The sequence below is a fragment of the Rhodococcus sp. 114MFTsu3.1 genome (assembly GCF_000383555.1).
Taxonomy (GTDB): Bacteria; Actinomycetota; Actinomycetes; order Mycobacteriales; family Mycobacteriaceae; genus Rhodococcoides; species Rhodococcoides fascians_E.
Genome location: NZ_KB911544.1, coordinates 346,030 through 576,715, shown reverse-complemented (window position 1 = coordinate 576,715; position 230,686 = coordinate 346,030). Strand labels below are relative to the sequence as shown.

Here is a 230,686-nt window from a genome sequence, read left to right as displayed (position 1 = left end):
GGTGCGGAGGTCGTCGAGGTCTCGTGCCCCAACTTCGTTCACGCGCTCGCGGCGTACTACCTGATCCTCCCTTCGGAGGTGTCCTCCAACCTCGCCCGGTTCGACGGCATGCGCTACGGAGCTCGTGCGGGCGACGACGGTAAGCACAGTGCCGAGCAGGTCATGGCGATCACGCGCGCAGAAGGGTTCGGCGCGGAAGTGAAGCGCCGCATCATGATCGGCACCTACGCGCTGTCCGCCGGGTACTACGACGAGTACTACGGTCAGGCGCTGAAGGTGCGGACTCTGATCGCTCGCGATTTCGACAACGCGTACGAGAAGGTCGACGTGCTGGTGTCGCCGACCACTCCGACGACGGCGTTCCCTCTGGGGGACAAGGTCGACGACCCGATTGCCATGTACCTCAACGACCTCTGCACGTTGCCGACGAACCTCGCCGGCCACTGTGCGATGTCGGTGCCGTCGGGTCTTGCCTCCGAGGACGGACTGCCCGTCGGTTTGCAGATCATGGCACCGGCGTTCGCCGACGACAGGCTGTACCGCATCGGCGCGGCCTACGAGACTGCGCGCGGCGCGCTGCGCTGACTCACGTGACGATTCGTTCGGTGCACGACGCCGCCCTGGGCGTCGTGCACCTTCGAATCGACACCGTGATCCTGCCTGCTCTGGTCCTGGCGCTGGTGTGCACGCTGGGGTGGATTCTGTTGCGGCGACGTGTGATGCTGATCCCGCTGTCCGCAGCACTCGTCTGCGGCGTACTCGCTGCGCTGAACACTCAGATCTGGCATACGCCCACGCTCGCGGCAGCACTCGGGCATCCGCCCAGGGGCACCGTGACGGGCGCGGTGATTCCGGGTGAGACCTCCGGGTTTCATGCACGTCCGGCTGCGATCTACACCCCTCCGTTCTACGGAACTCCCGGCGACGCGGCTCCGCCGGTGCTCGTCCTGCTGACCGGCCAACCGGGTCATGTCGTCGACTGGATCGACGGCGGACACCTGGCCGACACGATGGATACCTACGCAGCGTCCCACGACGGCCATGCGCCCGTCGTGGTGGTGGCCGACGCGCTGGGCGAGTCCGACCCCATGGGCTCCGTCGACGAATGGGGCGAGCCCACTCCCAACCCGATGTGCATGGACTCGCATCTGGGCAACGTCTCCACGTATCTGTCGGTGGACGTGCCCGCATGGATCCGGCACACGATGCGGGTGGACACGGATCCGAGCGCGTGGGCAATCGGCGGTTACTCCTACGGCGGCACCTGCGCCGTGCAAACGGCTCTGACCGCCCCGGGGATCTACCCGACGTTTCTGGACATCTCCGGTGAGGACGAACCCCGCCGAGGCACGCGCGAGGACTCGATCACCGCTGCGTTCGGAGACGGTAGCGCCGAGTCGACTCGACGTTTCGACCAGTGGACTCCGCTGACTCTGCTGCGCGAGAAGACGTTTCCGAACTCCTCCGGCGCGTTCGTCGTCGGCTCCGAGGACACGGAGTTCGAGCCTCAGACTCGCGAACTGTTCGCCGCTGCGGCCGCGGACGGGCTGTCCGTCCAGTATTCCGAACTTCCCGGCGGCCATTCCATGGATGTGTGGGCACCGGCCCTGGAACGTGAAATGGACTGGCTCGGGACCCGAATGGGACTGTAGATCTACCCACAATCGAGAAGGCCTGTTCCCTGATCCTCCCCGTACCGATGGCCGTGGCCCGCAGGCGCATCGAGCGCGAAGAGCAGATCCACCGACGTCTGTGCAAAGGAGACCAACGGAATCCACTGTGGCACCGGTGCGTCGACTCGTGCCTTCGTCAGATCCGGTGGTGAGAAGATCAGCTCGCTCGACCACCACACCACCGGATCGGATGTGTTCGCCAGAACGACGCCTTGTCCGGTATCCACCTTGTTCGCCGGGGGACCGGCCCACAGTGTGCTGCAGACCGCCGACGAATCCGGCTGCAGCGCAGCGCTCCCTGCCACCGAGCCGAGGCTCTGGCCGTAGATGTGCAGCTTCGGTCTGCGGTCCTCGTCGAGCGCAGCCAGCTTCGCTTCCACGGCCACACGCAGGGCTCGGGTGGATTCGATCGCAGCGTCCTCCGCGAACAGGAACGTCGCCCAGCTCGGTTGGTCCGAGTACTGCAGAGCGACTGTCGCGACGTCACCACCGAATCGTTCGTCGAACCCCCGGACCGCGTTCTCGTCGACCCATCCCGATCCGGTGGGCACGGCGATCACGACGTGCGCCTTGGCCAGACCGCCGGACCGCTCCAGTTCGTCCGCAGCCAATTCTGCGCGTTCGCCGTACGTCGGAGCGGCACGCAGCCCGACGTACGTGCGCACGGCCGTGCTGCCCTCGCCTCCCGCGAGGAACCGCTGACCCTGCACCCCGACCGAGACACCACCGACGGGGTCGACCGCGTGCTCCTGAACTGTGCTCGATACGAGGTCCGCCTGCGCATATCGCTGAGCGAAAGACTCACGTGCCCAGTCGAATCCGAAGACCGATACCGCAACGGCCGCGACGGCTGTCGTTGCCAGCAGTCGCATCGCCCCGAGTTTGCCCGCTCCGCGGGCCGAGCCGATTCCGATGACGACCAGAAGAGCACAGACCGAGACCGAACCGCAGACGACTTCGATCCAGTACATCGGACCCACACGAGGGACTCCCCAGGACTCGCGCACTCCGTTCTGCCACTGCGCGTCGGCGATCCCGACCGCACCGACGGTGAGCAGTGCCAGGCCGAGGGCTACGCGGCGAGCTCGCGGTCGCGGACAGGTCCGGTGCACCCGGGACGTGATCCGGTGCGCTACCGCGGAGACGACCAATGCTGCCGCGGCGAACAAGCCGGTCACCACCGCCTGGACCAGAGACGCTCGGGGCAGCAACGACGGCGACAGGGATGCCGCGACGGACAGTGCAAGAAGCAGCGACGTGCTCACCCGAGGAACCGCGGGAACAGCATGCAGGTTCGTCGGTGCCGGCGGGGTCGTTGTCGTGGGCGTAAGTACGAACGTCATGCGAGTACCTCCGGGCTAAGACGGCGCAGAACGGCACCGGCGACGGTCGTCGCGGCGGCGGCGGCCGTCGTCAGGACGCCACCGGTGATCAGGAAAGGCAGGGCGGGCTCCGGCGCCGGCGATCGGTAGTTCTGGCGCCAGGAGTTGAAGTCGACTGCAGTGCTTGCGATATCGCTCATCACGAAACAGCTCGCGCGGGACCAGGTTCCGAGTCTGCCGTCGCAGGCGTCGTCCATCGACGTGCTCAACGCGGCGTCGAGGCGTGTACGGGCGTCGGGGGATGCAGGCGCGCCGTGCGCCGCGCCGAACCGCAGCAGGTCGTACCCCAGATCGTGTGCTTTGCAGGCGGATTCGAAGTCTGTGGGTAGTGGGACGGGCGACGAGCAGTCCCCGTCCGGTGCCACTGCCCTCCCGTCCTCGAGCGTGGGGCGGTAGTACTCGTTCTCGAACCCGATCGGTATCGCACCGATGGCGGCCGTTGCGTCGTCGTCGACCAGGGCCTCGATGGCGACGGTCGCCGCGGTCCTGCGAGGTGCCGAGATGTCTGCGTCGGCGACCGGCATCGCCGTGCCGACTCCGATGCCCAGCATGGTTCCGACCACCACGGTGCCGACGACGTACTTCGCTCTCGCTGTCATGGCTACGAACGCTAGGAATCGAACACCGAATCGGTAATCGCCCCGAAGTGCCGTTTCGACGTGCCGTCGTGGTGCGTGACGGCTGCGCGAAGTGCTACCGCGGGGGTAGGTCGATCTCACCCCTCGGTACGATGACTTTTCGCTCGCGAGTTCCTACTGTTCTTCTCGTGGGCATATTCAGTAGGACCGAGAAGGCGACACGATTTCGACGGCTGGTTCCGCCAGGACGCGGCGTCGACGTCACCATCCTCGCGGTGACCGCGATTCTGTACTCCATCGCGTGGCCGACGTTGCACGTCACTCACGACGTGCCGGTTCCGATCATGCCGATCGTGTCTGCTCTCGCCGTGTTTCCCTTCGTGCTCGTCCGTGCGAATCCCGCTCTCGGATGGGCTGTTTCGGCCGGCTCGGCCGTAGTGATCCCGGTTGCGTTCGATCGCTTGCCGGGGTACGACTTTCCGTGGCAGGTGACACACCTCCTCGTGCTTCTCGCGCTCGTACTTTCCGTCAGTCTTCGGTGCGCACTACCGGTCGTGGCGGTCACCTGGGTTGCGACCGTCCTGCTGTTTCTCGGATACGCACCGGGCAACGACGGAATAGGGTGGGGTGTCGGACTGACCGCGATCGTGGTGTTCGGCCTGCTGATTCGCTGGCTGGTCCTGTCGCGGCGGCAACTGGCCAAGCAGGAGGAGGTCAGCGAGCTCGAACGTGCGCGCAGAACGATTCTCGAGGAGAAGGCCAAGATCGCACGCGATCTTCACGACGTGGTTGCCCACCATATGTCGTTGGTGGTGGTGCAGGCGCAGAGCGCTCCGTACCGAGTCGACGACGTATCGCCCTCGGCGGCTGCGGAATTCGAATCGATCGGGGCAACTGCACGGGAGGCGCTGAACGAGATCCGCGGAATGCTCGGGGTTCTGCGCAGTGACGGAGTGGTGGCCGACGACGCGCCTGCGCCCGGGGCAGGAGACATCACGACGCTGCTCGAGAACACCCAGCGCGCAGGGGTTCGGCTCAGCTGGCAGATCCTCGGCGGTGCCGACGCGGTGTCGGCGACCACAGGACTCGCGCTGTATCGGATCGTGCAGGAATCGTTGTCCAATGCCTCTCGGCACGCTCCCGGTAGCGAGGTTCGAGTACGACTCCACTACGCACCGGACGTCACCTACCTCGAAGTGATCAACGATCGGGCCGTCGACTCGAACGGCGCCGGCGCGAGCGACGGAAGCAGCGGCACGGGAGGTCATGGCATCACCGGGATGCGCGATCGCGCGGTCGGAGTGTCCGGTTGGCTCGACGCCCGCCCTCGGTCCGACGGCGGATTCGAGGTCATCGCTCGGCTTCCGGGAAAAGCGGAGACGGTTCCTCTCGGGGCATCCGCGCTTCCCGTCACCGGGCCCGCCGCCTGATCGGCCCCAGTCTGATCGTGGCCCAGTCTGATCGTGGCCCATTCTGATCGGGCCCCATTCTGATCCGGCCCACCGACTACGTCAGGACATAGGGTGTCATCCGTGGCCATCACCGTGTTCATCGCAGACGATCAGGCAATGGTGCGGCAGGGTTTCGGTGCCTTGCTCGCCGCTCAACCGGACATCAGCGTCGTGGGAGACGCGGACAACGGCGCCACCGCAGTCACCGAGGTGAAGCGACTGCGCCCCGACGTCGTTCTCATGGACGTCCGTATGCCGCAGATGAACGGACTCGACGCCGCACGCGCGATACTCCGCGCGTCGCTCGATCCTCCCGTCCGCATCCTGATGCTCACCACGTTCGACATCGACGACTATGTCTACGAGGCGCTGACCATCGGAGCCAGTGGGTTCATGCTCAAGGACGCACCCGCCGACGAACTGATTCGGGGAGTGCGCGTCGTCGCCTCGGGTGAGGCGTTGCTGGCGCCGTCGGTGACACGCCGGTTGATCGCCGACGTCACCACACGTCGCGGCACGGCCAAGCAGCCGCCGGCACAGCTGTCGGTACTCACCCCGCGCGAACGCGAAGTGCTCGAGCTGATCGCCAAGGGCCTGTCGAACACCGAGATCGCCGCAACTCTGTTCGTCGCCGAGCAGACCGTCAAGACCCATGTGGGCAAAGTGCTCGGCAAACTCGATCTCCGAGACCGCGCCCAGGCAGTGGTGCTGGCGTACGAGAGCGGAGTCGTCACACCCGGGTGAGCGGCGGCGCTGCGAAATGACCAGATAGCCCAGCCGGATTACGGTGTGAGTATGGAACCGACGAGAGGCGAAAAATTGCGCATCGGAGTTCTCACGGGCGGCGGTGATTGCCCCGGGCTCAATGCGGTGATCCGTGCGGTGGTTCGGACGGCGGATGCGCGGTACGGCTCCACCGTCGTCGGATTCCAGGACGGGTGGCGTGGTCTGCTGGAGAACCGCCGGATTCAGTTGCGCAACGACGATCGCAACGATCGACTGCTGACCAAGGGCGGGACGATCCTCGGTACGGCACGCACCAATCCGGAGGTGCTCCGGGCCGGTCTCGACAGGATCAAGGAAACGCTGGAGGACAACGGGATCGACGTCCTCATCCCCATCGGCGGCGAGGGAACGTTGACGGCGGCCAACTGGCTGTCCGAGGAAGGTGTGCCCGTCGTCGGGGTACCGAAGACGATCGACAACGACATCGACTGCACGGACGTGACGTTCGGATTCGACACCGCACTCACCATCGCGACCGACGCGATCGACCGGCTGCACAGCACCGCCGAGTCACATCAGCGTGTGATGTTGGTGGAAGTGATGGGCAGGCACGCGGGATGGATTGCGTTGCATGCCGGTCTGGCGTCGGGTTCGCACATGACCTTGATTCCCGAGCATCCGTTCGACGTCGAGGAAGTCTGCGATCTGGTGCGCAAGCGCTTCCAGCGCGGTGACTCGCATTTCATCTGCGTCGTCGCCGAGGGTGCGAAGCCGCGGGAAGGGTCGATGGCGTTGCGCGACGGCGGCATCGACGAGTTCGGTCACGTGAAGTTCACCGGGGTGGCGCATCAGCTCGGCCAGGAGATCGAGCGTCGCATCAACAAGGAAGTACGAACCACGGTGCTGGGGCATGTTCAGCGCGGCGGAACCCCGACTCCGTACGACCGGGTGCTGGCCACCCGATTCGGGGTCAATGCAGCCGACGCAGCGCATGCAGGTGACTTCGGTCAGATGGTGTCCCTGCGCGGCGCCGAGATCGGTTTGGTGTCGCTCGCCGAGGCGGTCAAGCAACTCAAGCGCGTACCGGAGAGCCGCTACGTCGACGCGGCGGCGTTCTTCGGCTGATCTTCAGAGGCGGCCGGCTTCCTGTCGGATCTGCGACTCGCGGTGCTCGTTGTCGCGACGAAGATCGCGGCGGCGTCGGCCCGCCTCGAAGCGCTGCCGTCCGAGAGCGGTCGACGGTTCGAGCGGCGGAAGCTCGAGCGGTGTGCCCGTGTCGTCGACGGCGACCATGGTGAAGTAGCAGCTGTTCGTGTGACGGGTTTCGCCGCGCTGGATGTTCTCGGTCTCGACGCGAATGCCGACTTCCATGGATGTACGTCCGGTGTAGTTGACCGACGCGGAGAAGGTCACGAGTTCGCCGACATGGATCGGTTCGCGGAACACCACGCGGTCCACCGACAGGGTGACGACGTACGCCTGCGCGTACCGACTCGCGCAGGCGTACGCCACCTGGTCCAGGAATTTCAGAATCGTCCCGCCGTGAACGTTGCCGGAGAAGTTCGCCATGTCGGGTGTCATCAGCACGGTCATGTACAGCGTCTGCTTCGAGGTGTCCGTCACCGGCCAACCGTAGCGAGCACCACTGGTTACTCGCGCGTTCTTGCCAGCGCATAAACTCGTGTGCATGACTGCTGCCTTGGTCGATCTGATCGATTACGACGACGTGCTTGCCCGTTTCGACCCAGTTCTGGGCATGGAGGTCCACGTCGAGCTGGGCACAGCCACCAAGATGTTCTGCGGCTGCCCGACGGCGTTCGGGGCCGAGCCGAACACGCAGGTGTGCCCGGTCTGCCTGTCCCTTCCCGGTGCACTGCCGGTGGTGAACTCCGCGGCCGTCGAGTCCGCCATCCGCATCGGTCTCGCACTGAACTGCTCGATCACCCCGTGGGGCCGGTTCGCGCGGAAGAACTACTTCTACCCGGACCAGCCGAAGAACTACCAGATCTCGCAGTACGACGAACCGATCGCCACCGAGGGATACCTCGACGTACTGCTCGACGACGGAAGTACGTTCCGCGTCGAGATCGAACGGGCGCACATGGAGGAGGACACGGGTAAGTCGACGCACGTCGGCGGCGCGACCGGACGGATCGAAGGCGCGAGCCACTCGCTGCTCGACTACAACCGTGCCGGTGTTCCGCTGGTGGAGATCGTGACCAAGCCCATCACCGGCACCGGTGCACGCGCCCCTGAGGTCGCCCGCGCGTACGTGACGGCGTTGCGGGATCTGCTGAAAGCGCTCGACGTGTCCGACGTTCGCATGGACCAGGGTTCGTTGCGCTGCGACGCGAACGTGTCGCTGATGGAGAAGTCGGCGTCGGAGTTCGGTACCCGCACCGAGACGAAGAACGTCAACTCGCTCAAGAGCGTCGAGGTAGCCGTGCGTTACGAGATGCGCAGGCAGGCGGCCGTTCTGCAGTCCGGCGGCGAGGTGGTGCAGGAGACACGGCACTTCCAGGAGTCCGACGGCACCACGTCGAAGGGCCGGAAGAAGGAAACTGCCGAGGACTACCGGTACTTCCCGGAGCCCGACCTCGCGCCCGTCGCTCCCGACGCGGCCTGGATCGAGGAACTCCGCGCGACGCTTCCCGAGCTCCCGTGGCTGCGCCGGGCGCGCATCCAAGCGGACTGGGGTGTCTCCGACGAGGAGATGCGCGACCTCGTGAACTCCGGCGCGCTGGATCTGGTCGCGTCGACGGTCGACGCCGGTGCGACGCCGCAGGCTGCGCGCTCGTGGTGGGTCTCCTACCTGGCTCAGAAGGCGAACGTCGCGGGCGTCGAACTGGATGCTCTGGCGATCACGCCTGCACAGGTGGCCGAAGTGGCCGGCCTCGTCGCCGACGGCAAGGTCAACAACAACGGCGCGCGTCAGATCGTCGACGGCGTCCTCGCCGGTGAAGGTGAGCCTGCTGCGGTCATGGCGGCACGCGGGCTCGTCGTCGAGAAGGACGACACCAAGTTGCAGGCTGCAGTCGACGAGGCGCTCGCTGCCAATCCCGGTGTGGCCGACAAGATTCGCGCCGGCAAAGTTCAAGCCGCGGGCGCGATCGTCGGCGCCGTCATGAAGGCCACTCGCGGTCAGGCCGACGCGGCCAGGGTCAAGGAACTGGTCCTCGCTGCGTGCAGCTGATTCAAGGACGTGATCGAACGGCCCCCGCGGTGCTCGCCGCCGGGGCCGTTCGGCTCTAGTCGAATCCGCCGCCGCCCGCCGGGACCGGAATCTTGACGACGCGGTCGTCGTTGGGGCCCGGTGCATCACCGTTCTTGTTCACGGTGCCCGCCCAGATCTGGCCGTCGGGTGCGATCGCAGCGCCGTTGAGACGGCCGTAGCGGTCCTGGACGAGCAGCGACGGTGCCGCGGTGACTGCTCCCGTGTCGGGGTCGGTGACGAGGACGGCCATGGCCTTGGCGTCGGTCAGGGAGATGGCAACCGCCCCGTCCCCTGCGCCGCAGCCGGCGACGCCCGGTCGATCCGGCCACGTCCACACCGGCGACACGACCGCGCCGAGAGGATCGATGCGCTGGAGCCGATCCTCCACTGCTGTCCGGTCGGTGACCCAGATTCCGCCCGACGGATCGATGCACACGTCTCCCGCGGTTCCGATGCCACTGAGGGCGACCTGCGGGGGTGGACCGCTCTGGCCGGGGACCAGCGAGTCGACCCGCAGAAGCTTGCCTGCGAGCGACGCCGGATCGGCTGCGGATGCTGGGTTTCCGGCGTCACCGGTCAGCACCAACAGCTGACCTGGGTTGAGGAAATCCAACGCGCCGCGGTTCCCCTGTGCACCCCGGGGGATTCCGGTCAACACGTTCTTGGGTGTGTCGCCTGCCGCGATGCGCACGACTCTGTTGTCCGATGCAGTCGTGATGTACGCGTACATCAGACCGTCCTCGGCGAAGCTCGGCGACAACGCGAGATCGAGCAGGCCCCCGTCGCTGCCGGCGTCGACGTCGAGGCGCGCGATCTCGACGGGGGACTGGCCCTGGGTGACCTGCATGATCCGTCCGGTGAGGCGTTCGGCGACCAATGCGGAGGCGCCACCGGGAAGCATCACGAGCCCACCCGTCGGGTCGAGGCACGTCGCGATGACGTTCGGGTCCAGATCGATGCAGGGACCCGGCTGCGGTTGCGGACCGCTCGGTGTCGTCGAGGTGGGTGGGGCGTCCGGATCCGCGGGATCGATCTCGGCGGCGCCGAACGACGGTTCGGGGGTGAACGGGCTGGCCGTGGAATCGTCGAACCGAGCACATCCGGCCGCCAGGGCCACGGTCATCGTCAGGACGGCGACGGTAGTTGCGGTTCGGGACGACGCTCGCACCAACTTCATGTACGAAACGTTACTCGAGGCGCCGCGCCCGGGCTCAATACGGCTGAATCGGCACCGACTCGCTCTACTGTTGAAGCTGTGACCGACAAGCCTCGCGACGAAGAGCGGCCCGACACCGGCTACGAGCCCGCGTCGAGCCCATACGACCAGCCGACCGAAAAACTCCAGCCTCGGACCGAGGACGAATTGGACTTCGGGAAGAGCGGATCCGGGGCGTACCCGACCGAACAGATCCCCTCGTCGTTTCGTCCCTCACGTTTCGACGAGCCGATCGCGCCCGACAGCAGCACCGCCTACTCCGACAAGCCCACCGAATTCCTGCCGACCACCCCTGCCGCGGCGGGGTACGGCACCGGCTCGTCGGATCGGTTCGCGGCGGATCAGAACGCGCCGGAACCGGTCGTGCGCACCGAGACGGTCGAAATTCCGGCCCGGCGCGGTACGACGGATCTCGGCTTGCTTCTCCTGCGTCTCGTAGTCGGCGGAATCTTCCTCGTGCACGGCCTGCAGAAACTGACCGGTGTGTGGAACGGACCCGGTCTCGACGGGTTCCGCTCACTGCTCGAAGACACCGGTTACGACCGCGCGGACATCCTGGCCATCGCCGGGGCCGTCGGTGAAACCGCGGGTGGCGCTTTGCTGATCCTCGGTCTGGCGACACCGTTCGCCGGCGCCGCGGTGCTGAGCGTCATCATCAACGCGTGGCTGTTCAAGCAGGCCGCCGAGCCGGGGCTGCAGTTCTTCGCGCCGACAGGAGTCGAGTACGAGACGGTACTGGGAGTCGCCGCCGCGGCGATCATCCTCACCGGGCCGGGAAAGATCGCCTTCGACGGACGGCGAGGGTGGGCGACGCGTCCACGTTTCGGATCCTTCGTCGCGCTGATCCTGGGTATCGCCGCCGGGGTCTGCCTGTGGATCTTCCTCAACGGGGCCAACCCGATCGCGACCTGATCCCGCTGTGAGTGGAAATGGCAGTGTTACTGGGTCGCTCCGCAGGCGCCGCTCCTGCCCCAGGACCTACATTTCCACGCACGTGAGGTCAGGGGACGTACCGAACCGCGCCCTTGTCCGCGGAGGTCGCCAGTGCCGCGTAGGCACGCAGTGCCGTGGTGACCGTGCGCTGACGATCCACCGGCTGCCACGGCTGCTCCGACGCCTCCATCTTGGCCCGACGGGTCTCCAGGGTGGCGTCGTCGACGAGGATCTCGAGGGTGCGGGAGGCGACGTCGATACGCACCTGGTCACCGTTCTCGACCAGTCCGATGACTCCGCCCGCGGCCGCCTCGGGGGAGATGTGGCCGATGGACAGCCCGGACGTGCCACCGGAGAAGCGTCCGTCGGTGACGAGAGCACAGAGCTTGCCGAGTCCGGCTCCCTTGAGGAACGCCGTCGGGTGCAGCATTTCCTGCATGCCCGGTCCGCCCTTGGGGCCCTCGTATCGGACGACGAGGACGTCACCGGGCTGGATCTTCTTCTGCAGGATCGCCGACACCGCTTCTTCCTGAGACTCGACGACCAGTGCCGGGCCCTGGAACGAGAACAGTTCCTCGTCGATGCCCGCGGTCTTCAGGATCGCCCCGTCGAGTGCGATGTTTCCGCGCAGGACGACCAGACCACCTTCGACGGTGTACGCGTGTTCCTTGTCGCGGATGCAGCCGCCGACGGCATCGGTGTCGAGCGAGGACCACCTGTTCTCGGTGGAGAACGGCTCGGTGGTCCGAACGCCGCCCGGCGCCGCGTGGAACAGCTCCAACGCCTCGTCCGACGCCGTGCCGGAGCGAATGTCCCACGTGTCCAGCCACTCGTCGAAGCTCTTCGTGTGCACGGTGGAGACGTCGGTCTCGAGCAGGTTCGCGCGGCGGAGTTCGCCCAGCAGCGCGGGGATTCCGCCTGCCCGATGCACGTCTTCCATGTGGTAATCGGAGTTGGGGGACACCTTGGACAGGCACGGAACCTTGCGGCTGATGGCGTCGATGGTGTCGAGATCGAAGTCGACCTCGCCCTCCTGCGCCGCGGCGAGGGTGTGCAGCACCGTGTTGGTGGACCCGCCCATCGCGACATCGAGTGCCATGGCGTTGCGGAACGCCGCAGGGGTTGCGATGTTGCGCGGCAGAACGGACTCGTCACCGTCGCGGTAGTACTTGGTCGCGGCCTCGACGATGGTGGTGCCTGCGCGCTCGAACAGCGCGTACCGGGCTTTGTGCGTGGCGAGCGTGGATCCGTTGCCGGGCAGTGCCAGTCCGAGGGCCTCGGTGAGGCAGTTCATCGAGTTGGCGGTGAACATGCCCGAGCACGAACCGCACGTCGGGCACGCACTGCGCTCGACCTCGTCCAGGCCTTCCTCGGACACGGCGTCGTTCGCACTGGCCGAGATCGCGGTGATGAGGTCCGTCGGTGCCTGCGCGACGCCGCCTACGACGACGGCTTTGCCTGCTTCCATCGGCCCACCCGAGACGAACACGGCCGGAATGTTCAGTCGCATCGCGGCATTGAGCATTCCCGGCGTGATCTTGTCGCAGTTGGAGATGCACACGAGAGCATCGGCGGTGTGTGCGTTGGCCATGTATTCGACCGAGTCGGCGATGATCTCGCGGCTCGGAAGCGAATAGAGCATGCCGCCGTGCCCCATGGCGATACCGTCGTCGACGGCGATGGTGTGGAACTCGCGCGGTACGCCGCCCGCGGCACGTACGGCGTCGGCGACGATCTCACCGACGTTCTTCAGGTGCACGTGCCCGGGCACGAACTGCGTGTAGGAGTTGGCAATTGCCACGATCGGTTTGCCGAAATCCGAATCCGTCATTCCGGTGGCGCGCCAGAGCGAGCGTGCGCCCGCGGCGTTGCGTCCGACAGTGGTAACTCGTGACCGTAGCGGCGGCATGGCTTCTCTTCCTCGATCAATAGCGGTTTCTCGCCCGATCGAGGTTACTCCCGGCTCAGGAAGTCGAGGCGCCTGGCTCGGCTTCTCGGTCCGCGTCCGCTGTTTGTTCCTTTTCTGCCGTCCTGTCGGCTTCGGCTGCGGCCGCATAGGGATCGGTGATTCGCCCGCCGCTCGCCGCCGCGAGAACCGGAAGTCGGTCGAAGCGAACCAACGGCAGCGACTTCTCGGACTTATCGGTCAGGACCACGCGCGCCCATCGCCGGTTCGGGAAGTGAATGCCGCGCACGTTTTCCCACGCGACGAACTCGGAGCCGAACAATCTACGTATCGCGAGACCGTCGAAGCTGACGACGGTACGAACGCGCAACACCCACACGGCAGCGATGATCGGGATCAGCACGAGCCATCCGAACGCTGCGGGCCAACTGGCGGCGGGGAAGGCCACGCCGATGAACAGCATGCCGACTCCTACCAGCGACAGGCGCGAGATACGGATGACCTGCGGCGCGGGAACGGGCGTATGGGATGATGTATCCGGTGGTTCGGACTGCTGCGAAGACGACACCCCTTCATCTTCGCATTGCACCTACGCGATCTCACATAATGGGATTGCGTCGTGACGAGTTTGACTCTTCCCTATGCGCGCGCCTACCGTCGAGCGCGTGAAGCGGAATTGGATACTCGTAATCGGCCGGCGCGTCAACGCCTGAGCCGGTTCTCGACCAACTCGCATCGACGCGCCACCCTCGTACAGCCTCGGCTGACGGGGGTTTTTTCTTGCCCAGAGATCGCCCAGCTACATCTTTCATCCTGAGGAAGCACTAGTGAGCGCACCAACCGCACGCCCAGGGCCCTCGACTCGTAAGTCGGGAGCAAACGCCAGCTCGTCGGCACCGGACATCAACGGCGCCGTCGACGGATCGCGTCGCCACGTCGCACCCGAGAAGGTGACCGGCGCACAGTCCGTCGTCCGAGCACTCGAGGAACTCGACGTCGACACGGTATTCGGCATTCCGGGTGGAGCCGTTCTTCCGGTGTACGACCCACTCTTCGACTCCAAGAAGGTTCGCCACGTCCTCGTTCGTCACGAACAGGGCGCCGGGCACGCAGCCACCGGGTACGCGCAGGCCACTGGCCGCGTCGGCGTCTGCATGGCGACCTCCGGCCCAGGAGCGACGAACCTCGTCACACCGCTCGCCGACGCCCAGATGGATTCCGTTCCCGTTGTCGCCATCACCGGCCAGGTCGCGAGAAGTCTCATCGGCACCGACGGGTTCCAGGAAGCCGACATCTCCGGCATCACGATGCCCGTGACCAAGCACAACTTCCTGATCACCGACGGCGTCGACATCCCACGCATCATGGCCGAGGCGTTCTACATCGCGTCCTCCGGTCGTCCGGGTGCGGTCCTCGTCGACATCCCCAAGGACATCCTGCAGGCACAGACCACGTTCTCGTGGCCACCGGAGATGCGGTTGCCCGGATACCGTCCGGTCACCAAGCCGCACGGCAAGCAGGTTCGTGAGGCAGCTCGGTACATCGCCGACTCCAAGCAACCCGTCCTGTACGTCGGTGGCGGTGTCATCAAGGCCAACGCGTCGGCAGAACTGCTCGAACTCGCGGAATTGACCGGCATCCCCGTCGTCACCACGTTGATGGCGCGCGGAGCGTTCCCCGACACCCACAAGCTCAATCTGGGTATGCCGGGCATGCACGGCACCGTCGCCGCTGTGGCCGGCCTGCAGCGCAGCGATCTGTTGATCACGCTCGGCGCCCGGTTCGACGACCGCGTCACCGGACAGCTCTCGTCGTTCGCGCCGAACGCGAAGGTGATCCACGCGGACATCGATCCTGCCGAGATCGGCAAGAATCGTTATGCGGATGTGCCGATCGTCGGTGACTGCAAAGAGGTCATCGTCGAGTTGATCGAGGCGCTTCGTGCCGATCGCGCCACGGGCACCACCGTCGACCTCGGCGACTGGTGGGCGTACCTCGACGGAATCCGCAAGACGTACCCGCTGAGCTACGACCGCCCCAGCGACGGAAGCATGTCGCCGGAGTTCGTCATCTCCTCGGTCGGCAAGTTCGCCGGACCCGACGCGATCTACTGCGCAGGCGTCGGCCAGCACCAGATGTGGGCCGCGCAGTTCATCAACTACGAGAAGCCGCGCACGTGGCTCAACTCGGGTGGACTCGGCACCATGGGCTACGCCGTTCCGGCGGCGATGGGCGCCAAGATGGGCCTTCCCGACGCCGAGGTGTGGGCGATCGACGGCGACGGCTGCTTCCAGATGACCAACCAGGAACTCGCCACCTGCGCGGTCGAGGGAATCCCGATCAAGGTCGCACTCATCAACAACGGCAACCTCGGCATGGTCCGTCAGTGGCAGACGTTGTTCTACGAGGAGCGGTACTCCAACACCAATCTGGGAACCCACGGCGCCCAGCGCATCCCCGATTTCGTCAAGCTGGCCGAGGCCCTGGGCTGCGTCGGAATTCGCTGCGAGCGTGAGGAAGACGTCGACGCGGTCATCGCACAGGCTCGCGCGATCAACGACCGTCCCGTCGTCATCGACTTCATCGTCGGCGCCGACGCGCAGGTCTGGCCCATGGTCGCCGCAGGCACCGGTAACGACGAGATCATGGCCGCCCGCGGAATCCGACCTCTGTTCGACGAGGACGAGGCCTCGGTGGCCGAACCCGCCGTCATCCACGAGGCAATGGCACGCGAGCAGGCACACGGCAACGCCCTGCACGAGAAAGGCACCGACAAGTGAGTACCAGCCACACCCTCAGCGTCCTCGTCGAGGACAAGCCAGGTGTTCTGGCACGCGTCGCCGCACTCTTCTCGCGTCGCGGATTCAACATCTCCTCACTTGCGGTCGGCGGCACGGAGATCGCGGGGATCTCCCGAATGACGATCGTCGTCACCGTCGACGAGTTCCCGCTCGAGCAGGTGACGAAGCAGCTGAACAAGTTGATCAACGTCATCAAGATCGTCGAGCAGGACGACGACTCGTCGGTTGCCCGCGAATTGGTGCTCATCAAGGTGCGCGCCGACTCGACCGTACGCAGCGAGGTCATCGAGACCGTGAACCTCTTCCGCGCCAAGGTGATCGACGTGTCACCCGAGGCTGTCACGGTCGAGGCCACGGGTACGCGCTCCAAGCTGGATGCGCTGCTGAAGATGTTGGACCCCTATGGAATTCGAGAAATAGTTCAGTCGGGAGTCGTTGCCGTCGGACGTGGACCGAAATCGATCACTGCGTCGCGTTAGCGACCACATGTGATGAACATGCTCAAACAAGAGGAAAGGTATTAACCAGTGGCAGTCGAGATGTTCTACGACGACGATGCTGATCTGTCGATCATCCAGGGCCGCAAGGTCGCCGTCATCGGATACGGAAGCCAGGGCCACGCGCACTCGCTGAGCCTGCGCGACTCGGGCGTCGACGTCCGCATCGGCCTGAAAGAGGGATCGAAGTCCCGCGCCAAGGCAGAGGAGCAGGGCCTGAAGGTCGGCACCCCCGCCGAGGTCTCCGCGTGGGCCGACGTGATCATGGTGCTGGCACCGGACACCGCGCAGGCGTCGATCTTCAAGGAAGAGATCGAGCCGAACCTGAAGGACGGCGACGCGCTGTTCTTCGGTCACGGCCTGAACATTCACTTCGATCTGATCACGGCTCCCGAGTTCGTCACGGTCGGCATGGTCGCTCCCAAGGGGCCGGGCCACCTCGTGCGTCGTCAGTTCGTCGACGGCAAGGGTGTTCCCGCGCTCATCGCGATCGATCAGGACCCGAAGGGTGAGGGTCAGGCGCTGGCACTGTCGTGGGCCAAGGGCATCGGTGGCACTCGCGCCGGCGTCATCAAGACCACGTTCAAGGAAGAGACCGAGACCGACCTGTTCGGTGAGCAGGCTGTGCTGTGCGGCGGTACCGAAGAGCTGATCAAGACGGGCTTCGAGGTCATGGTCGAGGCCGGCTATGCGCCGGAGATGGCGTACTTCGAGGTGCTGCACGAGCTGAAGTTGATCGTGGACCTGATCTACGAAGGCGGCATCGCACGCATGAACTACTCGGTGTCGGACACCGCGGAGTTCGGTGGCTACCTGTCCGGGCCTCGTGTCATCGACGCCGACACCAAGAAGCGGATGCAGGCCATCCTCGCCGATATTCAGTCCGGTGAGTTCACCCGTCGTCTCGTCGCCAACGTCGAGAACGGCAACACCGAGCTCGAAGGCCTGCGCAAGGCCAACTCCGAGCACCCCATCGAGGTCACCGGCAAGAAGCTGCGCGACCTGATGAGCTGGGTCGACCGCCCGATCACCGAGACGGCCTGATCCGACGTCGAATCCGATGTAACCCGAGTGAAGGGCATCCGTGAGGGTGCCCTTCACTCGTTCGACGAGGGTGAACCCCACTCGGTTCCCCTCGGCCTCTAAACTTGTCCCGCACCGCACACGCAAGACCCGATCGACCGCTACCGTCACCTCGACCTATCTAGGGAGTTCTTCACGTGAGCCAGCCAGGCCGTCCTGTCGTTCTGATCGCCGACAAACTTGCGCAGTCCACTGTCGAGGCACTCGGCGACGGCGTCGAGGTTCGCTGGGTCGACGGCCCGGACCGCCCGGCACTGCTCGCCGCGGTCCCCGATGCCGACGCGATTCTCGTCCGCTCCGCGACCACGGTCGACGCGGAAGTGCTCGCAGCCGGCACCAACCTGAAGATCGTTGCTCGCGCAGGCGTCGGCCTGGACAACGTGGACGTACCCGCAGCCACCGAGCGCGGAGTACTCGTCGTCAACGCACCGACGTCCAACATCCACACCGCCGCCGAGCACGCCGTCACACTGCTGCTGTCCGCCGCCCGCCAGATTCCCGCGGCCGACGCCACCCTCCGTCAGCACGAGTGGAAGCGCAGCAAGTTCAACGGCGTCGAGATCTTCGGCAAGACCGTCGGTGTCGTCGGACTCGGCCGTATCGGTCAGCTCTTCGCGCAGCGTCTCGCCGCGTTCGAGACCCACATCATCGCCTACGATCCCTACGTTTCCGCTGCTCGTGCCGCGCAGCTCGGCATCGAGCTCGTCAGCCTCGACGAACTGCTGACTCGCGCCGACATGTTCTCCGTGCACCTGCCGAAGACCCCCGAGACCAAGGGAATCATCGGCAAGGAAGCTCTCGCGAAGACCAAGCCCGGTGTCATCGTCGTCAACGCAGCGCGCGGCGGACTCGTCGACGAGCAGGCCTTGGCCGACGCCATCACCAGCGGCCACGTCTTCGCCGCAGGCATCGACGTCTACGCCTCCGAACCGTGCACGGACAGCCCGCTGTTCGAACTCCCGCAGGTCGTGGTGACCCCGCACCTCGGAGCGTCGACCACCGAGGCTCAGGACCGTGCCGGCACCGACGTCGCCAAATCCGTGCTGCTCGCTCTCGCAGGGGAATTCGTCCCCGACGCCGTCAACGTCAAGGGCGGCGCCGTCGGCGAAGAGGTTTCGCCGTGGCTCGAGATCGTTCGCAAGCAGGGCGTGCTGCTCGGCGCCCTGTCCGACGAACTTCCGGCGTCGCTGTCGGTCGACGTGCGCGGAGAACTCGCTGCCGAGGACGTCGAGATCCTGAAGCTCTCGGCGCTGCGTGGACTGTTCTCCGCCGTGATCGAGGACTCCGTCACCTTCGTCAACGCTCCCTCGCTCGCCGAGGAGCGCGGCGTCACCGCGGAGGTCACCAAGGCACCCGAGAGCGAGAACCACCGCAGCGTCGTCGACATCCGCGCCGTCTACGGCGACGGATCCGTCCTCAACGTCGCAGGAACGCTCACCGGCACCACACAGGTCGAGAAGATCGTCAACATCAACGGACGCAACTTCGACCTTCGCGCCGAGGGCAAGAACCTCATCGTCAACTACACCGACCAGCCAGGCAGCCTGGGCCGTATCGGCACGTTGCTCGGCGACGCAGGCATCGACATCCAGGCGGCAGCACTGAGCCAGGACTCCGAGGGTGACGGCGCGACCATCCTGCTCCGCGTCGACAAGGACGTACCGTCCGAGCTCAGCTCGAGCATCGCGTCGGCCGTGGGTGCGTCGACCATCGAACTCGTGGATCTTTCCTGACCGTCTCTCACCCCTGATCGCTCGACAAGAACGAGGAGTACATGAAGCTCGCCGTCATCGCCGGAGATGGAATCGGCCCCGAGGTCGTCGACCAAGCACTGCAGGTGCTCGACGTCGTCGTCCCCGGAGTCGAGAAGACCGAGTACGACCTCGGTGCACGCCGCTACAACGCGACCGGCGAGCTTCTTCCGGACTCCGTGCTGGACGAGATCCGAGGCCACGACGCAATCCTGTTGGGTGCCATCGGAGATCCGTCGGTCCCCAGCGGCGTGCTCGAGCGCGGACTGTTGCTTCGTGCACGGTTCGAGCTCGATCACCACATCAACCTGCGTCCGGCAAAGTTGTACCCCGGCGTGACCGGGCCGCTCGCGGGCAACAAGGACATCGACGTCGTCGTCGTCCGTGAAGGCACCGAGGGTCCCTACACCGGAAACGGCGGGGCGCTCCGGGTGAACACCCCGCACGAGGTGGCCACCGAGGTCAGCGTCAACACCCGCTACGGCGTCGAACGCGTCGTCCGTGACGGATTCGCGCGGGCCGTGGCACGCAGGAAGCACCTCACGCTGCTGCACAAGACCAACGTGCTGACGTTCGCCGGCAGCCTCTGGGCACGTACGGTCGAGGAAGTCTCCACGGAATTCCCGGACGTCGAGGTCGCCTACCAGCACATCGACGCTGCGATGATCCACCTGGTCACCGACCCGGGCCGGTTCGACGTCATCGTCACCGACAACCTCTTCGGTGACATCGTCACGGACCTCTCCGCTGCAGTCAGCGGCGGCATCGGCCTGGCCGCCAGCGGAAACATCGACGCGACGCGAACCAACCCGTCGATGTTCGAACCGGTCCACGGCAGCGCGCCCGACATCGCAGGACAGGGCAAAGCCGACCCGACCGCAGCCATCCTGTCGGTGTCCCTGCTGCTGGCACACCTCGGCGACACCGCAAATGCAGAGCGCGTCGAAGCCGCCGTCGCCGCCGACCTCGCCTCCCGAGGTTCGGCCGCAGCAAGCACCGCCGACATCGGAGCCAGAATCGCAGCAGCGCTGTAGCGGCTGTTACCCCCCCCGTCTTCGGAGCGAAAGTGCCGTTCGGTCAGTCTGACTGACCGAACGGCACTTTCGCTCCGAAAATGGGGGGCACGGCACGCTCGGTTCTAGGTGTCCGGCGATTGCTGGTCGTCGGGGATGACCGGAACGGCGAGGGCGGGGAATACCGAGGACACGGCGAACGCCAGGGGGAAGCTGATGGCCGCGAGTGCGCCGAATGCGGGCGGAACCATGGACGCGGCGATGAATTGTCCGGTGTTCTGAGCGCCGAGAGCGCGTCCGCTCCAGTACGGGCCGGAGACTTCGGCGACTGCCGTGAACGCCAGGCCGTTCGGCGCGACGGTGACGACCGACGCGATCACCATCACCGCGATGGACACCGGGGAGTCGAACCAATCGGTGACCGCTAGGACCACCATGGTCACCGTCGTGGACACGGCGACCCACCGGAGCGGTCGCATGCGGCTACCGAGCGTGTCCGACAGTGCGCCGACGCCGATGCGTCCGAAGGCGCCGAGAATCTGCGTCAGGGTGACGAGGATGCCCGCGGATGCGGCGGACCACCCTCGGTCCGACATCAACCACACCAGAGCGTAGGTCCACACGACGTACTGAGGGACGACGAGTAGAACCGACGTCGAGTGGATGCGCCACAGTTGGCTGCTGGTGCGGTACGGGTTGGCCAGCAGACCGGCTCGTTCCGCGGCTGCGCGGTCGGGCCGCGGTGGGTCGATGATGCCTACGCAGGCGATTGCCGTGACGGCGCAGATGATCGCGGGTACGAGGAGAGCAGCACCGACGCCGTGATCGCGTGCGATCGGTGGGATGAGCAGTGCACCGATGGCGACGCCCAGTGGAACGGACATCTGCCGGATTCCCATGGCCAGTCCGCGCCGTGCCGGCGGGAACCAACCGACGACGACGCGCCCCGAGGCGCTGTTGGCGCTCGCGGCAGCCATTCCACCCAGGAGCAGGCACAGACCGAGAACGACGACCGACGTCGTGAACACGGCGGCGAAGCTGGCCGCCGCGGTGAGGGCAAGCCCGATGGCGAGCACCAGCTTTTCGCCGATCCTGTCCACGAGAACACCCCAGGCGATGAGTGTCAGCATGATTCCGACCGTCGGCATGGCCACGACGAGTCCGGCTGCGGCGAGGCTCAACCCGCGATCTTCGTGGAGCGACGGGATGAGAAATGCTGCGCCGTTGATGAATACAGCACCGGAGGTCTGAGCGAGCATTCCAAGTGCGAGCATGACCCATTTGCGGGCACCGGCGGTGTGTGTCGTGTCTTCGGTAGTCGTCATTCGCGTAGCCGTCTCACTGTGGTAAATCCCATCATGTGGAATTTTTGTCTTGCATCGTGAACTCGAAAGACGATGCTACACCTGCTGTCCGGTCGGGATCGGACGGGCGTGCCGAGGGCTCGAAGGTGGGTCGATAGACTTTCGACATGCGTCTCGGTCGAATTGCAAGTCCTGATGGTGTGGCATTCGTGAGTATCGAAGGGGAAGGTGACCAGCAGACGGCGAAGGAAATCGCCGAACATCCTTTCGGCACACCGACCTTCACCGGTCGTTCGTGGCCCCTGGCCGATGTTCGTCTCCTGGCGCCGATTCTGGCGAGCAAGGTCATCGCCATCGGCAAGAACTACGCTGCCCACGCAGCCGAGATGGGTGGCCAGGCTCCGGAGTCTCCGGTCATCTTCATCAAGCCCAACACCTCCATCGTCGGGCCCGGCGCGCCGATCGTCCTGCCTCCGACATCCGACGAGGTGCACTACGAGGGCGAGCTCGCGGTGGTCATCGGTCGGCCGTGCAAGGACGTGCCGGCGGCGAAGGCTCTCGATGTGGTGCTCGGATACACCGTCGCGAACGACGTGTCGGCGCGCGATCACCAGCGCCAGGACGGTCAGTGGACGAGGGCCAAGGGCCACGACACGTTCTGCCCGCTCGGCCCGTGGATCGAGACGTCGCTCGACGCGTCGGACGTGGAGATCAAGACCGAGGTCGACGGCGAGGTGAAACAGCGCAGCCGGACGTCGCTGCTGCTGCACGACATTCCGAAGATCATCGAATGGGTCTCGGCAGTCATGACGTTGTTGCCGGGTGACGTGATCCTCACCGGCACTCCGGAGGGCGTCGGGCCGATCACGGCCGGCCAGTCCGTGTCGATCACGGTCGAGGGCATCGGAACTCTGACCAACCCCGTCGCAGCGAAGAACTAGAGAACCACACCACCGATCGAACGTGAGCGAGAACATGACCTCCACCGAAGTACGCGTCCGATTCTGCCCGTCGCCGACGGGCACGCCCCACGTCGGCCTGATTCGAACCGCGCTGTTCAACTGGGCGTACGCACGTCATCACGGTGGGAAGTTCGTCTTCCGGATCGAGGACACCGACGCGGCCCGCGATTCCGAGGAGTCCTACGCGGCAATCCTCGACGCACTGCGCTGGCTCGGTCTGAGCTGGGACGAGGGCCCCGAGGTGGGCGGTCCGTACGAGCCGTACCGTCAGTCGCAGCGCAGGGATCTGCATCTCGGCGTCGTGCAACAGTTGCTCGACGCCGGCGAGGCGTACGAGAGCTTCTCCACGCCCGAGGAAGTCGAGGCGCGGCACAAGGCGGCGGGCCGGGATCCGAAGCTGGGGTACGACAACTTCGACCGAGACCTCACCGCGGAGCAGAAGCAGGCTTTTCTCGACGAGGGGCGTAAACCTGTTGTGCGGCTTCGGATGCCGAGTCACGACCTGTCCTGGGTGGACCTCGTGCGCGGGGAAACCACCTTCAAGGCCGGTACCGTGCCTGACTTCGCGCTCACGCGCGGAAACGGAATCCCTTTGTACACCTTGGTCAATCCGGTCGACGACGCGTCGATGAAGATCACCCACGTGTTGCGCGGCGAGGATCTGCTGTCCTCGACGCCGCGTCAGCTGGCGTTGTACGAGGCGTTGGTCCGCATCGGGGTAGCGGAGAAGGCCCCCGAGTTCGGTCACCTACCGTTCGTGATGGGGCAGGGCAACAAGAAACTGTCCAAGCGCGATCCCGAGTCGAACCTGTTCATTCATCGCGACCGCGGATTCCTGCCCGAGGGCCTGCTCAACTACCTCGCCCTGCTCGGTTGGGGCATCTCCGACGACCACGACGTGTTCTCGCTGGACGAGATGGTGGCCGCGTTCGACATCTCGAAGGTCAATTCCAACCCGGCCCGATTCGACCAGAAGAAGGCCGACGCGATCAACGCCGAGCACATTCGGCTGTTGGAGCCTGCCGATTTCGCGGCGCGGCTCCGCGCTTTCCTCACCGAGCAGGGGCACCTGCCCGCCGAGATCGACGAGGCGCAGTTCGCCGTCGCGGCGGACCTCGTGCAGACCCGAATCGTCGTGTTGTCGGATGCGTGGGGATTGCTGAAGTTCCTCTACGTTTCCGACGCCGATTTCGACATCGACCCCGCGGCTGCCGCGAAGAACCTCGGCGCCGACGCCGGTCCGGTGCTCGATGCGACGATCGCAGCGTTGACGGCCCTGCCGGAATGGCGGACGGCCGACCTCGAGGAGTCGCTGAAATCTGCCCTCATCGACGGTCTGGAGCTGAAACCGCGCAAGGCGTTCGCTCCGGTGCGCGTCGCGCTGACCGGCTCGCACATCAGCCCTCCGCTGTACGAGTCGATGGAACTGCTCGGGCGCAAGAAAACTCTGGCCAGGCTCGCTGCAGCGCGGGCAACGGTCGGTTGACCGACATGTTCCGGTGAGCGTCACCGCGCGGATGGACCGGATGCAACGCAGACATCCGGTCCTGGGTTTCCCGCTTGCCGTGATCTACAAGTTCGTCGACGATCAGGGCGGCTACCTCGCTGCGTTGATCGCGTACTACGCGTTCGTGTCGCTGTTTCCGCTGTTGCTGCTCGCGTCGACGATTCTGGGAATCGTGCTGGCGGGCAATCCGGAGTTGCAGCAGCAGATCCTCGACTCCGCTCTCAGCCAGATTCCGATCATCGGACAGGACGTCGGTGAACCAGAACGGATCGGTGGCGGAACACTCGGCTTGGTGGTGGGTGTGCTCGGCTCGCTCTACGGCGGACTGGGGGTGGCCGTCGCGGTTCAGAACGCCATGAACACGGCCTGGGCCGTGCCGAAGAACCTTCGTCCCGATCCGATCTTCGCTCGAGTGCGTGGTCTGGCGCTATTGAGTACCGTCGGCGTTGCCGTACTGGCGATCACGGCAGTCAACGTCGCCAGTTCGGCAGGATACTTCGGCCGAATCAGCGGCGTCGTCGTGCTCGGGGCCGTGCTGGTGCTCAATGTCGGGGTGTTCGTCGTCGCATTCCGTCTGGCCACGGCGCGCTCGTTGTCACTGACCGACGTGCTGCCCGGTGCGATCGTCGCCGGGGTGATCTGGCAGCTGCTGCAGACGTTCGGCGGCGTCTACATCAAGTACGTCGTGTCGCGGGCGTCGGTCACCAACGGTGTGTTTGCAGTTGTCCTGGGTGTGCTCGCGTTCATGTACATCGCGGCGGTTCTCGTCGTCATCGCCGTCGAGATCAACGTGGTCAGAGTCGACAAGCTCTACCCCCGTGCACTTCTCACACCGTTCACCGACGACGTCCAGCTGACCGAGGGGGACAGGTTGACCTACACCGGGCAGGCAGAGGCGCAGCGAAGCAAGGGGTTCGAGGAGATCGAGGTGACGTTCGACGGCCCCCGGGGCAACGATCACGCGGGTGACGAGAAGTCCGGCTCCGCGTAGCATTCCCGGGTGGCGAGATCGAGAGGGAATCGAACCGGCGTGTCTCCGAACAGAAGTCTGGTTGCCGTGTCCGAGGCCGCCACGACGTGATCCGTCGCGCGCTCGGGGTGCCGTGTGTGCACGACCACCTCGTCATGTTGGAAGAACACCAATTCGCCCGACCCTGGGTCGTCCGCCAACCGACGGCGCAGATCGGCCAGCAGACACAGGGCCCACTCCGACGCGGTGGCCTGCACGACGAAATTGCGCGTGAATCGTCCTCGCGCGTGTGCGTCACCGTGGGCGTACCACTCCGGGGTCGGGGGAGGGCACGCGCGTCCGAGGTGCGAGTGCACGATTTCCCCGCGCTCACCCGCCCGGGCGGCGCGTTCCACGTACTCCACCGCGACGGGGAACCGCCTGCGCAGCATGGCGAGCAGCGACCGGGCTTCGCCGGCTGTCGCCCCGTACAGGACTCCGAGAACGGCTACCTTGGCCTTGGCGCGATCCCCGGCGAAAGCCGCAGCGGCGACCGGCGCGTACAGATCGTCCGCTCCCGCTGCGTCGATCATGTTCGGGTCTCCGGACAGCGCCGCGAGAATCCGGGGCTCCAATTGCCCGGCGTCGGCGATGACGAGTACGTGTCCAGGGTCGGCAACGACGCTACCGCGCAGCGGCTTGGGAATCTGGAGCGCTCCGCCGCCCCGGCTCGCCCAGCGCCCGGACACGACGCCACCCGGTACGTAGACCGGACGAAACCGGTTGTCGCGCACCCAGGTGTCCGCCCACGACCATCCGTTGGTGCTGAACAGTTTGGCCAGGTCTCGATGTCGCAGCAGGAGAGCAACCGCGGGATGGTCGACGGTCCGGAGCACATGGGCGCGCGTCGAGGTTACCTCGACACCTGCTCGCGCGAACGCGGCGAGGACCTCGGGCGGCGAGTTCGGGTTCACGCGTCGGCCGAACGCGTCGCTGATCTCGTCCTCCAGTGCGAGCATCTCGGCAGGTCTGTCGCCGTCGGCCGGCCGTGGACCGAGTGCTTGGCGGAGGTGGGCCTCGTGCATCGAGCTCGAGAACGGCAGTCCGGTGTAGGACATCTCGGCCGCGGCGAGTGCGCCCGCGGATTCGGCGGCCGTCAGCAGGCGTAGCCGACGTGAGTCTCCGATTCGAGATTCGTGGTCTCGATACCAGGCGACGACGGAATCGACGGTGGGATAACGGTATGCGTCGAACAGGGTCGACTCGTCGTCCGATACTGCGGCCTGGGGAACGTAGAGCTCGCCCTGCCGCATTCGAAACAGCGCCTCGGTGAGAGACAGATCGTGACACCGGTCGACGCGAACCCCTGCCCGCAGCAGCGTGGGATAGGTGCGGGCCGTACTCTCCCAGACCCATCGCGGATGTCGGTCGGTCTCGAGCCGAGCGATGGTGTCGACTGCGTCGACGAGTTCGGTGGGAGGTCCCGCCGGTGTCCCGTCGTCGGCGAGTTCGACGAGCACGGTCGAATTGCCCGTCGGGGCGACGACGACCCTCACCGGCTGTGGTTCGTTGTTCTCATCGAGTGAAAGTCTGCGCCAGCCGCCGGTCGGCGGCTCCATCGGGGTTGTCCGACGGGTTCACCCGGTGCTTGCGGACCGTTTGACCTGGCGATTTGGAGAAACACCGGTGTCCTTTGATAGTCTCTATCCCGGCTCGAAACGCGGTGCACACAGCAGCTGATGTGGATCACGGTGAAGGTCATTGGGGTATGGTGTAATTGGCAACACAGCGGTTTCTGGTACCGCCATTCTAGGTTCGAGTCCTGGTACCCCAGCAAGCGTTCGGAAGCGATTTGGTCGCCGAGCGCCTTCCGGTTAAGCTTGTCGAGCTTCTTCGGAAGAGCAAGAATATTTACCAGAAGTACAGTGCAAGTTCCTGGCCCCGTCGTCTAGCGGCCTAGGACGCCGCCCTCTCAAGGCGGTAGCGCGGGTTCGAATCCCGTCGGGGCTACGTAGAAAATGGGCTCCCATCGTTCGCGATGGGAGCCCATTTTCGTTTTCGGTCGATCTACACGCTCTTACGTCGGAACATCTTCTGATGATCGGCGGGTCCGTGAGCGTTGTTCACCTTGGACGTGCCGTCCTTGTGGTCGACGGACTGCGTCGCACGGTGGTTCTTCTTGTCGAGCGCTTCGCGGAATTTCTTCTTCAGATCGTCGTTGGTCGGTTCGGTCATGATCGCTCCTCACACAGGGTGAAGGCAACGTACCGCACCCGACGCTCGCGTTTCACTCGATTTTCGACAGGAACTCCGCCGTCGTACCACCCGGAGGCATCGCCGGGAGGCCGAGCTTGCGGTGGTCCCACGACCTGGTCCTGTCGGCGACGACCCGGACCGCGATGCGTTTGTTCATCATCTGGTCGACGAGGGGGCGGACCTCGTCGCTGTACGGGCCGGTGTAGCGCTCCCACACGCTGATTCCGACCTTGGCGACCGCGTCGGCGTCGTCGACGATCTCCGCCCGTCCCTCGATGGAGACTCCGCGCAACGCGTCGTAGGTCAAGCCGTCCTCGATCAGTACGGTGACCCGCGCATCTCGCCGTAGGTTGACGGCCTTCTGCGATTTCGCTTTGGTCTCGAACCATATTTCGCCGTCGACGAGGGCGTACCACATCGCGACGAGGTGAGGCGTTCCGTCGCGGCCGATGGTCGCAAGGTTCGCGATTCGGCTTCTGTCCAGAAATGTCGCGATCTCGTCGTCGGTCATCGTTATCTGTGCGCGCTGGTTGATTCCCACGCCGTCTTCTCTATCAGAGTCGGTGCCGCGCCCGCGGTGCTTCCGGGCAGGCGCGCGCTCAGAGTCTCTTGTGCAAGGCTTCGGCAGCGGCCAGGAGGTCGGCGGCCCACCGCACACCGGGGCGGCGTCCGATTCTGTCGATCGGTCCCGAAACCGACACTGCTGCAACGACATTGCCCGTCGCATCGCGAACGGGTGCGGCCACGCTGGCCACGCCGGGCTCGCGTTCCCCGGCGCTCTGGGCCCACCCGCGTCGCCGAACCTCGGCGAGGACTCGTTCACCGAACTCGGCGTCGGGAAGGATTGCTCGTTGGGTGTTCGTATCGGCCCACGCCAGTAGGACTTTGGCACCCGAGCCGGCCGTCATCGGAAGACGCGCACCGACGAGGACGGTGTCTCGAAGCCCGGTCGGGGGTTCCATCGACGCGACGCACACGCGAACCGTGCCCTCGCAGCGAAAGATCTGGACGCTTTCTCCGGTGATCTCGCGGAGCCGGGGCAGGACCGAGGCCGCGGCCTCGACCAGGGTGTCCGACGCGGTCGATGCGAGTTCGGCGAGGCCTGGGCCCGGCCGCCACAGTCCGTTGGAATCGCGCGCCAGCAACCGATGGATCTCGAGGCCGACAGCCAGACGGTGCGCTGTCGCTCTCGGAAGGCCGGTGCGGGTGCACAGATCGTTCAACGTGCACGGTTCCTCCGCGACTGCGTACAAGACACCCATTGCTTTGTCGAGAACGCCGATGCCGCTATGCTGTCCCATAGGTCGATACTAGCGTCTCGCATTATGAGATCACGATTCTGGGTCGCCTCGCGGATCCGTCCGTCGGGGATTCGGGTCGCCGCGCTACGTCTCGGCACCGTACACGCGACGTGGGCCAGCCCGTAGTCCACCGGCGCGACGCACACGAGGAATGGTTGGTGTTCTTATGGCCGGCACAGCACGCACCCTGGCGGAAAAGGTGTGGGATCAGCACGTAGTGGTTCGGGGCGGAGGCGAGGGTGCCTCGCGCGAGCCCGATCTGATCTTCATCGATCTCCACCTGATCCACGAAGTCACCAGCCCTCAGGCATTCGACGGTCTGCGGTTGGCCGACCGTCCACTGCGTCGGCCCGATCTGACGATCGCCACCGAGGACCACAATGTCCCCACGGCGGACATCTTCGCTCCGATCGCGGACGTCGTGTCGCGCACTCAGGTGGACACGCTGCGGCGGAACTGCGAGGAGTTCGGTGTTCGCCTGTACCCCATGGGCGACCTGGATCAGGGCATCGTCCACATCATCGGCCCCCAGTTGGGATTGACGCAGCCGGGAATGACGGTGGTGTGCGGAGACAGTCACACTTCCACGCACGGTGCGTTCGGATCCATCGCGATGGGAATCGGCACCAGCGAGGTCGAACACGTGATGGCGACGCAGACGCTGTCGCTTCGTCCGTTCAAGACGATGGCCATCACGGTCGACGGTGACCTGGCGCCCGGAGTGACGAGCAAGGACCTCATCCTCGCGGTCATCGCCAAGATCGGAACCGGTGGCGGCCAGGGGTACGTGCTCGAGTACCGCGGCGAAGCCATCAGGAAGTTGTCGATGGAGGCTCGAATGACCATCTGCAACATGTCGATCGAGGCGGGGGCGCGCGCCGGAATGATCGCCCCCGACGAGATCACCTACGAGTACATCAAGGGACGCCCCCATGCGCCGCAGGGCGAGGACTGGGATGCCGCGGTTGCAGCATGGGAAGAGTTGAAGACCGACCCCGACGCCGTGTTCGACAACGAAGTGCACATCGACGCCTCGACGCTCACGCCGTTCGTCACGTGGGGAACCAACCCCGGTCAGGGTGCCCCTCTCGGCGAGCGGGTGCCCGATCCCGCCGACATCGTCGACGAGAGCGAGAAGGTCGCTGCCGAGAAAGCCTTGCAGTACATGGGACTCGAGGCGGGTACGCCGTTGCGTGAGGTAGCGGTGGATACGGTGTTCGTCGGCTCGTGCACCAACGGGCGTATCGAGGACCTGCGCGCCGTGGCCGAGGTTCTGGAAGGCCGGAAGGTCGCCGACAGTGTTCGGATGCTGATCGTCCCCGGGTCGATGCGCGTTCGTGCGCAGGCCGAGAAAGAGGGACTGGGCGACATTTTCACGGCAGCGGGAGCGGAGTGGCGTCAGGCCGGGTGCTCGATGTGTCTGGGAATGAACCCGGATCAGCTTGCTGTGGGGGAGCGGTCGGCATCGACCTCGAACCGAAACTTCGAAGGCCGTCAGGGCAAGGGAAGCCGGACGCACCTCGTCTCACCGTTGGTGGCCGCTGCCACCGCGGTGCGCGGAACTCTGTCGTCGCCCGCCGATCTCGTGGACGCGCCCAGCAGCCCCTAGCTCCGGAGCCTGAACCGGCGTCGCCCGATCAAGTCTTTCCGAAATCTGTACTTCTTAGGAGATTTTTCGATGGAACCCTTCACCCGCCACAAAGGAATCGGCGTCCCGCTGCGTCGCTCGAACGTGGACACGGATCAGATCATTCCTGCCGTGTACCTGAAACGTGTGACTCGCACCGGGTTCGAGGACGGTCTGTTCTCGGCATGGCGCAACGATCCGGACTTCGTGCTCAACGTCGCCCCGTACGACAAGGGCTCGGTCCTGGTTGCCGGACCCGACTTCGGAACGGGGTCGTCCCGCGAGCACGCGGTGTGGGCGCTATCGGACTTCGGATTTCGGGTCGTGATCGCGTCGCGGTTCGCCGATATCTTCCGCGGCAACGCGGGCAAGGCCGGTCTGCTCGCCGCCGAAGTCGACCAAAGTGACGTCGAATTGATCTGGAAAGCACTCGAAGAGCAGCCGGGATTGGAAATTCTCGTCGACCTGGAATCGAAGACGGTGACCGCTGGAACCTTGGTGGTGCGCTTCGCCATTGACGACTACACGAGATGGCGTCTGCTCGAGGGTCTCGACGACATCGGATTGACATTACGCCAGGTAGAGGCCATTGCCGAGTATGAAAAGTCAAGGCCTTCATGGAAACCGACAACCCTCCCGGCGCGCATCGAGGAGCCGTCCGAGGGGTAGCGAAAACGGCCTTCGACACGCATTGAGCCCGTGAATCTTTCCGCCACGCCGGATGAGAATTGGCGTGGCTCATAGACTCTTGACGCCTTGGGGTTTACCGTTGTAGTAGTCGGTCCGACGATGGGCCACAATATTGCGGAGGAAATCCATGAACAAGGCAGAGCTGATTGACGCCCTGACCGAGAAGTTGGGGTCTGACAGGAGGAGCGCCACAGAGGCTGTCGAGAACATCGTCGACACCATCGTGCGCGCGGTTCACCGTGGCGAGAGCGTGACCATCACCGGATTCGGTGTGTTCGAACAGCGGCGTCGCGCAGCCCGCGTGGCTCGTAACCCCCGTACCGGCGAGACCGTCCGCGTGAAGCCGACGAACGTCCCGGCATTCCGCCCGGGTGCTCAGTTCAAGGCAGTCATCGCCGGTGGACAGAAGCTCCCCGCCACCGGACCTGCCGTCAAGCGCGGCTCGGCGTCCGCGCCCGCCAAGAAGACTGCGGCAGCAAAGAAGACCGCAGCCAAGAAGGCGGCCGTCAAGACCACCGCTCGTAAGACGACCGCCGCCGCCAAGAAGGCAGCTCCGGCCAAGACGACTGCGCGCAAGGCAGCAGCTCCCGCCAAGAAGGCAGCTCCGGCGAAGACGACTGCTCGCAAGACCACTGCTGCGGCCAAGAAGGCTCCGGCCAAGACCGCAGCGAAGAAGACCACCACTGCGGCAGCAGCCAAGAAGGCTCCGGCCAAGACTGCAGCGAAGAAGACCACCGCTGCAGCAGCCAAGAAGGCTCCGGCCAAGACTGCAGCAAAGAAGACCGCGGCCAAGAAGGCTCCGGCAAAGCGCACCGCACGCAAGTAATCTCGCACAGCAGAGATCTCGCACAGCAGAGATCTCGCACAGCAGTACTCTCGCGGATCGGTAAGGGCCCCGGACGTACGACACGTCCGGGGCCCTCGTCGTGCGCTCTGTCGACCGTCGGCGAACATCAACCGTCGGCGAACATCAACTGTCGGCGAACATCAACCGTCCGCGGGAATGACCGGCAGCGGACTCGCAAGGTGATCCGCGGCGATCATCGTGCCGTCGTGGAACGACAGAACCCACACACTGCCCTTGCGATTACGGTTGGGCGGTAGTGCGACACCGTCCCTGTCCGCCCACCACTGCAGCAGATCCGGGATGACTTTCCCTTGGCTGCAGATGGTGCGGACGCCGCCGAGAGCGGAGATGGCGACCGCGCGGCGACGAGCATCGTGCAACTCGGCCCAGTAGCCCTCCTCGGACAGCAGCGGTTCGAGGGTTATCTGCTCTCCCTTCTCGTCCGCCGAGGCTTGAATCGTCGATACACAGCGCCGACGATTCGCCGCGTGGAACTTGTCGGCCCCGAACGCGGACAACAACGGCACGAGCGCCGCAGCCTGTGTCTCTCCGACGGCATCGAGCGGGCGAAGTGCATCGTCTCCTCGATATCGTGATCGTCGACCGGCCTTGGCATGACGAACCAGCAGCACGGTGTCGGTGTCCGCCGGCTGCTTGAGGAAACGACGAAGGATCTTGTGATCCATCGGATACGACAACTGGTCCGCCGCGTCGGACGGGGTGACCCAGCGAAGTTCGTCGACCTCGGAGTTCGGTTCGAACTCGCCTCCGATGGCCTCGGCCGCCCAGTAGTCCACCTTCTTCAACTTGCGGTGACCGGGAATCGGGTAGGTGACCTTCGAGAGGTAGCGACCGAGGCGTACGTCGAATCCGGTCTCCTCCGCCACTTCTCGCACCGCCGCGCCGACCGTCGTCTCACCCGGGTCGAGCTTGCCCTTGGGGAACGACCAGTCGTCGTACTTGGGACGGTGGACCAGTGCGACGGAGATCTCGCCGGCGCGGTTGGGTGTGTGACGCCACAGAACCGCGCCCGCAGCGAAGATGTTGGCGCGCAACGAGTTGTCGGAACCCGACATCAGGAGCCTTGATTCCGCCGGCGTCGCATGGATTCCACCTGGTGCTCGCGGACGGTCTCGCCCTGTGCCGGTGACGCTGCCCATCCGCCGTCGGGGCGGAGGATCCAGCATCGTGTCGTCGGGTCGAGAGCGGATTCGAAGATCTCGTTCAGCTGAGCGGTGAGGCGTGGATCCTTCACCTGAGCCATCACTTCCACCCGTCGATCGAGATTGCGGTGCATCATGTCCGCACTGCCGATCCAGAATTCGTCGGAACCCCGGAAATGCAGGACACGCGAGTGTTCGAGGAATCGACCGAGAATGGAACGGACTTCGATGTTCTCGCTGAGCCCCGGTACTCCCGGCTTCAACGCGCAGATCCCTCGGACGACGACGTGCACGGGGACACCGGCCGCCGATGCTCGATACAACGCGTCGATCACCTGCTCGTCGACCAAGGCGTTGGCCTTCAGCCTGATTCCGGAGTCACGTCCGTTGCGGTGGTGCTCCACCTCCGCTTCGATTCGCTCGATGATTCCACGGCGAACCCCGTACGGTGCGACGAGAAGGTTGCGGTAACTGGTCTTCCGTGAGTAGCCGGTCAACGAATTGAACAGATCCGTCAGGTCGGCGCCGATCTCCGGGGAGGAGGTCAACAAGCCGACGTCCTCGTAGATCCGGGCAGTCTTCGGATTGTAGTTTCCGGTTCCGATGTGGCAGTAGCGACGAATGACCGAGCCTTCGCGCCGCACCACGAGGCACGTCTTGCAGTGTGTCTTCAGGCCGACGAGACCGTAGACGACATGGACGCCCGCTTTCTCGAGCTTGCGTGCCCATTCGATGTTCGCCTGCTCGTCGAATCGGGCCTTGATCTCCACCAGCGCGACGACCTGCTTGCCCGCACCCGCGGCGTCGACCAGAGCGTTGACGATCGGTGAATCACCGGACGTGCGATACAGAGTCTGCTTGATCGCCAGGACCTGAGGGTCGGCCGCGGCCTGCTCGATGAAGCGCTGAACGCTCGTGGAGAACGAATCGTACGGGTGATGCACCAGCACGTCGCCGTCGCGCAGCGTGGAGAACACGCTCTTCGGAGTCTCGCGCTCGCCGAAGGCGGGGTGCGTCGCCGGAACGAACGGTGCGTCCTTCAGGTTGGGCCGATCCACGCCGTACACCTGCCACAGGCAGGACAGGTCGAGCAGGCCCGGCACCTGAATCACGTCGCCGGGGTCGACGTCGAGTTCACGCAGCAGGAGTTCGAGCATGTGCTCGGTCATGTCGTCGGCGATCTCGAGGCGCACCGGTGAGCCGAACCGACGACGAGCCAGCTCGCGTTCCAATGCTTGGAGCAGATCCTCGTCGCGATCTTCCTCGACCTCGAAATCCGCGTTGCGCGTGATGCGGAACGCGTGACTCTCCACCACGTCCATGCCCGGGAAGAGAACGTCGAGGTGAGCGGAGATGACCTCTTCCATGGACAGGAAGGCGTCCACGCTCTGGCCGCCGTCACCGCGTCGGACGCGAACGAAGCGGTCCACGTTGTCGGGGACCTTGACGCGCGCGAAGTGTTCACCCGACGTTGCGTAATCCTTCACCGTGACAGCCAGATTGAGACTCAGCCCGCTGATGTAGGGGAACGGGTGCGCCGGGTCGACGGCCAGCGGTGTGAGGACGGGGAAGACCTGCTCGTGGAAGTATGTGGACAGGCGTTCACGCTCGTCCGCGTCGAGGTCGGACCAGCGGATGATCTCGATCCCCACCGATGTGAGCTCCGGCAGGATCGAATCGAGAAGGACACGCGCGTGTCGGCGCGCCAACTCCTGAGTGCGTTCGCCGATGAGAGCCAGTTGCTCGCGAGGAGTGAGGCCGTCGGCGGAACGGACGGACAAGCCCGTCTCGTCGCGACGCTTGAGCCCCGCAACACGAACCATGTAGAACTCGTCCAGATTCGATGCGAAGATCGCCAGGAACTTCGCGCGTTCCAGCAACGGGAGCGACGAATCCTCGGCGAGAGCGAGAACACGCGAATTGAAGTCCAGCCAACTCAATTCGCGGTTCAGGTAACGGTTCTCGGGAAGCGAATCCTTGGCGTTCGGGGCATGCGGCTCGGTGGCTGCGGGCAACGCCGCCGGGCTGCCCGAGGGCGAGGTCGCCGGCGGTGGAACCACCGGGCGCTCCTCGGTACCGGATGGTTGCCCTGACGGGGAGGCTGCGTCGGTCTCGGTTTCGCTGTTGCTCACGGCTCGATCATCCCCTATTGCGGTGTCGGGTGAAACTCGGATCGGCGAATCTCGTGGAAGGAACGAGCGGCCGACGAATCTAGTTCCAGCCGAGCGAACGCAGTACCTCACCGGTCGCAGGACCGACACCGAGTCGGTGCGCGGCCCGGACGTCGTCGATCGTGTCGACATCGAGTCGAAGCCCCGGCCACACCCCGGTCAGATCGAAAGCACCCGATTCCAGATGTCGCTTCGCGGACGCCGGGCCGAAGAGCGGACTGAAATCGGTCGCGGCACCGTCGACGATCAACGCGGCGGTTCCCGTGCCGTGGTGGTCGCTGACCACCGACCGGGAATGACCCGAGGACATCATGTACGCCTCGGCGAGTTCGGACGTGCGCAAGGCAGGCAGATCGGCCTGCAGCGCGATGATGTCGTCCTTCCCCTCCTGACGCACCAGGGAAGCGGCTGCCTCGAACGCGGAGTTGAGTCGTGCCACCGAATCGAGCGGATCCTGATCGCACGGTTCACCGACGACCCGTGCGCCGAGACTCCGGGCGGCGTCGGCGATGGATGGATCGGGAGTGACCACGGTGACGGCAGCGACCTGATCGACTGCCCGGGCTGCGACGACGGTGTCTCGAAACATCGCAACGACCAGACGGGCGCGGTCGGCGTCGGCGAATGCATCGGCCAAGCGGGTCTTGGCTGCGGCCAGATCCTTGACTGCAATCACCACGTGCGCGCTACTCATGACCTCGATCCTGCCAGCGTCACCGGCAGCGAGGCCGTTCGACCTCTCCGGCGCGATCGAACTACGCGGGCAACGACCGGACGTTAGTGTGAGGCGGCGGCGCGCGCGGGCCGCACGAGTGTGATCGAGACGTTCCGAAACGGATCAAGAAGGTGGCCAGCGATGACGAGAGCAGCGGTACTCGGTTCAGGGTCTTGGGGGACCGCATACGCGAAGGTGCTGGCGGACGCCGGAACCGACGTGACGATGTGGGCGAGGCGGTCCGAACTCGCGGACACGATCGCGTCCGAACACGTCAACTCCGACTACCTCCCCGACATCAGGCTTCCCGAGAACATCACTGCCACCAGTGATCCCGCGCGTGCACTCGACGGCGCCGACATCGTCGTTCTCGCAGTTCCGTCGCAGTCGTTGCGCGCCAATCTCCAGGACTGGACGGACGCGATACCCGCGCAGGCCACGTTGCTCTCGTTGGCCAAGGGGATCGAGACCGGCACTCTCCTGCGGATGAGCCAGGTCATCGCTCAGGTCACGGGAGCGGATCCGAGCCGTATCGCATCGCTGTCCGGGCCGAACCTCGCGCGCCCCATCGCGGAGGGTCAACCCGCGGCAACCGTCATCGCATGCTCCGATTCGCGCCGCGCCCTCGAAGTTCAGAAGGCATGTGCCACAGGTTATTTCCGCCCTTACACCAATACCGACGTGATCGGATGCGAAATCGGTGGGGCATGCAAGAACGTCATCGCACTCGCCTGTGGCATGGCCAGCGGAGTCGGGTACGGCGAGAACACGCTCGCGTCGATCATGACGAGGGGCCTTGCGGAGATCATCAGACTCGGAACCGCGCTGGGCGCGAAACCCGCAACCCTCGCCGGGCTCGCGGGCGTCGGCGATCTCGTCGCGACGTGCTCGTCGACTCTGTCGCGGAACCGCACCTTCGGTGAGCGGCTCGGTGCGGGCGGGTCGATGGAGAGTGCTCAGGAGGCGGCACACGGTCAGGTCGCCGAGGGCGTGAAATCGTGTACGTCGGTGCGCGCCCTCGCCGAGAGTTACGACGTCGAGATGCCGCTGACCGATGCCGTTCACCGCGTCTGCCATGCGGGACTGTCCGTTCCCGACGCCGTCGGTCATCTGCTCGGACGTCGTATCAAGCCCGAATAGCGCGCAAAGCATGTGAGGGTCCACGCACTGAAATGCGCGGACGGTACGGTGGATGACCGTGAGTCAAACGCGTACCAGAGTCGCCGTGGTGTTCGGCGGACGAAGCAACGAGCACGCGGTGTCCTGCGTCTCCGCAGGAAGTGTCCTCCGGCACATCGATCGGGAGCGCTACGACGTGGTGCCCGTCGGGATCACGTCGGAGGGCGCCTGGGTTCTCGGTCCGTCCGACCTCGAAGAACTGGCCATTCACGGCCGGGTTCTGCCGAGCGTGGACCGGAATTCCCGCGCGCTCGCTCTGTCGACGGACCCGTCGCGCGCGGGCGACCTGCTCTCCCTCGACGCCGACGACGCCGGAGCCGTGCTGTCGTCGGTCGACGTGGTGTTCCCACTTCTCCACGGCGCCTACGGCGAGGACGGCACCATCCAGGGCCTCCTCGAACTCGCCGGAGTTCCCTACGTCGGCCCGGGCGTGCTCGCGAGTGCGGCCGGGATGGACAAGGAATTCACCAAGAAACTACTGGCGGCCGACGGATTGCCCGTCGGACGGCAGATCGTGCTGCGGCGCGGCGACGACACCGCGACTCCCGAGCAGCGCGACTACATCGGGCTGCCTGCGTTCGTGAAGCCCGCCCGCGGAGGCTCGTCGATCGGCATCACGCGGATCACCTCATGGGATCAACTCGCCGACGCGATCGCCCACGCCCGCTCCCACGACCCGAAGGTGATCGTGGAAGGCGCCATCACCGGTCGCGAGGTCGAATGTGGAGTTCTCGAATTCCCCGACGGCACTGTGCGCGCGAGTGTGGTCGCCGAGATCCGGTTGCCGGACGCACCGGCCGACGATCACTCGTTCTACGACTTCGACAGCAAGTACCTCGACGATGTGTGCGAATTCGACGTCCCCGCAGTGCTTTCCGAGGAGACGAGTAACGAGATCCGCCGGATCGCCGTGGATTCGTTCCGTGCGCTCGACTGCCAAGGACTCGCGCGCGTCGACCTCTTCGTCACCGACGACGGACCGGTCATCAACGAGATCAACACCATGCCCGGATTCACGTCGATATCGATGTTCCCCAAGATGTGGGGCGCCACCGGGCTGGACTACACGGCGTTGATCGACACCCTCATCGAGACAGCGCAGGCCCGAGGAACGGGCCTGCGCTGACGATCGAGATCCGACGCGTCACTCGAGGGGCGCCGGGTCCAGCGGCGTTTGGGGCAAGGCCGAGGAAATCGCGTCCGACGCGTCCTGGAGCGGCGTCGGTCCGGAGCCGCCGGGAACCGTCAGCGCCACGTACACCGGACGGTCGACGGTGTACCAGGTGCTCGCATCGAGACCGGAGTCCGCGCCGGAGACCTCGAACCACTGCACTCCGTTGATCACCTGCAATGACGACGCGACGTCGAACCCGAGCGGCCGGGGGAGTCCGCATCGCAACACGATCGGCTCGGACACGTCGTCGTCCGGTGCCCATGCCCTGGCGCCGACCGGTGCCGGATCGACCAGCTCGGCGCGGGCGTAATCGCCCAGCGAATCGGGGAGAGCATCGAGCACCGCGGTGCAGTCGGCGCTCTCGGCGGACGGGGCGTCGACCGGCCCCAATGCTTCCGGCGGACGAGTCGACGAGCCGGAGACGGTCACGGCCGCGACTATCACGCCGATCAGCAGCGCGACCGGTAGCGCGACGGCGGTCGCGATCACGGCCGGGTGGCGTCGCTGCTCGGGCGTATCGGTGTCCGTGGAAGCGGGTTCGATCGAATTCGGTTCGCTGGTCATCGTTTCGAGTGTGACTTCCTGGCGGTGCCCGCGCTCAGGCGGGGGTGTCCGCGATCTGGCAGGTCAGCGTCCGCGTGATCGCGTCGGCCTTCTGGATCTCGCCGACGACGACTGCGAGTGTGCTGTCGTTCTCGGCTGCGACACGGACCACGACGTCGTACGGGCCGAGAACGGCCTCCGCGGACTCGACCCCGCGGACGTCGCGAAGCGCAGCCGCCACAAGAGCCGAACGTCCCACTTCGGTCTGTACCAGGATGAAGGCGTGCACCATGGTCGGCCCTTTCCTTTTCGTCCCCGCCGCACCCGAAGGTAAGGTCGGTTGAATCACATTGCGTGCTGTCCGGCCGGAGCATGTCGTCCTGTTCTGGACGCTCACCGGTCGGTAAGAAGGTACCGCAGTGTCGAACCGTGCTCCGCGCAGACGGAAAAGAGGAAGACGATTCGATCCCGTACCGAACCCGGCACTCCCGGTTCGACTGTTGCCGACGTCGGCGAATTCGGCGTCATCGACCGCATCACCACCGGGTGGACGCAGTCCTCGTACACCGTCCTCGGACCGGGCGACGATGCCGCTATCGTCACCGCGAGCGACGGCCGAGTCGTCGCGGCGACGGACATGTTGGTCGAGGGCAGGCACTTTCGGCTCGACTGGTCCTCGCCGGAGCACGTCGGACGTAAGGCCATCGCCCAGAATGCTGCCGACATCGCAGCGATGGGCGCACGATGCACAGGCTTTCTCGTTGCCCTCGGATGCCCGTCCGACACCGATGTGGCTGTGTTGGACGGCCTCTACCGTGGCTTGTGGGGCGAGGCGCAGCGCGCGGGTGCATCGATCATCGGTGGCGATCTCGTGCGAACGAACGATGTGGTGATATCCATCACGGCGCTCGGAGATCTGGAAGGTCGATCGGCTGTGCTGCGGTCCGGCGCATCCGTCGGCGACGTCGTCGCCGTCGTCGGCGATCTCGGTCGGTCGGCAGCCGGACTGGACGTGATCCGCGCCGGGATATCGGGGCACGACGGTCTCGTGTCGTCACACCGGGTGCCGAGTCCCGACTACGAGCAGGGTCGGACGGCCGCACTCGCCGGCGCCACGTCGCTCACCGACATCTCCGACGGACTCGTCGCGGACCTCGGGCATGTCGCCGTGGCGTCGTCGGTCACCATGGATCTGGATGCGCACGCGTTCGACATCGGCGCCGATCTTCGTTCCGCCGCACAAGAACTGGGAGCGTCGGCATTGGCGTGGGTGCTCGGCGGCGGTGAGGATCACGCGTTCGCGGCCACGTTCTCCGACGCCGCTACCGTGCCGGCGGGCTGGACGGTGATCGGCCGCGTCGGTGCAGCACGGTCCGACGGCTCGGCCACTCAGCGCGTCACCGTCGACGGGGTACCGTTCGCCGGCACCGCCGGGTGGTCGAGCTTCGGTGCCTGACCCCCGTCGACGGAGGACACAGCGGGACACACGAGAACAGGAGATGTCGATGACAGCACGGCCACTCGAGGACCTCGTCGACCCCGGATGGGCCGCAGCGCTCGATCCGGTGCGGGACGACATCGCCCGCATGGGACAGTGGCTCCGAGACGAAATGGACGCCGGCCGTTCGTACTTGCCGTCCGGTGAGAACGTTCTACGGGCCTTCACTCGACCCTTCGACCACGTTCGAGTGTTGATCGTCGGCCAGGATCCGTACCCGACGCCCGGACATGCCGTCGGGCTCAGCTTCTCGGTGGCGCCGGATGTTCGGCCGGTACCGCGAAGTCTCGCCAACATCTTCAAGGAGTACTCGGAAGATCTGGGTCTGCCGACTCCCACCAGTGGTGATCTGTCCCCCTGGGCAGATCAGGGAGTGTTGTTGCTCAACCGTGTGCTCACGGTCGAGCCGGGTGCCGCGGCGTCGCATCGCCGCAAGGGCTGGGAACCTGTGACGGAGCAGGCAATACGAGCGCTGGTGGAACGGGAGGAGAAGAAGGACTCGGCCGGACTGGTCGCAGTCCTGTGGGGCCGAGATGCGGCTACGTTGAAGCCGATGCTCGGCCGCACACCCGTCGTCGAATCGGCGCATCCGTCTCCGCTGTCCGCTTCCCGCGGTTTCTTCGGCTCGAAGCCGTTCAGCCGAGTGAACGACATACTCGACGCAGCCGGACACGAGCCGATCGACTGGGCGCTGCCGTGACGGTGCTCTGCCTCAGCTGAAGTCGGGGCGGCGCTTCTCCACGAACGCGTCCACTCCTTCTCGTCCCGTCGGTCCGTCGGCAGCAGCCGAGATCGATGCGGCTTCGGCTTCCAGTTGCTCTGCGAGAGTGTTGGTTTCCGAGTTCTGAAGCAATGCCTTGGTTCCGCGGAACGCCTGGGTAGGCCCGGCCGCGAGGGTTCGTGCAAGACGTTCGGCTTCGCTTCCGATGATGTCGTCACCCACGAGCCTGCTGAGGATGCCGAGGCGAACTGCCTCCTCTCCGTTCAGGATCGAATCGTTCAGCAGAATGTCGCGTGCTCGTGCCGGGCCGACGATGCGAGGAAGTGTCCACGTCAGTCCGCCGTCGGGAGTGAACCCGATGCCGGGGTAGGCGGGACGAAGTTTGGTGGCGCGGCCGCCGATGGCCACGTCGGCGTGACACACCAGACTCATACCCGCGCCTGCTGCCCAGCCTTGGACTCCGGCCACGACTGGCACGGTGGCAGCGGCGAGCTCGAGCACGAAGCGGTGGAACGCGTCGGCGACGGTGCGCACGTACGCGCCGCGTTCGGGCGCGGAAGCGAATGCACGGACGTTTCCACCCGCGCAGAAATTCTTCCCGGAGCCGACGAGAAGGACGCTTCCCGCAGCAAGCTCACCGGAGTTGAGAGCATGCAGTGCGTCCGCACCGGCAACCATGGCGTTGCCGTCCAGCGAGGTACCTGCAGCGTCTGTCGCCACGGTGATGTGCAGTACACCGTCGAGTAGTTCCACGTGGCCGGTACTTTCGGTTTCGATCACGCTTCGCACTGTAACGCGGCCGTGCTCGTCCACATACATCGCGGTGGGTGGATCCGCACTTGTTGGTCCACGTCCTCTCGGTGCACGTTCTCGGCGCAAGTTCTCACCGCACGAAAAAGCCCCCACCACCGATTTCGGTGGCGGGGGCTCTCTCGTTGCTCGGGGGCTGAAATCAGCCGCGAACCACCTTGCCGGCCTTCAGGCACGAGGTGCAGACGTTCATACGCTTCGAGTTACCGGGGGCAACCTGGGCGTGAACGGTCTGGATGTTCGGGTTCCAACGACGGTTGGTCCGTCGGTGCGAGTGCGAGACCGACTTACCGAAGCCGGGCCCTTTGGCGCATACGTCGCAGACGGCAGCCATAGTCGCGAACTCCTTGATAGATGATTGATCGTTAACAGTGGGACGTACGCCCGACGAACCTCGACGTGCAAGAACACGCCGCTCCTCATCGGGCAACCCTGCAAGAATAGCGGCGCGGTGCAGATTAACCAAACCGCCAGCCCACCGTCGGTGCCTGACCGGCACTCGCGGGTAGTTCGAGTCTACTGTTGCTCGGGACGAAGCAGGCGAAATCGGGGGAGCGGCGCAGATGGGTGAGCAGTCCGGCGGCCGGATTCGTCGACCGCACACCGAGCTCACCGTCGACCTGATCAAGCAGTGGGCCTATCGGTGCGTCGACGGACTGAGCGATCGATGTGACGAGATGAACGAACTCAACGTCTTCCCGATCCCCGATTCGGACACCGGGACCAACCTGGTCTTCACCGTCCGCTCGGCCGTCGAGTGCATGCGCACCGTCGGAGCCGACGCCACGCTGTCCGAGGCGGCCGCGGCTCTCGCCCGCGGAGCCGTGTCCGGGGCGCGCGGAAACTCCGGTGTCATCGTGTCCCAGGTGCTGAGGGCGGTCGCCGAGCAGTGCGCCGCAGGTGCCCTCGACGGCGCAGGAGTGCAGGCTGCGTTGGCCCGTGCGGGAGACCTGGTTCTCGAAGCGGTGAGCGTTCCGATGGAAGGCACCATCGTGACCGTCCTCGCGGCTGCGTCGACGGCAGCGCAGTCCCGCCCGCCCGGCGACTTGGAGGCGGTCGCGTCGAGCGCATCGGAGGCCGCGGCGTCGGCTCTGGAGGCAACCCGCACCCAACTACCTGCCCTGGACGTCGCCGGAGTCGTCGACGCGGGTGCACTCGGTCTCGTCGTGATGCTCGACGCGCTCGCGTCGATCGTGACCGGCACCGAGGTGACGCGTCGGCGATACCACCGAACCGAGCTCGGAACCGTGCGACCTGCTGTCGACGCCACGGTCGTCCCCGTACATCGCCTCGCACGGCCCGCCCTGGGTTTCGAAGTGCTCTATTCCATCCGCGGTATGGACGATCACGATGTGCCGAGATTGCGCACCGCCCTCGGCGAACTCGGCGATTCGGTCGTGGTCGCAGGCGACGGCGCGGGATCGTGGACCGCGCACGTGCACACGGCGAATGCAGGCCTCGCAGTCGAGGCAGGACTGCAGTTCGGGCAACTGCAGAACGTTCGAATCGAGGTACTCGACGCAGGGGGTTCCCACGCCGACAGCCACGGAACCGACGGTGACCACCCGGGAGCCGTCCGCGGACGCGACATTCTCGCGGTCGTCGCAGGCGACGGAGCGGAAGAGTTGTACAGCGTCGAAGGAGCCGCGGTACTGCGCTGCGACACCGCCGAGGTGGGTCCGGCGGAACTGTGTGCCGCAATCGTCGGAGCCCCGCACACCGAGGTGCTGGTTCTGCCGAACGGCGCGTTGTCCGCCCAGGAACTGGTGTCGGTGTCCATCGCATCCCGCACGGCAGGGAAGGAGGTCCTGATGCTGCCGTCGTCGTCGATGGTGCAGGGGTTGGCCGCGCTCGCCGTGCACAACCCAGCCCGCGCGGCCGTCGACGATGCCTACGCGATGTCCGAGGCTGCAGCGGGCACTCGGTGGGCTTCGCTCAGGATTGCCGAAGAACGGTCTCTGACCTGGGTGGGGACGTGCGAGCCCGGTGACGGCCTCGGTCTGGTCGGACACGACGTCGTCGTGATCGGCGCAGATGTGATCTCTGCCGGACGAGTACTGCTGGACCAACTTCTGTCGGTGGGAGGTGAGATGGTGACGATGCTGCGCGGTGCGCCCGGCACCGGCGACGAAGAACACGACGTCGTGGATGTGCTCGCTCGCCATGTCGCGGATCGGCACCCCGGGGTCGAGGTGATGCTCTACACGGGAGGGCAACCCGGCGACGTGGTCCAGTTGGGCGTGGAGTGAACGAGAGAGGGTCGGGTAGGTAACGACGATGGTGGACATGGCAGATCGCCTCGACGCGGTCCTCGGCACGAAGGTCGCCGAACCTTTCGCCCAGCACTTCGACCTGCACACCGTCGAAGATCTGCTGAGGTACTACCCGATCCGGTACATGACCCAGGGCGCCGAGCTCACTGAGAAAGAGCCGCCCGAGGGTGAGCACATCACCATCGTCGCGACCATCACCTCCGCGGTTCTGAAGGACATGAAAGCGAGAAAAGGCCAATTCCTCGCGGTGTCCTTGGCCGCCGAAGGGCAGGTCATCGACGCGACGTTCTTCAGCCCGCACAAGCTGAAGCACGTGCTGCTGCCCGGCAAAAAAGGCATGTTCTCGGGAAAGGTCAAGTATTTCGGCCGCAAGTGGAACCTCACGCACCCCGGTTACGTGATCCTCGGCGGTGACGACGAGGACGGAGCCGTCGTTCCCTCCGGTCGCATCGTCGGCGGCGGCGCGCTGGCAGGCGTGGCGCGGGGCGCCGTCGACGACTCCGGCAGTGTCGACATGACGATCTTCGAGCGCAGTTTCGTACCGCTGTACGCGGCATCCAAGGACGTCGAGAGTTGGACGTTCATGCGGGGCGTCCGGTGGGTTCTCGACAGACTTGCCCCTGTCGAGGACCCGGTTCCCGACGTCGTGCTGGCCGAGCGAGGTCTGGTCTCCCTGGACACCGCGCTCCGTTGGATTCACTTTCCGGATTCGGTCGAAGAGAAGAAGCACGCCAGGGATCGCCTCAAGTTCGACGAAGCACTGGCGGTGCAATTGGTACTCGCCGCCAGGCGGCGCGACGTGTCGACCCGGACCGCCCCGGTATGTGTCGCACGCGAGGACGGGATCGCAGCCGAGTTCGAGCGTCGGCTGCCCTTCACCCTCACCGAGGGTCAACGCAAGGTCGCCGGCGAGATCTCCGCCGACCTGTCCGGTGGGCACCCCATGTCGCGGCTGCTGCAAGGTGAAGTCGGCTCGGGAAAGACGATCGTCGCGCTGCGGGCGATGTTGCAGGTGGTCGACGCAGGCCATCAGTGCGCACTGCTGGCTCCGACCGAAGTTCTCGCATCTCAGCACGCGCGCTCGATCACCTCGATGCTCGGCACCCTCGCGGGCGCCGGTGAACTGGGTGCGGACGACCTCGCCACCCGGGTCACGTTGCTGACCGGGTCGATGGGAACGGCGGCGAAGAAGAAGGCGCTGCTCGACGTCGTGACCGGTGACGCGGGCATCGTCATCGGAACCCACGCCTTGATCCAGGACAGGGTGTCGTTCATGGATCTCGGCATGGTCGTCGTCGACGAGCAGCACCGCTTCGGCGTCGAGCAACGCGACGCGCTGCGCGGTAAGGCGAAGGACGGCATCAGTCCGCATCTGCTCGTCATGACCGCGACGCCGATTCCGCGCACCATCGCGCTCGCGTCCCTCGGCGACCTGGAGACCTCGATCCTCGACGAATTGCCGCGCGGACGTTCCCCCATCGTCAGCAGTGTCGTCTCCTCCGCAGAGAAACCTGCGTGGGTCGATCGGGCATGGCAACGCATCGGTGAGGAGGTCGCCCAGGGCAGGCAGGCCTACGTCGTGTGCTCGCGAATCGGCGACGACGAGGAAAAGCAGCTGGAGAAGAGACGGACCAGGAGCGCGATGACGGACGGTCCGAACCTCCCGGAGACCAAGTCGGCGCTTCAGATGTACGAGCTGCTGAGCACCGGGCCCCTGGCCGATCTCCGAGTAGGCCTTCTGCACGGGCGTATGCACCCGGACGACAAGGACGCAGCCATGTCCGCATTCAATGCAGGCGAGATCGACGTTCTCGTGTGCACCACGGTCGTCGAAGTCGGCGTCGACGTCCCCAACGCGACGGTCATGGTCATCGAGGACGCGGACCGTTTCGGGATCAGCCAGTTGCATCAGCTCCGCGGCCGAATCGGGCGTGGCGGCCACCAAGGTCTGTGCATCATGATCAGCCAGCTCAGTCCGCACGGGCAGTCCTTCTCCCGTCTTCAATCCGTGGCCTCGACCAACGACGGATTCGAACTGGCCAATCTCGACCTCGCAACTCGTAAGGAAGGCGACGTCCTGGGTGCGGCACAGTCCGGAACCGTCAGCAGCATGCGCTTGCTGTCACTGATCGAGGACGAGGACGTCATCGACGACGCGCACTCCTGCGCGCGCACCATCTTCGACGGCGATCCCGACCTGGAACGCCATCCCGGGATCGCGTCGATGATGAAGTCCGCGTGGCGATCGGACCGAGCGGAGTATCTCGACAAATCCTGAAACGGAGCCGGATCGGAGGGGTACGAGCTCCGGCATTTTCGGGACTGCACCGTTTCAGATGCTGCAGTTGGGCTTTTCATCCCACATTTCGAGACGGGTTGCCCATCGGCGGTGATCTTCGGCGGTAGGTTTGGCCAATGTTCTCCAAAGTGTTGGTTGCCAATCGCGGTGAGATCGCCATCCGTGCGTTCCGCGCGTCGTACGAGTTGGGTGCCGCTACCGTGGCCGTCTTCCCGTTCGAGGACCGTAACTCGGTTCATCGGACGAAGGCCGACGAGGCATACGAGATAGGCGAGAAGGGTCACCCCGTTCGCGCGTACCTGTCCGTCGACGAAATCGTCGCTGCCGCCAAACGCTCCGGCGCCGACGCGGTGTACCCCGGCTACGGCTTTCTCTCGGAGAATCCGGATCTGGCGGCCGCATGTGCCGAGGCGGGCATCACGTTCGTCGGTCCGTCGTCCGAGGTGCTGGAGCTGACGGGCAACAAGGCACGGGCCATCGCGGCCGCCAAACGTGCAGGCCTGCCGGTGCTGGCGTCGTCGGAGCCGTCGAGCGACGTCGACGAGTTGGTCGCGGCGTCGGAATCGATGACGTTTCCGGTGTTCGTCAAGGCAGTCGCCGGTGGTGGTGGCCGCGGAATGCGCCGCGTCGCCGAGCCTGCTCAGTTGCGTGAGTCGATCGAGGCCGCTGCACGCGAGGCCGAATCCGCCTTCGGCGACCCCACTGTCTTCCTCGAGCAGGCCGTCATCGATCCGCGCCACATCGAGGTACAGATCCTCGCCGACGGCCAGGGCAACGTGGTCCACCTCTTCGAGCGCGACTGCAGCCTGCAGCGTCGTCACCAGAAAGTCATCGAGCTCGCTCCCGCGCCCAACCTGCCCGACGGTGTTCGAGAGAAGATCTGCGCGGATGCCGTCGCCTTCGCGAAAGAGATCGGGTACTCCTGCGCGGGAACGGTGGAGTTCCTGCTCGACACCCGCGGTAACCACGTCTTCATCGAGATGAACCCGCGAATCCAGGTCGAGCACACGGTCACCGAAGAAGTGACCGACGTCGACCTCGTACAGTCCCAGCTCCGAATCGCGTCGGGGGAGACCCTGGCCGATCTGGGCCTGAGCCAGGACAACATCGTGTTGCGCGGCGCCGCGCTGCAGTGCCGCATCACCACCGAAGACCCAGCCAACGGATTCCGCCCCGACACCGGCCGCATCACCGCCTACCGCACACCGGGCGGCGCGGGTGTTCGCTTGGACGGCGGCACCACCCTCGGTGCCGAGGTAGGTGCCTACTTCGACTCGATGCTCGTCAAGCTCACCTGTCGAGGACGCGATTTCGACACTGCCGTCGCGCGTGCGCGTCGGGCCGTCGCCGAATTCCGTATCCGCGGCGTCGCGACCAACATCCCGTTCCTGCAGGCCGTGCTCGTCGACCCGGACTTCACGGCCGGACGGGTGACGACCTCGTTCATCGAGGAACGCCCGGAGCTGTTGACCGCCCGCACATCCGGTGACCGCGGTACCAAGATCCTGACGTACCTCGCCGACGTGACGGTCAACAAGCCGCACGGAGAGCGGCCCTCCACGGTCTACCCCCAGGACAAGCTGCCCGAGGTCGATTTCTCGGCACCGATTCCCGACGGCAGCCGCCAGCGTCTCCTCGAGCTCGGACCCGAGGGCTTCGCCCGGGACCTGCGTAACCGCAAGGCCGTCGGCGTCACCGACACGACGTTCCGTGACGCGCACCAGTCGCTGCTCGCCACTCGCGTGCGCACGTCGGGTCTGTTGATGGTGGCGCCCTACGTGGCACGCACCACCCCGGAACTGCTGTCCATCGAGGCGTGGGGCGGAGCGACATACGATGTGGCGCTGCGGTTCCTGCACGAGGATCCGTGGGAGCGGCTCGCAGCGCTGCGCGAAGCGGTACCGAACATCGCGCTGCAGATGTTGCTACGCGGGCGGAACACCGTCGGGTACACCCCGTACCCGGAGAAGGTGACGCGTTCGTTCGTGGCCGAGGCCACCGACACCGGTATCGACATCTTCCGGATCTTCGATGCGCTCAACAACGTCGATCAGATGCGTCCCGCCATCGACGCCGTCCGTGAAACCGGAACGGCCGTAGCGGAAGTGGCGCTGAGCTACACCGGTGATCTGTCGAATCCGAACGAGTCGCTCTACACGCTGGACTACTACCTGAAGCTCGCGGAGCAGATCGTCGACGCCGGTGCGCACGTGCTCGCCATCAAGGACATGGCTGGTCTGCTGCGAGCCCCGGCAGCGAAGACTCTGGTGACGGCGCTGCGGTCCAACTTCGATCTGCCGGTGCACGTGCACACGCACGACACCCCTGGTGGTCAGCTGGCGACGTATCTCGCGGCGTGGGAAGCAGGAGCCGACGCGGTCGACGGTGCCAGCGCCGCGATGGCAGGTACGACGAGTCAGCCCGCGCTGTCCGCGATCGTCGCTGCCGCGGCACATTCCGAGTACGACACCGGCCTCGATCTGCAAGCAGTGTGCGATCTCGAACCCTACTGGGAAGCGCTGCGAAAGGTCTACGCGCCGTTCGAGTCCGGACTCCCGGCGCCCACCGGCCGTGTGTACACCCACGAGATCCCAGGAGGCCAGCTGTCCAACCTCCGTCAGCAGGCGATCGCGCTGGGTCTCGGCGACCGGTTCGAGACCGTCGAGGCGAATTACGCTGCGGCGGACCGGATGCTGGGCCGTCTGGTCAAGGTCACCCCGTCGTCGAAGGTCGTCGGCGACCTGGCGCTCGCTCTGGTCGGCGCGGGCGCTTCGGCGGAGGAGTTCGCGGAGAATCCGCGCAAGTACGACGTCCCCGACTCGGTCGTCGGCTTCCTGCGCGGCGAGCTCGGCACACCTGCCGGTGGTTGGCCGGAGCCCTTGCGGACCAAGGCATTGGAGGGACGGTCGGAGCCCAAGGAGGAAACCCCCGTCTCGGCCGAGGACGAGAAGGCGTTGGACGGAACCTCGGCGCAGCGCCGAGACACGCTCAACCGCTTGCTGTTTCCCGGTCCGACCGCCGAGCTTGCTGCGCACCGCGAGAAGTACGGCGACACTTCCAGATTGTCCGCCAATCAGTTCTTCTACGGTCTGCGCCAGGGCGAGGAGCACCGAGTCAAGCTCGAGAAGGGCGTGGAGCTGCTCATCGGTCTCGAAGCGATATCCGACGCCGACGAGCGCGGAATGCGCACGGTGATGTGCATTCTGAACGGACAGTTGCGGCCCGTGTCGGTCCGCGACCGCTCGATCAGCTCGGACGTTCCGTCGGTCGAGAAGGCGGACAAAGCCAACTCGGGTCACGTGCCCGCACCGTTCGCCGGAGTGGTGACGCTGTCGGTGTCCGAGGGCGACAACGTTTCAGCAGGCGACGTCGTCGCCACGATCGAGGCCATGAAGATGGAAGCGGCGATCACCGCTCCCAAGGCCGGTGTCGTCTCGCGGCTCGCGATCGGTGGTGTCCAGCAGGTCGAAGGCGGCGACCTACTCATCGTCATCGGCGGTGATTCGGCGGACTAGCCGTGAACGCCGGATGAGTAAACTCCCGTGGATGACTCGGATCGTCGCAGGCATCGCGGGAGGCCGGAAGCTGAAGGTGCCGCCTCGCGGCACTCGCCCCACATCGGAGCGAGTGCGCGAGGCGGTGTTCAGTTCACTGGGTGCCCGAATGGATCTCGAGGGCGCCTCGGTGCTCGACCTGTTCGCCGGATCCGGAGCGCTCGGACTCGAAGCGCTCTCCCGCGGGGCCGACAAAGTGGTGCTGGTCGAGTCCGACGCGCGTGCCGCGGCAGTGGCCCGTGAGAACGCCGCAGCGGTGGGAATCGCCGGGGCATCGGTCCGCTGTGCGCCGGTCGCGTCGGTGTTGGCAGGGTCGGCGGACACCGCGTTCGATCTGGTGCTGGCCGACCCGCCCTACGCGGTGACCGACGCCGCCGTCGGACACATGCTCGAAGCCCTCGTGGAGGGAGGATGGCTGGCACACGACGCCGTCGTCGTCCTCGAGCGATCGAGTCGCTCGGCCGAAACCGTGTGGCCCCCTGGGTTGCTGCCGGAGAAGGTCAAGAAATACGGCGAGACGCGCATCGAGATCGCCACCACGGACGACGAACCCGCCGGTGATAGCGTGCAGCCATGACTGGAGCGGTGTGCCCTGGATCCTTCGACCCGGTGACCAACGGTCACCTCGACGTCATCACAAGAGCTGCAGCGCAGTTCGACGAGATCGTGGTGACCGTGATGATCAACAAGAGCAAGCGTGGACTCTTCACGGTGGACGAGCGCATCGAGATGATCGCCGAAGCGACAGCGCATCTGGACAACGTACGGATCGCGTCGTGGTACGGATTGCTGGTGGACTACGCCAAGGAGCAGGGGTACACCGCGATCGTGAAAGGACTGCGCGGAGCGAACGATTTCGACTACGAACTGCAGATGGCTCAGATGAACCAGAAGCTCTCGGGTGTCGACACGCTGTTCATCCCGGCCAACCCGACGTACAGCTTCCTGTCGAGCTCGTTGGTCAAGGAGGTGGCGACGTTCGGCGGTGACGTCGCGGACATGGTGCCCGAGCACGTGCACACACGATTGCTGGCCAGGATCGCGGAGCGCGCGGCCGAGTGAGCACGGCGGCCGCCACGTGCGGCCGCGCCGCCCACATCGAGCGACACACCGACGTCGGTGTTTCGCAGACGTGGCGATCACCAGGCAAACTGGCAGTCACTGGACCGACCACGGCCAGTACCTAGAAGTACCTAGACGATTGGGGTGGGCGGTGTACCGCGTATTCGAGGCACTCGACGAACTCGTTGCCATCGTCGAGGAGGCGCGCGGAGTTCCCATGACTGCCGGCTGCGTCGTACCTCGTGGCGATGTGCTGGAACTTCTCGACGACGTTCGCGACTCCATTCCCGGAGAACTCGACGACGCCCAGGATGTTCTCGACCACAAGGACAAGTTGGTCGGCGACGCGCGGGCGACGGCGGAGAAGACCGTCACGTCCGCGAACAACGAGGCGCAGGACACGGTCGAGAATGCTCGCGACTCTGCCGACCGCATTCTCGCCGACGCCAAAGCTCAGGCCGATCGCATGGTCGCCGAAGCGAAGGCGCACGCGGAACAGCTCGTCGACGACGCCACCGACTCTGCCGAACGTACCGTCGAGCAGGGACAGCAGGAATACGACGCCCTCACGAGCAGGGCACGGTCGGAGGCTGATCGCATGATCGAGGCCGGCCAGGCCTCCTACGATCGGTCCGTCGCCGACGGGACCGAGGAGCAGGCACGACTCGTCGCACAGACAGAGGTGGTGCAGGCTGCGCACGCCGAGTCCGCACGGGTGATAGACAGCGCCCACGCCGAGTCCGACCGCATGCGCAGCGAATGCGACGTGTACGTCGACACGAAGCTGGCGGAATTCGAGGAGTTCCTCACCGGCACCATCCGATCCGTCGGGCGCGGTCGTCAGCAACTGCGTACCGGATCCGGGGTCCCCGATTACGGATCCGATACGGCGGACGACTTTCGTCGACCACGCCGCTGAATCGGGCCTGAATCGGGCCTGAATCGGACTTCGGTCGGGGCGTGATCGCCCCCGAGTTTGCCCACATATGCGTGCGTGCGTATCGTTGAGTGGTTGCCCGCTCCCGTCTCGACGGGAGTAGGTGACGACTTGTCGTGATGTCGTTCCCATGTTTTCGAGAAGAAAGAATCGTTGTGTCTACCCGTCGCAGTACCCCCAGTTCCTCCGCGGGCTCGGGTTTCGCTCTGGATATCGACAACCTCGGCCGTCGGCCGGGGTCGATGAAGGAGATCCAGCGCACGGTGGCCGCGCCGACCCGAATCGGACTCGATGCAATCGCAATCGAAGCCGATACTCCCGTCGAACTCGATCTGAGGCTCGAAGCAGTGTCCGAGGGCGTGCTGGTGACCGGCACCGTCCGCGCCGACACTGCAGGCGAATGCACCCGCTGTCTGGAGCCGGTCACCGGTTCGGTGGATCTGTACCTCACCGAGCTGTTCGCCTACCCGGACAGCGTCACGGAAGAAACGACCGACGAGGACGAGATTCACCGCGTTCTCGACGATCGGATCGACCTCGAACCGGTCATCGTGGATTCCGTCGGGCTGGAGCTTCCGCTGCACCCCGTCTGCCGCGAGGACTGCGAGGGATTGTGCCCCGAATGCGGCGTTCGCCTGGCGATTGCGGAATCCGGCCACAGTCATGACATACTTGATCCTCGCTGGGCTGGTCTTGCAGCCAAATTTGGCGTGGATTCAGAACCGAGCACAGAACTTGTGAACAACGAAGTCGAGGAGAAGTAAGTGGCTGTCCCGAAGCGCAAGATGTCGCGTTCCAACACGAGGTCGCGTCGTGCACAGTGGAAGACCACTGCGCCTACCCTCGTCACCTGCCCCAACCGTGGTTGCGGCGAGAAGACCCTGCCCCACATTGCGTGCCCGTCCTGCGGCACCTACAAGGGCCGCCAGGTCGCAGCAGCAGTCTGATCTTTCTCGGGATCGGACGCGCTGTGATCGACAAAAGCAGCCCAGCTGTACGTAGCTCAGCTACGAAGAAGAGTGCAACAGCCGGTAGCGGCGAGGACGACCATGGGTCACTCCTCGCCGCTCTCGGCGTTGTTCTGGAGGAATCGCTCCTCACCTTGGCACTGACACACCGTTCGTATGCGTACGAGCGGGGAGGTCTGCCCACCAACGAACGACTCGAATTCCTCGGAGATTCCGTCCTCGGCCTGACCATCACCGAGCGGCTGTACCTGGCTCACCCGGCGAAGTCCGAAGGTGAGCTCGCGAAGATCCGAGCGAGCGTGGTCAACATGCATGCACTCGCCGAGGTCGCGCGCGGCCTCGGCGACGGCGGTCTCGGCGCACACCTCCTGCTCGGCAAGGGCGAGGAGCAGACCGGCGGCCGAGACAAGGCGAGCATTCTGGCCGACGGCATGGAATCGCTACTGGGTGCTATTCACCTTCAGCACGGTATCGACACCGCGCGGGAAGTCGTTCTCCGACTCTTCGCGGAGTTGCTCGAGCGGGCACCGCGACTGGGTGCCGGACTCGACTGGAAGACGAGCCTGCAGGAGCTGACGGCAGAACAGTCGCTCGGGGTACCTGCGTACGAGATCTCGTCGACCGGCCCCGATCACGACAAGGAATTCACCGCCACCGTTCTGGTCGGTGGCCGTGCACTCGGTGTCGGTGTCGGCCGCAACAAGAAAGAAGCGGAGCAGAAGGCGGCCAGCACTGCCTGGAATGCACTGTCCGTCGACACCGACACCGACACCGACACCGACCCCGACGTGAATGCCTGAGCTTCCCGAGGTCGAGGTAGTCCGACTCGGATTGGCCGCGCACGTGGTCGGCTCCACGATCGAATCGGTCGACGTGCTGCACCCACGCGCGATTCGCAGGCACCTCCCCGGGTCACGGGATTTCGTCGGACAGCTGCGCGGACGTCGCATCGCGGCCGCCGAGCGTCGTGGCAAGTATCTGTGGCTTCCTCTCGAACCATGCGACATCGCCGTCGTCGTGCACCTCGGAATGAGCGGTCAGATGCTCGTACAGCCACCGACGGTGCCGGACGAGAAGCACCTTCGCATCCGCGCACGCCTGGACAACGGGGCAGATCTCCGTTTCGTCGACCAGCGCACGTTCGGGGGTTGGGCAATTGCACCACTGACGGATGTCGACGGGACCATCGTTCCCGAACCGGTCGCGCACATCGCCCGGGATCCGGTCGATCCGCTGTTCGACGCGGAGTCGGTCGTGAACGTCCTACGAGGCAAACACACCGAGATCAAGCGAGCGCTCCTCGATCAGACCGTTCTGTCCGGTGTCGGAAACATCTACGCGGACGAAGCATTGTGGCGGGCCAAGATTCACGGAAACCGTATCGCCGAGACCTTGAGCAGGCCGGCGTTGCGTCGGTTGTTGACTGCAGCGCACGCCGTGATGGGCGAAGCGTTGGCGCAGGGCGGAACGTCGTTCGACGCCCTGTACGTGAACGTCAACGGCGAATCGGGATACTTCGATCGCTCCCTCGACGCGTACGGGCAGGAAGGCTTGCCGTGCTCACGGTGCGGAAGCCCCATCCGTCGTGAGAAGTTCATGAACCGCAGCTCGTACAGCTGCCCCAAGTGCCAACCTCGACCGCGCACGACCCGACCGGTGAGCTAGGCCCCTACAATCGGCTCTCATGGCTGAGACGAGCACTCCTACTTCACTCTGGGTCGAACGCACCGGAACCCGCCGATACACCGGCAAGAGTTCACGCGGTGCCGAGGTTCTGATCGGATCGGAGTCGGTCGACGGCGTGTTCACGCCCGGCGAACTGCTCAAAATTGCACTCGCGGCCTGCACCGGAATGAGCTCGGATCTGCCGCTGTCCCGCAGACTGGGCGACAATTACGACGCCACCGTCGAAGTATCCGGTGCCGCCGACCGCGAGAACGAGCTGTACCCGGAGCTGAACGAGATCCTGAAGGTCGACCTGAGCGAACTGGATCCGGAGGCTCAGCAACGCCTCCTGACCGTCGTCGAACGCGCAATCGACAAGGTGTGCACCGTCGGTCGCACCCTGAAGGCCGGCACCACGGTCGGTCTCGCCATCGAGATCGACCACTGACGTGTGGACGCCTGAGACGACGGTCGGGGCTGCGGTAGTAGCAGGCACGCTGGCCGCAGGACTGCTGGTGACCGCTCCCGCCGCGAGCGCAGCGCCTGCGTGCACGGAGTGGTCGGTCAGTACCGTGGCCACCGGCTACGGCATGCTCGAGAACCTCGCGTTCGGCGAGAACGGCACGATGTACCTGTCCGAGACGTCCCCTCTCGGTCCCGGGCGGATCCAGGCGCTCTCGCAGGACGGCCTCAGGTCCGTCGCCGTGGACGACGTGACGTCGCCTGGGGGATTGGTCGTCGATGGCTCGGTGCTGTACTTCACGACCGGAAACGGCACCGCAGCAGGTCTTTTCGACACGCCGGACGGCACCGTGGACATGCTGGACCTGTCGTCGGGGGTCCGTTCCACGTACGCCGCCGGTCTCGTGATGCCCAACGGTCTCGCACGGACGGACGACGGAACTTTGTTCACCACGCGCAACCTCGGACTCACGACAGGTCTGACCGTCGTTCCGTCGGCCTCACCGCACGTGCCGTCGGTCGTCCGCACCGACCTCGGCACCGCCAACGGCATCGCGGTGGACGCAGACGCGCTGTACGTGGCCGACACGTTCGAACCGTCGTTGCGCATCACCGCACTCGACGTCGACGATCCAGCCGGCCCGGCGAGAATCCTGCCCGTCGACGGGTTCGGTCCGTTCACTGCATCGGACGACATGACCGTCGGGCCCGACGGCATGATCTACCTGGCTCAGAATCTCGCCGGACGCGTTCTGCGTGTCGATCCCGCCACGGGTTCGTCGTGCGTGGTCGGCACAGGTGTGCCGCTCACGTCCTCGGTGGAGTTCGGTGGACCGGGCTGGGACGACAATTCTTTGTACGCAACGAGCTTCGACGGATCCGTGCGAAAGCTGACGCCGTGACGGACCAGCGATTGACGGCTTGGGTACATGGACACGTGCAAGGCGTCGGATTTCGATGGTGGACGCGATCTCGCGCACTCGAGCTGGGATTGATCGGATCGGCGACCAACCAGTCCGACGGCCGCGTCCTGGTGGTCGCGCAAGGCCCGAGAGACCGGCTGGAGAGCTTGCTGGCACTTCTCCGCGGCGGCGCGACGCCCGGGTCGGTCTCGCTCGTCGTCGAGAGCTGGGACCCGCCCCGGGGCGGAATCATCGGTTTCGTCGAACGCTGACGCGCCGGGGTGATCCGACGCGCGTGTGACGTGATGTGCGTGTGCCCGCGCGTCGGTGCGACCCGGTACTGTCAAACGCCATGCATCTCAAGAGTCTGACGCTGAAGGGCTTCAAGTCCTTCGCTTCGGCGACGACTCTTCGATTCGAACCGGGAATCACCTGCGTGGTCGGACCCAACGGGTCGGGTAAGTCCAACGTCGTCGACGCGTTGACCTGGGTCATGGGCGAGCAGGGCGCCAAAGCACTACGCGGCGGAAAGATGGAAGACGTCATCTTCGCCGGCACATCCGGGCGCGCACCGCTCGGTCGTGCCGAGGTGACGTTGACCATCGACAATTCCGACGGCGCACTTCCCATCGACTACACCGAGGTCTCCATCACGCGGCGCATGTTCCGCGACGGTGCCGGTGAGTACGAGATCAACGGCAACTCGTGCCGCCTCATGGACGTACAGGAGCTGCTGAGCGACTCGGGTATCGGACGTGAAATGCACGTCATCGTCGGACAGGGTCGTCTGGCGGCGATCCTGGAATCGCGTCCCGAGGACCGACGTGCGTTCATCGAGGAAGCCGCTGGTGTCCTCAAGCATCGAAAGCGCAAGGAAAAGGCCGTACGCAAACTCGATGCCATGCAGGCCAACCTCGCGCGGTTGACGGACCTGACGGCCGAGCTGCGGCGTCAGCTCAAACCGCTCGGCAGACAAGCCGAGGTCGCCCGACGAGCCCAGACCGTGCAAGCCGACCTGCGCGACGCGCGGCTGCGGCTCGCGGCGGACGATCTGGTCGCCCGCCGTGAGGAATTCGCCAACCAGACGCAGGACGAAGCCGCCGCGCGGGAACAGTACGCAGCCGTCCAGGACACCCTGGAAGCAGGCAACGTCGCGCTCGGTGAACTGGAACAGTCGGTAGCGAGACTCACGCCGAGCGCCGAGGCTGCCGGGCAGACCTGGTTTCAGCTGTCTGCGCTGTCCGAGCGCGTCAACGCGACCATCAGGATCGCGAAGGAGCGCGCCCGCCATCTCGACTCGGCTCCGTCAGGAGGCCGCGGTCAGGATCCCGACGAACTCGAGCAACAGGCCGACCGCGTGGCGGAGGAGGAGCTCGAGCTCGTCGAGGCCGTCGAGATCGCTCGTGAAAATCTCGAAGTGGCACGCGATCAACTGGCCGAGCGCGAGTCCGCCGCCGCGGAGGCCGAACGAGCACACATGGCGGCCGTTCGTGCCGTCGCCGACCGTCGTGAGGGGTTCGCGCGGTTGTCGGGCCAGGTCGACACTTTCCGAACGAAGGCGGAATCCATCGACGCCGAAGTCGCCCGGCTCTCCGTCGCGATCGACGAGGCACGCGAACGAGGTGACCGGGCACAGGAAGAATTCGAAAGCGTCCAGGACCAGATCTCCGGTCTCGACGCGAGTGAGCTGAGCCTCGACACGCACTACGAGCGCGCCGTCGCCGCGCTGCGCAGCGCAGACGCTCGTGTCACGGAATTGCAGAACGAGGACCGTGTCGCAGGCAAGAAAGTGGCGTCGTACCAGGCTCGCATCGAAGCTCTGACCATGGGGCTCGAGCGCAAGGACGGCGCGGGCTGGCTCACCTCTCGCGGCCAGGCCGGCGTTGCAGGGCTACTGGCCGAGCGCATCACCGTCGAAGACGGGTTCGACGTGGCCGTCGCCGTGGCGATGGGGCCCGCCGCCGACGCAGTGTTCGCCGACTCGTACGAGGTCGCTCGCGACGCGGTCCGTGCATTGCACGAAGCCGACGGCGGTCGCGCCGTGCTGGTCTTCGAATCGGGTTCGGCCGAGCGCCCGAAGCCGGGGGTCCTGCCCGACGGTGCGCGGTGGGCACTGGACGTGGTCGACTACCCCGAGCCGCTGGCGTCGGCCATGCAGTCGCTGCTCGGGGACGTCGTGATCGTCTCGTCGTTCGACGACGCGCAGTCGGTCATGGGCACCGTGTCCGGTGTCCGCGCCGTGACCACTGCGGGCGATTACATCGACTCCGGCTGGGTGTCGGGCGGATCCGACCGCAGACCGAGCACGCTGGAAGTGCAGGCAGCGATCGACACGTCGACCGTCGAACTCGCCGCAGCGGAACGTCGATCCGCCGAACTGGAAGCAGCGCTGTCGGGTGCACTGGCAGAGCAGTCCGATCGGCGTGAGTCCGCCGAGCAGGCACTGGCGGCGTTGAACGAATCCGACGCGGCGATGTCCGCGGTCTACGAACAACTCGGCCGGTTGGGCCAGCTGGCGAGATCGGCGCACGCGGAGTCCGCGCGGTTGTCCGATCAGCGAGCCAAGGCCGAGAGCGGTCGCGAGGACGCGGTGCAGGCACTCGCCGAGCTCGAGGAACGTCTCCGTCTTGCCGAGGACGAGCAGTCGGAATCGTCCGACGCTCCCGACTCGGAGGACTCCACCTACGCGCGCGAGGCAGCAGCTGCAGCGCTGGCCGAGGTGCGATCGGTCGAGGTGGAGGCACGGCTGAACGTACGCACCGCCGAGGAACGAGCTCAGTCACTACGCGGAAAGGCCGATTCCTTGCGTCGCGCGGCGCGGGCCGAGCGCGAGACTCGGGCCCGTGCGGAACGGGAGATGATCGCTCGACGTCACGCCGCTGCCGTCGCGGAATCGGTTGCCACGGCAGGGGAGCGGGTGGCGACCCGACTCGCCGATGTCGTCTCAGCCGCCGCAGCCCGCCGGGACGAACTGGCCGAACAGCGCGCCAACACCACGGCAGAACTCGAACGCGTCAAAGAACAGGTCCGTGCACTGCAGGGCCAGTTGGCGTCCATCACGGACGCCGTTCACCGTGACGAGGTGGCGCGTGCGCAGGCGGCGCTTCGCATCGAACAGCTGGAGTCGACGATTCTCGAGCAGCACGGAATCGGCCTGGACGATCTGGTCGCCGAGTACGGACCCGATGTCGCGCTCGCGCCGACCGAGCTGGAGATGTCCGAGTACGAAGCCGCGAAGGACCGCGGTGAGCAAGTGGTCGCACCGGCCCCGATGCCGTTCGACCGCCTCACTCAGGAGAAGCGAGCGAAGCGAGCCGAACGTGACCTGGCGACTCTCGGCAAGGTGAACCCCCTCGCACTGGAGGAGTTCGCCGCACTGGAGGAGCGCTACAACTTCCTGTCCACCCAGTTGGAGGACGTGAAATCGGCTCGGAAGGATCTGCTGGACGTCGTCGCGGACGTCGACGAGCGCATCCTGCAGGTCTTCACCGATGCCTGGCTCGACGTCGAGCGGGAGTTCACGCAGGTCTTTGCAAAGCTGTTTCCGGGAGGCGAGGGACGTTTGATCCTGACCGAGCCCGGAGACATGCTCACGACCGGAATCGAGGTCGAGGCACGTCCGCCTGGCAAGAAGGTCAAGAGGTTGTCGCTGCTCTCGGGTGGCGAGAAGTCCCTGACTGCCGTGGCCATGCTGGTGGCGATCTTCCGCGCCCGACCGTCCCCGTTCTACGTCATGGACGAGGTGGAGGCCGCACTCGACGACACCAACCTTCGGCGCTTGATCGGCTTGTTCGAACAACTGCGGGAGAAGTCTCAGCTGATCGTGATCACCCACCAGAAGCCGACGATGGAGGTGGCCGACGCTCTCTACGGAGTGTCGATGCGGGGCGACGGCATCACGACCGTCATTTCGCAGCGGCTCAACCGCGACCGTGTGGAGACGATCGGCAGCGTGACCGCGCCGGACGAGGAAACAGCGGCCGCGCCCACCTCCTGACGGAGTGGCGCAGCGCACGCCCGCGCACTCGAAGAGCCCGCCGCCCTGACAAGATGGACACGTGAGTAGCCAAGCGTGGATCATCCTCGCGGCCGTTCTGGCCGTCCTTGTCGTCGCACTCGTCACCGGGCTGGTGCTGTCCCGTCGGCGCCGTGTCTCGTTGAAGTCGTCCGACACCCCGACGATCGAGGAGCAGAAAGACCGTTCCGGTGGGTACAAGGCGGGCGGTGGATTCTCCTTCAGCCAGGGCACCGCAACCGCCGAGCCCGAGCCCGTCGTCAGACCCGAGCCCGTCGTCAGGCCCGAACCAGTCGTCGAGCCGTCACCCGAGCCACTGCCGACGCCGGAGCCGACTCCCGAGCCTGAGCCGACTCCCGAGCCTGAGCCGGCACCGGAGACCCAGCCGACACCGGAGCCCGAGCCGGCACCGGAGCCCGAGCCGGCACCGGAGCCCGAGCCGGCACCGGAGCCCCAGCCGACACCGGAGCCCGAGCCGGCCGGCCGAGTCCTCGACGACATCGCGCCCACCGACGGGCGGCTCGATCGACTTCGCGGCCGGTTGTCACGGTCGCAATCCGCCGTGGGCAAGAGCCTGTTGGGCCTGCTCGGCGGTGGAGACCTGGACGAGGACTCGTGGGAAGAGGTCGAGGACACGCTGCTGATCGCGGACCTCGGATCGACCACGACGCAGGAAATCATGACGGCACTGCGGCAGCAGATGGCAGCGAGGAGCATCAGAACCGAGGCCGACGCGCGGGCGCTGCTGAAGGAGATTCTGGTGTCTCAGCTGCGCCCCGAGCTCGATCGCTCGATCAAGGCCCTGCCACACGAAGGAACTCCTGCGGTTCTGTTGGTGGTCGGAGTGAACGGCACCGGAAAGACGACCACCACGGGCAAGCTTGCGCGCGTGCTGGTGGCGGACGGCCGTCGAGTTCTGCTCGGCGCGGCGGACACGTTCCGTGCTGCTGCTGCGGACCAATTGCAGACTTGGGCCGAGCGAGTCGGTGCCGACGTCGTGCGGGGCAAGGAAGGCGCTGATCCGGCCGCAGTCGCGTTCGATGCCGTGACCAAGGGTATCGAGCAGGGCGTGGACGTCGTCGTGGTCGACACGGCGGGTCGGTTGCACACCAAGTCCGGGTTGATGGACGAGCTCGGCAAGGTGAAGCGTGTGATCGAGAAGCGCGCGCGGGTCGACGACGTGCTCCTCGTGCTCGACGCCACCGTCGGCCAGAACGGGTTGACCCAGGCCCGGGTGTTCGCAGAAGTGGTGAACATCACCGGCGTCGCGCTCACCAAGCTCGACGGTACGGCGAAGGGCGGCATCGTCTTCCAGGTGCAACGTGAGCTCGGTGTGCCCGTGAAACTCGTCGGTCTCGGCGAGGGTGCGGACGATCTCGCGCCCTTCGAGCCGGAGGCATTCGTCGACGCGTTGCTCGGCTGATTCCGTTCCCTGATTTCGGACCGCGTGAGGGCTCACGCCGTCCGAAATCGGGTGAGCGCGGGATTGCGAAAAATACGAATGGCCTGGACGAAACGTATTGGCAACAGATTTCGCCCATGCGTTCACATGAGCGAAACACCAGAGTGTCATCGATGAAACTTCTTAAAACCACTCTTTGTTCTTGACGGCGCACCGACCGGTAGCGCAGGAGAAATGGAGGGTGTACGTGAGTCCCGAGGATGTATTGGCCAACTCCGGCAACGCCGCTTGGATGCTGATCGCAGCATCACTGGTGCTGCTGATGACGCCGGGCCTGGCGTTCTTCTACGGCGGAATGTCGCAGCAGAAATCCGTCCTGAACATGATGATGATGTCGTTCGGGTCGATGACCGTCGTCGCGATCATCTACTTCCTGTGGGGATGGTCGATGTCGTACGGAACCGAGGACATCGGCGGCCTGTTCGCCAACCCCTTCGAGTTCTTCGGTCTCAAGGATTCCATCACCGACGCCGACGGTAACTTCATCGCCGGAGCGTGGGGATACGCCAACATCATCGATGTTGCATTCCAGGTCACCTTCGCGATCATCACCGTCGCCCTGATCTCCGGCTCCATCGCAGGCCGCGTCAAGTACGGAACGTGGCTCGCATTCGCAGGTATCTGGGTCACCCTCGCGTACTTCCCGCTCGCACACATGGTGTGGGGTGGCGGACTGCTCTCGGGCTCCGAGGACGGGCTCGCCGCGAAGATCTTCGGCACCACCGACGACGGAGAAGGCGGACTGGTCGCCTCGGTCGCGCCGATCGACTTCGCCGGAGGCACGGTCGTTCACATCAACGCCGGCATCGCAGGCCTCGTCCTGGCCCTCATCATCGGCAAGCGCATCGGCTTCGGCAAGATCGCCTTCCGGCCGCACAACCTCCCGTTCGTCATGCTCGGTGCGGCACTCCTGTGGTTCGGTTGGTTCGGCTTCAACGCCGGTTCCGCCTTCGCTGCCGACGGCGCAGCCGGACTCGCCTGGGTCAACACCACTGCCGCCACCGCGGCCGCCATCGCAGGCTGGCTCATCACCGAGCGCATCCGCGACGGACACGCCACCAGCCTCGGTGCCGCGTCGGGCATCGTCGCAGGCCTCGTGGCCATCACCCCCGCCGCGGGAGCACTCACGCCTGTCGGCTCGATGATCCTCGGCGTCATCGCAGGTGTCCTCTCCGCACTTGCTGTCGGCCTGAAGTTCAAGTTCGGTTACGACGACTCGCTCGACGTCGTCGGCGTGCACCTCGTCGCCGGCCTCTGGGGCACCATCGCGATCGGCTTCCTCGGTTCCGAGACCGGCCTGTTCTACGGTGGTGACTACAAGCAGCTCGTCGTGCAGATCGTGATCGCGCTGTTCGCACTCATCTTCACCGCCATCGTCACCGCGGTCATCGCCTTTGCTCTCAAGCCGCTCGGGTGGCGTGTGTCCGACGAGGAAGAAGCCAACGGAATCGACGAGGCAGAACACGCCGAGACCGCGTACGACTTCGCCTGACAAGGTAGAGATAAGAGCGAGAACTCTCGCTCCGCATGCAACCGGGCACATCAAGAGCTTGTGAAGGGAAGCAGAACAATGAAGCTGATCACGGCAATCGTCAAACCGTTCACGCTGGAGGACGTCAAGACGGGCCTCGAACAGGCCGGCGTGCTTGGCATGACGGTCAGTGAAGTTCAGGGATACGGGCGCCAGAAGGGCCACACCGAGGTCTACCGCGGCGCCGAGTACTCCGTGGACTTCGTTCCGAAGGTGCGCGTCGAGGTCGTCGTCGACGACGCGGCGGTCGAGAAGGTCGTCGAGGTCATCGTCGAAGCCGCTCGCACCGGCAAGATCGGCGACGGCAAGGTATGGGTCTCGCCGGTCGACTCGGTCATCCGAGTGCGTACCGGAGAACGTGGCGCCGATGCGCTCTGACCCACACGGGTCTCGGACAGGCGGCCTCGATTCCTCGGCTCACGCCGGGGGATCGGGGCCGTCGGTCTCGAAGGGCTCCACACCGAAGGGCTCGGCGTCGAACGACAGGTCCGGCGCGGCCGCCGACCTCGCGCGCGCCAGGAAACAGCTGCTCGACGGCGGGGCACGCAACCGTCGACTCGACGCGCCCTCGCTGCGGCAAGCCCTCGTCGATCTACACGAGTTCTGGCTCACCACCAAGGGATCCGAGCTGGGAATCAAACCCGATTCGGGATTCGCGATCGTGGCTGTCGGTGGCCTCGCGCGGCGCGAACTGCTTCCGTACTCCGATCTCGACCTGATTCTGCTGCACGACGACATGAGCCCCGAGATCGTCGCCGAGGTCGCCGACAAACTCTGGTATCCGCTGTGGGACGCGCACATCAAGCTCGACCACAGCGTGCGGACGGTGCCGCAGGCACTGCAGGTCGCCGCGACGGACATGACCGCGGCGCTCGGGATGCTCGAAGCTCGTCACATCGCCGGTGACGTGGAACTGAGCAATTTGCTGATCGGCGGGGTACGTAGGGAGTGGCGTACCGGAATACGGTCGCGCTTCGACGAACTCATCACCCAGACCTCCTCGCGGTGGTCCAGAAGCGGTGAAATCGCCCACCGCGCCGAACCTGATCTCAAGAGTGGCCGGGGCGGGCTCCGCGACGTCCAGCTCCTCGACGCCCTCGCCATCGCGCAACTGACCGACGGTATGCCCGGTCTCGGCCCGTCGTCTCCCGGCGGCGGACTGGCCTTCGCGCACGGTCGACTTCTCGATGTCCGCACCGAACTTCACCGTGTCGCCGGTCGAGCGCGCGATCAACTGCGGGCACAGGACGCCGACGAGATCGGTGCCGCGTTGCGTATCGGCGATCGATTCGATCTCGCGCGCGTTCTCAGCGACTCGGCCCGAACCATCAGCTATTCCGTGGACGTGGGTTTGCGTACTGCGGGGAACTCCCTTCCACGACGCGGGCTCTCGCGGCTGCGCCGCGCACCGGTCCGTCGCCCGCTGGACGAGGGAGTCGTCGAGCATGCAGGCGAAGTGGTGCTCGCGCGCGATGCACGTCCGGGGAAGGATCCCGGACTGATCACGCGAGTGGCCGCCGCGTCGGCGCAGACGGGGATGCCGATGTCGGCGTCGACGCTCAATCGATTGTCCGACAGCGCACCCGAACTGCGCGAGCCGTGGCCGAAGGAAGCGTTCAACGACTTGCTCGTTCTGCTCGGTTCCGGACGTCGCGCCATTGCCGCGATCGAAGCGCTTGACCGAACAGGGTTGTGGGGTCGGTTGATTCCCGAATGGGGTGCGGTGCGGGATCTTCCGCCCCGCGACGCCGTGCACACCTGGACGGTGGATCGGCACCTCGTCGAAACCGCCGCGTACGCAAGTGCTCTGACGACACGGGTGGCTCGCCCGGATCTTCTGGTGCTCGGCGCTTTGATCCACGACATCGGAAAGGGACGCGGGGGAGACCACAGTGTGGTCGGCGCGGAACTCGCCACGCAGATCGGAAACAGGCTGGGACTGTGGCCGTCGGACGTCGCATTGCTCAGTGCAATGGTTCGCTATCACCTTCTCCTTCCGGAGACCGCGACCCGCCGCGACCTCGACGACCCGGCGACGGTGGAGACCGTCGTGAACACTCTCGGTGCGGACACGGTTCTGCTGGAACTGCTGCATGCACTCGCCGAAGCCGATTCCCTCGCGACCGGGCCCGGAGTATGGGGTGACTGGAAGGCGTCGTTGATCCGGGAACTCGTGCGCCGATGCCGCATGGTGATGGCGGGCGAAAGCCTGCCGACGCCCGACCCGCTCGATCCCGCGCACATCGCTCTGGCGGAGAAGGGCGGCGTACACGTCGATCTGCAGCCGACCGACGGTATGCACACCTATGTCGTAACCGTCGTCGCTCCGGACACACCGGGTCTGCTGTCCGACGCTGCCGGTGTGCTCGCGCTGCACTCGTTGCGCGTGCTGTCGGCGTCGCTGGGCAGTCACGACGGTTCGGCGGTCAATTCGTTCGCCGTCGCGCCGCTGTTCGGGACGCCGCCTCAAGCTGGGCTGCTGCGTCAGGAGATCATTCGTGCCCAGGCGGGTGAACTGGACCTGATCGCGTTGCTCGATGCCAAGGAACGGGACGCTCAGCCGATTCCGCTGGACGATCGGGCCGGGGAGTCGACCGAGCCGGAGGACGACTCGGCAGTTCCTGTCGTGTACGCGCAAGCGCCTCCGCGGGTGCTGTGGTTCGACGGGTCGGACTCGGGGCAGGTGGTGCTCGAGCTCAGAGCCGAGGACAGGCTCGGGCTGCTGTGCCGTCTTGCGACTGCGTTGGAGAAGCTGGGCGCGGACGTGAGATGGGCGCGGGTGGCCACGCTCGGTACGTCCGTCGTCGATGCGTTCTGCATCGATCTGTCGGGAACCGACACGCGGGCGACGAGGGAGGACATCGAGCGAGCGCTGCTCGCGGTGGTCCCCGCTCCGGAACCACCGAAACCTCCGGAAAAGCCGGAAGGAACCTGACCCGGCGTACCGATCGACGCGCCGTTCCGACTGCGCTTGTGAGTTTTCATAAAGATTCGGTTACGGTGTCTGCGGGCGAGATCGTTTTGTTACGTTTCTCGCCACAGGAACAACTTGTGAACGAGAGCGCAATGCATGCGAAACAGCCCTGCTCGGGGCGTTTTTCCATGCCTCGCCGACGACTGATGAGGTACTGACTGTGGGAGCCCACCGGCGGTCGAACATTTATGTTCCGACCACGACAGATTCGACGACACCACGCGGGCGTCACAGAGCTCAGGACGATTCGAAGGATTCGGGAATCAAGACGGCGACCATCGTCGCCGCAACAGGTGCGATCGTCGCCGGTGCGGCGCAACTGGGAACCGGGACCGCCACGGCGGCTCCGGCTCCGCTGCCCGACGCCCCCGCGGCGAGTCAAGCCTTCGGGATTCCGCAGAATCTGCTTCCCGCGGGCTTCGAGTTGCCCGCCGGAGTTCAATTGCCGGAGAACCTGATTCCGGAGGGCTTCCAGTTGCCGCCGGGTGTCGAGATCCCGGACACCTCTGATCTGCCCGCACTGGGTCTTCCCGATGTCGGTGCCGCGGCGCAGGATCTGCTGCAGGGGCTTGCACCTCTCAAGGACAAAGCAGTGCAGCCGGTGTCCGGAGTGTTGACCTCCACGTTCGGTCAGCGCTGGGGTACGCACCACGGCGGGATCGACATCGCTGCCCCGATCGGCACGCCGGTACTCGCAGCCGCCGACGGAGTGGTGACGGCCGCGGGACCTGCGTCCGGTTTCGGTCTGTGGGTCAAAGTGCTGCACGCCGACGGGACCGAGACGGTCTACGGCCACGTGGACACCTACGAGGTCGCCGAAGGGCAGCAGGTCGCCGCAGGTCAGCAGATCGCGACGGTCGGAAATCGCGGCCAGTCCACCGGCCCGCACCTTCACTTCGAGGTGCACGACGCATCCGGGATCAAGACCGATCCGTCCGTCTGGCTGGCCACGCGGGGAGTGTCCGTCACGTGGAACGACACCGCGCGCAACGCTTGACCGAGCACGCGCTGTCCACGCCTCACCGCCGCGGGCGCTAGGCTGGGTGCGACGTACGTGGCGGGGCGGCAGGCTCGACCCGCTGTCGGCTAATACTCGCTATCGGCTCAGGAGTGCAATCGGTGTTCGAATCCCTTTCCGACAGGTTGACCGGAACCCTCAAGGACCTGCGGGGCAAGGGGCGGCTCTCCGGTGCCGACATCGACGCCACGGCCCGTGAGATCCGGCTCGCGTTGCTCGAGGCCGACGTGGCTCTGCCCGTCGTCCGCGAGTTCATCACCCGCATCAAGACGCGCGCCAAGGGCGCGGAGGTCTCGGGTGCTCTCAACCCTGCGCAGCAGGTCGTCAAGATCGTCAACGAGGAACTCGTCGGGATCCTCGGAGGCGAGACCCGCCGCCTGCAGTTCGCGAAGACCCCGCCGACGGTGATCATGCTCGCCGGTCTTCAGGGATCGGGTAAGACCACGCTGGCGGGCAAGCTGGCCAGGTGGCTGAAGGACCAGGGGCACACACCCTTGCTCGTCGCGTGCGACCTCCAGCGCCCGGGCGCAGTCAGCCAGCTGCAGATCGTCGGTGAACGAGCAGGCGCAACAGTGTTCGCGCCGCACCCGGGAACGTCCATCGGCGGCGGGGAGAACGCGCTCGGCATCTCGGCAGCCGATCCCGTCGAGGTCGCACGCGCAGGCGTCGCCGAGGCTCGCGCCAAACAATTCGACATCGTCATCGTCGACACCGCAGGCCGCCTAGGTATCGACACCGACCTGATGAACCAGGCCGCGGGTATTCGCGACGCGGTTCAGCCGGACGAAACACTGTTCGTCCTCGACGCGATGGTCGGCCAGGACGCGGTCAGCACCGCGCAGGCCTTCCGGGACGGCGTCGGATTCACCGGTGTCGTACTGACCAAGCTCGACGGCGACGCACGCGGCGGCGCGGCACTGAGCGTCCGCGAGGTGACCGGCGAGCCCATCATGTTCGCGTCGACCGGTGAGAAGCTCGAGGACTTCGACGTCTTCCACCCCGACCGCATGGCCAGCCGCATCCTCGGTATGGGTGACGTACTCAGCCTGATCGAGCAGGCCGAGCAGCATTTCGACGCCGAGCAGGCCGAGGCCACGGCCAACAAGATCGGCTCCGGCCAGCTCACGCTCGACGACTTCCTCGAACAGATGATGGCCGTTCGCAAGATGGGCCCCATCGGCAATCTCCTGGGCATGCTGCCCGGCGCCGGCCAGATGAAAGAACTGGCCAACGTCGACGAGAAGCAGTTGGATCGAGTGCAGGCGATCATTCGCGGCATGACGCCGCAGGAGCGCACCGACCCCAAGATCATCAACGCGTCACGTCGTCTGCGTATCGCCAACGGCTCGGGCGTGAAGGTCTCCGACGTCAACCAACTCGTCGATCGTTTCTTCGAAGCTCGAAAGATGATGTCCGCCATGGCAGGCCGGATGGGCATGCCGGGCGCGCGCAAGCAGGTCAGGAACAAGAAGGGCAAGAAAGGCAAGAAGGGCGGTCGGGGGCCGACTCAGCCCAAGATCCGCGGCGGCTTCCCGGGCATGCCCGGAGGTATGCCTGCGGGCATGCCGGACCTGTCGTCCATGCCCAAAGGGCTCGACCAGCTTCCTCCGGGACTCGAAGGCATCGACCTGTCACAGCTGAAGCTGCCGAAGAAGTAGATCGGCCGTGGCCGCGTATCGGGTACGAGGACGGGCACTTCCGTCCGAGAGCCTCGTCGAGATCTGGATAGTCGACGGCGCGGTGTCGTCGGAGCCCGTCGCGGGAGCCGACACGCTTGCGGACGACGGTTGGATCCTTCCCGGGCTGGTCGACGCGCACTGCCACGTCGGCATCAAGTACGGCGGCGGCCACGAGGATCTGGCGGGGTCGATCGAGCAGGCCCGCACCGAACGTGACGTGGGGGCTCTGCTGTTGCGCGACGCCGGATCACCGGTGGACACGCGTGTCCTCGACGACTACGAGGACCTGCCGCGAATCATTCGGGCGGGACGGCACATAGCGTCGCCGAAGCGGTACATCCCCGGTCTGGCGGTGGACATCGAGGACGAATCGCAGTTACCCGACGCCGTCCGTCAGCAAGCCCGATTCGGGGACGGTTGGGTCAAGCTCGTGGGGGACTGGATCGACCGCAGTGTCGGGGATCTGCGCCCGCTGTGGGACGAACAGATCTTGAAGGCAGCGATCGACGCCGCCCACGAGGAGGGTGCACGCGTCACCGCGCACGTGTTCGGTGAGGATGCGCTGCCCGGGTTGATCGGTGCGGGCATCGACTGCATCGAGCACGGTACCGGGCTGACCGACGAGACCGTGGACATGATGGTCGAGCACGGGACCGCACTGGTACCGACACTCGTCAACATCGAGACCTTCCCGTCGATCGCCGATTCCGCGACGAAGTATCCGGTGTACGCACGCCACATGCGCGACCTGCATTCACGCGTCGCGGACACGGTGGGTCGCGCGCACGACGCGGGTGTGCCCATCTTCGCGGGCACCGACGCAGGCGGATCGATTCGGCACGGCCGGATCGCCGACGAGGTCCATGCACTCACCCGTATCGGGATGTCTCCCACCGACGCACTCGGCGCTGCCAGTTGGAACGCGCGGACCTGGCTCGGCCAAGCCGGTCTCGAGCACGGGGCGCCGGCCGATCTGCTCGTGTACTCCGAGGACCCACGAACCGGGCCGGATGTACTGTCCTCGCCCGACGTGATCGTATTGCGCGGAATTCCGACCAAGCGCCCAGCGTGACATCACCCTACGGACCCGACCCGCGCACCGGCCCCGACCGGTCCGGCGAGCCCAGCTGGACGGGGATGGCACCGATGAATGCGGTGCACCACGACAGTTCCGGTTCTGCCTCGTACTGGCGAGCCGAGGAGGCCGCCGCGCGCCGACGGCCGCGTGGTCGGTGGGGAATCCCGGCGGCGTCGACGGTACTGCTCGTCAACCTCGCGGGCTTCCTTCTCGCGCCCCTGGTGTTCGACACCGACGTGCCGGGCGTCTACGTGTTGGCGATCATGCTTCCGAGCCTGGCTGCCCTGACGTTGTCGCTCGCGATCAGCTGGAGGCGCGGCAACGGGCCCGTCGTCGACTTCGGCCTTCCCACCTCCGCGACGGAGTTCGGCAACCAACTCAGAACGGGTCTGATCTGGGGTCTTGCAGCGTTGGCGGGCGCGATCGTGCTGGCCTTGGTCGTACTGTCGCAGACGGACCTGGGGGACCAGGTGCCCCTCGCCGGGCTCGGGGTGTTGTCGCCGACGTGGAAAATCGTTCTGGCTCTGTGGATCTGGCTCGGTGCACCGTTCTGTGAGGAGGTGATGTTTCGCGGCATGGCCTGGGGCGCTCTCGAACGGCGTGTACCCCCGATGCGGGGTGCGTGGCTGGGAAACAAGTGGGTGATTCTCGTCGTCACCGCTGTTGCGTTCGCGCTCTGGCACCGGGAGGGATGGCGGCTCGTGATTCTCGTGTGGGGAGGCCTGGCCATCGGTATCGCACGCATGAGATCCGGCTCGGTGATGTCGTCGACGATCGCCCACTCGACCAACAATGCGCTCCCTGCGCTGGCGATTCTGCTCGTCGCTTGACACCGATTAACCGACATCGGGGTGCGTCTGGCACAATAAGACGCTGTTCGCCCGTCACCGGTTACGTACCGTACGGCGGTCACAACACCCCCATCAACGCAAAACCGGGTGCGCAGTCCGTGCGCACCGCTGAATTGCGCCGTGACCACAACGAAAGAGGCTTCACCTTCATGGCTGTCAAGATCAAGCTCATGCGTATCGGCAAGATCCGCACCCCGCACTACCGCGTCGTCATCGCCGACTCTCGCACCCGCCGCAACGGCCGTGCGATCGAGACCATCGGCAAGTACGAGCCCAAGCAGGACCCCAGCATCATCGACATCGACTCCGAGCGCGCACAGTACTGGCTGGGCGTCGGTGCTCTGCCGACCGAGCCCGTCGAGGCTCTGCTGAAGATCACCGGTGACTGGCAGAAGTTCAAGGGCCTCCCCGGCGCCGAGGGCACCCTGCGCGTCGCAGAGCCCAAGCCGTCCAAGCTGGACCTGTTCAACGCAGCACTCGCTCAGGCCGACGCCGAGCCGCTCGGTGACGCAACCACGGCAAAGAAGAAGAAGGCCCCCAAGGCCGACGACGCTGCAAAGGCCGACGACGCCGCTGCCACCGAGACGGCAGACGCGCCGGCCGCCGAGGCTGCTGAGAAGTGAGTGCAGTTGTCGCCGATGCCGTCGAACATCTCGTTCGCGGCATCGTCGCCAATCCTGACGACGTACGCGTCGAGCTGATCACCGGACGCCGCGGGCGCACCGTCGAGGTGCACGTGCATCCCGACGATCTCGGCAAGGTGATCGGACGCGGCGGCCGCACGGCCACCGCGCTGCGCACGCTCGTCTCCGGTATCGGCGGACGCGGAATCCGCGTCGACGTCGTCGACACCGATCAATAAGAACCGACGATGGAACTCGTAGTCGGTCGTGTGGCGAAGTCGCACGGCGTCAAAGGGGAGCTGGTCGTCGAGGTTCGCACCGACGATCCCGATGCCCGCTTCGCCGTCGGCTCGGAGCTTCGCGGACGTGCACCACGTAACCGAACCGACACGATGTCCTACACAGTGGAAGCCGCCCGGGAACACTCCGGGCGGCTTCTGCTGCGCTTGAAGGGCATAGCGGACCGGGCGGCCGCCGATGCCCTTCGAGGCACCCTGTTCTTCGTCGAGTCGGACGACCTGCCCCCGTCCGACGATCCGGACGAATTCTACGACCACGAACTGGAAGGACTGTCGGTCCGCCACGTCGACGGCACCGAGGTCGGGACGGTGAAGGAAGTGCTCCACTCCGCCGCGGGAGAGCTGCTGTCGATCTCACCGGCCGACGGATCCCGCGCCGAGATTCTGGTCCCGTTCGTCGCGGCGATCGTCACGTCCGTATCGCTGACCGACGGTGTCGTGATCGATCCACCCGAGGGTTTGCTGGATCCGGAGCCCTGATGCGCCTCTCCGTGGTGACCATCTTCCCGGAGTATCTGGAGCCGCTTCGAACAGCGTTGCTGGGCAAGGCAATCGACAAGGGTCTCGTGTCCGTCGATGTGCACGATCTGCGCGCCTGGACCCACGACGTGCACAAGGCCGTCGACGATTCTCCGTACGGCGGTGGACCGGGAATGGTCATGAAGCCCACGGTGTGGGGTGATGCGCTCGACGACGTTCTGACGCCGGAGTCTCTTCTGGTCGTTCCCACCCCTGCCGGGGTGCCGTTCACGCAGCGCACAGCCGAAAGATGGTCTCGGGAACAGCATCTGGTGTTCGCGTGCGGACGTTACGAGGGTATCGACCAACGGGTATTCGACGAAGCCTCGACGCGTGTACGCGTCGAGGAAGTGAGCATCGGCGATTACGTGCTCATCGGCGGTGAAGCCGCCGTGCTCGTCATGAGCGAAGCCGTCGTGAGACTGATGCCGGGCGTACTCGGAAACCAACAATCCCATCAGGAGGATTCGTTCTCCGACGGGTTGTTGGAAGGGCCGAGCTACACGCGACCGGTGACGTGGAGAGGGCACGACGTCCCCGACGTTCTGCTCTCCGGTGACCACGCCAGAATCGCGGCGTGGCGGCGCGAACAGTCCCTTGCCCGGACGCGGGAACGACGACCGGACCTGCTCGCCGATTCGGACGGGCAGTCCGACCTGTAAAAGCCCGGTCAGTCGACCTTCCCGTCCGGGAACAACATCGTCACGAACCCGGTGAGTGTGTCACGCGCATGCTGAGCGCTGCTGTCGTCGGTCACGTCCACCACGGCGGTATCGGGGTAGTGATCCATGTCGTCCTCGTAGTGGATCTCTTCCCGCGAGATCAAGGCCACCACGAATCGGTTGTCGACGCCCACGGTGCCGGTGGACAGATGCAGCCAGCGATCCGCGATGCAACACATCCACCCCTGCTTGATGGCGTGCACCGGCTCACCGGGAAGTCCGTCCACGATGCCGAAATGCTGGTGATAACCGTCGGTGGCCACGGGAGTCGACTCGCGGAGAAGGCCGATCATGAGCGAGGTCGACGCGGGGGACAGCCCACCGGACCCGTCGAGCACCGCAGAGTAGTAGCGCACGAGTTCGGCGGCCGTCGTCGTCGTGTTCCACCACTGGCCGTCCCACGGCGGCGCCGTTGCGGTCAGCTCGTATCGCTGCGCGATGCGCGTGACGATGTCACCCGCGCCGTACTTGTACCAGAGGGTGTTCGCGGCGTTGTCGTCCGACGACTCGAGCATCGTCGTCATCGCCTCCAGGTCGTCGGCGTCGACCGGTACGCCTGCCAGTTCCGCGCCCTTCAGCACGTCGTCCGCGATGAAGAGCTTCGACACCGACGCCGTCTCGATCTGTTCGGTGTCACCCGCGGCGAAATAATCTCCGGTCACGCGATCCAACAACGCGAAGTCCACGTCGGCGCCACGTTCGGCGGAGGAACGGAGTGCTTCGGGGATGCGGGAGTCGAGGTCGAGGTCGTCGACGACCTCGGTATCGGGAAATGGTGATTCGCTCGTGCTCGGAGTGCCGCTGACGGCCGAGTCCTCGGGGACGCTGCAGCCAGAGAAGAGAACCGTTATCGCGGCGAGGAGTGCGGCGCAGGAAACTGCCAGGACTTGCATCGGCCTGGACATCTCGAGTTCTCCCACACTGGTCCGTCGAACAACATGTCCCACACTAGCTGTAGGGTCGTGCGCCGTGACGATTGCTCTGAAAACTGTGAACAAGCGCATAGCCGAGGAACTCGACGTCCGCGAGGATCAGGTCGCCGCAGCGGTGGACCTTCTCGACGGCGGATCGACGGTCCCGTTCATCGCCCGGTACCGCAAGGAAGTCACCGGCATGCTCGACGACGCGCAACTGCGGCAACTCGAAGAGCGCCTACGCTACCTGCGTGAGCTCGACGAGCGTCGTGACGCAGTCATCGAGTCCATTCGCTCGCAGGGAAAGCTGGACGAGGCGCTCGAACAGTCGTTGATGCTCGCCGAGACCAAAGCCCGTGTCGAAGACATCTACCTGCCGTTCAAGCCGAAGCGGCGCACCAAGGCTCAGATCGCTCGCGAAGCCGGCCACGAACCGGTCGCCGACGCACTCATCACGAACCCCGACACCGATCCTGCGTCGTTCGACACCGAGCAACTCGACGGTGCGCGGGCCATTCTGGTCGAGCGGTTCGCCGAGGACGCCGATCTCGTCGGTGAGCTTCGTGAACTCATGTGGACCCGTGGTCAGTTGACCTCCACGGTGCGCAAGGGCAAAGAAGACGAGGGCGCGAAGTTCGCCGATTACTTCGAATTCTCCGAGCCGTTCACGACCCTGCCGTCGCACCGCATTCTCGCTGCACTGCGTGGAGAGAAGGAGGAGGTGCTCTCGCTCGGCCTCGAACCCGAGCAGGAGGAGCAGGCCCCCGGCGTCCCGACGGTGTACGAAGGTCGAATCGCCGCGAAGTTCGGCATCGCGGATCGTGGTCGTCTCGCGGACCGCTGGTTGCTCGACACCGTCCGGTGGGCGTGGCGAACCAAGCTCGTGGTGACGCTCGCGATCGACGTTCGCATGCGACTGCGTCAGTCCGCGGAGAAGGACGCCGTCGACGTGTTCGCCTCCAACCTGAAGGACCTGTTGCTCGCGGCACCGGCAGGCAACCGCGCGACGATGGGGCTCGACCCGGGGTTCCGCACCGGAACCAAGGTCGCCGTCGTGGATTCCACCGGAAAGGTCGTGGACTACGACACGATCTATCCGCACAAGCCGCAGGGCAAGTGGGATCAGGCTCTGGCCACCCTGGCAGCGTTGGCGGCCAAACATTCCGTGCAGCTCATCGCCATCGGCAACGGCACTGCGTCACGCGAGACCGATTCGTTGGCGGCGGAGCTGATCGCGAAGTACCCGGCGGCAGGTCTGACCAAGATCGTCGTGTCCGAGGCAGGCGCGTCGGTCTATTCCGCTTCGGCCTACGCATCGAGCGAGCTTCCCGAGCTCGACGTGTCCATCCGCGGTGCGGTGTCGATCGCGCGTCGTCTCCAGGATCCGCTGGCCGAGCTGGTCAAGATCGATCCCAAATCCATCGGTGTCGGCCAGTATCAGCACGACATCTCCGAGTCCCTTCTCGCGCGCTCGCTCGGTGCCGTCGTCGAAGACGCGGTGAACGCGGTGGGTGTGGATGTCAACACGGCTTCGGTGCCGCTGTTGTCCCGTGTGTCCGGCATCGCCGGGTCCTTGGCGGAAAGTATCGTGGCGCACCGCGATCAACACGGTCCGTTCGCCAGCCGATCCAAACTGAAGGATGTTGCGCGCCTGGGCCCCAAGGCATTCGAGCAGTGCGCGGGCTTCCTCCGTATCTCCGGCGGGGACGATCCGCTCGACCGTTCGAGTGTCCACCCCGAGGCATACCCCGTGGTGCGCAAGATCGTCGATTCGGCAGGAGTCGGCGTACGCGAGGTCATCGGCAACACGTCGCTGCTCCGCGGACTCGACCCACGGACCTTCGCCGACGACCGGTTCGGAATCCCGACCGTCAGCGACATCATCACCGAACTCGAGAAGCCCGGCCGTGACCCGCGCCCCGAATTCAAGACGGCCACTTTCGCGGCCGGAATCGAGAAGGTCGCGGATCTTCGGCCCGGGATGACTCTGGAGGGCGTGGTCACCAACGTCGCGGCGTTCGGCGCATTCGTCGACGTCGGTGTGCACCAGGACGGGCTCGTTCACGTCTCCGCGATGTCGCACAACTTCGTCAAGGACCCCAGGGAAGTCGTCAAGAGCGGCGACGTCGTGAAGGTCAAGGTCATGGAGGTCGACATTCCGCGCCAGCGCATCGGGCTGAGTCTGCGCCTCGACGACGAGCCGGGTGCGTCCGCGAAGGACAAGCCGCGCAGCACCGGTGGTCCCCGCGGTGGTGGTTCCCGCGGCGCGGGCGCTCCACGCGGTGGTGACGGCCAGGACCGGCGTCAGCAGCCCCGGCGGGAGAACCGCGGTGGACGGCAGGCCGCCGCGCCTGCCGGTGGGTCGATGGCCGATGCGCTGCGCAAGGCCGGATTCGGTAAGTAGCATGCGACGGGTGGCACGCCCGTCCACGAGGAGCACGATGCAGCGGTGAGTTGGTTGGATCGCGAGATCGTCGCGCACGGACGACTGCCGTTGCTCTGCTTCCTTCTCGGCTTCCTCGCCGGGTTTCTGCTGATCAGGCTCAGCGTCAGGATGATTCGGGCTCAGGTGAAGTGGTGGCCGGGCAACATCACTCCCGGGGGCCAGCACATCCACCACGTCGTCTTTGGGATCGTGCTCATGCTCGTGTCCGGCATCTCGCTCGTTGCGGTGTTCGAGGACGGCACTCGGGAGACGGGAGCCGTCCTCGCAGCCCTGTTCGGCGTGGGCGCTGCACTCGTTCTCGACGAGTTCGCACTGGTGTTCTATCTGAAGGACGTCTACTGGTCCGAGCAGGGCCGAGCATCCGTCGACGCCGTGTTCGTCGCCGTCGCCGGGACGGGGTTGCTGCTGCTCGGTTTTCACCCGCTTGCGCTGCTGAACATCGCCGATATCCGCGCGGACGCCGACCCGGTGATCCGGGCGGGGTTCGTTGCACTGGCGTTGGCCCATCTCGCACTGTGCGCTGTCGTGCTGGCGAAGGGGAAGATCTGGACCGGATTGATCGGGTTGTTCTTCGCTCCCATCCTGTTCGTCGGCGCCCTTCGTCTGGGCAGGCCGGGCTCGCCGTGGGCGCGGTGGCGTTACACCCGCCGACCCCGGAAGATGGAACGCTCGTTGCGGCGAGAACGCACCATTCGTCGTCCCGCGATTCGCGCGAAGATCTACCTGCAGGATCTGGTGGCAGGAAAGCCCAGCATCGACCACGCGCTCGCGGCGACGGAGGACGAACTGGACCGGACAGTTCAGGCGGCGCCTGCCCCGACCGAGTGACACCGGAACGCCCGCCGGCGGTCGCCGAGGCGATTTCGCGTTACCCTCGGTGGTCTGGCACAATGGTCGGGTTGCCTGTACCAGGCACAGACCTAATCGGAGTACGAACCAGCCGAGTTCCGTGTAGTCGGATTTCTTTCCGAACGTGCGGTACCGCTCGGTTCCTCTACTCGTGCGAAGAACGCAAGGATGGCCACACCGATGAACACTCTGGATTTCTTGGACAAGCAGTCGCTGCGCAGCGACATTCCTGACTTCCGTCCCGGCGACACGCTCAACGTGCACGTCAAGGTTATCGAAGGCTCGAAAGAGCGCGTGCAGATCTTCAAGGGCGTCGTGATTCGCCGCCAGGGTGGTGGCGTTCGTGAGACGTTCACCGTTCGTAAGGTGTCGTTCGGCGTCGGTGTCGAGCGCACCTTCCCGGTCCACAGCCCCAACATCGCGCAGATCGACGTCCTCACCCGCGGTGACGTTCGTCGCGCCAAGCTGTACTACCTCCGCGATCTGCGTGGCAAGGCCGCCAAGATCAAGGAAAAGCGCTGAAGTAAGTGCGTCCGGCCGTATTCACACGACAGCCGCATCGCCCCGTCAGGGGTGGTGCGGCTGTCGTGCTTTCGGTGTACCGGTCGATCGCGGAAACCGGGTGCAGCTAATCTGGTGCGGTGTCAGATGCCCCGCAGGATCCACACGATCGATCCGAGTCGCGCTCCGAGGAGCCGACTGCACCCCGTAAGGAAAAGAAGAAGCAGCGTTCGTTCTGGCGTGAACTGCCGATCCTCGTTCTGGTCGCTCTGGTCCTGAGTTTTCTGCTGCAGACATTCATCGCACGCGTGTATCTGATTCCGTCCGAGTCGATGGAGCCGACGCTGCACGGTTGTGCCGGATGCACCGGGGACCGGATCGTCGTGGAGAAGATCGGCTACCGCTTCGGCGATCCGAAACCAGGAGATGTCGTCGTCTTCCGTGGGCCGGATTCGTGGAACAGCGACTTCGTGTCCACGCGATCGGACAACACGATCGTCCGCGGGGCCCAGGAAGTGGGTTCGCTCATCGGCATAGTGGCTCCGGACGAGAACGATCTGGTCAAGCGAGTCATCGCGACCGGTGGCCAAACGGTCGAGTGCTGCGATGATCAGGGACGGGTTCTCGTCGACGGCAAACCGTTGGACGAGCCGTATGTACAAATGGATTTCCCGTTCACGCCAGGGACGTTGACGTGTGACACCGAATTGAAATCCGGACGCTGTTTCCCCGCGGTGACGGTCCCCGAAGGCAACCTGTGGGTCATGGGGGACAACCGAAGCAACTCCGCCGACTCCAGGTTTCACGTATCCGACGAACTGATGGGCACGGTTCCCGTCGACAACGTCATCGGCAAGGCGTTCTTGATCGCACTTCCGCCCTCGCGCTGGGGGACCCTGGACTCCCCGGACATCCAGGGGCAGTGAGCCGACAGCACCGATGGTCAGTACCAGTCGATCGCGTGGCCGCCCGCCGTGGCCACCCCGCCCTGTCATTCGTAGGTCCTCGGGCCTACGGACGATGGAGTCGGCCCTCGATCGAGGCGGTCTGGGACCGGTAGCGGGCGTCGACGAGGCGGGTCGAGGCGCGTGTGCGGGTCCGCTGACCGTGGCAGCCTGCATCCTGGGCCCCAAACCGTACGCGTCGCTGGCCGACCTGAACGATTCGAAGAAGCTGACCGAGAAACGCCGCGAGGAACTGTTCCCCAAGATCACCCGGTTGGCCCTCGCCTGGAGTGTCGTGTTCATCGAGGCCGAGGAAATCGATCGGATCGGCGTCCACGTCGCCAACATCGAGGGGATGCGTCGCGCCGTGGCAGGTCTGGGAACGACTCCCGGTTACGTGTTGACCGACGGGTTCCGGGTGCCGGGCCTGCCGGCTCCATCGCTTCCGGTGATCGGCGGAGACGCGACTGCCGCCTGCATCGCCGCGGCAAGCGTCCTGGCCAAGGTGTCCAGGGATCGGGTCATGGTCGACATGGACTCGCGGTTTCCCGGATATGGTTTCGCGGTGCACAAGGGATACAGCACGAAGGTTCATGCGGCAGCGATGACCGAGCTCGGCCCGTGCGCCGAGCATCGAATGTCGTACGCGAACGTGTCCGCAGCGAAGAGGGGCGCCGACGCGGTTGCATCCGTGCTGGGCCGAATGGACCTGGACGAGCGGAGTGCGCGATGATGAACCTTCGATGTCGAGCAAGAACGAGGATGAGAGAAAACCGATGAGTGCCGAAGATCTCGAAAAGTACGAAACCGAGATGGAGCTCTCGTTGTACCGGGAGTACCGGGACATCGTCGGGCAGTTCAACTACGTCGTGGAAACCGAGCGACGTTTTTATCTCGCCAATTCGGTGGAGCTGATTCCGCACAACGCGGACGGTGAGATCTATTTCGAACTTCGTATGTCCGACGCCTGGGTGTGGGATATGTACCGCCCGGCCCGTTTCGTCAAGCACGTCCGGGTGATCACGTTCAAGGACGTCAACATCGAGGAACTCGAAAAGCCGGACCTCCGGCTGCCCGAGTAGCGGGGCCATTCGGTGTCGGTTACCGTCTGGTTGTTGGTGCTCGCGGCGATCGTGTACCTCTTCGGCCGCCGTCGGCGCCGACGGAACGTAATGGTCGTTGCGCAGTTGATCGGCGTCGCTGCGGTGTGCTTGGTGGTCGGTCAGGTCGCTTGGCAGTTACTCGATCCCTAGATCGCGTGCAGTTTCGTTCGATGTCGGATTGCGTTGTGGTGCAACAGATCGAAGAATTCTATGCGTAAAACGCGTGACGATCTCGATTTCTCCTTTCCTGACACCGTGCTGTGAATCGCCCTCATTCTTTTGAAACCGGCGATACACGGTGGTAAAAAGAATCGATCAGCATATTCCTTTGACGGTTAGAGGTTCGGACATGGCGCGCAAGACTCTCGTCCAAATGATCGATGATGTCGACGGATCGGTCATCAAAGAGGGGCAAGGGGAAACCATCGAATTCGGAATCGGTGGCAACCAGTACCGGATCGATTTGAACCTGAAGCACGCAAACGAACTTCACGAACAACTTGCGTTTTGGATCGAGCACGCAGAAAAGGTGTCCGGTCGTAAACCTCGTAAGGGATCCGGGTCCGCTTCCCGCGCCAAGACCGATCTTCAGGACATCCGAGCCTGGGCGCGGGAGAACGGTCACGAAGTGAGTGCTCGCGGACGAATCAGCCAGGACGTTCAGGCTGCGTACGAGGCCGCGCACTAGCGTCACCACCTGGTGTCTTTCGGATGCCCCCGCTGTGCAACAGCGGGGGCATCGTCGTGTCCGGGCACTATTCGGCGTCGCGTTCGGCCTTACCATTCGAGACCGACACTATCCCGAGTATCTCGGTCTCGGGCACGTCCGTCATCCACAGTTCTCGTGAATTCCACAGGGCAGAATTCGACGTGGGAATTCACCGTTCCGTCGATCGTCCCTTCGTGCATCGTTCCATCAGGTTCTGCCCACTCGGCGAACCGACGACCGCGAGGGGGACGAGTGTCGAATCAGGAATTGGGGGCGCGCGGTGAGGCCTTGGCCGCGCTGCATTTGGTCGACAACGGGATGGAGCTGATCGACCGAAACTGGCGGTGCAGACACGGTGAACTCGACATCGTCGCCCGTGACGGGGACGTCACGGTCTTCGTCGAGGTGAAGACGAGGTCGGGTACCGGATTCGGGACTCCCGCAGAGTCGGTGACCTACACCAAACAGCAGCGAATCAGACGGTTGGCTCTCGCATGGCTCGACGAACGCGGCGGCCCATGGGTGCGTATCCGGTTCGATGTGGTCGCGATCGTGATGAGCAACGACGGTGATCCCGCGGTCTCGCATCTGCGCGGGGTGTTCTGATGGCGTTGGGGCGCGCATTCTCGGTGGCCGTCAGCGGCGTGGACGGTCAAGTGGTCGAGATCGAAGCAGACATCGGACGCGGCTTGCCGGGAATTCACCTCGTCGGGCTGCCGGATACGGCACTGAACGAATCCAGGGACCGTGTGAAGGCCGCGGTCAGCAACTCCGGTGCCACCTGGCCGGACACGCGAGTCGTGTTGGCGTTGTCGCCGGCGACGCTGCCGAAAGTCGGATCCGTGTACGACCTGGCACTGTCTCTGGCGGTTCTCGATGCGGCGAAGCAGATCCCACGGCGATCCTCGGAAAGTGCGGTCTTTCTCGGGGAGTTGGCGCTCGACGGTCGACTACGAGGCGTGCGCGGAGTACTTCCCGCCGTCATGGCCGTCGAACGGGCCGGGTGGCAACGGGTGGTCGTACCGTCGTCCGCACTGGCCGAAGCCAGTCTGGTCGAGGGAATCGAGGTTCTGGGCGCGTCGTCGTTGACCGAGGTCGTCGCGTGGCTTCGCGGCGAGACGGTGCTCGATCGGGGTGTTCCGTCGGTACCGAGCGACGATGCCGTGTACCCGGACATGAGCGAGGTCGTGGGGCAGGAGGAGGCGCGGTGGGCACTGGAGGTCGCCGCAGCAGGCGCGCATCACATCATGCTGACCGGTCCTCCGGGTATCGGCAAAACGATGCTGGCGCAACGACTTCCCGGCATCCTTCCTCCCCTGACCGATGCGGAGTCGCTGGAGGTCACGGCAATCCACTCGGTGGCAGGAACGTTGACGGGGGATCGGCCGCTGATCACGGCGCCGCCGTTCATCGCACCTCACCACTCGACCACCGTGAGTGCGCTGGTCGGCGGTGGCACGGGAATGGCCAAACCCGGCGCCGTCAGCCGCGCACACAGGGGAGTGTTGTTCCTGGACGAATGCGCCGAGATGGGCGCGAAGACGTTGGAAGCGCTGCGAACTCCGCTCGAAGACGGGGAGATCCGGATCGCGCGACGCGACGGAGTTGCTCGTTACCCTGCACGGTTCCAGCTGATTCTCGCGGCCAACCCATGTCCGTGTGCGCCCGCCCGAAGTGCCGACTGTGTCTGCGCACCCACGGTTCGGCGAAAGTATCTGGGAAAACTTTCCGGGCCTCTGATGGATCGGGTGGATCTACGCATCGCGATGCAGGCGGTGGCGACGGGTGCATTGGTGGACGACGTGGGCGAGTCGACCGACGCGGTTCGATCACGTGTGACGGGTGCGCGAGACGCCGCAGCGGAGCGATGGCGTGAATTCGGATGGACGACCAACGCCGAGGTACCCGGGCCCGCACTGCGGCAGAAGTTCAGGTTGAGCAACGCCGCGCTGCGACCTCTCGAACGCGCCCTGCGCACCGGATCTTTGACGGCGCGAGGGGCCGACAGAGCACTTCGAGTCACCTGGACTGTACGATAGCGGATGTGCGAGTAGCGGTCTACCTTCGACAGTCCAGCGATCGCGAGGGCAACGAGTACGGGATCGATCGCCAGCGCGAAGATGTGCTGCGCTTTGTCGAGTCCCGCGGCTGGACCGTTGTAGACACTTTTGTCGACAACGATGTAAGCGCAACCAATCGCAAGCCTAGGCCTGCCTTCGAACGGATGCTCGCAGCGGCTGAAGCGAAGGCCTTCGATGTCATCGTGGCTCGACATCTGGACCGCCTGCTGCGGAGGCTGATTGAGCTGGAGCGGATCCTGGAGATGTTCCAAAGCACAGGTGTCAGTGTCATCACGTCCCACGACAGCATCGACACATCGACAGACGGCGGACGCACGAACGCGCGCATCATGGCATCCATCGCTCAAGGTGAGATCGAGCGGAAGTCCGCTCGCCAGCGCTCCGGGGTGATCCAGGCTGCGAAGCAGGGCCGCTGGGTAGGCGGACGGCGAGCCTTCGGCTACGAGGGTGATGGAGTTACGGTCCGTCCTGACGAGGCCGCGCTGATCGTCGCGGGCTACGCCGATCTGCTCGCTGGTGAACCGCTGACAGCCATCGCGAAGTCATGGAACGCATCCGGGATCATCCCGACGCAGAACAAGCGCGATGGTTCTCCGAATACCTGGACGCGCTCCGGCGTCCGCGATGTCCTGCTGAATCCGCGGAACGCTGGGCTGCGGAGGCACAGGCCCACTGGAGGGCAGGGTGAGTTCCGCAAGGATCCGGAATCCTTCGTGGTCGGAGCGGCCCAGTGGCCTGCGATCGTGTCGGAGGAGACGTGGCGCGCGACTGTTCGGATCCTGACCGCTCCGGAGCGTAAGCCTGTCGGGGTGCGAGGCCGATCGCTGCTGACCGGAGTCGCGCTGTGCGGAATCTGTGGCGCAACGGTTCACACCGGAGGCGCCCGCAGGCAGATACGGACGTATCGCTGCAGCGTGTCGGGACATCTGCAGCGCAAGGCTGATCCTGTGGACGAGTATGTGACCGATGTCATCGTGCAGCGACTGTCTCTCCCGGACGCGCTGGAAGTGTTCGCTCCGGCTGTCGAAGAGGGCACTCGCGATCTCTCCGCGGAAGCCGATACACTTCGGCGCCGCTTGGACGATGTGGCTGTGGACTACGCGGACGGGACGCTGACGCGCGATCAGTTCCGGACGGTGAACGATCGAATCCGCTCGCGTCTTGCGGAGCTGGAAACTGCGATGGCTACAGCTGGAGCCGCCGACACGATCGCGCCGCTCGTAATGAGTGATGACATCGCGCAGGCCTGGGCTGCGCTGACCACAGCGCGACAGTCTGCAGTAATCGACGCCCTGGCCGATGTCACGCTGCACAGCGCAGGCCGCGGGACGCGCACTTTCCGTCCGGAAACGATAGAGATCGACTTCACGAAGGCGCGCTCTGGCGGCTCCTCGAGTTAGTCCAGTTCACCTGGATTTACTGTCACACAACGGATTTCGATTCTAATCCGCCCCTGGACATCGTGAGACGTGGCGGGTAGCTTCGTGTCAGTTCGAAACGTTCGGACTAACAGCGGATCGATGACCCTCCGCACACTTTCTCCAGGGCCATCAGTAAGGGCTAACGGTGCCGAAGGCGCCGCGAATCCAAGGGCAGCGATAGCCACGCTGCCGCGTACTGATGGAGTTTCGATGTCCCACTCGACACCGGACGCAGGCGAAGTCCTGCTGACGAAAGCTGACATAGTGCGCAGGCATCAGGTCAGCCTTCGAACCGTGAACCGCTGGATCCACGATGGCAAGCTTCGGGCTTACCGCGTAGGCAACGGAGTTCGTATCCGTCCCGCGGATCTCGCGGAGTTCATCACGCCCATCGGCGGTGATTCGTGACCGCCTCGCTCGCGCGACCGAAGCTGCGCGAGCGCTCCGATCACATTGCTGCGCTCGTTGCTGCAGCTCCTCCTCTGACCGCGGCCCAACGAGATCGGCTAGTGGTGATCTTCAGTCCGAAGAAGTCGAATCACGTTGCAGCGCAGTAGCTACCGAACTCCCGAACACAGGCACTCCGCGTATAAAACTATCCCCAGCCGCGGCTGGCGACTGGGGATCAGGACACGAACGGGATTCGTTATGGATACAGATTACCTGGCAGTAGCTGCTGACACCACGGCGATGCTGGATCAGAAGCTTGCGGGCCTGCGGCTTCAGCCTGCGCACAGTTTCGACGCAGAGATGCCGATCTACGTGCTGGACGATGTTCGCTCGATGCCGGCCGATTTGCTGGCGGACGAGGCCTACGAGGCGCGTCGGAACTGGATGCGCGAGACGGGACGCTGGAGGCCTGGACGCGTCGAAATCTCCTCGTGCTGGAAGGCAGGGGAGCTGTTGCTGTACGCAGCGGAGTTCCTGTTGTCGGAAGGTCAGCGGCTGGCTGTGGACCCTGCACATATTCGCGAAGCGCTGACTCGCGCTGGACTCGTCTTCCGCGAACACGCTTGCGCACTGGGCCGCGATGTCGCGGACTCTGATGCAGAGATCGCAGCCACGTTCCGCATCGCTGGATGGTGGCTCGTGGACTCTCGCAAGGGGGCTGCGGCATGACGAGCAGTGAGGACGAACTATCTGCGGAGGCCCTCGTGAGGGCAGTCTTCGGGGACGAGATCCTGGAGGACATTCCCTCCCGTCTGCGAGGCCTCGCAGAGCAATGGGTCTGGGAGCGCGACTACAGCGGCGAGGATCCGCCCTGCGGCCTGAACTACGCCTCGTCAGTGCGTATCGGCAAGGCTGGACGGAAGGTGATCCTGGAGCATCTGGGCGAGATCACATCCGCGGATGATGCCCCTGCGTGGATCCGCACGCTGCGTAACCCTCCCTGGGATGACATGCAGGTGATGATCGATGCAGTTCACGCAGCGCAGCAGAGCCGGTTCGAAGACGCTTCGCGGCTGCAGGCACAGGCGAAGTTCGATGTCTCTGTCGCGAAGCAGCGGGAGAGGCTGAAGGCGGAACGTGCAGCGAAGGAGCAACTGCGGAGGGAGGAGGCGCGATCCACGCTCTCCGTTCGTGAACTGATCGCTCGCGATTCTGTTGCCGCTCTACTGGATTCGCCACTTCCTGATCCGCTGATCGAAGGTCACCTGGACGCAGGTTCACTGGCGCGCCTCGTGGGCGAGCCTGGCGACGGGAAGACAAACATCGCAATCGACATCGCGCTCGCGCTTGCGTCGGGTAGGCCCTGGCGCGGATCCATTCCGACTACTCGCGTGCGAGTTGTCTACGTCGCTGCCGAAGGTGGGCGCAGGCAGTTCGGAGAGCGTGTGCAGGCTGGAGTGAACAGGTGGAATGGCGGAGCAATGCCAGGTCCGGAATGGTTCACTCCGATCATGGATCGCCTGCAGATCCTGTCGGAGCGCTTCGATGAGTTGATCGAGATGTTCGATCCGGAGCTGGGAGGCGAGGCGGCAGGCCTGTTCGTCTTCGATACGCAGGCGAAGGTGACCGAAGGTGTGGACGAGAACTCCAATACCGAATCGGCGCAGATCGAGCGGCGCATCGCGGAGCTGGCGGAGCGGACCGGAGCCGCGGTTCTGCTGCTGCATCATCCGGCCTACGGAACGAAACGAGGCCGCGGCGCATCGGCTGTGACCGGCGCGATGGATTCGGAGTGGTTCGTCAGCCGGGACAGCGCAACGGGCATCGTGACGATGGAGACGACGAAGCAGAAGCATCATCCAGTCGAAGCGAAGTTTCTGTGGACGATCGAGCCGCAGACGATCGAGACGCGCGACGGGAAACGGTCGGCGCCTGTCGTGGTTCCTGCGGATCCGATCGACACGATGGAGCAGCAGAACGATGCAGACGATGCCGCGATGCTCGCTGCGATCGTGGCGCAGCCGGGACTCGCGCGAGGGAAATACGACAGCGAGAACCTTCCGCCGAATGTCGGCAGGGACGCTGCGCGTAAGGCTCTGGCACGGCTGGAGAGCGAGGGCCGCATCCACTCGATTCCTGGGCGGCATGGATCGAAGCTGATGCATCCCGGACCGTCCGAATCCGGCGCGTCGGAGGTCTTCGCGGCTGCGCCTCCGGAGCCTTCTTCACGTCGGAAACGGAGGAGAAAATGACTGTCCGTTTAGTCCGTTTCAGCTCGCGGATGGGTGGTCTGAAAACAAGGCTCCATACGCGAGCTGAAACGGACATTTCCGCGAGTGATCGTCCGCGAGCTGGAAACCGCTCTCCACCAGGGCCTATACCTCCAGCTCGCGGGTTCGCGGCAGCTCGCGGAACTACCCGCGGACTAGGTGGTCAGGGCAGTTCGCGGGTTCGCGGGGGGGCTTTAAGCCCCGCGGAGCCGCGAGCTAACCGGTCCACTCCCACTTTCAAGATCAGAAACAACTCCCGGAGCACCCGGCTCCGGTCCAACGAAGGGAACTGAAAATGACGCACACAACTACCGCTGTTGACTTCCAGCAACACGAGGCACAGGTTCGCGGGATCGTGCCGGTGGATCCGAAGGCTCCGACCGCCTGGGTGGTCTACGACAACGATCCGAATCAGCCGCATCGTGTCGCTGCCTGGATGGATGCGATCGCTCCGGGAGGAGTGCGCGTCTTCGTTCCGATGTTCGCTGTGGAGTGGGACGAACGGGAGGCCCTGGGATCTGCGCGCGGCGCCTACCAGATGGGAACGAGCAACTACCGGATCACGACGAACGGCGAGCAGGTGAAGTGGCTGCGCTCTTCGAAGGCGCAAGGCTGACTCCGGGTGAGCAAGAGACGAATCCCGCTGTCCGGGCTGAAGCAGTTGCAGGAGGAGATTCCGTCGATGCCTGCTGCAGCGTGCAAGGGCAGTGATCTACGCATCTGGGAGTCGGAGCTACTTCGCGGCGAGACGCGACCGGATCGCAAGGCTCGCCACGAACAAGCGCTCCGGATCTGCAAGGGCTGCCCGGAGCTGGAGGAGTGCAGGGCCTGGGCCTCGTCGCTTCCGCTGTCGCAACTGGGCGGCGTGATCGTCGCTGGAGAACTGCGCAGGCCGCACCGGATCTACAACCGAAACAACGAGGAGACGAAATGATCGCATCGGACAGCTTCCTGGATCCGGCTGCAGCAACGTCGCTGCAGAACGGACGCACGCTCTACATCCAGCAGATGCGGCTCCGGGTGAAGCGGCTCGCCATCGAGACGGACTCCATCATCGATGGAGCGTTCCGCGATCTGTTGCAGCAGGAGGCCGCGGAGCAGCGGCCTACGAAGGCGCAGCACGAGCGAGCCGCGGACGCGATGCTCGCGATGGTTGCGCAGTGGTTCCAGGAGCATCAGCCAGTAGTGACTGCGGACGATCCCACGGATGCGCCTGTGGGAACTCCGCTCCGGCGCCCAGACGATCGCCAGCGGATCCAATCGGATCAGGCGGTACTCGGACCGCTGATCGCTGTCGGTTACAGCTACGAGGGCGCGCAGGAGCTTGTCCGGCAGACATACGCGCGCTTCGCCCAGGGCCTCGCGCTCGCGACGGAAGGGGAGCGGCAGGCGCAGATCCGGTTCCTGCGTGCTCGCGCTGCAGGCTGGCACGCTCACGTCTCGCCTGGGGAGGACGATGCGCTCGTTCCGCGGGAGACGTGGAGGGAGCAGTTCATCCGCGAGCACTCCGAACCGAACGAGGCGGAGCAGTGATCCAGCGGATGAACGGGCACGTTGTGCTCGACGGTGCGAGTGCGGAACTCGTCGCCCAGGCGCTCGATGTGCTCGATACCAAGCAGCAGGGGCGCCATCTCTCGCCGGAGCTGGAGCTGATCCGGCGCGCGATCCGTGATTCTGCCACTGGCGCGGACGCCAGTTCGAACGCCAGAACGCCAGTGGTGCAGTGGATTACGGATTCCTCCGTGGTTCACTGCGAGGATGAGCTACTCGACAGCGCAGCCGCAGCGCGACTTCTCGGGATCAGTCCGAACGGACTCCGCGATCTCCGCAGGCGCGGACGGCTCGCTGGAGTTCTGCACGGAGGACGCTGGGCATTCCGGCGATCGGTCGTGGAGCAGTTCAGAGCTTCGCGAACTCGGTAAGGCAATCGCTGGAGCACATCGTGGGCGCTGACTTCAGAGTGATCCGCGGCGTGGAGCTGGCGAAGGTGGGCCGCTGGGAGATCTCGACAGGTACCTGGGATGTCTCGACTGCGGATCTGGAATCGGCTGTGGCTGCACACGCAGCCGGTATCGGACGCAGGCCAGTGATTCGCCTGGGTCACATCGATCCGCGATTCGACGGCACTCCTGGAGTCGGATGGGTGGATGGGCTCCGGCTCGCTGACGGAGGCCGGACGCTGATCGGTGACCTGCACGGAGTTCCTGCCTGGCTTGCGGCCTCTATGCGCTCTGCGTATCCCTCGCGCAGCGTCGAAGCGCTCCAGGACGTGAAGGCCGCGAACGGTGAGAGTTACGCGCTCGTGCTGACAGGCCTCGCGCTGCTGGGCGCGACAGAGCCAGGCATCGGAACGCTGAAGGATTTGCGCGATGTCCAGGCTCTCTACTCCGGAGGGCGGATCGCAGCCTCTGGACGCGCGATCCAGCTCGTCAGGGCATCGGCGCCGAAGCCGGAACCTACTGCGACACAGCGCGCAGCTCTCAATCTCGCGGCCTCGCGCCGCAGGGCGCGAACAGCGCAACGGATCCTGCACAACCTTCTAGGAACGGAGTAGCAATGCCGACACAGAATCGCGTCTACGAACCGGGTAGGAACATCACCGGACGCGCGACTGCCGCAGTGACGAACCGGAGATTCGTTGCCATCAGCGGGAACCGCCACGCGAGCGGAAACGTCTCCATCGCTCCGGCTGCTGCTGGCGCTCGTGTCTTCGGAGTCGCAGCAGACGATGCCGCGATCGGTGACCTCGTGAACGTGCTGCGCGACGGAGTTGTGCGAGTGGACGCAGGCGCAGTCATCGCGGCAGGAGCTGCTGTGGAGGTCGGAGCTGCTGGCAAGGCGGTAACCGCGGCCTCCGGAACTGTCGTCGGCTTCGCGCTCACCGGAGCCGCGAACAACACTGTCGCTGAAATCGCGTTGGTCTGAAGGGATTCGAACAATGGTCAATAGCCTCACTCCGGTCCTCAATAACCGGACCATCTCCATCGATGCGATGTTGAATCATCCGACCCTGCTGCGAGATCGCATCGCGAGCCAGGCGGACAAGGGCCTGATTGCTCCCGTCTTCTTCACTGTCGCTGGCGCTCGTCTGGAAGGCGGTGGAGCGATCTACAGCACTGCCAAGGCTGCGGATCTCTACACAACGGACCGCGCGGAACAGCGCGCTCCGGGCGGTGAATACAAGGTGCTCGACGGTGCTCCGATCGAACCGAAGCTGGCGAAGCCGCAGGACTGGGGAGGCAAGGTACAGATCCTGGAGGAAGAGGTTCTGCGCAACAACGCTTCCGCAGTGGATCTGAAGGTGGATCAGCTCGCGAACGAGGTCGCGCAGCAGGTGGACGAAGCGGCGCTGGAGGCCTTGGAGGAGGCTCTGGGCGCGGAGAACACGATCACCGCAGGCGCATTCTGGGCTGACACGATTCTCGACGGTGCGACTCCTACGCCTCCGTCCGAACGTCCGACTGCTGACTGGAGCGCAGGACAGCTCGCTTCGGATCTGCAGCGGCTGGGAGTCAGACACAACGCGCTGATCGTTCCGCCTTCGGCTGCGCACAACCTGCGCATGATCTATCAGGACCGGCTGGAACAGGTGCTGAAGTCCGCGGGACTGGAACTCATCACGAGCGTCCGTATCGACGTGAACTCCGCCTACCTCCTGGAGAAGGGCGCAGCAGGCCAGATCGTGTTCGAAGTTCCACTGACCACGAAGGTGATCGAGGAGCCGGGAACACGTTCGAAGTGGATTCAGACGTACTGCGTGCCTGCGTTCGCAGTGGATCGTCCGTTCGCGGTCAAGCAGATCACCGGAATCACGGTTTAGGGAGGACTGGACATCATGGCAATCACATTCGATGACGCAGCGCAGAAGCGACTGCTGGAGGCTCTGGGCCTTCCCGATGACGAATCCAATCCGGAGACGGTTCTGCTCGCGGTGGAGGACGCTGTGACTACTCCGGTAGATCCGGCAGTGGCTGCAGCAGCTGGCGCCACGATCCCCATCGACATCGTGAAGTACGAAGAGCTGAAGGCCGCGGCTGCACAAGGTGCGACGATCGCAGCGGCTGCAGCCAAGCGTGAACGCGAGCAGAAGATCACCGATGCCATCAGGGAGGGCCGTCTGGCTCCGGCGAACGCTGACAAGTGGCGGACCTTGCTGGAGCAGTCTCCGGAGGCCGCGAAGGTGCTCGCGTCGATGCCGGTGACCATTCCCGTAACGGAGATCGGTCACAGCGACCCTGGCACCGATGGCGCCGCGGAGGAGCCTACGGGCTGGATCCGCTAGAGCTTACGGATCAGCAGCTGTTGGGCCCTCCTGTCCCTGGCGCAGCTGCTGATCCGTAACCGTCGCACTCTGGCCACGCCCTCCTATGCGGAGCGCTGGGATGCGACATCAGGAGCGCAACGCAGCTGGTGGAACAGCCGCGGATCGCTCCGAACATCCGGCTCCGGACGCGAGCACGTAGACATCAGATCCCTACGTGAGCGCTCCGGAGCCGGATTCCGTTGTGCAGCAATGCTTTCCGTGTTCCTCTGACCAGCAGCGATGCCGCAATGGGCCAGTTTGGGCCTCTGACCTGGGGATTTACCGGAGGGGGCGGGGGACACCTCATCAGCGGTACGTGTCCAATTTTTGTTGTGAACGACCCTAGGCCCAGCTGGAGGCGCTGAATAGGGCTGTCATGCAACGGATTTGATGAAATCGATCCCGTTGCGAGGCAACGGATTTCAGTCCTTCAGTAGCTGGCCAACTCTGGCCTTGCTGATGCCGCAGGCCTGGGCGATTTCGGTCCAGCTGGCTCCGGCAGCAGCCGCGATCCGGACTCGATCACGGATCCGCGAGTTCACTCGCGATGTCATCTGCTCCAGCGTTCGACGCTCACGCTGCAGTTTCGCGATGTCCGTCTGCAAGCTCATGCCCTACAGGATAGTCGCACTATCCGGTTCCTGACCTGGGCCTAGGCCTCGTCCGGTCAGTCAATCAAATGACACGTTCATTCGAACGGATGAATGTCGCGACGAGCGTTGCGCGTGGGCGGATTTTGTCGGACGCTGCTGGCACTCTGTCCTGCATGTGGTCAACAATCGCCATCGCTGTCGTCACTGCGGTTCTGCTGTGGTTGGGAGAACCGGTGCGACAATTCTTCGCGCGGCGCGATGACCGGACAACGCTGAAAGCGGATCTGGATCTCTACATGGAGCTGACAGATGAGTTCGCGAGCAAAGCGCAGCTTGCCGCGAGTATCGACGCGAGGGTCCGCGAGATGGCAACGCTGCCGGTAGAGACGCCGGAAACGCTGGCTGATGTCGCAGAACGGTCCGCGAGAGGGTGGCGCATAGTGATCGCCGGAGCCATCATCTATGTCCTGGGTGCGATCCTCGTATTCATGCCGGATGCGGCGCGGGATGCACTAGGCGCCAGTCAGCTTGTATTCCTGATCGCCGCGGTGGTGCTGTGCCTGATCGGCGGTGCGGTTCTGCTTTACGGCAGGTCTGTGATGCGGAAGGCGGATACAGCCAGGCGAGCGATGGTGACGGCTTCGACTTCAGACTTGTTCGATGAGTTCTTCCAGCACGTCAGGGACCACCTGGAACCGGGGCTGCGCCGGAACGAAACGGACGCCTCCGGCGACGGTGCCTGACCGGACGGAGCTTCGCCCTGTGTCTTGATGCTCCCAGTGGAGCGCTCCCAGTTGACCCGCTGACCGTTCCATCCCACGCCCGATAGCCGCTCACGCATGGGAGCGTGAGCGGCTGTCAGGTGACCGCGGCTCCGGTGATCGGACGAGGCCGCGGCTCCGCGCGCCAGGTCACGCGGATTGTCAGCACTGCAACTGGGCGCGGTCGGTTTACGTCGGACTCGCGCAGATAGCGACGTGGATCAGCTATCTAGGCCTGGGTGATCCGCTCGACTGCATCGAGGACGAGCTGCGGATCTGCGTAGGCGAGGAACTTCAGCGCTTCCCAGAGGCGAGTGCGGTCCAGCGGCTCGACTGCTGCGAGCGCAGCGTGAGTGTCGTCGGAGTTCACGAGACGTACCAGCCCAGCGCAAGGATGATCCTGCAGACGGCGACGAGGACGTTGTAACCGGCGATCAGAACGAGCAGGACGAACAGTGCCGTGATGACGTCGTGAACGGCTCTGTCGGTGGGCCTGGATAGACTTCTGTCAGGGTGCATCGGAACTCCTATTCCGTTGTGCTTAGGCCTTGGATTCGGGAGGGAAGCCCGATCCAAGGCCGCTTTCGTATGGCTGCGACTACCGCCATCTAGGGACACTGCGGGTGTCGTGGACGCTCAGCGATCTCGGAGGGAGCGACGCGCCGGGCCTGGAAGAAGTAGGAGCGGCATTGGATTTCAGGGACAGGGGTATCTCGTGAGGACGCACGATCCGCGAAAACTGGCCTGGGCGTACCTGTCTCGGGCCGCGCAGGGCCCACACCGTCCGCTGCTGGACTTCGCGCTGTCCGCCGGACCCGAGGAGGCTCGAGCGGCGGTCGTCGGCGGCGCGTTGGGTGAGCGGCTCGCCGTGCGGTCGCACGTCGACACGGCAGCCGCCGACCTGGACCTGATGGACACACTGGGTGGACGATTGGTGACTCCGGACGATCCGGAATGGCCGATGTGGCGACTGCTGGCGTTCGACGGCGCCGGACTCGGCGAGGGTGCCGATCGGTGCGGGCCGTGCGCGTTGTGGGTCCTCGGCGCCACACCCGTCGACGAACTCGTGGAGCGGGCCGTCTCGATCGTCGGCACCCGAGCGGCGACGGCATACGGGGAACACGTCACCGCCGAGATCGCGGGCGATCTTGCCGTCGACGGGTGGACCATCGTGTCGGGTGCCGCGTTCGGAATCGACGCAGCCGCGCATCGTGCTGCCCTCGGCGTGTCCGGCAGAACGGTCGCCGTACTGGCCTGCGGCGTCGACCGTGCCTATCCATCGGGGCATTCGAGGTTGCTGCAGAGGATCGCCGACAGTGGTGCGGTCATCAGCGAGTACGGGCCCGGTACTACCCCGGCTCGCCATCGCTTCCTCTCACGCAACCGGATCGTCGCTGCTTTCGGATCCGCGGTCGTCGTCGTGGAAGCGGGGTGGAGGAGCGGTGCACGCAACACCGCAGCCTGGGCGCACAAACTCGGAAAGCCGGTGCTGGCGGTGCCAGGACCCGTCACCTCCGCGTCGTCCAAGGGGTGCCACCGGATGATTCGCGAAGGTGAGGCGCGCCTCGTGGCCGACGCCCACGACGTCGTGGCCGAAGCCGGGCCGTCCGGGGAAGTCGGAGAAGGTCGTCCCTCGATGTTTCGTGACCTCGACGCGTTGTCCGACAACGCCTTGCTGGTGTACGAAGCGCTGCCCGCAACAGGAACGCGCTCCCCGCAGGAGTTGTCGGAGGCATCGTCCGTGCCCGTCGCGAAGGTGCGATCGGTGTTGCCGCTGCTCGAACTCGAGGGTTTCGTCTCCAGTGACGACACCGGCTGGTTCCGGCTGGTGCGGCCATGACGACGTCGGGACCGGTAGCCTATTTAGGTAATACTTACTCACCGATCGCACGAGACAGCTCGGAAAGGCTGAAACCACGTGGCACGCGAGAAAACTGTTCTGACCGTCCTCCGTACCGAGGCCTTGACGCCCCACATGCATCGGGTCTACCTCGGCGACCCGGGCTTCGACGGATTCACGCCGACCGACTTCACCGATTCCTACGTCAAGCTGATCTTCGGTCAGGGTGACGACGAGGTGCTCAGGACCTACACGGTCAGATCGGTCGACACTCGGAAGCGCGAGATCGCGATCGACTTCGTCGTGCACGGTGACGAGGGTGTTGCCGGTCCATGGGCAGCACGCGTGCAGCCCGGGGAACAGATCGGTGTGTACGGCCCGAACGGGGCCTACCGTCCGAAGCCCGAGGCGGACTGGCACCTACTCGCCGGTGACGAGTCCGCGATCCCGGCGATCGCCGCGGCGGTCGAATCGCTTCCCGAGGACGCGATTGCCAAGGTGTTCGTCGAGGTCGCAGACCGCAAGGACGAGATCTACTTCGAGACGCTGGCCGTCGTCGACGTCACCTGGGTGCATCGGGGCGCCCCGTCCAACGAGGTGGAGGACGACAAGGCAGGGGACAACGCTCCGCTGATCGAGGCCGTGAAATCGACGGAGTGGTTGCCGGGCCGCGCCCAGGTTTTCATTCACGGCGAGGCGCAGGCCGTGATGCACAACCTGCGTGGATACGTCCGCAAGGAACGCGGAGTGCCCGCCGACTGGGCGTCGATCTCCGGGTACTGGCGTCGAGGACGGACCGAAGAGAAGTTCCGTGAGTGGAAGCGCGAGTTGGCTCAGGCCGAGTCCGGCGCATCTGCCTGACGCCCGCGCGTCCGCTTGCCGACGGGCGCCGCGGCGGAGAGTCTTACGAGTATGGATGCCTTGCCGACGACTCTGAGAGTCCATCTCGACGAGTACGCGGAGTATCTGACACTGGGTCGCGACCGTTCGCCGCACACGGTCCGTGCTTACCTGCGCGACGCCGAATCGCTGCTGAACTACGTCGTCGGCGTGAACGAGACGAGTGAACTGAGTGGGCTCGACCTGCAGGTGCTTCGATCCTGGCTGGCCTCGCAGGCCCGAAGCGGGGCGGCCAGAACGTCGTTGGCTCGACGGACGTCGTCGGCGAAATCCTTCACGGCCTGGTGCGTCGGAACAGGCCGAATGAACACGGATCCAGCGCTGCGACTGTCGGCCCCCCGGGCAGGGAGGCATCTTCCGTCCGTTCTGAAGCAGAACCAAGCCGACGAAGCGATGTCGTGGGCGAAGGTCGGAGCCGAGGAACTCGATCCGATCGCCGTGCGGGACCGGCTCGTCGTGGAGCTGCTCTACGCCACCGGAATCCGCGTCAGCGAGCTCTGCGGACTCGACATCGGTGACGTCGACGATCAGCGTCGGGTGGTCCGCGTGATCGGAAAGGGGGACAAGGAGCGGTCCGCGCCGTTCGGTGGGCCGGCGGCGGAGTCGTTGAACCAGTGGCTCGCGCACGGACGCCCGGAGCTCGCCACGGAGCGGTCCGGCGGCGCGCTCCTGCTGGGACGTCGTGGGGGACGGTTGGATCCGCGTCAGGCCCGCACGGCCGTGCACGAGGTCCTGGCCTCCGTGCCGGGTGCACCTGACCTCGCCCCGCACGGGTTGAGGCATTCTGCAGCTACCCATCTTCTCGAAGGGGGAGCCGACCTGCGGGTGGTGCAGGAACTTCTCGGGCACTCGTCACTCGCCACCACTCAGATCTACACCCACGTGTCGGTCGACCGTCTGCGCGCGGTCCACGACAGGGCGCATCCGCGGGCGTGACCTGCTCGCCGCGTGAGCGCTGCCACATGCTGATTCGCAAGTGTTTGGTAGCGTCGTAGGAAACAGACCGCTTGCGAAGTATTCCGGGCTCGAAGAGATGTCGTGTTCGGATATCCGGTGTCCTTCCGGCACTGCCGTGAGTGACACAGAACATGCCCATGATTGTGGAGACGGGGGGACCGTGGACCGCGAGCACACGCACGGCGCATCGACGTGGTCGATACGTGCCCAGACCGGCTCGAACGGTGCAGCTCGACCCAGCACCACGCCCGTCGAGCCGGTACGCACCGCTCACCAGGCTCCGTTCACCGGGACGTCGATGAACGGGGAACGTCAAGCGCCGCCCTGGCAGACTCCGCGCGGTTCGGAACGGCAGCCCGCGCCGCCCAGGTTCACGTCGCCGTCCCAGCCCGACGCACCTGCGCCGCCCGCTGACAGACCGCCCGCTGCGAGACCGTCCGCGGGCACCCCGCGTCCGGAGGAATGGACCCCGCCGTGGGCGCCGGGCCCGGCCGGTACTTCCGACGACCGCGATCGCGGTGGGTTCCCCGGAGGCCAGCCGCACGACCCTCGCTTTCAGCCGACCAGTCAGGATCTCGCCCCAGACAGTTTGCTCCGCCGACCCAAACGTGCGTCCACCTCCGGGTGGCGCCGGGGCGTTCACCGGCTCACCGGCGGCGTCATCAATCCAGGCGAGTCGACTGCCGAGGAGCGCTACCGCAACCAGGTGGAACGCATTCGGCAGCCCGTGCTCGGTGACTACCGCATCGCCTTCCTTTCCTTGAAGGGCGGCGTCGGCAAGACGACCACCACGCTGGGTCTCGGTGCCACCTTCGCGTCGCTCCGCGGGGATTGTGTGATCGCCGTGGACGCGAATCCGGATTTCGGCACGCTCGGCGAGAGAGTTCCGAGGCAGACGTCGTCCACCGTGCGCGATCTGTTGGCGGACGCGCCGAACATCCGCCGGTACTCGGATATCCGTGCCCACACGTCGCAGGCTCCCAGTCGGTTGGAAGTCCTTGCCGGAGAACGTGATCCTGCCGCGTCGGAGATGTTCGGCGAGCAGGACTACCGGTCCGTCATCGAGATGCTGCAGGTGTATTACAACCTGATTCTGACGGATTGCGGTACCGGGATCATGCACTCGGCGATGAACGGTGTGCTTCAGCTCGCCAACGCGCTCGTGCTCGTGTCTTCACCGGCCGTGGACGGTGCTCGGAGCGCCGCCGCCACCCTGGATTGGCTGCAGCTGCACGGGTACGGCCACCTCGTCGAGCGCACCGTCGTCGTCATCAGTTCGGTCCGTCCCGGTTCGTCTGCCGTCGACATGAACTTGTTGACCCAGCACTTTCTGGAACGGTGTCGTGCCGTGCTCGTCGTGCCGTTCGACGAGCACCTGGCCGAGGGCGCTGTCGTGGACCTCGATCTGTTGCGACCTCAGACCAGGGCTGCCTTCGTCGAACTCGCGGCAATGGTCGCGGATGATTTCCCCGCTGCGTCGGGCCGTCATTCCGGACCGAGCTGGCGTTAGGACGTCAGCGGCTTGAGTCGAACGGGTGCACGTTCGACGAGGACGGTCGGATCCAGATAGTCGCGTCCGCGACGCACCCCCCAGTGAAGGCATGCTCCATCGCAGCCGGGGTGTTCTGCTTCCAGAACCCCGATCACGTCGCCGCGTCCGACCCGGGTACCCGCGGACGTCGCCGCACGTACCGGCTCGTACGTGGTCCGCAAGCCACTCGGGTGATCGATCGACACCACGGGCTTGCCCGCGACGGTTCCGGCGAAGACGACGGTTCCTTCGCCTGCAGCCAGAACGTTCTGTCCGTCCACGCCCGCGAGATCGACACCCCGGTGACCGGGTAGCCAGTCGTGCTCGGGTGGGTCGAACGCGCGGAGCACGTGCGGGCGGGGTGCCAGCGGCCACGTGAATCCGGTGCCGTCGGCACGGGCCGGCGTTGCGCCTACCGGTGGAAGGACGGCGACCACGAGGGCAATGGTGACGAGAAGAGTTGTCGCTGAACGACCGACGAGTTTTCGCATCGCCTCAGCGTGCACGACAGGTCAGCGCCGACCGACGCCGTGAGGCTCTGCCTGTGGATAGCGAAATCCTTCATCCACAGGCTTGTATGCGACTGTCGTCGGAGGCCGGTTATGACCAGGGGCGCGGACGTCGTACACTGTGTGAGCGACCTGTGCCTGCACGGGTCGACTTCGCGCGTCCGCGTAACGCAAGTATCCACCTCGGTGGCACGTACTTCGTAACCGGTTGTCGGCGGTCCCGCATCGATGCGAGCGGGTCCGGCAGCCAGCGGTCGCCAGGGCAGAGGTCACACGGCACTCTGCGTCAACCGGCAATCGAAAGAGAGTTATTCAGCCATGGCTGTAGTAACCATGAAGCAGCTGCTCGACAGCGGCACACACTTCGGACACCAGACCCGTCGCTGGAACCCGAAGATGAAGCGATTCATCTTCACCGACCGCAACGGCATCTACATCATCGACTTGCAGCAGACTCTGACCTTCATCGACAAGGCGTACGAGTTCGTCAAGGAAACCGTCGCTCACGGTGGCACGGTTCTGTTCGTCGGCACCAAGAAGCAGGCGCAGGAGTCCATCGCCGCCGAGGCGACCCGCGTGGGAATGCCCTACGTCAACCAGCGCTGGCTCGGTGGCATGCTCACCAACTTCCAGACGGTCCACAAGCGCCTTCTCCGCCTCAAGGAGCTCGAGGCGATGGAGCAGACCGGTGGCTTCGAGGGACGCACCAAGAAGGAAATCCTCATGCTCACGCGTGAGATGACCAAGCTGGACCGCACCCTCGGTGGTATCCGTGACATGGCCAAGGTTCCCTCGGCCATCTGGATCGTCGACACCAACAAGGAGCACATCGCCGTCGGTGAGGCTCGCAAGCTGAAGATCCCGGTCATCGCGATCCTCGACACCAACTGCGATCCCGACGTCGTCGACTACCCGATCCCGGGCAACGACGATGCAATTCGTTCCGCAGCCCTGCTGACCAAGGTCGTCGCCTCTGCAGTGGCCGAGGGTGTCCAGGCTCGCGCGGGCCAGAACACCTCGACCGACGCGAAGCCCGAGGTCGGCGCAGGCGAGCCCCTCGCCGAGTGGGAGCTCGAGCAGCTCGCTCAGGCTTCGCCCGCTGCCGAGGCTACGCAGGAAGCAGCTGCCGAGGCTCCGGCCGAGACGCCTGCTGCGGAAGCACCTGCAACACAGGCTTGATCGAACGGGTCCTGGGCCGGGGGATACACCCCGCCCAGGGCCCTTCGCGCGTGACGACCCATACCCACAGCATTCGAGGAGGCTCGCTCAACATGGCGAACTACACCGCCGCTGACGTCAAGCGGCTCCGTGAGCTCACCGGCTCCGGAATGATGGACTGCAAGAACGCACTCGCCGAGACCGACGGAGATTTCGACAAGGCCGTCGAGCAGCTGCGCATCAAGGGCGCGAAGGACGTCGGCAAGCGCGCCGAGCGGTCCACCGCCGAAGGCCTGGTCGTCGCCAAGGGTGGCGTCCTCGTCGAGATCAACTCCGAGACGGACTTCGTCGCGAAGAACGAGGAGTTCCAGGCGTTCGCAGATTCCGTCGCCGCTGTTGCCGCCGAAGGCAAGCCCGCCGACGTCGACGCGCTGAAGGCACTCGACTTGGACGGCAAGACCGTCGACACCGCCCTGCAGGAGCTCTCGGCCAAGATCGGTGAGAAGCTCGAGATCCGTCGCGTCGTGTCCTTCGACGGACCCGTGGCCACCTACCTGCACAAGCGCAGCGCAGATCTTCCCCCCGCCGTCGGCGTTCTCGTCGAGTACACCGGCGAGGGCGAAGCCGCAGCCGAGGCCGCTCGCGGCGCAGCCATGCAGGTTGCCGCACTCAAGGCCAAGTACGTCACGCGTGACGAGGTTCCCGAGGAGATCGTCGCGTCCGAGCGTCGTATCGCCGAGGAGACCGCACGCGAGGAAGGCAAGCCGGAGCAGGCTCTGCCGAAGATCATCGAAGGCCGTGTCAACGGATTCTTCAAGGATGTCGTGCTGACCGAGCAGTCCTCGGTCCAGGATTCCAAGAAGTCCGTGAAGGCCATCCTCGACGAGGCAGGCGTGACGCTGGTGCGTTTCGCACGCTTCGAGGTCGGGGCGAACTGATCGACTTCTCGTGAGTCGACGAAATCGGTCACCTGCGATGCCGCCCGCTCGACACACGTCGAGCGGGCGGCATCGTCCGTGTCGGGACCGGCGTGGCCGAGTGCCGACGCGTCGTGGGCGGTGTCGCCCGCGACGCTGCCGATAGGGCAGGATGAGACCGTAGGTGCTTCGAAGTGCCTTTTTCACCGTGCGCATTCGAGAAGGCGAGAACCGAGGAGAGCAATGACCGATCCCGCCACCGACCGCCCCGGATTCAAGCGAGTGATGCTGAAGCTGGGTGGTGAGATGTTCGGAGGAGGCCAGGTCGGCCTTGACCCGGATGTCGTCAACAACGTAGCCGAACAGATTGCCGAAGTGGTCTCCACGGGCGTCCAGGTAGCCGTCGTCATCGGCGGTGGAAACTTCTTCCGCGGAGCAGAGCTTCAGGTACGCGGTATGGATCGTTCGCGCTCCGATTACATGGGCATGCTGGGTACGGTCATGAACTGCCTCGCACTGCAGGATTTCCTGGAGAAGCAGGGCGTCGCGACCCGTGTGCAGACCGCGATCACCATGGGGCAGGTGGCGGAGCCGTACCTCCCGTTACGCGCACGGCGTCATCTCGAGAAGGGCCGAGTGGTCATTTTCGGTGCCGGGATGGGAATGCCGTACTTCTCCACCGACACCACGGCCGCTCAGCGTGCACTCGAGATCGGCGCGGAAGTGCTGCTCATGGCCAAGGCCGTCGACGGGGTGTACTCCGCCGACCCGAAGCTCGATCCCGAGGCAACGATGTACGACTCCATCACGCATCGGCAGGTGCTCGAGAAGGGACTGAAGGTCGCCGACGCCACCGCCTTCAGCCTGTGTATGGACAATCAGATGCCGATCATGGTGTTCAACCTGTTGACGCAGGGCAACATCGCGCGTGCGGTTGCAGGCGAGAGCATCGGTACTTTGGTCAAGTCGTGAACGACGTGACCGACGAACGAGGAGCCGGGATGCCGGCAAGAACTATGGAGGACAGACCGTGATCGACGAAGCGCTCTTCGACGCAGAAGAAAAGATGGAGAAGGCTGTCACCGTCGCCCGCGACGATCTGTCGGGCATCCGTACCGGCCGCGCGAATCCCGGCATGTTCAATCGCATCGTCGTCGAGTACTACGGGGCGCCCACCCCGATCACCCAGCTCGCGAGCATCAACGTCCCCGAGGCTCGGCTCGTCGTCATCAAGCCGTACGAGGCTGCTCAGCTCGGCCCCATCGAGACCGCGATCAGGAACTCCGACCTGGGCGTGAACCCCACCAACGACGGCAACCTGATCCGCATCGGGGTGCCCCAGTTGACGGAGGAACGACGCCGCGAGTTCGTCAAGCAGGCCAAGGGCAAGGGCGAGGACGCCAAGGTGTCCATCCGCAACGTCCGACGCAAGACCATGGAAGAGCTCAAGCGCATCCAGAAGGACGGCGAGGCAGGCGAGGACGAGGTCGTCAGGGCCGAGAACGAGCTCGACAAGACGACGTCGAAGTACACCGCCGCGATCGACGAGCTCGTCAAGCGTAAGGAAGCGGATTTGATGGAGGTCTGACCTTCCGCGCTGCGGAGGTCGGGTCCTCGCGGAACCGAAGTGGAACACGTGAAGCAAGGAGACAGCGTCGTGGCGGGTACGGAACGACCACTGGGGTCTGCCGCACCCGACCCGAACGGTACGGGCAGTGCAGCTGCCAAGTCGCCCGGCAAGGCCGGCCGTAATCTTCCCGCCGCCATCGGCGTCGGTGGTGGTCTGGGGATATCGCTGATCCTGATCATGGTGTTCGCGCCGCGGGTGTGGATAGGAGTGGTCGCCGTCGCGCTGGCGGTCGCGACCTACGAGGTGTCCAAGCGTCTTCGTGAGGCGGGCATTCTGGTTCCGCGTATCCCGCTCATCGCCGGTGGTCAAGCGATCATCTGGTCCGGATGGCCGTGGGGTACGACGGGTGTGCTGAGTGCCACGGCGGCGACCGTGCTGGTGTGCATGGTCTGGCTGCTGCTGCAGCAGGGGCTTGGATCGGCACCGAAGAATTACCTGCGCGAACTCGCCGTCACCGTTCTCGTGGCCTGCTGGCTACCGCTTCTGGCTTCGTTCGCCGTGCTGATGGTGCTGGAAGAGAACGGTGCGGGACGGGTTCTGGTGTTCCTGATCGCGGTCGTCTGCTCCGACGTCGGCGGATATGTTGCCGGGGTGCTGTTCGGCAAGCACCCGATGGCCCCGGCGATCAGTCCCAAGAAGTCCTGGGAAGGTCTGGCCGGGTCGTTACTGTTCTGCGTGATCGGCAGCCTTCTGACGGTCACACTCATCCTCGACGCCAACTCCATGATCGGCGTTCTCCTCGGCGTCGTGCTCGTGGTGACGGGTACGCTCGGCGACCTCATCGAATCTCAGGTCAAGCGCGATCTCCGGATCAAGGACATGGGTACGCTGCTACCGGGTCACGGCGGCATCATGGATCGTCTGGACTCGTTGCTTCCGTCGGCTTTCGTAGCGTGGCTGGTGTTCGCGATCCTGCTGTGACGGATCCCCGCACCATCCCCAGCCCGAACATCTGGCACTGGCCGGAGATCTACGAGGCGGAGAATCTGGCGCAGGACGCCGACGGAAACATCCCACGGTATCTGCGTGCGGTGGTTCCTTGGGCCGGCCGCGTCGTGGTCGACGTCGGATGCGGAACAGGATTCCATCTGCCGGACTTCGCGGCCGACGCGAGTCGGGTCATCGGCGTCGAGCCGCACGAGCCACTCCGGGAGGCGGCTGCGACACGAGTGAGCGGCCTGCACAACGTCGAGGTGGTCGCGGGTCACGCGGAATCGTTACCGTTGCCGGACTCGTCCGTGGATCTGGTGCACGCCCGAACGGCCTACTTCTTCGGCGTCGGGGCGGGGCCGGGGATCACCGAAGCGCTGCGAGTGCTCACTCCGGGTGGAAGTCTCGTCGTGGTGGATCTCGACGTCTCGTCGTCGCCCTACGGAGACTGGATGCGCGCCGACCTGCCGAAGTACAACTGCAGCGCCGTGGAAGCATTCTTCGAGGCGCAAGGATTCGCGTTGACGCGTGTCGACACCCGGTGGAAGTTCTCGGATCGCCGGACGATGCGGGAGGTTCTGGGGATCGAGTTCACCCGACGCACAGCGGCCAGGGCTGCACGCAGCATCCCTGGCCTTGGCTTCGATGTCAGGTACCGGGTCCATGTCCGGCACAAACCTGCCGGCATCGAACTGGCCTGACCGTTCGGCTCACCCGGCGCGAACTCCGAAAATCTCGGCGGCGTCGCGAATTTTCAACGCTTTGGCGAGACGTGGAAGGTCGCTGCCGTCCTTCACTCGTGCTCCGTCGGCGCCGAGTGCGTCGACGACCTCGTCGGCCCAGGTCACGTCGGACGGCGACGGTGCGAGCTCACGGTTGACGGTAGGAGCCTGCTCGGCGTGCATGCACAGTTTGCCGGTCATGCCCATCGACACCGTCAGGGCCGAGTCGCGCGAGAGGATGCTCTCGTTCGCGGTAAGGGTTGGACCGTCGATCGGACCGGGGAGGCGTGCCGCTCGTGACGACACGACGAGCCTCGAACGTGGGTACGCCATGGCCAGGGGCTCGTCGCTCATTCCGGTGTCGCGCCGGAAGTCGCCGCTGCCGAACGCCAGCCGGAACGTGGAGTCCGCGCGCGCGATCTCGGGTGTTGCTTCGAGACCCATGGCGGATTCGACGAGTGCGAGGATGCGCGTTCCCTCGGCCAGGCGCGACGCGGTTGCCTCGACCTGGCTTCCGCTTTCGGTCTTGGCCAGCATGATGCCTGCGAGGCCCTTCAGGCCGGACAGGGCGGCGAGGTCGTCGGCCCAGAAGCTCGTGGTCGCGTCGTTCACTCGTACCCAGGCGGAGTTTCCGGCTTCCAGCCAGGAGACGACAGCGTCGCGGGCGGCGGGCTTCGCGCCGGGTGCCACGGCGTCCTCGATGTCGAGAATGACGGCATCGACTTCGGACTCGGCGGCTGCGGTGAACGTGTCGGGTTTGGTGGCGGGTACCAACAGCCACGAGCGTGCACGCTCGGGCGCGACGCCAGACGTCACGGGTGTCTCCATGAAAGTGGTCACAAAAGGCTCCTTGTGGTGAAATCGGGCACTACCAGCATTATCGATTCAGTTCGACTACGCCAGCTTGTGTGCATACTGTTCACCGGTTCGATCCGTTATTTGCGTTTTGCCGCACGCCGAATCTGAAGAATTCGGACTCCGCCCGCCAGGGCCATCACGAGGGCACCGGCAATCGCGGCCAGCAACATACTCACGCCGAGCGGAAGCTCGAACGTCCACACGAATATTTCCACAGGCACGGCGTCGAGATTCTGCAAGATGAATATGAGAAGGATCACCAGTACGATCGCGCCGACCACCAGGCCGGTCCACGTAGCTGCGGCTTTGGTGTGCGCGATACCGTCCGGCGCCGTCCCGACGGCAGGTCTCGTGTCGCGAACGGCCTCCGGATCGGGTGCGCTGTGCTGGTCCGAATCCGGCGTCGTGATCGCCGACGAACCCGAGTCCTCGTACGGTGCCGACGCGTCCGGAAACGAGCCGTCGTTGCGATCTCCTGCTGGTGTGGACATTGTTCGATCCTTTCGTACGCGAGGCGGGAATGCACGCGTATCTGCTGTCGATTCGGTTACCCCTCCGCATCGAGCTGGAAACGGACGGCGGCGACGGTGAACCGTGCTGAATAGGCGTCGGTGCGCAGGAGTGGGACACTGGAGGCACTATGAGTGACTCCGCTTCCGTTTCCGACGCACACGCTGCTACCGGGACTGCTCCCTCGCCGGACTCGGCCGAGGGCACGTCCACACCGACGAGGGCCGCGCTTCCGCTGGTGTTCGCGGATCGGAAGCGTGGAATGCCTGCGCGTCACCTGGCGGATCTCGATCGTGACGGCCTCAAGGACGCGGTGAAGGCACTCGGATTGCCTGCATTCCGTGCCGACCAGTTGGCCAGGCACTACTACAGCCGCCTCGAAGCGGACACGAGCAAGATGACGGACCTTCCCGCCGCTGTGCGTGAGAAGGTCGGCGCCGACCTGTTCCCCACACTGTTGACGCCGATCAAACACCTGGCGTGCGACGACGGCGACACACGCAAAACGCTGTGGAAGGCGAACGACGGCACCCTGCTCGAGAGTGTCCTGATGCGGTACCCGGACCGCGCGACACTGTGCATCTCCAGTCAGGCGGGCTGCGGAATGGCGTGCCCGTTCTGCGCAACGGGACAGGGTGGTCTCGACCGCAACCTGACCACAGCCGAGATCGTGGACCAGGTGCGTTCGGCGGCGGCGGATCTGCGTGACGGCGTGGTCGCCGGTGGCGAAGGCCGACTGTCCAACGTGGTGTTCATGGGTATGGGCGAGCCTCTCGCGAACTACAAGCGCGTCGTCGCAGCCGTCCGCAAGATCGTCTCGCCCGCGCCGGACGGGCTCGGTCTGTCCCAGCGGTCGGTGACCGTGTCGACCGTCGGACTGGCGCCGGCGATCCGCAAGCTCGCCGACGAGGGGTTGTCGGTGACCCTCGCAGTGTCGCTCCACACTCCCGACGACGAGCTACGCGACACCTTGGTGCCGGTGAACAATCGGTGGTCCGTGGCCGAGGTCCTGTCGGCGGCTCGCTACTACGCAGACCGAACCGGTCGCCGTGTGTCGATCGAGTACGCGATGATCAAGAACGTCAACGACCAGCCGTGGCGGGCCGACATGCTCGGCAAGAAGCTGCACAAGGCACTGGGTTCGCGAGTGCACGTCAACCTGATTCCGCTCAACCCGACGCCGGGCAGCGAGTGGGACGCGAGCCCGAAGGACGTCGAGCGTGAATTCGTGCGACGAGTCATCGCCCAAGGTGTGTCCTGCACGGTCCGCGATACTCGCGGGCAGGAAATCGCCGCTGCGTGCGGGCAGCTCGCTGCCGAGAACTAGGCGCGCTGCTTCCCGAAAACGCGAATGCCCGGTACGACTTCGAGTCGTACCGGGCATTCGACGTAAGTAGGAAGACCTGCGACGAAGGAAGACCTGGGAAGTTCGTCAGCGGGGCTTGCGGCGCACGATCACGTCGCGCACCACGATGCCGACCAGCGCGATCGCGAAGCCGATGAGCCACAGGTCCTCGACCAGGCCCGTGTGGTTGCCGTGAATCATGAACAGCAGCATGGCCGCAACGACGATCGCCGCGATGCGCATGGCTTTGCCGGACTCACCGCTCCATCCCCACTCGGCGGACGGGACCTCGGCGATGTCCTCGTGGGTGTACTCGACCGGGTCGTACGAAGCGGGGTTCAGCTCGGTTTGTGCCACCGGTCGGTCCTCTCGGGTCATGTCTCACGCCGTCGGCAGGCGCGCTCGTCTTCGTCAATATTTGCATACGACCGTCCGTCGTAGCCACCAGGGTCCGTATCCTCGGCGCGGCGGCGCGATTGCTGGAAGACTCGACTTTCGTGACTTCGGAACGACTGTCCCACTCCCGTGTGCCCTACCCGCGCGACATGGTCGGTTACGGCGCGCATCCTCCTGATCCGCGGTGGCCGGGTGGGGCACGGATCGCCGTTCAGTTCGTGCTCAACTACGAAGAAGGGTCCGAGAACAACGTTCTGGACGGTGATACGGCATCGGAGACCTTTCTGTCCGAGATGATCGGAGCTCAGGCGTTTCCCAACCGGCACATGAGTATGGAGTCGTTGTACGAGTACGGATCTCGTGCCGGCGTATGGCGAGTGCTTCGTGTGTTCGAGCGTCGCGGACTGCCGTTGACCGTGTTCGCCGTCGCCCGTGCGATGCAGCGCAATCCGGACGCGGTGGCCGCCTTCGTCGAACAAGGGCACGAAATCGCGAGTCACGGATTGCGCTGGATCGGTTATCAACTGATCGACGAGCACGTCGAGCGTGAACACATGGCCGAAGCCATGGAGATCTTGACCGAACTGACGGGATCGGCTCCGCTCGGGTGGTACACCGGCCGCGACTCACCCAACACCCGGTCGCTCGTCGTCGAGCACGGAGGATTTCTGTACGACTCGGATTCCTACGCCGACGACCTGCCGTATTGGGCCCGGGTGGATCGCGGGTCGGACACCGTGGACCACCTCGTCGTCCCGTACACGCTCGACACCAACGACATGCGTTTCTCGTCGCCCGGTGGATTCTCGACGGGGGAGGAGTTCTTCGCGCACCTCCGCGATGCGTTCGACGTTCTGTATGCCGAGGGTGAAGCCGGTTCACCGAAGATGCTGTCGGTGGGGTTGCACTGCCGACTCGTCGGACGTCCGGCCCGCATCAGGGCGCTGGAGCGTTTCCTCGACCACGTCCAGTCGCACGAGAAGGTGTGGATCGCTCGACGTGTCGACATCGCCCGGCACTGGATCGCCGAGCACCCACCCGCGGCGCACGGGTGGACGTGAGGGAACAGACGGTGCGGGCGACGACCACCGCCCAGGCAGAGACCAGCACCACGTAGAGGACGACGGCCACGGCGTCGACAGCTGCGGAGCCGAGAGCGCCGCCGAGCGCGGTCGCGCCGGTGACGCACGTTCCGATCGGGAACGTGAACGACCACCAGCTCATGGAGAAGCTTGGTTCACGACGCAGGGAGCGCATTGTCACGGCCGCGGCGAGGGCGAACACGAACACTCCGAAGCCGCCCATCACCAGCCCGTGGACAATCCCGAACACCCGTAGACCTGTGGCGATCGTCGCGTCGTCGCCCGTGAACACCAGCGCTGCGTCGTTGCCGAGAAGCACTGCCGCCGTGACGGATTGGCCCACGATCCCGAGGGTGATCCATATCGTGGGGGCGGCCTGAGCAGCGGGTGCACCGCGGTGGAGCAGACGCCCGTACACCAGGGCCACGGTCAGCATGCCGACGACGAGCGAAAGCCCGAACAGCGCGTAACACCCGACGAGCATGGCCGACCGCCCCTGGCCGGGTGCGACGTGCGGGAGTAGTAACGCGCCGGTGGACGCGGACACCATCGGAGGAACGACGGGGATCAACCACGCTGGTAGAGCAGCCACGTCGGTGTGGTCGTGCGTGGTGATCATGAGGTACGGAACAGTCACGCTGGCGAGGACCCCGAGCACGGTCCCGGCCGTCCACAACGTCGCGAAGACGGCCATCGCCGTCGCGTTGCCCAGAATGTCGCCGCCGAGAAGTTCCGCGCCCGCACCGACAGTGAGCAGAGCCATCGGGGGAGCGCCGTAGAACTGCACCGTCACCGGATTCGCCGCGTGAGCCAGGGCGTGCACGCGGTGCACGGTCCAGTGGACGGCCAGCGCGACCGTCAGCGCGATCATGACGAACGCAGCCGAGGCCCACACGATCGTCGCGAACACCCGCAGCCCGACGAACTGGACGGGGAGCGTCGCCGCCGCGGTGGCGACGATGCCCGTCCCCATCACCGTGGTGAACAGATTCGGGGTGACGTCTCGGAATATCGCGGTGGGGGCGCCGGAACCTCGTCGGGTGGCGGGTACGTTCGCGAGGAGCATCGTGGTCATGACACTCACGGTGCCCGGCCGTGGGCGGCGACGGTAGACGTCGATTGCCTATCGCGTCCAAACCTCGGCTTATGACTCGGTGGCCGCTATGGCGATGGTCACCAACGTCGACGACGGCTCGTTCGGGCGGGTTCCCGTGGGCCACACGGCACGGAGGGAGCGGCGCAGATTCAGCCCGTCCGTGCGGACGCGGACCAGCGTGCCTGCCGTCAGCTCGGCGGACACGGCGAGTGAACTGAGCACTGCGGGCGCCATTCCGCCCCCGACCGCGGCCTTGATCGCCGTGGTGGACGACACTTCGAGCAACGGCGGGGCCGAGTCGGTGCTCTCGAGCGCTCGTTCGAGGGCGCGGCGGGTGCCCGAGCCGGGTTCTCTGGTGACCAACGGCGTCGACGCCAGTTCTCGTGCGGTGATCGAGCGGCCCACCCACTCGTGGCCCGGGGCGACGACCACGACCAGCTCGTCGTGCGCGATGTCGCAGTGCTCGAGTCCGTTGGGCACGTCGGGGCTCTCGACGAAACCGATGTCCGCGCGGCCGGCGAGAACGGCGGCGGAGACATCGGCGGAATTGCCCGACGACAGCGACGGCGTGACCGACGGCTCCTGAGCGCGCAGCGTGATCAGCCATCGGGGGACGAGGTACTCGGCGATCGTGAGGCTGGCCGCGACTCTCACGTGGGTGTTCCGGTCGGTCCGAAGTGATTCGATGGACGTCGCGAGGCGCGCGGCTTCGACGACGACGCGCTCGGCCCAGCTCGCCACCAGTTCTCCGGTCGCGGTGAGGGTGGCGCCGCGGGGCGTCCGTTCGAGGAGTGGCACGCCCACTCGTCGCTCCAGAGCTGCCAGCCGCGAGCTGGCGGCCGGTTGAGACATTCCATGGGCCTCCCCGGCGCGTCCGATGCTGCCGAGTTCTGCCACGGACAACAGCAGTTCGTAGCTGATCAGATCGGTCACAAGGGTCGGCAACGGCACGGTGTCAGCTTAGGGACGGCACACGCATAGCGAACTCTCAGACACGATCAGGAACAATGGACGAGTGCCAGAGCCACTGCGAGTCGAAGATTCACCGTCGGGCAGACCCAAGAGGGTGCTGTTGCTGGGTAGTACCGGATCGATCGGGACCCAGGCGCTCGACGTCATCGCGGCCAACCCCGACAAGTTCGAGGTGGTGGGGCTTGCGGCCGGGGGCGGAAACATCGACGTGCTGCGTCGGCAGATCGACGCCACGGGCGTCGACTCCGTCGCGGTGGCGAACCCCACGGCCGCCGCCGAGCTGAACCTGCCGGACATTCTCACGGGCGACCGAGCTGTGACAGACCTCGTGGAATCGGTGCAGGCAGACATCGTGCTGAACGCGCTGGTGGGGTCGCGCGGCCTCGAACCGACCCTGGCCGCTCTGAAGTCGGGTGCAACGCTCGCCCTCGCCAACAAGGAATCACTGGTGGCGGGCGGCTCGCTGGTGACGTCCGCGGCCGCTCCCGGCCAGATCGTGCCCGTCGACTCCGAGCATTCCGCGCTGGCTCAATGTCTGCGCGGAGGCCGCGCGGCGGAAGTGGATCGCCTGATCCTCACCGCCTCGGGTGGCCCGTTCCGGGGATGGTCCGAGGTGGAACTGAAATCGGTGACGCCGGAGCAGGCCGCTGCACACCCGACGTGGTCGATGGGGCCGATGAACACCCTCAACTCGGCAACGCTGGTCAACAAGGGGCTCGAACTCATCGAGACCCATCTGTTGTTCGACATTCCGTACGACCGCATCGACGTGACGGTTCACCGGCAGTCCATCGTCCATTCGATGGTCACGTTCTTCGACGGGTCGACGATCGCTCAGGCCAGCCCGCCGGACATGCGCCTGCCCATCGCGCTCGCCCTCGGATGGCCCGACCGCGTGCGGGACGCGGCTCGAGCGATCGATTTCACCACGTCGTTCACGTGGGATTTCGAGCCACTCGACGACCGGGTGTTTCCCGCGGTTCAACTCGCCCGCGAAGCCGGGGTGCTCGGTGGGTGCATGACGGCGGTCTACAACGCGTCCAATGAAGTTGCTGCCGAAGCATTCCTGGCGGGACGGATCGATTTCCCGCAGATCGTGGAGACGGTCGGACAGGTACTCGACGCAGGCACCGGGCAGTGGACCTCCGAACCCACCAGCGTCGGTGACGCCCTCGCTGCAGATTCGTGGGCCCGCGCCCACGCCCGCGAACTCCTGAACCAGAAGGACTGAGCCGGATGGTGTTCGTATTCGGGGTGATCCTGTTCGCCCTCGGAATCACGGTGTCGATCGCGCTGCACGAGGCGGGGCACATGTGGACCGCCCGCGCGACGGGAATGAAGGTGCGCCGCTTCTTCATCGGTTTCGGTCCCAAGGTTTTCTCCTTCCGTCGAGGTGAGACCGAGTACGGCCTGAAAGCCATTCCGGCGGGCGGGTTCTGCGACATCGCCGGCATGACCGCGATCGACGAACTCGCTCCCGACGAGATCGACCGTGCCATGTACCGCCAGAAGACCTGGAAGAGGCTCGTCGTCATGATGGGCGGCATCGGGATGAACTTCGTTCTGGGCTTCGTGCTGATCTTCACCTTGGCCGTCGGGTGGGGACTACCGAATCTGAACCCGCCGGCCGGCGCGATGGTCGGGGAGATGCAGTGCGTTCCGCCGACGCAGAACGACGATCTGACCTTCCCGGAGTGCAGCGGACCTAGCCCGGCGTTCCAGGCAGGCATTCGGCAGGGCGATGTCATCGTGTCGGTGAACGGCACCGAGACACCCGAGTTCACGGACGTCGTCGCGGCGACCCAGCCTCTGTCCGGCACCGCGACCTTCGTCGTCGAACGTGACGGCGCCGAGTTGACGTTCCCCGTCCAGGTCCAGCAGGTGCAGCGCTGGGTGTCCGACGGTACGGAAACCGGCCGACGGTCGGCGACGGTCGGCGCGGTCGGAGTGTCGATGGAACGGTTCCTGCCGACCCAGTACAACGCCCTCGCCGCGATTCCCGCGTCGTTCGCGTTCACTGGCGACATGTTCGTCGAGACCGCGCATCGACTGGTGCAGATGCCGAGCAAGGTAGCGGATCTGTGGACATCCATCACCGGCGGTGAGCGTGACGCCGAGACTCCGATCAGCGTGGTCGGTGCGTCGGTGATCGGTGGACAGTTGGTGGAGCGGTCCATGTGGCCGGTGTTCGTGCTGCTGCTCGCGAGTTTGAACTTCTTCCTCGGCATCTTCAATCTGCTGCCGTTGCTCCCACTCGACGGCGGGCACATGGCGGTGACGATCTACGAGCGGATCCGCAACTTCTTCCGCAACAGACGCGGGCTGCCGAACGGCGGACCGGTCGACTACATGAAGTTGATGCCCGTCACCTACGTGGTGATCGTGATCGGCGGCGCGTACATGTTGCTGACGCTCACAGCGGACATCGTGAACCCGATCCAGTTGTTCTAAGTAGACTCAAGGGTGAAGCTCACCGGAAGAAGGCAACGAAGTGACTGTGTCAGTCGGATTGGGAATGCCGGCACCGCCGGTTCCCGTACTCGCACCTCGCCGTAAGACTCGTCAACTGCAGGTCGGCACCGTCGGTGTCGGCAGCGACCACCCCATCTCGGTGCAGTCGATGACCACCACCAAGACTCACGACATCAACGCGACCCTGCAGCAGATCGCCGAGCTGACGGCGTCCGGATGCGACATCGTGCGTGTGGCATGCCCCACACAGGACGACGCGGATGCGCTGTCCATCATCGCGAAGAAGAGCCAGATCCCCGTCATCGCGGACATCCATTTCCAGCCCAAGTACATCTTCGCCGCGATCGACGCCGGCTGCGCGGCGGTCCGCGTGAACCCCGGCAACATCAAGGAATTCGACGGCCGAGTCAAAGAGGTCGCGAAGGCCGCGGGCGATGCAGGCATCCCCATCCGTATCGGCGTCAATGCCGGATCGCTCGACAAGCGGATGATGGACAAGTACGGCAAGGCAACCCCCGAAGCGCTCGTCGAGTCCGCATTGTGGGAAGCAGGCCTGTTCGAGGAGCACGGCTTCGGTGACATCAAGATCTCGGTCAAGCACAACGACCCGGTCGTGATGGTCGCGGCGTACGAGCAGTTGGCGGCGCAGTGCGATTACCCGCTTCACCTCGGTGTGACCGAGGCGGGGCCGGCGTTCCAGGGCACCATCAAGTCCGCCGTGGCGTTCGGGTCGCTCCTGTCGCGCGGCATCGGCGACACCATCCGAGTGTCGCTGTCCGCGCCGCCCGCCGAGGAAATCAAGGTCGGAAACCAGATCCTGCAGTCGCTCAATCTGCGGCCACGCAAGCTCGAGATCGTGTCGTGCCCGTCCTGCGGTCGCGCGCAGGTCGACGTCTACACGCTCGCCGACGAGGTCACCGCGGGTCTCGAAGGTATGGAGATCCCGCTGCGCGTCGCCGTGATGGGATGCGTCGTCAACGGTCCGGGTGAAGCGCGCGACGCGGATCTCGGTGTGGCGTCCGGAAACGGCAAGGGTCAGATCTTCGTCAAGGGCAAGGTGATCAAGACCGTGCCCGAGGCCCAGATCGTGGAGACGCTCATCGAGGAAGCGATGCGCATCGCCGAGGAGTTCGACGAGGGTGAGGGCGCCGACTCGGGAGCGCCGGTCGTCACCGTCGGGTAACCACTCGAAGTGGGGCCGAATGTCCCACCCGTAAAGTCCCCGATGCATGCGTCGATCTGGCAATCTATGTCCATGACGGTGGACGCGCGTAGCTCGGGAGGTGACGGACGGTGCTCAAGCTCCTCGGCGCGAAGCCACTGAGCAACAAGGACACTGCCAGTGTTCTCCGTGTGCTCGACGCCGATCCCATTGCCACGTGCATGATCGCGGCGCGTGTGCAGGAATCCGGGCTCGACCCACGGTCGTTCCACGGCGAGATGTGGAGTCGAGGGGGACCGCAGGAGTCTCTGTGCTTCTACGGTGCCAACCTGGTTCCACTGCTCGGCGACGTCGACGATCTGCGGTCGTTCGCGGACCGCGCCTGCCGAGGCCCACGTATGTGTTCCTCGCTCGTCGGGCGCGCCGAGTTGACGCTTCCGCTGTGGGAAATGCTGGAAGCCGACTGGGGAGCGCCGCGTGAGTTGCGGAGCGAGCAACCGCTCCTCGCCACGTCACAACTCTCGGAGTTTCCACCGGACCCCGAAGTCCGGTTGGTGCGCACCGACGAACTCGACGTCTACCTGACGGCCGCTGTGGCGATGTTCATCGAGGAAGTCGGTGTGGATCCGCGTGCCAACGACGGCGGCCGTGGCTACCGTCGTCGGATCGCAAGTCTCATCGCCGCGGGCCGGGCATGGGCGCGTTTCGAGGACGGCCAGGTCGTGTACAAGGCCGAGATCGGTTCACGCTCGGCCACCGTGGGCCAGATCCAAGGCGTATGGGTGCATCCTCTCTACCGAGGCCGCGGTCTCGGGTCGGCGGGAACGGCAACCGTCGTCGACGCGGTGGTGCGGAGCGGGCGCGTGGCCAGCCTCTACGTCAACAGTTTCAACTTCCCCGCCCGTCGTGCGTACGCGCGGATCGGCCTCACTCAGGTTGCGACGTTCACAACGGTCCTTCTCGACTGACAGCGATTCGTTGCCGGGGACCCGGGCGTCGCCGAACTACGATGGGCGCAATGGAATTCTCGGGTCTTCGTCGTTGCCTCGTGGTCGCGGCTGCGTGTGTCGTGGTGACGGGATCTGCAGTGGCGTGCACGCCGAGCCCGGCGGGACCCGAGCCTGCGGCGCAGGCATTCCTCGATGCGTTCTCTTCCCAGGACATCGACGCCGCGGCCGCGGACACCGACCGTCCGGACGTCGCGTCCGCCGCGCTGTCGGATGCATGGAACAACCTGCAAGCTGAATCTTTGCATGCCACAACCACTTCGGTTCGCGTCGACGGGGACACGGCCACCGTCGGTTACACCTACGAGTGGCAACTGCCGAAGGAACGGGTGTGGACGTACGACGGTGAACTCCGTATGGGACGCACCGACGGGCAGTGGGGTGTGCGGTGGACTTCCACCGACATTCATCCAGGCCTGGGTGAAACGCAGACGATGGCTCTGCGGTCGACGGCACCGCCGCGTGCGCGGGTGAACGAGCGCTCCGGCACCGACGTGTTGGTTCCGGGCGTCGTGCATCGCATCAAGGTGACCGCCGACGAGTCGGACAACATCGTCGCGACGGCCACGAACCTCGCCCGCCTTCTCGCTCCGTTCGACTCCAGCATCTCGGCGCAGAGCATCGTCGAGTCCGCGACGTCCGTCGACGGTGCGTACCCGGTTGCGCTGCTCCGAGACGAGGACTATCGAACAGTCGCGGCGGCACTCTCCGGACTGTCGGGAGTATCGGCGTCGGACGAATCGGATCTGCTGTCCACCGACAGGAATTTCGCTCCCGACCTGGTCTCCCAGGTCAAGAAATCCGTCATCGACGAGGTCGACGGCAAGGCCGGGTGGAGTGTGGTGACGGTCAACCGGAACGGCGTGGACATCGACGTGTTGACCGACACGCCGCCCGAACCCGCGCCGTCGTTCTCGATCAGTCTCGATCGCAACATCCAGGTCGCGGCACAGAACGCGGTCGATGCACGCGCCGAACAGGCGATGATGGTGGTGATCCAGCCGTCGACCGGTGCCGTTCTCGCCGTCGCCCAGAACAAGGAAGCGGACAGGGACGGACCCGTTGCATCCGCCGGCCTGTACCCGCCGGGATCGACCTTCAAGATCATCACTGCCGGTGCCGCCATCTCCAACGGGCTCGCGGGCCCGGAGACCACGGTTCCGTGCCCCGGTCGCATCGAGATCGGCGAACGCAGCATCCCGAACTACAACGAGTTCTCGCTCGGAAACGTCTCCATGGGAACGGCGTTCACGCGCTCCTGCAACACGTCGTTCGCGAAGTTGGCGAGCGAGATGGCGCCGGACGCGTTGACGGTGGCTGCGTCGCAATTCGGCGTCGGACCTGAGTACGACGTGGTCGGACTGCCGACGGACTCCGGTTCGGTACCGCCGGCCGAGGAGTTGGTGCAGCGCACCGAGGACGGTTTCGGCCAGGGCAAGGTGGTGGTGTCCACCTTCGGCATGGCGTTGGCGGCGGCGACGGTGGCCAACGGCTCGACGCCGGTGCCCACTCTCATCGTCGGTCGGGAGACCACGATCGAGGGGGAGCACCCGCAGATCGAACCTGCGATGGTCGACGGTCTTCGCGGCATGATGCGCTCGGTGGTGACCAGCGGAACGGCCGAGCGGATCGCCGACCAGGGGGAGGTCTACGGGAAGACGGGTGAGGCCGAGGTCGACGGTGGATCGCACGCGTGGTTCGTCGGCTACCGAGGGGATCTGGCGTTCGCGACCCTGGTGGTACGCGGCGGTAGCTCGGACAACGCGGTGGCGGTCACGCGCCAGATGTTCGAGCAGTTGCCCGCCGGTTACTAGGGGAGAAGGCCCAACCGGCGTGCGGCGACCACCGATTCGTGGCGTGTGCGCGTGCCGGTCTTGCTCATGATCGACCGAAGGTAGGACTTGACCGTCTCCGGCTTGAGTGACAGCCTCGCGGCTGCCTCCGCGTTGGTGCAGCCCAGTGCTATCTGCGCGAGAACGTCGGTTTCGCGAGCGGAGAGTGTCACGTCCGATTCCACGTCGGGACCGCGCAACGAGCCTGCGATGCGGTCGGACAGTTCCACGAGCCGTGCTGCCACGGTTTCGTCGATGTCGGATCCCGATAGGGTGCGCAATTCGGCGTGGATCTCGCGCAGGGTCTCCGTCGCCGACGTCGAGGGCGCAGCGGGGTGTGCGGCGACGCTGTCCATCAGGCGCAACCGACGGTCGACTTCGTCGCGGACGGCGATTTCCTGCGCCAGCCGCTTCGATGCGCGGATCATGCTGTCCGCCACGCGGTCGCCCATGGGTCCGCGTTCTCGGATCGCTGCGTACATCACCGCCCGTGACGCTCCCGCGACGACGACAGGAACAGCCAGAATCGATTGCAGACCCTCGCCGAGGACCGGCTGATCGTAATCGTGGGTGATGTACATCGACGCTCGGTAGTCGCTGACCGCGGCGGGACGACGTTGATCCAGCACTCGGCCGCCGAGGCCGGACCTGCTCGGAATGACGAGTCCGTCGAGACCTCGTGTTCTGGTGCCGTGGAAGTGGCTGAGACACAGTGTGTGCGAGTCGACTTCACCGCCGAACACCACCGGGACTCCCGACGCGTCGGCGATCTGCCTCAGTTCGGCACGCAGCGCGTCCCCGTCACGTGGACGAAGAACGCCGTCACGTGTGCGGGGGCGTGGCATTTCGTCGGTCGACACGTCGGGCTCCTCGGGGTCCTGTGACCTGCATCATAGCGGGTGGGGTATCGGGCCGTGACGATCGGGTTCGAGGCTCACCGACTACCCTGGACGCATGTCTGTGACCGCCGAGAGCAAGCCGCGCCAGCCACTCGTGCCGGGTGTCGTATCACCGGTTCTGTCCGTTCCCGCGTCGATCGAAAGACCGGAGTACGCGTGGAAGCCGACAGCGAACGAAGGCAGCGAGCCGTGGGTTCAGACGCCCGAGGTGATCGAGAAGATGCGGGTCGCGTCCACCATCGCCGCTCGCGCGCTCCAGGAAGCGGGTAAAGCCGTTGCACCCGGTGTGACGACCGACCAACTCGACCGCATCGCGCACGAGTACATGATCGACCACGGTGCGTACCCGTCGACGTTGGGCTACAGGGGATTTCCGAAATCGTGCTGCACGTCCCTCAACGAGGTGATCTGCCACGGCATCCCCGATTCCACCGTCGTTCAGGACGGTGACATCGTCAATATCGACGTGACTGCCTACATCGACGGTGTTCACGGGGACACCAACGCAACATTCCTCGCCGGGAACGTCTCCGAGGAGGCGCGGTTGCTCGTCGAACGCACGCACGAAGCGACGATGCGTGCCATCAAGGCAGTCAAGCCGGGGCGCGCGCTCAACGTCGTCGGCCGCGTCATCGAGTCCTACGCGCATCGTTTCGGTTACGGCGTCGTGGAGGATTTCACCGGCCACGGCATCGGCACCACGTTCCACAACGGCCTGGTGGTGCTGCACTACGACCAGCCGTCGGTGGAGACCATCATCGAGCCGGGCATGACCTTCACGATCGAGCCGATGATCAACCTGGGCACCATCGACGGTGAGATGTGGGACGACGGCTGGACGGTGGTGACACGGGACCGCAAGTGGACTGCGCAGTTCGAGCACACCCTCGTCGTCACGGACACGGGCTGCGAAATTCTCACTCTGCCGTGAGTGGAGCCTGCGGAACGAACCTCGTTGTGAAGGCTCCGAGCAGAGCCTGCGGAACGAAGTTCGGGTTGTGACGACTCTGGGCGGTGCGCTACTGGTTGCGGGTACGACGTCCGATGCGGGCAAGAGTGTGTTGGTGGCGGGCCTGTGCCGGATGTTGGCGCGTCGCGGTGTGTCCGTGGCGCCGTTCAAGGCGCAGAACATGTCCAACAACTCGGTGGTGACGCTCGACGGCGGGGAGATCGGGCGGGCGCAGGCACTGCAGGCTGCGGCGTGCGGTCTGGAGCCGAGCGTGCGGTTCAATCCGGTTCTGCTGAAACCGGGAAGTGATCGGACGTCGCAGTTGGTGGTGCGTGGACGCGCGGTGGCGCAGGTGTCCGCGTCCACGTACATCGAGCACCGGCAGGCCTTACGTACTGTCGTCGCCGCCGAGCTCGAGTCCCTTCGCCGCGATTTCGACGTGGTGATCTGCGAGGGTGCGGGGTCGCCTGCGGAGATCAACCTACGTGCAACCGATCTCGCGAACATGGGGCTGGCCACCGCTGCTTCGATACCGGTGGTGATAATCGGCGACATCGATCGCGGCGGAGTGCTGGCTCATCTCTACGGAACGGTCGCGGTACTGTCGCCCGAGGATCAGGCGTTGATCAAGGGGTTCGTGATCAACAAGTTCCGAGGTGATCCGGCGTTGCTGCAGCCGGGACTCGACCAACTTCGATCGCTCACGGACAGGCCGACGTTCGGTGTCGTGCCGTACTGCGAAGAACTGTGGATGGACGCCGAGGATTCGCTCGGGGTGGTTGCCGACGCGCCGGTGGGGCGTCCGTCGCGTCCGGTGGGCGGGCAATGGCTGCGGGTGGCGGCGATCCGGCTGCCCCGCATATCCAACACGACGGACGTCGAGGCGCTCGCATGCGAGCCAGGCGTCTCGGTTCAGTGGGTGACGGAGCCGTCGCGGCTGCCCGACGCCGATCTTGTGGTCGTTCCGGGAAGCAAGGCGACGTTGTCCGATCTCGCGTGGTTGCGCAGGACAGGTCTGGCGGAGGCGCTCGAGGAACGTGGCCGCACCGGTCGGCCCGTTCTGGGCATCTGCGGCGGGTATCAGATGCTGGGGCAGACCATTTCGGACGGAATCGAATCCGACGTCGAGAAGGTGGACGGATTGGGCCTTCTCGATCTCGACGTCGAATTCCGTGCGGACAAGGTGCTGGCACGTGTGGAGGGTTCGTCGGCTCGGTTCGCGGATTCGGCCGTGTCGGGCTACGAGATTCACCACGGCCGCGTCGTACGTACCGGCGATTCGCCGCTGCTGACGTACGCCGACGGTACATCCGAGGGCAGTGTGCGCGGGTCGGTGATGGGTACGCACTGGCACGGAGTGCTCGAGTCCGACCACTTCCGTCGCGAGATTCTGCGCTGGGCGGCTCGACTCTCCGGGCGGTCGGGGTTCACGGTGTCGCCGGCCACCAGTGTCGGGCAGCTTCGTCAGGAACAACTGGATCTGCTGGCGGATCTCGTCGAGCAGAACGTCGACGTCGACGCCCTGCTCGGTGTCATCGAGCGAGGCGTCGACGCCTGAGTGCCGACGTTTTTTCAGGGTGTTGCCGACCGCAACCCTGCCCATCCGGTGACCGCGAACAGTCCGGCGAGAACCAGAGGTACGACGCCCAGCAGTACGAGCGCAGGCGTGTCGAGGAAGAACCGTCCTACCTCTGGCCACCAGCGTTGCCATGTGACGAGGATGGCGCCACCTCCGACGAGGACGACGGTGCCCAGGCCGATGGCGAGGACGCCGTTCACTCGGTATTGCTGATAGGCGACTCCCAGGAACAATCCGATCGCGGCGACGAGCAGCAGCGTCGCGAACAAGCCGAACCACTGCACGGCTGGATTGTCCGTCACGTATCGGACGATTCCGAACATGCGCAGTTTGACGCCGAAGCCTCCGGTGGCGGATTCCACGGCGGACAGAATCCACACGACGGTCGCCAGTACTGCAGATTGAACGACGCCGACGAGTGCCGTGGCGGAGAAGAATTCGCGTCTGGTCACAGATATTCCGAGCGCGAACGGGAACGTCTGGGTCACGGCCTGCAGATAGAACCCCACCGCAAATCCGTACATCGAGAACAGCGCACCGGTGAAGTTGTAGTCGCTGTCGGTGTTGGGTATCAACGCGAAGATGACGTAGCAGATGGCGAACGAGATGGCGAGGATTCCGAGAGGCCAGCCGATGATCAGCGGCCATGCGACCGTGTGCAGACGAGCGACGTCGAACGTTCGTTTCATGAGACCGACTCCTTGGTGGCGTGATCGGATGTGAGGGAGGCGCCCCGGCCGTACGCGGTGGTGTTCCGAATGACCAACTGCTGCAGCGACAGTGGTTCGGCGGCGAGGCCGAGCGAGGATGCGTGTGCTCGTTGCGCGTCGGTGAGGGCAGCGTCGATACTGACCCTGGCCATGGACCCGAGTGACTCTCGGTGCAGCACGGTGTGATTAGCGACGAACTTCTCGACGGCGTCCGCGGCGCCCGATATCACGAATGCGCTGTGGCGTAGAGCGTCGGCGTCGGCATCGATGACGATCCGCCCCTTGTCGATCAGCAGCACGTGCTCGATCAGGTCGCTCACCTCGTCGATCAGGTGGGTCGACAGCACGATCGTGCGCGGGTTCTCGGCGTAATCGGCCAACAGGCGGTCGTAGAACATGTGTCTCGCGACAGCGTCGAGTCCCAGGTACGGTTCGTCGAAGAACGTCAGCGGTGCACGTGACGCCAGCCCTATGACGATTCCGAGCGCGGAGGTCATACCGCGTGAGAGCTTCTTGACCTTGCGCGACGGCGGCAGGTCGAAATCGCGGACCAGGTCGTCGGCGAAGGCCTGATCCCAGTGTGGGAGAAGCCGTGCAGCGCAGGTGAGTACGTGACGGACCTTGAAGTCGTCGGGGTACTTCTGGCTTTCCTTGACGAAGCAGACGTCGGCCGAGACCGCGCCGTTCTCGAACGGCGGCATCCCGAACACCTCGACGGTGCCCGCGCTCTGGCGATTCTGCGCCGTGAGCAACTGCATGACCGTCGTCTTGCCTGCGCCGTTGCGACCGAGCAGACCGTAGATCTTGTCGGCGTGCAGGTCGAAGTCGACACCGTCGACTGCGGTGAAGTCCCCGTAGGTCTTGGTGAGGTTGCGGACCGAAGCGATGACTGGAGTGTCGTCGACCACGGTGAGGTCGTGACGGGCGTTCATGGTGCTTCCTCCCAGTTGTCGAGCATGGACTTGAGTTCGTCGACGGTCACGCCGAGCTTGCGTGCCTCGGTGACCAACGGCCTGATGAACTGATCGGCGAAATCGTCTCGGCGACGAAATCTCAATGCGTCGCGGGCGCCGGTGGTGACGAACATGCCGATCCCTCGTTTCTTGTAGAGGATTCCGTCGGCGACCAGCTTGGCCAGACCCTTGCCTGCGGTTGCGGGGTTGATGCGATGGAAGGCAGCCAGCTCGTTGGTCGAGGGGACCTGGCTCTCCTCGGCGAGTCCGCCGTCGATGATCGAGTTCTCCACCATCTCGGCGATCTGGATGAAGAGCGGGCGACCTTCGTCCATCAGTGCGAGCTCCATGAGCCCGGGTGGTTAAGTGGTCCGTTACTCATGTAACTAACCATAGAACCCGGATCGGGGTAACGCAACAGCGAGGAGCAAAGTGGTCCGTTGTGGATCGGCGGCATCGGGGTGCAGTAGCGTCGTATCCCATGGATCACAAGCACGTTGCAGCCCGCGGCGGGAGCTGCACCCTGCGCATCGCCGGTCCGGAATCGCGGCACGTCGTGCTGCTGCTCCCCGACGCAGGCGATGCCCCCGATGTGTACGACGGCGTAGCCGAGCGGCTGCACAACTCGGACCTCAAAACCGTTGCGGTGGAGGACATCGACGGGCTCGACCACGATGGAGTGCTCGAGTTGCTGACCGAACTCGGGTTGCCCTGGGTGCACCTCGTCGGCAGCGGAGTGGGCGCGGAGCTGGCCTGGGGCCTCGCAGCACGCACGTTCGGAAAGTTCACGTCACTGGTGGTGTGCGACCGAACCCACCCCGCCATCGCCGACGAGAACGGAACCGTGCGCGCAGCCGACTGCCCGGCCGTGGAGATCCCGACGACACTCGTGATCGGCAGGTCGACCAAGGCGCCGGGGGCCGACGCCAGTGGCCGCCTCGTCTACGGCGATTTCCGTGTCGTCCGACTCGACGGTGTGGACAACATTCCCTCGGCCGCCTCGGCCGAGCTCGCCACGGAGATCGTGCTGCGCACCAGCCCCTGGTGACCTAACGAATCAGATGTCCAGGCCGAGGAGCGCGTTCTCGACCACCTCGGGCAGGCCCGGGTGGATCCAGTACTGGCCTCGTGCCATGTCGGAGACGGTGGTGCCGAAACTCATGGCCTGGATGAGTGGTTGGATCACCGTCGGAGCCTGGGCACCGATGACGTGGGCGCCGAGAATTCGACCCGTCTTCTTCTCTGCGACGATCTTGCAGAATCCGTCGCGATCCTCCATCGCCCAGCCGTATGCGACGTCGCCGTAGTCCTGAATCTTGACGGCGATGTCGAACCCTTCGTCGCGCGCCTGCTCCTCGGTGAGCCCGACTTCGGCGATCTGAGGGTGCGTGAACACCGCGGCGGGGACGAATCGGTGGTCGAAGGCACGCAGCGACGAGGTGTCGTTCCACTCGTGCTGCAGGAGGTTGTGCTGAACGACTCGGGCTTCGTGGTTCGCGACGTGCTTGAGCTGGTACTCCGACGACACGTCGCCGAGGGCGAACACGCCGTCTGCGGTGGTGCGGCCGAATTCGTCGACGACGATCCGTCCTTCGTCGTCGAGCTCGATGCCTCCTGCCTCCGCGCCCAGTCGATCGCCGTTGGGCTCACGCCCGACGGCGACGAGCAGGACGTCGCCCAGCACACGGGTTCCGTCCTTCAGCTCGAGGCCGACGCGCTCGCCGTCCGAGACTGCGGACACCTCGCCCGAGTCCAGGTGGACGTCCCAGCTTCGCTGCGCCAGCTCGGTGAATCGGGTGGACACGTCGACGTCCAGCCCGCGCAGCAAGGCGTTCTTGCGGGCCACGATCGACACCTTCGAACCGAGTGCGCCGAAGACATGAGCGAATTCGGCTGCGATGTAGCCGGATCCGAGGATGACGAGGTGCTCGGGGAGCTCGGGGAGCCGCATGACGTCGCTGTTGGTGTAGTAGCGGACGCCGGACTCGGCGACCGCGTCGGGAATCACCGGACGGGACCCGGCGGCGACGACGACCTGATCGGCCGTGATGACCGAGCCGGTTCCGGTGTCGATCGTGCGGGGACCGACGAACGTGGCGTGACTGCTGAACAGGGTGACGTTGGGGCTGCCGTTCTCGCGGTAGTCCTTGCCTCCGGCGGCGATGGGGTCGATGCGGCCGAACACGCGGTCGACGATGTCCGGCCAGCGCACCTTGTCGATCGACGCATCGATGCCGTAACGCGAGGAATCACGGATGGTCTGTGCGACCTCGGAGGCGTACACGAACATCTTGGTGGGAATGCACCCGACGTTGAGGCAGGTGCCCCCGAACGGCGAATGCTCCTCGAACAACGCGACTTTCAGGTCGGCGAAGCGTTCGTCGGCAATGGAGTTTCCCGACCCCGATCCGATGATCGCAATGTCGAAGTGCTCGGGTGTGGTCATCGAATGGTTCCGATCTCGCTGTGGTTCTGTCCGGATTCGCGGTCTATGTGGGCGCTGCGGTACAGCCAGTCGATCCACTCGTTCATCTCGTCGAACGCCTGCTTCCGGGGCGTCTCCTTGGACAGAAAGACGTCGTGACGAGCCCCCTCGATGGGAACGATGGTGGTCCGGTCGCCGAGGCATCCGGCCCACCGTGCGATCTGACGCACGTCGAGAACGGCGTCGGCCGCGTCGGTCTGCGAGCTGTACTTCCGCGAGAAATGCGTGACCTTGGAGCGGAGAATCAGAGACGGAACGCCGATGTCGAGGCCGCGGTGCAGTGTCGCGTGTCCGTGCCGGATCGCTCGGATCCAGCCGAACGTGACGGGGAACCCGGCCAGCGGCTTCCAGTCGAGGTTGTACTCCCATTCGCCCTGCTCCGACGCGGCGAGCGACACGCCGTAGGTGTCGAGGCCGGTGCCCGGCACGGGAGTCTTCGCCTTCACCCGGCCGATGACGTCGATCGCGGTCGTTCCGACGCTTCTGATCGCAGACGGTCCCTGTAGGTCGAACCACGGGCTGTTGAGCACGACTCCGTCGATTCCCTGCGCGGCTGTCCCGCCGCTCCTGCGATTGAGCCTGTCCAGCCACAGCGGAAGGATCAGTCCTCCGGTGGAGTGTGCGGTCAGTAGTACCGACCCGCCTCCGGTGTCCTGGCGAACCAGAGACAGAGCTTCGGTGAGTTCGGCGTCGTACATCTCGAGGTCGGTCACGAAGTGCGGCGTCTGTCCCTCGCGCAACGAACGTCCGCATTTACGCAGGTCGAGCGCGTAGAACGCAAACCCTTTGGCTGCGAAATGCTCGGCGAGGTGTTGCTGGAAGAAGTAGTCGGTGTACCCGTGCACGTAGATCACCGCGCGACGAGCAGAATCCGTCCCCGACGGTTGATACCGCACGAGGGTCGCTTCGACCGTCCCCTCGCCGTCGGGGTCGTCGCCGAGCGTGATGGTGGTCTGTTCGTAGCCGTCGCCGAGGACATCGGGCACCCAGGTAGTCACAGATCACAACTGTAGTAGGAGCGTCGGGCGGCGTACGAGGAGCACAATCGGAGCAGGGCTTTTCAGGCGCGTCGAATCGGGTACGTACGGACGGGTAACGTAACCGCCACCGAAAAGTTGAACAGTCGAAGCAGTCAGTCGCCGAGCGAGAACTCACGGACAAGGAAGTCGATTCTCCAGTGTCAAAAGAACAGCAGGTCAAGACCGACGTGGTTCTCGTCGGCGCCGGAATCATGAGCGCCACCCTCGGGGCTTTGCTGAAGCAGCTCGAACCCGAGTGGTCGCTGGACGTGTACGAGCGACTCGACGCGGCTGCTGCCGAGAGCAGTGACGCGTGGAACAACGCCGGCACCGGCCACTCCGCTCTGTGTGAGCTGAACTACACCCCGCAGAACAAAGACGGTTCCGTCGACATCGCCAAGGCGCTGAACGTCAACGAACAGTTCCAGGTGTCGCGTCAGTTCTGGGCGCACAGCATCGAATCCGGCGTGCTGAGCGACCCGAAGAACTTCATCAACCCGATTCCTCACGTCAGCTTCGTCCACGGCGAGTCGAACGTGAAGTACCTCCGTGCCCGGTACGACGCACTGGCGTCGAACCCGCTGTTCGAAGGCATGGAGTACATCGACAGTCCGGACGAGTTCACCCGGCGGCTGCCACTGATGGGCGCGGGCCGCGATTTCTCCGACCCTGTCGCTCTGAACTGGAGCGACGAGGGCACCGACGTCGACTTCGGCGCGCTGACCCGTCAGTTGCTCAACTACATCTCCGGGTCCGGGGGCACCGTCCACTTCGGCACCGACGTCACCAACATCACCAAGCAGTCCGACGGCACGTGGAACGTGAAGATCGCGAACCTGCGGACCGGTGAGAAGAAGACCGTCAACGCCAAGTTCGTCTTCGTCGGAGCAGGCGGCGGTGCTCTGCATCTGCTGCAGAAGTCCGGGATCAGCGAGATCAAGGGCTTCGGTGGGTTCCCCGTCAGCGGCGAATGGCTGCGCTGCACCAACCCGGACCTCATCGCCCAGCACTCGGCGAAGGTGTACGGCAAAGCGTCCGTCGGTGCGCCGCCGATGTCGGTGCCGCACCTCGACACACGCGTCATCGGGGGTAAGCCCGGACTACTCTTCGGCCCCTACGCAGGGTGGTCGCCGAAATTCCTGAAGCAGGGCAAGTTCACGGACCTCCCCAGCTCGGTCAAGCCGGGCAACCTGATGTCCATGCTCGGCGTCGGTGTGACCGAGCTCGGTTTGGTGAAGTACCTCGTCGGCGAGCTCGCGCAGTCGGCAGCCGATCGCGTCGAGACCCTGCGTGAGTTCGCGCCCCAGGTCGTCGGTAAGGACTGGGAGCTCGTCACGGCCGGTCAGCGTGTGCAGGTGATTCGCAAGAAGGGCCGCGGCGGAGTGCTCGAGTTCGGAACGGCTGTCATCAACGCGGCCGACGGCTCCATCGCGGGTCTGCTCGGCGCGTCGCCGGGTGCGTCCACCGCGGTGCCGGCGATGCTCGACGTGCTGCAGCGCTGCTTCGGTGACCGCTACGACGGTTGGCAGCCGAAGCTGAAGGAGATGGTGCCCTCGCTCGGCAAGAAGCTCGCCGAGGACCGGGCGTTGTTCCGCGAGGTCTTCGATTGGACGTCGGCTCGCCTCGAACTCGGGCAGACCACCCAGGTCGCACAGCCCAGCGGCGTGTGATAGCAAGAGCTGATGACTACGCAAGCTGCTGCCCTGAAGCGTTCCTGGGCTCTGGACCTGTCCAACAAGACGTTGTACGACCTGTTGAAGTTGCGTGTCGAGGTGTTCGTCGTCGAGCAGGCGTGCGCTTACCCTGAGCTCGACGGTCGAGACCTCCTCTCCGAGACCCGGCACTTCTGGCTGGAACGAGACGGCGAAGTCGTCTGTACGTTGCGCCTGCTGGAAGAGCACGACGACGGAGAAAAGGCGTTCCGCATCGGCCGGCTCTGCACACAGCGGTCTGCGCGCGGGCAGGGTCACACCACTCGCATCCTGCGCGCAGCGCTCGCCGAGGTGGGTTCGGCACCGTGCCGCATCAATGCACAGAGCTACCTCGTCGACATGTACGCCAAGCACGGATTCCTGCCCGACGGGGAGGAAGTGCTCGAGGACGGAATTCCGCACACCCCCATGCGTCGTGGGGGCGGAACTCCTTGGAGCGAGGCGTAATCGGACCGGTCGTTCGACGACCAGGAAGTTGATGCGGGGAAGTCCTGTGTGAATCAGGCACGGTCCCGCCACTGTGTAGGTGCTTCGGTCCCCAGGGGCCGAAGCACCGAAGTCAGATCACCGCACAACTTCGCAGTACGCCCGCCGGATCGGCGGGCTCGTCACCTCTCCGGCGCGGAGTCCGCCGGGACGAAGGAGTTCTCTCGTGCAGCAGCCCGGCTATCCGTTCAGTGCGATCGTCGGTCAGGAGCAGCTGCGGTTGTCCCTGATCCTCTGCGCAGTCCACCCCGGTATCGGTGGTGTGTTGGTGCGCGGCGAGAAGGGGACCGCCAAATCCACCGTCGTCCGGGCATTGGCAGCGCTGCTGCCTGCCGTCGACGACGAGGGCGTCACCAGGCCTGCACGGCTCGTCGAGCTGCCCGTCGGCGCAACCGAGGATCGAGTGGTGGGCTCGCTCGATCTCGAGAAAGTGCTACGTGACGGTGAACGCGCGTTTCAGCCGGGTCTGCTGGCGGCGGCGCACCGTGGAGTGCTCTACGTCGACGAGGTCAATCTGCTGCACGACCACCTCGTCGACGTCCTGCTCGACGCGGCCGCGATGGGCCGCGTGCACATCGAGCGTGACGGTGTATCTCATTCGCACCCAGCGCAGTTCGTGCTCGTCGGGACCATGAACCCGGAAGAGGGAGAGCTTCGGCCTCAGCTGCTGGACCGATTCGGACTGGCGGTCGAGGTCACCGCGTCCCGCGATGTCGACACCCGGATGAACGTGGTGAGGCGCCGCCTGAACTACGAACGGAATCCCGAGGAGTTCGCGGCCGAGTACGCCGACTCCGACGCGGAGATTGCACGGAAGATCGTGCACGCACGCGAGGCGCTGGCCGATGTGGTGCTCGACGACACCGAGCTGCGCCGAATCGCCGCTCTCTGTGCCGCATTCGACGTCGACGGCATGCGAGCCGACCTGGTCGTGGCTCGCACGGCCACGGCGCACGCCGCCTGGCGCGGCGCCGACGCCGTCGACGAATCCGATGTCCGGGTCGCCGCGGAACTCGCACTGCCGCATCGGCGTCGGCGAGATCCCTTCGACGAACCGGGTATCGACGAGTCGGCCCTCGACGACGCGATGCGGGATGCCGCCGAGCAGGCGGAGTCCTCCGCCGAGTCGGATCCAGGACCCGACGACGACGGAGGTGGAGACGGTGGCGGAGACGACGGGGGCGGAGACGACGGTGGCGGAGACGACGGTGGCGGCGAACCGCAGCCCGATCCCGGGCCACAGACCGGCACGTCGTCGACGGACAAGCCCGACGCCCCCGAGAAACAGGCGAGTGAGCGAGACGCCGCAACACCCGGCGAGAAGTTTCGTGCGCGATCGATCGAGGTTCCCGGCGTCGGGGAGGGAGCCCCGGGTCGCAGGTCCAGGGCGCGCTCCCCGCAGGGACGCGTCGTGCGGTCGACGACGGAGCCGGGCAAGGGACTGCACCTGGTGGGGACATTGTTCGCTGCCGCGGAGTCTCAGGTCGCGCGAGGTCGACAGTCCGGCCGATTCGTGTTGCAGCCGTCCGACCTTCGGGGTGCGGTGCGTGAGGGCCGCGAAGGCAACCTCATCGTCTTCGTCGTCGATGCATCCGGTTCCATGGCGGCACGGGATCGTCTCTCCGCGGTGACCGGTGCAGTTCTGTCGTTGCTGCGTGACGCGTACCAGCGACGAGACAAGGTCGCGGTCATCACTGTTCGCGGTCGGGACGCCGAGTTGGTGCTGCCTCCGACGTCGAGCGTCGACGTCGCCGCCACACGACTGCGAAGAATGAAGACCGGCGGCAGGTCACCGCTTGCTCAGGGATTCGTCACGGCGCGCGACGTCGTTCTGCGTGAGAAGGTTCGCGACCCGCTGCGCCGTGCCCTCGTGGTGGCGATGACCGATGGGCGCGCGACGGGCGGACCGGATCCGGTGGGTCGCGCGCGCACAGCGGCATCCCGCATCGCGGGTGATCACATCGGTTCCGTCGTCGTCGATTGCGAGTCGGGGATGGTTCGGCTCGGATTGGCCGCCGAGTTCGCCCGCCACCTGCAGGGCGGGTACGTCCGTCTGGCCGATCTGTCGGCCGAGCGCGTCGCCGCCGTCGTACGCGCGGCCGCGTAGGAAGGCGAGAAGCATGCCTCAGGGAGTTCCGCTTCCGGGATCGGTACCGCAGGACGGATTGACCACCCGGCAGCGTCGCAATCAACCGGTACTGGCCGTGCACACCGGGCCGGGCAAGGGGAAGTCGACCGCTGCGTTCGGGATGGCGTTACGCGCGTGGAATCAGGGTTTCGACGTGGGTGTGTTCCAGTTCGTCAAGAGCGCCAAATGGAAGGTCGGTGAGGAAGCGACCTTCACGATGCTCGGCGAACTCCACGAATCTTCGGGTGTCGGCGGCGCTGTCGAATGGCACAAGATGGGCGAAGGTTGGTCCTGGACCCGAAAGAAGGGGTCCGAGGTGGACCACGCTGCAGCCGCTGCCGACGGGTGGGCGGAGATCGCGCGGCGACTCTCGGAGCAGACGCACCGGTTCTACGTCCTGGACGAATTCACGTATCCGTTGAAGTGGGGATGGGTCGACGTCGACGAGGTCGTCGACGTGCTTCGGAGTCGGCCGGGTAATCAGCATGTCGTCATCACCGGCCGCGATGCACCTGCGGCGCTGATCGACGCGGCCGATCTGGTCACCGAAATGGCCGAGATCAAACATCCGATGGACGCGGGCCGCAAGGGCCAACGCGGAATCGAATGGTGACCACCTCCGTTCCCGCCGTCGTCATCGCAGCCCCGGCATCCGGGAGCGGAAAGACTACGGTGGCAACGGGTTTGATGGGTGCGCTGCGTGGCGCCGGGCGTCGTGTCGCCCCGTTCAAGGTCGGCCCCGATTACATCGACCCCGGCTATCATGCACTTGCGACCGGGCTCCCGGGCCGCAATCTCGACGCGGTCATGGTCGGCGCCGAGCGGATAGGTCCGCTGTATCGACACGGAAGCGCGGGCTGCGACATCGCCGTCGTCGAAGGCGTCATGGGCCTGTTCGATGGCAAGATCGACATGTCCGGTGGTGGCGCCGCCACAGCCGAGGGCTCCACTGCCGCCGTCGCAGCCATGCTCGGTGCGCCGGTCGTACTGGTCGTCGACGCACGAGGCCACAGTCAGAGTCTGGCCGCTGTGCTGCACGGGTTCTCGACGTTCGACACGTCCGTTCGCATCGGCGGCGTGATCCTGAACCGAGTGGGAAGTCCTCGCCACGAGGAGGTGCTCCGTCAAGCGTGCGAACGTGTCGGCGTGCCGGTTCTCGGGTCGCTGCCCCGGATGGCGGAACTGGCCGTGCCGTCCCGGCATCTCGGACTGATCACCGCGCTGGAGCACGGAGGCCGGGCACGGGCGGCCGTGGATGCGATGTCCGACCTCGTCGCCGCACACGTGGACATCGCCGCGATCGTCGCACTGGCCCGCTCGGCGGTGCAGGATCGACCGTGGGACCCCGCGGGCGAGGTGGGCAGGCATTACGAGACCCGTCCCGTGGTGGCGATGGCGGGAGGGCCCGCCTTCACCTTCGGGTACGCCGAACACATCGAACTTCTCCGAGCGTCGGGAGCCGATGTCGCGGTGTTCGACCCACTGACGGACGGGCTGCCCGACGGCACATCCGGAGTCGTCGTCCCCGGAGGCTTTCCGGAGGAGCACGCCGAACAGCTGGCGTCGAACACCGCGTTGCTCGCCGACGTCCGCGCCGCAGCAGACCGCGGCATTCCGATCCACGCGGAATGCGCCGGGCTCCTGTACCTGGCGCGCGAACTCGACGGGCACTCGATGGCCGGAGTGCTCGACATCGAAGCACGCTTCGGCACGTCGCTCACTCTCGGTTATCGCGATGCGGTGGCGCTGGAGACGTCCGTTTTGTTCGACGCCGGGCAACGAGTGAGCGGGCACGAGTTCCATCGGACCAGGCTCGTGGATCAGGCGCCCTCGACCGACCTGCACTCCGCGTGGGGGTGGCGGAACCCCAGCGTGGCAGCGGAGCGGGCGTTCGTGCAGGAAGGATTCGTGCGCGGCGGTGTACACGCGTCGTACCTGCACACGCACCCGGCGGGCAGCCCGGAGTCGGTCCGTCGTTTCGTCGGTGCCTGCGCGACGTTCGCCTCCGCGCGTTCCCACGAGACCAGAGCGGGCGCGTGACGCCGGCGGCCACGCACGTGGTCGTGGGTATCGGAGCGACGTCGACGGCGTCGGTGGCGGATTGCCTCGCCGTCCTGCGTGACGTCGTACCGACGACGTTCACGATCGTGGCGTTGTCCACGCTGGAGTCGAAGGACGCTCAGATGCTTCCCGTCGCCGAGTCCCTCGGTGTGACGCTGCACCTGTGGTCCGCGGAGGAACTTGCGGCGGTGACGGTCACCGAACCGTCCGCTCGGACGCGGGCCGCCACCGGAACGCCCAGTGTCGCGGAGGCGGCGGCGCTGCGCGCAACCGAAGGACGCCTCGTACTCGCGAAGACGAGTGCCCGCGGTGTGACGGTCGCTGCAGCGCTGCTGTGACCGGCCACAGTGGCGCGTCGAGCGGACTCAGGGCATCGTGGTGACGATGACGTCTTCACCGCTCGTACTCGGTCCTCTCGTCCGCTATGTCGGTGCGCACGATGCAACGTTCTGGTTCGAGTTCGACCGGCCGGGGACCGTCCGAGTGACCACCGACACCGGTGTGCACGGTGAGGCTTCGACGTGGGGCGTTCACGGTCACCATTACGCGCTCGTCGCGCTCACCGATCTGCCTGCCGACACCGCCATCACCTACGACTCGACGTTCGACGGCCGCGTCGTCTGGCCCGAACCGGGTGCAACCGCGGCGATTCATACCATCGACCGGCACGGTCCGGTGACCTTCGCGTTCGGATCCTGCAGGCGCGGAGACAATTACAGCGACGAATCCCTACAGCGAATCGGCGCGGATGCGCTCGCGGGCCTCGGCACCCGCATGGCCGGGCAGGGACCGGAGGAGTGGCCGCAGGCGCTGCTCCTGCTCGGCGACCAGGTCTACGCCGACGACCCGTCGCCGGAGATCATCGAGAGGTTGCGCGCTCGACGAGCCGCGGGCGACGGTCCGGCGAGTGCCCGCGACACCGACGCGGCCGACGAGATCTGCGACTTCGAGGAGTACTCGTGGCTCTACCACGAGTCGTGGGGAGTCGAGCCGGTCAGGACGCTGCTCGCGAGCGTGCCGTCGTGCATGATTCTCGACGATCACGACCTGCGTGACGATTGGAACTCGTCGGCGTCGTGGCGCGCCGACATCGAGACCAGGCCCTGGTGGAAGGACCGTGTCGTGGGTGCGTTCTCGTCGTACTGGGTGTATCAGCACCTCGGTAATCTCTCGCCCGACGAGCTCGGTCGGGACGAGCTGTACGCACAGGTGAAGGTCGCTGCGACCGACGAGGATCGTGAACGCCTGCTCTCCGAGTTCTCGCTGCGAGTCGACGAGGTGCCCGAGACCGGCCGGTGGAGTTTCTACCGGGATTTCGGTGACACTCGGTTGATCATGATCGACTCCCGGTGCTCGCGTGACCTCGATCCGAGCCGGCGCGCGATGGTCGACGACGTCGAGTGGGCGTGGGTCAGAGAACGAGCGCTCGAGAAGTCTCCGCGGCACCTGCTCTTCGGCTCGTCACTGCCGTATCTGATGCTGCCCGCACTGCATCATCTCGAACAGTGGAACGAGGCTGTGGCACAGGGGAGCTGGGGCAAGCTCGCGGCGCGAGTAGGGGAGAAGCTCCGAATCGACCTGGATCTCGAGCACTGGGCCGCGTTCGGAAAGTCGTTCCTGGACATGGCGACGCTGGTGCGCGAGATCTCCAGAAGCGACGACGCACCCGCCAGCATCATGTGGCTTTCCGGCGACGTGCACTGCTCGTACGTCGCGCGAGCCGAGTTCGGGGTGGGCGGCGACGTTCCGGCGACGTACCAGTTGACGATGTCGCCGTTCCGCAACCCGCTGAACCTACCGATTCGTGCCGTGAACCGGCTGGCGATCAAACGTCCGGCCGCGCGGGTACTGGCTTCGCTCGCACGGGGAGCCAAGGTGCCGCCGCCCGACGTGAGTTGGGAAGCCGAGGCCGGGCCGTGGTTCGACAACGGCGTCATGCTTCTCACGACCGAGGGGGAGACGGCGCGGGTGAGCGTCGAGCATGCGCACGTCGATCCCGTCGGCCGACAGACCCTGACCACCACTCGAAAAATGACGTTGACTCCCTGACATAGATTTGTCGGCGTGGCTCACCTCGAACTGACCGACATCGACTACTTCCTGCCCGACGGCAGGCAGCTTCTCAGCGGCGTCGGATTCCGTGTCGGTGACGGCGCCAAGATGGCGTTGATCGGACCGAACGGCACAGGCAAGACCACGTTGACTCGCATCGTCTCCGGCGATATCGAGCCCGAGGACGGCGCCGTGACCCGATCGGGTGCGCTCGGAGTCATGCGTCAGTTCGTCGGGAGTGGAGCCGGCGGAACGACCCGTGGGGTCGGGAGTGGAGCCGGCGGAACGACCCGTGGGGTCGGGAGTGGAGCCGGCGGAGCGACCCGTGGGGTCGGGAGTGGAGCCGGCGGAACGACGGTTCTGGATCTGTTGCTGTCGGTGTCCTCGCTCGCGGTGCGCCGAGCCGCCGAGGTTCTGGACGAGGCCGAGAACGCGATGATGGAGGCGGACGACGAGAAGACGCAGATGAACTACGCTGCTGCGCTGTCCGATTGGGGCGATGTCGGAGGATACGATCTGGAACCGTTCTGGGACAAGGTGACGATGGCAGCGCTCGGTGCACCGTTCGACGTCGCGAAGTGGCGTGATGTGTCGACTCTGAGCGGTGGCGAGCAGAAGCGTGTCGTGCTCGAGGCGTTGTTCGCCGGTTCCGACGAGTTGCTTCTGCTCGACGAACCGGACAACTACCTGGACGTTCCCGGTAAGAGGTGGTTGGAGAAGACGATTCGTGAGTCGGACAAGTCCGTGCTCTTCATCAGCCACGACCGCGAGCTCATCGCGAATGCCGCCACCCGCATCGTCACTCTCGAACCGGGATTCAACGGGGCCACCTCCTGGGTCCACGGCGGAGGCTTCGCCACTTACTACGACGCGCGCGAGGACCGGAACGCCCGGCTCGACGAAGTTCGCCGCCGCTGGGACGAGGAACGAGTGAAACTGCGGGCGCTCGTTCTCCGTTTGCGGGAGAAAGCGAAGTTCAACGACGGCATCGCCGCTCGCTATCAGGCAGCGCAGACGAGGCTCACGCGGTTCGAGGACGCGGGCCCTCCCGAGGCGGTTCCCCTGAAGCAGAAGGTGACGGTACGGCTGCACGGTGGGCGCACCGCGAAACGCGCGCTGGTGTGTACCGGACTGGAGCTGACCGGGTTGATGAAGCCGTTCGACACGGAGATCTGGTTCGGTGATCGGGTGGCCGTGCTCGGTTCCAACGGATCCGGCAAATCGCACTTTCTTCGGCTGCTGGCGACGGGCGGTACCGACCCCGAGCGGGAGCACCTCCCGGTCCAGGAACTCGAGATCGCGCCCGTACCGCACAGCGGCACCGTCGTGTTGGGTGCGCGGGTGCGGCCAGGATTGTTCGCGCAGACTCACAGCAGGCCGGATCTCCACGGCAAGACGTTGCTGGACATCCTGCATCTCGGCAACGAGCACCGTGACGGAATGGGTCGCGAAGCCGCGAGCCGTGCACTCGATCGTTACGGCCTGTCACTCGCCGCAGAGCAGTTGTACGACAACCTGTCCGGTGGGCAACAGGCACGGATTCAGATCCTGCTGCTGGAACTGTCCGGCGCCACCCTGCTGCTCCTCGACGAACCGACGGACAACCTCGACCTGGTGTCCGCGGACTCGCTGCAGGACGCCATCACAGCATTCGAGGGAACGGTCGTCGCCGTCACCCACGACCGATGGTTCGCGCGCAGCTTCGACCGGTTCCTCGTCTTCGGATCCGACGGGCAGGTCCGCGAATCGAGTGAGCCCGTCTGGGACGAAACACGGGTCGAGCGCCCGCGAGGCCTGCGGGAGCGAGCACCCAGGGCAACGCGGTAGCGTTTCGTACCGTGAATGTCTCCACATCGAGTGAGTCCGACGCGACCGATTCTCCCTATCTGGTCGGCCTGAATCTGTCCGGACGGCGTGTTGTCGTCGTCGGCGGTGGCACTGTCGCGCAGCGTCGGCTGCCGTTGTTGATCTCCTCGGGTGCGGTGGTTCATGTCATCACTCGTGAGGCGACACCCGCGGTGGAGGGCTGGGCGACGGCTGGTCAGGTGACGCTGGACCTGCGGGACTATCGCGACGGAGACATCGCGGACGCGTGGTACGCGATCGCGTGCACCGACGAGGCCGAGACCAACGCGGCCATCGTCGCCGAGGCCGAACGGGCCAGAATCTTCTGCGTTCGCGCGGACGTCGCGCGCGACGGCACCGCGGTCACCCCGGCGTCGGCGGATTACGACGGACTCACGCTCGGTGTGCTGGCCGGGGGAGAGCACCGTAGGTCGGCTGCGGTGAGGACCGCGGTGCTCGAAGCTCTGCAGTCCGGTGTCGTCACCGACGCCGCACACGCCCCGCACACCGGCGTCGCACTCGTCGGCGGTGGCCCGGGTGATCCCGACCTCATCACCGTTCGCGGGCGTCGTCTGTTGACCTATGCCGACGTCGTGGTCACCGACAGACTCGCGCCGCCGGAGTTGCTGGCCGAGCTCGGCCCACACGTCGAGGTCATCGACGCATCGAAGATTCCGTACGGACGCGCGATGGCCCAGGAGGCGATCAACCAGGCGCTGATCGACGGAGCGAAGGCAGGGAAGTTCGTCGTCCGGCTCAAGGGCGGGGACCCGTACGTCTTCGGCCGTGGTTACGAGGAACTCGAAGCTCTCACCGACGCGGGAATCCCGGTCACCGTCGTGCCGGGAATCACCAGTGCGATCTCCGTGCCGTCCGCTGCGGGCGTGCCGGTGACGCATCGAGGTGTGACTCACGAATTCGTCGTCGTCAGCGGACACGTCGCGCCGGACCACCCCGACTCTCTCGTCGACTGGGACGCACTGGCGCGACTCAAGGGCACGATCGTGCTCCTGATGGCCGTCGAGCGGATCGACAAATTCGCGGCGGTGCTGATGAACGGCGGACGAGCCGCGTCGACGCCGGTCCTCGTGGTCCAGGAGGGGACGATGCGTACCCAACGTGAGGTACGGGCGGACCTCTCCACAGTGGCCCAGAAGGTCAAGGACGAGGGCATACGTCCACCTGCGATCGTCGTAATCGGAACCGTTGCTGGTTTTTCTGTGAACTCTCGGTAACGTGAACCCCCGTGCCTGATCACACGCAGCCCGCAGCGCCCACGACGCAGATCGTCTACCCGGTCACCACCAGGGCATTCGGTCTGGCGATCATCGTTCTGAGCGGACTGCAGCTCATGGTGGTTCTCGACGGGACGGTGGCCAATCTGGCTTTGGCGCCGCTGCAGGCGGATCTGGGATTGAGCGACGCGGGTCGCAACTGGGTGTTGACGTCGTACGCACTGGCGTTCGGCGGCCTCATGCTTCTGGGCGGGCGCCTCGGCGATGCGTTCGGTCGCAAGAAGATGTTCCTCGGTGGCGTCGTGCTGTTCACCATCGCGTCGCTGTTGTGCGGGCTCGCCGTCAACGAAGCGACGTTGGTGGCCGCGCGCGCACTGCAGGGCGTGGGTGCGGCAGTGGCGTCGCCGACGGCCTTTGCGCTCGTGGCGACGACCTTCGCACCGGGTCCGGTGCGAAATCAGGCCATCGCCATCTACGCCGCGATGACCGGTGTCGGTTCCATCGCCGGACTCATCATCGGCGGTGCGCTCACTCAGGTGTCCTGGCGCTGGATCTTTCTGATCAACGTGCCGATCGGCATCCTGATCGTGATCCTCGCGGTGGTGTCACTGAAGGAAACCGCAGGCGTCCGCTTGGCCCTCGATTTCCCCGGAGCGATACTCGGCACCCTCGGCTGTACCGGTGTGGTCCTCGCGCTCAGTGAAGGCACCGAACTGGGGTGGCTCAGTCCACTGGTGGTCGGTTCGCTCGTCGCGGGTCTGATCCTGCTGGGTCTGTTCCTCGTCGTCGAGCGCCGAGCGGACAACCCGCTGCTCCCGTTTTCTCTGTTCGCGAGCAAAGACCGAGTCGCCACCTTCGTGGCGATCTTCTTCGCCGGCGGCGTCATGTTCTGCCTGGCCGCGTTCGTCGCCCTGTTCGTTCAGGACATCCTGGGCTACAGCCCGTTGGCGGCGGGCCTCGCGTTCGTTCCGTTCGCCTTCGGACTGGGCGCTGCCGCGTTCATCACCTCTCAACTCGTCGTACGTATTCAACCGCGATGGTTGGTCATGACCGGTGCGTTGATCATGATCGGGTGGCTTCTGTTCTCGGTGGCCACCATGGACGCCGATTCGTCGTACTTCCCCGGCATCTTCTTCCCGGTCATCGGCATCGGATTCGGCGTCGGCATGGCGTCGATCCCTCTTCCACTGTGCGCGATCGCCGGGGTGCAGGCCACCGAAATCGGCCCCTTGACCGCCATCGCCCTCGTCGCGCAGACACTCGGCGGCCCGGTGGCACTCGCGATCGTCGGCGCGCTGGTCACGTCCCGCACGCTGTCACTGGGGGGCACCACGGGCCCGGCGACCTTGATGAACGACGTTCAGCTCGGTGCCCTCAGCTCGGGCTACATGTTCGCGCTCTTCTGCTGCTCCATCCTCGCCGTCGTGGCAGGTCTCGCGGCATTCTTCATTCGCTTCACCCCCCAACAGGTCGCCCAGGCCCAGGCCGCGCAGGAAGACGCCCAATCGACCTAGACACCCAATCGACCTAGACACCCCAGCGGCCTAGACGCCCAGCACGAGCTTCGCGATCGCGAAGTAGACGATCAATCCCGTTGCGTCGCAGAACGTCGAGATGAACGGCGTCGAGAACACGGCAGGGTCGACGCCGATCTTCTTGGCCAACAGTGGCATCGCGCCCCCGACAGTAGCTGCCAGAGTGCAGATCGCGAGGAGGGTGGATCCGATGACCAGGCCGAGATGCCAGTCGTAGACAAGGCCTGCGATCACGAATCCGAGCGTTCCGAGCATCGCGCCCATCGTTGCGCCCACGCGAATTTCGCGGAACAGTACCGCGCCGATATCGCGTGGGCGTACGTCGCCGACGGCAAGTGCACGAGTCACCGTGGTGGCGGCTTGGGATCCGGTGTTGCCACCGGTTCCGGTGAGCAGCGGAATGAACAGTGCGAGCGTCACCACCGCAGCCAGCGCATGCTCGAAGATTTCGAGTACTTGCACGGTGAGAATGGCGGACAGCGCGAGGACAAGCAGCCACACCACACGCGATCGCACGATGCTCAGCACCGGAGTGGCCAGGTACGGCCGGCGCAGAGGCTCGGTGCCGCCGGCACGAGCCGCATCTTCGTCCTCGGCATCTTCGAGAATGCGTGATGCCTGGTCGATGGTGAGGATGCCGATCAAGCGATTCTCCGAATCGACGACCACGACGGCTGGGCTTCGATGGTCGAGGCACGAACGGGCGGCTTCCTCGGCGGAGACGTCGGCCGTGACGACGGGCCGGCTCGTCGAGAGGTTCTCGACGACCGTCGCGGGGTCGGCGGTGGCAACGTCGGCGAGCGTCGCGACGCCGACGAGCCGTCGGCTGTCGTCGGTGATCGGAAGCAGATAGACGGACTCGGCACCGGCTCCGATCGCCCGCACCTGAGCCAGGGCCTCGTCCGCCGTCGTGGTGGGGCGGACACGGACGTACTCGGGGCTCATCCGTCGTCCGACGGACCCTTTCGCGTAGCCGAGCATCGGCGCGGTGAGCTCACGCTCCGTCCGTGAAAGTCCTTGCATCAACCGGTGCGCCACATTGGAGGGAAGTTCGTCGACGAGTTCGACGCGATCGTCGGGATCCAGTTCGGCGAAGAGGGTGACGACGTCGTCGTCTCGCAGCGCGGTGACGAGTTCGCTGCGGACCGATGCGTCGAACTGCTCGAACACATCGAGTGCGCGATCCTTCGGCAGCAATCGGTACAGCACCGCGCGTTCGGCCGAGTCCGTACGTTCGAGAATCCGCGCTGCGTCGGCAGGCGGCAGGTCCGCGACGAGTTGGGACATGCCGGCGAGATCTTTCGCGCGAAGCAGTTCCGTCGAGCGGGTGATGACGTCGTCGAGAGTGTGGTGCACTCGTCCATTGTGCCGAGTGCACCGAGCGGAACCGCGTGGGCTGCTTCCCTTCGGGGTCCGTCGAAAGGAGGACGCGATGAATGCATCGATGTCGTTACCGTTGAACCATGGCGGCCCTCGAACGGTATCGATCATTGGATGTGTTGCGCGGCATCGCGATTGCAGGCACGCTCGGCACCAACGTCTGGATCTTCACCAGCGGATCCGGGCTCGTCGGATATCTCGATGCTGTCGGGAAAGGTGACGGTGGGTGGGGTCTGGTCGAACGAATTCTGCAACAATGCGCCCAGGGCAAGTTCCTCGGTCTTCTGACCGTCATGTTCGGTATAGGGCTTGCGATCCAGCAGCGGTCGGCGTCGACGCGAGGGGAACCGTGGCCAGGTCGATACCCCATCCGGGCGGCACTGCTCTTCGTCGACGGGGTACTGCACTTCCTTCTGTTCACCGAATTCGACGTGCTGATGGGGTATGCCGTCACCGGTTTCGTCGTCGCGTACGTTCTCGTCGGTGGGGAACGTGCTCAGCGGCGGTGGATGATCTGCGCCGCCGGCGTACACGTCGTGATGATCTCGGCGATCGCAGCACTGCTGGCCTCCGCGTCGGAGGGTACGCAGCCGTCTCCGCTGCAGCCCAACCCGTACGCGGACGGCTCGTTCTGGGATCTGGTGCTCTTCCGTATCGACAACGCTGTGGTGTTCCGCTCCGAGACGGTGTTGATCCTTCCGATGTCGATTGCACTGTTCTTGTTGGGGGCAAGCCTGTTTCGCGCGGGAGTGTTGTCCGCATCGGGGAGAACTCTTCGACGGAGGATGATGGTTCTCGGGACGGCCGCGCTGCCTATCGACTTCGCGTTAGGACTGGTGGGCGGAGACCCTGGAATCATCGTATCTCGATACCTGACAGCACCGTTGGTATCCCTTGGGATTCTGGCGTTCGTGGCCGCTTTGTACGTTCGAGGTGATCGCGACGGCTTCGTGACCGCGCGGCTCACCGAGATCGGACGAATGGCATTGTCGAGCTACGTTCTCCAGAACGTGGTGGCCTCGGTGCTGTGCTACGGGTGGGGATTCGGGATCGCGGCGAAACTCGATGCGCCCGCGCAGAAGGTCCTCGGTACGGTCGCGGTTTACCTGGTGACGGTGTCGATCCTGAGCCTGTTCGCACACCTGTGGCTGCGGCGCCACCGACGTGGGCCGATCGAATGGTTGTGGAACTACTCGGCGGGAATCGGCGTGGCTACGACAGGTGGGCCTCGTCGGCGGCAGCCTGGCCGGAGTGCCATCCTTCGGCGTCGAGTCGTGGCCCCCGCATCGCCCTGACGTCGGGGAACAACCGATCGAATTCCTCTTCGACGGCCGCAGTCTGTGCGGCGAGCATCGGGAGCAGGCTTCCCGACTGTTCTGTCGCCTCCTCGAGGGCGAGTGCGCCGACGTCGGCGAGACGCTCGCCGATCCTGACGGCATAGGCGAACAGAAACGCCTTGCCGAACGCTGCGGATGCAGCCCCTTTGCGTCGCTTGGCTTTCGGCGAGTGCGACAGTGCCCGCGTCGCCTGGACGAGCAACGAGGTGAACAGCAGTTCGGTCTGCTCGACGTCGACGGGGGAGCCGACGAGAGTAGCGACGGCGAACTCGGGATCCCAGATGGACTTGACCCGATTGACGTCGCCGACGGCGTGCAGCAGCTGTGCTTTCGCAGGTGCATGAGGGTTGTCGACGTGGAGTCGACGGCTGATCACGTCGACGTTGCCTTCGGTCAACAGCAGCGAGTCGATCGAGTACCGCGTCATCAGTTCCTGCGCCTTGGCGGTCAGGGTCTCGGCTTCTTCTTCGAAGTCGGTGGCGTCCGCCTTCGCGAGCAGTCCGCGGATCCTGCCGAGCACCTTGCCGTTCGGTGATTCACCGGTCGTCACGCCGCGGTCCATGCGAGGAGCACGCTTGCGTGGCCACTGTGAGGGCAGCGGCCCGATCTGCGGCCATCTCGGCAATTGTTGCCACTGCCCCAGAAGCGCGAGCACCGCGATCCATTGATCACTGGCAGCGATGTAGTCCGATTTTCCGCTCGCCGACAACTGTGCCGCCAGGAAGCTCGGAGACGCTTCGACTCGGGCCGCAGCTTTGGGATACGCGGCACAGATCTCCGAGAGCTGATCGACCCAGCTCTGCGGCGCACGGTCGTCGGCGTCGGTCAGATCCGATTGGTGCAGAATTGCCGCTGCCGCAAGCGAAGACACAGCGACGGTTTGTTGGCGTCGCACGATGTGCAGCAGGTCGAACGGTTGCCATCCTGCTTCGTACATCGTCTGGATCATGTTGGTGAGCGCCAGCGACCCGAGTGCCTGCGGGTCGAACTCGTCGAGCGCGATCAACCGGTCGGCGATGTCGTCGACGAGTCGCAGGTCCTTGCTGCGGCCGTACGAAGCGTCGGCGCCCTGCCGCAGCAGCGAAGGAACCGGGTTCATTCGGTGAGCACGATCAACTCGGTCGGCGAGGCGACCTCTACGCGAAGCCCGGACTTCGCTGCGACCCGTGCCACTCCCTTGACGTCCTTCGGTTCGGCGGTCGTCAGCGTCAGTGCGCGCGCCAGCAGGCCTTTGTGGTGCTTGTTGAAGTGGCTGACGACGGACCGGGTGCCGTCGAGCTTCTCGGTGAGAACGGTCGCCGTGACCGCCCCTGGGACCGGACCCAGCTGCTGATACGTCCCGGATCGAAGGTCGACCACCAGATCGTCGGCCTCGGCCAGAAGTGCCTCGGTCAGGTCCGGCTTCCACAGTGAGCGCAGCGTGCCGAATCCGGGAATCTTCGACCCGCCGGACAAGCGGTACGACGGGATGGGATCGGTCGCGCGCACCGCTCCGAACAGGGCGGAGCCGATCCACAGGCGTGCCGCGGCCCGGGCGCGGCCTGCACGCGTGAACGAACCGGCGTCGAGTGCGTCGTACAGCACGCCGGTGTAGCGGCTGAGAGCAGGAGCGGTCGGCGACGTCCACAGCGCCGCGTTGCGCTGGATCTCGTCGGCCTGGGTCGGACCGAGTCCGAGGGCTGCGCTCGATGCCTCGACGTCCGCAGCCAACTCGACCAGGGCATCCGCGAGTTTCTGCCGCAACGGGGTGAGGTCCGGCAACGACAGCTCGTCGAGGTCGAGAGGTGATCCCACTCCGCCGTCGGACTTGGTTTCGGAAGGTGGGAGCAGGATGAGCACGGGGAGCAACGTTACCGTTTCGCTGGGCACCGACTACGCTCGTACCCCGTGATCACCCGTCTTTCGCAGTTGTTCCTTCGTACCCTCCGCGACGACCCCGCCGACGCCGAGGTCGACAGCCACAAGCTTCTGGTTCGTGCCGGCTACGTCCGTCGTATCGCGCCGGGTGTCTACTCGTGGCTGCCGCTGGGTCTGAAGGTGCTCCGGAAGATCGAGAACGTCGTCCGTGAAGAGATGAATGCGATCGGCGCACAAGAGATCTCGTTGCCTGCCCTTCTGCCTCGTGAACCGTACGAGTCCACCAATCGATGGACCGAGTACGGCGACGCGCTGTTTCGGCTGAAGGACCGCAAGGGCAACGACATGCTGCTCGGTCCGACGCACGAGGAACTGTTCGCGCTCACGGTCAAGGGTGAGTACAACTCCTACAAGGACCTGCCGGTCACCCTGTACCAGATTCAGAACAAGTACCGCGACGAGGAGCGTCCCCGCGCAGGCGTTCTGCGTGGTCGTGAGTTCATCATGAAGGACTCGTACTCCTTCGACCTCGACGAGGACGGGTTGAAGGCGTCCTATCACGCCCACCGCGAGGCCTACCAGCGCATCTTCGCGCGGCTCGGTATCAAGTACGTCATCGTCGCGGCCACGTCCGGCGCGATGGGCGGCAGTGCCTCCGAGGAGTTCCTCGCCGAGAGCGAGGTCGGTGAGGACACCTACGTTCGTTGCATCGAGTCCGGCTATGCAGCCAACGTCGAAGCCGTCACCACCGCCCGCCCGGACTCGCTGCCCATCGAGGGTCAGCCCGAGGCGGTCGACTACGAGACCGGCGAAACCCCGACCATCGCGACACTGGTCGACTGGGCCAACAGTGCAGATCTCGGCCGGACCGTCACCGCCGCGGACACGCTGAAGAACATTCTGCTCAAGGTGCGCCAGCCCGACGGTGAGTGGGAACTGCTCGCCGTCGGCGTCCCCGGGGACCGCGAGGTGGACGAGAAGCGTCTCGAGGCGTCGCTCGAGCCCGCCGAGTACCAGTTGCTCACCGACGCGGACTTCGAGGCCAACCCCTTCCTGGTCAAGGGGTACATCGGGCCTCGTGGCCTGCAGGCCAACGGTGTTCGGTATCTCGTCGACCCCAGGATCGTCGACGGAACATCGTGGATCACCGGCGCGGACGTCAAGGGCAAGCACGTGGCGAACCTCGTGGCCGGCCGCGACTTCACTCCGGACGGGACCATCGAGGCGGCCGAGGTGCGCGACGGTGACATGTCGCCGGACGGACGCGGACCGCTCGTCAGCGCGCGCGGAATCGAGATCGGCCACATCTTCCAGCTCGGCTACAAGTACACCGACGCGTTCACAGTGGACGTTCTCGGTGAGAACGGCAAGCCGGTGCGGCTCGTACAGGGTTCCTACGGTGTCGGTATCACGCGTGCCGTAGCCGTGGTGGCCGAGCAGATGCACGACGACAAGGGCCTGCGTTGGCCTGCGGAGATCGCGCCGTACGACGTTCACTTGGTCATCGCGAACAAGGACGAGGCTGCGCGCGACGGTGCCGAGGCGATCGCGTCGGAGTTGAACCTGCAGGGACTCGACGTCCTGTTCGACGACAGGAAAGCGTCGCCTGGCGTCAAGTTCAAGGACTCCGAGCTGCTCGGCATGCCTCTGGTGGTCGTCGTCGGCCGAGGATGGGCCGACGGCAAGGTCGAGATGCGCGACCGCTTCACCGGCGAGAGCGTCGAGTTGGACAAGGCGACGGCCGCTGCCGAGATCGTGAAGGCTGTTCGCCGTAGAGACTGATTCGCCACCCTGGTCGGTTACTCGCTGGTAGCTTCTAGCTAACCGACCAGGGAGAGATAACAATGGCGTCGCAGGTTTCTTTGTTCGATCCCACGAAGCTGGACACGTCGACACTCGACGACGAGTCAGCGCGGCAACTTCGGTCTTTGATCGACTGGTTCGAGAATCGAGGTAAGGCGAGGTTGCTCTCCGACGACCTCGACGCGGTCTGGACGGCGGACTTCCTCGCGTTCGTCGCGAAGGAGAAGCTGTTCGCCACGTTCTGCACGCCTGCTGCGTATGCGGACGGTGATCCGAACAAGCGATGGGATGCGTCGCGCAACGCGGTGCTCAGCGAGATCCTCGGCTTCTACGGCCTGTCCTACTGGTATGCGTGGCAGGTCACCGTCCTCGGGCTGGGTCCTGTCTGGATGAGCGACAACGACGCAGCCAAGCGTCGGGCCGCTGCGTTGCTGGACGAGGGCGGCGTCGCCGCGTTCGGTCTGTCCGAGCGGGCACACGGTGCCGACGTCTATTCGACCGACATGCTTCTGGCTCCGGGCGGGGGAGACGGCGTCGAGTTCACGGCGTCGGGCGAGAAGTACTACATAGGCAACGGCAATGTGGCAGGGACGGTGTCCGTGTTCGGTCGTCGCACCGATGTCGAGGGTCCCGAAGCGTACGTCTTCTTCGTTGCGGACAGTGGCCATGACGGATACGTGTTGCGAGACAACGTGGTTCACGGTCAGATGTTCGTCAGCACGTTCGCGCTCGAGAACTACCCGGTCCGTGCCGAGGACATTCTGCACACCGGCGCCGACGCGTTCTCCGCGGCGCTGAACACCGTCAACGTGGGCAAGTTCAACCTGTGCACGGGGTCGATCGGCATCTGCGAGCACGCCTTTCACGAGGCAATCACCCACGCGCACAATCGCATCCTCTACGGCAACCGGGTCACCGAATTTCCGCACGTGAAAGCAAGTTTCGTCGATGCGTACGCGCGGCTGATCGCCATGAAACTGTTCAGCGCTCGTGCCCTCGATTACTTCCGATCCGCGTCGGCGGAGGACCGTCGGTATCTCCTGTTCAATCCGATGACCAAGGCCAAGGTCACGTCGGAGGGCGAAACCGTGGTTCGTACACTGCACGACGTCATCGCGGCGAAGGGGTACGAGAAGAACACGTACTTCAGGGAGGCGGCGCAACTGATCGGTACGTTGCCCAAACTCGAAGGCACGGTCCACGTCAACGTGGCGTTGATGCTCAAGTTCATGCCGGCGTACATGTTCGCGCCCACGGAGTTTCCGGCGGTCGAGGTTCGCGACGACGCGTCGGACGACGCCTTCTTCTTCGCTCAGGGACCGGCGCGCGGCGCGAGCAAGGTCCGGTTCCAGGACTGGGTGCCCGTGTACGAGAAATACTCGGCCGTGCCCAACGTCGGGCGCTTCTACGAGCAGGTGTTGGCGTTCAGGCAGTTTCTGACCGAGTCGGCGCCCAACGAGGAGCAGCAGCGTGATCTCGATTTCCTACTGAACGTCGGGCATCTGTTCTCGCTCGTGGTCTACGGTCACTTGATTCTCGAGAGCGCGGACGCGGTGTCGACCGAAGTTCTCGATCAGATCTTCGACTTTCAGGTACGCGATTTCTCTGCGTATGCCGTTGCGTTGTACAGCAAGCCGTCCTCGACGGAGGCGCAACAGGCATGGGCTGTCGGCGCGCTGCGCAAACCCGTCGTGAACGCCGCGAGATTCGACGCGGTGTGGGGTGAGGTTCTGGCGTACGACGGGGTCTACGAGATGCGGCCCTAGCCCGAGGTCTTGACGAACTGGGCCAGCTTCGGCCCGAACGCGCAATCGGCGAGTTCGGCGAGGGGAGACTCCTCGGTCGAGTGTTCGACTGCCTGGATGGCCAGCAGGCAGTTGAGCAACATGCCGTGCGCGATGAAGTCGCGGGCCTCGTCGGGCGTGCACCCGGTGCGTCCGCGTATCTGGGTGTAGATCGCGGACATGCCGTCACGCGCTTGGGTCCCGATCTCCGGTGTGGTGCTCGCGGTGAAACCGTGCATCATGACCAGCAGAAGGTCTCGGTCGGTGACGAGGGCCGCGTACGCCCGACCCAGTGCGGGCCAGACGTCGGACTCCGACGGTGACTCGTCGAGAACGCGATCGAACGCGCGCATGATCCCGTCGATCGCGCGCTGGAACACGAGGCGAAACAATTCGCTCTTGGTGCCGAACATCCGGACGACGTAGGGCTGAGACACGCCCGCTTCCTTGGCGACGGCGTCGGTGCTGGTTCCGGCGTAGCCGCCCCGGGCAAATGCTCGAGTGGCAGCGTCGAGCACCAATTCACGGCGATCGGCTGCGTCCATGCGGGTGGTCTTCGGCGCTGGCATGTTGACAGGTTATCAGTTGATAACTAGCGTTCCGATTCAAGTAATCATTCGATGCTTACATAACTCGGAGGCTTTCTCATGTCCACGAAGACAGCTCCGCCACGGATCGATACCGAACGGCGAATTCCGATCTGGGTCGGGATTCTCGCCGCGTCGCTACCGATGTTCATGGCGACCCTCGACAACCTGGTGATGACCAGTGCGCTCCCGGTGATCCAGGCAGACCTGTCGGCCTCGGTCGGAGAACTGCAGTGGTTCATGAACGCGTACACGCTCAGCTTCGCGACGCTGATGCTCGCGGCCGCGACGCTCGGCGACCGGTGGGGCCGCCGCAACGTCTTCCTCGGGGGCATCGCCGTGTTCACGATCGCCTCGATCGGTTCCGCACTTGCGACGACACCGGCGATGCTCATCGCCGCCCGAGCGATTCAGGGCGTGGGAGCCGCCGCGATCATGCCGCTGTCGCTGACGCTCCTCGCCGGAGTCGTACCCGCCGCGAAACGTGCACTGGCCATCGGGATCTGGGGCGGAGTGTCCGGTCTCGGTGTCGCGCTCGGTCCGGTCGTCGGCGGCGCGGTCGTGGACGGCATCTCGTGGGAGGCCATCTTCTGGATCAATGTCCCCGTGGCACTCGTCGCGGTGCCACTCGCCCTCGTGGCGCTGAAGGAGTCCTACGGACATCGTCAGCCGCTGGACCTCGTCGGAATCCTGCTCGCGGGCGCGGGTGTCTTCCTGCTGGTGTGGGCGGTGGTGCACGGAAACGAGGACGGCTGGGCCTCGACGACGGTGCTTCTCTCGTTCGTCGGATCGGCGGTGTCCATGGTGGCGTTCGTGTTACGTCAGAGGTCGACGGAACATCCGGTCGTTCCACTTCGGTTGTTCCGCTCTCGCAGTTTCTCCGTCGCCAACATCATCGGTGTGTCGTTCACTCTGGGGATGTTCGGCGCGGTCTTCCTTCTGTCTCAGTATCTGCAGATCGTCATGGGATACACACCGTTCCAAGCAGGACTGCGGACGTTGCCGTGGACGGCTGCCCCGATGATCGTGGCACCCCTCGCAGGTGTGTTGGCACCCCGGCTGGGTCTACGGACGCTGCTCGTCGCAGGTCTGACGTTGCAGTCCGGAGCCTTGGTGTGGATGGCGGCGATACTGGAACCGGGAACGACGTACATCAGCATGGTTCCCGCCCTGGCCATGGCCGGAATCGGAATGGGCCTCACGTTCGCGCCGTCGGCGACGGCGGTGCTCACCGACATGGCCGACGTCGATCACGCCACGGCTAGCAGCACCAACTCGACCATTCGCGAGATCGGTATCGCGCTCGGAATCGCTGTTCTCACAGCGGTCTTCCTGGGCAGCGGGGGATCGTTGACTCCCACCGGATACACCGATGCGCTGGCGCCCGCGCTGTTGGTCGGCGCCGCAGCAGTCGCGGTCGGAATTCTGGCCGCACTGTTCATGCCCTCGGGCATCGGCGCGACGACGCCTACGGCTGACCCGGAAACGCCACCGTCGACGGAACCACTCCCAGGATCGTCCGCCAGTTCGCAAGTCGCAGCGCAGCTTCGGTGAGTGCAGTGATTCCGATCTCGCGCGTGGGGCCGGACCGGCTGCGCTCGATCACCGAGCGCCACGCGACGGACGTGTCCGCCTCGGCCTGAGCCGCCAATTGGGCCGCGGTGACGGGGTCGGTCACCGGAAACGGCGTCGCGTACGCGGTCGCGGGCTGCGGCGGGGTGACGCTCGCCGCAGTCAACGCGTCGATGGTGGCGTCACGTCGCGCCCGATGGGCCGCCGCGTAGGTCGCCACCAGTTCCGCCCGCGCAGGATTGGAAAATGCCCCGACGATCCCGTAGGCGAACACCGCGGCGTACTCGGCCTCCAGCGCATCGACGAGCGCCTGCTGCTCTTCACCGAGTTCGTTCACGCCAACACCACCTTCACCGAGGTCGTGCACGCGGCGCTGATCGATCCCAGCAGGCCGGCGCGGAAGCCGGATTCGTTGCGTGCCGAATCAGCGGCGCTGCGTGCCGAATCGGTGAGGGCCGCCACCAGTTCGTCCCACGTCGGAGTCGGGCCATCGGTCGTGGTGGAGGTCGCAGGCGTGGTCGTCGACCCGCCTGCGACGCGGTCGATCTCCGTCGCCAATGCGTCGGCATGCGCGGTGCGCTCGAGTTCCACGACCGACAGTGCAGCAGCACGATCCGGGATCGAGGCGGCGAGTGCCGCGGCCGATCGCGCGTCCTGCCGAGCCTGCCGCAGGTGGGTGGTGAGTGTGTCCACCGTCTCGGCGGTGTCCTCGCCCGGCGTGCAGGCCGTGACCGAGGTGAGCCCGGCCGCCGCGAGGGCCGCCCCCGCTACCAGTCGAAACGACGCGCGACGTGTGAGTGGGCGAGATAGCGCGGGCGTCAGCACGCGTCCATGCTGCCAGGTCTCACTTTGCCGGTGCGCACCCGCACCTGGTCACGGGCCGCCGCGATGGGCGCTAGGCTGTACGTTCACCGTCTGAGGAACCGATCCGCCCACAACTTCACGAGGAGTGCACACCACGATGCCTGTTCCGTCCAAGGAGAGGGTCGTCGAGCTCCTGTCCGACCTGATCGACGCACACGGTTTCGACCTCGAGGACGTCACCGTCGTCGCAGCCGGCAAGCACAGTGCCGTTCGGATCATGGTCGACCGTGAACAGGGAATCGATCTCGACACTCTGCCGTCGCTCAGCCGTGAGATCTCCGACGTGTTCGACGGGGTGTCGGACTTCGGCGAGGCGCCGTACACACTCGAAGTCACCACTCCCGGAATCGACCGACCTCTGACGCTGGAACGGCATTGGCGTCGGGCACGGGGTCGAGCGGTACGGATCGAGTTGCCGGACGAGAAGTTCGACGCCAGGATCGGCGCACTCGACACGGGCGTCGTGACGGTCGTGACGAAGACGAAGGGTGTTCTGTCGACGCGCCGGGTGGCGCTGACGGACGTCGTGAAAGCAGTTGTGCAGGTGGAATTCTCGCGGCCCAAGCCCGAGGAGATGGAATTGGCGGGCGGTGTCGTGGACGGCCGGCCGGCGCCGGCTGACGCCGAGAACACCGTGAACGTGGAAGAACCGGAAGAAGGGTCCGACAAGTGAATATCGACATTGCCGCGCTGCGCGCCATCGAGGCGGACAAGGGTATCTCGATCGAGACGGTCATCTCGACCATCCAGACCGCTCTGTTGACCGCATACCGCCACACGGAAGGTCATCAGCAGCACGCCTGGATCGACGTCGACCGCAAGAGCGGCTCGGTGAAGGTGATGGCCAAGGAGATCGACGAGGACGGGAACACGATCTCGGAGTGGGACGACACTCCCGAGGGATTCGGCCGCATCGCAGCGACCACTGCTCGCCAGGTCATCCTCCAGCGTCTGCGTGACGCCGAGCACGAGCGCTCCTTCGGAGAATTCTCGACGCACGAAGGCGAGATCGTCGGCGGCGTCATCCAGCGAGACACGCGTGCCAACGCGAAAGGCACCGTGATCGTCCGGATCGGAAGCGACGCCAACGGCGCCGACGGACTGTTGCCTCCCGCCGAGCAGGTTCCGGGCGAGTCGTACGAGCACGGTGAACGCATCAAGTGCTACGTCGTGGGCGTCGCGCGCGGAAACCGTGGACCTCAGATCACTCTGTCGAGAACCCACCCGAATCTCGTGCGCAAGTTGTTCGCCCTCGAGGTGCCCGAGATCGCGGACGGTTCCGTCGAGATCATCGCCGTCGCTCGCGAGTCCGGTCACCGGTCGAAGATCGCGGTGACCTCCACGGTGTCCGGCCTCAACGCCAAGGGCGCGTGCATCGGTCCGATGGGTCAGCGTGTGCGCAACGTGATGAGCGAGCTGGCGGGGGAGAAGATCGACATCATCGACTTCGACGAGGACCCCGCCCGCTTCGTCGGGAATGCTCTGTCGCCGTCGAAGGTTGTATCGGTGACGGTGGTCGACGCGGCCGCTCGTGCCGCACGCGTCATCGTCCCCGATTACCAGCTGTCTCTGGCGATCGGCAAGGAAGGGCAGAACGCTCGATTGGCTGCCCGTCTGACCGGATGGAGAATCGATATCCGCAGCGACGCTGCCGTGGCACCCGAGGCGACCAGCGGGTAAAGACAGAATGCGGGGTTCGGGGCAATACAGCGGTAGAGTAGTCGGTGGTTCGGAATTGAACTCCACGCCCTTCCGTTATGGGAGCACCGGTTCGACGCCTACACGTCTGCCGGTGCGCACCTGTGTCGGATGCAAGGAGCGGGTTCCGGCAGTCGATCTGCTGCGAGTCGTGGTCGGTCGGACGGGTGATTCGGATTCCTCGGAATTCGTGATCGTCCCGGACGTCCACCGCAGGCTTCCAGGTCGGGGCGCGTGGCTGCATCCCGTCTCGGAATGTCTGGTCAATGCGGAACGACGCCGAGCATTCGGCAGAGCACTACGAGTACAAGGAGTGGTCGACGTGACCGCGGTGAAAGCCTTCATCGGAAACGGTGTGGAGGCAGACACCGAGGGACCGGTGGCTCCGAATACAGAGCAGTGAATGCAGAGCTACACCCGTCGAGAAGAACAGGCAACAGCACTGATGAGCACACCGTGAAGCACCAACGATGAACGTCCATCGGAGATAACCCGAGGTCGTGCGGGCACCATGCCTCGCTCGGCCTCTCAGTGAGGAGAGCAGTGGCAGGCAAGGCCCGCGTGCACGAGTTGGCCAAAGAACTCGGTGTCACCAGTAAAGAACTACTCGCACGGCTCAAGGAGCAGGGCGAGTTCGTGAAGTCCGCATCATCCACCGTCGAGGCGCCGGTGGCGCGTCGACTTCGTGAATCCTTCCCGTCCGGAGCATCGGACTCGGCTCCCGCCGCAGGCGCGTCGAACGGCTCGCCCAAGCCGGCACCGTCCGCCAAGCCTGGTGCAGGACCCCGTCCGGGCCCGAAGCCCGCGGCACGCCCGGCAGCTCCGGCCTCGTCCGCTCCGGCGGCATCGGCTCCGGCTCCGGAGAGCACCCCGCAGCAGTCGGCACCCCAGCAGTCGGCACCCCAGCCGTCCGCTCCGGTACGCCCGGCTGCTCCGGCGCCGTCGCGTCCCACTCCGGCTCCTGCTCGCCCCGCGGCGCAGACTCCGGCGACCGAGAACGCAGCACCGGCGGCTCCAGCCGCATCTGCTGCGCCGGCGGCTCCCGCAGGACCCAAGCCGGGCGCACCCGGTCCGAAGCCCGGTCCCAAGGCGCCCCGTGTCGGCAACAACCCGTACTCGTCGGCTCCGGCCGAGCGTCCGGCACCGCGCCCCGCACCGGGCGGACCTCGCCCCGGCGGCGGTCGTCCGGCACCCGGTCAGGGTGGACCTCGCCCGGCTGCGCCCCAGGCGGGTAGCCGTCCGGCACCCGGCCAGGGCGGTCCCCGTCCGGCTCCGGGCCAGGGTGGCCCACGTCCGAGCCCCGGTTCCATGCCTCCGCGCCCGAACCCGGGTGCAATGCCTACTCGTTCGGCACGTCCGGGACCTGCAGCAGGTCGCCCGGGCCGCCCAGGCGGCGCTCCAGGCGGTCGTCCGGGTGGTGGCGGTGGCTACCGCGGCGGCGGCGCACCCGGCGCGCCCGGTGGTGCTCCTGCAGGTGGAGCTCCCGCAGGCGGATTCCGCGGTCGCCCAGGTGGTGGCGGTCGTCCAGGCCAGCGCGGTGCAGCAGCCGGTGCCTTCGGGCGTCCAGGTGGTGCTCCTCGGCGTGGACGTAAGTCGAAGCGTCAGAAGAGGCAGGAATACGACTCCATGCAGGCGCCCGCCGTCGGCGGCGTCAGGCTGCCACGCGGCAACGGCGAAACGATTCGCCTTGCCCGCGGTGCGTCGCTGTCCGATTTCGCGGAGAAGATCGACGCGAACCCGGCGGCACTCGTGCAGGCCCTGTTCAACCTCGGCGAGATGGTGACGGCCACTCAGTCGGTCAACGACGAGACGCTGGAACTGCTCGGCGGCGAGATGAACTACGTCGTCCAGGTCGTCAGCCCGGAGGACGAGGACCGCGAGCTGCTCGACAGCTTCGACCTGACCTACGGCGAGGACGAGGGTGGCGAGGAAGACCTCGAACAGCGTCCTCCTGTGGTCACCGTCATGGGCCACGTCGACCACGGTAAGACCCGCTTGCTCGACTCGATCCGCAACACGGCCGTTCGTGAGGGCGAAGCCGGCGGAATCACGCAGCACATCGGTGCCTACCAGGTGTTGACCGAGCTCGAAGGCAACGAGCGTCTCGTGACCTTCATCGACACCCCCGGTCACGAGGCCTTCACGGCCATGCGTGCTCGCGGTGCCAAGGCCACCGACCTCGCAATCCTGGTCGTCGCGGCCGACGACGGCGTCATGCCGCAGACGGTCGAGGCCATCAACCACGCGCAGGCTGCGGATGTACCGATCGTGGTCGCGGTCAACAAGATCGACAAGGAAGGCGCGAACCCGGACAAGATCCGGCAGCAGCTGACCGAGTACGGACTGGTTGCCGAGGAGTACGGCGGCGACACAATGTTCGTCGACATCTCCGCCAAGCAGGGCACCAACATCGATGCCCTCCTCGAAGCGGTGCTGCTGACGGCGGATGCTGCTCTCGACCTGCGGGCCAACCCGGACATGGACGCTCAGGGTGTTGCCATCGAGGCACACCTCGACCGCGGTCGTGGACCGGTGGCGACCGTGCTCATCCAGCGCGGAACGCTCCGCGTCGGCGACTCGATCGTGGCGGGTGACGCCTACGGACGTGTTCGTCGCATGGTCGACGAGCACGGTGCCGATGTCACCGAGGCACTGCCGTCGCGGCCGGTTCAGGTCGTCGGCTTCACCTCGGTGCCCGGAGCAGGCGACAACCTCCTCGTCGTCGACGAGGACCGCATCGCCCGTCAGATTGCCGATCGACGCAACGCACGCAAGCGCAACGCGCTCGCCGCGAAGAGTCGCAAGCGCATCAGCCTCGACGATCTCGATGCAGCTCTGAAGGAGACTTCGCAGCTCAACCTGATCCTCAAGGGTGACAACTCCGGAACGGTGGAGGCCCTCGAAGAGGCTCTCCTCGGTATCGAGATCGACGACGAAGTCGAACTGCGCGTCATCGACCGCGGTGTCGGTGGCGTCACGGAGACCAACGTCAACCTGGCGTCGGCATCCAACGCGATCATCATCGGCTTCAACGTGCGCGCGGAGGGCAAGGCCACCGAGCTGGCCAACCGCGAGGGCGTCGACATCCGGTACTACTCCGTCATCTACCAGGCGATCGACGAAATCGAGAAGGCCCTCAAGGGCATGCTCAAGCCGATCTACGAAGAGGTGGCACTGGGTCAGGCCGAAATCCGCGCGCTGTTCCGTTCCTCCAAGGTCGGAAACATCGCAGGTTGCCTCGTCACCTCCGGTACGATCCGTCGCAATGCCAAGGCTCGGTTGCTGCGTGACAACGCAGTGGTCGCGGAGACCGTCACCATCTCCTCGCTTCGCCGCGAGAAGGACGACGCGGTCGAGGTGCGCGAGGGATACGAATGTGGTCTCACGGTGACGTACTCGGACATCAAGGTGGGAGATGTCATCGAGGCGTACGAGCTTCGTGAGAAGCCTCGCGACTAGTGACGTGGTCACTGGTGGCAGTGGTGAGTAGGGGAGTGGCACTGCATTGAGTTCTGCTTCGGCGGCGGTACGGCACACGTACCGCCGCCGGAGCGTCTCACGCGAACCGATCGAAGGAAGGCCTCGTGTACCTGGGTGCTCTGGAGCTGGACGTACTGCTGGGGGACATACGTTCGCTCGCCGACAAGCGGTCGACCGTGGAACCGGTCCTGTCGGAACTGCAGCGGTTCGGTGTGTCCGCGGCGGAGACGGGTGAACGTGACCGATTTCGGCGCTCGCTGTTCGGTATAGCCGCGGTCGGATCGGATGTCGACGGTCTGCACGACAAGCTGGACGAATGCGAGCGGCACGTCGCCGAACGTCACGATCTGGAATTGTTGGCAGTAAGAAGAAGAATTTTCGGTCCCGAGGACTGACTCGGGCACCGTGTGTGAGGAGCGTGGAGTTCATGGTGGATCAGGCGAGAGCTCGGCGGCTCTCCAAGCGAATTGCCGCCATCGTTGCGACGGCCATCGACCACGAGGTCAAGGACCCGCGGTTGGCGTTCGTGACCATCACCGACTGCAAGGTCACGGCTGACCTGCACGATGCGACGATCTATTACACCGTCATGGGTGAGGACCTGGACACCGCACCTGATCTCGAGGGTGCAGCCGCCGGTCTGGAGAAGGCGAAGGGCGTTCTCCGGTCGAAGGTCGGCGCAGGTACAGGAGTGCGGTTCACCCCCACGTTGACGTTCGTGACGGACACCGTTCCGGACACGGCGCGGCACATGGAGGAACTGCTCGCCCGCGCGCGCGAAGCGGACAGCGAAGTCGCCAGGGTCGCGGCCTCCGCCAAGCCGGCCGGTGACCCGGATCCGTACAAGGCTCCGCGCGAAGCATCGTCGGACCCGAACGCCGACCTGGACTGATCGACGTGACGACGACACCCGGCATCGAGTCGGTGGAGACCGAGCTCACCTCGGCTGTGTCCTTGCTGGACACCGCGCAGAGCGTGACCGTGCTCTGCCACGTGCACCCGGATGCCGACACGATCGGGAGCGGCTTGGCCCTTGCTCTGGTCCTGCATCGCCGAGGCGTCCCGGTACAGGTGTCGTTCGCCGTCCCCGACACGCTTCCCGAGTCCATGAACGAGCTGCCTGGGTGCGAGCTGCTCGTCCCGTCGGACCAAGTCCGGTCTCAGGTGGACTTGGTGGTGACGGTCGACGCGGGCAGCCGCGGGCGTCTCGGTAGCTTGGCGAGTCGGATCGACTCGGCGCGCGCGTCCCTGGTGATCGACCATCACCGTTCCAACACTCGATTCGGATCGCTGAACGTGGTCGATGCCGACGCCGAGTCCACGACAGCCGTCATCACCCGCCTTCTCGATCTCTGGAACGTCGACATCGATGCCGAGTTGGCGCACTGCCTGTTCGCGGGCCTGGTGACCGACACAGGCTCGTTCCGGTGGGTCCGTCCCGGCTCGCATCTGCTGGCCGAGCGCTTGCTCGCGACGGGTATCGACGGTGGTGCCATCGCACGCAAACTTCTCGACAGTCATCCCTTCGGTTGGCTGCCCATGCTCGGTTCCGTCCTCGGTTCGGCAACGCTGGTGCCCGACGCAGTCGGCGGTCGTGGCCTGGTGTACGCGGCGATCCTTCGTGAGAACTCCGAAGGGCTTCGGTCCGAGGAGATCGAAAGTGTCATCGACATCGTCCGAACCACTACGGAGGCAGAAGTAGCGGCGGTACTGAAGCAGCAGGCGGGCGACGAATGGACGGTGTCGCTTCGGTCGAAGGCATCGGTCGACGTGTCCGCGGTGGCAGCAGCTCTGGGCGGCGGCGGTCATCGCAACGCTGCCGGCTTCACTGCTTTCGGCTCGAAATCGGACGTGATCGAGACTCTGACAGATGCCCTCGGGTGACGTCGACGCCTCCCAGGATGCGTCACCTCGTCGGATACTCGGGCTTGCGCTTCCCGCGCTCGGTGTCCTCGCTGCGGAACCGTTGTACCTGCTGTTCGATGCGGCTGTCGTAGGTAGGCTCGGAGCAGCGGCCCTTGCCGGGCTGGCGGTCGGCGGCCTGGTTCTGGCCCAGGTCAGTACCCAATTGACGTTTCTGTCCTACGGCACGACTGCCCGCGCTGCCCGCATGCACGGAGCGGGTCGTGAACGTGACGCCGTGGGCGAGGGCGCGCAGGCGACCTGGCTCGCACTGATACTCGGAACAGTCATCGTGGGCGTCATGCAGGTGCTGTGCGTACCGATCCTCACCGTCATCGGCGGCGGCGGCGACATCACGGCCCAGGCAGTGCAGTGGTTCCGCGTCGCGGTGCTCGGCGTGCCGTTCATTCTCGTGTCACTTGCCGGGAACGGGTGGATGCGTGGTGTCCAGAACACGGTGAGGCCTCTTCGATTCGTCCTGGTCGGGCTCGGCCTGTCCGCTGTGTTGTGCCCACTGCTGGTGCACGGACTCGCGGGGTTCCCCGATCTCGGCCTGGTCGGGTCCGCAGTGGCAAACGTCGTCGGCCAGGCTGTGTCGGGCGCGTTCTTCGTGGCCGCGGTGGTGCGTTCCGGCGTGCCGCTGCGACCGTCGTGGTCGATCATGCGCGCACAGTTGGTACTGGGTCGCGACCTTGTCCTCCGCAGCCTGGCATTCCAAGCGTGCTTCCTGTCGGCCGCGGCCGTGGCGTCGAGATTCGGTGCCGCGTCGGTCGCCGCCAATCAGGTGGTCCTGCACATGTGGAACCTGGTGTCCCTCACGCTCGACTCTCTTGCCATAGCCGCGCAGACCTTGGTGGGCGCGGCGCTGGGTAGAGGGGATGTGCGCGGTGCCACCCGCCTCGGATGGCGACTGACGGTGTGGTCCACGATCTTCGCCGCGGTCCTCGCGGGCGTGTTCGCGGTAGGCCGTCCGGTGATACCGGCTCTGTTCACCACCGACGGCAGCGTCGTGGCCGAGATGCACTCGATCTGGTGGATCTTCGTCGTCATCGTTCCGATCGCCGGTGTGGTGTTCGCCCTCGACGGGGTGCTCCTCGGCGCAGGCGACGCAGCATTCCTCCGAACGGCCACACTGGCGTGCGCTCTGATCGGATTCCTACCCGCGATCTGGATGGCCCTGGCCTTCGACTGGGGACTGCGCGGAATCTGGTTCGGGCTCGGCGTGTTCGTCACCCTGCGCATGATCGCGGTCGTGGTGAGGACACTGTCCGGCAAGTGGGCACTGGTCGGCGCCGACATTCAGCGTGAGGCCGGATGAATCGTCACTTCCTGGCTCTTGACGACGAAGAACACGTCCATCCCAGGTTCGAGGTGCAATTCCGCGACGGCGGCAGGCGTCACATCCGCGGCGATGCCGGGGCTGCCGTCCGAATGCTTGGCCGCACGTAGTCGAACGGTGGCGCCGTGGACGTCCATCTCGGCGATCGTCACCGGAAAGACGTTGCGCGGACTCGCATGCGGGGCTTCGATGTGGACGGCGACCGACGACGGCGCGAACACGGCGACGGCACCGCCTGCCACGGACTCCCCGTGACCGTGGACCGTCGAACCCCAGGCGGTCGTCAGCGAGCCTGTGCTGTCCGCGGTCCCGGCGACCAGGTTCACCCCGGCTATCCTGGCGGCGAATGCGCTGCGAGGCGCGGTGAGTACCTCGGTCGTCGGGCCTCGCTCGACGATCCTTCCCTTCTCGACGACGACGACGGTGTCCGCGAGTGCCAGTGCGTCGAGCAGGTCGTGGGTCACCACGACGGCGGTGCGTCTCTGCTCGCGCAGGACGGTGCGGAGCAAGCGGCGCACCGCAGGCGCAGTGTCGATGTCGAGGGCGGCCATCGGCTCGTCGAGAAGAAGAACCCGCGGGTCGGCCGCGAGCGCTCGTGCGATGGCTACTCGCTGGGCTTGTCCGCCCGAGAGCCCTCTCGGTCGGCGGTCGGCGAGCTCCAACGCGTCGACCGCGCCGAGCCACGTACGGGCCGTCGTATGCGCCTGACGTCGCCCGGCTCCTCGGCTGCGCGGCGCGAACGCGACGTTGGCCTCGACCGACAGATGCGGAAACAGCAGTGGCTTCTGCGTAAGGCTCGCCACGCCACGTGCATGAGCGGGGACGAATGTCCCAGTGCTGGTGTCGGTCACGACGTCCGGCCCCAGCACGACACGTCCTGTATCCGGTCTGAGCAGGCCTGCTATCAGCGAGAGCAAGGTGGACTTGCCTGCTCCGTTCGGCCCGAGGACAGCGACCGTCTCGCCGTCGTCGGCGTCGAACTGTATGTCCACGCCGCGGGCGGCGACGTCGGCGCTCAGGTGTATCGAACTCACAGCACAGGCCCCCTCACAATGCGCCGGCGACCCGGCGACCGCGTGCTGCGACGACGATGACGGCGGCGACCACGATCAGCAGCAGGGACAGTGCGACGGCAGCGTCGGCATCGGTTTCACGCTGGAGGTAGATCTCCAGTGGCAGAGTCCTCGTTCTTCCTTCCAGCGATCCCGCGAACGTCAGCGTGGCACCGAATTCACCGAGGGCACGGGCGAATGCGAGAACCGCGCCGGACACGAGGCCGGGCAACACCAACGGAACGGTGACCCGGCGCAGCACCGTGGTGGGCTTGGCACCGAGAGTGGCGGCCACTGTTTCGTAGTCGCGGCCCGAAGTCCGCAGTGCGCCTTCGAGGCTCACCACGAGGAAAGGCAGAGACACGAACGTCTGCGCCAGGACCACTGCCGTCGTCGAGAAGGCAATCGAGATACCCCATGCTTCGAGATGTTCACCGATCAATCCGAGACGACCGAACGTGTAGAGCAGGGCGATCCCGCCGACGACGGGAGGCAACACGAGGGGGAGCAAGACCAGCGCACGAAGGACGGACAGACCGGTGAATTCCGTCCGTGCGAGGACGAGCGCCATCGGAACTCCGAACACGACGCACAGCAGCGTGCTGATCGCGGCGGTCTTCATGCTGAGCAGCAGGGCCGTCCGCGACGACTCCGACGTGACGAGCGGAACGAAGTCGGTCCACTCGATTCGAAGGAGAATCGCGACGAGTGGAAGGACCACGAACACTGCGCCGACTGCCGCGGGGACGAAGATCCAGCCCGGTAGGCCGAGTCGGACGTCGTTCCCGCGGCGCGTAAAGATCACGGTGCGGCGAATCCTGCCTCGGCCAGAACTTTCCGGCCCTGCTCTCCGGTGACGAGGGCTTCGAATGCGGCTGCGGTGGCGGCGTTGTCGCTGTTCTTCAGCACCACGATCGGGTAGGTGTTGACGGCACCCGACGCCTCCGGGAACTCGACCGCGGTGACCTGATCGCCGGCGCCCGCGGCGTCCGTGACGTAGACCAGGCCCGCGTCGGCCTGGCCCGAGGTGACCTTACCGAGTACGTCGGTGACGGCGGACTCCTCACTGACCGCGGGGATCGTGGTTCCGGTAGCGTCCTCGACCTTCTGGGTGGCACTTCCGCATGGAACCTGGGGTGCGCAGACGACCGTCAGTACGTCCGGGTTCGCGAGGTCCGCGAACGACGTCACGTTCTTGGGGTTGCCCGGAGCAGTGACGATGGTGAGTGTGTTCGTGGCGAAGTCCACCGGGTCCCCGTCGACGAGATTCCCTTCCACCGCCTTGGTCATGTTGTTGGTGTCGGCCGAGGCGAAGACGTCGGCGGGAGCGCCCTGAGCGATTTGGTTCACCAGGTCGGACGATCCGGCGAAATTGAATTGGACGGTGGCGCCGGGGTGCTCGGCCTCGAACGTCTCGCCGAGCTCGGTGAACGTGGCCTTCAGTGACGCGGCTGCGAACACGGTGATGTCACCGGTGACGTCGGATCCCGACGAAGATTCGGACGCGCTGGTGGGCTCGGTCGAGTCCATCAGCGCGTCCGAATCGTCGGCGTTCGAGCATGCGGACAGAAGTGCGGCGCACGATCCGACTGCGACGAGAGTAGTGACGAGTGATCGCTTCAATGGTCTTCCTCCACGAGAAATGGCCTGTTCAGGGCGCTTCGACGATGACGGTGGTTGCTTTCACGACGGCGACGGAGATCTTCCCCGGTTCGAGCCCCAGTGTGCGTACCGATTCCGTGCTCATCAGCGAGACGACGGTGAACGGTCCGCACTGCATTTCGACTTCGCTCATCACGGTGTCCGAGGTGACCTTGGTGACGAGTCCGACCAACCGGTTCCGCGCCGAACTCTCGGTGCCCGTCGGGTCCGGCGGCGGCGACGCGTGGTCTCGGGCGAACGTGGCGAGCACGGCGCCGTCGACGACCTTGCGGCCCGCCTCGTCCTTGCCTGCGGGTAGGGCTCCGCTGTCGATCCATCGGCGCACCGTGTCGTCGCTCACGCCGAGCAGGGCGGCGGCGTCGCGTACCCGAATCCGTGATTGCGGCATGAATGAGACTTTAGACCAGCAGATGCGGATCCACTGCGTCGATCATCGGTTTCGTCGGGAGATCACCCTCTGCGCGGCGAAGTGAGCCGCGAGCAACGCGACGATGCAGACGACCGCGGTGATCGCGAACCCGGTCACGAAGTTGTCGGAGGCGATTCCGGCGAGGAACGCGGCCATGACCGACAGAATCAGACCCGCCCGGAGCGCGCTCTTGTTTCCCATGTGTCCGATTCTCGCATCCGGCCGACGCCGTGGGTCGAGCGCGCGTCGCCGGTAGTGGCAGGGGACAATCAGGAATGGCAGGGGTCAACCACGCGTTGGTTCTGCATCGAGGACGCAACCACACCGTGATCGGAAGGACTTCTGGCCTGTGACAGCCAAGCTCTGGGCAGTCAGCGACATCCACGTCGGCCACCGCGGTAATCGGCCGGTCACCGAGGACATTCATCCCGAGTCTCCCGAGGATTGGCTCATCGTCGCCGGTGACGTCTCCGAGAAGACGGACGACATCAGATGGGCGCTGGAACTGCTGCGCAGCAGGTTCGCCGAGGTGATCTGGGTGCCGGGAAATCACGAGTTGTGGACCACGGCGAAGGATCCGGTTCAGATCCACGGCGTTGCACGCTACGAGTACCTGGTGAACCTGTGTCGCGAGATCGGCGTCGTGACACCGGAGGATCCGTACCCGGTCTGGGAGGGCGAAGGGGGACCGGCGACGTTGGTACCGATGTTCCTCCTCTACGACTACTCGTTTCTGCCGCGAGGTGCGATCGACAAGGAGCACGGACTGAAGATCGCGCGGGACAAGAACGTCGTCGCAACGGACGAATTCCTTCTCTCGCCCCAGCCGTACGCCACCAGGGACGCTTGGTGCCGGGCTCGAATCGACAGCACTCGTGCACGACTCGACGCGCTCGACACTTCCGTTCCCACGGTTTTGATCAATCACTTCCCGATGGTTCGGCAGCCGACCGACGTTCTGTTCTATCCGGAGTTCGCTTTGTGGTGCGGCTCGACGCTGACTGCGGATTGGCACACCCGTTACAACGCGATCTGCTCGGTCTACGGGCATCTGCACATTCCGCGGACGACATATTACGACGGGGTGCGGTTCGAGGAGGTGTCCGTCGGCTACCCGCGAGAGTGGCAGCGACGTGGTCTGCCGTCGAACGTGCTGCGTCAGATTCTCCCGATTCCCGAGTACCCCGAGGGCACGCTGAACAAATGGGGCGGTCACTTCACGGTGACTCCCGAAATGGAGGCGGAAGTAGAGAAGATGAGGGCGAACAAGTGATCGAGTCGATCCTGCCGAACGGTGTCGTCGCTGCAGAACTCTTCGAAGATCCGCCCGGGCTGCAACCGCATCCGCTCGAGGCGCCGCTCGTGGCGAAGGCGGTGGACAAACGCAAGCGTGAATTCACGTCGGCCCGTCACTGCGCCCGCGTTGCGATGGACAAGCTCGGTGTCGAGCCGGCTCCGATCCTGCGCGGCAAGTCCGGTGCGCCGCAATGGCCCAAGGGTGTCGTCGGCTCGCTGACGCATTGCGACGGGTATCGAGGTGCCGTCCTGGCGCACGCCCTGCAGATCCGCTCGGTGGGTATCGACGCCGAACCTCACGGCCCTCTACCCGACGGGGTTCTCGATGCCGTGAGCCTGGACAAGGAACGTGAGTGGCTGTCGGGGGCGGATTCCAGTCTTCACTGGGATCGGCTTCTGTTCTGCGCCAAGGAAGCCACCTACAAGGCGTGGGAGCCGCTGACGGGCAGATGGCTCGGATTCGAGGACGCCCACATCACGTTCGAGCGAACGGGTACGGGAACCGATCTGTCCGGAACGTTCCACTCGACCCTTCTGGTGCCGGGCACCACGATCAGTGGACCCCCGCTGAGCTCGTTCGACGGTAGATGGCTCGTCTCCGACGGACTGATCGTCACGGCGATTGCAGTGACCTGACCTGCCTCCTGGCAGAATGAACTCCCGTGTCTGCACGTGGGAAGTTGTCGTCCGGCCTCGTCGGCGCCGGGTTGTTGATCGTCGACAAAGAAGCCGGGGTGACGAGCCACGACGTGGTCGCGTCGTGCCGAAAGTTGCTGAACACCCGCAAGGTCGGGCATGCGGGGACCTTGGACCCGATGGCCACGGGGGTGCTCGTGTTGGGAATCGAACGGGCGACGAAGATGCTCGGTCTGCTGGCGTTGACGACCAAGGCGTACACCGCGACCATCCGGCTCGGGCGTACCACGACCACCGATGACGCCGAAGGGGACACCGTCCTCGACGTCGACGCGTCGGCAGTGACGGACGAGGCGGTCGCTCGGCACGTGGCCGTGTTGACCGGTGAGATCGATCAGGTCCCGTCCAGTGTCAGCGCCATCAAGGTGGACGGTCAGCGCGCGCACAAGTTGGTGCGGGCCGGCGAGGACTTCACGATTCCGTCACGGCGAGTGACGGTGACGAGGTTCGATGTCGTGGGCCGACAGGACGTGCCGGACGGCGGTTTCGTCGATCTCGACGTGGAGGTCGACTGTTCGTCCGGAACTTACGTGCGTGCTCTGGCGCGTGATCTCGGCGACGCGCTGGGGGTGGGTGGCCACCTGACGCTGCTGCGCCGCACGAGAGTCGGTCCCTTCACTCTCGAACATGCGCGCACGCTGGAGGACCTTGCCGAATCACCGTCGGTCAGCCTGGATATCGACGAGGCCGCGAGGACGGCGTTTCCGCACCGTGAGATCAGTGCGGAGGAAGCAGAGTCGATCAGCCAGGGGCGGTGGCTCGATCCGATCGGTCTGTCGGGGGTGTATGCGGCGATCGATCCGACCGGTCACACCATCGCCCTGTTGCAGGAGAAGGGCAAGCGTGCAAGTTCGGTGATGGTCGTGAGGCCGGCGACACTGCGCGGCCTGTAGGGCACCGTCGTCAGGCGGGGATCATCCAGATCGCCTCGGCGGCCCGTTGGCCGAGGTCGATCGGGCCTGCGCTCTCGGTCTTGCCGAGTTCGATGGCGACCGTTCCGGCGAAGTCACGGCGCTCGACGACGGTGATCGACAGGTCGAGGGTGATACCGACGGAGTCGAAGTAGCGAAGCATCGCCGGATCGGAATCCGAGATGCGGGCAACGCGGCCACACTGCCCGTCCACGTAGTCGCTCAGGCGCGTTGCTTCCGGTGAGGCGATGTCGCCGTCGACGGACGGGATCGGGTCGCCGTGCGGATCGCGTTCGGGGAAGCCGAGTTTGGCGTCGATCCGCGCCATCATGAGATCCGAGACCGCGTGCTCGAGGATCTCGGCTTCGTCGTGCACCTCGTCCCATCCGTAACCGAGTTCGCGAACGAGGAAGGTCTCGATCAGGCGGTGACGACGCACCATCGCGATCGCCGCGGTGCGTCCGCGTTCGGTCAGCGAGATCGCGCCGTAGCGCGCGTGGTCGACCATGCCCTGGTCGGCCAGCTTGCGGATTGCCTCGGACACCGTGGATGCGGACACTCCGATGCGCTCCGACAACATCTTGGTGCTGACCGAGTCCTCGCTCCACTCGCTGGCTGTCCAGATGACCTTCAGGTAGTCCTGTGCAACGGCCGACAGTTGCACGTTTTCGGCCGCGATAGGTTCACCGGTTCTTTCCGCCACGAAAGCGAGCTTAGGCAATCCACTCGGAAATGACACGTTGCCTCCGGCGCGTTCAGGCCGCGACCTCCGTGCGCCTGCGCACCGCGCGAGTCACCAGACCCTGGCTCGGGCTGAACAGGTACGCGAGCAGGAACACCAGTCCCTGTGCCAGCACAACCATGCCGCCTGACGACACGTCGAGGTAGAAGCTGACGTAGATGCCCACCACGGCGCAGCCGACGCCGATGGTCGGCGCGAGCACGAGCATCCGCCCGAAGCGATCGGTCAGCAGGTACGCGGTGGCGCCTGGCGTGATGAGCATGGCGACCACGAGGATCACTCCGACGGCCTGAAGCGCGACGACGGTGGTGAGGGCGAGCAGCGTCAACATCAGACCCGAGAGCACGGTCGGGGAGATGCCGACGGCCTGAGCCTGCGTGCGGTCGAACGCGAACAGCGTGAAGTCCCGGCGCTTGGCGACCATCACGCCGAACGCGAGACCGCCGAGCACGATCACCTGCCACATGTCGCCGCGTGACACTCCGAGGAGGTTGCCGAACAGTATGTGATTGAGGTCGATCTGGCTCGGAAACTTCGAGATCAACACGACACCGAGCGCGAACAGAGTGGTGAACACCACCCCGATCGCGGCGTCCTCCTTCACCAAGGTGGTGTTGCGGACGACGCCGATCGCTCCGACGGCGATCAGTGCGAACAGCAGTGCGCCGATCGCGAACGGTGCGCCGAGTAGATAGGACAGCGCCACGCCGGGAAGGACGGCGTGCGAGACGGCGTCGCCCATGAGCGACCATCCGATCAGCACGAGCCAGCAGCTCAACACCGCGCACACGATCGATGCGACGACCGTCACGAGCAGCGCACGCTGAATGAAGGTGTACTGCAGAGGTTCGACGATGATGTCGACGAGAACCATGGTCAGCTCGCTTCCGATGTGGTCGAGACGCCGAAGGCCAATGCCAGGTTGTCCGGTTTCAGAACCTCTCGGGGATCTCCGTGCATCAGGACCCGCTGTTGAAGCAGGACGGCCTCGTCGCACAGATCCGGGAGAGCGTGCAGGTCGTGCGTCGAGACGAGGATCGTCGAGCCGGCCGCCGCGATTTCCTTCAGCAACCGAGTGATGGTGGCCTCGGTGCGCTTGTCCACCCCTGCGAACGGTTCGTCGAGCAGCAGGAGTGACGCCTCCTGGGCGATGGCTCGCGCCACGAACGCTCGTTTGCGCTGGCCGCCCGACAGTCGGCCGATCTGGCGATCCGCGAGGTCGGTGAGGTTCACTCGGTCCAGGGCGGCGTCGACGGCGTCGTGATCCCGTGCACGTGGTGAGCGCATCCAATTCTGCTTCCCGTAGCGACCCATCATCACCACGTCTCGGACGCTGACGGGGAACGTCCAGTCCACCGACTCACTCTGCGGGACATAACTGACCGTCCCGTTCTTGCGGGCGGCGGCGGGCGCCCCTCCATGGATTCGAATGGATCCGGTGTTCGGTCGGACGACGCCCATGATCGCTTTGAACAGGGTCGACTTGCCGGATCCGTTCATGCCCACGAGGCCGCAGACGCGGCCGGATTCGAGGGTGAGGGAGGCGTCGCTCAGTGCGGTCACCTCACGGTAGGCGACGGAGACTCCGACGATGTCCAGTGCTGGTGTCATGGTGGTCATTCCGGCTTTCCGAGTAGTGCGTCGGTGATGGTGCGAGCGTCGTATGCGAGAAGGTCGAGGTAGGTGGGTACGGGACCGTCCTGATCACTGAGCGAGTCGACGAACAGTTTGCCGCCGAAGCGTGCTCCGGTGTCCTCGGCTACCTGCAGCTGTGCCTTGTCGGACACGGTCGACTCGCAGAACACCGCGGGTACGTCGTTGTCCTCGACGAACCGGATCGCGGACACCACCTGCTTCGGCGTGCCTTCCTGCTCGGCGTTGACCGGCCAGAGGTAGGCCTCCTGCAGGTCGAAGTCCCGGGCGAGATAGCTGAACGCACCCTCGCACGACACGAGGGCACGTTGCTCGGCGGGCAGCCGATCGAGATCGCGCTTCAGCTCGTCGCCGACAGCGCGCAGTTCGAGCTTGTAGCTCTCGGCATTGGCGCGGTAGTCCGACTCGTTGGCCGGATCGAGGCGCACGAACGCCGCGGCGATGTTGTCCACGTAGGTCTCGGCGACGACGGGAGACATCCAGGCGTGTGGGTTGGTCTTCCCGGCGTACGCGTCGTCACGGATGAACACGGGCTCGACACCAGCGCTGACGACGGCGTGCGGTGCGGGAACTCGTTCGACGAACTTCTCGAACCACGATTCGAGTCCCAGGCCGTTGTCGAGAATGAGCTCGGCTCCCTCTGCCGTCCGCAGATCTCCCGGCGTCGGCTCGTATCCGTGGATCTCGGCGCCGGCCTTGGTGATCGACTCGACGCGCAGGTGGTCCCCGGCGACATTGCGTGCCATGTCTGCAAGCACCGTGAACGTCGTGAGGACGAGCGGGCGCCCGTCGTCGGCGATGATCGGTTCGTCGTCGCCTACGGAGCGGGCGCAGCCCGCCAGAATCGCAACGCCGAGCAGGACGGCTGCGATGCGTCGAAGAAATAAGTTCGGCACGCCGAAATCTTGGCAGAGTGTTTGCAGGTTTGTCCACTGCTGTTCGCCGCGACATGTCCATCCGGAAGTGACCCACGCCGACGCGGGCCGTAGGCTTCTCCTCGTGCAGAGATGGCGAGGTCTCGACGATGTACCTGCCGACTGGGGTCGTTGTGTTCTCACGATCGGCGTATTCGACGGCGTCCACCGTGGTCACGCCCAGTTGATCAGCCGTGCGGTGACGTCGGCCGAGGAGCGTGGAATACCCAGTGTGCTCATGACTTTCGATCCGCACCCGATGGAAGTGGTGCGGCCCGGAACGCATCCGGCGCAGCTGACGACGCTCACGCGTCGGGCCGAGCTGGCGGAAGAATTGGGCATCGACGTGTTCTGTGTGATGCCGTTCACTCCCGAACTGATGAAGCTGACGCCGGAGCGCTACGTCCACGAGATTCTGGTGGAGCGGTTGCATGTCGCCGAGGTCGTGGTGGGGGAGAACTTCACCTACGGCAAGAAGGCGCTCGGCAACGTCGAGTTGCTGCGCAAGGTCGGCGACCGATCCGGTTTCGCCGTCGACGGCGTCAATCTTCTGGCCGAGCATGCGGTCACCTTTTCGTCCACGTACATCCGTTCGTGTGTCGACGCGGGTGACGTGTCCGCGGCTGCTGCGGCGTTGGGGCGTCCTCACCGCGTCGAGGGCGTCGTCGTGCACGGTGACGGTCGCGGACGCCAACTGGGATATCCGACGGCGAACGTCGCGCCGCCGATGTATTCGGCCATCCCGGCGGACGGCGTCTACGCGGCGTGGTTCACCGTGCTCGGTCCCGGCCCGGTCATCGGCACCGTGACTCCGGGTGAACGTCACCGTGCTGCCGTGTCCGTCGGCACCAACCCGACGTTCTCGGGTCGGACCCGGACGGTCGAGGCGTTCGTGTTGGACAGTGACGGTGACCTCTACGGACAGCACGTCGCGGTCGATTTCGTCGAGCGGATTCGCGGAATGGAGAAGTTCGAATCGATCGACGACTTGATCGAGGAGATGGGTCGGGACGCGGAGAAGGCCCGCGCCGCCCTGACCGACCGACTTTCGTGACCGGCTACCTCTCCTGGTAGGCTGCCTTCTCGGTGCATGCTGCGGTCCGTGGTGGCTGCGCCGCTTTCCTTTCCCGCGGACGTCAGTGATCAGGAGTAGTACCAGTGGCATTGACCACCGAACAGAAGAAGGCCGTTCTCGGCGAGTACGGCTTGCACCCGACCGACACCGGTTCGCCCGAGGCGCAGGTCGCGATGCTCACCAAGCGCATCACCGACCTCACCGAGCACCTGAAGAAGCACAAGCACGACCACCACTCCCGCCGCGGCCTGCTGCTGCTGGTGGGACGTCGTCGTCGCCTGCTGAAGTACATCGCGAAGGTGGATGTCACCCGGTACCGTTCGCTCATCGAGCGTCTGGGACTGCGTCGATAACATCGGCGCCGACGCGCCCGCGAAAGTGGGCCGTCTTCGAAATATGCAGTAGCCAACGAGGCAGTGCTTAGACTGTTCCTCGTTGGCTATCTGTGTTTGGCACGCCAGCAAGACAAGCGAACACATGGGTGTTCGCACATCGCCGTGATCGCCCGATGCACCCAGGGTGTCGGTCTTCGGTAGTGGCCTTGGCGGACGAAGCTCTCGTCCCCAGGGCTTCGATCGATGGCCGCCCCCGAGCAACAGCGACCGCAGCCCTGCCTGCACATGGCAGCGGGGCCAGAGGTCCGTCGGTGCGCGCACGGCAAAGACGAGAGGACGAGAAGAAGAGAATGACAGACACCACCAACCTGGACGTCGAAGAAGGCGTCTACGAAGCAACTGCCGTCATCGACAACGGCACCTACGGCAAGCGCAGCATCCGGTTCGAGACCGGTCGCCTCGCCCAGCAGGCATCCGGCGCCGTCGCTGCCTACCTCGACGAGGACACCATGCTGCTGTCCGCCACGTCGGCAGGCAAGAGCCCGCGCGAAGGGTTCGACTTCTTCCCGCTGACGGTCGACGTCGAAGAGCGGATGTACGCCGCCGGACGCATCCCCGGATCGTTCTTCCGTCGTGAGGGTCGCCCCTCCACCGACGCCATCCTCACCTGCCGCCTCATCGACCGGCCGCTGCGCCCGACGTTCGTCGACGGTCTCCGCAACGAGATCCAGGTAGTCATCACCGTCCTGAGCCTCAACCCGGCCGATCTCTACGACGTCGTGGCCATCAACGCGGCATCCGCGTCCACGCAGATCGCAGGCCTGCCGTTCTCCGGCCCCATCGGTGGTGTGCGTGTCGCGCTCATCGACAAGCAGTGGGTCGCGTTCCCGACGGTCGAGCAGCTCGAGAAGGCCGTCTTCAACATGGTCGTCGCGGGACGCATCGTCTCGGGCTCCGGCGCCGACGCCGACGTCGCGATCATGATGGTCGAGGCCGAGGCCACCGAGAACGTCATCGAGCTCATCGAGGGCGGTGCACAGGCACCGAACGAATCCATCGTGGCCGAGGGGCTCGAAGCCTCGAAGCCGTTCATTGCTGCGCTGTGTACCGCACAGCAGGAGCTCGCCGCCAAGGCCTCCAAGCCGACCGGTGACTTCCCCCTGTTCCCGCCGTACCAGTCCGACGTCTACGACGCCGTCGCCAATGCAGCTCAGATCCCGTTGAGCGAAGCACTGACGATCGCAGGCAAGGCCGAGCGCGAGAACAAGCTCGACGAGGTCAAGGCTCAGGTACTCGAGCAGGTCTCCGACTCGTTCGAGGGTCGTGAGAAGGAAATCGGTGCCGCGTTCCGCGCGCTGACCAAGAAGTCGGTGCGTCAGCGCATCCTGACCGACCACTTCCGTATCGACGGCCGTGGCGTCACCGACATTCGTTCGCTGTCCGCCGAGGTCGCGATCATTCCGCGTACCCACGGCTCGGCGCTGTTCGAGCGCGGCGAGACGCAGATCCTCGGTGTCACGACACTCGACATGGTCAAGATGGCGCAGCAGGTCGACTCGCTCGGACCCGAGACGTCCAAGCGCTACATGCACCATTACAACTTCCCGCCGTACTCGACCGGTGAGACCGGTCGCGTCGGATCGCCGAAGCGTCGCGAAATCGGCCACGGTGCGCTCGCCGAGCGCGCGCTGTTGCCGGTTCTGCCGAGCCAGGCCGAGTTCCCATACGCCATCCGCCAGGTCTCCGAGGCGCTGAGCTCCAACGGCTCGACCTCGATGGGTTCGGTCTGCGCGTCGACGCTGTCCTTGCTCAATGCCGGTGTGCCGCTGCGCGCTCCCGTCGCGGGCATCGCCATGGGCCTGGTGTCCGACGAGGTCGACGGCGAAACCCGTTACGTTGCATTGACCGACATCCTCGGCGCCGAAGATGCCTTCGGCGACATGGACTTCAAGGTCGCTGGTACCAAGGACTTCGTCACGGCACTTCAGCTGGACACCAAGCTCGACGGAATCCCGTCGAAGGTTCTGGCAGGCGCGCTGTCGCAGGCGAAGGACGCACGCACCACGATCCTCGAGGTCATGGCCGAGGCCATCGACGCGCCGGACGAGATGAGCCCGTACGCACCTCGTGTCACGGCCATCAAGGTTCCCGTCGACAAGATCGGCGAGGTCATCGGACCCAAGGGCAAGATGATCAACTCCATCACCGAGGAGACCGGCGCCAACATCTCGATCGAAGATGACGGCACCGTCTACGTCGGTGCAGCGGACGGTCCGTCCGCTCAGGCCGCGATCGACAAGATCAACGCCATCGCCAATCCGCAGTTGCCGAAGGTCGGCGAGCGCTTCCTCGGAACCGTCGTCAAGACAACGGCTTTCGGTGCATTCGTTTCGCTGCTTCCCGGCCGCGACGGCTTGGTGCACATCTCGAAGCTCGGCGGCGGCAAGCGCATCAACAAGGTCGAGGACGTCGTGAGCGTCGGATCGAAGCTTCGTGTGGAGATCGCCGATATCGACAACCGCGGCAAGATCAGCCTCGTTCCCGTCGAGGAAGAGGGAGCAGCTGCTGCAGGCTCGTCCGATTCGGCTCCGGCCGACGCACCTGCCGAGGCAAACGCTGAGTAAGAAGCAACAAGGCAGAACGGTACGTTCCTACGGGACGTACCGTTCTGCCGTTTCGGATCCCGCCGGGCAGAACCTGGGTGTCGAACGCACCACTCTGCCCGGTGGTCTTCGTGTGGTCACCGAGTTCGTGCCGGGAGTTCGGTCGGCGTCGGTCGGTGTATGGGTGGGCGTGGGTTCGCGGGACGAGGGTCCGTCGGTGGCCGGTGCCGCTCATTTCCTGGAGCATCTGCTGTTCAAGTCGACGCCGACGCGGAGTGCGTTGCAGATCGCTCAGGTCATGGACGGGGTCGGCGGTGAACTGAACGCGTTCACCTCGAAAGAGAGCACGTGCTTCTACGCTCACGTCCTCGACGACGATCTCGGTTTGGCAATCGACCTCGTCAGTGATGTCGTCCTCCGCGGGCGTTGTCGTGCAAGTGATGTCGACGTCGAGCGTCAGGTCGTTCTCGAGGAGATCTCGATGCGCGACGACGATCCGGAGGATCTCCTCGGTGATCTGTTCATCGAGGCGATGTTCGGTGATCATCCGCTCGGCCGGCCCGTCATCGGGACCGTGGAATCCATCGAGGACATGACGCGCGCTCAGCTGCGTTCCTTCCACACGCGTCGGTACACACCGGAGCGGATGGTCGTGGCGGTGGCGGGCAACGTCGATCACCGCCAGGCGGTGGCGTTGGTCAAACGCGCATTCGCGGGTCATCTGCACAAGGGCGTCAAGCCTGCTCCCCGGCGCGACGGTCTGGCGAGACTTCGTCATCGTCCCGAACTTCGTTTCGAACGACGAGACAGCGAACAGGCTCATCTGTCGCTCGGTGTGCGCGCGTTCGGTAGGCACGAGGGACACCGGTGGGCGCTGTCCGTACTCAATGCGGCTGTGGGAGGCGGGCTCTCGTCGCGCCTGTTCCAGGAGATCCGTGAAGAGCGCGGGCTGGCCTATTCGGTCTACTCGTCGGTGGACACCTTCTCCGATTCCGGGGCCTTCTCGGTGTACGCCGGGTGTCAGCCCGAGAACCTCGCCGAGGTGACGACGGTGGTGCGTGAGGTTCTCGCACAGGTCGCCTCCGACGGCATCACCGAGGAGGAGTGCGCGCGAGCGAAGGGCTCGTTGCGCGGCGGACTCGTCCTCGGGCTGGAGGATTCGGGGTCACGGATGAACCGGATAGGCCGCAGCGAGCTCAATTACGGCAATCATCGGGACATCTCGGAGACCCTGGCCCGGATCGATCAGGTGACCGTGAGCGAGGTGCGCGACGTGGCTCGGGTCCTGTTGTCCCGGCCTTTCGGTGCTGCGGTGGTCGGCCCGTACACGAGCGTCCGTCAGCTGCCCGCGTCGGTGAAATCCATAGCCGGCTGATTCTCGTCGGCTCGGATGGCGTCGCTTCGGCGTGCGTCGACGATCGACTCGACCGCTGCATTCACCAGAGCGGTCGAGTCGACCTCGGTGACCACCGACAGTGCGGTCGTCGAGCTCAGCGCAGCGATTCCGTGGACCGCCGTCCAGACCTGTACTGCTCGGACGTGAGCGTCGGTGCCTGCCAACGGTTCGACGAGGTCGGTGACGAACGCGAACAGCGGCAACGACGTTCCGCGAAGATGCATTCCCGAGTTCGCGAGAACGTCGTGACGGAACACGAGTGCGAACATGGCGGGTCGTTCGACGGCGTAGCGCACATAGGCGAGGGCCGCGGCCTTCAACCGCCGCGCGGGGTCGGTGTTCGCGCCTACTTCGAGTTCGATTCTCCGGCGGAGGTCGTGCAGGCCCCGCTGCGCTACGGCGGCGTGCAGAGCTGCGAGGGTCGGGAAGTAGCGCCGTGGTGCGCCGTGCGACAGTCCCGCGGCCCGTGCGACGGATCTGACCGTCACCCCTGAAATTCCTTCGGTCTCCAACAGCGTCTCCGCCGCGTCGATCAAACGCGCGGCGGGCGTTTCGTGCCCGTCCATAGTAGACAGTGTCTACTATGGACGGAGACGATGTCCACGACTCGTTGTTTTCGGCAGACTCGAGGGAGTGCACCGCCCATGTGGTACTGGATGTTCAAGTACGTTCTGATCGGCCCTGTTCTGCGATTGCTGGGGAGACCACGCATCGAGGGCATGGAGCATCTGCCGCAGTCCGGCCCCGTCATTCTTGCGGGTAACCACCTGACGGTGGTCGACTCGTTCTTCCTGGTGTTGGTCGTCAGGCGGAGAATCCGTTTCATCGCCAAGAGCGAGTACTTCTCGGGATCGGGCCTCAAGGGTCGGGTGCTGTGCTGGTTCTACACGAGTGCAGGTCAGGTCCCCGTCGACCGCTCCGGTGCAGGGGCGGGCGATCCAGCCTTGGCTGCAGCACGAAAAATACTTGCCGACAACGGAATATGGGCCATCTACCCCGAAGGGACGAGGTCTCCGGACGGCAGGCTGTACAAGGGGAAGACAGGAATGGCGAGAGTTGCGCTGGAATCCGGGGCGCCCGTCGTTCCCGTGGTCATGTTCGGTACCGAGAAATTCAATCCGGTCGGCAGCCGGATGTGGCGACCGGCGAAGATCGTCGTGAAGTTCGGCGCGCCCATCGACTTCGCTCGATACCGAGAGCACGCGGGCAACCACGCCGTCGTGCGGTCCGCGACGGACGAGGTGATGTACTCGCTGATGGAGCTCTCGGGCCAGGAGTACGTCGACACCTACGCGGCGAAGGTCAAGGCCGCCTGACTCCGAAGAGCAACTTCCACGGTACGGCTGCGGATTCGAGCTGCACGGCGAGGCTCATCTTGGATTCGCCGTCGTTGCGTTCCTCGAAGCGAATGGGGACCTCGGCGATCTTCAAGCCGCGTCGGACGGTGCGGTGGTTCATCTCCACCTGGAACGCATAGCCGTTGCTCTCGACCGACTTCACGTCGATCGCCCGCAGAGTCGCAGCGTGCCAGGCTTTGAAGCCCGCGGTAGCGTCCTTGACCTTCAACCGAAGAATCGCGTTGACGTAGAAGTTGGCCCATGCAGACAGTGCCTTCCGATGCCAGGGCCAATCGCTGGCCACGGCTCCGCCCGGGACGTAGCGCGAACCCAGTACGACGGCTGCGTCCGTCGTCGTGAGCGTGCGCACCATCGTGGGGATGACGTCGGCGGGGTGGGACAGGTCCGCGTCCATCTGGACGACGATGTCCGCACCGTCGTCGAGTGCGCGGCTCATGCCGGCCACGTACGCCCGGCCGAGCCCGTTCTTCTCGGTGCGGTGCAGAACCGTCACCGGCAAAGGCCCTGTCTCGGCGAGTTCGTCGGCGAGCTTGCCCGTGCCGTCGGGGGAGTTGTCGTCGACCACGAGCACATGAAGGTTCTCGAGTTCCAGACCGGCGAGAAGCTCGACGAGCTTCGGGAGGTTCTCGCGTTCGTTGTACGTGGGTACGACAACGGTCGTCTTCGGGGCGACGTTCGGAATGCTCACGCTCGTATGATCCGTGATCGGGTATCAAAGACCAAATAACGGACAGCCTCGTGTCCGCACGTCGTCGACGTTTTCGCAGTTCCGGGGCTCGGGCGGGACAGTGAAATGTTGCGCCGGTCACACAGCGTCGTCGTGCGATGCCGCGTCGACGAACATTCCTGACGTCAGTACGGGCACGGATTGCGAGGAGCCGACTTCCGCAGCGATCGTGACGTCGATCTCGTACCCCGAGTCGATCAGTTCGCGTCCTGACGCCGATTCGGCCAGAGCGTGGGGGAGCCGACCGGACACGGCCTTCCACGCGTCGCGGGCCATCTCTGCCTCCGGCGACAGACTGCAGTCCGGGCGCCTGTCGGCCAGTTCCGCGAGGAGGAATCCGGCTCCCCACAGGTCCTCGACGCTCGGTCGCAGGGCACCGTTCGGCCAGTGTTCTCCGGCGGCGATCACCGCAACGACGGCGTCGGTATCTGTGGTCGCGGCGATCCACTGCGCCGAAGCCGGTGCGTTGCGAAGCGAGACCCCGGTACAGACAGGTACTTCTGAAGCCAGCTGCGCGGATATCGTCGACCCGTTCGGCGACGGCAGCACGAGCCGGTGTGGCGGCGTCCCCGATCGGAGCGTGGCCGGGGACAAGCTGATGTCGCCCGGGCCCGCATCGCGCCGCCGTACCGCCATGACGGCACCGGTGCGGCGGGCGTACTCGGCGGCCGAATCCTGCCCGACGGCCCAGGGCACCACCGCGGTACCGGCATCGGCGGCGACGGTCAACGTGGTGGTGAACGACAGAACGTCGACGACGACGGCAACGTCCGCTCCGGAAGCGATTGCCGATGCACCCGAGGTGCCCCAGTCGAACCGAACCGTCGACGCGAACTGTCGATGCGCGCGGTCCGGTTCGGTCACGGAGTCGACACCTCCGAGGACGCAGGAGTGTCGTACGGCGACGGACCTTCCGGTGGTCCGAGGAGATGGCGAACGAGAAGAGTGGCTCCGAGAGCGAGAAGTGCGACGACGACGATGACAGCCACGACAGCCGCCAATCTCCGTGGGCCTCCGAAGAGATCGTTGGAACTCATTCGCTCATGATGCCATCAGGAACCGGTCCTGATGTCACCGTCGTAGACGTCGATCTCCACCGAGTTGCCGCCGTGGCTCTTGGCTCGGTACATCGCGGTGTCGGCGCTGTCGAGCAACTCGTCGAGTAGTTCGGGGACGGCCTGGATCGCGATCTCCCGATAGTGGATGCCGATGCTCGTGGTGGTCACGCCTGCGGAATTGCAGGCCGGAATCGCATCGCGCAGCGCTTCGGCCGCCCGGGACATCTCCGACAGCGGTCCGGCGGAGACCACGACGAATTCCTCACCGCCGGTGCGAGCGGTCACGGCTGGAAGAGGAAAATTCGCGTTGATGGCCTGGGCTGTCTTGCGCAGAACATCGTCGCCGAAGCTGTGACCGAATCCGTCGTTGACCGCCTTGAAGTTGTCCAGATCTGCGACGAGGACCGCGACGCCCGCTGCTCCGTCGGCCATCACACCGACGGCCGAGTCGAGTCCGCGACGGTTCCGCAGACCGGTCAACGGGTCGAAGTGTGCGACGGCGGCATCCCTCTTGAGAAACGTCAGGTACGCCTGAGTGAGGATCGGGGACGACACCAGAACCATGACGAGAACGATGAGATACGCCGTCATCTGCGCGAAATCGGCGTCGGAGTAGGAGATCGCCAGGACGTAGAGAGCGGCGCACGTGCACAGAGCCCACAACTGATGGGCCACGAACACCCGGGTGTCGTGATACGCGGACACGTAATTTCCCATCACGGCCAACAGGGCCGAGCACAGAAGCGCCACGGGGCGATCGTCGAGAGAGAACAGAACGGCGGCGACGCCGATTTCGGCGAACGCGACGAAGAGCAAGGAGTGCCTGTACGCCGGCCACGGTCCGCGTATCCAGAGGCAACCGACGACCATCGAGCTGACCCCGAAGGTTCCGATCACAGCGATGTCGACGGTGCTCGACACCACCGGCGTCGCAATCGCGAGCAGGCAGATCAGCCCGTAGAACCAGCAGCACAATCCGATTGCGACGCGGCTCTGGCGGAGGATCGGATGGCTCTGCGAGTAGGCGACGTTCCACACGTAGTCGGTCCGTTGCGACCACCACTCGTGCAGCGAACTCATTTCAAGGACCTCTACATCCCGTACATGACCGACCCGCAGATAGTTGACAGTTTATCTAATCAGACGACGATACTGATCGGTTCGAAACGGCGATACAACCACGATCATTGCAGTCGAATCTCGGCGATCAGTCCGTGATGATCCGACCCGTCGATCGCAATCCGTTCCAGTGCGGTGGCGTGTGCGCCGCGGGTGAGGACGTGGTCGATGCCGACGACTGGTGGATACGACTTGTCCGTGGGGTAGGTCGGTATCAAGCCGCTACCCGTGGCGTCCGCTGCGTCCTCGTACCCGGCGTCGAGGATGTGCCTGAACTTGCTGTGAGATCTGGTGGAGTTGAAGTCACCGCTGACGATCACGTTGGTCATCGAAGTGACTGTCGACACCTCGGATCGGATCATGTCCATCTCCGATGCCCACAGTGGCGTCGGCGATGGATAAGGCGGCACCGGATGGACCGAGTAAACGCGGACGGGGTCGTCGGTACCGACGTCCAGATCGACCGCCAGGTTGGACAGAGTGAATACCGGGAGCTCGCGCTCTCCGGAGATCGGGAATCGACTGAAGATGCCGGTACCTCCGCCGCCGCCCGGGGTCGGCCTGGTGTAGCGGTACGGCAGCAGCTCGGCGATTCCGGCGGCGTCGAGCGCGCTCTCTGCGTCGAACGTCAGTTCTTGTGCGGTGAAGACGTCGATGTCGTGTGACCGGACGAGGTCCAGCACGTTGCCCGCATCGGCCAGCCCGAGCATCAGGTTGGCTTGCAGAACGTCGATGTCCTGCCCCTGGCCGGATGTGTCGGCCTCCGCTCGGTCGCTTGCGATGTACACCGGTGCGAGCAGCGCCGACGCCGTCACCGCCACGGCGGTCGATGCCGTTGCCAGGATCCAGCGTCGGGACACCGCGGCAGCGGCGATACCGAGCAAGGAGAACGCCATGAGGATCGGCGCGAACGACGCCAGCCCCACTACGTACCTGTTCTGCGTGTCGGTGAAGTAGGCGACGACGCCCGTCGCACCGATCAGTACGCAGCAGGCGGCAACGATGGCCGCGGCCACTCGCCAACCTCGAGGACGACGCGTGGGCGGCGCGGAATTCGCCGTTTCGTGTTGCACATTCGCAGCGTAACCGCAGGCAAAAGTCGATACTGTCGGCCCAGGTCGGATCGATTCAGTGAGTAGTTGCCTCGAAGGAGGAACTTGTGATCCAGTTCTCAGCAGACTAGAAATATGTAAAGACATACGTACAAGAAATCGGATGCGGTCGCAGGAACACTCCTTCGGACGCACACAAGATTGGATCGAGATGACCCGTAGTGACGGATCGACCGGTGCAGTTCTCCCACCGGACACAGCAGGAACACACAGTCATCGGCTAGGCATCATCGCGGTGATCGCGACCTTCGGCGGATTGCTCTTCGGATACGACACCGGAGTGATCAACGGAGCGCTCGAGCCCCTGAAGGAGGACCTCGGTCTCAGCACGTTCACCGAGGGCTTCGTCGTCAGCATTCTGATCTTCGGTGCCGCCATCGGCGCTCTCGTCGGAGGCCGACTCTCGGACAAGTTCGGACGTCGCCACAACATCCTCCTCCTCGCGATCGTGTTCATGGTGGGAACGCTCGGCTGTGTGCTCGCCCCCACGTGGGAGGTTCTCGCGCTGTTCCGCTTCATCCTCGGCTTGGCCGTGGGTGGTGCGTCGGCCACGGTGCCGGTCTACCTCTCCGAGATCTCGCCCGCTGAACGGCGCGGCAGCGTCGTGACCCGCAACGAAGTCATGATCGTCAGCGGACAGTTCGCAGCCTTCATCATCAACGCGATCATCTTCAACGTCTGGGGCGAACACGACTCGGTATGGCGCTTCATGCTCCTCGTCGCCGTTGCACCCGCGATCGTTCTCTTCGTCGGAATGCTCCGTATGCCCGAGAGTCCGCGCTGGCTCGTGCTGCAGGGTCGCGACGACGAGGCACTCGAGGTCCTGAAGCAGGTGCGCTCTCCCGAACGCGCCGAAGCCGAAATGGCTGAGGTCCACCGGCTCGCGGAGGAAGAGAAGCTGTCCAAGACCGGCGGTGCAACCGACCTTTCCGTCCGCTGGATTCGTCGTCTGATCTACATCGGCGTCGGGCTCGGTGTCTTCCAGCAGTTCACCGGCATCAACTCGGTGATGTACTACGGTACCCAGCTGCTCGGTGACGCCGGATTCTCCGCCAACGCGGCCATCGTCGCGAACATCCTGAACGGACTGTTCAGCGTTCTCGGTATCTCCGTCGGCCTGTACCTGATGAACAAGGTGGATCGTCGCAAGATGCTGCTCGGTGGTTTCGCTCTGACCACCACGTTCCATCTCTTGGTCGGACTCTCTGCACTGCTGCTTCCCGACGGCACGGTCAAGGCGTACTTCATCCTGGTCTTCGTCGTGCTGTTCGTCTTCTGCATGCAGGGCACCATCGGACCTCTGGTCTGGCTCATGCTGGCGGAGATCTTCCCGCTGAAGATCCGCAGCTTCGCGATCGGTGTCTGTGTCTTCGCGCTGTGGATCGCGAATGCCGCTGTGGCGCTCCTGTTCCCGCCTGTCGTCGATGCCCTCGGGATCGCACCGACGTTCTTCATCTTCGTGGTACTCGGCCTCCTGGCGCTGGTGTTCATCTACACGCAGGTCCCCGAGACACGCGGTCAGTCGCTGGAAGAACTGGAAGACCGGTTCCGCAAGGAATACTCCTAGAGGTTCGCTACACCGAGAGAGGTAATTTCATGTCAGTTCTGGTTGCAGTGACCGACAGCCCCGAGGGCATCCATTCGCTGTCCGCCGCGGCGGACGAGGCGGCGCTTCTCGGCACCGATCTGATCGCGGTCAACCTGACGCTGGGAAAGCTCGACCTCTCCGTGCTTCCGGAAGACTGCAAGGTCACCGTCGTCGAACGTGAGGGGCGTGAGGACCGCGACCCTGTCGCCGCCGTTCTCGACGAGTTGGAAGTGTTCCCCGACGTCACGCGTCTGGTGATCGGAATAAGGAAGCGCAGCCGGGTCGGAAAGGCCCTGCTCGGCAGTGTCAGTCAGCGTCTGCTGCTGACCTCGCCGGTCTCGGTCCTGGCGGTCAAGGCGCCGTAGGACTCACCAGACCGCCGCGCCCGCGGCGAGATCCAGCAGCGGTTGTGGAAACACACCGAAAACGACAGTCGTGACGACGCCGAAGCCGATGGCCACGGCTGTTGCGACACCCGGAGTGACGACGGTGGGACTCCCACCGTCGTCACTGTCGTTCGTGGGGGCCACGGGCTCGGCGAAGAACATGAGAACGATGACGCGGACGTAGAAGATCGCGGCGATGGCACTACTGAGCACCCCGACGACGACGAGGGCGGTCGCGCCGCTGCCGGCCGCAGCCTGGAAAACTGCGAACTTACCGACGAATCCAGCCGTCAGCGGGATCCCCGCGAACGACAACAGCAGCAACGCGAAGACGGCGGCGATCGCGGGGGAGCGACGACCGATGCCGGCCCATCGCGCCAGTTCGGTCACCTCGCCGTTGCCGTCGCGCACGACGGTGACGACGGCGAATGCCGAGACTGTGCTGAACCCGTAGACGAACAGATAGAACATCGTCGCGGACAACCCGTCGGCGTCCAGAGCGACGACGCCCGTGAGAATGAAGCCGGTGTGGGTGATCGACGAGTACGCGAGCATCCGTTTGATGTCGGTCTGAGTGACCGCGAGCAGAGCGCCCACCAGCATCGTGACGATCGCGACGGCCCACAGCGCCGGTCGCCAGTCGTCGCGCAGGTCCGGCAGTGCGATGTAGAACAGGCGGAGCATGGCACCGAACGCGGCGATCTTCGTCGCGGCGGCCATGAAGGCGGTGATCGGAGTCGGTGCACCCTGATACACGTCGGGAATCCACGAATGAAACGGAATCGCACCGACTTTGAACAGTAGGCCGACACCGACGAGTGCAGTACCGAGCACGGCCAGCACGTCGTTGCCGTCGCCGAGAGCAATGGCAGCACCGATGGGGCCGAGCTCGAGCGAGCCTGCGTACCCGTACAGCATCGCGGTACCGAACAGGAAGAACGCCGACGAGAACGCGCCGAGCAAGAAGTACTTCATCGCGGCTTCCTGCGACAGGAGCCTGCGCCGACGGGCCAACCCGCACATCAGGTACAGCGGTAGCGAGAACACCTCGAGGGCAACGAACATCGTGAGCAGATCGTTCGACGCGGGAAACAGCAGAAGGCCGCCGATCGCGAACATCGTCAGCGGGAACACCTCCGTCTGCGCCGCGCCTGCCTGGCCTGCCTGGCGTTCGGACAGACTTCCGGGAACGGTGGAGGCCTGCGGGGCGAAGGAGTCCACCCGGGTGCGTTCGAGTGAGCGTTCCCCGACCATGAGCAACGAGGGCACGGCTACGAGCAGGAGGGTGCCCTGGAGGAACAGTGAGGGTCCGTCGACCACGACCGAGCCCATCACGGCCCGGGTGCCGGGTGAGCTGGAGCCGGACACGGCCAGGACGCCGACCGCTACCAGCGACCCCGTCGTCGCAGTCAGGGCGAGGGTCGTCTGGATGCGGCGACGGGCGGCACTCGGTGCGAACGCCTCGACGAGTACGCCGAGAACAGCTGCGGCGAAGACGATCAGCATCGGTGACAGAACGCTGTACTCGATGCTCGGCGCGGTCAGGACGGAGTCGTTCATCGGGGTCCCTCCGGCACTTCGGCCACGTTGTCGATGCCTTGCACGGTGGTCACTGTCGACTGCACAGCAGGAGAAACGATGTCCAGCAGGGGCTTCGGGTACACGCCCAGTACGACGAGCAGCACGATGAGCGGGCCCATCACGGCGAGTTCACGCGGTACGAGATCCTTCATTCCGTCGTTCTCGGCGCGGCGTGGTCCCGTCATGACCCGTTGGTACAGCCACAGGATGTAGATCGCGGACAGCACGAGCGCGATCGATGCCACGACGGCAGCGACGTGATACTTCGCGAACGTGCCGATCAGTACCAGGAATTCGCTGACGAACGGTGCGAGCCCCGGTAGCGACAGAGTGGCCAGACCGGCGACGAGGAAGGTGCCGGCCAGCACCGGTGCGACCTTCTGGACGCCACCGTAGTGCGAGATGACGCGGGTGCCGCGACGCGAGACCAGGAAACCGGCAACGAGAAACAGTGCTGCCGTGGAGATTCCGTGATTGACCATGTACAACGCGGAACCGGCCTGGCCTTGGCTGGTCATGGCGAAGATTCCCAGAATGATGAAGCCGAAGTGCGAGATCGACGTGTACGCGATCAAACGCATCACGTCGGTCTGCGCGATCGCCAGTACGGCGCCGTAGACGATGCCCACGACCGCGAGAGTGACGATGACCGGCGCGAAGTACGACGACGACTCGGGGAAGAGTTGCAAACAATACCGAAGCATCGCGAACGTGCCCACCTTGTCCACGACGGCCATCATCAGAACGGCTGTGGCAGGGGTGGATTCGACGGCGGCATCGGGTAGCCACGAGTGGAACGGCCACAGGGGTGCCTTGACGGCGAAAGCGAACATGAACCCGAGGAACAACGCGTTCAGAACTCCGGGGGTGACGCCGAGGTCGCCGAGAGCAACGGTGTCGGCGATCTCACGGAACGAGAAGGTTCCCGCCACGACGTACAGTCCGATGACCGCAGCCAGCATCACCAGACCGCCGACGAGGTTGTACAACAGGAATTTCACGGCCGCGGCGGCGCGTCCCGGTCCGCCGAATCCTCCGATGAGGAAGTACATCGGGATCAACATGGCCTCGAAGAAGACGTAGAACAGCAACACGTCGAGGGCACAGAAGGACATCAGGACCATCGACTCGACGATCAGAATCGATGCGACATAGACGTGCGTGGACTGCCCGACGCGCGGGTCGTTCCATCCGGCTACCAGCAGGATCGGAAGCAGGACCGTGGTCAGCAGGACGAGCACCAGAGCGATGCCGTCGATTCCCAGCTCGTATCGAGCTCCGAACGACTCGATCCACCAGTGGGATTCGACGAACTGGAATTCGTCACCGGACGGATCGAAGCCGACGAACAACACCACTGCGACCGCCAGAGTCAGCAGCGAGGTCGCGAGCGCGCACACCTTCGCGAGCTGTGGCCTCGTACGAGGCAAAATCAGGGTCAGGACAGCACCTGCCACCGGAAGCAGCCACAACACGGTCAGCCACGGAAGAGTAGTCACCACACCATCACCGCCACCATCATCGCGAGGACTACCGCCGTACCGGCCAGCATCGTCAGAGCGTACGAGCGCACGTACCCGGTCTGCGTGCCACGAATGCGAGCGGACAGCGACGTCAGCCCGCCCGCAAGAGTGCGGGTTCCGCCCTCGACGGCGACGTCGTCGAAACGCTGCGCGGCCTCGGCCAGCTTCAGACCCGGTCGCATCAGGAACGCTTCGTTGACGGCGTCTCCGTACAGGTCGACTCGTGCGGCAGCCGTCAGCGCGGTGACGGGTGTCGGCGCGATCGGCGGTACGGGAGTTCTCGCGTAGCGGCGATACGCGAGCCCGACGCCGACGGCCACGACCGTCAGTGCCATCACGGTCACCAGCCACGCGGGTACGACGTGCGCTTCCTGGGCCTCGCCGACGACCGGTTCCAGCCAGTGCGTCAGCGCGCCACCGACGGTGAACAGGGCCCCAGCCGCAACCGAACCCACCGCCAGAACGATCATCGGCACGGTCATGGTCGACGGCGACTCGTGTGGGTGCGCGCCGGGCTCCCAGCGCTTCTGGCCGAAGAAGGTCATCACCATGACTCGGGTCATGTAGAACGCGGTCAGGCCTGCACCGAGGAGCGTGACGATTCCGAGCACGGCGCCCTGTACTCCACCGGCACCGAACGCGACTTCGATGATCTTGTCCTTGGCGAAGAAACCCGAGAACGGGGGAACACCGATGATCGCGAGGTAACCCAGACCGAAGGTGACGAACGTGACGGGCATGACGGTTCTCAAGCCGCCGAACTTGCGCATGTTCACTTCGTCGTTCATGCCGTGCATCACCGAACCGGCACCGAGAAAGAGTCCGGCCTTGAAGAATCCGTGGGCGAGAAGCAGCATGATCGCGAATGCGTAGCCGGACGGACCGAGGCCGGCAGCGAGAACCATGTAGCCGATCTGGCTCATCGTCGACGCGGCCAGCGCTTTCTTGATGTCGTCCTTCGCGCAGCCGATGACGGCCCCGAACAGCAGTGTCACGGCACCGACGACGATCACCGCGGTCTGCGCAGCGGGGGCTGCTTCGAAGACGGGTCCGGATCGGACGATCAGATACACCCCGGCGGTCACCATCGTCGCCGCGTGGATCAACGCCGACACCGGCGTCGGGCCTTCCATGGCGTCACCGAGCCACGACTGCAGCGGCAACTGGGCCGACTTTCCACACGCTGCGAGGAGCAGAACGAAGCCCACTGCGGTGAGTGTTCCGCTGGACGCAGTCTCGGTACCGGAGAAGACGTCCGTGAACGAGACGCTTCCGAAGTTCGCGAACATGATCATCAACGCGACCATCAGTCCGATGTCTCCGACACGGTTGACGACGAAGGCCTTCTTCGCCGCCGTCGCCGCCGACGGTTTGTATTGCCAGAACCCGATCAGCAGGTAGGACGCCAGACCCACCCCTTCCCAGCCGACGTACAGTCCGAGGAAATTGTCGGCTGTCACCAGGAGGAGCATCGCGGCGAGGAAGAGGTTCAGGTACGCGAAGAACCGTCGCCGGTCCGGGTCCTCCGCCATGTACCCGATGGAGTAGACGTGAATGAGCGTGCCGACACCGGTGATCAGAAGTACGAAGCACATGGACAGTTGATCCAGGCGAAAGCCGAAGTCCACCTGCAACTGTTCGACGGGAACCCAGCTGAACAGCGTGGTGGTCACGGCCCTGTCGTCTGTAGCCCGGCCCAGCATATCGACGAAGAGGACCACGGCGAATCCGAAGGACACCGCGGCCATGACGGTTCCGAGCGCGTGTCCCCATCGATCGGTTCGCCGGCCTCCGACGAGCAGCACGACAGCGCCGAGCAGCGGCAGCGCCGGCAACAGCCAGATGGCGTCCATGTCAGTTCTTCAGCAGGTTGGCGTCGTCGACCGAGGCCGAGCGGCGGGCACGGAAGATGGTCATGATGATCGCGAGGCCGACGACCACCTCGGCTGCAGCCACCACCATGGTGAAGAACGCGAAGACCTGGCCTTCGAGATTGCCGTGCATCCGGGCGAACGTCACGAATGCGAGGTTGGCGGCGTTGAGCATGAGCTCGATGCACATGAACACGACGATCGCGTTGCGGCGCAACAGAACACCCGCCGCGCCGATCGTGAAGAGGAGGACCGACAGATACAGGTAGTTCTCGGGATTCACATCTCACCGTCCCGGTGACCGCGGTGCATCGGATTGACGGACAGCTCCGACGGTGACCCGTCGGGCAGACGCGCGGGCCAGTCGACGGCGTTGTGCCGGGCATACACTCCGGGACTCGGCATCGGCGTGACGTGAGTGCCGTCGCGGAAGCGCTGCTCGGACAGCTCGCGCTGACCTTGCCGCTCGGTGAACCGCTCACGGTGGGCGAGGATCATCGCGCCGACCGTGGCGATGATCAGCAGCGCACCGGTGAGCTCGAACGCCCAGAGGTAGCGAACGAAGATGAGCTCGGCGAGGCCTTCGACGTTGCCGCCCGCATTGGCGGCGTCGAGTCCGACGAAGTCCGGTCGTCCGCTCTCCACCGATGCGTTGCCGATCGCACCGATGACGACGAGCCCGAAGCCGATGCCTGCGGCGATCGCCGCAGGCCGTTGACCTTTCAGCGTTTCGGTCAACGAGTCCGCCGAGTCCACTCCGACGAGCATCAACACGAACAGGAACAGCATCATCACCGCGCCGGTGTAGACGACGACTTGTACGACGCCGAGGAACACTGCGCCCTGCGCGATGTAGAACACGGCCAGGATGATCATCGTGACCGCGAGGAACAGAGCCGAGTACACGGCTTTGGTGGCACAGACCATCGCGATCGCACCCAGTACCGCCAATCCGCCCAGCAGCCAGAACTGGACGGCCTCGGCGGTTCCGGTGCTCATCGGATCGTCCCCCGGTAGTAGTCGGCCGCAGTCGTGTTCTCGGCCATGGGATGTGGCGCGGGTTCCATGCCCGGTTCCATCGGCGCGAGGAGGCGGTCCTTCTCGTAGATGAGGTCGGCGCGGTTGTCGTCGGCCAACTCGTACTCGTTGGTCATGGTCAGCGCGCGCGTCGGGCAGGCTTCGATGCACAGCCCGCATCCGATACAGCGGAGATAGTTGATCTGATAGACCTGCCCGTATCTCTCACCGGGGGACCAGCGCTCCTCGTCGGTGTTGTCCGCGCCCTCGACGTAGATCGCATCCGCCGGGCACGCCCAAGCACACAACTCGCACCCGATGCACTTCTCGAGGCCATCGGGGTAACGATTGAGCTGGTGCCTGCCGTGGTAGCGCTGAGCGGTCGGTACCTTGTCCTCGGGATAGAACTCCGTCACCGGCTTCTTGAACATCGTCGAGAACGTGACACCGAAACCTGCCACCGGACCCAGAAATTCAGGCATCGCTACGCTCCTTCACTGGTGTCGGCAGTGTCTGTCCCGGCATCGGTGGGACGGGAAAACCGCCGGCGAACGGATCGAACGGTTCGTCGTGCGTGGACGGTGGGGACGGCTCGTCCGGCTCGCGATGCAACCGGCGCCGGACGAAGACCGCTACCGACAGAGCCACGACGGCGCTGACGACGACCAGCGCGACAGCCAGTGATCCGTATCCTTCGATGCGGAACGCGCGGACGGTGGCCACGAGCACTATCCAGATCAACGAGATCGGGATCAGAACCTTCCAGCCGAGATTCATGAACTGGTCGTAGCGCAGTCGCGGCAACGTGCTTCGCAGCCAGATGAAGACGAACAGGAAGAGCCACACCTTCAGCGTGAACCACAGAACCGGCCACCACCCGGCATTCGCGCCGTCCCACAGGCTGATCGGGAACGGTGCATGCCATCCGCCGAGGAACAGTGTTGTCGCGAGTGCGGACACCGTGACCATGTTGACGTACTCGGCGAGCATGAACATCGCGAAGTTCAGGGAGGAGTACTCGGTGTGGAATCCGCCGACCAACTCACCCTCGGCCTCGGGAAGGTCGAAGGGAGCGCGGTTGGTTTCACCCACCATGGACGTCAGATAGATCGCGAACGACGGGAACAGCAGAAAGATGTACCACGTGTTCGACTGTGCGGCAACGATTCCGGATGTCGACATGGTGCCCGCGTACAGGAAAACCGCGGTGAAGGACAAGCCCATCGCGATCTCGTACGAGATGACCTGCGCGGTGGATCTCAACCCTCCGAGCAACGGGTACGTCGAACCCGACGCCCACCCGGCGAGCACGATTCCGTACACACCGACGGATGTGACGGCAAGGATGTACAGGACTCCGACCGGAAAGTCCGTCAGCTGCAGGGCAGTCCGGTGGCCGAGGATCGACACTTCGGGTCCGAAGGGAATCACGGCGAAGGCCATGAACGCGGGCACCGTCGCGATCACCGGAGCCAGAAGGTAGATCGGTTTGTCGACGCCCTTGGGGACGATCCCTTCCTTCAGCGCCAGCTTCACGCCGTCGGCGAGGCTCTGGAGCATTCCACCCGGCCCTACTCGGTTCGGCCCGACGCGGTTCTGCATACGCGCCATGACCTTCCGTTCGACGAGAATGCAAACGAGCGGTGTCAGGATCAGGAAGACGAAGATCGCCAGCGACTTCGCGACCACGAGCCACCACGGGTCCGTCCCGAACGTCCCGCTCACGACGACGCGCCTTCGACACGGACGACGGCGCCGTTGCCTACTCCGAGTGCCGAGTTGACCTCGGACCCGGTCGAGCGCATCGGCAGCCACACCACCCGATCGGGTAGGTCGGTGATCGCCAGCGGGAGGGTGATCGATCCCCCGCCCGACGACACCGTCACTGGATCACCTTCGGAGACGCCTATCTCTGCCGCCGTGCCGGGGGACAGCCGCACCACCGGGGTGCGCGCGGTACCGGCGAGATGCGGTTCACCGTCCTGCATGCGGCCGGCATCCAGCAGCATTCTCCAGGTGGCGAGAACGGCTTCGCCGACGCTCGGTGTCGGGGTCGGAGATGGATCGTGGCTCGGCGCTGGGGGAGGCGCGCCCGTCCAGGATCCCAGCCTGTCGATCTCGCTGCGCGTGCTCTGGACGTCGGGAAGGCCGATGGGCGCGTTCATCTGGGCGGCGAGTGCATGGAGTACCCGGCCGTCGGTCAGCGACCGCGAATCGGGAATCGCTGCCTCGAAGGAACGCGAGCGGCCTTCCCAGTCCAGATAGGTCCCTGCCTTCTCGGTCACCGGAGCGACCGGGAACACCACGTCCGCATGTTCGGTGACGCTGCTGTGGCGGATCTCGAGGCTGACCACGAACGATGCGCTGTTCAGCGCCGCTGCTGCGGCGGCGGGATCGGGCAGGTCCGCGAGCTCGACGCCGCCGACCACGAGTGCGCCGCCCGACCTCGCCGAGCCGAGGATTCCCGTCGTGTCCAGCCCGTCGGAGTCGGGCACTGCAGTCGTGCCCCAGAACTCGGCGAGGTCCGTTCGCGCGCCTGCGTCGCCGACAGGTCGCCCACCGGGAAGAAGGGTCGGCAGCGCTCCCATGTCGAGCGCACCACGATCGCCTGCCCGTCGAGGAATCCAGGCCAGGGCAGCACCGGTTTCCTGCGATGCGGCGACGACCGCCGTGTAGCCGCCAGCAGTGTCCGCCACTCGTTCGCCGACCAGAATCACACTGCCCTCGGGCAGATCTCCGAGGTCGGCGAGCGCCGCGGGCTCCTGGCCGGGCACACAGGAAAACAACGACGCGCCCAGCTTGCACGTCCCGGCCGACAGGAACGGCGCGACGGCCTTCACCTTCTGACCCTTCGTGCGGACGGCTTTGCGCAGTCTGAGGAAGACGATGGGCGATTCTTCCTCGGGCTCGAATCCGACCAGGACCACTGCGGGAGCGTTCTCGAGTCGCGCGTAGGTGACGTTCGTGTCGGCGCCGGCGACATGCGAGGCGAGGAACTCGGCCTCCTCGATGCTGTGTGCACGAGCACGGAAATCGATGTCGTTCGTGCGCAACGTGACCCGAGTGAACTTCGAATACGCGTAGGCATCCTCCACGGTTGCTCGGCCGCCGACGAGCACGCCCACTCGATCGGCCTTGCTCAGTCCCGCGGCCGCGACTGCCATGGCCTCGGACCACGACGCGGGTTCCAGAGATCCGTCTGCCGTGCGCACGAGCGGAGTGGTCAACCTGTCGGGCTCGGTGGCGTACGTGAACGCCCACCGTCCCTTGTCGCAGTTCCATTCCTCGTTGACGGTCGGGTCGTCTCCCGCCAGGCGGCGCAACACTTTTCCGCGGCGATGATCGGTACGTTGCGCGCACCCGCTGGCGCAGTGCTCGCAGGCGCTCGGAGTCGACACCAGGTCGTAGGGCCGAGCGCGGAATCGGTACGCCGCTCCGGTCAGTGCCCCGACCGGACAGACCTGCACGGTGTTGCCGGAGAAATAGGACTCGAACGGCTCGTTCTCGTAGATGCCGACCTGCTGCAGCGCCCCTCGCTCGACGAGCTCGATGAACGGGTCGCCCGCGATCTGCGAGGAGAATCGAGTGCACCGCGCGCAGAGCACGCACCGCTCGCGGTCCAGCAGCACCTCGGTGGACAGCGGAATCGGTTTCGGATACGTGCGCTTCTCCTCGACGAACCGTGACTCGGACCGGCCTGCCGACATCGCCTGGTTCTGCAGGGGGCACTCGCCGCCCTTGTCGCACACCGGGCAGTCGAGCGGATGATTGATGAGCAACAGCTCCATGACGCCCTTCTGCGCCTTCGCAGCAACCGGCGAGCTCAGCTGAGTGCGAACGATCATGCCGTCGGTCACCATGGTGGTGCACGACGCCAACGGTTTGCGCTGGCCCTCCACCTCGACGAGACATTGGCGGCAGGCCCCCACCGGATCGAGGAGCGGGTGGTCGCAGAACCTGGGAATCTGAATGCCGATCAGCTCCGCGGCACGTATCACCAGGGTGCCGGGAAGGACCTGGATTTCCTGGCCGTCGATGCTGACGGTGACGGTGTCCACCGAGGTGCTCATGACGAAAGCCCTCCCGCTGTCAGTTCGGCGGACATCAGCGTGCTGCGGTGCGGATCGAACGGGCAGGATGCGCCGATGTGCTGTGCGTACTCGTCTCTGAAATGCTTCAGCGACGACGTGATCGGGCTGACTGCGCCGTCGCCGAGGGCACAGAAGGACTTGCCGAAAATGCTGTCCGCGATGTCGAGCAACGTGTCGAGATCCGATTCCGTTCCGCGGCCGGTTTCGAGCCTCTCGTAGATCTGCACGAGCCAGTACGTTCCTTCGCGGCACGGCGTGCATTTGCCGCAGGATTCGTGGGCGTAGAACTCCGTCCATCTCCGTACCGCACGTACGACGCACGTCGTTTCGTCGAATATCTGCAATGCCTTGGTTCCTAGCATGGATCCGGCTGCACCGACGCCCTCGTAGTCCAACGGAACGTCGAGATGCTCGGCAGTGAAGATCGGCGTCGACGACCCGCCTGGCGTCCAGAACTTCAGCGAATGACCCTCGCGCACACCGCCCGCGTAGTCCAGAAGCTCCCGCAGTGTGATGCCGAGCGGAGCCTCGTACTGTCCGGGAGTCGTCACGTGCCCCGACAACGAGTACAGCGTGAAACCCGGGGACTTCTCGCTGCCCATGGACCGGAACCAGTCGACACCGTTGCGCAGAATCGACGGGACGCTCGCGATGGACTCGACGTTGTTGACCACCGTCGGGCACGCGTACAGACCTGCCACCGCAGGAAACGGCGGCCGTAGTCGAGGTTGCCCACGTCGACCCTCCAGCGAGTCCAGCTGAGCCGTCTCCTCGCCGCAGATGTACGCGCCCGCGCCCGCGTGCACCACGACGTCCAGATCGAATCCGCTGCCGAGGATGTCCGTGCCGAGATACCCGGAGGCATAGGCCTCCTCGACTGCAGCCTGAACACGTCGAAGCACGGGGACGACCTCGCCTCGCAGATAGATGTAGGCGCGGTGCGCCCGAATTGCGTACGCCGCGATCACGATTCCCTCGATCAGGACTTGCGGCGTCGCCAGAAGCAACGGCATGTCCTTGCACGTGCCGGGCTCGGACTCGTCGGCGTTGACCACGAGATAGTGCGGCTTGCCGTCACCCTGCGGGATGAAGCTCCACTTCATCCCCGTCGGGAATCCGGCTCCTCCACGGCCCCGAAGTCCCGCGTCCTTGACCGTGGCGATCACGTCGCCTGCGGGCATCTCGAGTGCACGGCGGAGGCCGTCGTAGCCGCCGTGGCGTTCGTAGGTTTCGAGGGTCCATGATTCGGGGTCGTCCCAGTAACTGCTCAGGACAGGGGTCAGCGCCACGTCACGGTCCTTTCTCGGGGGGAACCGATTCCGTCGGTGCAGGAGCGGGCTTGTCCTTGGTGGTCTCGGCGGCGTTGGCCTGCTCGGAGCCCAACGGGGCGGCTCCACTGTCTCGCACTTCGTCCGCAGTCGGCGCGTTCATTCCGTGCTCGCGAGCGAACCGCAGACCTGCCAGCGTCGGCGCACCCGCACGTCCACCCGCGTGCACGGCGCCGAGCCGCTGGTCGGGGAAACCGGCGAGAATTCGCTCCGTCTCCTGGAACGTGCACAACGATGCACCACGGGTGGGAACCACCTCGGTGTCGGAGCGGAGCGAATCGACCAGTGCACGAGCGGATTCCGGTGTCTGATTGTCGAAGAACTCCCAGTTGACCATGACGACCGGCGCGTAGTCGCACGCCGCATTGCATTCGACGTGCGTGAGGGTCACGGCCGGATCGGCGGGGTCGACGTGTTCGCGCAGAGCGTCCATGATCGCGTCTCCGCCCATCACGGCACACAGAGTGTTGGTGCAGACGCCGACGAGGTAGTCGCCCGTCGGCTCGCGCCGATACATGGAGTAGAAACTCGACACGGCTGTGACTTCGGCACCCGTCAACCCGAGGTGCTCGGCGCAGAATTCGATTCCGGTGGGGGAAACATACCCGTCCTGGGACTGCACGAGGTGGAGCAACGGCAGCAGCGCCGACCGTGCCATCGCCGGGTTCGGCGCGTCCGGAGGCGAGTACCTCGCGATGATCGCCCTGGCGTCCTCGTCGAGGCGGACCCGGACATCGTCCGGGTACGGAGCCGGGCGGGTTCGGAGTCGAAGGTGGACCTTCTCGCTCATCGGTCGACACCGCCCATCACCGGATCGATGCTGGCGACGGCGGCGATGACGTCGGCAACCATCCCGCCCTCGCACGTCGCAGCCACGGCTTGGAGGTTGGTGAACGACGGATCCCGGTAGTGCACCCGGAACGGCCGAGTTCCGCCGTCGCTCACCATGTGCACGCCGAGCTCGCCGCGCGGCGACTCGACGGCAACGTAGACCTGCCCGGCCGGAACGCGGAACCCCTCGGTCACCAGCTTGAAATGGTGGATCAGCGATTCCATCGACGTGTTCATGATGTCCCGGACGTGGTCCGCGGAATTGCCCATTCCGTCGGACCCCACGGACAGGTCGGCCGGCCACGCGATCTTCTTGTCGTCGATCATGATCGGTCCCGGCCGGAGCCGATCGAGGCACTGTTCCACGATCTTCAACGACTCACGCATCTCCGCGACCCGAATGATGTAGCGGCCGTACGCGTCGCACCCGGTGTCGGTGCACACATCGAACTCGTAGTTCTCGTAACCGCAGTACGGCTGCGACACGCGTAGGTCGTGGGGCAGGCCGGTGGACCTGAGCATCGGTCCCGTGATCCCGAGCGCCATGCATCCGGTGAGGTCGAGATAACCGATACCCTTGGTTCGAGCCTTCCAGATCCTGTTGTCGTCCAACATGTTCGACATGTCGGTCAATCCGGACGGCAGTGTCTTCAGAAGGTCGCGTATCTTCTGGATCGCTCCCTCGGGCAAATCCTGCGCCAGACCACCGGGCCTGATGTACGCGTGGTTCATTCTGAGGCCGGTGATGGTTTCGAACACGTCGAGGATCTGTTCTCGTTCGCGGAATCCGAACAGCATCGCAGTCACGGCGCCGAGTTCCATCCCGCCTGTCGCCAGCGCGACGAGGTGCGACGAGATTCTGTTGAGTTCCATCAGCAGAACGCGAATCACGGTCGCGCGCTCGGGAATCTCGTCGGTGATGTCGAGGAGTTTCTCGACACCCAGACAATATGCAGCCTCGTTGAAGAAAGGGGACAGATAATCCATGCGCGTGACGAACGTGACGCCCTGGGTCCAGTTTCGGAACTCAAGGTTCTTCTCGATCCCGGTGTGCAGATAGCCGATCCCGCATCTGGCCTCGGTCACGGTCTCGGCTTCGATCTCCAGAATCAGACGCAGTACACCGTGCGTCGACGGGTGCTGCGGACCCATGTTGACGACGATCCGCTCCTCCGAGGACGTCGACGTGTCGGCGGCTGCCGCCACGATGTCGTCCCAGTCCTGCCCGGACACGGTGAAGGATTTCTCCGGAGGGGCCGACGTGTCGTGGCCTGCTGTGTCCGTCATCAGTTGTACTCCCGCCGTCGATCGGGTGGGGGAATGCTCGCGCCCTTGTACTCGACGGGAATCCCACCCAATGGATAGTCCTTGCGCTGGGGATGACCCACCCAGTCGTCGGGCATCTGAATGCGTGTCAGCGACGGGTGTCCGTCGAACTCGATGCCGAAGAAGTCGAACGTTTCGCGTTCGTGCCAGTCGTTCGTCGGGTAGATACCGACGAGGCTCGGGATGTGCGGATCCGATTCCGGCACCGACACTTCCAGACGAACACGACGGTTGTGGGTGATGGAGAGCAGGGGATAGCACGCGTGAAGTTCCCGGCCGGTGTTCTGTGGATAGTGAACGCCGTTGACGCCCAGGCACATCTCGAACCGTAGCTCGGGACCGTTTCGAAGCGTGCTCGCCACTGCGCGCAGGTGCTCGCGCCGGACGTGCAGGGTCAATTCACCGCGGAAGACTACGACGGATTCGACGGCGGCGTCGAACTCGACACCGAAGTCGTCTCGGAGTGCGGAGGCGAGTTCGTCTGCGACCGAGTCGAAGAATCCTCCGTACGGCCGCTCGGTGCTGCCCTGAACCAGCGGCGGTATCACGAGCCGCCCGTACCCTGAGGTGTCGCCCGTCCCGCGGACGCCGAACATCCCGCGCTTGTCCACCGTCATCGAAGCAGTCCCTTCAGCTCGATCGTCGGCCTGGAGTTCAATGCTGCTTCCTCGGCGGCACGCGCTACCGTCTCTCGGTCGACGCCCAGCGGCATCTCCTGAATTTTCTCGTGCAGTTTCAGGATCGCGTCGAGCAGCATCTCCGGCCGCGGCGGGCAGCCCGGCAGATAGATGTCGACCGGAACGACATGATCGACGCCCTGGACTATGGCGTAGTTGTTGAACATCCCGCCCGAGGATGCGCACACGCCCATTGCCAGAACCCATTTCGGCTCGGCCATCTGGTCGTAGATCTGCCGAAGAACCGGTGCCATCTTCTGGCTGACCCGTCCGGCGACGATCATCAGGTCGGCCTGCCGAGGGGATGCGCGGAACGCCTCCATGCCGAAACGTGCGATGTCGAACCGCCCCGAACTGGTGGCCATCATCTCGATCGCGCAGCACGCGAGTCCGAACGTCGCGGGCCACAGCGAGCCTTTGCGAACGTAGCCGGCGAGCCCCTCCACCGTGCTCAGCAGAAAGCCGCTCGGGAGCTTCTCTTCGAGACCCATGTCGGACCCTTCTTGTTGTTCGGCGCGCGATCGGCGGACTAATCCCAGCTCAAGCCGCCTCGACGCCATTCGTAGGCGTACGCGACGGCGGCGCTGACGATGAACATGCCCATTGCGAGAAGACCGAAGATGCCGAGCGCGTCGAAGTGAACAGCCCAGGGATAGAGGAAGACGATCTCGATGTCGAAGATGATGAACAGCATGGCCGTCAAGTAGAACTTGACGGGGTATCGGCCAGCTCCCATCGGCTGCGCGGTCGGCTCGATTCCGCATTCGTAGGCATCCAATTTGGCGCGGTTGTAGCGCTTGGGTCCGACAACTGCTGCGATGACGACGGACACGACGGCGAAGGCGACTGCGACAGCGCCCAGGACCAGAATGGGGATGTACTCGTTCAACCTGTGTCGCCTCTCCGTGCCTGCCTTGTGAGCAAATGAGGAGTTCTGTCGACCAAGAGGTCCTTAGCCAACAGAAATTGTGAGCTGGAACACAGCCTACCGGTGCGATGCCCCGACTTGTCTCGGTTTTCGGCCAGTCGGATCGGCGTGTCGGTCGAAAAGTTGATCTTGCGCCGTCACGAGTCGGCGAAGGAAATCAGTTGTGACCGACAGATTTCGACGACGTGCGCAGTAAATCCGTCACTGCCCTCGTCAGAACGAACGGGTCGAGGGGTTGCGACACCGCAGCATCGGCGCCGGACCACTCGGCCAGCCACCTGTCGTCGGGGCGACCGGTGAGAACGACCAGCGGCGGGCAGTGTTCGATCTCGTCCCTCAGCTGTTTGGCGACACCCATCCCGCCGGCCGGCGCTGCCTCTCCGTCGAGGATCGCAAGGTCTATTCCGCCTGCGTCGAGGTGATGCACCACCATGGGCTCGCTCGCGACCTCGAGGTATTCGACATCCGGAAGCGATGGATCGGGGCGTCGTCCGATGGACGAGGTGACGTCGGCGCGCGTGTGCGCATTGCTGCTGTAGACGAGGATGCGCAGCGAGGCGGTCACGTGAGCGATGCTACGTCCGAACCATCGCCGTGGGTACGGTTCGGCAAAATTAGGTAAACCTCTGTCCGACAACGAGTCCGTAGTCGTCTGTCAATCCTCGTGCGGCCTGATCCAGGCCAGGACGACGGGCTCGGACTGCCCGGGCCAGATGCCGGTCAGGGACGGGCCGGCTGCGGTCGATCGAGTGGTGTCGACGGCACGGACGAGGTCGATGCGCGTCGCCCCGGCGGTGATCGTCGTCGAGTCGTCGGAATCGATCGACGACACCGAGCCGAAGGCAGGTACCGGGGTGCCCGGGGTTCCGGTGCCGACGACTCGGGTGGTGACGGCCCGCTTCTCCGGCGGAGCCTCGTAGTCGTACTCCTCGTAGTCGTACACCAGGGCGGCCTCGGTTCCACCGGTCAGGATCGCAGTTACCAGCGCGGTCACGTACACCGGATCGGCCACACCGTCGTACGCCCATCTCGTTCCGAGGACCGAGTGCTCCATCGTCGTCACGAGGGCGTCGTCGGACCGGGGCCACGGTGCGCCGCGGTACGTGAGCGGGACCTGCAGTACTCGGCCGCCGGTCGAGATCAAGAATGTCTCGATCCCGACGGCACCGGCGGGATCGTCGAATCTGTACGCGCCGAGGATGTCGACATCCGTGCTGCTCGTCCAAGGACGTGACGGTAGCCAGGCGCGGAGAGCGTCGCGCTTGCTCGGCGTCAACTCTGCGGCGTGAATGATGGCCATGACGTGCACGCTACCTGCATGCCTGCGTTCCATTCAGTATCGATGTGTAACGGTTCGAGTGGTTGGACTGATTAACCATGCAACTCCGGAGCGCGGTGCCGCAGACCCCCGACTCGGCACCGCACCGGAGCCCTGAACCCCGGACGAGCTGCGAGGAAGCCCATGCACGATCATGTGACAGCCCAGTTTCCGCACGGCGACGGGCCCAGCGAGGACGTGTTGAACGAGTTCGGAGTCAGTCGTCAGGCATTCGTCGGCCGACTGCGCGAAATTCTGCTCCGTGATCCTCCCGCGGCACTCGACGACGTCGACGTCGCACGGGTGCTCGCAGCCTGCTCCTGACGGCACTGGCACACGAGGACCCCTCGCGGGCTTACGGTTGATCACGAGTCATCCGGTCAGCGAGAAGGAGTCCGACGTGCCCACCTCCGGAAACGAAGCACTCGACACAGCGAATCTGCGCCCGTCGTTGTGGATCGACGGACGATGGACGGAGTCGTCCGACGGGGGCACCCGGGAGATCGTCGATCCGTCGAACGGAAGCGTTGTCGTCGTCGTCGACGAAGCGACGCCCGCGGACGCGCGAGACGCTGTCACGGCGGCGCGTCGAACCTTCGACGACGGCGCCTGGCCGGCAACGGCTGTCTCCGAGCGGGCAGCGCTGCTGAGTACGATCGCGGATCTCCTGCAACGGGACAAGGAGCAACTCGCGCACCTGGAAACCGTCGACACCGGTAAAACGTTGGCCGAGAGCCGAATCGACATCGACGACGTGACATCGGTGTTCCGGTACTACGCGGAACTCGCGGCGGTGCACAGCGACCGGCTCGTCGACGTCGGACGGCCCGAAATTCTCAGCCGCGTCGTGCACGAGCCGATCGGTGTGTGCGTCATGATCGCGCCGTGGAACTATCCGCTTCTGCAGATCTCCTGGAAGATCGCACCGGCGCTGGCGGCCGGGTGCACGATGGTGCTCAAGCCCAGCGAAGTGACCCCGCTCAGCACCATCGCGTTCGCCAAACTGGTCGAAGAGGCAGGGGTGCCTGCGGGTGTGGTCAACCTCGTGCAGGGAAGCGGGGCCGTACTCGGTGAGGCGTTGACGACCGATCCGGACGTCGACTTCATCTCGTTCACCGGGGGACTGGCGACGGGCCGAACGATCCTGGCGGCGGCGGCCGCGAACGTGACCAAGGTTGCCGTCGAGCTGGGCGGAAAGAACCCGCACATCGTGTTCGCCGATGCACTCGTCGACGACGACGCGTTCGCGAACTCCGTGGATCATGTGTTGACCGGGGTGTTCCTGCACTCGGGGCAGGTGTGTTCTGCCGGGACCCGGCTGATCATCGAGGAGTCGGTAGCGGACCGATTCGTCGCTGCACTCGCCGAACGCGCGGGCCACATCACGATGGGATCGGGCCTGGACGAGAACTCCGAGACCGGACCGCTCGTGTCGGAGGCGCAGCTGAAGAAGATCGAGGGCTTCGTCGAACTGGGGATTTCCGAAGGTGCCGAGCTCGTCGTCGGCGGCAGACGGCCCGAGGATCCGCGCCTTGCTGCCGGCAGCTTCTTTCTGCCCACGGTGTTCGACAGATGCGATCGCTCGATGAAAATCGTGCAGGACGAGACGTTCGGGCCCATACTCACTGTTGAGCGTTTCACGACCGAGGAGGACGCGTTGCGTCTCGGTAACGACACGAACTACGGTCTCGCGGCGGGTGTCCGAACGTCGGACAGTGCGCGGGGCGAACGTATGGTGCGCGGATTGCGGCACGGAACGGTGTGGCTCAACGACTTCGGCATCTACACTGCTGCGGCCGAATGGGGCGGATTCAAACGATCCGGAAACGGTCGAGAACTGGGCCCGTCCGGATTGTCCGAATATCAAGAAGCCAAGCATATCTGGCACAACACCTCGCCCACGGCGGCCGGGTGGTTCAGCACCCCCTGAGATTCCACGAGTTCTGCCGGACGAAAGGCAGTACGAGTATGACAGTCGATTCCGACAGCGGCATGGACGATTTCGGTTACAAGGAATCGCTCGATCGAAGTCTGGGAAAGTTCGCCAGCTTCGCCGCAGGTGTGAGCTACATATCGATTCTGACCGGCACGTTCCAGCTGTTCTACTTCGGGTTCGGTACGGCCGGGCCCGCCTACCTGTGGTCGTGGCCTGCAGTGTTCGTCGGGCAACTCTGCGTCGCACTGTGTTTCATGGAGCTCGCCGCCAAATATCCGGTCGCGGGATCGGTCTACAACTGGGCCAAGCTTCTGGGGCGGCGCATCGTGGGGTGGTCTGCGGGCTGGTTGATGCTGACGGCGTCGATCGTCACGCTGTCGGCCGTGGTTCTCGCGTTGCAATTGAATCTTCCGCGAATCTGGACCGGTTTCCAGATCATCGGCGACGGCAGCGGAGACAACGATTTCGCGACCAACGCAGTCCTGTTGGGCGCAATCATGATTGCGATCACCACGACCATCAACGCGCTGGGTGTCAAGTTGATGGCAATGATCAACAGTGCCGGTGTGTTCATCGAGTTGATCGCCGCAGTGCTGATCGCCGTCATTCTCGCGGCCAACATCACACGAGGCCCCGAGGTCTTCTTCTCCACCAACGGATACGGAGCAGGTGAGAGCGGCGGCTTCCTTGCCGCGTTCCTCGTCGCATCTCTTGCGTCCGGCTACGTCATGTACGGATTCGACACCGCGTCGTCGCTCGGCGAGGAAACCGTCGAGCCCAGACGGACGGCACCGAAGGCGATTCTGCGCGCCATTCTCGCGTCGTTCGTCATCGGCGGGGCGATTCTCGTGTTCGCGGTGATGGCAGCCCCCGACCTGGAGGATCCCTCGCTCGGCAGCCCCGAGGGAAGTCTTCAGTCGATAGTCGAATCGGTGATGTGGGGTCCCCTCGGCACGGTCTTCCTGATCTGCATCGTCGTCGCCGTCGTCGTCTGCTCACTGGCCGTCCACACCGCAGCGATCCGTCTGACGTTCGCGATGGCGCGCGACAACGCATTGCCGTTCGGCGAGAGCCTGGCCAAGGTCAATCCGAAGACCCAGACTCCGGTCGTGCCTGCCGTGACGATCGGCGTGCTGGCCATCGCGATCCTCGTCGTCAACGTCGGTCAGCCGCAGATCTTCACGGTGCTGACGTCGATCGCGATCATCATGATCTACCTCGCGTATCTGATGGTGACCGGTCCGCTGCTCGTCAAGCGGTTCAAAGGAGAATGGCCACCGAAGGACCTGAAACCCGGCGGCTACTTCACGATGGGCAGAGCCGGCCTGATCGTCAATCTGGTCGCCGTCGTATGGGGAGCAGGCATGGCCTTGAATCTGGCGTGGCCGCGCGTCGCGGTGTACGGCAGTCCCTGGTACAACACGTGGGGTGCGTTCGTCTACATCGGTGTGATTCTGATGCTGGGTCTGGCCTGGTACGGAACGACGGGTCGTCGCCACATCGGTACGTTGAAGTCACATGCATCCACCGGTGAGGAGAGGAGTCCGTCGTGACGGACGCGGCATTCGATTACGTCATCGCAGGAGGCGGTACCGCAGGGTGTGTTCTCGCAGCGAGACTGAGCGAGGATCCGTCCGTGACCGTGTGCCTCGTCGAGGCTGGTCCGTCCGATGTGGGCGACGACAGCATTCTCGACCTGTCGCAGTGGATGCACCTGTTGGATTCCGGTTACGACTGGGACTATCCCGTCGAACCACAGGAGCGGGGCAACAGTTTCATGCGCCATGCCCGGGCGAAAGTGCTCGGAGGGTGTTCGTCGCACAACTCCTGCATCGCATTTCACCCGCCCGCGCAGACGCTGGACGACTGGGAAGCCGCGGGCGCAACGGGGTGGGGAGCGAAGGACGTGCTGCCGTTGGTGGCGCGAGTGGAGAACAACGACACCGGACGCGGTCACGACGGGCCCGTGCGCATCCGCGACATTCCTCCCGTGGATCCCTGCGGGACAGCGGTTCTGGAGTCCGCTGCCGAGGTCGGTCTGCCCACCGTGCAGTTCAACCGCGGTGACACCGTCATCGACGGTGCCGGGTGGTTTCAGATCAACGCAGGCGAGGACGGCACGCGCATGTCCACCTCACACGCGTATCTGCATCCGATTCTGGACTCACGCCCCAATCTCGAGGTTCGGACTCACAGCTGGATCAGCGAGATTCTGATCGACGACGCACTCACCGCAACCGGGATCCGCTGCCAACGACCTGATCTGACGGGGTACGACACGATCACCGCGCGCCGCGAAGTCATTGTCACAGCAGGCGCGATCGACACACCGAAACTGCTCATGTTGTCCGGCATCGGACCCGCGGATCATCTGCGCTCCATGGGAATCGATGTGCGAGTCGACTCGCCCGGTGTCGGTGAAAATCTCGACGACCACGTCGAAGGCCTCGTCTTCTGGGAAGCGTCACGGCCCATGGTGACGACGTCCTCGCAGTGGTGGGAAATCGGTATCTTCGCCGCGACCGAACCGAACCTCGACTACCCCGACGTCATGATGCACTACGGCAGCGTGCCGTTCGACATGAACACCCTCCGCTGGGGATACCCGACGACCGACAACGGATTCTGTCTGACTCCCAACGTAACTCAGGGCCGGTCGCGGGGCACGGTACGCCTACGGAGCCGTGACTTCCGGGACCGCGCGAAAGTGGACCCCCGATACTTCACCGACCCGGACGGACACGACGACGCAGTCATGCTCGCCGGCCTGAAGCTGGCGAGGAAGATCGCCGCGCGAGGGCCGCTGTCGTCCTGGATCGAACGTGAACTCGCTCCAGGACCCGACGCCGTGACCGACGACGACCTGCTCGAGTACGTGCACAAGACACACAACACCGTCTATCACCCGGCGGGCACCGCACGGATGGGGTCCGCCGCAGACGTCACGGCGGTGCTCGACCCGGAATTGAGGGTCAAGGGCGTACGCAACCTGCGTGTGGTGGATGCATCGGCGATGCCCAAGTTGCCCTCGGTCAACCCGAACATCACCGTCATGACCATGGCAGAGAAATGCGCGGACCTGATCCGTGGACGACACAGCTGACTTCCTCGCCCGCTACCCTCCGTTCCGGACCGCGACGCCCGGAGAATTGGGCGCGCTGAGCGCCGAGGCCCGGAGCGTCGAGTACCCCACCGGGGCAATCATTCTCGACGTCGACATGCGCGACGTCGATTCGGTGTGGGTGGTCCGACGCGGTCGGGTCGTCATTCTGCAGCCGGACGACACGGCGCTCACGGCCGTTCCCGTCGACACGGTCGACGTCGGCGGTGTGTTCGGGTTCTCGGCCATGTTGACCGGATCGACGTTCGGCTTCGTCGCTCGTACGACGGAACCGAGCGTCGTCGTCCAGCTGCCCGGGACGCTCATGCGCCCGCTGTTCTCCGAACCCGCGGGCCTGGCGTTCCTTGCCGAGGCGGTGACCACCGCCAATGCGGCTGTGGCTGGTCCGACCGACCGAACCACACGCAGAACCGTCGGCGACCTGGTGTCCGGTCCAGCGATCGTCGTCGATGCGGACACCACGGTTCGCGACGCAGTGCGGGCCATGACCGAACGCGGGGCATCGTGCGTACTGGTGCAGCTGGGCCGTGGCCGCTACGGGATCTTCACCGACCGCGATCTCCGCATCCGAGTCGTCGCCGCCGACATCGGCGTCGACACACCGATCTGCGCCGTCATGACCGCACCTGCCGAGACCGTCACCGCCGACCGATTAGCTGCCACCGTGCTGGTGGACATGCTGGATCGAGGTCTGCGGCACATGCCGGTGCTGTCGGGGCGAGGCGAGATGATCGGCGTCATCGAGGACTCCGAACTGCATGCGGCGTCGACCCGGCGGAGCTTCGTGCTGCGACGATCGGTTGCGCTTGCCACGACCACGGGCGAGCTGATCGACGCTGCTCGGAGAATTCCCGGTCTCGCGATCGACCTGTTCCGTGGTGGGACGGAACCGACTGCGGTGAGCGCCATCCTCTCGGTCGTCCTGGACAGCGTCGTCCGACGCGCGCTCGAGCTCGAGCGGGGAACAGACCCCGAAGTTCCGCGGTCCGACGTCGCATGGTTGACGCTCGGCAGCGTCGCACGTCGGGAAGCGATGCCGTCCTCGGACGTGGACAGCGCCCTGTCCTGGTCCGATCTACTGCCCGATCCGTCGGGCGGAGGGCGAACCCGGGACACCGCGCTGATGGACCTCGCTGCGCGAGTGCATCTGACCCTTGCCGCATGCGGTCTACCGGCCGACTCGAACGGTGCAGTGGCGAGTTCGCCGAGGTTTGCGAGATCGGCGACCCAATGGCAATCCGCGGCGGGACACTGGCTGAGCAACCCCTTCGGTGACCGGGGCAATCCGTCGTCGGATTCGGGCCTGATCATGTCGTCTCTACTCGTCGACGGGCGAGTGGTGTGGGGAAATCCCGAACTGCACACGGTGCCCGACGTGTACCGCACGATGGCCGCGGATCATCCCGACGCGCTTCGACTTCAACTGCGCGACGCACTGGCCGGGCGTGCCCGGCTTCGATCGCTGCGTGACGTACTGGCACGACGAGGCGGCACGTTCGATCTCAAGGCTCACGCGATCACGCCGATCGTCAATCTTGCGCGGTGGGGCGGCCTGTCCGTCGGGCTGGCCTCCGCGTCCACCCCGGCGAGACTGGCGGCGGCGTCGGGAAACGGGTTTTTGGCCGATCGCGACGTCGACATTCTGACCGAGGTGTTCACTCTGTTGCAGCGCCTGCGGCTGGGACATCAGATCGAACAGCTCGAAGCAGGCCTTGCGCCGGGAGACGTACTCGTCATGGGAGAGCTCTCCGCGATCGAACGTAGTGTGCTCGGAGACGGCGTCCGCGAGATCGCAGCGGTTCAGCGACGTGTGGGATATCTCGCGAGCAACGTCGGCGTGCGTCCGTGACGTCGAGATAGCAGACTGGGCGCGTGACCGACGACGCTGACACACCTTCGACCGCCGAACACTCACGCCTTGCCGAATCGCCCGGTGTGTCGGGCCCGTGGCGCCAGTGGGGTCCCTACCTGGCGGGACGACAGTGGGGGACGGTGCGCGAGGACTACTCGGCCGACGGCGATGCGTGGCAGTCGTTCCCCTTCGACCAGGCGCACGCCCGGGCCTACCGCTGGGGCGAGGACGGATTGGGCGGAATCAGCGACCGCTTCGGCTTTCTCAACTTCGCCTTCGCATTGTGGAACCGCAAGGACCCGATTCTCAAGGAGCGGCTGTTCGGGCTGACCAACGGCGAGGGGAACCACGGCGAGGACGCCAAGGAGTACTGGTGGGTCGTCGACGGCACTCCGACCCATAGTTGGATGCAGTGGCTCTACCGTTACCCGCACGCGGAATATCCGTACCGGCAGTTGCGTGAGGAGAACGCGGCGCGCGGGCGAGACGAACGCGAATACGAACTGTCCGACACCGGAATTCTGGACGGCAACCGCTTTTTCGACGTCCAGGTGACCTACGCCAAGGCGTCGCCGGACGACATGTGCATCGTCATCTCGATCACCAATCACGGACCGGACGCGGCGTCGGTCGACTTGCTTCCCCATCTGTGGCTACGCAACACCTGGGCGTGGGGCCGCGACGACAGGGCCGGGATGCTCCGGGCCGTCGAAGCGCCGGAACTGCAGGTCGGTGGGGTGACTGCCGTCGAGGCCGAGCACGGATTCCTCGGCAAGTACTATCTGAGCGCCGAGGGCCACCCCGAAGTCCTGTTCTGCGACAACGAAACCAACGCGGCCGAACTGTGGGGTCAGGAGAACCGCTCCGCGTTCAGCAAGGACGGAATCGGCCGACGTGTCGTCGGTGGTGACGTGGAGGCGGTCAACCCGGAGAAGTCCGGCACGAAGTCGGCGTTCTGGTTCTCGTTCGACGACATCGCATCCGGTGCGACGGTGGAGGTCAAGCTCCGACTCTCGACGAGGATTCCCGACGAGCAGACATTCGGACGCGGATTCGACGCCGTCGTGGCGGACCGACGTGCGGAGGCGGACGAGTTCTACTCCACCGTCATCGGACCCGAACTCGACGAGCAGGATCGGCACGTGGCTAGACGCGCCTACGCGGGCCTGCTGTGGACCAAGCAGCTCTACCGCTACGACGTCGAACAATGGCTCGAAGGCGACCGGGTGGGCGAGCCTGCACCGGAATCGCGTCGGGGTCCCGGTGGTCGCAACACTCATTGGCGTCACCTTGCTCTCGCCGACGTCATCTCGATGCCCGACGAGTGGGAGTATCCGTGGTTCGCCGCGTGGGACCTTGCGTTCCACACGATTCCGCTCGCGCACGTCGACCCGGATTTCGCAAAGGAACAACTCGTGCTCATGTGCCGCGAGTGGTCCATGCATCCCAACGGCCAACTGCCCGCCTACGAATGGGAGTTCGGTGACGTCAACCCGCCGGTACATGCATGGGCAGCGTGGCACGTCTATCGGATCGACGGTTACCGGGACCGTGAGTTCCTGGTTCGCGTGTTCACCAAGTTGCTGCTGAACTTCGCCTGGTGGGTCAACCGCAAGGACTCCGAGGGATCGAACATCTTCGAGGGCGGGTTTCTCGGGATGGACAACATCGGGTTGTTCAATCGATCCGCACCTCTTCCGCCGGGGTTCCGGCTCGAGCAATCCGATGCCACCAGTTGGATGGCGTTCTACTGCCAGCAGATGTTCAAGATCGCGTTGGAGCTCGCGCGGCACGACAGTGCCTGGGACGACGTGGCGACCAAGTTCTTCGCGCACTTCCTGTCGATTGCGAAAGCTGTGAAATCGTTCGGATCGCAGCATATTTCGCTGTGGCACGAGGAAGACGGATTCTTCTACGACGTCCTCGTTCCGCCCGAGGGTGACGCTGTCCCGCTGCGCGTGAGATCGATGGTGGGCCTTTTGCCGATCCTGGGGGCGACGGAGATTCCGTCGTGGGTGGAGGACGAGTGCCCGGACCTGACGGCGCGGCTCCGGTGGGTGCAGCGACGCAGGCCGGAGATGATCAGTCCTCTGCTCGCACGCAAGGACGGAGACGAAGTACGGGTGCTGCTCTCGCTCGTCGAACCGGAGCGTCTCAAGCGTGTGCTGGCCAGAATGTTCGATTCCGAGGAGTTCCTGTCGCGGTTCGGCATACGTTCACTGTCTGCTTCCTACCGCGACGGAGTCACGTACGAGATCGACGGCCGGAGCCTGTCGATCGAGTACGAGCCGGGGGAGTCCCGCACCGGGATGTTCGGCGGCAACTCGAACTGGCGCGGGCCCATCTGGTTCCCGGTCAACGTCCTGCTGGCCGACAAGTTGCGGGCGTACGGACGGCACTACGGCGACTCCTTCACCATCGAGATTCCCACCGGGTCGGGGAACCACTGCACCCTGACCGACGCCGCGGATCTCATCGACAACGGTCTGGCTGCTCTGTTCCGGCCCGTCGACGGGAAACGACCGGCCGACGGGGATCGCATCGAGTCCAGTGACGACCCTCTGTGGAGTGTGCACCCGACGTTCAACGAGTATTTCGACGGCGACACCGGGGAGGGGCTCGGAGCGTCCCACCAGACCGGCTGGACCGGATTGGTCGCGCACCTGCTGCGGCCCCGCCTTCCCCTGTGAGTACTCGAGTAGGGCAGGGCGCGCATTTCCGCTCACCTAGAGTGTGGGAATGAAGATCCGCGGCGCAGTTCTCGAGGAAATCGGACGACCACGGCCATTCGCCGAGTCGAAGCCCATCTCCATCTCCGAGCTGGATCTGGCTCCACCGGGTCCGGGGGAAGTGCTCGTGCGGATCGAAGCAGCCGGGCTCTGCCACTCGGACCTGTCCGTCGTCGACGGCAACCGAGTTCGCCCGGTACCGATGCTGCTCGGCCACGAGGCCGCGGGCCGAGTCGAGACCGTCGGAGACGGTGTCGACGATCTGCCCGTCGGGACCCGAGTGGTCATGACGTTTCTGCCGCGATGCGGAGATTGCGCAGGATGTCTGACCGACGGCCAGATGCCCTGCATCCCGGGCAGTGCCGCCAACAACGCCGGCACCCTGCTGGGCGGTGGAGCCAGGTTGGACCGAGCCGGGTCGGAGGTGAAACACCACCTCGGCGTCTCCGGCTTCGCGACCCACGCCGTCGTCAGTCGCAAGTCCGTCGTCGCTGTCGACGACGACATCCCGGCCGATGTCGCGGCAGTGCTCGGCTGCGCGGTACTCACCGGAGGAGGGGCGGTGCTCAACGCCGGCCGACCGCGGCCGGGGCAATCGGTGATGGTGATCGGGCTCGGCGGCGTCGGAATGGCCTCGATCCTGACCGCCGTGTCGGTGGGGGCAGGTGAGGTGATCGGCGTCGACGGTGTGCCGGACAAACTGGCCGTCGCCCGTGAACTCGGTGCAACACAGACGTTCTCGCCCGCAGAGCGAGAAGAACGCGGCGTCAAGGCCGACATCGTGATCGAGGCGGCCGGCAACGCGCGTGCATTCGAAGCCGCGGTAGCGGCGACGGCTCCCGGCGGTACGACGGTCACCGTCGGGCTACCCGCGCCCGACGCCCGGTCGTCGATCTCCCCGTTGGTTCTCGTCGCCGAAGCACGCACGATCATCGGCAGTTACCTGGGCTCGGCGGTGCCGTCGCGGGACATCCCGCTCTACGCCCAGATGTGGCGTGAGGGACGGCTTCCGGTGGAGAAGCTCATCAGCTCACGGATCGGGCTGGCCGACGTCAATCGCGGAATGGACGAGTTGGCCGACGGCAAAGCCATCCGTCAGGTTATCACGTTCTGAACGGCGGTTGCCACCCACCGGCCGCCTCGACGGTCGATCTCGATGGGGTGATCGAAGCACGCGCTGATGTTGGCCGTGGTGATCACCTCGTCGACGGCCCCGCTCGCCGTGATCCGACCGTCGCGGATGAGGACGGCATGCGTCGTCGACGTCGGGATCTCCTCCAGATGGTGCGTCACCAGAATGCTTGCGAGCGAGGGGTGTTGGCGTCGCAGACTGTCGACCGCGGTCAGAAGCTGTTCGCGTGCAGCGAGGTCGAGTCCGGTGGCGGGTTCGTCGAGCAGTAACAGCGCGGGGTCGGCCAGTAGTGCGCGTGCGATGAGTGCGCGTCCCCGCTCGCCTTGAGAGAGCGTGTACCACGGTGACGAGGATCGGTTCTCGACGCCGAGGGACTCGATCAGGCGTTGTGCGCGCGACACCTCGCCGTCCGACGGCGACCATCGGGGGATCAGATCCGGAGTGTTCGTCAGCCCGGTGAGCACGGCCTGTATCAGTGTCAGTGACGGTTCCATGTTCAGACGCGGGTCGACGTGGCCTATGTGCGTGCGGAGTTCGCGCATGTCCACCCGACCCAGCCGATGCCCGAGGACGTGCACGGTGCCGTTCGTGGGATGAACGAACGCCCCGAGAAGGCTCAACAACGTACTTTTACCTGCGCCGTTCGCGCCGAGCAATACCCAGTGCTCGCCTTCGGCGATGCTGACGGACGCATCGCGCAGCAGGAAGCGACCGTTTCGAACCAGGTCGACGTGATCCGCTCGGAGAACGGCACCGGTTTCGTCACTCACCTTCAGGACGCTAGCGCCGTCGGTCGGACCCGGTGTGATCGGCCCCCGGCGTGTGATGTTTGACTCACCCAAGTCAGTGGAAAGTTGTATTGGTTGCCACCGAACAAGGGATCTCGATGACTCTCGCGATACTCGAACGATCACGCATCGTTGCCACCCCGGAATGGAGCCGATGGCTCATCCCACCCGCAGCACTGTCGATCCATCTGGCGATCGGATCCGCATACGCGTGGAGCGTCTTCAAGAACGCCATCTCCGCACCCACCGCCATGGATCTCAGCGGCACGGTCACGGCCATACCGTTCCAGCTCGCCATTGTCATGCTCGGTCTGTCCGCAGCCGTGTTCGGGACCAGGGTGGAGAAGAACGGGCCCCGCTGGGCGATGACCGTGTCCCTGATCTTCTTCGTGAGCGGACTGTTGCTGTCTGCCTTGGGAATGAGCCTCGACCAGTTCTGGCTGGTGATCTTCGGGTACGGGTTCGTCGGCGGCATCGGACTCGGCATCGGGTACATCTCGCCGGTCTCGACGCTGATCAAATGGTTCCCGGACCGGCCAGGGATGGCGACGGGTATCGCGATCATGGGCTTCGGTGGCGGTGCCCTCATCGCGTCACCGTTGACCACCCAATTGCTTTCGGGCTTCGGTGGTTTCACCGACGCGTCGATCGCACAGACGTTCCTGGTGCTGGCCGTCGGCTACGCCGTGTTCATGGCGCTGGGGGTCGTCCTGATCAGAGTGCCGGCCGACGACTGGAAACCCGCAGGCTGGAACCCCTCGGCGTCGTCTCCGTTGGTCGCGACTCACAACGTATCGGCGGCGAACGCGGTCAAAACGCCTCAGTTCTGGCTGCTGTGGATCGTGCTGTGTTTCAACGTGACCGCGGGAATCGGCATTCTGGAGCGCGCGTCGGGGATCTACCAGGACTTCTTTCCCGACGCCACCTCCCCGGAATCACTCGCGGCTGCTGCAGCCGGTTTCGTGGCCTTCCTGTCGCTGACCAACATGATCGGACGGTTCGTGTGGTCGTCCGTGTCCGACCTGGTCGGCCGCAAGAACATCTACCGCCTCTACCTCGGCGTCGGTGCGCTGCTGTATCTCTACATCGCACTGTTCACCAACTCCAACAAGGTTCTGTTTCTCGTCTCGGCGCTGCTCATTCTGTCCTTCTACGGCGCGGGATTCGCGACGATGCCCGCGTATCTGAAAGACATGTTCGGCACCTACCAGGTCGGCGCCATCCACGGTCGATTGCTGACGGCATGGTCGGTCGCAGGTGTCCTCGGTCCGCTGATCGTCAACGCCATCGCCGACGCCGGAGAGGACGGTCAGGTCGGCCGCTACCTACCGGCGTTCTACGTGATGATCGCCCTGCTCGCCATCGGATTCGTCGCGAACGAACTGATCAAGCCCGTGAACTCGAAGTACCACGAACCGGAGGTCGACGCATGAACTCGACACGTCAGCACACCGTCATGATCTTGGCCTGGCTGTGGGTGACCGTGCCGTTCGTCTACGGGCTCTACGAGCTGATCCTCAAAGCCAAGAATCTCTTCGGCAGCTGAGTGGTCTGTGTTCGCAGGTCGTCAGTAGGCTTCACACGACCAATCGTGTCGGTGAGAAGAGAGTGGAACAGACGTGAGTTCAGAAGCATCTATCCGAGTCGGCGTACTGGGTGCCCGCGGCAAGGTGGGCCAGGCGATCTGCGCCGCTGTCGAGGCTGCGTCGGACCTCGAACTGGTCGCGACCGTCGACGCCGGTGACCCGCTCTCGCTGTTCGTCGACTCGGCCACCCAGGTGGTCGTCGACTTCACTCATCCCGACGTCGTCATGCCCAACCTGCAGTTCCTCGTGGAGAACGGAATCCACGCCGTCGTCGGAACCACCGGGTTCGACGAGGAACGGCTCGCGTCGGTGACGGAGTGGCTGGGGTCCTCGCCTCGGACCGGTGTGCTGATCGCCCCCAACTTCGCCATCGGAGCAGTCCTCACCATGCGCTTCGCGGAGCAGGCCGCACGCTTCTTCGACTCGGTCGAGGTCATCGAGCTGCACCACCCGAACAAGGCCGATGCACCCTCGGGAACCGCCTATCGCACTGCGGAACTCATCGCGAAAGCACGAGCGAAGGCAGGGACCCCGAAGAGCCCCGATGCCACCACGGTGGAGTTCGACGGTGCCCGCGGCGCCGAGGTGGACGGAGTTCGCGTCCACTCGATCAGGCTCGCCGGTCTGGTCGCGCATCAGGAAGTTCTCCTCGGCACCCTCGGCGAGACACTGACGATCCGTCACGACTCGCTCGATCGCACGTCGTTCGCGCCGGGCGTCCTGCTGGGGGTCCGCGAGATCGCCGGACGGCCGGGGCTGACCGTCGGACTCGATTCCTTCCTCGATCTGTAAGACCATGAACAAAGCGACGAAAGTCCTGCTGACCATCGGCGTGATGGTGTTGATTCTCGGGTTCTACTTCTACCTTCTCGGAACCCGCGGAATCTCCCTCGTCCAGACGGGCGGACCGGTCAACATCGGGCTCGGCATCGGAGTGCTCCTCCTCCCGATCATCGGCGTCTGGATCGTCGGGGCCACCCTCAAAGCCGGATTCGACCATCAGCACCTTGCGCAACGCGTCGACGACGAGGGCCTCGAACTGGACGTGACTGACCTGCCGCGCATGCCCTCGGGCAGGATCTCCCGGGAGGCAGCGGACGAGCTGTTCCAGACGATCAAGGCCGAATGGGAGAAGGACCCGGACAACTGGCGTAACTCCTACCGACTGGCGAGGGCGTACGACTACGCGGGGGACCGAGGTCGGGCGCGCGAGACCATGAAGCGAGCCGTCGCGCTCGAGCGCCAGGAATCCTCGTCATGACGGCGACCCCGACCTGATGGCAACCCTCCTCGTCGTGCACCACACGCCGTCGCCGCCGACGCGGGAGCTGCTCGAGGCCGTCCTTGCCGGTGCAGCCGACCCTGCCATCGAGGATGTCACCACCCGGGTCGTGCCCGCGTTGGCAGCTACAGTGCCGGATGTTCTCGCAGCCGACGGATTCCTCTTCGGAACACCGGCGAATCTGGGATACATGTCGGGGGCGCTCAAACACTTCTTCGACACCACCTACTACCCGTGCCTGGGCGCAGTTGCCGGTCGGCCCTACGGGCTGTGGGTCCACGGCAACAACGACACGGCCGGTGCCACTTCCGCTGTCGAGAAGATCGCGACCGGATGGAGTCTGGACAAGGTCACCCAACCGCTCGGGATCACCTCGGTGGACAGAACTGCGCGGGAGAAGTGTTACGAACTCGGCGCAACCGTGGCCGCGACTCTGATGAACTGACTGGGTCTTTCGCCTAGTCTGGCACGCGTGACCGGTGACCGATATGCGAGGTTCCTGCCCGAGAAGTATCGGCCGAACGAACAGCCGGTCTCGACGAGATGGCAGTGGCGCGACTCCGACGTTCACATCGTTCGTGCCGGCGACGCGCACGCGCCGCTGAAGGTACTCGCCGTCCACGGCGCGGGCGGACATTCCGGTGCGCTGTGGCCGTTCGCGGCGCTGGCGGCAACCCGGGGAGCGGAAGTGTTGTTTCCCGACATGCCGTTGTACGGCCGCACCGCAGTCCCGGATCCGGGAAGCGTCACGTACGAGGACTGGATCGACATGATGTGCGATCTCGTCCTGACGGAACGACGACGAGATCCGAGGCCGCTGGTGCTGTTCGGCGCCAGCATGGGCGGCATGCTGGCCTACGAGGTCGCCGCGCGTACCGGCGAGGTCGCCGATGTCGTCGCGACGTGTCTGCTCGACCCGTCCGACCCACAGGCGCGTTCGGCGGCAGCGCGGTTCGGTTTCCTCGGCGGACCGTCACCGGCGCTGCTGAAGCTCGGCGCTCGGCTGTCCCGCCGTACGAGGCTACCGATCCGATGGTTGATCGACATCGACAACATGAGCGCCGATCCGGAGTTGTCGGCGCTGTGCGCATCCGATCCGTTGGGTGGGGGAGTGTCGGTACCCCTCGGCTTTCTGAGCAGCTTCTTCTCGTTCGAGCACACGCAGCCGCAGACGTACCGCGGTCCCCGGGTGACACTGGTCCATCCCGCCGAGGATCGGTGGACTCCGCCGGAGATCAGTGTTCGATTCCTCGAGCGCATCGCCGCCGACACGACTCTGGTGTACCTCGACGGGTGCGGGCACTTTCCGATCGAGGAACCAGGCCTGTCGCAGCTCGTGTCGACGATGGAGGACCTCGCCCGGACGCACGGCTGGCGGAGCTGACCGATCTGTCGGACCTTCGTGGCAAGGTGGGGCCATGCGCGAGATGAGTGCCGCGATGGCGAAGCGTACGGCCCTGGCGGCCCAAGGTCTGGCGTCCCCTCATCGTGTGACGGAGCGGGGCGCGTCGTCGAGGGCAGTGCACACGGTCATCGAACGAAATCGGTTACTGCAGATCGATTCGGTGTCGGTGCTCGTTCGTGCCCACTACGCGCCATTGTTCAGTCGGGTCGGAAAGTACGACCGGTCGGTGCTCGACGCCGCGGCGTGGACCGACACCGCGCGAAGGCCGCGCAGGCTCGTCGAGTACTGGGCGCACGAGGCCGCCCTGGTGCCGGTCGAGGACTGGCCACTGTTTCGCTGGCGCACCGAGCTGTACGCGCACGGGCGTTGGGGTGGTGCACACACCGTTCTGGAGCGTAATCCGTCTCTGTCGCAGGACATCCTGGATGTCTTGAGAGATGCGGGGCCGTCGAGCGCCGGGGACATCGAGCGAGTCCTCGACTCTCCGCGTCCCGGTCGAAAAGGCCCGTGGTGGGACCGCAGTGACGTGAAGGTGGTCGTCGAGCAACTGTTCGCTGCGGGTGTGGTGTCGGTCGCCACCCGCAGCGGATTCGTCCGGCGGTACGATCTGGTCGAGCGTGTCGTACCCGAACATGTTGCAGCGCAGGTGGTGTCGGAACCCGACGCCGTACGGCAGTTGGTCGCACAGTCGGCGTCGGCGCTCGGAATCGGAACGGAGCCCGATCTCCGTGACTACTATCGCTTGTCGCAGAAGCAGACGAAGGCCGCCATTGTCGATCTCGTCGAGGACGGCACACTGGAACCTGTCGCGGTCCGGGGCTGGGGAGCGGCGGCATACCTCCACGCCGATGCCAGAACGCCCAGAGCGGCAACAGGATCCGCGCTTCTGTGCCCGTTCGACCCGATGATCTTCTGTCGTCCCCGCGTCGAGCGGATCTTCGATTTCCACTACCGCATCGAGATCTACACACCCCAGCACAAGCGAGTGCACGGGTATTACGTGTTCCCGTTCCTGATGGACGGGGACCTCGTGGCCAGGGTCGACCTGAAGGGCGACCGTGCGGCGTCGCAACTGCAGGTCCTCGGAGCGTTCGTCGAAGGGGACCGCGATCCCGGACCCATCGCCGATCGCCTCGTTCCGCACTTGCGGGAGATGGCCGAATGGCTCGAACTCGAGTCGGTGGTGGTCGGTGAACGCGGGGACCTCGTGGGTGCACTCTCCCGCGCGCTCTGAGACGAGGGTCAGCGCTTCGGCCTGCGAGACGGGAGTATCGGTGCCACTATCTTCACTGTGACGACGTCGGCCACCGCGCCCAAGAGTGAACTCCCTCCGCAGGTCGTGGTGCTCTTCGGTGCCACCGGTGATCTGTCCAAACGCAAGTTGCTGTCCGGAATGATGCACCTGGCATTGTCCGATCTCGCCCCGCGCATCCGCGTCGTCGGGACCTCGCTGGAGGAGATGTCCAGCGACGAGTTCCGGCAGATGGCGCTCGAAGCGATCGACGAGTTCTCCAGCCGGAAAGTGTCGGACGAGCAGTGGCGGCAATTCGCCGGAAAACTCAGTTACGTATCCCAGAAGGCGGGACCGGCGGCGCTCGCCGAGGCCGTCGCCCGCGCCGAGATGGAACTCGGACCGGGGACTCGGAAGCTGCACTACCTGTCCGTGCCACCGAAGGCCGCGCTGGCCGTCGTCGAGATGCTCGGCGCGGCAGGATTGGTCAAGGGGTCTCGCATCATCATGGAGAAACCCTTCGGTACCGACCTGGCCAGTGCCATCGAATTGAACGCCACCGTGCACGAGACCTTCGACGAGGACCAGATCTTCCGGATCGATCACTTCCTGGGAAAGGAACCGGCACAGAACATTCTGGCGTTCAGATTCGCGAACGGCTTGTTCGAACCTATCTGGAATCGCAATTTCATCGACCACATCCAGATCGACATCCCGGAGAAGCTGGCGCTCGACGGACGCGCGAACTTCTACGAGTCGACGGGCGCCTTCAAGGACATGGTGGTCACACACCTGTTCCAGGTCCTCGCGTTCATGGCGATGGAACCTCCGACGGCCCTCGAACCACGCGCGATCGGTGAAGAGAAGAACAAGGTGTTCCGGTCGATGAAGCTGCTCGATCCCCGCAAGGTGGTTCGCGGACAGTACGCGGGTTACCTGACCGAACCCGGAGTGTCGCCGGATTCCGACACCGACACCTTCGTCGCGCTGCAGTGCGAGATCGACAACTGGCGTTGGGCCGGAGTGCCGTTCTACCTACGGACGGGCAAACGCATGGCGGAAGGCCAGCGCATCATCTCGATCGCGTTCCGCGAGCCACCGAAAAGTATGTTCCCTGCCGGGTCCGGTGTCGGCGCCCACGGCCCCGACCACCTCACGTTCGACCTGGCCGACGCCTCGAAAGTGTCTTTGTCGTTCTACGGCAAACGCCCGGGCCCCGGCATGCGTCTGGACAAGCTGAGCATGCAGTTCGCGATCGGCGAGACCGAGCGCGTCGGCGACGTACTCGAAGCCTACGAGCGGCTGATACTCGACGCCATGCACGGCGATCACACGCTGTTCACCACGGCCGAAGGGATCGAACGACTGTGGGAGGTGTCCGCGCCGCTGCTCGCGGATCCGCCCCCGGTTCGTCAGTACACACCGGGATCGTGGGGGCCCAACGCAATCCACCAGCTGATCGCACCCAACGCCTGGCGGCTGCCCTTCGAACGGGCGTGGCGCGAACGACCGTGAATCAGAAGGGGCGGTCCTTGCGCATCTGATCACGCAGCGCTCCCTGAACTGCCTGCGAAAGCCACGAGTTGAGCGACACGCCGTTCATCGATGCGGCCTCCTCCGCGCGTTCCTTCACCTGCTCGACCACCCGCAGCGTCACCCGGCGCATCTCGCCGGTGACGTCGTCCATCGTCGGATAGTCCTCGGCGGCGGCGCGATCGTCCGGCGTGCCGGTGTCGGGTGCCACGGTGACATCGGCTACCGCCTGCGTACCGGCGATGCGCACATGCACCGTCGGGCCGTTCAGCTGTGCGGTGACCTCGTCGGCGAAGTCGGACAGTGCTTGCAGCAGCATTAGCCTGGCCGACGCCTGCGCCGCGGATCCGAGTGCCTCGGCGGTCTTCCTGGTGTGTTCGTCGCCGAGCGCTGCCGCGGCAAGTAGATCGGCTCGAAGGGACGAGGTGTACGTGTCGAGTTCCATGACGCCATTGTGGCGTCAGAAATGGTGTCATGCAAGGCGTCAGTGTGACGCATCGATAGTGTTCGGGTGTATCGGTGCAGCTCGAGCAAAGGAAAACCGACGTGTCGAAGACGGTGTCACTGAAGGTGCAGTTGGTCGCGAAGACCGATTTCGTGCCACCGGAGGACATTCCGTGGGAGACCGACGCCGACGGCGGCCAAGCGCTTGCCGAGTTCGCGGGCCGGGCGTGCTACCAGAGCTGGTCCAAGCCCAATCCTCGGACCGCGACCAACGCGTCCTACCTCCGGCACCTGCTCGACGTCGGCCACCTCTCCGTTCTCGAGCACGCGTCGGTGAGCTTCTACATCACCGGGATCTCGCGCTCGTGTACCCACGAGCTGATCCGTCACAGGCACTTCTCCTACTCCCAGCTCTCGCAGAGATTCGTACCCGAGCGTGAGGCCAAGGTGATCGTGCCTCCGGCCATCGACGGTGATCCGGAGCTGGAAGCGCTTTTCCTGGAGGCGACGGAACAGAGCCGGGCAGCATACGTCGAGCTTCTCGGCGCACTCGAACAGAAGTTGGACGGCGTGACCGGCGCCGCTCTACGTGGCAAGCAGGCCCGGCAGGCCGCGCGTTCGGTACTTCCCAACGCCACCGAGACCAAGGTCGTCGTCACCGGTAACTACCGAGCCTGGCGTCACTTCGTGGCGATGCGCGCATCCGAGCACGCCGACGTCGAAATTCGCCGTGTCGCCGTGGAATGCCTGCGGCAACTGACCACCGTCGCACCCGACGTGTTCGGTGACTACGAGATCGCGACGCTGCCCGACGGCTCGGAAGTAGCGCACAGTCCGTTCGTCACCGAGGTGTGATGCCACGCCACGGAAGTGAACTCCCGTCCCACCGGCAGGTAGGGCTCCGCGTACCGGGTAGCCTTTCTGACCATGACATACGGTGATGCCGCTCCTCGAGGACTACCGGCGTTCGGCACGGTGCTCACCGCAATGGTGACGCCGTTCACGGCCGACGGAAAGCTCGATGTCGACGCCGGAGTCCGGTTGGCACACCACCTGGTGGAGCAAGGCCACGACGGCTTGGTTCTGGCCGGCACGACCGGAGAGTCGCCGACCACCACCGAGAACGAGAAGCTCGAACTGATGCGGGCCGTCATCGCCGCGGTGGGCCATCGTGCACGGATCATCGCCGGTGCCGGAAGCAACGACACGGCGCACAGCGTCCAACTGGCACGCGACGCCGCGCGCGCAGGTGCGCACGGCCTGCTCGTCGTGACGCCGTACTACTCGCGCCCGCCTCAGGCCGGGTTGTACGCCCATTTCACCGCGGTCGCCGACGCGACCGACCTGCCCGTCATGCTGTACGACATTCCACCCCGGTCGGTCGTACCCATCGAGACGGACACGTTGCGTCGCCTGTCCGAGCACCCGAGAATCATCGCGGTGAAGGACGCCAAGGGCGACCTGAACGCGGGCGCGGAGCTCATCGCGACCACCGGCTTGCAGTTCTACTCGGGCGACGACCCGCTCAACCTGCCGTGGCTGTCCGTCGGTGCCACCGGATTCGTCAGCGTCATCGGACATCTCGTTCCCGCACGCCTGCGGGAACTGCACTCCGCGTTCATGGTCGGCGACGTCGCCCGCGCCCGCGCCATCAACGCAAGCCTCATCCCCGTCATTCGATCGGTAGCGCGCCTCGGCGGCGTCACCGCATCCAAGGCCGGGCTGCGCCTCATCGGACTCGACGTCGGTGATCCCAGACTTCCCCAGGTGCCACCGAGCATCGACCAAATCGAATTGCTCGCAGCAGATCTGCGGGCAGCAGGAGTCCTTGTATGAGTAGACCAGCACGTTCACGAGGCCGCGCAACCCGAAGCGCGGGCCCCCCTGCGGAACGGCCGGCGCAGCCTGCCAAATCCGCAGGAAAACCTGTGGTGCAGAATTCTGCGCGCACACAGCGCCCGGACACCCGCCGTGAGGTCGATCCGACCGACCGCCTCGGGACGCCGCCGAAGGCCCCGTTCAAGGGCCTCCGCATCGTCGCCCTCGGCGGAATCGGTGAGATCGGTCGCAACATGACCGTGTTCGAGCATCAGGGCAAACTCCTGATCATCGACTGCGGCGTCCTGTTCCCCGAGGACCAGCAGCCAGGCGTCGACCTGATCCTGCCCGACTTCCGGCACATCGAGAACCGAATGGCCGACGTCGAAGCCGTCGTCCTCACCCACGGCCACGAAGACCACATCGGCGCGGTCCCGTTCCTGCTCCGGTTGCGGCCCGACCTGCCCGTCATCGGCTCCAAGTTCACGTTGGCCCTGGTCGCAGCCAAATGTCGCGAGCACCGCCTGCGCCCGAACCTCGTCGAGGTCATAGAAGGCCAGAAGACCAAGCACGGGCCCTTCGAATGCGAGTACTTCGCCGTCAACCACTCGATTCCCGACGCGCTCGCCATCGCGATCCGCACCGACGCCGGTCTCGCGCTGCACACCGGCGACATCAAGCTCGACCAGCTGCCGCTCGACGGCCGACTCACCGACCTCGCAGGTTTCTCCAGGCTGGGCGACGAGGGCGTCGATCTGTTCCTCGTGGACTCCACGAACGCCGAGGTGCCTGGATTCGTCACGCCCGAGCGTGAGATCGGTGGCGTACTCGACACCGTCATCGGCAAGGCCAAGCAGCGAGTCATCGTCGCGTCGTTCGCGAGCCACGTGCACCGCATCCAGCAGGTCATCGACGTCGCCGAGCGATACAACCGTCGCGTCGCATTCGTCGGTCGGTCGATGGTGCGGAACATGCAGATCGCCCAGGATCTCGGCTACCTGCGGGTGCCCGACGGCCTGGAGGTGAACATCGACACCGCAGCGACGCTCCCCGACGATCGCCTGGTGCTGATCTCCACCGGTTCACAGGGCGAGCCACTGTCGGCATTGTCGCGCATGGCCCGTGGTGAGCACCGTCAGATCAACGTCAAGGCCAATGATCTGGTGGTTCTCGCGTCGTCGCTGATTCCCGGCAACGAAAACTCCGTCTTCGCGGTCGTCAACGGCCTCGCCAAGCGCGGCGCGACCGTCGTGACCCAGCAGAACGCCAAGGTCCACGTTTCGGGCCACGCATCCGCGGGTGAGCTGCTCTACCTCTACAACGCGGTGCGCCCCACCAACGCGATGCCCGTGCACGGCGAATGGCGACACCTGCGCGCCAACGCTGCACTCGCCAAAGCCACCGGTGTCGCCGAGGACCGTGTCGTTCTGGCCGAGGACGGCGTCGTCGTCGACATGGTCGACGGACTGGCCCGCATCGTCGGTCAGGTGCCCGTCGGTCACGTTTACGTCGACGGCCTGTCCGTCGGAGACGTCGGCGATTCGACCCTGTCCGACCGCCTCGTGCTCGGTGAGGGTGGATTCATCGCCATCACCGTGGCCGTCGATTCGACGACCGGCCGTGCTATCACGACTCCCGAGGTGTCCGGTCGCGGCTTCTCCGACGATCCGGCTGCGCTCAAGGAAGCGGCTCAGCTCGTCGAAGCGGAACTGCAGAGACTGGCGTCCGACGGGGTCACCGACACCCACCGCATCGCGCAGGCAGTTCGCCGCGTGGTCGGTCGGTGGGTTGCCGACAAGTACCGTCGCAAGCCGATGATCGTCCCGACCGTAATGGCGGTCGGCCAGAAGTAGCGTCGTACGACACTTCGTACGATCTGCACCGGCGCTTGCTGGTCTGACGCGTGGACGCGTCAGGCCAGCAACCGCCACAGGCCGATGAGGCCGATCACGACGATGGTGATCCGCAGCGCCCACGGGGACAACTTCCGGCCGTAGCGTGCGCCGACGGATCCGCCCACGAGAGATCCAGCTGCAATCAATCCTGCCGCGGCCCAACTGATGTCGTCGAACGCCACGATGGTGTAGGTGACCGCGGCGACGACGTTCACGATGAGCGACAGCAAGTTCTTGGCGGCATTCATGCGCTGCATCGAGTCCGGTAGAAGGACTCCCATGACGCCGATCAGGAGGATGCCCTGCGCTGCGGTGAAGTAGCCGCCGTAGATTCCCACCACGAACGTCCCGATGGTGAGCAGGGTCAGCTTCGTTCGGCTGACGTGGTCCACCGCGACTCCCGCCGCCTCGGAACGCCGTCTGGCCCACCCCTGGATGCTCGGCTGCGCCACCACCAGGACGAGTGCGCCGATCAGCAGAACCGGAACGACAGCGCTGAACACCGACGGGGGCAGGTGAAGCAGCAGCCACGCGCCACCGAGCGCACCGAAGAACGACGCAGGCATCTGCCATCGCAGCCGCGACCACTGACCCGCGAGCTCCCGTCGATAGCCCCAGGTACCCGATACGCTCCCTGCGACCAGCCCGATTGCGTTCGACATCGTGGCCACGACGGGCGGGTAACCGAAAGCGACCAGAGTCGGAAACGTGATCAGCGTCCCCGATCCCACCACGGCGTTGATGGCACCTGCGCCGAAGCCGGCAACGAGAATGACGAGAATTTCGGAGATCGGCACCGATCCGAGATTACGGTCCGTGACGGCCGCGCAGGGCAGCGGGCACGTACGGTGGATCGATGTGACCCTTGCACAGCACGAACGCGCAGAACTGGTACTGAGTTTGACGGCAGCGGGTGAGTCCGCGCCGACGCTGTGCGGCGACTGGACGACGCGGGATCTCGCGGCCCACCTCGTCGTCCGCGAGCGGAGGTTGGATGCGGCGCCCGGGATACTCCTGCCGCTGTTCGACTCCTACACGCAGAAGGTTCAGAACGAGGTGGCACGCCGGCCGTTCTCCGAACTCGTGGCGGAGATCGCGGCCGGGCCACCGGTGTGGTCGCCGTTCAAGATCCTGGACCCCCTGGTCAACGTCGGTGAGATGTTCGTTCACCACGAGGATGTCCGGCGCGCCCAGTCCGGATGGTCGCCCAGGTTGCTGTCCGCCGATCTCCAGAATCGTCTGTGGAGGCTCGCGACGGTCGTGGGACGCCTCGCGTATCGGCGGTCGCCGGTAGGCGTGGTGCTCGAGACCCTCGACGGACGCTCGGTCACGGTGAAACGAGGCGGGGGAGAACAGGTCGTGCTGGTGGGTCGGCCGTCGGAGCTGCTGCTTCACGCGTTCGGGCGAAGCGAGGTTCACCTCGACAGGACCGGAAACGCGTCGTCCGTCGAGGCCGTCGAAGGCTTGGATCGAAGTTTCTGACGGGCTGTTACTCGTGTTGCGGATGGTTTCGAAGGGGCCCTTGCGACTAACCTAGGGGCCATGGCAGGAAAGACCAGCACACGGAGTTCGAACGCCGGCAGCGCCGGAGGTTCGTCGACATCGCGTGCTTCGGGGGGATCACGCAAGCCGTCCGGAGGGCGAACCGCACGCACGGTGACCACGCCGAAAAAGCCGACAGCGCCCCGCAAGGCGGCGCCGAGAAACGCAGCGCCACGGAATGCGCCGCCGCGCGGATCGGGATCGAGGCGGCCGCCCAAGAAGAAGTCGGCTGGAGTGATGTCCGCCGTCGGGCGCGGTATGTCGTCCGGGTGGTCGATGGCTGCCCGGGGGGTAGGGGCCACCACCCGTACGGTCAGCAAGGCCAAGGACATCGAGCACGGTCATCGCCGTGACGGACTTGCTCTCGGCTTGATCGCCGTCAGCGTCGTCGTTGCCGCGGCAGTCTGGTTCTCGGCCGGCGGCCCGGTAGGCGAGTGGATCGAGATAGCTGTCCGAGCGATCGTCGGTGACGCCGGATACATCGTGCCGGTTCTCGGTGTCGGCGTGGCCGTACTGCTCATGCGGACCGAACCGAATCCGGACATCCGTCCGCGACTGGTCCTGGGCTCGATCCTGCTGGTTCTCCCGATCCTCGGTCTCTGGCACATGGCGGCGGCGTCGCCGACGGACGCCGAGGGTCGCGCGTCGGGGGCAGGATTCGTCGGGTACGTCGCAGGTGGACCGATCGCCGACGGTCTGACCGTGTGGCTGGCCGTGCCATTGCTGCTGTTGGCCGGTCTGTTCGGCGTGCTGCTTCTGACCGGGACAACCGTGCGGGACGTTCCGGATCGCCTCCGGTCGCTGTTCGGGACCGACAGCCGCGGTGACGAGTACGGCGACTACGACCCGGCCGACTACGGTTCGGAGTTCGGCGACAACGACTACGGCGACGGTCGATACGGGGACTACGACGCGGCGGCCTTCGACGCCGACGGCTACCCCGTGGACAACGCTGCCGGGCATCTCGGTGGAGACCCCTACGGCAACTACCCGACCGAGGAGTACATCCCGGTCAAGAAATCCCGCGCCCGCAAGCCCGCCGCAGAGCAACTGCCGACCGAGGTGATCGAACCGGTCGCGTCGGAACCCGAACTGCCGCTCGAGCCACCGACGGCGCCGACGCCACCGCGGCCCCGGCCCAAGCCCGTCGTCAAGGCGGCCGAGCCGAAGCCCGCCGCGGACGAGGACAAGATCGTCGTCGACCGCGTCGTCGACGGCGATTACACGCTGCCGTCGCTGTCACTGCTGATCGACGGCGATCCGCCGAAGACCCGCAGTCAAGCGAACGACGCGATGATCGAGGCCATCTCCGAGGTCCTCGAACAGTTCAAGATCGACGCAGCCGTCACCGGATTCACTCGCGGTCCGACGGTGACGCGCTACGAAGTCGAGCTGGGACCGGGCGTCAAGGTCGAGAAGATCACGGCCCTTCACCGCAACATCGCGTACGCAGTCGCGACGGACAACGTCCGACTGCTCGCCCCGATCCCCGGCAAGTCCGCCGTCGGTATCGAGGTGCCCAACTCCGACCGCGAGATGGTGCGACTCGCCGACGTGCTCACCGCTCCGTCGACCCGCAAGGACCACCATCCTCTGGTGATCGGCCTCGGCAAGGACATCGAAGGCGATTTCGTCAGCGCGAACCTGGCGAAGATGCCGCACCTGTTGGTCGCGGGTTCGACGGGTTCCGGTAAGTCGAGCTTCGTGAACTCGATGCTCGTGTCGTTGCTGGCGCGAGCCACGCCCGACGAGGTTCGGATGATTCTGATCGACCCGAAGATGGTCGAGTTGACGCCGTACGAGGGCATTCCGCACCTCATCACCCCGATCATCACGCAACCCAAGAAGGCCGCGGCAGCCTTGGCGTGGTTGGTCGAGGAAATGGAACAGCGCTACCAGGACATGCAGGTCAACAAGGTGCGCCACGTCGACGACTTCAACAAGAAGGTGCGTTCGGGCGAGATCACCGCACCGCTGGGAAGCGAGCGGGTGTACCGCCCGTACCCGTACATCCTCGCGATCGTCGACGAACTCGCCGACCTGATGATGACGGCGCCCCGCGATGTGGAGGACGCGATCGTCCGCATCACCCAGAAGGCGCGTGCTGCCGGCATCCACCTGGTGCTGGCCACGCAGAGGCCGTCGGTGGATGTCGTGACGGGTCTGATCAAGACCAACGTGCCGTCACGTCTGGCGTTCGCGACGTCGTCGTTGACCGACTCGCGGGTCATCCTCGATCAGGCGGGTGCGGAAAAGCTCATCGGCATGGGCGACGCGTTGTTCCTGCCCATGGGTGCCGGCAAGCCGACCCGGCTGCAGGGAGCGTTCATCACCGACGAGGAGATCTCGGCCGTCGTCGACTTCGCCAAGAACCAGGCGGAGCCCGAGTACAACGAGACGGTCACCGCGGCCAAGGCGTCGGACAAGAAGGACGTCGACCCGGATATCGGCGACGATCTCGACGTGTTGCTGCAGGCAGTCGAGCTGGTGGTCACCAGCCAGTTCGGGTCGACATCGATGCTGCAGCGCAAGCTCCGCGTCGGATTCGCCAAAGCGGGACGGTTGATGGACCTCATGGAGAATCGTGGCGTCGTCGGGCCGAGCGAAGGCTCCAAGGCCCGCGAGGTGTTGATCAAGCCCGACGAGCTCGACGGCTTGCTGTGGTCGATCAGGGGCGGCGACCCGGACGACGCACCGGCAGAGGACTGACGGCGCGTCACCGGGTGCCGAGCACGCGGAGCGTGCGGGTCCTGACGCAGTGTCAGGACAGGGCGCCCATGACCGGCTTCCACTCGACGATCGTGGACGTCTCCACGAGGTTCTCCACGGCGAACGGATCCTGCTCGAACAGCGTGGCCACCGACGCGGTGTCGGTTCCCTCCACGATGATGAGCGCGCCGCTACCGTCGACGTACGGACCGGACGACACCAGCACGTTCTGCTCGAGCAGATCGGCGAGCCACGCACGATGCGTCGCGCGGTGGGTGTCGCGGCCGTCGGTGGTGCTGGGCGAATAGGTGTAGTGGACGGCGAACAGTGCCATGTGAGATTCCTTCGTCTTCGAACTGCGGGACGATGAAATCCTGTCAGAGAGACAGCAGCATCCTGGTGTTGCCCAGTGTGTTGGGCTTCACATAGCTGAGGTCGAGGAACTCCGCGACACCGGTGTCGTAGGACCTGCACATCTCGGCGTACACCTCCGCGGTGACCGGCGTGCCGTCGATCTCGACGAACCCGTGCCGGGCGAAGAAGTCGATCTCGAAGGTCAGGACGAACAGACGCTGCAACGACAGTTCGCGGGCGACCTGCACGAGCTTGTCGACGATCAGGTGGCCCGCACCGTGTCCCTTGGCCGACGGGTCGACCGCGACTGTGCGTACTTCGCCGAGATCGGCCCACAACACGTGCAACGCGCCGCAGCCGATGACCGTGCCCGCGCGTTCCGCGACCCAGAATTCCTGGACCGCCTCGTACAGGGTCACCAGGTTCTTCTCGAGGAGAATCTTGCCCGCGTAGATGTCGATCAGTCGTTTGACCTCCGGGATGTCGGACGTCCGTGCTCGTCGAATCACCAGATCGTCGCCTCCGTGGGAAGACTGTGCGGTGTTCGAGGCTGGGTCCGAGGAGGTGTCGAGATCGTCTCGACTCGCCCGGTTCGGCGCAGAAGTCATGTGGTGAACAGTAGCCAACAGGTGAGCAGATATTCTTCTGGTGTGTCCGTCTCCGAACTCGCCGTCGCACTACCGGGACACCTGTGCCGACACGTACTCCGACAGCACGCACTTCGACAGCACGCACTTCGACGGATCGGTACGGCATGACCGAACGCGTACCACCGACGCCGCAGTTGCCGCACGGCAATTCTGCGACCGGCAGTACCGAGGTCGTCCCGATCCTCAACATCGCCAACGTCCTCACTGTTCTCCGCATCGCGCTCGTCCCCGTGTTCCTCGTCGTGCTGTTCGCCGGCGACGGTCACGACACGACGTGGCGAATCGCGGCAACCGTCGTGTTCGCCGTGGCTGCCATCACCGATCGAATCGACGGCCAGCTGGCGCGCAAGTACGGACTGGTGACCGATTTCGGCAAGATGGCTGATCCCATCGCGGACAAGGCCCTCATCGGCGCGGCCCTCGTCGGCCTCTCGATTCTGGGAGACCTGCCCTGGTGGGTGACCATCGTGATCGCGGCCCGCGAAATCGGGATCACGCTCGTCCGGTTCATCGTGATCCGTCACGGCGTGATACCGGCGGGGCGGGGAGGCAAGATCAAGACCCTGGTGCAGAGCTTCGCGATCGGGTTCTATCTGTTCCCTCTCCCGGATGACGTGCGCTTCGTGTCGGTGACACTGATGGGCGCCGCCGTCGTGCTCACCGTGTACACGGGCCTCGATTACATCGTCCAGGCAATCAGGCTCAGGCGAGGCGTCACCTCGTGACCGACCCCCTGAGCCGGGCCGACGAAGCCCTCGCTCGAAATACGGTCCGAAAAGGTGTGTCGTCGGTGCTTCGACGGGTAATCGAGAACACGGCCGTATAGGGTCGGGAACCAATCGAGCACGGTCCTTCGTTGTAGCTGAAGATGAACGCCCCGTACGTACAGATGAACAAAAACCACAGATGACGAAGAACCACAGATGACGAAGAACGAGGAGGAGCGAGATGGCGCTGCTATTGCGTGAAGCACTCGGCGACAGTCTGCGGCGCACTCGCGTTGCGCAAAGCCGGACCCTGCGCGAGGTCTCCAACACCGCACGGGTGAGCCTCGGTTACCTCTCCGAGGTCGAACGCGGCCGCAAGGAAGCGTCGAGTGAACTGCTCAACGCGATCTGCGACGCGTTGGCCGTCCCCCTCGCCGACGTCATGAGCGACGTCAGCGAGTCGCTGTCGGAATCGACGCTTGCAGCCCGTGCCGCCGATGTGGATGCTGCCGTGGGGGTGGATGCGGCAGCAGGCGTGGACGCCGCGTCGCCTCGGATTGCCGACGACACTCGCGTTGTCATTCCTGCGCCCGCGCGTGCTCTTGCCGCTGCCTGATCGGCAGACATGAGTCTTGTTACCGCTAGGGTGGAATCGACACTCACGACAAACCGACCAGACCAGTATTCTCGTGTCACTGGCAGTTCTTCGACGGTCGCTGTACACCTCAGCTGACCCCCTATGCGCGAACCCGGCGCTCGATATGGAGGCAGGATCAACCCATGGCTAATCCTTTCGTCAAGGCCTGGAAGTACATGATGGCCCTCTTCAATTCCAAGATCGACGAGAAGGCCGACCCCAAGGTTCAGATTCAGCAGGCCATCGAGGACGCGCAGCGGCAGCACCAGGCGCTGTCCCAGCAGGCTGCTTCGGTGATCGGCAACCAGCGTCAGCTGGAGATGAAGCTGAGCCGTCAGCTCGACGAGGTCGAGAAGCTGAACGCGAACGCCCGTCAGGCTGTCACGTTGGCAGATCAGGCCGCGGCAGCCGGTGACGTGGACAAGGCAACGCAGTACACCAACGCCGCCGAGGCGTTCGCCGCACAGCTCGTCACGGCCGAGCAGGGCGTCGAGGACCTCAAGGTCCTGCACGATCAGTCGCTGCAGGCAGCGTCGCAGGCCAAGAAGGCCGTCGAGCAGAACGCGATGGCGCTGCAAGCCAAGGTCGCCGAGCGCACCAAGCTTCTCAGCCAGCTCGAACAGGCCAAGATGCAGGAGAAGGTCAGCGAATCGCTGCGCTCCATGGACAGCACGCTGTCGGCGCCGGGCAACACCCCCAGCCTCGATGCGGTCCGCGACAAGATCGAGCGTCGCTACGCAGATGCACTCGGTTCCGCCGAGCTTGCACAGAACTCCGTGTCCGGTCGGATGATGGAGGTCCAGCAGGCGTCGGTGCAGATGGCCGGACACAGCCGTCTGGAGCAGATCCGCGCATCCATGGCGGGGGATTCCCTTCCTTCCGGCAATTCCGCAGCGGCGCCCAAGCCGTCGATCCAGAAGGCTCCGAACGCCACCCCCGAGCCCCCGGCACAGAACCAGTAGCTCGTGACGAACGAACAGCATGGCCGGTCACGAAAGTGGTCGGCCATGCCCGTGTCCGAGTCCGTGTCGATGGTGCGTGCCGCCACCGACACGGCTCGACGGTCCGTCGAGTCCGCCGTCGACGCGGTCGGTCGATGGAACGATCCCCGGCAGAAACATCTCCGACGGATCAAGCGAGCTCGTCGACGGGGCACGTGGTTGGGTAGCGCCTCCGGTGTGTCCGCCGCGTCGACCGCGGGTCTGGCCGTTGCCTCGGCTCCCGAGTGGACATTGCTCGCCGGCGGAGGTGGCGCGGCCGTCCTCGCCGTCCCGGCGGTGTTGGCGTTCGGTCGTTACCGGCGTCTACGCGCGCAGCCCCTTCCAGCAGCGCGTCCTGGCAAAGCGACGCTGCCACCCAAGTCGTCCGCGTCCTACGAACCCGTGCGCAGGCTCGTGGGCGCTCAGAACAGCTTGTACGAGCTGGTGGGGATTCTCACTCGGTCCGAGTTCGTCGACTCGGCAGAGGTATCCGACATCACGGACGTCGCCGACGCCGCCGCCCGTACGCTGCGCGACATGGCTGCGGACATCTCGTCGTTGGAACGTGCGGCGGAGGGAAGCGCCCGAGCTGCCTCGCACCTGTCGCCCACCATTTCGTCGGCCGCAGTCGAGTTGGACAAGGGCGTCGACCAATTCGAGGACCTCGTCGCCGCAGCCGCACGTCTGACGAGCCCGGGCGGCCTGCCCGGCAGTGCGGTGGAACTACGCAAAGCCGAGTTGTTGTCTGCCACCGATCGTCTCGAGGGGTGGGCCAGCGCGCTCGCAGAACTGGCAGCGATCAGAGGCCGGCACTCCTGAGGCTTCCGCGCCCTCGGGTGCGCGTTCCGAGACTTAAGGGTATTCCCCCATCTTTCCCTGAACTCCCTGCTGGAGTGGTGTTTTCGCGTCCACGGCATGCCAGGATCGGAAGCACACCAAGGAAAGGGAATCACATGTTCTGGAAAGTTCTCGGCATCATCGTCCTGGTCTGGCTCGCGTTCGCCGTTCTCGGCACGGTGATCAAGGGCTTGTTCTGGGTGGCGGTGGCAGCGGCAATCGTGTTCGGCATCTACTGGTTGGTCAAGGCGATCACCGCGGGCGATCAGCGCGATCTGACCAAGCTGTAGTTCCCACGAGGGCGGTGACGGCTCCGGGGATCGAGTCGATCTGCACCGGCAACGGAGTGAACCTCTCCCCGTCGGCGTACGCGACCATCCCGGGAGCGCTGAGGCGGACCCGGGCCGCGCGGTGGGTCTCGACATCGGGAAGGTCGACGTGCGTGCCCTTGTACAACGTGGGGGAGAGGCGGACCAACCGACTGCGGCTGGAGGCTCTGACGATGGTCACGTCGAACAGTCCGTCGTCGGCGACGGCGCCGGGACAGATCGCCATACCGCCCCCGTAGGACGGGCCGTTACCGACCGTCACCAGCGTCGCATCGATGTCCGACGAGTGTCCGTCGAGCTCGACCGAGTACCTGATGGTCCGAAACCGGCTCAATTCCAACAGCATTGCGATGTTGTACTTCGACGGGCCGGACGGCCACTTCATCCCGTTGGCGCGTTCGGTGACCAGACTGTCGAATCCGCTCGACAGGACGGTCGCGAACCATCTGTTGCCCACCCGCCCGAGGTCGAGCGATCGGCGTCGATCGTCGATGACGATGTCCGCCGCCGCCACCGGGTCGTCCAGCGGGACTCCGACGAGGCGAGCGAAGTCGTTGCCCGTCCCGGCAGGGGCGACAGCCAGCGGGGTCGTGGTTGTGGCGACTGCTTGCAGAGCGAGGTTGACCAGTCCGTCGCCCCCGACGGCCACGAGACAGTCGGTCCCGGTGCGGACCGCTCTTTTGGCCTGATCGAGTGCTTCGCCCGGAGTTCTGCCCTCGATGGTGACGACGTCGACGCCTCGCTCGCGTAATCGTGCAACGACGGTGGTGGACACGCGGACTCCGCGCCCACGGCCTGCAGTGGGGTTCGTCAGAACCGTGACAGTCACGGAATCAGTTTGCCAGGATTCAGAATTCCCGCGGGATCGACGGCGACCTTCACTGCTCGAAGGACCGCAGACCCGACAGGTCCGATCTCGTCGGGCATCCATGATCGGTGGTCGCGGCCCACGGCGTGATGGTGTGTGACGGTCGCGCCACTGTCGACGATGGCTGCCGTCGCTGCACGCTTCGCCGTCGTCCACTGAGCCGTCGCGTCCGGTGCTGCCGCGCAGACCACCGTGAAGTACAGCGACGCACCGGTGGCGTACACGTGCGACACATGACACATCACGATCGGAGGAGTGCCGAGCCCGGTGAGCGCCTCGACGAGAGCGGTGGTGACCCGGGCGCGAACCGCGCTCAGATTCGACCAGCTCGTCGCTGTCTCGAGAGTCTCGGCCAGAGCGCCCGCGTCGAGCAGCGCGTCACGCAGATAGGGCGAATCGAAACGTTTCGCTTCCCATCGCCTGGCACCCTCGGGGTCCGTCACACGTCCGCCGGCGGCGATCACCGCCACGTCTGCGGCCGCGGCAGCGTCGATCGCGGCGGCTGTGCCGTCGGCGCAGTCGAACGTCGCCACCGCGGTGCACCCGCCCTGCTCTGCGTCCTGCCCGGCCCGTCCCGCCAGCGCGGCGTCGATGGCGGATTCGGCTTCGTCGGACAGCCTCACGACCGTCGGTCTGCCCGGTGCCACCGACAGCTCCCGCAGTGCCTCGAGACCGGAGGCGAAGTCCGGAAAATGCCAGCACCGATACTCGGTGTACCGAGGGATCGGCCGCACTCGTACGGTCACCGACGTCACGATTCCCAGAGTGCCCTCGGAACCGAGGAAGATCTGCCGCAGGTCCGGTCCCGCCGCCGACGCAGGCGCTCGTCCGCAGACGGTCGTGCCGACGGGGGTGACGACGGTCATCGCCTCGACCATGTCGTCGAAACGACCGTATCCCGAGGACGACTGGCCCGACGACCGCGTCGCGGCGAATCCTCCGATGCTCGCGAAGGCGAACGACTGCGGGAAATGACCGAGGGTCAGGCCGTGACGGCCGAGCATCTCCTCGGCTTCCGGGCCGGTGACTCCCGCCAGCAACGTTGCGGTGCGAGACTCGACGTCGAGATGGGTCAGTGCGTCGAGTCGACGTGTGCTGACCGTGACCACGGTGTCGAACCATTCGCGGACCGGGTCGACTCCGCCGACGACGCTGGTGCCACCGCCGAACGGAACGACGGCGATCGCGAAGTCGCTGCAGTACCGGAGGAGGGATTCCACCTGCTGCGTATCCGCGGGGAAGAGGACTGCGTCCGGGGCGTGCTGCACCCCGCCGCGGCGCCGGGCCAGCAGATCGGTCGTGCTCTTGCCGCCGAGATACCGAAGTCGAACATCGTCGTCGGTGGAAATGTATGCGGCACCGACGATGTCCTCGAAACCGCGGCGTCGGTCGTCGGTCAGGCGCGACCGAGTCAGCCGCACCGGAGCAACCTCCCGCTCGGGCCGATCCGGTGCGGGGGAGATGCCCAGCGCGGACTGCAGCAGGTCTCGAACCTCGGACGGCAGAACGCGCTTGTTCTCAGCGGTTCCCCACGCATCCCAGACCATCGTCGAGGGCGACGCGCCGGGCAGCTCCACCGGGGGATGTTCCTGCATGATCTATAGTGTTACACAGCTTGCATATTTGTAACCCGGTCTCGGTTATCAGTTCTCGAGGCCACCGAGCGAGGTGCCGACAGTGAGTGACCAGTCCGTTGCAGGCTCGTCTGCCGTGAAGGATTCGTCCTCCGTCGAAGATCAGGTGCTCGACGCGGCGCGTTCCTGCATCCTCGAACACGGTGTCCGGCGCACCACTCTCGCCGAGATCGCTCGACGTGCCGGGGTCAGCCGGCCGACGGTCTACCGGCGCTGGGCGGACACACGGGCCGTCGTGTCGTCGTTGCTGACGCGTGAGATCGGTTCGGTCATGCCGTCGTTCGATCTCGACGCTCCTGTCCGACCACAGGTGTCCTCCGCCGCACGCGATGTGGCGGACAAGGTGCGTTCACATCCGCTGTTCGTCAAGATCATCGAGTCCGACTCGGACATCCTGTCCACCTACATCCTCCACCGGCTCGGCACCAGTCAGTCGCTGATCATCGACGCGCTCGCACCCGTCGTGGCTGCAGGGCAACGGGACTCGTCGATCCGCCCAGGAAACACGATTCATCTGGCGACCGTCGTTCTTCTCATGGTCCAGTCCGCAGTTCAATCGGCGAACATGGTCGCGCAGCGCATTCCCGGTGACGAGTTGATCGCGGAAGTCTCCTACGCCGTCGACGCGTACCTCAGCCCGGCTGGTCCGTGAGACCCTCCGGCAGTTCGGCCCCTTCCAGCAGTTCGGCGCTGAACGGCGCTCGACGTGAACGCGATCTCGAAAAGCTCTGGGACGGTGACGTTGTCGATGTTCTGGTCGTGGGTGGCGGCGTCACCGGTGCAGGCGTTGCGCTCGACGCGGCGTCGCGCGGGCTGAGCGTTGCTCTCGTCGAGAAGCACGATCTGGCGTTCGGGACGAGCCGGTGGAGTTCCAAACTGGTCCACGGAGGCCTGCGGTATCTAGCGTCGGGCCACGTCGGGATCGCCCACGAGAGTGCGGTGGAGCGCGGGATCCTGATGACCCGTACAGCGCCGCATCTGGTTCGGCGCCTCCCGACGATCATTCCGTTGCACGAGTCGGTCTCTCGGGTCGATGCCGTCGTGATCAGGGCTGGGCAGGCCGCAGGAGATGCACTCAGAGCGGCCGCCGGGACGCCCGCGGCGTTGCTGCCACGCGCAGATCTGATCGGAGCAGGCAGCGTGGTCGACGCCGCGCCCACTGTTCGGCGTCGCGGACTGCGCGGCGGCGCACGATCCTGGGACGGGCA

General features: G+C 65.2%; 224 protein-coding genes, 2 tRNA genes, 3 pseudogenes and 1 riboswitch (2 of these 230 running past the window's edge). Of the genes and pseudogenes, 151 read left to right on the top strand and 78 right to left on the bottom strand.

Going from position 1 to position 230,686, the window contains the following annotated elements; genetic code table 11:
- On the top strand, positions 1-585 hold the end of the coding sequence (gene gatA / locus H292_RS0102780; protein ID WP_020110347.1) for an Asp-tRNA(Asn)/Glu-tRNA(Gln) amidotransferase subunit GatA. Its footprint begins 888 nt before the window's first position; 585 of the gene's 1,473 nt are visible here — the last part of the coding sequence; its start codon lies off the left edge, out of view; the stop codon is at positions 583-585.
- A 5-nt stretch (positions 586-590) separates the two neighbouring features.
- The gene (locus H292_RS0102775) at positions 591-1,652 is read left to right on the top strand and encodes an alpha/beta hydrolase (protein ID WP_020110346.1); all 1,062 of its coding nucleotides are present in this window, start codon (positions 591-593) and stop codon (positions 1,650-1,652) included.
- Positions 1,653-1,654: 2 nt separating this feature from the next.
- On the opposite strand, the gene H292_RS0102770 is transcribed toward H292_RS0102775, so the two are convergent.
- Both H292_RS0102770 and H292_RS0102765 read right to left on the bottom strand, forming a co-directional pair.
- On the bottom strand, positions 1,655-3,016 hold the full coding sequence (locus tag H292_RS0102770; protein WP_027498572.1) for an alpha/beta-hydrolase family protein: 1,362 nt from the start codon (positions 3,014-3,016) through the stop codon (positions 1,655-1,657).
- The gene (locus H292_RS0102765; protein WP_020110344.1) at positions 3,013-3,654 is read right to left on the bottom strand and encodes a hypothetical protein; all 642 of its coding nucleotides are present in this window, start codon (positions 3,652-3,654) and stop codon (positions 3,013-3,015) included. The genes H292_RS0102770 and H292_RS0102765 overlap by 4 nt, the downstream gene beginning before the upstream one ends.
- 167 nt (positions 3,655-3,821) lie before the next feature.
- On the opposite strand from H292_RS0102765, the gene H292_RS0102760 reads away from it, so the two are divergent.
- The 3 genes from H292_RS0102760 to H292_RS0102750 all read left to right on the top strand — a co-directional run bounded on the left by H292_RS0102760 (position 3,822) and on the right by H292_RS0102750 (position 6,935).
- Positions 3,822-5,063, top strand: coding sequence for a sensor histidine kinase (locus tag H292_RS0102760; protein ID WP_019664322.1), 1,242 nt, complete (start codon positions 3,822-3,824; stop codon positions 5,061-5,063).
- A 102-nt stretch (positions 5,064-5,165) separates the two neighbouring features.
- Positions 5,166-5,828 carry a response regulator gene (locus H292_RS0102755; RefSeq protein ID WP_019664321.1) on the top strand — a complete coding sequence of 221 codons (663 nt, stop codon included), beginning with the start codon at positions 5,166-5,168 and terminating at the stop codon, positions 5,826-5,828.
- A gap of 75 nt (positions 5,829-5,903) precedes the next feature.
- Entirely contained in the window at positions 5,904-6,935 is a 1,032-nt protein-coding gene (locus tag H292_RS0102750) for an ATP-dependent 6-phosphofructokinase (RefSeq protein WP_026347655.1), read from the top strand.
- Positions 6,936-6,938: 3 nt separating this feature from the next.
- Here the strand turns inward: H292_RS0102750 and H292_RS0102745 are convergent, their stop codons facing one another.
- Positions 6,939-7,403, bottom strand: coding sequence for an acyl-CoA thioesterase (locus H292_RS0102745; protein WP_208601162.1), 465 nt, complete (start codon positions 7,401-7,403; stop codon positions 6,939-6,941).
- 94 nt (positions 7,404-7,497) lie between these two features.
- On the opposite strand from H292_RS0102745, the gene gatB reads away from it, so the two are divergent.
- Positions 7,498-9,003: an Asp-tRNA(Asn)/Glu-tRNA(Gln) amidotransferase subunit GatB gene (gene gatB / locus H292_RS0102740; RefSeq protein ID WP_020110342.1), complete on the top strand. Its 1,506-nt coding sequence runs from the start codon at positions 7,498-7,500 to the stop codon at positions 9,001-9,003.
- Between the two features lie 55 nt (positions 9,004-9,058).
- Here gatB and H292_RS0102735 read toward each other — a convergent pair whose 3' ends face one another.
- Entirely contained in the window at positions 9,059-10,201 is a 1,143-nt protein-coding gene (locus H292_RS0102735) for a PQQ-dependent sugar dehydrogenase (protein ID WP_019664317.1), read from the bottom strand.
- Between the two features lie 78 nt (positions 10,202-10,279).
- Here H292_RS0102735 and H292_RS0102730 point away from each other — a divergent pair, with 78 nt between their 5' ends.
- Positions 10,280-11,152 (top strand): DoxX family protein, encoded by an 873-nt coding sequence (locus tag H292_RS0102730; RefSeq protein WP_019664316.1) that lies wholly within the window; start codon positions 10,280-10,282, stop codon positions 11,150-11,152.
- 88 nt (positions 11,153-11,240) lie between these two features.
- On the opposite strand, the gene ilvD is transcribed toward H292_RS0102730, so the two are convergent.
- Entirely contained in the window at positions 11,241-13,082 is a 1,842-nt protein-coding gene (gene ilvD, locus H292_RS0102725; protein ID WP_020110341.1) for a dihydroxy-acid dehydratase, read from the bottom strand.
- A gap of 55 nt (positions 13,083-13,137) precedes the next feature.
- Complete coding sequence (locus H292_RS26710) at positions 13,138-13,647, bottom strand: PH domain-containing protein (RefSeq protein WP_027498571.1); 510 nt, start codon at positions 13,645-13,647, stop codon at positions 13,138-13,140.
- A 259-nt stretch (positions 13,648-13,906) separates the two neighbouring features.
- Here H292_RS26710 and H292_RS0102715 point away from each other — a divergent pair, with 259 nt between their 5' ends.
- From H292_RS0102715 to H292_RS0102695, 5 genes are all read left to right on the top strand, one after another.
- Positions 13,907-15,859 carry an acetolactate synthase large subunit gene (locus H292_RS0102715; protein WP_019664313.1) on the top strand — a complete coding sequence of 651 codons (1,953 nt, stop codon included), beginning with the start codon at positions 13,907-13,909 and terminating at the stop codon, positions 15,857-15,859.
- Positions 15,856-16,359 (top strand): acetolactate synthase small subunit, encoded by a 504-nt coding sequence (ilvN, locus tag H292_RS0102710; protein ID WP_019664312.1) that lies wholly within the window; start codon positions 15,856-15,858, stop codon positions 16,357-16,359. Before H292_RS0102715 ends, ilvN begins: the two co-directional genes overlap by 4 nt.
- A 60-nt stretch (positions 16,360-16,419) precedes the next feature.
- Complete coding sequence (gene ilvC / locus H292_RS0102705) at positions 16,420-17,421, top strand: ketol-acid reductoisomerase (protein WP_019664311.1); 1,002 nt, start codon at positions 16,420-16,422, stop codon at positions 17,419-17,421.
- A gap of 176 nt (positions 17,422-17,597) precedes the next feature.
- Complete coding sequence (gene serA / locus H292_RS0102700) at positions 17,598-19,193, top strand: phosphoglycerate dehydrogenase (RefSeq protein WP_020110338.1); 1,596 nt, start codon at positions 17,598-17,600, stop codon at positions 19,191-19,193.
- A gap of 41 nt (positions 19,194-19,234) precedes the next feature.
- Positions 19,235-20,245, top strand: a complete 1,011-nt coding sequence (locus tag H292_RS0102695) for a 3-isopropylmalate dehydrogenase (protein ID WP_020110337.1) — start codon at positions 19,235-19,237, stop codon at positions 20,243-20,245.
- A gap of 104 nt (positions 20,246-20,349) precedes the next feature.
- Here H292_RS0102695 and H292_RS0102690 read toward each other — a convergent pair whose 3' ends face one another.
- A complete protein-coding gene (locus H292_RS0102690) occupies positions 20,350-21,549 on the bottom strand; it encodes an MFS transporter (protein ID WP_019664308.1) in 1,200 nt (399 codons plus the stop codon).
- A 146-nt stretch (positions 21,550-21,695) separates the two neighbouring features.
- On the opposite strand from H292_RS0102690, the gene H292_RS0102685 reads away from it, so the two are divergent.
- The 3 genes from H292_RS0102685 to H292_RS0102675 are packed head-to-tail and all read left to right on the top strand — an operon-like array spanning position 21,696 to position 24,988.
- On the top strand, positions 21,696-22,469 hold the full coding sequence (locus tag H292_RS0102685; protein ID WP_026347653.1) for a fumarylacetoacetate hydrolase family protein: 774 nt from the start codon (positions 21,696-21,698) through the stop codon (positions 22,467-22,469).
- Positions 22,470-22,503: 34 nt separating this feature from the next.
- Positions 22,504-23,976 (top strand): glutamate--tRNA ligase, encoded by a 1,473-nt coding sequence (gene gltX / locus H292_RS0102680; RefSeq protein WP_027498570.1) that lies wholly within the window; start codon positions 22,504-22,506, stop codon positions 23,974-23,976.
- Between the two features lie 31 nt (positions 23,977-24,007).
- Positions 24,008-24,988: a YihY/virulence factor BrkB family protein gene (locus H292_RS0102675; RefSeq protein WP_019664305.1), complete on the top strand. Its 981-nt coding sequence runs from the start codon at positions 24,008-24,010 to the stop codon at positions 24,986-24,988.
- Here H292_RS0102675 and H292_RS0102670 read toward each other — a convergent pair.
- A complete protein-coding gene (locus H292_RS0102670) occupies positions 24,955-26,502 on the bottom strand; it encodes a bifunctional 3'-5' exonuclease/DNA polymerase (protein ID WP_026347651.1) in 1,548 nt (515 codons plus the stop codon). The genes H292_RS0102675 and H292_RS0102670 overlap by 34 nt on opposite strands.
- A gap of 206 nt (positions 26,503-26,708) precedes the next feature.
- On the opposite strand from H292_RS0102670, the gene H292_RS0102665 reads away from it, so the two are divergent.
- A tRNA-Gln gene (locus H292_RS0102665) sits at positions 26,709-26,780 on the top strand.
- A gap of 103 nt (positions 26,781-26,883) precedes the next feature.
- Positions 26,884-26,956, top strand: a tRNA-Glu gene (locus H292_RS0102660).
- A gap of 57 nt (positions 26,957-27,013) precedes the next feature.
- Here H292_RS0102660 and H292_RS28325 read toward each other — a convergent pair.
- Genes H292_RS28325 through H292_RS0102645 form a run of 3 tightly spaced genes read right to left on the bottom strand, consistent with a single transcriptional unit; the run spans position 27,014 to position 28,503 of the window.
- A complete protein-coding gene (locus H292_RS28325; protein ID WP_020110335.1) occupies positions 27,014-27,181 on the bottom strand; it encodes a DUF5302 domain-containing protein in 168 nt (55 codons plus the stop codon).
- Positions 27,182-27,233: 52 nt separating this feature from the next.
- On the bottom strand, positions 27,234-27,743 hold the full coding sequence (locus H292_RS0102650) for a pyridoxamine 5'-phosphate oxidase family protein (protein ID WP_019664302.1): 510 nt from the start codon (positions 27,741-27,743) through the stop codon (positions 27,234-27,236).
- A gap of 58 nt (positions 27,744-27,801) precedes the next feature.
- The gene (locus tag H292_RS0102645; protein WP_019664301.1) at positions 27,802-28,503 is read right to left on the bottom strand and encodes an IclR family transcriptional regulator; all 702 of its coding nucleotides are present in this window, start codon (positions 28,501-28,503) and stop codon (positions 27,802-27,804) included.
- A 166-nt stretch (positions 28,504-28,669) separates the two neighbouring features.
- Between H292_RS0102645 and leuC the strand changes: the two genes are divergently transcribed.
- The 3 genes from leuC to H292_RS0102630 all read left to right on the top strand — a co-directional run bounded on the left by leuC (position 28,670) and on the right by H292_RS0102630 (position 31,646).
- On the top strand, positions 28,670-30,112 hold the full coding sequence (gene leuC / locus H292_RS0102640) for a 3-isopropylmalate dehydratase large subunit (protein ID WP_020110334.1): 1,443 nt from the start codon (positions 28,670-28,672) through the stop codon (positions 30,110-30,112).
- A gap of 69 nt (positions 30,113-30,181) precedes the next feature.
- The gene (gene leuD, locus H292_RS0102635; protein ID WP_019664299.1) at positions 30,182-30,799 is read left to right on the top strand and encodes a 3-isopropylmalate dehydratase small subunit; all 618 of its coding nucleotides are present in this window, start codon (positions 30,182-30,184) and stop codon (positions 30,797-30,799) included.
- 148 nt (positions 30,800-30,947) lie between these two features.
- A complete protein-coding gene (locus H292_RS0102630) occupies positions 30,948-31,646 on the top strand; it encodes an HU family DNA-binding protein (protein ID WP_019664298.1) in 699 nt (232 codons plus the stop codon).
- A 161-nt stretch (positions 31,647-31,807) separates the two neighbouring features.
- Here the strand turns inward: H292_RS0102630 and H292_RS0102625 are convergent, their stop codons facing one another.
- The 3 genes from H292_RS0102625 to cofC form a co-directional block, all read right to left on the bottom strand.
- A complete protein-coding gene (locus H292_RS0102625) occupies positions 31,808-32,743 on the bottom strand; it encodes an NUDIX hydrolase (protein ID WP_020110333.1) in 936 nt (311 codons plus the stop codon).
- Positions 32,743-34,890, bottom strand: coding sequence for an RNA degradosome polyphosphate kinase (locus H292_RS0102620; protein ID WP_371828049.1), 2,148 nt, complete (start codon positions 34,888-34,890; stop codon positions 32,743-32,745). The genes H292_RS0102625 and H292_RS0102620 overlap by 1 nt, the downstream gene beginning before the upstream one ends.
- Positions 34,891-35,041: 151 nt before the next feature.
- Complete coding sequence (gene cofC, locus H292_RS0102615) at positions 35,042-35,695, bottom strand: 2-phospho-L-lactate guanylyltransferase (protein ID WP_306436863.1); 654 nt, start codon at positions 35,693-35,695, stop codon at positions 35,042-35,044.
- 162 nt (positions 35,696-35,857) lie between these two features.
- On the opposite strand from cofC, the gene H292_RS0102610 reads away from it, so the two are divergent.
- A complete protein-coding gene (locus tag H292_RS0102610; protein ID WP_019664292.1) occupies positions 35,858-36,856 on the top strand; it encodes an NAD(P)H-dependent glycerol-3-phosphate dehydrogenase in 999 nt (332 codons plus the stop codon).
- 58 nt (positions 36,857-36,914) lie between these two features.
- Positions 36,915-38,021 carry a D-alanine--D-alanine ligase family protein gene (locus H292_RS0102605; RefSeq protein ID WP_026347648.1) on the top strand — a complete coding sequence of 369 codons (1,107 nt, stop codon included), beginning with the start codon at positions 36,915-36,917 and terminating at the stop codon, positions 38,019-38,021.
- Between the two features lie 18 nt (positions 38,022-38,039).
- On the opposite strand, the gene H292_RS0102600 is transcribed toward H292_RS0102605, so the two are convergent.
- Both H292_RS0102600 and H292_RS0102595 read right to left on the bottom strand, forming a co-directional pair.
- Positions 38,040-38,633, bottom strand: a complete 594-nt coding sequence (locus H292_RS0102600; protein WP_019664290.1) for a DUF3515 domain-containing protein — start codon at positions 38,631-38,633, stop codon at positions 38,040-38,042.
- 34 nt (positions 38,634-38,667) lie between these two features.
- Complete coding sequence (locus H292_RS0102595) at positions 38,668-38,904, bottom strand: Lrp/AsnC ligand binding domain-containing protein (RefSeq protein WP_020110330.1); 237 nt, start codon at positions 38,902-38,904, stop codon at positions 38,668-38,670.
- 48 nt (positions 38,905-38,952) lie between these two features.
- Here H292_RS0102595 and H292_RS0102590 point away from each other — a divergent pair, with 48 nt between their 5' ends.
- Positions 38,953-40,068 (top strand): thiamine-phosphate kinase, encoded by a 1,116-nt coding sequence (locus tag H292_RS0102590; protein WP_020110329.1) that lies wholly within the window; start codon positions 38,953-38,955, stop codon positions 40,066-40,068.
- A gap of 49 nt (positions 40,069-40,117) precedes the next feature.
- Positions 40,118-40,810: a uracil-DNA glycosylase gene (locus tag H292_RS0102585; protein ID WP_027498567.1), complete on the top strand. Its 693-nt coding sequence runs from the start codon at positions 40,118-40,120 to the stop codon at positions 40,808-40,810.
- A gap of 12 nt (positions 40,811-40,822) precedes the next feature.
- Here H292_RS0102585 and H292_RS0102580 read toward each other — a convergent pair whose 3' ends face one another.
- Both H292_RS0102580 and rpmB read right to left on the bottom strand, forming a co-directional pair.
- On the bottom strand, positions 40,823-41,611 hold the full coding sequence (locus tag H292_RS0102580) for an enoyl-CoA hydratase-related protein (protein WP_371828047.1): 789 nt from the start codon (positions 41,609-41,611) through the stop codon (positions 40,823-40,825).
- A gap of 172 nt (positions 41,612-41,783) precedes the next feature.
- Positions 41,784-41,975 carry a 50S ribosomal protein L28 gene (rpmB, locus tag H292_RS0102575; protein WP_008717389.1) on the bottom strand — a complete coding sequence of 64 codons (192 nt, stop codon included), beginning with the start codon at positions 41,973-41,975 and terminating at the stop codon, positions 41,784-41,786.
- Positions 41,976-42,204: 229 nt separating this feature from the next.
- Here rpmB and H292_RS0102570 point away from each other — a divergent pair, with 229 nt between their 5' ends.
- The 26 genes from H292_RS0102570 to trmD all read left to right on the top strand — a co-directional run bounded on the left by H292_RS0102570 (position 42,205) and on the right by trmD (position 72,474).
- A complete protein-coding gene (locus H292_RS0102570; protein ID WP_020110327.1) occupies positions 42,205-43,890 on the top strand; it encodes a DAK2 domain-containing protein in 1,686 nt (561 codons plus the stop codon).
- 28 nt (positions 43,891-43,918) lie between these two features.
- Positions 43,919-46,192: an ATP-dependent DNA helicase RecG gene (recG, locus tag H292_RS0102565; RefSeq protein WP_020110326.1), complete on the top strand. Its 2,274-nt coding sequence runs from the start codon at positions 43,919-43,921 to the stop codon at positions 46,190-46,192.
- A gap of 137 nt (positions 46,193-46,329) precedes the next feature.
- A complete protein-coding gene (locus H292_RS0102560; RefSeq protein WP_019664283.1) occupies positions 46,330-49,728 on the top strand; it encodes a pyruvate carboxylase in 3,399 nt (1,132 codons plus the stop codon).
- Between the two features lie 31 nt (positions 49,729-49,759).
- Entirely contained in the window at positions 49,760-50,344 is a 585-nt protein-coding gene (gene rsmD, locus H292_RS26705) for a 16S rRNA (guanine(966)-N(2))-methyltransferase RsmD (protein ID WP_051104844.1), read from the top strand.
- On the top strand, positions 50,341-50,829 hold the full coding sequence (gene coaD / locus H292_RS0102550) for a pantetheine-phosphate adenylyltransferase (RefSeq protein WP_026347645.1): 489 nt from the start codon (positions 50,341-50,343) through the stop codon (positions 50,827-50,829). The genes rsmD and coaD overlap by 4 nt, the downstream gene beginning before the upstream one ends.
- 151 nt (positions 50,830-50,980) lie before the next feature.
- Positions 50,981-51,748, top strand: coding sequence for a DivIVA domain-containing protein (locus H292_RS0102540; RefSeq protein ID WP_019664279.1), 768 nt, complete (start codon positions 50,981-50,983; stop codon positions 51,746-51,748).
- A gap of 137 nt (positions 51,749-51,885) precedes the next feature.
- Positions 51,886-52,530 carry a YceD family protein gene (locus H292_RS0102535; protein ID WP_179275209.1) on the top strand — a complete coding sequence of 215 codons (645 nt, stop codon included), beginning with the start codon at positions 51,886-51,888 and terminating at the stop codon, positions 52,528-52,530.
- Entirely contained in the window at positions 52,531-52,713 is a 183-nt protein-coding gene (rpmF, locus tag H292_RS27790; protein ID WP_080733022.1) for a 50S ribosomal protein L32, read from the top strand. It begins immediately after the preceding gene.
- Between the two features lie 23 nt (positions 52,714-52,736).
- Positions 52,737-53,534 carry a ribonuclease III gene (rnc, locus tag H292_RS0102530; protein ID WP_020110324.1) on the top strand — a complete coding sequence of 266 codons (798 nt, stop codon included), beginning with the start codon at positions 52,737-52,739 and terminating at the stop codon, positions 53,532-53,534.
- Positions 53,527-54,399, top strand: a complete 873-nt coding sequence (gene mutM, locus H292_RS0102525) for a bifunctional DNA-formamidopyrimidine glycosylase/DNA-(apurinic or apyrimidinic site) lyase (protein ID WP_020110323.1) — start codon at positions 53,527-53,529, stop codon at positions 54,397-54,399. Before rnc ends, mutM begins: the two co-directional genes overlap by 8 nt.
- Positions 54,400-54,418: 19 nt before the next feature.
- Positions 54,419-54,847 carry an OsmC family protein gene (locus H292_RS0102520; RefSeq protein WP_020110322.1) on the top strand — a complete coding sequence of 143 codons (429 nt, stop codon included), beginning with the start codon at positions 54,419-54,421 and terminating at the stop codon, positions 54,845-54,847.
- Position 54,848: 1 nt separating this feature from the next.
- Positions 54,849-55,763, top strand: a complete 915-nt coding sequence (locus tag H292_RS0102515; protein ID WP_020110321.1) for an SMP-30/gluconolactonase/LRE family protein — start codon at positions 54,849-54,851, stop codon at positions 55,761-55,763.
- Positions 55,760-56,035 (top strand): acylphosphatase, encoded by a 276-nt coding sequence (locus tag H292_RS0102510; protein ID WP_020110320.1) that lies wholly within the window; start codon positions 55,760-55,762, stop codon positions 56,033-56,035. The genes H292_RS0102515 and H292_RS0102510 overlap by 4 nt, the downstream gene beginning before the upstream one ends.
- A gap of 80 nt (positions 56,036-56,115) precedes the next feature.
- Positions 56,116-59,760, top strand: coding sequence for a chromosome segregation protein SMC (gene smc, locus H292_RS0102505; protein ID WP_020110319.1), 3,645 nt, complete (start codon positions 56,116-56,118; stop codon positions 59,758-59,760).
- Positions 59,761-59,821: 61 nt separating this feature from the next.
- Positions 59,822-61,201: a signal recognition particle-docking protein FtsY gene (gene ftsY, locus H292_RS0102500; protein WP_020110318.1), complete on the top strand. Its 1,380-nt coding sequence runs from the start codon at positions 59,822-59,824 to the stop codon at positions 61,199-61,201.
- A gap of 271 nt (positions 61,202-61,472) precedes the next feature.
- Complete coding sequence (locus tag H292_RS0102495) at positions 61,473-62,732, top strand: ammonium transporter (RefSeq protein ID WP_170947592.1); 1,260 nt, start codon at positions 61,473-61,475, stop codon at positions 62,730-62,732.
- A gap of 78 nt (positions 62,733-62,810) precedes the next feature.
- Positions 62,811-63,149, top strand: a complete 339-nt coding sequence (locus H292_RS0102490) for a P-II family nitrogen regulator (RefSeq protein WP_019664269.1) — start codon at positions 62,811-62,813, stop codon at positions 63,147-63,149.
- Positions 63,139-65,706: a [protein-PII] uridylyltransferase gene (locus tag H292_RS0102485; protein ID WP_026347642.1), complete on the top strand. Its 2,568-nt coding sequence runs from the start codon at positions 63,139-63,141 to the stop codon at positions 65,704-65,706. Before H292_RS0102490 ends, H292_RS0102485 begins: the two co-directional genes overlap by 11 nt.
- 199 nt (positions 65,707-65,905) lie before the next feature.
- Positions 65,906-66,742 carry a M23 family metallopeptidase gene (locus tag H292_RS0102480; RefSeq protein ID WP_020110317.1) on the top strand — a complete coding sequence of 279 codons (837 nt, stop codon included), beginning with the start codon at positions 65,906-65,908 and terminating at the stop codon, positions 66,740-66,742.
- A 122-nt stretch (positions 66,743-66,864) separates the two neighbouring features.
- Positions 66,865-68,421: a signal recognition particle protein gene (gene ffh / locus H292_RS0102475; protein ID WP_026347641.1), complete on the top strand. Its 1,557-nt coding sequence runs from the start codon at positions 66,865-66,867 to the stop codon at positions 68,419-68,421.
- 7 nt (positions 68,422-68,428) lie between these two features.
- Positions 68,429-69,514: an amidohydrolase family protein gene (locus H292_RS0102470; RefSeq protein ID WP_020110316.1), complete on the top strand. Its 1,086-nt coding sequence runs from the start codon at positions 68,429-68,431 to the stop codon at positions 69,512-69,514.
- Positions 69,511-70,350, top strand: coding sequence for a CPBP family intramembrane glutamic endopeptidase (locus H292_RS0102465; RefSeq protein WP_020110315.1), 840 nt, complete (start codon positions 69,511-69,513; stop codon positions 70,348-70,350). Before H292_RS0102470 ends, H292_RS0102465 begins: the two co-directional genes overlap by 4 nt.
- A 170-nt stretch (positions 70,351-70,520) precedes the next feature.
- Positions 70,521-70,994: a 30S ribosomal protein S16 gene (gene rpsP, locus H292_RS0102460; RefSeq protein WP_019664263.1), complete on the top strand. Its 474-nt coding sequence runs from the start codon at positions 70,521-70,523 to the stop codon at positions 70,992-70,994.
- Positions 70,991-71,233, top strand: a complete 243-nt coding sequence (locus H292_RS0102455; RefSeq protein WP_003939023.1) for an RNA-binding protein — start codon at positions 70,991-70,993, stop codon at positions 71,231-71,233. Before rpsP ends, H292_RS0102455 begins: the two co-directional genes overlap by 4 nt.
- A gap of 9 nt (positions 71,234-71,242) precedes the next feature.
- On the top strand, positions 71,243-71,773 hold the full coding sequence (gene rimM, locus H292_RS0102450) for a ribosome maturation factor RimM (RefSeq protein WP_020110314.1): 531 nt from the start codon (positions 71,243-71,245) through the stop codon (positions 71,771-71,773).
- A complete protein-coding gene (trmD, locus tag H292_RS0102445; RefSeq protein ID WP_020110313.1) occupies positions 71,773-72,474 on the top strand; it encodes a tRNA (guanosine(37)-N1)-methyltransferase TrmD in 702 nt (233 codons plus the stop codon). The genes rimM and trmD overlap by 1 nt, the downstream gene beginning before the upstream one ends.
- Positions 72,475-72,482: 8 nt before the next feature.
- Here trmD and H292_RS0102440 read toward each other — a convergent pair whose 3' ends face one another.
- Positions 72,483-73,439, bottom strand: a complete 957-nt coding sequence (locus H292_RS0102440; protein ID WP_231383733.1) for a class A beta-lactamase-related serine hydrolase — start codon at positions 73,437-73,439, stop codon at positions 72,483-72,485.
- A 64-nt stretch (positions 73,440-73,503) separates the two neighbouring features.
- On the opposite strand from H292_RS0102440, the gene H292_RS0102435 reads away from it, so the two are divergent.
- The 21 genes and pseudogenes from H292_RS0102435 to H292_RS26680 all read left to right on the top strand — a co-directional run bounded on the left by H292_RS0102435 (position 73,504) and on the right by H292_RS26680 (position 90,444).
- Positions 73,504-75,852 carry a Tex family protein gene (locus H292_RS0102435; protein WP_167336899.1) on the top strand — a complete coding sequence of 783 codons (2,349 nt, stop codon included), beginning with the start codon at positions 73,504-73,506 and terminating at the stop codon, positions 75,850-75,852.
- Between the two features lie 45 nt (positions 75,853-75,897).
- Positions 75,898-76,811: pseudogene (locus H292_RS26700) on the top strand (hypothetical protein); the annotation flags it as partial.
- 112 nt (positions 76,812-76,923) lie between these two features.
- On the top strand, positions 76,924-77,265 hold the full coding sequence (gene rplS, locus H292_RS0102425; protein WP_026347639.1) for a 50S ribosomal protein L19: 342 nt from the start codon (positions 76,924-76,926) through the stop codon (positions 77,263-77,265).
- A gap of 119 nt (positions 77,266-77,384) precedes the next feature.
- Entirely contained in the window at positions 77,385-78,170 is a 786-nt protein-coding gene (lepB, locus tag H292_RS0102420; protein ID WP_019664256.1) for a signal peptidase I, read from the top strand.
- 13 nt (positions 78,171-78,183) lie between these two features.
- On the top strand, positions 78,184-78,921 hold the full coding sequence (locus H292_RS0102415; RefSeq protein ID WP_080738245.1) for a ribonuclease HII: 738 nt from the start codon (positions 78,184-78,186) through the stop codon (positions 78,919-78,921).
- A 43-nt stretch (positions 78,922-78,964) separates the two neighbouring features.
- Positions 78,965-79,270: a DUF2469 domain-containing protein gene (locus H292_RS0102410; RefSeq protein ID WP_019664254.1), complete on the top strand. Its 306-nt coding sequence runs from the start codon at positions 78,965-78,967 to the stop codon at positions 79,268-79,270.
- Between the two features lie 370 nt (positions 79,271-79,640).
- Positions 79,641-79,979: a histone-like nucleoid-structuring protein Lsr2 gene (locus H292_RS0102400; protein WP_019664252.1), complete on the top strand. Its 339-nt coding sequence runs from the start codon at positions 79,641-79,643 to the stop codon at positions 79,977-79,979.
- Positions 79,980-80,252: 273 nt separating this feature from the next.
- Positions 80,253-80,606 carry a YraN family protein gene (locus tag H292_RS0102395; protein ID WP_020110310.1) on the top strand — a complete coding sequence of 118 codons (354 nt, stop codon included), beginning with the start codon at positions 80,253-80,255 and terminating at the stop codon, positions 80,604-80,606.
- Positions 80,606-82,033, top strand: a pseudogene (locus tag H292_RS26695) (YifB family Mg chelatase-like AAA ATPase); the annotation flags it as partial. The gene H292_RS0102395 and the pseudogene H292_RS26695, both read left to right, overlap by 1 nt.
- A gap of 11 nt (positions 82,034-82,044) precedes the next feature.
- Complete coding sequence (locus tag H292_RS0102385) at positions 82,045-83,481, top strand: recombinase family protein (protein ID WP_196806146.1); 1,437 nt, start codon at positions 82,045-82,047, stop codon at positions 83,479-83,481.
- A gap of 231 nt (positions 83,482-83,712) precedes the next feature.
- Positions 83,713-83,910, top strand: a complete 198-nt coding sequence (locus H292_RS28315) for a helix-turn-helix domain-containing protein (protein ID WP_020110307.1) — start codon at positions 83,713-83,715, stop codon at positions 83,908-83,910.
- Between the two features lie 240 nt (positions 83,911-84,150).
- Positions 84,151-84,621, top strand: a complete 471-nt coding sequence (locus H292_RS0102370) for a hypothetical protein (RefSeq protein ID WP_020110305.1) — start codon at positions 84,151-84,153, stop codon at positions 84,619-84,621.
- Positions 84,618-86,144: an AAA family ATPase gene (locus tag H292_RS0102365; protein ID WP_020110304.1), complete on the top strand. Its 1,527-nt coding sequence runs from the start codon at positions 84,618-84,620 to the stop codon at positions 86,142-86,144. The genes H292_RS0102370 and H292_RS0102365 overlap by 4 nt, the downstream gene beginning before the upstream one ends.
- A 313-nt stretch (positions 86,145-86,457) precedes the next feature.
- The gene (locus H292_RS0102355) at positions 86,458-86,778 is read left to right on the top strand and encodes a hypothetical protein (RefSeq protein ID WP_020110302.1); all 321 of its coding nucleotides are present in this window, start codon (positions 86,458-86,460) and stop codon (positions 86,776-86,778) included.
- 6 nt (positions 86,779-86,784) lie between these two features.
- Positions 86,785-87,096, top strand: coding sequence for a WhiB family transcriptional regulator (locus tag H292_RS26685; RefSeq protein ID WP_020110301.1), 312 nt, complete (start codon positions 86,785-86,787; stop codon positions 87,094-87,096).
- On the top strand, positions 87,093-87,695 hold the full coding sequence (locus tag H292_RS0102345; protein WP_020110300.1) for a hypothetical protein: 603 nt from the start codon (positions 87,093-87,095) through the stop codon (positions 87,693-87,695). The genes H292_RS26685 and H292_RS0102345 overlap by 4 nt, the downstream gene beginning before the upstream one ends.
- 8 nt (positions 87,696-87,703) lie before the next feature.
- Positions 87,704-88,084: a helix-turn-helix domain-containing protein gene (locus H292_RS28835; protein WP_155949751.1), complete on the top strand. Its 381-nt coding sequence runs from the start codon at positions 87,704-87,706 to the stop codon at positions 88,082-88,084.
- A 20-nt stretch (positions 88,085-88,104) separates the two neighbouring features.
- Complete coding sequence (locus H292_RS0102335) at positions 88,105-88,716, top strand: hypothetical protein (protein WP_037187884.1); 612 nt, start codon at positions 88,105-88,107, stop codon at positions 88,714-88,716.
- 2 nt (positions 88,717-88,718) lie between these two features.
- On the top strand, positions 88,719-89,087 hold the full coding sequence (locus H292_RS0102330; RefSeq protein ID WP_020110297.1) for a capsid cement protein: 369 nt from the start codon (positions 88,719-88,721) through the stop codon (positions 89,085-89,087).
- A gap of 13 nt (positions 89,088-89,100) precedes the next feature.
- Positions 89,101-89,982, top strand: coding sequence for a major capsid protein (locus H292_RS0102325; RefSeq protein WP_020110296.1), 882 nt, complete (start codon positions 89,101-89,103; stop codon positions 89,980-89,982).
- Positions 89,983-89,997: 15 nt separating this feature from the next.
- Positions 89,998-90,444: a phage protease gene (locus H292_RS26680; RefSeq protein ID WP_020110295.1), complete on the top strand. Its 447-nt coding sequence runs from the start codon at positions 89,998-90,000 to the stop codon at positions 90,442-90,444.
- Positions 90,445-90,887: 443 nt separating this feature from the next.
- Here H292_RS26680 and H292_RS0102315 read toward each other — a convergent pair whose 3' ends face one another.
- Positions 90,888-91,076: a hypothetical protein gene (locus H292_RS0102315; RefSeq protein WP_020110294.1), complete on the bottom strand. Its 189-nt coding sequence runs from the start codon at positions 91,074-91,076 to the stop codon at positions 90,888-90,890.
- A gap of 155 nt (positions 91,077-91,231) precedes the next feature.
- Here H292_RS0102315 and H292_RS0102310 point away from each other — a divergent pair, with 155 nt between their 5' ends.
- Positions 91,232-91,801: a hypothetical protein gene (locus H292_RS0102310; RefSeq protein WP_155949750.1), complete on the top strand. Its 570-nt coding sequence runs from the start codon at positions 91,232-91,234 to the stop codon at positions 91,799-91,801.
- A 247-nt stretch (positions 91,802-92,048) separates the two neighbouring features.
- Here H292_RS0102310 and H292_RS28035 read toward each other — a convergent pair whose 3' ends face one another.
- A complete protein-coding gene (locus H292_RS28035) occupies positions 92,049-92,189 on the bottom strand; it encodes a hypothetical protein (protein ID WP_020110292.1) in 141 nt (46 codons plus the stop codon).
- Positions 92,186-92,338 (bottom strand): hypothetical protein, encoded by a 153-nt coding sequence (locus H292_RS28030; protein ID WP_020110291.1) that lies wholly within the window; start codon positions 92,336-92,338, stop codon positions 92,186-92,188. Before H292_RS28030 ends, H292_RS28035 begins: the two co-directional genes overlap by 4 nt.
- Before the next feature lie 196 nt (positions 92,339-92,534).
- Between H292_RS28030 and dprA the strand changes: the two genes are divergently transcribed.
- From dprA to H292_RS0102280, 4 genes are all read left to right on the top strand, one after another.
- Positions 92,535-93,659 (top strand): DNA-processing protein DprA, encoded by a 1,125-nt coding sequence (gene dprA / locus H292_RS0102295; protein WP_020110290.1) that lies wholly within the window; start codon positions 92,535-92,537, stop codon positions 93,657-93,659.
- A 78-nt stretch (positions 93,660-93,737) separates the two neighbouring features.
- Positions 93,738-94,520 (top strand): siderophore-interacting protein, encoded by a 783-nt coding sequence (locus tag H292_RS0102290; protein WP_020110289.1) that lies wholly within the window; start codon positions 93,738-93,740, stop codon positions 94,518-94,520.
- A 51-nt stretch (positions 94,521-94,571) separates the two neighbouring features.
- Positions 94,572-95,495 (top strand): tyrosine recombinase XerC, encoded by a 924-nt coding sequence (locus H292_RS0102285; RefSeq protein WP_019664247.1) that lies wholly within the window; start codon positions 94,572-94,574, stop codon positions 95,493-95,495.
- A gap of 181 nt (positions 95,496-95,676) precedes the next feature.
- A complete protein-coding gene (locus H292_RS0102280; protein WP_020110288.1) occupies positions 95,677-97,026 on the top strand; it encodes a MinD/ParA family ATP-binding protein in 1,350 nt (449 codons plus the stop codon).
- Here the strand turns inward: H292_RS0102280 and H292_RS0102275 are convergent.
- Entirely contained in the window at positions 97,023-97,538 is a 516-nt protein-coding gene (locus tag H292_RS0102275) for a M23 family metallopeptidase (protein ID WP_020110287.1), read from the bottom strand. The two genes, H292_RS0102280 and H292_RS0102275, sit on opposite strands and share 4 nt — an antisense overlap.
- A gap of 336 nt (positions 97,539-97,874) precedes the next feature.
- On the opposite strand from H292_RS0102275, the gene rpsB reads away from it, so the two are divergent.
- The 6 genes from rpsB (at position 97,875) to H292_RS0102245 (ending at position 102,892) form a co-directional block, all read left to right on the top strand.
- Positions 97,875-98,735: a 30S ribosomal protein S2 gene (rpsB, locus tag H292_RS0102270; protein WP_019664244.1), complete on the top strand. Its 861-nt coding sequence runs from the start codon at positions 97,875-97,877 to the stop codon at positions 98,733-98,735.
- 92 nt (positions 98,736-98,827) lie between these two features.
- Positions 98,828-99,652, top strand: a complete 825-nt coding sequence (gene tsf, locus H292_RS0102265; RefSeq protein WP_019664243.1) for a translation elongation factor Ts — start codon at positions 98,828-98,830, stop codon at positions 99,650-99,652.
- Positions 99,653-99,874: 222 nt separating this feature from the next.
- A complete protein-coding gene (pyrH, locus tag H292_RS0102260; protein WP_019664242.1) occupies positions 99,875-100,603 on the top strand; it encodes a UMP kinase in 729 nt (242 codons plus the stop codon).
- 58 nt (positions 100,604-100,661) lie between these two features.
- Positions 100,662-101,219: a ribosome recycling factor gene (gene frr, locus H292_RS0102255; RefSeq protein WP_019664241.1), complete on the top strand. Its 558-nt coding sequence runs from the start codon at positions 100,662-100,664 to the stop codon at positions 101,217-101,219.
- Positions 101,220-101,309: 90 nt separating this feature from the next.
- Positions 101,310-102,182: a phosphatidate cytidylyltransferase gene (locus tag H292_RS0102250; RefSeq protein ID WP_051104842.1), complete on the top strand. Its 873-nt coding sequence runs from the start codon at positions 101,310-101,312 to the stop codon at positions 102,180-102,182.
- Positions 102,179-102,892 carry a class I SAM-dependent methyltransferase gene (locus H292_RS0102245; protein WP_019664239.1) on the top strand — a complete coding sequence of 238 codons (714 nt, stop codon included), beginning with the start codon at positions 102,179-102,181 and terminating at the stop codon, positions 102,890-102,892. The genes H292_RS0102250 and H292_RS0102245 overlap by 4 nt, the downstream gene beginning before the upstream one ends.
- A 9-nt stretch (positions 102,893-102,901) precedes the next feature.
- Here the strand turns inward: H292_RS0102245 and H292_RS0102240 are convergent, their stop codons facing one another.
- Together H292_RS0102240 and H292_RS0102235 are read right to left on the bottom strand one after the other, a co-directional pair.
- The gene (locus tag H292_RS0102240) at positions 102,902-103,741 is read right to left on the bottom strand and encodes an HpcH/HpaI aldolase/citrate lyase family protein (protein WP_020110286.1); all 840 of its coding nucleotides are present in this window, start codon (positions 103,739-103,741) and stop codon (positions 102,902-102,904) included.
- Between the two features lie 107 nt (positions 103,742-103,848).
- Positions 103,849-104,262 carry a LapA family protein gene (locus H292_RS0102235; protein ID WP_019664237.1) on the bottom strand — a complete coding sequence of 138 codons (414 nt, stop codon included), beginning with the start codon at positions 104,260-104,262 and terminating at the stop codon, positions 103,849-103,851.
- Between the two features lie 281 nt (positions 104,263-104,543).
- On the opposite strand from H292_RS0102235, the gene rlmN reads away from it, so the two are divergent.
- On the top strand, positions 104,544-105,608 hold the full coding sequence (rlmN, locus tag H292_RS0102225; RefSeq protein ID WP_051104840.1) for a 23S rRNA (adenine(2503)-C(2))-methyltransferase RlmN: 1,065 nt from the start codon (positions 104,544-104,546) through the stop codon (positions 105,606-105,608).
- Positions 105,609-105,713: 105 nt separating this feature from the next.
- Here the strand turns inward: rlmN and H292_RS0102220 are convergent, their stop codons facing one another.
- Complete coding sequence (locus tag H292_RS0102220; RefSeq protein ID WP_019664234.1) at positions 105,714-105,983, bottom strand: DUF2631 domain-containing protein; 270 nt, start codon at positions 105,981-105,983, stop codon at positions 105,714-105,716.
- A 188-nt stretch (positions 105,984-106,171) separates the two neighbouring features.
- Between H292_RS0102220 and puuE the strand changes: the two genes are divergently transcribed.
- Positions 106,172-107,083: an allantoinase PuuE gene (gene puuE / locus H292_RS0102215; protein ID WP_020110283.1), complete on the top strand. Its 912-nt coding sequence runs from the start codon at positions 106,172-106,174 to the stop codon at positions 107,081-107,083.
- Between the two features lie 19 nt (positions 107,084-107,102).
- Here the strand turns inward: puuE and H292_RS27780 are convergent.
- Positions 107,103-108,170 (bottom strand): annotated as a pseudogene (locus H292_RS27780) (TDT family transporter); the annotation flags it as partial.
- A 78-nt stretch (positions 108,171-108,248) separates the two neighbouring features.
- Positions 108,249-109,151, bottom strand: coding sequence for a LysR family transcriptional regulator (locus H292_RS0102205; protein WP_231383731.1), 903 nt, complete (start codon positions 109,149-109,151; stop codon positions 108,249-108,251).
- Between the two features lie 64 nt (positions 109,152-109,215).
- On the opposite strand from H292_RS0102205, the gene dxr reads away from it, so the two are divergent.
- From dxr to H292_RS0102180, 5 genes are all read left to right on the top strand, one after another.
- Positions 109,216-110,403, top strand: a complete 1,188-nt coding sequence (gene dxr, locus H292_RS0102200) for a 1-deoxy-D-xylulose-5-phosphate reductoisomerase (RefSeq protein WP_442978512.1) — start codon at positions 109,216-109,218, stop codon at positions 110,401-110,403.
- A gap of 5 nt (positions 110,404-110,408) precedes the next feature.
- Entirely contained in the window at positions 110,409-111,623 is a 1,215-nt protein-coding gene (locus H292_RS0102195) for a M50 family metallopeptidase (protein ID WP_019664229.1), read from the top strand.
- A gap of 64 nt (positions 111,624-111,687) precedes the next feature.
- Complete coding sequence (gene ispG / locus H292_RS0102190; RefSeq protein WP_019664228.1) at positions 111,688-112,827, top strand: flavodoxin-dependent (E)-4-hydroxy-3-methylbut-2-enyl-diphosphate synthase; 1,140 nt, start codon at positions 111,688-111,690, stop codon at positions 112,825-112,827.
- 110 nt (positions 112,828-112,937) lie between these two features.
- The gene (locus H292_RS0102185) at positions 112,938-113,774 is read left to right on the top strand and encodes a GNAT family N-acetyltransferase (RefSeq protein WP_020110280.1); all 837 of its coding nucleotides are present in this window, start codon (positions 112,938-112,940) and stop codon (positions 113,772-113,774) included.
- Between the two features lie 50 nt (positions 113,775-113,824).
- A complete protein-coding gene (locus H292_RS0102180) occupies positions 113,825-115,627 on the top strand; it encodes a penicillin-binding transpeptidase domain-containing protein (protein ID WP_019664226.1) in 1,803 nt (600 codons plus the stop codon).
- On the opposite strand, the gene H292_RS0102175 is transcribed toward H292_RS0102180, so the two are convergent.
- A complete protein-coding gene (locus tag H292_RS0102175) occupies positions 115,624-116,490 on the bottom strand; it encodes a LuxR C-terminal-related transcriptional regulator (protein ID WP_027498561.1) in 867 nt (288 codons plus the stop codon). The genes H292_RS0102180 and H292_RS0102175 overlap by 4 nt on opposite strands.
- A 109-nt stretch (positions 116,491-116,599) precedes the next feature.
- Between H292_RS0102175 and map the strand changes: the two genes are divergently transcribed.
- A complete protein-coding gene (gene map / locus H292_RS0102170; protein ID WP_019664224.1) occupies positions 116,600-117,475 on the top strand; it encodes a type I methionyl aminopeptidase in 876 nt (291 codons plus the stop codon).
- Between the two features lie 76 nt (positions 117,476-117,551).
- Positions 117,552-119,051: a cobyric acid synthase gene (locus H292_RS0102165; RefSeq protein WP_026347630.1), complete on the top strand. Its 1,500-nt coding sequence runs from the start codon at positions 117,552-117,554 to the stop codon at positions 119,049-119,051.
- 14 nt (positions 119,052-119,065) lie between these two features.
- Here H292_RS0102165 and H292_RS0102160 read toward each other — a convergent pair whose 3' ends face one another.
- From H292_RS0102160 to H292_RS0102150, 3 genes are read right to left on the bottom strand one after another with little or no spacing between them, the layout of a single operon-like run.
- Complete coding sequence (locus H292_RS0102160; protein ID WP_020110278.1) at positions 119,066-119,761, bottom strand: hypothetical protein; 696 nt, start codon at positions 119,759-119,761, stop codon at positions 119,066-119,068.
- Complete coding sequence (locus tag H292_RS0102155; protein WP_019664221.1) at positions 119,758-120,714, bottom strand: ABC transporter ATP-binding protein; 957 nt, start codon at positions 120,712-120,714, stop codon at positions 119,758-119,760. The genes H292_RS0102160 and H292_RS0102155 overlap by 4 nt, the downstream gene beginning before the upstream one ends.
- On the bottom strand, positions 120,711-121,073 hold the full coding sequence (locus H292_RS0102150) for a GntR family transcriptional regulator (protein ID WP_026347629.1): 363 nt from the start codon (positions 121,071-121,073) through the stop codon (positions 120,711-120,713). The genes H292_RS0102155 and H292_RS0102150 overlap by 4 nt, the downstream gene beginning before the upstream one ends.
- A gap of 143 nt (positions 121,074-121,216) precedes the next feature.
- Here H292_RS0102150 and H292_RS0102145 point away from each other — a divergent pair, with 143 nt between their 5' ends.
- Positions 121,217-121,783, top strand: a complete 567-nt coding sequence (locus H292_RS0102145) for an alpha/beta fold hydrolase (RefSeq protein ID WP_019664219.1) — start codon at positions 121,217-121,219, stop codon at positions 121,781-121,783.
- A 9-nt stretch (positions 121,784-121,792) separates the two neighbouring features.
- Here H292_RS0102145 and mtr read toward each other — a convergent pair whose 3' ends face one another.
- On the bottom strand, positions 121,793-123,181 hold the full coding sequence (gene mtr, locus H292_RS0102140) for a mycothione reductase (RefSeq protein ID WP_019664218.1): 1,389 nt from the start codon (positions 123,179-123,181) through the stop codon (positions 121,793-121,795).
- Positions 123,178-124,218, bottom strand: a complete 1,041-nt coding sequence (locus H292_RS0102135; protein WP_026347628.1) for an alpha/beta hydrolase — start codon at positions 124,216-124,218, stop codon at positions 123,178-123,180. Before H292_RS0102135 ends, mtr begins: the two co-directional genes overlap by 4 nt.
- A 179-nt stretch (positions 124,219-124,397) precedes the next feature.
- Between H292_RS0102135 and mqo the strand changes: the two genes are divergently transcribed.
- The 10 genes from mqo to H292_RS0102085 all read left to right on the top strand — a co-directional run bounded on the left by mqo (position 124,398) and on the right by H292_RS0102085 (position 137,272).
- The gene (mqo, locus tag H292_RS0102130) at positions 124,398-125,909 is read left to right on the top strand and encodes a malate dehydrogenase (quinone) (RefSeq protein WP_020110277.1); all 1,512 of its coding nucleotides are present in this window, start codon (positions 124,398-124,400) and stop codon (positions 125,907-125,909) included.
- Positions 125,910-125,921: 12 nt separating this feature from the next.
- Positions 125,922-126,398 (top strand): GNAT family N-acetyltransferase, encoded by a 477-nt coding sequence (locus tag H292_RS0102125; protein ID WP_019664215.1) that lies wholly within the window; start codon positions 125,922-125,924, stop codon positions 126,396-126,398.
- An 11-nt stretch (positions 126,399-126,409) separates the two neighbouring features.
- Positions 126,410-126,559: riboswitch (adenosylcobalamin (AdoCbl) riboswitch) on the top strand.
- Positions 126,560-126,603: 44 nt separating this feature from the next.
- Complete coding sequence (locus H292_RS0102120) at positions 126,604-128,544, top strand: magnesium chelatase subunit D family protein (protein ID WP_020110276.1); 1,941 nt, start codon at positions 126,604-126,606, stop codon at positions 128,542-128,544.
- Between the two features lie 13 nt (positions 128,545-128,557).
- Positions 128,558-129,178, top strand: a complete 621-nt coding sequence (gene cobO, locus H292_RS0102115) for a cob(I)yrinic acid a,c-diamide adenosyltransferase (protein ID WP_020110275.1) — start codon at positions 128,558-128,560, stop codon at positions 129,176-129,178.
- On the top strand, positions 129,172-130,605 hold the full coding sequence (locus tag H292_RS0102110) for a cobyrinate a,c-diamide synthase (protein ID WP_027498560.1): 1,434 nt from the start codon (positions 129,172-129,174) through the stop codon (positions 130,603-130,605). Before cobO ends, H292_RS0102110 begins: the two co-directional genes overlap by 7 nt.
- A complete protein-coding gene (locus H292_RS0102105) occupies positions 130,602-130,964 on the top strand; it encodes a cobalamin biosynthesis protein (RefSeq protein WP_019664211.1) in 363 nt (120 codons plus the stop codon). Before H292_RS0102110 ends, H292_RS0102105 begins: the two co-directional genes overlap by 4 nt.
- A gap of 46 nt (positions 130,965-131,010) precedes the next feature.
- Positions 131,011-132,675, top strand: a complete 1,665-nt coding sequence (locus tag H292_RS0102100) for a DUF7800 domain-containing protein (RefSeq protein ID WP_230594234.1) — start codon at positions 131,011-131,013, stop codon at positions 132,673-132,675.
- A gap of 15 nt (positions 132,676-132,690) precedes the next feature.
- On the top strand, positions 132,691-134,505 hold the full coding sequence (locus H292_RS0102095) for an ABC-F family ATP-binding cassette domain-containing protein (protein ID WP_020110272.1): 1,815 nt from the start codon (positions 132,691-132,693) through the stop codon (positions 134,503-134,505).
- 11 nt (positions 134,506-134,516) lie between these two features.
- On the top strand, positions 134,517-135,758 hold the full coding sequence (gene cobA / locus H292_RS0102090) for a uroporphyrinogen-III C-methyltransferase (protein WP_019664208.1): 1,242 nt from the start codon (positions 134,517-134,519) through the stop codon (positions 135,756-135,758).
- An 11-nt stretch (positions 135,759-135,769) separates the two neighbouring features.
- Positions 135,770-137,272, top strand: a complete 1,503-nt coding sequence (locus H292_RS0102085) for an MFS transporter (protein ID WP_020110271.1) — start codon at positions 135,770-135,772, stop codon at positions 137,270-137,272.
- Between the two features lie 30 nt (positions 137,273-137,302).
- On the opposite strand, the gene mgtE is transcribed toward H292_RS0102085, so the two are convergent.
- The gene (gene mgtE / locus H292_RS0102080) at positions 137,303-138,649 is read right to left on the bottom strand and encodes a magnesium transporter (RefSeq protein WP_020110270.1); all 1,347 of its coding nucleotides are present in this window, start codon (positions 138,647-138,649) and stop codon (positions 137,303-137,305) included.
- 107 nt (positions 138,650-138,756) lie between these two features.
- On the opposite strand from mgtE, the gene H292_RS0102075 reads away from it, so the two are divergent.
- The gene (locus H292_RS0102075; protein ID WP_020110269.1) at positions 138,757-139,968 is read left to right on the top strand and encodes a DUF418 domain-containing protein; all 1,212 of its coding nucleotides are present in this window, start codon (positions 138,757-138,759) and stop codon (positions 139,966-139,968) included.
- On the opposite strand, the gene H292_RS0102070 is transcribed toward H292_RS0102075, so the two are convergent.
- Together H292_RS0102070 and yaaA are read right to left on the bottom strand one after the other, a co-directional pair.
- Positions 139,886-141,109, bottom strand: a complete 1,224-nt coding sequence (locus H292_RS0102070; protein WP_020110268.1) for a DUF2786 domain-containing protein — start codon at positions 141,107-141,109, stop codon at positions 139,886-139,888. The two genes, H292_RS0102075 and H292_RS0102070, sit on opposite strands and share 83 nt — an antisense overlap.
- On the bottom strand, positions 141,106-141,849 hold the full coding sequence (gene yaaA / locus H292_RS0102065; protein WP_019664203.1) for a peroxide stress protein YaaA: 744 nt from the start codon (positions 141,847-141,849) through the stop codon (positions 141,106-141,108). The genes H292_RS0102070 and yaaA overlap by 4 nt, the downstream gene beginning before the upstream one ends.
- 48 nt (positions 141,850-141,897) lie before the next feature.
- Between yaaA and H292_RS0102060 the strand changes: the two genes are divergently transcribed.
- Together H292_RS0102060 and H292_RS0102055 are read left to right on the top strand one after the other, a co-directional pair.
- Positions 141,898-143,649 (top strand): proline--tRNA ligase, encoded by a 1,752-nt coding sequence (locus H292_RS0102060; protein ID WP_019664202.1) that lies wholly within the window; start codon positions 141,898-141,900, stop codon positions 143,647-143,649.
- A gap of 62 nt (positions 143,650-143,711) precedes the next feature.
- Positions 143,712-145,436, top strand: coding sequence for an acyl-CoA dehydrogenase family protein (locus tag H292_RS0102055; RefSeq protein WP_020110267.1), 1,725 nt, complete (start codon positions 143,712-143,714; stop codon positions 145,434-145,436).
- Here the strand turns inward: H292_RS0102055 and H292_RS0102050 are convergent.
- Entirely contained in the window at positions 145,433-146,023 is a 591-nt protein-coding gene (locus H292_RS0102050; protein ID WP_020110266.1) for a TetR/AcrR family transcriptional regulator, read from the bottom strand. The genes H292_RS0102055 and H292_RS0102050 overlap by 4 nt on opposite strands.
- Positions 146,024-146,101: 78 nt before the next feature.
- Between H292_RS0102050 and H292_RS0102045 the strand changes: the two genes are divergently transcribed.
- The gene (locus H292_RS0102045; protein WP_019664199.1) at positions 146,102-147,595 is read left to right on the top strand and encodes a DHA2 family efflux MFS transporter permease subunit; all 1,494 of its coding nucleotides are present in this window, start codon (positions 146,102-146,104) and stop codon (positions 147,593-147,595) included.
- Here H292_RS0102045 and H292_RS0102040 read toward each other — a convergent pair.
- Both H292_RS0102040 and H292_RS0102035 read right to left on the bottom strand, forming a co-directional pair.
- Entirely contained in the window at positions 147,510-147,950 is a 441-nt protein-coding gene (locus H292_RS0102040; RefSeq protein WP_019664198.1) for a ferritin-like domain-containing protein, read from the bottom strand. The genes H292_RS0102045 and H292_RS0102040 overlap by 86 nt on opposite strands.
- Positions 147,947-148,438: a hypothetical protein gene (locus H292_RS0102035; RefSeq protein ID WP_019664197.1), complete on the bottom strand. Its 492-nt coding sequence runs from the start codon at positions 148,436-148,438 to the stop codon at positions 147,947-147,949. Before H292_RS0102035 ends, H292_RS0102040 begins: the two co-directional genes overlap by 4 nt.
- 136 nt (positions 148,439-148,574) lie before the next feature.
- Between H292_RS0102035 and rimP the strand changes: the two genes are divergently transcribed.
- The 8 genes from rimP (at position 148,575) to H292_RS0101995 (ending at position 156,875) form a co-directional block, all read left to right on the top strand.
- Positions 148,575-149,150 (top strand): ribosome maturation factor RimP, encoded by a 576-nt coding sequence (rimP, locus tag H292_RS0102030; RefSeq protein WP_027498559.1) that lies wholly within the window; start codon positions 148,575-148,577, stop codon positions 149,148-149,150.
- Positions 149,147-150,157 (top strand): transcription termination factor NusA, encoded by a 1,011-nt coding sequence (gene nusA, locus H292_RS0102025; RefSeq protein WP_019664195.1) that lies wholly within the window; start codon positions 149,147-149,149, stop codon positions 150,155-150,157. Before rimP ends, nusA begins: the two co-directional genes overlap by 4 nt.
- A gap of 112 nt (positions 150,158-150,269) precedes the next feature.
- Entirely contained in the window at positions 150,270-150,578 is a 309-nt protein-coding gene (locus tag H292_RS0102020) for a YlxR family protein (RefSeq protein ID WP_020110262.1), read from the top strand.
- A gap of 140 nt (positions 150,579-150,718) precedes the next feature.
- Entirely contained in the window at positions 150,719-153,634 is a 2,916-nt protein-coding gene (gene infB / locus H292_RS27775) for a translation initiation factor IF-2 (protein ID WP_081631836.1), read from the top strand.
- Positions 153,635-153,759: 125 nt separating this feature from the next.
- Positions 153,760-154,050, top strand: a complete 291-nt coding sequence (locus tag H292_RS0102010; protein ID WP_019664192.1) for a DUF503 domain-containing protein — start codon at positions 153,760-153,762, stop codon at positions 154,048-154,050.
- A 32-nt stretch (positions 154,051-154,082) separates the two neighbouring features.
- On the top strand, positions 154,083-154,547 hold the full coding sequence (gene rbfA, locus H292_RS0102005; protein ID WP_026347625.1) for a 30S ribosome-binding factor RbfA: 465 nt from the start codon (positions 154,083-154,085) through the stop codon (positions 154,545-154,547).
- Positions 154,548-154,552: 5 nt separating this feature from the next.
- Positions 154,553-155,539, top strand: a complete 987-nt coding sequence (locus H292_RS0102000; RefSeq protein WP_020110261.1) for a DHH family phosphoesterase — start codon at positions 154,553-154,555, stop codon at positions 155,537-155,539.
- A complete protein-coding gene (locus tag H292_RS0101995) occupies positions 155,526-156,875 on the top strand; it encodes an MATE family efflux transporter (RefSeq protein ID WP_020110260.1) in 1,350 nt (449 codons plus the stop codon). The genes H292_RS0102000 and H292_RS0101995 overlap by 14 nt, the downstream gene beginning before the upstream one ends.
- On the opposite strand, the gene H292_RS0101990 is transcribed toward H292_RS0101995, so the two are convergent.
- Genes H292_RS0101990 through H292_RS0101970 form a run of 5 tightly spaced genes read right to left on the bottom strand, consistent with a single transcriptional unit; the run spans position 156,857 to position 160,220 of the window.
- Entirely contained in the window at positions 156,857-157,930 is a 1,074-nt protein-coding gene (locus H292_RS0101990; RefSeq protein ID WP_027498557.1) for a sulfate/molybdate ABC transporter ATP-binding protein, read from the bottom strand. The genes H292_RS0101995 and H292_RS0101990 overlap by 19 nt on opposite strands.
- A 13-nt stretch (positions 157,931-157,943) precedes the next feature.
- Positions 157,944-158,753: an ABC transporter permease gene (locus tag H292_RS0101985; protein ID WP_019664187.1), complete on the bottom strand. Its 810-nt coding sequence runs from the start codon at positions 158,751-158,753 to the stop codon at positions 157,944-157,946.
- Positions 158,750-159,571 (bottom strand): molybdate ABC transporter substrate-binding protein, encoded by an 822-nt coding sequence (gene modA, locus H292_RS0101980; RefSeq protein ID WP_020110258.1) that lies wholly within the window; start codon positions 159,569-159,571, stop codon positions 158,750-158,752. Before modA ends, H292_RS0101985 begins: the two co-directional genes overlap by 4 nt.
- A gap of 28 nt (positions 159,572-159,599) precedes the next feature.
- Positions 159,600-159,998 carry a TOBE domain-containing protein gene (locus H292_RS0101975; RefSeq protein ID WP_020110257.1) on the bottom strand — a complete coding sequence of 133 codons (399 nt, stop codon included), beginning with the start codon at positions 159,996-159,998 and terminating at the stop codon, positions 159,600-159,602.
- A gap of 42 nt (positions 159,999-160,040) precedes the next feature.
- Positions 160,041-160,220 carry a hypothetical protein gene (locus H292_RS0101970; RefSeq protein ID WP_020110256.1) on the bottom strand — a complete coding sequence of 60 codons (180 nt, stop codon included), beginning with the start codon at positions 160,218-160,220 and terminating at the stop codon, positions 160,041-160,043.
- Positions 160,221-160,368: 148 nt separating this feature from the next.
- Here H292_RS0101970 and H292_RS0101965 point away from each other — a divergent pair, with 148 nt between their 5' ends.
- The 3 genes from H292_RS0101965 to truB are packed head-to-tail and all read left to right on the top strand — an operon-like array spanning position 160,369 to position 162,904.
- Positions 160,369-161,292 (top strand): metallophosphoesterase family protein, encoded by a 924-nt coding sequence (locus H292_RS0101965; protein ID WP_020110255.1) that lies wholly within the window; start codon positions 160,369-160,371, stop codon positions 161,290-161,292.
- The gene (gene npt / locus H292_RS0101960) at positions 161,289-161,951 is read left to right on the top strand and encodes a 4'-phosphopantetheinyl transferase Npt (RefSeq protein WP_019664182.1); all 663 of its coding nucleotides are present in this window, start codon (positions 161,289-161,291) and stop codon (positions 161,949-161,951) included. Before H292_RS0101965 ends, npt begins: the two co-directional genes overlap by 4 nt.
- Before the next feature lie 26 nt (positions 161,952-161,977).
- On the top strand, positions 161,978-162,904 hold the full coding sequence (gene truB, locus H292_RS0101955; RefSeq protein WP_020110254.1) for a tRNA pseudouridine(55) synthase TruB: 927 nt from the start codon (positions 161,978-161,980) through the stop codon (positions 162,902-162,904).
- Between the two features lie 10 nt (positions 162,905-162,914).
- On the opposite strand, the gene H292_RS0101950 is transcribed toward truB, so the two are convergent.
- The 4 genes from H292_RS0101950 to H292_RS0101935 are packed head-to-tail and all read right to left on the bottom strand — an operon-like array spanning position 162,915 to position 166,213.
- Complete coding sequence (locus tag H292_RS0101950) at positions 162,915-163,625, bottom strand: metal-dependent transcriptional regulator (protein ID WP_019664180.1); 711 nt, start codon at positions 163,623-163,625, stop codon at positions 162,915-162,917.
- A gap of 52 nt (positions 163,626-163,677) precedes the next feature.
- Positions 163,678-164,538, bottom strand: a complete 861-nt coding sequence (locus H292_RS0101945) for a metal ABC transporter permease (protein WP_019664179.1) — start codon at positions 164,536-164,538, stop codon at positions 163,678-163,680.
- Between the two features lie 2 nt (positions 164,539-164,540).
- A complete protein-coding gene (locus H292_RS0101940) occupies positions 164,541-165,284 on the bottom strand; it encodes a metal ABC transporter ATP-binding protein (RefSeq protein ID WP_019664178.1) in 744 nt (247 codons plus the stop codon).
- Positions 165,281-166,213, bottom strand: coding sequence for a metal ABC transporter substrate-binding protein (locus tag H292_RS0101935; protein ID WP_019664177.1), 933 nt, complete (start codon positions 166,211-166,213; stop codon positions 165,281-165,283). The genes H292_RS0101940 and H292_RS0101935 overlap by 4 nt, the downstream gene beginning before the upstream one ends.
- Before the next feature lie 103 nt (positions 166,214-166,316).
- Here H292_RS0101935 and H292_RS0101930 point away from each other — a divergent pair, with 103 nt between their 5' ends.
- The 4 genes from H292_RS0101930 to H292_RS0101915 all read left to right on the top strand — a co-directional run bounded on the left by H292_RS0101930 (position 166,317) and on the right by H292_RS0101915 (position 171,619).
- Positions 166,317-167,285 (top strand): bifunctional riboflavin kinase/FAD synthetase, encoded by a 969-nt coding sequence (locus tag H292_RS0101930; protein WP_026347622.1) that lies wholly within the window; start codon positions 166,317-166,319, stop codon positions 167,283-167,285.
- A 104-nt stretch (positions 167,286-167,389) separates the two neighbouring features.
- A complete protein-coding gene (rpsO, locus tag H292_RS0101925) occupies positions 167,390-167,659 on the top strand; it encodes a 30S ribosomal protein S15 (RefSeq protein WP_020110253.1) in 270 nt (89 codons plus the stop codon).
- A gap of 332 nt (positions 167,660-167,991) precedes the next feature.
- Entirely contained in the window at positions 167,992-170,265 is a 2,274-nt protein-coding gene (locus H292_RS0101920; protein ID WP_020110252.1) for a polyribonucleotide nucleotidyltransferase, read from the top strand.
- A gap of 73 nt (positions 170,266-170,338) precedes the next feature.
- On the top strand, positions 170,339-171,619 hold the full coding sequence (locus H292_RS0101915) for a M16 family metallopeptidase (protein WP_230594250.1): 1,281 nt from the start codon (positions 170,339-170,341) through the stop codon (positions 171,617-171,619).
- Here H292_RS0101915 and H292_RS0101910 read toward each other — a convergent pair.
- Entirely contained in the window at positions 171,583-172,206 is a 624-nt protein-coding gene (locus H292_RS0101910) for a TetR/AcrR family transcriptional regulator (protein WP_020110251.1), read from the bottom strand. The two genes, H292_RS0101915 and H292_RS0101910, sit on opposite strands and share 37 nt — an antisense overlap.
- Positions 172,207-172,284: 78 nt before the next feature.
- Between H292_RS0101910 and H292_RS0101905 the strand changes: the two genes are divergently transcribed.
- Complete coding sequence (locus H292_RS0101905; protein WP_020110250.1) at positions 172,285-172,956, top strand: lysophospholipid acyltransferase family protein; 672 nt, start codon at positions 172,285-172,287, stop codon at positions 172,954-172,956.
- Here the strand turns inward: H292_RS0101905 and H292_RS0101900 are convergent.
- From H292_RS0101900 to H292_RS0101880, 5 genes are all read right to left on the bottom strand, one after another.
- The gene (locus tag H292_RS0101900; RefSeq protein WP_026347621.1) at positions 172,943-173,680 is read right to left on the bottom strand and encodes a polyprenol monophosphomannose synthase; all 738 of its coding nucleotides are present in this window, start codon (positions 173,678-173,680) and stop codon (positions 172,943-172,945) included. The two genes, H292_RS0101905 and H292_RS0101900, sit on opposite strands and share 14 nt — an antisense overlap.
- 123 nt (positions 173,681-173,803) lie before the next feature.
- Entirely contained in the window at positions 173,804-174,589 is a 786-nt protein-coding gene (locus H292_RS0101895; RefSeq protein WP_020110249.1) for a 2-phosphosulfolactate phosphatase, read from the bottom strand.
- Positions 174,586-174,762 carry a hypothetical protein gene (locus H292_RS28310; protein WP_019664168.1) on the bottom strand — a complete coding sequence of 59 codons (177 nt, stop codon included), beginning with the start codon at positions 174,760-174,762 and terminating at the stop codon, positions 174,586-174,588. Before H292_RS28310 ends, H292_RS0101895 begins: the two co-directional genes overlap by 4 nt.
- Before the next feature lie 15 nt (positions 174,763-174,777).
- Positions 174,778-175,863 carry a GGDEF domain-containing protein gene (locus H292_RS0101885; protein ID WP_020110248.1) on the bottom strand — a complete coding sequence of 362 codons (1,086 nt, stop codon included), beginning with the start codon at positions 175,861-175,863 and terminating at the stop codon, positions 174,778-174,780.
- A gap of 104 nt (positions 175,864-175,967) precedes the next feature.
- Positions 175,968-176,918, bottom strand: a complete 951-nt coding sequence (locus tag H292_RS0101880; protein ID WP_020110247.1) for an endonuclease/exonuclease/phosphatase family protein — start codon at positions 176,916-176,918, stop codon at positions 175,968-175,970.
- Between the two features lie 199 nt (positions 176,919-177,117).
- Here H292_RS0101880 and H292_RS0101875 point away from each other — a divergent pair, with 199 nt between their 5' ends.
- Together H292_RS0101875 and H292_RS0101870 are read left to right on the top strand one after the other, a co-directional pair.
- Positions 177,118-178,581 (top strand): sugar porter family MFS transporter, encoded by a 1,464-nt coding sequence (locus H292_RS0101875; protein ID WP_020110246.1) that lies wholly within the window; start codon positions 177,118-177,120, stop codon positions 178,579-178,581.
- A 29-nt stretch (positions 178,582-178,610) separates the two neighbouring features.
- Positions 178,611-178,967 (top strand): universal stress protein, encoded by a 357-nt coding sequence (locus H292_RS0101870; protein ID WP_019664164.1) that lies wholly within the window; start codon positions 178,611-178,613, stop codon positions 178,965-178,967.
- Positions 178,968-178,970: 3 nt separating this feature from the next.
- Here H292_RS0101870 and nuoN read toward each other — a convergent pair whose 3' ends face one another.
- The 16 genes from nuoN to H292_RS0101790 all read right to left on the bottom strand — a co-directional run bounded on the left by nuoN (position 178,971) and on the right by H292_RS0101790 (position 195,461).
- The gene (gene nuoN / locus H292_RS0101865) at positions 178,971-180,548 is read right to left on the bottom strand and encodes an NADH-quinone oxidoreductase subunit NuoN (RefSeq protein ID WP_020110245.1); all 1,578 of its coding nucleotides are present in this window, start codon (positions 180,546-180,548) and stop codon (positions 178,971-178,973) included.
- Positions 180,545-182,071 carry an NADH-quinone oxidoreductase subunit M gene (locus H292_RS0101860; protein WP_020110244.1) on the bottom strand — a complete coding sequence of 509 codons (1,527 nt, stop codon included), beginning with the start codon at positions 182,069-182,071 and terminating at the stop codon, positions 180,545-180,547. The genes nuoN and H292_RS0101860 overlap by 4 nt, the downstream gene beginning before the upstream one ends.
- The gene (nuoL, locus tag H292_RS0101855) at positions 182,065-183,945 is read right to left on the bottom strand and encodes an NADH-quinone oxidoreductase subunit L (RefSeq protein ID WP_020110243.1); all 1,881 of its coding nucleotides are present in this window, start codon (positions 183,943-183,945) and stop codon (positions 182,065-182,067) included. Before nuoL ends, H292_RS0101860 begins: the two co-directional genes overlap by 7 nt.
- A gap of 1 nt (position 183,946) precedes the next feature.
- Positions 183,947-184,246 carry an NADH-quinone oxidoreductase subunit NuoK gene (gene nuoK, locus H292_RS0101850; protein ID WP_020110242.1) on the bottom strand — a complete coding sequence of 100 codons (300 nt, stop codon included), beginning with the start codon at positions 184,244-184,246 and terminating at the stop codon, positions 183,947-183,949.
- Positions 184,243-184,962, bottom strand: a complete 720-nt coding sequence (locus H292_RS0101845; protein ID WP_019664159.1) for an NADH-quinone oxidoreductase subunit J — start codon at positions 184,960-184,962, stop codon at positions 184,243-184,245. The genes nuoK and H292_RS0101845 overlap by 4 nt, the downstream gene beginning before the upstream one ends.
- Positions 184,959-185,462: an NADH-quinone oxidoreductase subunit NuoI gene (nuoI, locus tag H292_RS0101840; protein WP_019664158.1), complete on the bottom strand. Its 504-nt coding sequence runs from the start codon at positions 185,460-185,462 to the stop codon at positions 184,959-184,961. The genes H292_RS0101845 and nuoI overlap by 4 nt, the downstream gene beginning before the upstream one ends.
- Positions 185,455-186,705 (bottom strand): NADH-quinone oxidoreductase subunit NuoH, encoded by a 1,251-nt coding sequence (nuoH, locus tag H292_RS0101835; protein WP_020110241.1) that lies wholly within the window; start codon positions 186,703-186,705, stop codon positions 185,455-185,457. Before nuoH ends, nuoI begins: the two co-directional genes overlap by 8 nt.
- Entirely contained in the window at positions 186,702-189,050 is a 2,349-nt protein-coding gene (locus tag H292_RS0101830) for an NADH-quinone oxidoreductase subunit G (RefSeq protein ID WP_020110240.1), read from the bottom strand. The genes nuoH and H292_RS0101830 overlap by 4 nt, the downstream gene beginning before the upstream one ends.
- Positions 189,047-190,360: an NADH-quinone oxidoreductase subunit NuoF gene (gene nuoF, locus H292_RS0101825; protein ID WP_020110239.1), complete on the bottom strand. Its 1,314-nt coding sequence runs from the start codon at positions 190,358-190,360 to the stop codon at positions 189,047-189,049. Before nuoF ends, H292_RS0101830 begins: the two co-directional genes overlap by 4 nt.
- Position 190,361: 1 nt before the next feature.
- A complete protein-coding gene (nuoE, locus tag H292_RS0101820; protein WP_020110238.1) occupies positions 190,362-191,189 on the bottom strand; it encodes an NADH-quinone oxidoreductase subunit NuoE in 828 nt (275 codons plus the stop codon).
- Positions 191,186-192,517 (bottom strand): NADH dehydrogenase (quinone) subunit D, encoded by a 1,332-nt coding sequence (gene nuoD, locus H292_RS0101815; protein WP_019664153.1) that lies wholly within the window; start codon positions 192,515-192,517, stop codon positions 191,186-191,188. The genes nuoE and nuoD overlap by 4 nt, the downstream gene beginning before the upstream one ends.
- Positions 192,517-193,173 (bottom strand): NADH-quinone oxidoreductase subunit C, encoded by a 657-nt coding sequence (locus H292_RS0101810; RefSeq protein WP_019664152.1) that lies wholly within the window; start codon positions 193,171-193,173, stop codon positions 192,517-192,519. Before H292_RS0101810 ends, nuoD begins: the two co-directional genes overlap by 1 nt.
- Positions 193,170-193,724 (bottom strand): NuoB/complex I 20 kDa subunit family protein, encoded by a 555-nt coding sequence (locus tag H292_RS0101805; RefSeq protein WP_019664151.1) that lies wholly within the window; start codon positions 193,722-193,724, stop codon positions 193,170-193,172. The genes H292_RS0101810 and H292_RS0101805 overlap by 4 nt, the downstream gene beginning before the upstream one ends.
- A gap of 38 nt (positions 193,725-193,762) precedes the next feature.
- Positions 193,763-194,122, bottom strand: a complete 360-nt coding sequence (locus H292_RS0101800; RefSeq protein WP_020110237.1) for an NADH-quinone oxidoreductase subunit A — start codon at positions 194,120-194,122, stop codon at positions 193,763-193,765.
- A gap of 196 nt (positions 194,123-194,318) precedes the next feature.
- Positions 194,319-194,726, bottom strand: coding sequence for an Rv3143 family two-component system response regulator (locus H292_RS0101795; protein WP_020110236.1), 408 nt, complete (start codon positions 194,724-194,726; stop codon positions 194,319-194,321).
- 90 nt (positions 194,727-194,816) lie between these two features.
- Positions 194,817-195,461: a CG0192-related protein gene (locus H292_RS0101790; RefSeq protein WP_027498555.1), complete on the bottom strand. Its 645-nt coding sequence runs from the start codon at positions 195,459-195,461 to the stop codon at positions 194,817-194,819.
- Between the two features lie 162 nt (positions 195,462-195,623).
- Between H292_RS0101790 and H292_RS0101785 the strand changes: the two genes are divergently transcribed.
- The 7 genes from H292_RS0101785 to H292_RS0101755 all read left to right on the top strand — a co-directional run bounded on the left by H292_RS0101785 (position 195,624) and on the right by H292_RS0101755 (position 206,231).
- Positions 195,624-195,803, top strand: coding sequence for a hypothetical protein (locus H292_RS0101785; RefSeq protein ID WP_020110234.1), 180 nt, complete (start codon positions 195,624-195,626; stop codon positions 195,801-195,803).
- Between the two features lie 76 nt (positions 195,804-195,879).
- Positions 195,880-197,409, top strand: a complete 1,530-nt coding sequence (locus H292_RS0101780; protein ID WP_051127718.1) for an aldehyde dehydrogenase family protein — start codon at positions 195,880-195,882, stop codon at positions 197,407-197,409.
- 38 nt (positions 197,410-197,447) lie between these two features.
- On the top strand, positions 197,448-198,968 hold the full coding sequence (locus H292_RS0101775; protein ID WP_020110232.1) for an APC family permease: 1,521 nt from the start codon (positions 197,448-197,450) through the stop codon (positions 198,966-198,968).
- Complete coding sequence (locus H292_RS0101770) at positions 198,965-200,518, top strand: GMC family oxidoreductase (protein WP_020110231.1); 1,554 nt, start codon at positions 198,965-198,967, stop codon at positions 200,516-200,518. Before H292_RS0101775 ends, H292_RS0101770 begins: the two co-directional genes overlap by 4 nt.
- Positions 200,502-202,385: a putative nucleotidyltransferase substrate binding domain-containing protein gene (locus H292_RS0101765; protein ID WP_020110230.1), complete on the top strand. Its 1,884-nt coding sequence runs from the start codon at positions 200,502-200,504 to the stop codon at positions 202,383-202,385. The genes H292_RS0101770 and H292_RS0101765 overlap by 17 nt, the downstream gene beginning before the upstream one ends.
- Positions 202,386-202,408: 23 nt before the next feature.
- Complete coding sequence (locus H292_RS0101760; RefSeq protein WP_020110229.1) at positions 202,409-205,078, top strand: MGH1-like glycoside hydrolase domain-containing protein; 2,670 nt, start codon at positions 202,409-202,411, stop codon at positions 205,076-205,078.
- A 49-nt stretch (positions 205,079-205,127) separates the two neighbouring features.
- Positions 205,128-206,231, top strand: coding sequence for an alcohol dehydrogenase catalytic domain-containing protein (locus H292_RS0101755; protein WP_027498553.1), 1,104 nt, complete (start codon positions 205,128-205,130; stop codon positions 206,229-206,231).
- On the opposite strand, the gene H292_RS0101750 is transcribed toward H292_RS0101755, so the two are convergent.
- Positions 206,213-207,019, bottom strand: a complete 807-nt coding sequence (locus H292_RS0101750) for an ABC transporter ATP-binding protein (protein WP_020110227.1) — start codon at positions 207,017-207,019, stop codon at positions 206,213-206,215. The genes H292_RS0101755 and H292_RS0101750 overlap by 19 nt on opposite strands.
- Positions 207,020-207,135: 116 nt before the next feature.
- On the opposite strand from H292_RS0101750, the gene H292_RS0101745 reads away from it, so the two are divergent.
- The 8 genes from H292_RS0101745 (at position 207,136) to zwf (ending at position 214,056) form a co-directional block, all read left to right on the top strand.
- On the top strand, positions 207,136-208,470 hold the full coding sequence (locus H292_RS0101745) for an OFA family MFS transporter (protein ID WP_019664139.1): 1,335 nt from the start codon (positions 207,136-207,138) through the stop codon (positions 208,468-208,470).
- Entirely contained in the window at positions 208,467-208,583 is a 117-nt protein-coding gene (locus H292_RS28830; protein ID WP_020110226.1) for an MFS transporter small subunit, read from the top strand. Before H292_RS0101745 ends, H292_RS28830 begins: the two co-directional genes overlap by 4 nt.
- Positions 208,584-208,656: 73 nt before the next feature.
- A complete protein-coding gene (gene dapB / locus H292_RS0101735; RefSeq protein WP_081631835.1) occupies positions 208,657-209,415 on the top strand; it encodes a 4-hydroxy-tetrahydrodipicolinate reductase in 759 nt (252 codons plus the stop codon).
- 4 nt (positions 209,416-209,419) lie between these two features.
- Positions 209,420-209,884: a hypothetical protein gene (locus H292_RS0101730; protein WP_020110224.1), complete on the top strand. Its 465-nt coding sequence runs from the start codon at positions 209,420-209,422 to the stop codon at positions 209,882-209,884.
- A 16-nt stretch (positions 209,885-209,900) separates the two neighbouring features.
- Positions 209,901-210,350: a flavodoxin family protein gene (locus H292_RS0101725; RefSeq protein WP_020110223.1), complete on the top strand. Its 450-nt coding sequence runs from the start codon at positions 209,901-209,903 to the stop codon at positions 210,348-210,350.
- 27 nt (positions 210,351-210,377) lie between these two features.
- Positions 210,378-211,289, top strand: coding sequence for an alpha/beta hydrolase (locus H292_RS0101720; protein WP_020110222.1), 912 nt, complete (start codon positions 210,378-210,380; stop codon positions 211,287-211,289).
- Positions 211,290-211,323: 34 nt separating this feature from the next.
- The gene (locus H292_RS0101715; RefSeq protein WP_020110221.1) at positions 211,324-212,544 is read left to right on the top strand and encodes a winged helix-turn-helix domain-containing protein; all 1,221 of its coding nucleotides are present in this window, start codon (positions 211,324-211,326) and stop codon (positions 212,542-212,544) included.
- 57 nt (positions 212,545-212,601) lie between these two features.
- Entirely contained in the window at positions 212,602-214,056 is a 1,455-nt protein-coding gene (gene zwf, locus H292_RS0101710; RefSeq protein ID WP_019664132.1) for a glucose-6-phosphate dehydrogenase, read from the top strand.
- Position 214,057: 1 nt separating this feature from the next.
- On the opposite strand, the gene H292_RS0101705 is transcribed toward zwf, so the two are convergent.
- A complete protein-coding gene (locus H292_RS0101705) occupies positions 214,058-214,519 on the bottom strand; it encodes a toxin-antitoxin system HicB family antitoxin (RefSeq protein WP_019664131.1) in 462 nt (153 codons plus the stop codon).
- A gap of 101 nt (positions 214,520-214,620) precedes the next feature.
- Between H292_RS0101705 and thyX the strand changes: the two genes are divergently transcribed.
- The 3 genes from thyX (at position 214,621) to H292_RS0101690 (ending at position 218,189) form a co-directional block, all read left to right on the top strand.
- A complete protein-coding gene (thyX, locus tag H292_RS0101700; RefSeq protein ID WP_026347615.1) occupies positions 214,621-215,373 on the top strand; it encodes an FAD-dependent thymidylate synthase in 753 nt (250 codons plus the stop codon).
- A gap of 72 nt (positions 215,374-215,445) precedes the next feature.
- The gene (gene dapA / locus H292_RS0101695; RefSeq protein ID WP_019664129.1) at positions 215,446-216,354 is read left to right on the top strand and encodes a 4-hydroxy-tetrahydrodipicolinate synthase; all 909 of its coding nucleotides are present in this window, start codon (positions 215,446-215,448) and stop codon (positions 216,352-216,354) included.
- Positions 216,351-218,189 (top strand): ribonuclease J, encoded by a 1,839-nt coding sequence (locus H292_RS0101690; RefSeq protein WP_026347614.1) that lies wholly within the window; start codon positions 216,351-216,353, stop codon positions 218,187-218,189. The genes dapA and H292_RS0101690 overlap by 4 nt, the downstream gene beginning before the upstream one ends.
- 59 nt (positions 218,190-218,248) lie before the next feature.
- Here the strand turns inward: H292_RS0101690 and H292_RS0101685 are convergent, their stop codons facing one another.
- On the bottom strand, positions 218,249-219,028 hold the full coding sequence (locus H292_RS0101685) for a sulfite exporter TauE/SafE family protein (protein ID WP_019664127.1): 780 nt from the start codon (positions 219,026-219,028) through the stop codon (positions 218,249-218,251).
- A gap of 61 nt (positions 219,029-219,089) precedes the next feature.
- On the opposite strand from H292_RS0101685, the gene H292_RS0101680 reads away from it, so the two are divergent.
- Entirely contained in the window at positions 219,090-219,713 is a 624-nt protein-coding gene (locus tag H292_RS0101680) for a TIGR03085 family metal-binding protein (RefSeq protein WP_026347613.1), read from the top strand.
- A 60-nt stretch (positions 219,714-219,773) separates the two neighbouring features.
- Positions 219,774-222,482: an FtsK/SpoIIIE family DNA translocase gene (locus H292_RS0101675; protein ID WP_027498551.1), complete on the top strand. Its 2,709-nt coding sequence runs from the start codon at positions 219,774-219,776 to the stop codon at positions 222,480-222,482.
- Positions 222,483-222,534: 52 nt separating this feature from the next.
- On the opposite strand, the gene H292_RS0101670 is transcribed toward H292_RS0101675, so the two are convergent.
- Positions 222,535-222,816, bottom strand: a complete 282-nt coding sequence (locus H292_RS0101670; RefSeq protein ID WP_019664124.1) for a YciI family protein — start codon at positions 222,814-222,816, stop codon at positions 222,535-222,537.
- 43 nt (positions 222,817-222,859) lie between these two features.
- Positions 222,860-223,444: an amino-acid N-acetyltransferase gene (locus tag H292_RS0101665; protein WP_020110219.1), complete on the bottom strand. Its 585-nt coding sequence runs from the start codon at positions 223,442-223,444 to the stop codon at positions 222,860-222,862.
- 146 nt (positions 223,445-223,590) lie between these two features.
- On the opposite strand from H292_RS0101665, the gene pgsA reads away from it, so the two are divergent.
- The 5 genes from pgsA (at position 223,591) to H292_RS28305 (ending at position 226,937) form a co-directional block, all read left to right on the top strand.
- Positions 223,591-224,211: a CDP-diacylglycerol--glycerol-3-phosphate 3-phosphatidyltransferase gene (gene pgsA / locus H292_RS0101660; RefSeq protein WP_019664122.1), complete on the top strand. Its 621-nt coding sequence runs from the start codon at positions 223,591-223,593 to the stop codon at positions 224,209-224,211.
- A gap of 223 nt (positions 224,212-224,434) precedes the next feature.
- A complete protein-coding gene (locus H292_RS0101655; protein ID WP_020110218.1) occupies positions 224,435-224,809 on the top strand; it encodes a helix-turn-helix domain-containing protein in 375 nt (124 codons plus the stop codon).
- Positions 224,810-224,973: 164 nt separating this feature from the next.
- Positions 224,974-225,792 carry a PspA/IM30 family protein gene (locus H292_RS0101650; protein WP_019664120.1) on the top strand — a complete coding sequence of 273 codons (819 nt, stop codon included), beginning with the start codon at positions 224,974-224,976 and terminating at the stop codon, positions 225,790-225,792.
- Between the two features lie 45 nt (positions 225,793-225,837).
- Positions 225,838-226,629, top strand: coding sequence for a phage shock envelope stress response protein PspM (gene pspM / locus H292_RS0101645; RefSeq protein WP_020110217.1), 792 nt, complete (start codon positions 225,838-225,840; stop codon positions 226,627-226,629).
- Between the two features lie 134 nt (positions 226,630-226,763).
- Positions 226,764-226,937, top strand: a complete 174-nt coding sequence (locus H292_RS28305; protein ID WP_019664118.1) for a hypothetical protein — start codon at positions 226,764-226,766, stop codon at positions 226,935-226,937.
- Here H292_RS28305 and H292_RS26670 read toward each other — a convergent pair.
- On the bottom strand, positions 226,900-227,805 hold the full coding sequence (locus H292_RS26670) for a diacylglycerol kinase (protein ID WP_231383730.1): 906 nt from the start codon (positions 227,803-227,805) through the stop codon (positions 226,900-226,902). The two genes, H292_RS28305 and H292_RS26670, sit on opposite strands and share 38 nt — an antisense overlap.
- Positions 227,802-229,391 carry an FAD-binding oxidoreductase gene (locus H292_RS0101630; RefSeq protein ID WP_020110216.1) on the bottom strand — a complete coding sequence of 530 codons (1,590 nt, stop codon included), beginning with the start codon at positions 229,389-229,391 and terminating at the stop codon, positions 227,802-227,804. The genes H292_RS26670 and H292_RS0101630 overlap by 4 nt, the downstream gene beginning before the upstream one ends.
- 130 nt (positions 229,392-229,521) lie before the next feature.
- Between H292_RS0101630 and H292_RS0101625 the strand changes: the two genes are divergently transcribed.
- Both H292_RS0101625 and H292_RS0101620 read left to right on the top strand, forming a co-directional pair.
- Positions 229,522-230,130: a TetR/AcrR family transcriptional regulator gene (locus tag H292_RS0101625; protein WP_020110215.1), complete on the top strand. Its 609-nt coding sequence runs from the start codon at positions 229,522-229,524 to the stop codon at positions 230,128-230,130.
- A protein-coding gene (locus tag H292_RS0101620; RefSeq protein ID WP_020110214.1) for a glycerol-3-phosphate dehydrogenase/oxidase crosses the window boundary here: on the top strand, positions 230,127-230,686 show its 5' end (the start). Its footprint extends 1,009 nt past the window's final position; only the first 560 of its 1,569 coding nucleotides appear in the window; it begins with the start codon at positions 230,127-230,129; its stop codon lies beyond the right edge, outside the window. Before H292_RS0101625 ends, H292_RS0101620 begins: the two co-directional genes overlap by 4 nt.

Coding starts and splice junctions, on each gene's coding strand:
- H292_RS0102770 (WP_027498572.1), bottom strand. CDS start 3,016: ATGACGTTCGTACTTACGCCCACGACAACGACCCCGCCGGCACCGACG.
- H292_RS0102765 (WP_020110344.1), bottom strand. CDS start 3,654: ATGACAGCGAGAGCGAAGTACGTCGTCGGCACCGTGGTGGTCGGAACC.
- H292_RS0102745 (WP_208601162.1), bottom strand. CDS start 7,403: ATGACCGTGCTGATGACACCCGACATGGCGAACTTCTCCGGCAACGTT.
- gatB (WP_020110342.1), top strand. CDS start 7,498: ATGACTGCTGCCTTGGTCGATCTGATCGATTACGACGACGTGCTTGCC.
- H292_RS0102735 (WP_019664317.1), bottom strand. CDS start 10,201: ATGAAGTTGGTGCGAGCGTCGTCCCGAACCGCAACTACCGTCGCCGTC.
- ilvD (WP_020110341.1), bottom strand. CDS start 13,082: ATGCCGCCGCTACGGTCACGAGTTACCACTGTCGGACGCAACGCCGCG.
- ilvC (WP_019664311.1), top strand. CDS start 16,420: ATGTTCTACGACGACGATGCTGATCTGTCGATCATCCAGGGCCGCAAG.
- H292_RS0102695 (WP_020110337.1), top strand. CDS start 19,235: ATGAAGCTCGCCGTCATCGCCGGAGATGGAATCGGCCCCGAGGTCGTC.
- H292_RS0102690 (WP_019664308.1), bottom strand. CDS start 21,549: ATGACGACTACCGAAGACACGACACACACCGCCGGTGCCCGCAAATGG.
- H292_RS0102685 (WP_026347653.1), top strand. CDS start 21,696: ATGCGTCTCGGTCGAATTGCAAGTCCTGATGGTGTGGCATTCGTGAGT.
- gltX (WP_027498570.1), top strand. CDS start 22,504: ATGACCTCCACCGAAGTACGCGTCCGATTCTGCCCGTCGCCGACGGGC.
- H292_RS0102675 (WP_019664305.1), top strand. CDS start 24,008: ATGGACCGGATGCAACGCAGACATCCGGTCCTGGGTTTCCCGCTTGCC.
- H292_RS28325 (WP_020110335.1), bottom strand. CDS start 27,181: ATGACCGAACCGACCAACGACGATCTGAAGAAGAAATTCCGCGAAGCG.
- H292_RS0102645 (WP_019664301.1), bottom strand. CDS start 28,503: ATGGGACAGCATAGCGGCATCGGCGTTCTCGACAAAGCAATGGGTGTC.
- leuC (WP_020110334.1), top strand. CDS start 28,670: ATGGCCGGCACAGCACGCACCCTGGCGGAAAAGGTGTGGGATCAGCAC.
- leuD (WP_019664299.1), top strand. CDS start 30,182: ATGGAACCCTTCACCCGCCACAAAGGAATCGGCGTCCCGCTGCGTCGC.
- H292_RS0102630 (WP_019664298.1), top strand. CDS start 30,948: ATGAACAAGGCAGAGCTGATTGACGCCCTGACCGAGAAGTTGGGGTCT.
- H292_RS0102625 (WP_020110333.1), bottom strand. CDS start 32,743: ATGTCGGGTTCCGACAACTCGTTGCGCGCCAACATCTTCGCTGCGGGC.
- cofC (WP_306436863.1), bottom strand. CDS start 35,695: ATGAGTAGCGCGCACGTGGTGATTGCAGTCAAGGATCTGGCCGCAGCC.
- H292_RS0102610 (WP_019664292.1), top strand. CDS start 35,858: ATGACGAGAGCAGCGGTACTCGGTTCAGGGTCTTGGGGGACCGCATAC.
- H292_RS0102600 (WP_019664290.1), bottom strand. CDS start 38,633: ATGACCAGCGAACCGAATTCGATCGAACCCGCTTCCACGGACACCGAT.
- H292_RS0102595 (WP_020110330.1), bottom strand. CDS start 38,904: ATGGTGCACGCCTTCATCCTGGTACAGACCGAAGTGGGACGTTCGGCT.
- H292_RS0102585 (WP_027498567.1), top strand. CDS start 40,118: ATGACAGCACGGCCACTCGAGGACCTCGTCGACCCCGGATGGGCCGCA.
- rpmB (WP_008717389.1), bottom strand. CDS start 41,975: ATGGCTGCCGTCTGCGACGTATGCGCCAAAGGGCCCGGCTTCGGTAAG.
- H292_RS0102570 (WP_020110327.1), top strand. CDS start 42,205: ATGGGTGAGCAGTCCGGCGGCCGGATTCGTCGACCGCACACCGAGCTC.
- recG (WP_020110326.1), top strand. CDS start 43,919: ATGGTGGACATGGCAGATCGCCTCGACGCGGTCCTCGGCACGAAGGTC.
- H292_RS0102560 (WP_019664283.1), top strand. CDS start 46,330: ATGTTCTCCAAAGTGTTGGTTGCCAATCGCGGTGAGATCGCCATCCGT.
- rsmD (WP_051104844.1), top strand. CDS start 49,760: ATGACTCGGATCGTCGCAGGCATCGCGGGAGGCCGGAAGCTGAAGGTG.
- coaD (WP_026347645.1), top strand. CDS start 50,341: ATGACTGGAGCGGTGTGCCCTGGATCCTTCGACCCGGTGACCAACGGT.
- H292_RS0102535 (WP_179275209.1), top strand. CDS start 51,886: ATGTCGTTCCCATGTTTTCGAGAAGAAAGAATCGTTGTGTCTACCCGT.
- mutM (WP_020110323.1), top strand. CDS start 53,527: ATGCCTGAGCTTCCCGAGGTCGAGGTAGTCCGACTCGGATTGGCCGCG.
- H292_RS0102520 (WP_020110322.1), top strand. CDS start 54,419: ATGGCTGAGACGAGCACTCCTACTTCACTCTGGGTCGAACGCACCGGA.
- smc (WP_020110319.1), top strand. CDS start 56,116: ATGCATCTCAAGAGTCTGACGCTGAAGGGCTTCAAGTCCTTCGCTTCG.
- H292_RS0102495 (WP_170947592.1), top strand. CDS start 61,473: ATGCTGATCGCAGCATCACTGGTGCTGCTGATGACGCCGGGCCTGGCG.
- H292_RS0102490 (WP_019664269.1), top strand. CDS start 62,811: ATGAAGCTGATCACGGCAATCGTCAAACCGTTCACGCTGGAGGACGTC.
- H292_RS0102485 (WP_026347642.1), top strand. CDS start 63,139: ATGCGCTCTGACCCACACGGGTCTCGGACAGGCGGCCTCGATTCCTCG.
- rpsP (WP_019664263.1), top strand. CDS start 70,521: ATGGCTGTCAAGATCAAGCTCATGCGTATCGGCAAGATCCGCACCCCG.
- rimM (WP_020110314.1), top strand. CDS start 71,243: ATGGAACTCGTAGTCGGTCGTGTGGCGAAGTCGCACGGCGTCAAAGGG.
- trmD (WP_020110313.1), top strand. CDS start 71,773: ATGCGCCTCTCCGTGGTGACCATCTTCCCGGAGTATCTGGAGCCGCTT.
- H292_RS0102440 (WP_231383733.1), bottom strand. CDS start 73,439: ATGTCCAGGCCGATGCAAGTCCTGGCAGTTTCCTGCGCCGCACTCCTC.
- rplS (WP_026347639.1), top strand. CDS start 76,924: ATGAACACTCTGGATTTCTTGGACAAGCAGTCGCTGCGCAGCGACATT.
- H292_RS0102415 (WP_080738245.1), top strand. CDS start 78,184: ATGGTCAGTACCAGTCGATCGCGTGGCCGCCCGCCGTGGCCACCCCGC.
- H292_RS0102410 (WP_019664254.1), top strand. CDS start 78,965: ATGAGTGCCGAAGATCTCGAAAAGTACGAAACCGAGATGGAGCTCTCG.
- H292_RS0102400 (WP_019664252.1), top strand. CDS start 79,641: ATGGCGCGCAAGACTCTCGTCCAAATGATCGATGATGTCGACGGATCG.
- H292_RS28315 (WP_020110307.1), top strand. CDS start 83,713: ATGTCCCACTCGACACCGGACGCAGGCGAAGTCCTGCTGACGAAAGCT.
- H292_RS0102370 (WP_020110305.1), top strand. CDS start 84,151: ATGGATACAGATTACCTGGCAGTAGCTGCTGACACCACGGCGATGCTG.
- H292_RS0102365 (WP_020110304.1), top strand. CDS start 84,618: ATGACGAGCAGTGAGGACGAACTATCTGCGGAGGCCCTCGTGAGGGCA.
- H292_RS0102355 (WP_020110302.1), top strand. CDS start 86,458: ATGACGCACACAACTACCGCTGTTGACTTCCAGCAACACGAGGCACAG.
- H292_RS0102345 (WP_020110300.1), top strand. CDS start 87,093: ATGATCGCATCGGACAGCTTCCTGGATCCGGCTGCAGCAACGTCGCTG.
- H292_RS28835 (WP_155949751.1), top strand. CDS start 87,704: ATGAACGGGCACGTTGTGCTCGACGGTGCGAGTGCGGAACTCGTCGCC.
- H292_RS0102330 (WP_020110297.1), top strand. CDS start 88,719: ATGCCGACACAGAATCGCGTCTACGAACCGGGTAGGAACATCACCGGA.
- H292_RS0102325 (WP_020110296.1), top strand. CDS start 89,101: ATGGTCAATAGCCTCACTCCGGTCCTCAATAACCGGACCATCTCCATC.
- H292_RS26680 (WP_020110295.1), top strand. CDS start 89,998: ATGGCAATCACATTCGATGACGCAGCGCAGAAGCGACTGCTGGAGGCT.
- H292_RS0102315 (WP_020110294.1), bottom strand. CDS start 91,076: ATGAGCTTGCAGACGGACATCGCGAAACTGCAGCGTGAGCGTCGAACG.
- H292_RS0102310 (WP_155949750.1), top strand. CDS start 91,232: ATGTGGTCAACAATCGCCATCGCTGTCGTCACTGCGGTTCTGCTGTGG.
- H292_RS28030 (WP_020110291.1), bottom strand. CDS start 92,338: ATGCACCCTGACAGAAGTCTATCCAGGCCCACCGACAGAGCCGTTCAC.
- H292_RS0102285 (WP_019664247.1), top strand. CDS start 94,572: ATGGATGCCTTGCCGACGACTCTGAGAGTCCATCTCGACGAGTACGCG.
- H292_RS0102275 (WP_020110287.1), bottom strand. CDS start 97,538: ATGCGAAAACTCGTCGGTCGTTCAGCGACAACTCTTCTCGTCACCATT.
- rpsB (WP_019664244.1), top strand. CDS start 97,875: ATGGCTGTAGTAACCATGAAGCAGCTGCTCGACAGCGGCACACACTTC.
- tsf (WP_019664243.1), top strand. CDS start 98,828: ATGGCGAACTACACCGCCGCTGACGTCAAGCGGCTCCGTGAGCTCACC.
- pyrH (WP_019664242.1), top strand. CDS start 99,875: ATGACCGATCCCGCCACCGACCGCCCCGGATTCAAGCGAGTGATGCTG.
- H292_RS0102240 (WP_020110286.1), bottom strand. CDS start 103,741: ATGGAGACACCCGTGACGTCTGGCGTCGCGCCCGAGCGTGCACGCTCG.
- H292_RS0102235 (WP_019664237.1), bottom strand. CDS start 104,262: ATGTCCACACCAGCAGGAGATCGCAACGACGGCTCGTTTCCGGACGCG.
- rlmN (WP_051104840.1), top strand. CDS start 104,544: ATGCCTGCGCGTCACCTGGCGGATCTCGATCGTGACGGCCTCAAGGAC.
- puuE (WP_020110283.1), top strand. CDS start 106,172: ATGGTCGGTTACGGCGCGCATCCTCCTGATCCGCGGTGGCCGGGTGGG.
- H292_RS0102195 (WP_019664229.1), top strand. CDS start 110,409: ATGGTGTTCGTATTCGGGGTGATCCTGTTCGCCCTCGGAATCACGGTG.
- ispG (WP_019664228.1), top strand. CDS start 111,688: ATGCCGGCACCGCCGGTTCCCGTACTCGCACCTCGCCGTAAGACTCGT.
- H292_RS0102180 (WP_019664226.1), top strand. CDS start 113,825: ATGGAATTCTCGGGTCTTCGTCGTTGCCTCGTGGTCGCGGCTGCGTGT.
- H292_RS0102175 (WP_027498561.1), bottom strand. CDS start 116,490: ATGCCACGCCCCCGCACACGTGACGGCGTTCTTCGTCCACGTGACGGG.
- map (WP_019664224.1), top strand. CDS start 116,600: ATGTCTGTGACCGCCGAGAGCAAGCCGCGCCAGCCACTCGTGCCGGGT.
- H292_RS0102160 (WP_020110278.1), bottom strand. CDS start 119,761: ATGAAACGAACGTTCGACGTCGCTCGTCTGCACACGGTCGCATGGCCG.
- H292_RS0102155 (WP_019664221.1), bottom strand. CDS start 120,714: ATGAACGCCCGTCACGACCTCACCGTGGTCGACGACACTCCAGTCATC.
- H292_RS0102145 (WP_019664219.1), top strand. CDS start 121,217: ATGGATCACAAGCACGTTGCAGCCCGCGGCGGGAGCTGCACCCTGCGC.
- mtr (WP_019664218.1), bottom strand. CDS start 123,181: ATGACCACACCCGAGCACTTCGACATTGCGATCATCGGATCGGGGTCG.
- H292_RS0102125 (WP_019664215.1), top strand. CDS start 125,922: ATGACTACGCAAGCTGCTGCCCTGAAGCGTTCCTGGGCTCTGGACCTG.
- cobO (WP_020110275.1), top strand. CDS start 128,558: ATGCCTCAGGGAGTTCCGCTTCCGGGATCGGTACCGCAGGACGGATTG.
- H292_RS0102110 (WP_027498560.1), top strand. CDS start 129,172: ATGGTGACCACCTCCGTTCCCGCCGTCGTCATCGCAGCCCCGGCATCC.
- H292_RS0102100 (WP_230594234.1), top strand. CDS start 131,011: ATGACGTCTTCACCGCTCGTACTCGGTCCTCTCGTCCGCTATGTCGGT.
- H292_RS0102075 (WP_020110269.1), top strand. CDS start 138,757: ATGGCGGCCCTCGAACGGTATCGATCATTGGATGTGTTGCGCGGCATC.
- H292_RS0102070 (WP_020110268.1), bottom strand. CDS start 141,109: ATGAACCCGGTTCCTTCGCTGCTGCGGCAGGGCGCCGACGCTTCGTAC.
- H292_RS0102055 (WP_020110267.1), top strand. CDS start 143,712: ATGGCGTCGCAGGTTTCTTTGTTCGATCCCACGAAGCTGGACACGTCG.
- H292_RS0102050 (WP_020110266.1), bottom strand. CDS start 146,023: ATGCCAGCGCCGAAGACCACCCGCATGGACGCAGCCGATCGCCGTGAA.
- H292_RS0102045 (WP_019664199.1), top strand. CDS start 146,102: ATGTCCACGAAGACAGCTCCGCCACGGATCGATACCGAACGGCGAATT.
- rimP (WP_027498559.1), top strand. CDS start 148,575: ATGCCTGTTCCGTCCAAGGAGAGGGTCGTCGAGCTCCTGTCCGACCTG.
- rbfA (WP_026347625.1), top strand. CDS start 154,083: ATGGTGGATCAGGCGAGAGCTCGGCGGCTCTCCAAGCGAATTGCCGCC.
- H292_RS0101995 (WP_020110260.1), top strand. CDS start 155,526: ATGCCCTCGGGTGACGTCGACGCCTCCCAGGATGCGTCACCTCGTCGG.
- H292_RS0101975 (WP_020110257.1), bottom strand. CDS start 159,998: ATGCCGCAATCACGGATTCGGGTACGCGACGCCGCCGCCCTGCTCGGC.
- H292_RS0101970 (WP_020110256.1), bottom strand. CDS start 160,220: ATGGGAAACAAGAGCGCGCTCCGGGCGGGTCTGATTCTGTCGGTCATG.
- H292_RS0101945 (WP_019664179.1), bottom strand. CDS start 164,538: ATGGTTCTCGTCGACATCATCGTCGAACCTCTGCAGTACACCTTCATT.
- H292_RS0101940 (WP_019664178.1), bottom strand. CDS start 165,284: ATGACCACCATGACACCAGCACTGGACATCGTCGGAGTCTCCGTCGCC.
- H292_RS0101920 (WP_020110252.1), top strand. CDS start 167,992: ATGACAGACACCACCAACCTGGACGTCGAAGAAGGCGTCTACGAAGCA.
- H292_RS0101910 (WP_020110251.1), bottom strand. CDS start 172,206: ATGGACGGGCACGAAACGCCCGCCGCGCGTTTGATCGACGCGGCGGAG.
- H292_RS0101905 (WP_020110250.1), top strand. CDS start 172,285: ATGTGGTACTGGATGTTCAAGTACGTTCTGATCGGCCCTGTTCTGCGA.
- H292_RS28310 (WP_019664168.1), bottom strand. CDS start 174,762: ATGAGTTCCAACGATCTCTTCGGAGGCCCACGGAGATTGGCGGCTGTC.
- H292_RS0101885 (WP_020110248.1), bottom strand. CDS start 175,863: ATGAGTTCGCTGCACGAGTGGTGGTCGCAACGGACCGACTACGTGTGG.
- H292_RS0101875 (WP_020110246.1), top strand. CDS start 177,118: ATGCGGTCGCAGGAACACTCCTTCGGACGCACACAAGATTGGATCGAG.
- H292_RS0101870 (WP_019664164.1), top strand. CDS start 178,611: ATGTCAGTTCTGGTTGCAGTGACCGACAGCCCCGAGGGCATCCATTCG.
- nuoN (WP_020110245.1), bottom strand. CDS start 180,548: ATGAACGACTCCGTCCTGACCGCGCCGAGCATCGAGTACAGCGTTCTG.
- nuoL (WP_020110243.1), bottom strand. CDS start 183,945: ATGGACGCCATCTGGCTGTTGCCGGCGCTGCCGCTGCTCGGCGCTGTC.
- H292_RS0101845 (WP_019664159.1), bottom strand. CDS start 184,962: ATGAGCACCGGAACCGCCGAGGCCGTCCAGTTCTGGCTGCTGGGCGGA.
- nuoI (WP_019664158.1), bottom strand. CDS start 185,462: ATGCCTGAATTTCTGGGTCCGGTGGCAGGTTTCGGTGTCACGTTCTCG.
- H292_RS0101830 (WP_020110240.1), bottom strand. CDS start 189,050: ATGAGCACCTCGGTGGACACCGTCACCGTCAGCATCGACGGCCAGGAA.
- nuoE (WP_020110238.1), bottom strand. CDS start 191,189: ATGAGCGAGAAGGTCCACCTTCGACTCCGAACCCGCCCGGCTCCGTAC.
- nuoD (WP_019664153.1), bottom strand. CDS start 192,517: ATGACGGACACAGCAGGCCACGACACGTCGGCCCCTCCGGAGAAATCC.
- H292_RS0101810 (WP_019664152.1), bottom strand. CDS start 193,173: ATGACGGTGGACAAGCGCGGGATGTTCGGCGTCCGCGGGACGGGCGAC.
- H292_RS0101805 (WP_019664151.1), bottom strand. CDS start 193,724: ATGGGTCTCGAAGAGAAGCTCCCGAGCGGCTTTCTGCTGAGCACGGTG.
- H292_RS0101790 (WP_027498555.1), bottom strand. CDS start 195,461: ATGGCCATCATTCACGCCGCAGAGTTGACGCCGAGCAAGCGCGACGCT.
- H292_RS0101785 (WP_020110234.1), top strand. CDS start 195,624: ATGCACGATCATGTGACAGCCCAGTTTCCGCACGGCGACGGGCCCAGC.
- H292_RS0101775 (WP_020110232.1), top strand. CDS start 197,448: ATGACAGTCGATTCCGACAGCGGCATGGACGATTTCGGTTACAAGGAA.
- H292_RS0101755 (WP_027498553.1), top strand. CDS start 205,128: ATGAAGATCCGCGGCGCAGTTCTCGAGGAAATCGGACGACCACGGCCA.
- H292_RS0101745 (WP_019664139.1), top strand. CDS start 207,136: ATGACTCTCGCGATACTCGAACGATCACGCATCGTTGCCACCCCGGAA.
- H292_RS28830 (WP_020110226.1), top strand. CDS start 208,467: ATGAACTCGACACGTCAGCACACCGTCATGATCTTGGCCTGGCTGTGG.
- H292_RS0101730 (WP_020110224.1), top strand. CDS start 209,420: ATGAACAAAGCGACGAAAGTCCTGCTGACCATCGGCGTGATGGTGTTG.
- H292_RS0101725 (WP_020110223.1), top strand. CDS start 209,901: ATGGCAACCCTCCTCGTCGTGCACCACACGCCGTCGCCGCCGACGCGG.
- H292_RS0101715 (WP_020110221.1), top strand. CDS start 211,324: ATGCGCGAGATGAGTGCCGCGATGGCGAAGCGTACGGCCCTGGCGGCC.
- H292_RS0101705 (WP_019664131.1), bottom strand. CDS start 214,519: ATGGAACTCGACACGTACACCTCGTCCCTTCGAGCCGATCTACTTGCC.
- dapA (WP_019664129.1), top strand. CDS start 215,446: ATGACATACGGTGATGCCGCTCCTCGAGGACTACCGGCGTTCGGCACG.
- H292_RS0101690 (WP_026347614.1), top strand. CDS start 216,351: ATGAGTAGACCAGCACGTTCACGAGGCCGCGCAACCCGAAGCGCGGGC.
- H292_RS0101675 (WP_027498551.1), top strand. CDS start 219,774: ATGGCAGGAAAGACCAGCACACGGAGTTCGAACGCCGGCAGCGCCGGA.
- H292_RS0101670 (WP_019664124.1), bottom strand. CDS start 222,816: ATGGCACTGTTCGCCGTCCACTACACCTATTCGCCCAGCACCACCGAC.
- H292_RS0101665 (WP_020110219.1), bottom strand. CDS start 223,444: ATGACTTCTGCGCCGAACCGGGCGAGTCGAGACGATCTCGACACCTCC.
- pgsA (WP_019664122.1), top strand. CDS start 223,591: ATGACCGAACGCGTACCACCGACGCCGCAGTTGCCGCACGGCAATTCT.
- H292_RS0101655 (WP_020110218.1), top strand. CDS start 224,435: ATGGCGCTGCTATTGCGTGAAGCACTCGGCGACAGTCTGCGGCGCACT.
- H292_RS0101650 (WP_019664120.1), top strand. CDS start 224,974: ATGGCTAATCCTTTCGTCAAGGCCTGGAAGTACATGATGGCCCTCTTC.
- pspM (WP_020110217.1), top strand. CDS start 225,838: ATGCCCGTGTCCGAGTCCGTGTCGATGGTGCGTGCCGCCACCGACACG.
- H292_RS28305 (WP_019664118.1), top strand. CDS start 226,764: ATGTTCTGGAAAGTTCTCGGCATCATCGTCCTGGTCTGGCTCGCGTTC.
- H292_RS0101630 (WP_020110216.1), bottom strand. CDS start 229,391: ATGGTCTGGGATGCGTGGGGAACCGCTGAGAACAAGCGCGTTCTGCCG.